General features: G+C 40.1%; 221 protein-coding genes, 4 tRNA genes and 3 pseudogenes (2 of these 228 cut by a window edge). 117 read left to right on the top strand and 111 right to left on the bottom strand.

Annotation, left to right across the window (positions count from 1 at the left end; genetic code table 11):
- The 7 genes from HT99x_RS13975 to dsbD all read right to left on the bottom strand — a co-directional run.
- A protein-coding gene (locus HT99x_RS13975; protein WP_075065316.1) for a helix-turn-helix domain-containing protein crosses the window boundary here: on the bottom strand, positions 1-129 show its 5' portion. Its footprint begins 108 nt before the window's first position; the window shows 129 of its 237 coding nt (coding positions 1-129); it begins with the start codon at positions 127-129; the stop codon falls past the left edge of the window.
- A 2-nt stretch (positions 130-131) separates the two neighbouring features.
- Positions 132-1,142 carry a tRNA dihydrouridine synthase DusB gene (gene dusB, locus HT99x_RS13970; RefSeq protein ID WP_075065317.1) on the bottom strand — a complete coding sequence of 337 codons (1,011 nt, stop codon included), beginning with the start codon at positions 1,140-1,142 and terminating at the stop codon, positions 132-134.
- Between the two features lie 123 nt (positions 1,143-1,265).
- A complete protein-coding gene (prmA, locus tag HT99x_RS13965; RefSeq protein ID WP_075065318.1) occupies positions 1,266-2,150 on the bottom strand; it encodes a 50S ribosomal protein L11 methyltransferase in 885 nt (294 codons plus the stop codon).
- Complete coding sequence (gene accC / locus HT99x_RS13960) at positions 2,150-3,496, bottom strand: acetyl-CoA carboxylase biotin carboxylase subunit (protein ID WP_075065319.1); 1,347 nt, start codon at positions 3,494-3,496, stop codon at positions 2,150-2,152. The genes prmA and accC overlap by 1 nt, the downstream gene beginning before the upstream one ends.
- An 8-nt stretch (positions 3,497-3,504) precedes the next feature.
- A complete protein-coding gene (accB, locus tag HT99x_RS13955; protein ID WP_075065320.1) occupies positions 3,505-3,972 on the bottom strand; it encodes an acetyl-CoA carboxylase biotin carboxyl carrier protein in 468 nt (155 codons plus the stop codon).
- A 30-nt stretch (positions 3,973-4,002) separates the two neighbouring features.
- On the bottom strand, positions 4,003-4,425 hold the full coding sequence (aroQ, locus tag HT99x_RS13950; protein WP_075065321.1) for a type II 3-dehydroquinate dehydratase: 423 nt from the start codon (positions 4,423-4,425) through the stop codon (positions 4,003-4,005).
- A gap of 245 nt (positions 4,426-4,670) precedes the next feature.
- On the bottom strand, positions 4,671-6,512 hold the full coding sequence (dsbD, locus tag HT99x_RS13945; protein ID WP_075065322.1) for a protein-disulfide reductase DsbD: 1,842 nt from the start codon (positions 6,510-6,512) through the stop codon (positions 4,671-4,673).
- 42 nt (positions 6,513-6,554) lie between these two features.
- On the opposite strand from dsbD, the gene cutA reads away from it, so the two are divergent.
- Positions 6,555-6,896: a divalent cation tolerance protein CutA gene (cutA, locus tag HT99x_RS13940; RefSeq protein ID WP_075065323.1), complete on the top strand. Its 342-nt coding sequence runs from the start codon at positions 6,555-6,557 to the stop codon at positions 6,894-6,896.
- Here the strand turns inward: cutA and HT99x_RS13935 are convergent.
- Positions 6,880-8,481, bottom strand: coding sequence for a diguanylate cyclase (locus HT99x_RS13935; RefSeq protein ID WP_075065324.1), 1,602 nt, complete (start codon positions 8,479-8,481; stop codon positions 6,880-6,882). The two genes, cutA and HT99x_RS13935, sit on opposite strands and share 17 nt — an antisense overlap.
- A gap of 245 nt (positions 8,482-8,726) precedes the next feature.
- Between HT99x_RS13935 and HT99x_RS13930 the strand changes: the two genes are divergently transcribed.
- Positions 8,727-9,017, top strand: coding sequence for a co-chaperone GroES (locus HT99x_RS13930; RefSeq protein ID WP_075065521.1), 291 nt, complete (start codon positions 8,727-8,729; stop codon positions 9,015-9,017).
- Between the two features lie 29 nt (positions 9,018-9,046).
- Positions 9,047-10,705, top strand: coding sequence for a chaperonin GroEL (groL, locus tag HT99x_RS13925; protein WP_075065325.1), 1,659 nt, complete (start codon positions 9,047-9,049; stop codon positions 10,703-10,705).
- A 52-nt stretch (positions 10,706-10,757) separates the two neighbouring features.
- Here groL and HT99x_RS13920 read toward each other — a convergent pair whose 3' ends face one another.
- On the bottom strand, positions 10,758-11,372 hold the full coding sequence (locus tag HT99x_RS13920) for a hypothetical protein (RefSeq protein ID WP_075065326.1): 615 nt from the start codon (positions 11,370-11,372) through the stop codon (positions 10,758-10,760).
- 94 nt (positions 11,373-11,466) lie between these two features.
- Positions 11,467-12,105: a 2-polyprenyl-3-methyl-6-methoxy-1,4-benzoquinone monooxygenase gene (gene coq7, locus HT99x_RS13915; protein ID WP_075065327.1), complete on the bottom strand. Its 639-nt coding sequence runs from the start codon at positions 12,103-12,105 to the stop codon at positions 11,467-11,469.
- Between the two features lie 283 nt (positions 12,106-12,388).
- Between coq7 and HT99x_RS13910 the strand changes: the two genes are divergently transcribed.
- The 3 genes from HT99x_RS13910 to HT99x_RS13900 are packed head-to-tail and all read left to right on the top strand — an operon-like array spanning position 12,389 to position 14,260.
- Entirely contained in the window at positions 12,389-12,664 is a 276-nt protein-coding gene (locus HT99x_RS13910) for a BufA1 family periplasmic bufferin-type metallophore (protein WP_075065328.1), read from the top strand.
- On the top strand, positions 12,664-13,512 hold the full coding sequence (bufB, locus tag HT99x_RS13905; RefSeq protein ID WP_075065329.1) for an MNIO family bufferin maturase: 849 nt from the start codon (positions 12,664-12,666) through the stop codon (positions 13,510-13,512). Before HT99x_RS13910 ends, bufB begins: the two co-directional genes overlap by 1 nt.
- A complete protein-coding gene (locus tag HT99x_RS13900) occupies positions 13,466-14,260 on the top strand; it encodes an HvfC/BufC family peptide modification chaperone (protein ID WP_075065330.1) in 795 nt (264 codons plus the stop codon). Before bufB ends, HT99x_RS13900 begins: the two co-directional genes overlap by 47 nt.
- Before the next feature lie 33 nt (positions 14,261-14,293).
- Here the strand turns inward: HT99x_RS13900 and HT99x_RS13895 are convergent, their stop codons facing one another.
- Positions 14,294-14,536, bottom strand: coding sequence for a cell division protein ZapB (locus HT99x_RS13895; protein ID WP_075065331.1), 243 nt, complete (start codon positions 14,534-14,536; stop codon positions 14,294-14,296).
- 97 nt (positions 14,537-14,633) lie between these two features.
- On the opposite strand from HT99x_RS13895, the gene HT99x_RS13890 reads away from it, so the two are divergent.
- Positions 14,634-14,846: a DUF2970 domain-containing protein gene (locus tag HT99x_RS13890; RefSeq protein ID WP_075065332.1), complete on the top strand. Its 213-nt coding sequence runs from the start codon at positions 14,634-14,636 to the stop codon at positions 14,844-14,846.
- 59 nt (positions 14,847-14,905) lie between these two features.
- Here the strand turns inward: HT99x_RS13890 and rpoS are convergent, their stop codons facing one another.
- Positions 14,906-15,898 carry an RNA polymerase sigma factor RpoS gene (gene rpoS, locus HT99x_RS13885; protein ID WP_075065333.1) on the bottom strand — a complete coding sequence of 331 codons (993 nt, stop codon included), beginning with the start codon at positions 15,896-15,898 and terminating at the stop codon, positions 14,906-14,908.
- Between the two features lie 225 nt (positions 15,899-16,123).
- Between rpoS and HT99x_RS13880 the strand changes: the two genes are divergently transcribed.
- The 6 genes from HT99x_RS13880 to HT99x_RS13855 all read left to right on the top strand — a co-directional run bounded on the left by HT99x_RS13880 (position 16,124) and on the right by HT99x_RS13855 (position 22,222).
- Positions 16,124-16,423: an integration host factor subunit beta gene (locus tag HT99x_RS13880; protein WP_075065334.1), complete on the top strand. Its 300-nt coding sequence runs from the start codon at positions 16,124-16,126 to the stop codon at positions 16,421-16,423.
- A 97-nt stretch (positions 16,424-16,520) separates the two neighbouring features.
- Complete coding sequence (locus tag HT99x_RS13875) at positions 16,521-17,369, top strand: outer membrane protein (protein WP_259566805.1); 849 nt, start codon at positions 16,521-16,523, stop codon at positions 17,367-17,369.
- 20 nt (positions 17,370-17,389) lie between these two features.
- Positions 17,390-19,264: an SEL1-like repeat protein gene (locus HT99x_RS13870; protein WP_075065336.1), complete on the top strand. Its 1,875-nt coding sequence runs from the start codon at positions 17,390-17,392 to the stop codon at positions 19,262-19,264.
- Positions 19,265-19,449: 185 nt separating this feature from the next.
- Positions 19,450-20,760: an MFS transporter gene (locus tag HT99x_RS13865; RefSeq protein WP_083482792.1), complete on the top strand. Its 1,311-nt coding sequence runs from the start codon at positions 19,450-19,452 to the stop codon at positions 20,758-20,760.
- A 111-nt stretch (positions 20,761-20,871) separates the two neighbouring features.
- Entirely contained in the window at positions 20,872-21,414 is a 543-nt protein-coding gene (locus HT99x_RS13860) for a gamma-glutamylcyclotransferase (RefSeq protein WP_075065338.1), read from the top strand.
- Positions 21,353-22,222 carry a DUF3025 domain-containing protein gene (locus tag HT99x_RS13855; protein WP_075065339.1) on the top strand — a complete coding sequence of 290 codons (870 nt, stop codon included), beginning with the start codon at positions 21,353-21,355 and terminating at the stop codon, positions 22,220-22,222. The genes HT99x_RS13860 and HT99x_RS13855 overlap by 62 nt, the downstream gene beginning before the upstream one ends.
- Here HT99x_RS13855 and mutH read toward each other — a convergent pair.
- Positions 22,215-22,886 carry a DNA mismatch repair endonuclease MutH gene (mutH, locus tag HT99x_RS13850; RefSeq protein ID WP_075065340.1) on the bottom strand — a complete coding sequence of 224 codons (672 nt, stop codon included), beginning with the start codon at positions 22,884-22,886 and terminating at the stop codon, positions 22,215-22,217. The genes HT99x_RS13855 and mutH overlap by 8 nt on opposite strands.
- A gap of 129 nt (positions 22,887-23,015) precedes the next feature.
- On the opposite strand from mutH, the gene HT99x_RS13845 reads away from it, so the two are divergent.
- From HT99x_RS13845 to HT99x_RS13820, 6 genes are all read left to right on the top strand, one after another.
- The gene (locus tag HT99x_RS13845) at positions 23,016-24,260 is read left to right on the top strand and encodes a patatin-like phospholipase family protein (protein WP_075065341.1); all 1,245 of its coding nucleotides are present in this window, start codon (positions 23,016-23,018) and stop codon (positions 24,258-24,260) included.
- 16 nt (positions 24,261-24,276) lie between these two features.
- Positions 24,277-24,987 carry a uracil-DNA glycosylase gene (gene ung, locus HT99x_RS13840; protein WP_075065342.1) on the top strand — a complete coding sequence of 237 codons (711 nt, stop codon included), beginning with the start codon at positions 24,277-24,279 and terminating at the stop codon, positions 24,985-24,987.
- Between the two features lie 3 nt (positions 24,988-24,990).
- Positions 24,991-25,806, top strand: coding sequence for a LuxR C-terminal-related transcriptional regulator (locus tag HT99x_RS13835; RefSeq protein ID WP_075065343.1), 816 nt, complete (start codon positions 24,991-24,993; stop codon positions 25,804-25,806).
- A gap of 152 nt (positions 25,807-25,958) precedes the next feature.
- Entirely contained in the window at positions 25,959-26,924 is a 966-nt protein-coding gene (glsA, locus tag HT99x_RS13830; protein WP_083482794.1) for a glutaminase A, read from the top strand.
- A 104-nt stretch (positions 26,925-27,028) separates the two neighbouring features.
- Positions 27,029-27,295 (top strand): hypothetical protein, encoded by a 267-nt coding sequence (locus HT99x_RS13825; RefSeq protein WP_139016560.1) that lies wholly within the window; start codon positions 27,029-27,031, stop codon positions 27,293-27,295.
- Between the two features lie 72 nt (positions 27,296-27,367).
- Positions 27,368-28,156 (top strand): hypothetical protein, encoded by a 789-nt coding sequence (locus HT99x_RS13820; protein WP_075065345.1) that lies wholly within the window; start codon positions 27,368-27,370, stop codon positions 28,154-28,156.
- Here the strand turns inward: HT99x_RS13820 and HT99x_RS13815 are convergent.
- From HT99x_RS13815 to HT99x_RS13800, 4 genes are all read right to left on the bottom strand, one after another.
- Positions 28,089-28,982 carry a PHP domain-containing protein gene (locus HT99x_RS13815; RefSeq protein ID WP_139016561.1) on the bottom strand — a complete coding sequence of 298 codons (894 nt, stop codon included), beginning with the start codon at positions 28,980-28,982 and terminating at the stop codon, positions 28,089-28,091. The two genes, HT99x_RS13820 and HT99x_RS13815, sit on opposite strands and share 68 nt — an antisense overlap.
- Positions 28,924-29,871: a DMT family transporter gene (locus HT99x_RS13810; RefSeq protein WP_075065347.1), complete on the bottom strand. Its 948-nt coding sequence runs from the start codon at positions 29,869-29,871 to the stop codon at positions 28,924-28,926. Before HT99x_RS13810 ends, HT99x_RS13815 begins: the two co-directional genes overlap by 59 nt.
- A gap of 396 nt (positions 29,872-30,267) precedes the next feature.
- Positions 30,268-30,344: transfer RNA gene (locus tag HT99x_RS13805), tRNA-Pro, on the bottom strand.
- Positions 30,345-30,561: 217 nt separating this feature from the next.
- Positions 30,562-31,530, bottom strand: a complete 969-nt coding sequence (locus HT99x_RS13800; protein ID WP_075065349.1) for a polyprenyl synthetase family protein — start codon at positions 31,528-31,530, stop codon at positions 30,562-30,564.
- A 204-nt stretch (positions 31,531-31,734) separates the two neighbouring features.
- On the opposite strand from HT99x_RS13800, the gene rplU reads away from it, so the two are divergent.
- The 3 genes and pseudogenes from rplU to cgtA form a co-directional block, all read left to right on the top strand.
- Positions 31,735-32,055: a 50S ribosomal protein L21 gene (rplU, locus tag HT99x_RS13795; RefSeq protein ID WP_235528408.1), complete on the top strand. Its 321-nt coding sequence runs from the start codon at positions 31,735-31,737 to the stop codon at positions 32,053-32,055.
- Positions 32,056-32,067: 12 nt separating this feature from the next.
- Positions 32,068-32,349 carry a 50S ribosomal protein L27 gene (gene rpmA / locus HT99x_RS13790; RefSeq protein WP_075065351.1) on the top strand — a complete coding sequence of 94 codons (282 nt, stop codon included), beginning with the start codon at positions 32,068-32,070 and terminating at the stop codon, positions 32,347-32,349.
- A 78-nt stretch (positions 32,350-32,427) separates the two neighbouring features.
- Positions 32,428-33,456: pseudogene (cgtA, locus tag HT99x_RS13785) on the top strand (Obg family GTPase CgtA); the annotation flags it as partial.
- A 67-nt stretch (positions 33,457-33,523) separates the two neighbouring features.
- Here the strand turns inward: cgtA and rpsT are convergent.
- The gene (rpsT, locus tag HT99x_RS13780) at positions 33,524-33,787 is read right to left on the bottom strand and encodes a 30S ribosomal protein S20 (protein WP_075065353.1); all 264 of its coding nucleotides are present in this window, start codon (positions 33,785-33,787) and stop codon (positions 33,524-33,526) included.
- A gap of 92 nt (positions 33,788-33,879) precedes the next feature.
- Between rpsT and murJ the strand changes: the two genes are divergently transcribed.
- The 5 genes from murJ to ispH are packed head-to-tail and all read left to right on the top strand — an operon-like array spanning position 33,880 to position 40,720.
- Positions 33,880-35,433: a murein biosynthesis integral membrane protein MurJ gene (gene murJ, locus HT99x_RS13775; RefSeq protein ID WP_075065354.1), complete on the top strand. Its 1,554-nt coding sequence runs from the start codon at positions 33,880-33,882 to the stop codon at positions 35,431-35,433.
- Positions 35,423-36,361: a bifunctional riboflavin kinase/FAD synthetase gene (locus HT99x_RS13770; RefSeq protein WP_075065355.1), complete on the top strand. Its 939-nt coding sequence runs from the start codon at positions 35,423-35,425 to the stop codon at positions 36,359-36,361. Before murJ ends, HT99x_RS13770 begins: the two co-directional genes overlap by 11 nt.
- Positions 36,362-36,370: 9 nt before the next feature.
- Positions 36,371-39,205, top strand: coding sequence for an isoleucine--tRNA ligase (ileS, locus tag HT99x_RS13765; RefSeq protein WP_445971438.1), 2,835 nt, complete (start codon positions 36,371-36,373; stop codon positions 39,203-39,205).
- Positions 39,198-39,707 (top strand): signal peptidase II, encoded by a 510-nt coding sequence (gene lspA / locus HT99x_RS13760; protein WP_075065356.1) that lies wholly within the window; start codon positions 39,198-39,200, stop codon positions 39,705-39,707. The genes ileS and lspA overlap by 8 nt, the downstream gene beginning before the upstream one ends.
- Positions 39,708-39,736: 29 nt before the next feature.
- Positions 39,737-40,720 (top strand): 4-hydroxy-3-methylbut-2-enyl diphosphate reductase, encoded by a 984-nt coding sequence (ispH, locus tag HT99x_RS13755; RefSeq protein ID WP_075065524.1) that lies wholly within the window; start codon positions 39,737-39,739, stop codon positions 40,718-40,720.
- A gap of 145 nt (positions 40,721-40,865) precedes the next feature.
- Here the strand turns inward: ispH and HT99x_RS13750 are convergent, their stop codons facing one another.
- The 11 genes from HT99x_RS13750 to HT99x_RS13700 all read right to left on the bottom strand — a co-directional run bounded on the left by HT99x_RS13750 (position 40,866) and on the right by HT99x_RS13700 (position 51,771).
- Positions 40,866-41,267, bottom strand: a complete 402-nt coding sequence (locus tag HT99x_RS13750) for a type IV pilin protein (protein ID WP_075065357.1) — start codon at positions 41,265-41,267, stop codon at positions 40,866-40,868.
- 17 nt (positions 41,268-41,284) lie between these two features.
- On the bottom strand, positions 41,285-41,647 hold the full coding sequence (locus HT99x_RS13745; RefSeq protein WP_075065358.1) for a hypothetical protein: 363 nt from the start codon (positions 41,645-41,647) through the stop codon (positions 41,285-41,287).
- A gap of 20 nt (positions 41,648-41,667) precedes the next feature.
- Entirely contained in the window at positions 41,668-45,423 is a 3,756-nt protein-coding gene (locus tag HT99x_RS13740) for a pilus assembly protein (RefSeq protein WP_075065359.1), read from the bottom strand.
- Between the two features lie 9 nt (positions 45,424-45,432).
- Positions 45,433-45,960: a PilX N-terminal domain-containing pilus assembly protein gene (locus HT99x_RS13735; protein ID WP_075065360.1), complete on the bottom strand. Its 528-nt coding sequence runs from the start codon at positions 45,958-45,960 to the stop codon at positions 45,433-45,435.
- 12 nt (positions 45,961-45,972) lie between these two features.
- Complete coding sequence (locus HT99x_RS13730) at positions 45,973-46,773, bottom strand: PilW family protein (protein ID WP_259566788.1); 801 nt, start codon at positions 46,771-46,773, stop codon at positions 45,973-45,975.
- Positions 46,770-47,378 (bottom strand): type IV pilus modification protein PilV, encoded by a 609-nt coding sequence (gene pilV / locus HT99x_RS13725; RefSeq protein WP_075065362.1) that lies wholly within the window; start codon positions 47,376-47,378, stop codon positions 46,770-46,772. Before pilV ends, HT99x_RS13730 begins: the two co-directional genes overlap by 4 nt.
- Positions 47,379-47,492: 114 nt before the next feature.
- Complete coding sequence (locus tag HT99x_RS13720; protein ID WP_075065363.1) at positions 47,493-48,032, bottom strand: GspH/FimT family pseudopilin; 540 nt, start codon at positions 48,030-48,032, stop codon at positions 47,493-47,495.
- Between the two features lie 61 nt (positions 48,033-48,093).
- Positions 48,094-48,567, bottom strand: coding sequence for a GspH/FimT family pseudopilin (locus tag HT99x_RS13715; RefSeq protein ID WP_075065364.1), 474 nt, complete (start codon positions 48,565-48,567; stop codon positions 48,094-48,096).
- Complete coding sequence (locus tag HT99x_RS13710; RefSeq protein ID WP_075065365.1) at positions 48,557-49,882, bottom strand: sigma 54-interacting transcriptional regulator; 1,326 nt, start codon at positions 49,880-49,882, stop codon at positions 48,557-48,559. The genes HT99x_RS13715 and HT99x_RS13710 overlap by 11 nt, the downstream gene beginning before the upstream one ends.
- Entirely contained in the window at positions 49,882-51,492 is a 1,611-nt protein-coding gene (locus HT99x_RS13705) for an ATP-binding protein (RefSeq protein WP_075065366.1), read from the bottom strand. The genes HT99x_RS13710 and HT99x_RS13705 overlap by 1 nt, the downstream gene beginning before the upstream one ends.
- 27 nt (positions 51,493-51,519) lie before the next feature.
- Complete coding sequence (locus HT99x_RS13700) at positions 51,520-51,771, bottom strand: PP0621 family protein (protein ID WP_075065367.1); 252 nt, start codon at positions 51,769-51,771, stop codon at positions 51,520-51,522.
- A 239-nt stretch (positions 51,772-52,010) separates the two neighbouring features.
- Here HT99x_RS13700 and HT99x_RS13695 point away from each other — a divergent pair, with 239 nt between their 5' ends.
- From HT99x_RS13695 to HT99x_RS13625, 15 genes are all read left to right on the top strand, one after another.
- A complete protein-coding gene (locus HT99x_RS13695) occupies positions 52,011-52,292 on the top strand; it encodes an FmdB family zinc ribbon protein (RefSeq protein WP_075065368.1) in 282 nt (93 codons plus the stop codon).
- Positions 52,292-52,726 (top strand): dihydroneopterin triphosphate diphosphatase, encoded by a 435-nt coding sequence (gene nudB, locus HT99x_RS13690; RefSeq protein WP_075065369.1) that lies wholly within the window; start codon positions 52,292-52,294, stop codon positions 52,724-52,726. The genes HT99x_RS13695 and nudB overlap by 1 nt, the downstream gene beginning before the upstream one ends.
- A 1-nt stretch (position 52,727) precedes the next feature.
- Positions 52,728-53,471, top strand: a complete 744-nt coding sequence (locus tag HT99x_RS13685; protein ID WP_075065370.1) for a YebC/PmpR family DNA-binding transcriptional regulator — start codon at positions 52,728-52,730, stop codon at positions 53,469-53,471.
- An 11-nt stretch (positions 53,472-53,482) separates the two neighbouring features.
- Entirely contained in the window at positions 53,483-54,043 is a 561-nt protein-coding gene (ruvC, locus tag HT99x_RS13680; RefSeq protein ID WP_083482795.1) for a crossover junction endodeoxyribonuclease RuvC, read from the top strand.
- On the top strand, positions 54,021-54,626 hold the full coding sequence (gene ruvA / locus HT99x_RS13675; protein WP_075065371.1) for a Holliday junction branch migration protein RuvA: 606 nt from the start codon (positions 54,021-54,023) through the stop codon (positions 54,624-54,626). The genes ruvC and ruvA overlap by 23 nt, the downstream gene beginning before the upstream one ends.
- The gene (gene ruvB / locus HT99x_RS13670) at positions 54,623-55,645 is read left to right on the top strand and encodes a Holliday junction branch migration DNA helicase RuvB (protein WP_075065372.1); all 1,023 of its coding nucleotides are present in this window, start codon (positions 54,623-54,625) and stop codon (positions 55,643-55,645) included. Before ruvA ends, ruvB begins: the two co-directional genes overlap by 4 nt.
- A gap of 220 nt (positions 55,646-55,865) precedes the next feature.
- A complete protein-coding gene (tolQ, locus tag HT99x_RS13665) occupies positions 55,866-56,585 on the top strand; it encodes a protein TolQ (RefSeq protein WP_075065373.1) in 720 nt (239 codons plus the stop codon).
- An 11-nt stretch (positions 56,586-56,596) separates the two neighbouring features.
- A complete protein-coding gene (tolR, locus tag HT99x_RS13660) occupies positions 56,597-57,028 on the top strand; it encodes a protein TolR (RefSeq protein ID WP_075065374.1) in 432 nt (143 codons plus the stop codon).
- A 5-nt stretch (positions 57,029-57,033) separates the two neighbouring features.
- Positions 57,034-57,903 (top strand): cell envelope integrity protein TolA, encoded by an 870-nt coding sequence (gene tolA, locus HT99x_RS13655; protein ID WP_075065375.1) that lies wholly within the window; start codon positions 57,034-57,036, stop codon positions 57,901-57,903.
- Between the two features lie 98 nt (positions 57,904-58,001).
- Entirely contained in the window at positions 58,002-59,384 is a 1,383-nt protein-coding gene (gene tolB, locus HT99x_RS13650) for a Tol-Pal system beta propeller repeat protein TolB (protein WP_375338925.1), read from the top strand.
- A 48-nt stretch (positions 59,385-59,432) separates the two neighbouring features.
- On the top strand, positions 59,433-59,939 hold the full coding sequence (pal, locus tag HT99x_RS13645; RefSeq protein WP_075065376.1) for a peptidoglycan-associated lipoprotein Pal: 507 nt from the start codon (positions 59,433-59,435) through the stop codon (positions 59,937-59,939).
- Positions 59,929-60,762: a tol-pal system protein YbgF gene (ybgF, locus tag HT99x_RS13640; protein WP_075065377.1), complete on the top strand. Its 834-nt coding sequence runs from the start codon at positions 59,929-59,931 to the stop codon at positions 60,760-60,762. The genes pal and ybgF overlap by 11 nt, the downstream gene beginning before the upstream one ends.
- A 250-nt stretch (positions 60,763-61,012) precedes the next feature.
- Positions 61,013-61,831, top strand: coding sequence for a hypothetical protein (locus HT99x_RS13635; protein WP_075065378.1), 819 nt, complete (start codon positions 61,013-61,015; stop codon positions 61,829-61,831).
- Positions 61,832-61,936: 105 nt separating this feature from the next.
- Positions 61,937-62,012: transfer RNA gene (locus HT99x_RS13630), tRNA-Lys, on the top strand.
- Positions 62,013-62,337: 325 nt separating this feature from the next.
- A complete protein-coding gene (locus tag HT99x_RS13625; RefSeq protein WP_075065379.1) occupies positions 62,338-63,342 on the top strand; it encodes an Lpg1974 family pore-forming outer membrane protein in 1,005 nt (334 codons plus the stop codon).
- 95 nt (positions 63,343-63,437) lie between these two features.
- Here the strand turns inward: HT99x_RS13625 and tgt are convergent, their stop codons facing one another.
- The 3 genes from tgt to HT99x_RS13610 are packed head-to-tail and all read right to left on the bottom strand — an operon-like array spanning position 63,438 to position 66,748.
- Positions 63,438-64,589 (bottom strand): tRNA guanosine(34) transglycosylase Tgt, encoded by a 1,152-nt coding sequence (tgt, locus tag HT99x_RS13620; protein WP_075065380.1) that lies wholly within the window; start codon positions 64,587-64,589, stop codon positions 63,438-63,440.
- Positions 64,579-65,268: a queuosine precursor transporter gene (locus HT99x_RS13615; RefSeq protein ID WP_083482796.1), complete on the bottom strand. Its 690-nt coding sequence runs from the start codon at positions 65,266-65,268 to the stop codon at positions 64,579-64,581. The genes tgt and HT99x_RS13615 overlap by 11 nt, the downstream gene beginning before the upstream one ends.
- A gap of 58 nt (positions 65,269-65,326) precedes the next feature.
- Positions 65,327-66,748, bottom strand: coding sequence for an amino acid permease (locus HT99x_RS13610; RefSeq protein ID WP_075065382.1), 1,422 nt, complete (start codon positions 66,746-66,748; stop codon positions 65,327-65,329).
- Positions 66,749-67,002: 254 nt separating this feature from the next.
- Between HT99x_RS13610 and HT99x_RS13605 the strand changes: the two genes are divergently transcribed.
- Entirely contained in the window at positions 67,003-67,527 is a 525-nt protein-coding gene (locus HT99x_RS13605) for a hypothetical protein (RefSeq protein ID WP_075065383.1), read from the top strand.
- Positions 67,528-67,902: 375 nt separating this feature from the next.
- Here the strand turns inward: HT99x_RS13605 and HT99x_RS13600 are convergent, their stop codons facing one another.
- Positions 67,903-69,189, bottom strand: a complete 1,287-nt coding sequence (locus HT99x_RS13600; protein WP_075065384.1) for a M48 family metalloprotease — start codon at positions 69,187-69,189, stop codon at positions 67,903-67,905.
- 249 nt (positions 69,190-69,438) lie between these two features.
- Here HT99x_RS13600 and HT99x_RS13595 point away from each other — a divergent pair, with 249 nt between their 5' ends.
- Positions 69,439-70,491, top strand: coding sequence for an AI-2E family transporter (locus tag HT99x_RS13595; protein WP_075065386.1), 1,053 nt, complete (start codon positions 69,439-69,441; stop codon positions 70,489-70,491).
- A gap of 38 nt (positions 70,492-70,529) precedes the next feature.
- Here the strand turns inward: HT99x_RS13595 and HT99x_RS13590 are convergent, their stop codons facing one another.
- A complete protein-coding gene (locus HT99x_RS13590; protein ID WP_083482797.1) occupies positions 70,530-71,063 on the bottom strand; it encodes an ACT domain-containing protein in 534 nt (177 codons plus the stop codon).
- A gap of 144 nt (positions 71,064-71,207) precedes the next feature.
- On the opposite strand from HT99x_RS13590, the gene dapA reads away from it, so the two are divergent.
- From dapA to purC, 3 genes are read left to right on the top strand one after another with little or no spacing between them, the layout of a single operon-like run.
- The gene (gene dapA, locus HT99x_RS13585; RefSeq protein WP_075065387.1) at positions 71,208-72,083 is read left to right on the top strand and encodes a 4-hydroxy-tetrahydrodipicolinate synthase; all 876 of its coding nucleotides are present in this window, start codon (positions 71,208-71,210) and stop codon (positions 72,081-72,083) included.
- Position 72,084: 1 nt separating this feature from the next.
- On the top strand, positions 72,085-72,375 hold the full coding sequence (locus HT99x_RS13580; RefSeq protein ID WP_075065388.1) for a hypothetical protein: 291 nt from the start codon (positions 72,085-72,087) through the stop codon (positions 72,373-72,375).
- A 9-nt stretch (positions 72,376-72,384) separates the two neighbouring features.
- The gene (gene purC, locus HT99x_RS13575) at positions 72,385-73,107 is read left to right on the top strand and encodes a phosphoribosylaminoimidazolesuccinocarboxamide synthase (RefSeq protein ID WP_075065389.1); all 723 of its coding nucleotides are present in this window, start codon (positions 72,385-72,387) and stop codon (positions 73,105-73,107) included.
- Between the two features lie 116 nt (positions 73,108-73,223).
- Here the strand turns inward: purC and HT99x_RS13570 are convergent, their stop codons facing one another.
- The 5 genes and pseudogenes from HT99x_RS13570 to HT99x_RS13550 all read right to left on the bottom strand — a co-directional run bounded on the left by HT99x_RS13570 (position 73,224) and on the right by HT99x_RS13550 (position 78,896).
- The gene (locus tag HT99x_RS13570) at positions 73,224-74,384 is read right to left on the bottom strand and encodes a cystathionine gamma-synthase (protein ID WP_075065390.1); all 1,161 of its coding nucleotides are present in this window, start codon (positions 74,382-74,384) and stop codon (positions 73,224-73,226) included.
- Positions 74,377-75,342: pseudogene (locus HT99x_RS13565) on the bottom strand (PLP-dependent cysteine synthase family protein); the annotation flags it as partial. The gene HT99x_RS13570 and the pseudogene HT99x_RS13565, both read right to left, overlap by 8 nt.
- Positions 75,343-75,407: 65 nt before the next feature.
- Positions 75,408-77,066, bottom strand: coding sequence for an NAD+ synthase (locus HT99x_RS13560; protein ID WP_083482798.1), 1,659 nt, complete (start codon positions 77,064-77,066; stop codon positions 75,408-75,410).
- 2 nt (positions 77,067-77,068) lie between these two features.
- On the bottom strand, positions 77,069-78,232 hold the full coding sequence (gene pncB, locus HT99x_RS13555) for a nicotinate phosphoribosyltransferase (protein WP_075065393.1): 1,164 nt from the start codon (positions 78,230-78,232) through the stop codon (positions 77,069-77,071).
- Entirely contained in the window at positions 78,225-78,896 is a 672-nt protein-coding gene (locus HT99x_RS13550; protein ID WP_075065394.1) for an isochorismatase family protein, read from the bottom strand. Before HT99x_RS13550 ends, pncB begins: the two co-directional genes overlap by 8 nt.
- Positions 78,897-78,980: 84 nt before the next feature.
- On the opposite strand from HT99x_RS13550, the gene HT99x_RS13545 reads away from it, so the two are divergent.
- The 3 genes from HT99x_RS13545 to HT99x_RS13535 all read left to right on the top strand — a co-directional run bounded on the left by HT99x_RS13545 (position 78,981) and on the right by HT99x_RS13535 (position 81,997).
- Positions 78,981-79,577: an adenylyltransferase/cytidyltransferase family protein gene (locus tag HT99x_RS13545; RefSeq protein WP_075065395.1), complete on the top strand. Its 597-nt coding sequence runs from the start codon at positions 78,981-78,983 to the stop codon at positions 79,575-79,577.
- Positions 79,574-80,242: an NrtR DNA-binding winged helix domain-containing protein gene (locus tag HT99x_RS13540; protein ID WP_075065396.1), complete on the top strand. Its 669-nt coding sequence runs from the start codon at positions 79,574-79,576 to the stop codon at positions 80,240-80,242. The genes HT99x_RS13545 and HT99x_RS13540 overlap by 4 nt, the downstream gene beginning before the upstream one ends.
- A gap of 66 nt (positions 80,243-80,308) precedes the next feature.
- Positions 80,309-81,997, top strand: coding sequence for a hypothetical protein (locus HT99x_RS13535; RefSeq protein ID WP_075065397.1), 1,689 nt, complete (start codon positions 80,309-80,311; stop codon positions 81,995-81,997).
- Positions 81,998-82,046: 49 nt separating this feature from the next.
- Here HT99x_RS13535 and HT99x_RS13530 read toward each other — a convergent pair whose 3' ends face one another.
- The 3 genes from HT99x_RS13530 to HT99x_RS13520 all read right to left on the bottom strand — a co-directional run bounded on the left by HT99x_RS13530 (position 82,047) and on the right by HT99x_RS13520 (position 84,791).
- Complete coding sequence (locus HT99x_RS13530; RefSeq protein WP_075065398.1) at positions 82,047-83,090, bottom strand: GtrA family protein; 1,044 nt, start codon at positions 83,088-83,090, stop codon at positions 82,047-82,049.
- Entirely contained in the window at positions 83,087-84,433 is a 1,347-nt protein-coding gene (locus HT99x_RS13525) for a hypothetical protein (RefSeq protein ID WP_075065399.1), read from the bottom strand. The genes HT99x_RS13530 and HT99x_RS13525 overlap by 4 nt, the downstream gene beginning before the upstream one ends.
- A gap of 267 nt (positions 84,434-84,700) precedes the next feature.
- Positions 84,701-84,791 (bottom strand) — tRNA-Ser (locus HT99x_RS13520).
- 753 nt (positions 84,792-85,544) lie between these two features.
- Between HT99x_RS13520 and HT99x_RS13515 the strand changes: the two genes are divergently transcribed.
- The 5 genes from HT99x_RS13515 (at position 85,545) to HT99x_RS13495 (ending at position 90,175) form a co-directional block, all read left to right on the top strand.
- Complete coding sequence (locus tag HT99x_RS13515) at positions 85,545-86,459, top strand: cation diffusion facilitator family transporter (RefSeq protein WP_200957091.1); 915 nt, start codon at positions 85,545-85,547, stop codon at positions 86,457-86,459.
- A 70-nt stretch (positions 86,460-86,529) separates the two neighbouring features.
- Positions 86,530-87,345, top strand: coding sequence for a helix-turn-helix domain-containing protein (locus tag HT99x_RS13510; protein ID WP_075065400.1), 816 nt, complete (start codon positions 86,530-86,532; stop codon positions 87,343-87,345).
- A gap of 86 nt (positions 87,346-87,431) precedes the next feature.
- Positions 87,432-87,662, top strand: coding sequence for a hypothetical protein (locus HT99x_RS13505; protein WP_075065401.1), 231 nt, complete (start codon positions 87,432-87,434; stop codon positions 87,660-87,662).
- A 243-nt stretch (positions 87,663-87,905) separates the two neighbouring features.
- Positions 87,906-88,937 carry a UDP-N-acetylglucosamine 4,6-dehydratase (inverting) gene (pseB, locus tag HT99x_RS13500; RefSeq protein WP_075065402.1) on the top strand — a complete coding sequence of 344 codons (1,032 nt, stop codon included), beginning with the start codon at positions 87,906-87,908 and terminating at the stop codon, positions 88,935-88,937.
- Positions 88,934-90,175, top strand: coding sequence for an O-antigen ligase family protein (locus HT99x_RS13495; RefSeq protein ID WP_075065403.1), 1,242 nt, complete (start codon positions 88,934-88,936; stop codon positions 90,173-90,175). Before pseB ends, HT99x_RS13495 begins: the two co-directional genes overlap by 4 nt.
- Positions 90,176-91,245: 1,070 nt before the next feature.
- Here HT99x_RS13495 and HT99x_RS16055 read toward each other — a convergent pair.
- The 8 genes and pseudogenes from HT99x_RS16055 to HT99x_RS13455 all read right to left on the bottom strand — a co-directional run.
- Positions 91,246-91,845: pseudogene (locus tag HT99x_RS16055) on the bottom strand (glycosyltransferase); the annotation flags it as partial.
- 4 nt (positions 91,846-91,849) lie between these two features.
- Positions 91,850-92,809: a glycosyltransferase gene (locus tag HT99x_RS13485; RefSeq protein WP_075065405.1), complete on the bottom strand. Its 960-nt coding sequence runs from the start codon at positions 92,807-92,809 to the stop codon at positions 91,850-91,852.
- A gap of 2 nt (positions 92,810-92,811) precedes the next feature.
- The gene (locus HT99x_RS13480) at positions 92,812-94,089 is read right to left on the bottom strand and encodes a glycosyltransferase (RefSeq protein ID WP_075065406.1); all 1,278 of its coding nucleotides are present in this window, start codon (positions 94,087-94,089) and stop codon (positions 92,812-92,814) included.
- The gene (locus HT99x_RS13475) at positions 94,086-95,768 is read right to left on the bottom strand and encodes a methyltransferase domain-containing protein (RefSeq protein ID WP_075065407.1); all 1,683 of its coding nucleotides are present in this window, start codon (positions 95,766-95,768) and stop codon (positions 94,086-94,088) included. The genes HT99x_RS13480 and HT99x_RS13475 overlap by 4 nt, the downstream gene beginning before the upstream one ends.
- Positions 95,737-97,140: an ATP-binding cassette domain-containing protein gene (locus HT99x_RS13470; RefSeq protein WP_075065408.1), complete on the bottom strand. Its 1,404-nt coding sequence runs from the start codon at positions 97,138-97,140 to the stop codon at positions 95,737-95,739. Before HT99x_RS13470 ends, HT99x_RS13475 begins: the two co-directional genes overlap by 32 nt.
- Positions 97,130-97,960: an ABC transporter permease gene (locus tag HT99x_RS13465; RefSeq protein ID WP_075065409.1), complete on the bottom strand. Its 831-nt coding sequence runs from the start codon at positions 97,958-97,960 to the stop codon at positions 97,130-97,132. The genes HT99x_RS13470 and HT99x_RS13465 overlap by 11 nt, the downstream gene beginning before the upstream one ends.
- Positions 97,957-99,078 (bottom strand): non-hydrolyzing UDP-N-acetylglucosamine 2-epimerase, encoded by a 1,122-nt coding sequence (wecB, locus tag HT99x_RS13460; protein WP_075065410.1) that lies wholly within the window; start codon positions 99,076-99,078, stop codon positions 97,957-97,959. Before wecB ends, HT99x_RS13465 begins: the two co-directional genes overlap by 4 nt.
- A gap of 41 nt (positions 99,079-99,119) precedes the next feature.
- Positions 99,120-99,983 (bottom strand): sugar nucleotide-binding protein, encoded by an 864-nt coding sequence (locus HT99x_RS13455; RefSeq protein WP_075065411.1) that lies wholly within the window; start codon positions 99,981-99,983, stop codon positions 99,120-99,122.
- A 212-nt stretch (positions 99,984-100,195) separates the two neighbouring features.
- On the opposite strand from HT99x_RS13455, the gene HT99x_RS13450 reads away from it, so the two are divergent.
- Both HT99x_RS13450 and HT99x_RS13445 read left to right on the top strand, forming a co-directional pair.
- Entirely contained in the window at positions 100,196-100,813 is a 618-nt protein-coding gene (locus HT99x_RS13450; protein WP_075065412.1) for an HAD-IA family hydrolase, read from the top strand.
- Positions 100,800-101,699 (top strand): CPBP family glutamic-type intramembrane protease, encoded by a 900-nt coding sequence (locus HT99x_RS13445; RefSeq protein ID WP_075065413.1) that lies wholly within the window; start codon positions 100,800-100,802, stop codon positions 101,697-101,699. Before HT99x_RS13450 ends, HT99x_RS13445 begins: the two co-directional genes overlap by 14 nt.
- Before the next feature lie 147 nt (positions 101,700-101,846).
- Here the strand turns inward: HT99x_RS13445 and HT99x_RS13440 are convergent, their stop codons facing one another.
- From HT99x_RS13440 to HT99x_RS13430, 3 genes are read right to left on the bottom strand one after another with little or no spacing between them, the layout of a single operon-like run.
- The gene (locus HT99x_RS13440) at positions 101,847-103,337 is read right to left on the bottom strand and encodes an aldehyde dehydrogenase family protein (RefSeq protein ID WP_075065414.1); all 1,491 of its coding nucleotides are present in this window, start codon (positions 103,335-103,337) and stop codon (positions 101,847-101,849) included.
- A gap of 20 nt (positions 103,338-103,357) precedes the next feature.
- Positions 103,358-104,638, bottom strand: coding sequence for a CNNM domain-containing protein (locus HT99x_RS13435; protein ID WP_075065415.1), 1,281 nt, complete (start codon positions 104,636-104,638; stop codon positions 103,358-103,360).
- Between the two features lie 15 nt (positions 104,639-104,653).
- Positions 104,654-105,439 (bottom strand): cytochrome c biogenesis protein CcsA, encoded by a 786-nt coding sequence (locus HT99x_RS13430; protein ID WP_158003353.1) that lies wholly within the window; start codon positions 105,437-105,439, stop codon positions 104,654-104,656.
- A gap of 97 nt (positions 105,440-105,536) precedes the next feature.
- Here HT99x_RS13430 and ffh point away from each other — a divergent pair, with 97 nt between their 5' ends.
- The 11 genes from ffh (at position 105,537) to HT99x_RS13375 (ending at position 114,663) form a co-directional block, all read left to right on the top strand.
- On the top strand, positions 105,537-106,916 hold the full coding sequence (gene ffh / locus HT99x_RS13425; protein WP_075065417.1) for a signal recognition particle protein: 1,380 nt from the start codon (positions 105,537-105,539) through the stop codon (positions 106,914-106,916).
- 106 nt (positions 106,917-107,022) lie between these two features.
- The gene (gene rpsP, locus HT99x_RS13420) at positions 107,023-107,280 is read left to right on the top strand and encodes a 30S ribosomal protein S16 (protein WP_075065418.1); all 258 of its coding nucleotides are present in this window, start codon (positions 107,023-107,025) and stop codon (positions 107,278-107,280) included.
- Complete coding sequence (gene rimM / locus HT99x_RS13415; protein ID WP_158003354.1) at positions 107,277-107,807, top strand: ribosome maturation factor RimM; 531 nt, start codon at positions 107,277-107,279, stop codon at positions 107,805-107,807. The genes rpsP and rimM overlap by 4 nt, the downstream gene beginning before the upstream one ends.
- A 5-nt stretch (positions 107,808-107,812) precedes the next feature.
- Positions 107,813-108,565: a tRNA (guanosine(37)-N1)-methyltransferase TrmD gene (gene trmD / locus HT99x_RS13410; RefSeq protein ID WP_075065420.1), complete on the top strand. Its 753-nt coding sequence runs from the start codon at positions 107,813-107,815 to the stop codon at positions 108,563-108,565.
- A gap of 14 nt (positions 108,566-108,579) precedes the next feature.
- Positions 108,580-108,963, top strand: a complete 384-nt coding sequence (gene rplS / locus HT99x_RS13405) for a 50S ribosomal protein L19 (RefSeq protein ID WP_075065421.1) — start codon at positions 108,580-108,582, stop codon at positions 108,961-108,963.
- Positions 108,964-109,034: 71 nt separating this feature from the next.
- Positions 109,035-109,520, top strand: coding sequence for a methylated-DNA--[protein]-cysteine S-methyltransferase (locus HT99x_RS13400; protein WP_075065422.1), 486 nt, complete (start codon positions 109,035-109,037; stop codon positions 109,518-109,520).
- A 249-nt stretch (positions 109,521-109,769) separates the two neighbouring features.
- A complete protein-coding gene (gene dsbC, locus HT99x_RS13395; RefSeq protein ID WP_083482801.1) occupies positions 109,770-110,513 on the top strand; it encodes a bifunctional protein-disulfide isomerase/oxidoreductase DsbC in 744 nt (247 codons plus the stop codon).
- A 344-nt stretch (positions 110,514-110,857) separates the two neighbouring features.
- The gene (locus tag HT99x_RS13390) at positions 110,858-111,556 is read left to right on the top strand and encodes a hypothetical protein (protein ID WP_075065423.1); all 699 of its coding nucleotides are present in this window, start codon (positions 110,858-110,860) and stop codon (positions 111,554-111,556) included.
- 251 nt (positions 111,557-111,807) lie between these two features.
- Positions 111,808-112,542, top strand: a complete 735-nt coding sequence (locus HT99x_RS13385; RefSeq protein WP_075065424.1) for a hypothetical protein — start codon at positions 111,808-111,810, stop codon at positions 112,540-112,542.
- Positions 112,543-113,245: 703 nt separating this feature from the next.
- Entirely contained in the window at positions 113,246-113,896 is a 651-nt protein-coding gene (locus HT99x_RS13380) for a hypothetical protein (RefSeq protein ID WP_075065425.1), read from the top strand.
- Between the two features lie 239 nt (positions 113,897-114,135).
- Positions 114,136-114,663 carry a hypothetical protein gene (locus HT99x_RS13375; RefSeq protein ID WP_075065426.1) on the top strand — a complete coding sequence of 176 codons (528 nt, stop codon included), beginning with the start codon at positions 114,136-114,138 and terminating at the stop codon, positions 114,661-114,663.
- 55 nt (positions 114,664-114,718) lie between these two features.
- Here HT99x_RS13375 and HT99x_RS13370 read toward each other — a convergent pair whose 3' ends face one another.
- The gene (locus HT99x_RS13370; RefSeq protein WP_075065427.1) at positions 114,719-116,320 is read right to left on the bottom strand and encodes a 4Fe-4S dicluster domain-containing protein; all 1,602 of its coding nucleotides are present in this window, start codon (positions 116,318-116,320) and stop codon (positions 114,719-114,721) included.
- Positions 116,321-116,391: 71 nt separating this feature from the next.
- Here HT99x_RS13370 and HT99x_RS13365 point away from each other — a divergent pair, with 71 nt between their 5' ends.
- The 3 genes from HT99x_RS13365 (at position 116,392) to HT99x_RS13355 (ending at position 120,114) form a co-directional block, all read left to right on the top strand.
- On the top strand, positions 116,392-117,147 hold the full coding sequence (locus HT99x_RS13365; protein WP_075065428.1) for an electron transfer flavoprotein subunit beta/FixA family protein: 756 nt from the start codon (positions 116,392-116,394) through the stop codon (positions 117,145-117,147).
- Position 117,148: 1 nt separating this feature from the next.
- Positions 117,149-118,081 (top strand): FAD-binding protein, encoded by a 933-nt coding sequence (locus HT99x_RS13360; protein WP_075065429.1) that lies wholly within the window; start codon positions 117,149-117,151, stop codon positions 118,079-118,081.
- A gap of 161 nt (positions 118,082-118,242) precedes the next feature.
- Entirely contained in the window at positions 118,243-120,114 is a 1,872-nt protein-coding gene (locus HT99x_RS13355; protein ID WP_075065430.1) for a protein kinase domain-containing protein, read from the top strand.
- 49 nt (positions 120,115-120,163) lie between these two features.
- Here HT99x_RS13355 and HT99x_RS13350 read toward each other — a convergent pair whose 3' ends face one another.
- From HT99x_RS13350 to hppD, 9 genes are all read right to left on the bottom strand, one after another.
- Positions 120,164-121,168: an inorganic phosphate transporter gene (locus HT99x_RS13350; protein WP_075065431.1), complete on the bottom strand. Its 1,005-nt coding sequence runs from the start codon at positions 121,166-121,168 to the stop codon at positions 120,164-120,166.
- Between the two features lie 19 nt (positions 121,169-121,187).
- Positions 121,188-121,826 carry a DUF47 family protein gene (locus HT99x_RS13345; protein ID WP_075065432.1) on the bottom strand — a complete coding sequence of 213 codons (639 nt, stop codon included), beginning with the start codon at positions 121,824-121,826 and terminating at the stop codon, positions 121,188-121,190.
- Positions 121,827-121,985: 159 nt separating this feature from the next.
- Positions 121,986-122,438, bottom strand: coding sequence for an NUDIX domain-containing protein (locus HT99x_RS13340; RefSeq protein ID WP_259566734.1), 453 nt, complete (start codon positions 122,436-122,438; stop codon positions 121,986-121,988).
- Positions 122,439-122,452: 14 nt separating this feature from the next.
- A complete protein-coding gene (locus HT99x_RS13335) occupies positions 122,453-123,826 on the bottom strand; it encodes an NAD(P)(+) transhydrogenase (Re/Si-specific) subunit beta (protein WP_075065434.1) in 1,374 nt (457 codons plus the stop codon).
- Positions 123,819-124,112, bottom strand: coding sequence for a proton-translocating transhydrogenase family protein (locus HT99x_RS13330; protein WP_075065435.1), 294 nt, complete (start codon positions 124,110-124,112; stop codon positions 123,819-123,821). The genes HT99x_RS13335 and HT99x_RS13330 overlap by 8 nt, the downstream gene beginning before the upstream one ends.
- A 26-nt stretch (positions 124,113-124,138) precedes the next feature.
- Positions 124,139-125,239 carry a Re/Si-specific NAD(P)(+) transhydrogenase subunit alpha gene (locus tag HT99x_RS13325; RefSeq protein WP_200957092.1) on the bottom strand — a complete coding sequence of 367 codons (1,101 nt, stop codon included), beginning with the start codon at positions 125,237-125,239 and terminating at the stop codon, positions 124,139-124,141.
- Positions 125,240-125,339: 100 nt separating this feature from the next.
- A complete protein-coding gene (maiA, locus tag HT99x_RS13320) occupies positions 125,340-125,987 on the bottom strand; it encodes a maleylacetoacetate isomerase (RefSeq protein WP_075065530.1) in 648 nt (215 codons plus the stop codon).
- Between the two features lie 93 nt (positions 125,988-126,080).
- A complete protein-coding gene (locus tag HT99x_RS13315) occupies positions 126,081-127,073 on the bottom strand; it encodes a fumarylacetoacetate hydrolase family protein (protein ID WP_075065437.1) in 993 nt (330 codons plus the stop codon).
- Between the two features lie 12 nt (positions 127,074-127,085).
- Positions 127,086-128,171, bottom strand: a complete 1,086-nt coding sequence (gene hppD, locus HT99x_RS13310; protein WP_075065438.1) for a 4-hydroxyphenylpyruvate dioxygenase — start codon at positions 128,169-128,171, stop codon at positions 127,086-127,088.
- A gap of 166 nt (positions 128,172-128,337) precedes the next feature.
- Here hppD and HT99x_RS13305 point away from each other — a divergent pair, with 166 nt between their 5' ends.
- The 4 genes from HT99x_RS13305 (at position 128,338) to HT99x_RS13290 (ending at position 131,567) form a co-directional block, all read left to right on the top strand.
- Positions 128,338-129,591: an aromatic amino acid transport family protein gene (locus tag HT99x_RS13305; RefSeq protein ID WP_075065439.1), complete on the top strand. Its 1,254-nt coding sequence runs from the start codon at positions 128,338-128,340 to the stop codon at positions 129,589-129,591.
- Between the two features lie 14 nt (positions 129,592-129,605).
- On the top strand, positions 129,606-130,715 hold the full coding sequence (gene hisC, locus HT99x_RS13300) for a histidinol-phosphate transaminase (RefSeq protein ID WP_075065440.1): 1,110 nt from the start codon (positions 129,606-129,608) through the stop codon (positions 130,713-130,715).
- Between the two features lie 75 nt (positions 130,716-130,790).
- Positions 130,791-131,138, top strand: coding sequence for a 4a-hydroxytetrahydrobiopterin dehydratase (locus HT99x_RS13295; protein ID WP_075065441.1), 348 nt, complete (start codon positions 130,791-130,793; stop codon positions 131,136-131,138).
- A gap of 9 nt (positions 131,139-131,147) precedes the next feature.
- Positions 131,148-131,567, top strand: coding sequence for a GNAT family N-acetyltransferase (locus HT99x_RS13290; protein ID WP_075065442.1), 420 nt, complete (start codon positions 131,148-131,150; stop codon positions 131,565-131,567).
- 10 nt (positions 131,568-131,577) lie between these two features.
- Here the strand turns inward: HT99x_RS13290 and urtA are convergent, their stop codons facing one another.
- The 4 genes from urtA to phhA form a co-directional block, all read right to left on the bottom strand.
- Entirely contained in the window at positions 131,578-132,825 is a 1,248-nt protein-coding gene (gene urtA / locus HT99x_RS13285; RefSeq protein WP_075065443.1) for an urea ABC transporter substrate-binding protein, read from the bottom strand.
- A gap of 15 nt (positions 132,826-132,840) precedes the next feature.
- A complete protein-coding gene (locus HT99x_RS13280) occupies positions 132,841-134,583 on the bottom strand; it encodes an EAL domain-containing protein (protein WP_139016562.1) in 1,743 nt (580 codons plus the stop codon).
- Between the two features lie 195 nt (positions 134,584-134,778).
- Positions 134,779-136,128, bottom strand: a complete 1,350-nt coding sequence (gene ybiA / locus HT99x_RS13275) for a riboflavin biosynthesis intermediates N-glycosidase (RefSeq protein ID WP_075065445.1) — start codon at positions 136,126-136,128, stop codon at positions 134,779-134,781.
- A 116-nt stretch (positions 136,129-136,244) separates the two neighbouring features.
- The gene (gene phhA / locus HT99x_RS13270; RefSeq protein WP_075065446.1) at positions 136,245-137,093 is read right to left on the bottom strand and encodes a phenylalanine 4-monooxygenase; all 849 of its coding nucleotides are present in this window, start codon (positions 137,091-137,093) and stop codon (positions 136,245-136,247) included.
- Positions 137,094-137,218: 125 nt separating this feature from the next.
- On the opposite strand from phhA, the gene HT99x_RS13265 reads away from it, so the two are divergent.
- Both HT99x_RS13265 and HT99x_RS13260 read left to right on the top strand, forming a co-directional pair.
- Positions 137,219-137,770 (top strand): hypothetical protein, encoded by a 552-nt coding sequence (locus tag HT99x_RS13265; protein ID WP_075065447.1) that lies wholly within the window; start codon positions 137,219-137,221, stop codon positions 137,768-137,770.
- 241 nt (positions 137,771-138,011) lie between these two features.
- Positions 138,012-139,013, top strand: a complete 1,002-nt coding sequence (locus HT99x_RS13260; protein WP_075065448.1) for a zinc-binding alcohol dehydrogenase family protein — start codon at positions 138,012-138,014, stop codon at positions 139,011-139,013.
- 8 nt (positions 139,014-139,021) lie between these two features.
- Here the strand turns inward: HT99x_RS13260 and HT99x_RS13255 are convergent, their stop codons facing one another.
- The 9 genes from HT99x_RS13255 to HT99x_RS13215 form a co-directional block, all read right to left on the bottom strand.
- Positions 139,022-139,345, bottom strand: a complete 324-nt coding sequence (locus HT99x_RS13255; RefSeq protein WP_075065449.1) for an ABM domain-containing protein — start codon at positions 139,343-139,345, stop codon at positions 139,022-139,024.
- 109 nt (positions 139,346-139,454) lie between these two features.
- Positions 139,455-140,126: a 3-oxoacid CoA-transferase subunit B gene (locus tag HT99x_RS13250; RefSeq protein WP_075065450.1), complete on the bottom strand. Its 672-nt coding sequence runs from the start codon at positions 140,124-140,126 to the stop codon at positions 139,455-139,457.
- Positions 140,127-140,135: 9 nt separating this feature from the next.
- Positions 140,136-140,834: a 3-oxoacid CoA-transferase subunit A gene (locus HT99x_RS13245; RefSeq protein ID WP_075065451.1), complete on the bottom strand. Its 699-nt coding sequence runs from the start codon at positions 140,832-140,834 to the stop codon at positions 140,136-140,138.
- Between the two features lie 10 nt (positions 140,835-140,844).
- Positions 140,845-141,744, bottom strand: a complete 900-nt coding sequence (locus HT99x_RS13240) for a hydroxymethylglutaryl-CoA lyase (RefSeq protein ID WP_075065452.1) — start codon at positions 141,742-141,744, stop codon at positions 140,845-140,847.
- 7 nt (positions 141,745-141,751) lie between these two features.
- Entirely contained in the window at positions 141,752-143,764 is a 2,013-nt protein-coding gene (locus HT99x_RS13235) for an acetyl/propionyl/methylcrotonyl-CoA carboxylase subunit alpha (RefSeq protein ID WP_075065453.1), read from the bottom strand.
- Entirely contained in the window at positions 143,746-144,543 is a 798-nt protein-coding gene (locus HT99x_RS13230) for an enoyl-CoA hydratase-related protein (RefSeq protein WP_075065454.1), read from the bottom strand. The genes HT99x_RS13235 and HT99x_RS13230 overlap by 19 nt, the downstream gene beginning before the upstream one ends.
- Entirely contained in the window at positions 144,540-146,147 is a 1,608-nt protein-coding gene (locus HT99x_RS13225) for a carboxyl transferase domain-containing protein (protein ID WP_075065455.1), read from the bottom strand. Before HT99x_RS13225 ends, HT99x_RS13230 begins: the two co-directional genes overlap by 4 nt.
- Positions 146,148-146,150: 3 nt before the next feature.
- Positions 146,151-147,344, bottom strand: coding sequence for an acetyl-CoA C-acyltransferase (locus tag HT99x_RS13220; RefSeq protein ID WP_075065456.1), 1,194 nt, complete (start codon positions 147,342-147,344; stop codon positions 146,151-146,153).
- 7 nt (positions 147,345-147,351) lie between these two features.
- Entirely contained in the window at positions 147,352-148,512 is a 1,161-nt protein-coding gene (locus HT99x_RS13215) for an isovaleryl-CoA dehydrogenase (RefSeq protein ID WP_445971437.1), read from the bottom strand.
- Between the two features lie 92 nt (positions 148,513-148,604).
- Between HT99x_RS13215 and HT99x_RS13210 the strand changes: the two genes are divergently transcribed.
- Positions 148,605-149,354 (top strand): SDR family NAD(P)-dependent oxidoreductase, encoded by a 750-nt coding sequence (locus HT99x_RS13210; protein ID WP_075065457.1) that lies wholly within the window; start codon positions 148,605-148,607, stop codon positions 149,352-149,354.
- A gap of 72 nt (positions 149,355-149,426) precedes the next feature.
- Here HT99x_RS13210 and HT99x_RS13205 read toward each other — a convergent pair whose 3' ends face one another.
- Positions 149,427-150,563 (bottom strand): acyl-CoA dehydrogenase family protein, encoded by a 1,137-nt coding sequence (locus HT99x_RS13205; RefSeq protein WP_075065458.1) that lies wholly within the window; start codon positions 150,561-150,563, stop codon positions 149,427-149,429.
- 157 nt (positions 150,564-150,720) lie between these two features.
- On the opposite strand from HT99x_RS13205, the gene pdhA reads away from it, so the two are divergent.
- The 5 genes from pdhA to HT99x_RS13180 all read left to right on the top strand — a co-directional run bounded on the left by pdhA (position 150,721) and on the right by HT99x_RS13180 (position 155,082).
- Positions 150,721-151,803 carry a pyruvate dehydrogenase (acetyl-transferring) E1 component subunit alpha gene (gene pdhA, locus HT99x_RS13200; protein ID WP_075065459.1) on the top strand — a complete coding sequence of 361 codons (1,083 nt, stop codon included), beginning with the start codon at positions 150,721-150,723 and terminating at the stop codon, positions 151,801-151,803.
- Positions 151,800-152,780 carry a transketolase C-terminal domain-containing protein gene (locus HT99x_RS13195; RefSeq protein ID WP_075065460.1) on the top strand — a complete coding sequence of 327 codons (981 nt, stop codon included), beginning with the start codon at positions 151,800-151,802 and terminating at the stop codon, positions 152,778-152,780. The genes pdhA and HT99x_RS13195 overlap by 4 nt, the downstream gene beginning before the upstream one ends.
- Positions 152,777-153,868, top strand: a complete 1,092-nt coding sequence (locus HT99x_RS13190; protein WP_075065461.1) for a 2-oxo acid dehydrogenase subunit E2 — start codon at positions 152,777-152,779, stop codon at positions 153,866-153,868. The genes HT99x_RS13195 and HT99x_RS13190 overlap by 4 nt, the downstream gene beginning before the upstream one ends.
- Positions 153,869-153,986: 118 nt before the next feature.
- Positions 153,987-154,451, top strand: a complete 465-nt coding sequence (locus tag HT99x_RS13185) for a hypothetical protein (RefSeq protein ID WP_075065462.1) — start codon at positions 153,987-153,989, stop codon at positions 154,449-154,451.
- A 364-nt stretch (positions 154,452-154,815) separates the two neighbouring features.
- Positions 154,816-155,082, top strand: coding sequence for a hypothetical protein (locus HT99x_RS13180; protein ID WP_075065463.1), 267 nt, complete (start codon positions 154,816-154,818; stop codon positions 155,080-155,082).
- Between the two features lie 63 nt (positions 155,083-155,145).
- Here the strand turns inward: HT99x_RS13180 and HT99x_RS13175 are convergent, their stop codons facing one another.
- The 3 genes from HT99x_RS13175 to HT99x_RS13165 are packed head-to-tail and all read right to left on the bottom strand — an operon-like array spanning position 155,146 to position 157,749.
- Entirely contained in the window at positions 155,146-156,255 is a 1,110-nt protein-coding gene (locus HT99x_RS13175) for an ABC transporter substrate-binding protein (protein ID WP_075065464.1), read from the bottom strand.
- Positions 156,256-156,289: 34 nt separating this feature from the next.
- Positions 156,290-156,952: an HAD family acid phosphatase gene (locus HT99x_RS13170; RefSeq protein WP_075065465.1), complete on the bottom strand. Its 663-nt coding sequence runs from the start codon at positions 156,950-156,952 to the stop codon at positions 156,290-156,292.
- A 47-nt stretch (positions 156,953-156,999) separates the two neighbouring features.
- Positions 157,000-157,749 (bottom strand): YciC family protein, encoded by a 750-nt coding sequence (locus HT99x_RS13165; RefSeq protein WP_075065466.1) that lies wholly within the window; start codon positions 157,747-157,749, stop codon positions 157,000-157,002.
- Between the two features lie 179 nt (positions 157,750-157,928).
- Between HT99x_RS13165 and HT99x_RS13160 the strand changes: the two genes are divergently transcribed.
- A complete protein-coding gene (locus HT99x_RS13160; RefSeq protein ID WP_102134626.1) occupies positions 157,929-158,843 on the top strand; it encodes an ABC transporter ATP-binding protein in 915 nt (304 codons plus the stop codon).
- Between the two features lie 9 nt (positions 158,844-158,852).
- A complete protein-coding gene (locus tag HT99x_RS13155; RefSeq protein WP_075065468.1) occupies positions 158,853-159,623 on the top strand; it encodes an ABC transporter permease in 771 nt (256 codons plus the stop codon).
- A 389-nt stretch (positions 159,624-160,012) separates the two neighbouring features.
- Here the strand turns inward: HT99x_RS13155 and HT99x_RS13150 are convergent, their stop codons facing one another.
- The 5 genes from HT99x_RS13150 to HT99x_RS13130 all read right to left on the bottom strand — a co-directional run bounded on the left by HT99x_RS13150 (position 160,013) and on the right by HT99x_RS13130 (position 165,200).
- Positions 160,013-160,408, bottom strand: a complete 396-nt coding sequence (locus tag HT99x_RS13150) for a hypothetical protein (protein WP_075065469.1) — start codon at positions 160,406-160,408, stop codon at positions 160,013-160,015.
- A 465-nt stretch (positions 160,409-160,873) separates the two neighbouring features.
- Entirely contained in the window at positions 160,874-162,607 is a 1,734-nt protein-coding gene (locus tag HT99x_RS13145; protein ID WP_158003356.1) for a DUF6119 family protein, read from the bottom strand.
- Positions 162,573-164,276: a KGGVGR-motif variant AAA ATPase gene (locus HT99x_RS13140; RefSeq protein WP_075065471.1), complete on the bottom strand. Its 1,704-nt coding sequence runs from the start codon at positions 164,274-164,276 to the stop codon at positions 162,573-162,575. The genes HT99x_RS13145 and HT99x_RS13140 overlap by 35 nt, the downstream gene beginning before the upstream one ends.
- A gap of 4 nt (positions 164,277-164,280) precedes the next feature.
- Positions 164,281-164,826 carry a helix-turn-helix domain-containing protein gene (locus HT99x_RS13135; protein WP_075065472.1) on the bottom strand — a complete coding sequence of 182 codons (546 nt, stop codon included), beginning with the start codon at positions 164,824-164,826 and terminating at the stop codon, positions 164,281-164,283.
- Entirely contained in the window at positions 164,823-165,200 is a 378-nt protein-coding gene (locus tag HT99x_RS13130) for a hypothetical protein (RefSeq protein ID WP_075065473.1), read from the bottom strand. The genes HT99x_RS13135 and HT99x_RS13130 overlap by 4 nt, the downstream gene beginning before the upstream one ends.
- Positions 165,201-165,902: 702 nt before the next feature.
- Between HT99x_RS13130 and HT99x_RS13125 the strand changes: the two genes are divergently transcribed.
- The 5 genes from HT99x_RS13125 to HT99x_RS13105 all read left to right on the top strand — a co-directional run bounded on the left by HT99x_RS13125 (position 165,903) and on the right by HT99x_RS13105 (position 168,055).
- Positions 165,903-166,730 carry a hypothetical protein gene (locus HT99x_RS13125; protein WP_075065474.1) on the top strand — a complete coding sequence of 276 codons (828 nt, stop codon included), beginning with the start codon at positions 165,903-165,905 and terminating at the stop codon, positions 166,728-166,730.
- A gap of 343 nt (positions 166,731-167,073) precedes the next feature.
- Entirely contained in the window at positions 167,074-167,523 is a 450-nt protein-coding gene (locus HT99x_RS13120; protein WP_075065475.1) for a hypothetical protein, read from the top strand.
- 1 nt (position 167,524) lies between these two features.
- Positions 167,525-167,668 (top strand): hypothetical protein, encoded by a 144-nt coding sequence (locus HT99x_RS13115; RefSeq protein ID WP_158003357.1) that lies wholly within the window; start codon positions 167,525-167,527, stop codon positions 167,666-167,668.
- An 11-nt stretch (positions 167,669-167,679) separates the two neighbouring features.
- The gene (locus HT99x_RS13110; protein ID WP_075065476.1) at positions 167,680-167,865 is read left to right on the top strand and encodes a hypothetical protein; all 186 of its coding nucleotides are present in this window, start codon (positions 167,680-167,682) and stop codon (positions 167,863-167,865) included.
- A gap of 7 nt (positions 167,866-167,872) precedes the next feature.
- Positions 167,873-168,055 (top strand): hypothetical protein, encoded by a 183-nt coding sequence (locus HT99x_RS13105; protein WP_075065477.1) that lies wholly within the window; start codon positions 167,873-167,875, stop codon positions 168,053-168,055.
- 575 nt (positions 168,056-168,630) lie between these two features.
- Here the strand turns inward: HT99x_RS13105 and HT99x_RS13100 are convergent.
- From HT99x_RS13100 to HT99x_RS13090, 3 genes are all read right to left on the bottom strand, one after another.
- Complete coding sequence (locus HT99x_RS13100) at positions 168,631-168,753, bottom strand: hypothetical protein (RefSeq protein ID WP_259566707.1); 123 nt, start codon at positions 168,751-168,753, stop codon at positions 168,631-168,633.
- Between the two features lie 190 nt (positions 168,754-168,943).
- Positions 168,944-170,428 (bottom strand): hypothetical protein, encoded by a 1,485-nt coding sequence (locus HT99x_RS13095; RefSeq protein WP_075065478.1) that lies wholly within the window; start codon positions 170,426-170,428, stop codon positions 168,944-168,946.
- Positions 170,429-170,548: 120 nt separating this feature from the next.
- On the bottom strand, positions 170,549-173,227 hold the full coding sequence (locus HT99x_RS13090; protein WP_139016563.1) for an alpha/beta hydrolase: 2,679 nt from the start codon (positions 173,225-173,227) through the stop codon (positions 170,549-170,551).
- A 444-nt stretch (positions 173,228-173,671) separates the two neighbouring features.
- Here HT99x_RS13090 and HT99x_RS13085 point away from each other — a divergent pair, with 444 nt between their 5' ends.
- Positions 173,672-175,369 carry an ankyrin repeat domain-containing protein gene (locus HT99x_RS13085; protein WP_075065480.1) on the top strand — a complete coding sequence of 566 codons (1,698 nt, stop codon included), beginning with the start codon at positions 173,672-173,674 and terminating at the stop codon, positions 175,367-175,369.
- Here the strand turns inward: HT99x_RS13085 and HT99x_RS13080 are convergent.
- Entirely contained in the window at positions 175,330-176,124 is a 795-nt protein-coding gene (locus HT99x_RS13080) for a YiiX/YebB-like N1pC/P60 family cysteine hydrolase (protein ID WP_075065481.1), read from the bottom strand. The two genes, HT99x_RS13085 and HT99x_RS13080, sit on opposite strands and share 40 nt — an antisense overlap.
- Before the next feature lie 135 nt (positions 176,125-176,259).
- Between HT99x_RS13080 and HT99x_RS13075 the strand changes: the two genes are divergently transcribed.
- Together HT99x_RS13075 and HT99x_RS13070 are read left to right on the top strand one after the other, a co-directional pair.
- Positions 176,260-176,349 (top strand) — tRNA-Ser (locus HT99x_RS13075).
- Positions 176,350-176,817: 468 nt separating this feature from the next.
- Complete coding sequence (locus tag HT99x_RS13070) at positions 176,818-177,768, top strand: aminoglycoside phosphotransferase family protein (protein ID WP_075065482.1); 951 nt, start codon at positions 176,818-176,820, stop codon at positions 177,766-177,768.
- A 197-nt stretch (positions 177,769-177,965) separates the two neighbouring features.
- On the opposite strand, the gene HT99x_RS13065 is transcribed toward HT99x_RS13070, so the two are convergent.
- From HT99x_RS13065 to HT99x_RS13030, 8 genes are all read right to left on the bottom strand, one after another.
- Positions 177,966-178,772, bottom strand: coding sequence for a hypothetical protein (locus HT99x_RS13065; RefSeq protein WP_075065483.1), 807 nt, complete (start codon positions 178,770-178,772; stop codon positions 177,966-177,968).
- A 148-nt stretch (positions 178,773-178,920) separates the two neighbouring features.
- Positions 178,921-179,160 (bottom strand): hypothetical protein, encoded by a 240-nt coding sequence (locus tag HT99x_RS13060; protein ID WP_075065484.1) that lies wholly within the window; start codon positions 179,158-179,160, stop codon positions 178,921-178,923.
- 95 nt (positions 179,161-179,255) lie between these two features.
- A complete protein-coding gene (locus HT99x_RS13055; protein ID WP_075065485.1) occupies positions 179,256-180,368 on the bottom strand; it encodes an ABC transporter permease in 1,113 nt (370 codons plus the stop codon).
- A 2-nt stretch (positions 180,369-180,370) separates the two neighbouring features.
- Positions 180,371-181,495: an ABC transporter permease gene (locus HT99x_RS13050; RefSeq protein ID WP_075065486.1), complete on the bottom strand. Its 1,125-nt coding sequence runs from the start codon at positions 181,493-181,495 to the stop codon at positions 180,371-180,373.
- Complete coding sequence (locus tag HT99x_RS13045; protein ID WP_075065487.1) at positions 181,488-183,203, bottom strand: ATP-binding cassette domain-containing protein; 1,716 nt, start codon at positions 183,201-183,203, stop codon at positions 181,488-181,490. The genes HT99x_RS13050 and HT99x_RS13045 overlap by 8 nt, the downstream gene beginning before the upstream one ends.
- Positions 183,181-184,218, bottom strand: coding sequence for a secretion protein HlyD (gene hlyD, locus HT99x_RS13040; protein WP_075065488.1), 1,038 nt, complete (start codon positions 184,216-184,218; stop codon positions 183,181-183,183). The genes HT99x_RS13045 and hlyD overlap by 23 nt, the downstream gene beginning before the upstream one ends.
- A 74-nt stretch (positions 184,219-184,292) precedes the next feature.
- Positions 184,293-186,035 (bottom strand): ATP-binding cassette domain-containing protein, encoded by a 1,743-nt coding sequence (locus tag HT99x_RS13035; RefSeq protein WP_200957093.1) that lies wholly within the window; start codon positions 186,033-186,035, stop codon positions 184,293-184,295.
- Positions 186,036-186,198: 163 nt separating this feature from the next.
- Positions 186,199-187,377, bottom strand: coding sequence for a cation:dicarboxylate symporter family transporter (locus HT99x_RS13030; protein ID WP_075065490.1), 1,179 nt, complete (start codon positions 187,375-187,377; stop codon positions 186,199-186,201).
- 434 nt (positions 187,378-187,811) lie between these two features.
- Here HT99x_RS13030 and HT99x_RS13025 point away from each other — a divergent pair, with 434 nt between their 5' ends.
- On the top strand, positions 187,812-189,044 hold the full coding sequence (locus HT99x_RS13025; protein WP_075065491.1) for a cation:dicarboxylate symporter family transporter: 1,233 nt from the start codon (positions 187,812-187,814) through the stop codon (positions 189,042-189,044).
- A gap of 54 nt (positions 189,045-189,098) precedes the next feature.
- Here the strand turns inward: HT99x_RS13025 and HT99x_RS13020 are convergent, their stop codons facing one another.
- From HT99x_RS13020 to HT99x_RS15990, 5 genes are read right to left on the bottom strand one after another with little or no spacing between them, the layout of a single operon-like run.
- Positions 189,099-191,060: a DUF4118 domain-containing protein gene (locus HT99x_RS13020; RefSeq protein WP_075065492.1), complete on the bottom strand. Its 1,962-nt coding sequence runs from the start codon at positions 191,058-191,060 to the stop codon at positions 189,099-189,101.
- Positions 191,041-191,622, bottom strand: a complete 582-nt coding sequence (gene kdpC, locus HT99x_RS13015; RefSeq protein ID WP_075065493.1) for a potassium-transporting ATPase subunit KdpC — start codon at positions 191,620-191,622, stop codon at positions 191,041-191,043. Before kdpC ends, HT99x_RS13020 begins: the two co-directional genes overlap by 20 nt.
- 7 nt (positions 191,623-191,629) lie before the next feature.
- Positions 191,630-193,654 (bottom strand): potassium-transporting ATPase subunit KdpB, encoded by a 2,025-nt coding sequence (gene kdpB / locus HT99x_RS13010; RefSeq protein ID WP_075065494.1) that lies wholly within the window; start codon positions 193,652-193,654, stop codon positions 191,630-191,632.
- The gene (gene kdpA / locus HT99x_RS13005) at positions 193,654-195,387 is read right to left on the bottom strand and encodes a potassium-transporting ATPase subunit KdpA (protein ID WP_075065495.1); all 1,734 of its coding nucleotides are present in this window, start codon (positions 195,385-195,387) and stop codon (positions 193,654-193,656) included. The genes kdpB and kdpA overlap by 1 nt, the downstream gene beginning before the upstream one ends.
- Positions 195,384-195,476, bottom strand: a complete 93-nt coding sequence (locus HT99x_RS15990; protein ID WP_102134630.1) for a potassium-transporting ATPase subunit F — start codon at positions 195,474-195,476, stop codon at positions 195,384-195,386. The genes kdpA and HT99x_RS15990 overlap by 4 nt, the downstream gene beginning before the upstream one ends.
- Before the next feature lie 326 nt (positions 195,477-195,802).
- Between HT99x_RS15990 and HT99x_RS13000 the strand changes: the two genes are divergently transcribed.
- Positions 195,803-196,927, top strand: a complete 1,125-nt coding sequence (locus HT99x_RS13000; protein ID WP_083482804.1) for a GNAT family N-acetyltransferase — start codon at positions 195,803-195,805, stop codon at positions 196,925-196,927.
- A gap of 49 nt (positions 196,928-196,976) precedes the next feature.
- On the opposite strand, the gene HT99x_RS12995 is transcribed toward HT99x_RS13000, so the two are convergent.
- Entirely contained in the window at positions 196,977-197,594 is a 618-nt protein-coding gene (locus tag HT99x_RS12995) for a TPM domain-containing protein (protein ID WP_075065496.1), read from the bottom strand.
- Positions 197,595-197,755: 161 nt separating this feature from the next.
- Between HT99x_RS12995 and HT99x_RS12990 the strand changes: the two genes are divergently transcribed.
- Positions 197,756-198,712: an aspartyl protease family protein gene (locus HT99x_RS12990; RefSeq protein ID WP_075065497.1), complete on the top strand. Its 957-nt coding sequence runs from the start codon at positions 197,756-197,758 to the stop codon at positions 198,710-198,712.
- Here the strand turns inward: HT99x_RS12990 and HT99x_RS12985 are convergent.
- The 5 genes from HT99x_RS12985 to HT99x_RS12965 all read right to left on the bottom strand — a co-directional run bounded on the left by HT99x_RS12985 (position 198,699) and on the right by HT99x_RS12965 (position 204,002).
- Complete coding sequence (locus tag HT99x_RS12985) at positions 198,699-199,199, bottom strand: GDYXXLXY domain-containing protein (protein ID WP_075065498.1); 501 nt, start codon at positions 199,197-199,199, stop codon at positions 198,699-198,701. The two genes, HT99x_RS12990 and HT99x_RS12985, sit on opposite strands and share 14 nt — an antisense overlap.
- Positions 199,196-200,296, bottom strand: a complete 1,101-nt coding sequence (locus HT99x_RS12980) for a DUF4401 domain-containing protein (protein WP_083482805.1) — start codon at positions 200,294-200,296, stop codon at positions 199,196-199,198. The genes HT99x_RS12985 and HT99x_RS12980 overlap by 4 nt, the downstream gene beginning before the upstream one ends.
- Positions 200,293-201,288: a DUF2157 domain-containing protein gene (locus HT99x_RS12975; RefSeq protein ID WP_158003358.1), complete on the bottom strand. Its 996-nt coding sequence runs from the start codon at positions 201,286-201,288 to the stop codon at positions 200,293-200,295. Before HT99x_RS12975 ends, HT99x_RS12980 begins: the two co-directional genes overlap by 4 nt.
- Positions 201,289-201,404: 116 nt before the next feature.
- The gene (locus HT99x_RS12970; RefSeq protein WP_075065501.1) at positions 201,405-203,396 is read right to left on the bottom strand and encodes a M48 family metalloprotease; all 1,992 of its coding nucleotides are present in this window, start codon (positions 203,394-203,396) and stop codon (positions 201,405-201,407) included.
- A gap of 9 nt (positions 203,397-203,405) precedes the next feature.
- A complete protein-coding gene (locus tag HT99x_RS12965; RefSeq protein WP_075065502.1) occupies positions 203,406-204,002 on the bottom strand; it encodes a LemA family protein in 597 nt (198 codons plus the stop codon).
- Positions 204,003-204,164: 162 nt separating this feature from the next.
- On the opposite strand from HT99x_RS12965, the gene HT99x_RS12960 reads away from it, so the two are divergent.
- Positions 204,165-204,599, top strand: coding sequence for a ferritin-like domain-containing protein (locus tag HT99x_RS12960; protein WP_075065503.1), 435 nt, complete (start codon positions 204,165-204,167; stop codon positions 204,597-204,599).
- 358 nt (positions 204,600-204,957) lie between these two features.
- On the opposite strand, the gene HT99x_RS12955 is transcribed toward HT99x_RS12960, so the two are convergent.
- Positions 204,958-205,683, bottom strand: a complete 726-nt coding sequence (locus tag HT99x_RS12955; RefSeq protein ID WP_158003359.1) for a sugar phosphate nucleotidyltransferase — start codon at positions 205,681-205,683, stop codon at positions 204,958-204,960.
- A 307-nt stretch (positions 205,684-205,990) separates the two neighbouring features.
- On the opposite strand from HT99x_RS12955, the gene gmd reads away from it, so the two are divergent.
- From gmd to HT99x_RS12880, 15 genes are all read left to right on the top strand, one after another.
- Positions 205,991-207,076 carry a GDP-mannose 4,6-dehydratase gene (gene gmd, locus HT99x_RS12950; protein ID WP_075065533.1) on the top strand — a complete coding sequence of 362 codons (1,086 nt, stop codon included), beginning with the start codon at positions 205,991-205,993 and terminating at the stop codon, positions 207,074-207,076.
- Between the two features lie 3 nt (positions 207,077-207,079).
- Complete coding sequence (locus tag HT99x_RS12945) at positions 207,080-208,069, top strand: NAD-dependent epimerase/dehydratase family protein (RefSeq protein WP_075065505.1); 990 nt, start codon at positions 207,080-207,082, stop codon at positions 208,067-208,069.
- Positions 208,066-209,859, top strand: coding sequence for an ATP-binding cassette domain-containing protein (locus tag HT99x_RS12940; protein WP_075065506.1), 1,794 nt, complete (start codon positions 208,066-208,068; stop codon positions 209,857-209,859). Before HT99x_RS12945 ends, HT99x_RS12940 begins: the two co-directional genes overlap by 4 nt.
- Before the next feature lie 2 nt (positions 209,860-209,861).
- Positions 209,862-210,866: an NAD-dependent 4,6-dehydratase LegB gene (locus tag HT99x_RS12935; RefSeq protein WP_075065507.1), complete on the top strand. Its 1,005-nt coding sequence runs from the start codon at positions 209,862-209,864 to the stop codon at positions 210,864-210,866.
- Position 210,867: 1 nt separating this feature from the next.
- Complete coding sequence (locus tag HT99x_RS12930) at positions 210,868-212,040, top strand: LegC family aminotransferase (protein WP_075065508.1); 1,173 nt, start codon at positions 210,868-210,870, stop codon at positions 212,038-212,040.
- Positions 212,033-213,199: a UDP-N-acetylglucosamine 2-epimerase gene (gene neuC, locus HT99x_RS12925; RefSeq protein WP_259566675.1), complete on the top strand. Its 1,167-nt coding sequence runs from the start codon at positions 212,033-212,035 to the stop codon at positions 213,197-213,199. Before HT99x_RS12930 ends, neuC begins: the two co-directional genes overlap by 8 nt.
- Before the next feature lie 2 nt (positions 213,200-213,201).
- Entirely contained in the window at positions 213,202-214,281 is a 1,080-nt protein-coding gene (gene neuB / locus HT99x_RS12920) for an N-acetylneuraminate synthase (RefSeq protein ID WP_075065510.1), read from the top strand.
- Positions 214,274-214,942, top strand: a complete 669-nt coding sequence (locus tag HT99x_RS12915; protein ID WP_200957094.1) for a NeuD/PglB/VioB family sugar acetyltransferase — start codon at positions 214,274-214,276, stop codon at positions 214,940-214,942. Before neuB ends, HT99x_RS12915 begins: the two co-directional genes overlap by 8 nt.
- The gene (locus tag HT99x_RS12910; RefSeq protein WP_075067155.1) at positions 214,929-215,993 is read left to right on the top strand and encodes a sugar phosphate nucleotidyltransferase; all 1,065 of its coding nucleotides are present in this window, start codon (positions 214,929-214,931) and stop codon (positions 215,991-215,993) included. Before HT99x_RS12915 ends, HT99x_RS12910 begins: the two co-directional genes overlap by 14 nt.
- Positions 215,993-216,706, top strand: coding sequence for a cytidylyltransferase domain-containing protein (locus tag HT99x_RS12905; RefSeq protein WP_075067156.1), 714 nt, complete (start codon positions 215,993-215,995; stop codon positions 216,704-216,706). Before HT99x_RS12910 ends, HT99x_RS12905 begins: the two co-directional genes overlap by 1 nt.
- A 7-nt stretch (positions 216,707-216,713) precedes the next feature.
- Positions 216,714-217,988 (top strand): N-acetyl sugar amidotransferase, encoded by a 1,275-nt coding sequence (locus HT99x_RS12900; RefSeq protein WP_445971449.1) that lies wholly within the window; start codon positions 216,714-216,716, stop codon positions 217,986-217,988.
- Positions 217,985-218,746, top strand: coding sequence for a HisA/HisF-related TIM barrel protein (hisF, locus tag HT99x_RS12895; protein WP_075067157.1), 762 nt, complete (start codon positions 217,985-217,987; stop codon positions 218,744-218,746). Before HT99x_RS12900 ends, hisF begins: the two co-directional genes overlap by 4 nt.
- Before the next feature lies 1 nt (position 218,747).
- Positions 218,748-219,368 carry an imidazole glycerol phosphate synthase subunit HisH gene (gene hisH / locus HT99x_RS12890; protein ID WP_075067158.1) on the top strand — a complete coding sequence of 207 codons (621 nt, stop codon included), beginning with the start codon at positions 218,748-218,750 and terminating at the stop codon, positions 219,366-219,368.
- 12 nt (positions 219,369-219,380) lie between these two features.
- Positions 219,381-220,349, top strand: coding sequence for a hypothetical protein (locus HT99x_RS12885; protein WP_139016632.1), 969 nt, complete (start codon positions 219,381-219,383; stop codon positions 220,347-220,349).
- Between the two features lie 166 nt (positions 220,350-220,515).
- On the top strand, positions 220,516-221,472 hold the full coding sequence (locus HT99x_RS12880) for a hypothetical protein (protein ID WP_075067160.1): 957 nt from the start codon (positions 220,516-220,518) through the stop codon (positions 221,470-221,472).
- Positions 221,473-221,500: 28 nt separating this feature from the next.
- On the opposite strand, the gene HT99x_RS12875 is transcribed toward HT99x_RS12880, so the two are convergent.
- Both HT99x_RS12875 and HT99x_RS12870 read right to left on the bottom strand, forming a co-directional pair.
- A complete protein-coding gene (locus HT99x_RS12875) occupies positions 221,501-222,541 on the bottom strand; it encodes a hypothetical protein (protein WP_075067161.1) in 1,041 nt (346 codons plus the stop codon).
- Between the two features lie 48 nt (positions 222,542-222,589).
- Positions 222,590-224,146: an MBOAT family O-acyltransferase gene (locus HT99x_RS12870; protein WP_075067162.1), complete on the bottom strand. Its 1,557-nt coding sequence runs from the start codon at positions 224,144-224,146 to the stop codon at positions 222,590-222,592.
- A 311-nt stretch (positions 224,147-224,457) separates the two neighbouring features.
- On the opposite strand from HT99x_RS12870, the gene HT99x_RS12865 reads away from it, so the two are divergent.
- The 5 genes in view from HT99x_RS12865 to HT99x_RS12845 are tightly spaced (at most 29 nt apart) and all read left to right on the top strand, a layout consistent with a single transcriptional unit that may run on beyond the window.
- Complete coding sequence (locus tag HT99x_RS12865; RefSeq protein WP_075067163.1) at positions 224,458-226,209, top strand: hypothetical protein; 1,752 nt, start codon at positions 224,458-224,460, stop codon at positions 226,207-226,209.
- Between the two features lie 10 nt (positions 226,210-226,219).
- The gene (locus HT99x_RS12860; protein ID WP_075067164.1) at positions 226,220-229,045 is read left to right on the top strand and encodes a PEP/pyruvate-binding domain-containing protein; all 2,826 of its coding nucleotides are present in this window, start codon (positions 226,220-226,222) and stop codon (positions 229,043-229,045) included.
- Positions 229,045-229,725, top strand: coding sequence for a gamma-glutamyl-gamma-aminobutyrate hydrolase family protein (locus tag HT99x_RS12855; RefSeq protein WP_075067165.1), 681 nt, complete (start codon positions 229,045-229,047; stop codon positions 229,723-229,725). The genes HT99x_RS12860 and HT99x_RS12855 overlap by 1 nt, the downstream gene beginning before the upstream one ends.
- Positions 229,691-230,470, top strand: a complete 780-nt coding sequence (locus HT99x_RS12850) for an NTP transferase domain-containing protein (RefSeq protein ID WP_075067166.1) — start codon at positions 229,691-229,693, stop codon at positions 230,468-230,470. The genes HT99x_RS12855 and HT99x_RS12850 overlap by 35 nt, the downstream gene beginning before the upstream one ends.
- Positions 230,471-230,499: 29 nt before the next feature.
- Positions 230,500-230,686, top strand: partial view of an SGNH/GDSL hydrolase family protein gene (locus HT99x_RS12845; protein WP_139016633.1) — the start only. The gene runs 1,103 nt beyond the window's last position; only the first 187 of its 1,290 coding nucleotides appear in the window; it begins with the start codon at positions 230,500-230,502; its stop codon lies off the right edge, out of view.

Raw genomic sequence — 230,686 nt, 5'->3', positions numbered from 1 at the left:
AAACAAACCAAGTTCTACTTCTTTGATGACTAAGTCATAGAGTTGTTTTGCAGGTTGACCATCGAGGGTGCAAAAATATTCTTCCATGATTCGCGCAACAATTTCGCGCAAAGGGTTATTGTTTTGCATATTCAAGATCCCATCAAGCTTTGAAAGAATGTTTCAGCAGCCGTTAATTGTTCTTCTGCTGTTTCTAATTGATTGAAAGTATGGCGGAAAGTTGAACCATTGCGCTGGCCTTTGCTGTACCATGAAACGTGTTTACGTGCCACTAATACGCCACGCTTTTCTCCGTAGAATGCATATAAATTTTTCATATGATTTGTCATCAGCTCATGAACAACGGTAATGGTGGGTGCTTCTAGCATTTCATTGTGATTTAAATAGTGAATTATTTCGTTGAAAATCCAAGGACGACCTTGAGCCGCACGGCCTATCATTAAGCCATCAACACCGGTTTTTTCTAATACCCATTTGGCCTTTTCAGGCGTATTGATATCCCCATTGGCAAAAACAGGAATATTGATAGATTGTTTAATCGCTGCAATCGTTTCGTATTCTGCTTCTCCTTGAAACATGCAAGAGCGCGTGCGACCGTGAACGGCCAATGCTTGAATGCCACAATCTTGTGCCATTTTAGCGACGGTGACGCCGTTGCGGCTATGACTATCCCAACCGGTGCGAATTTTTAAAGTCACCGGAATATTGACGGCTTTGACAACCGCATCGAGAATTTTTGCAACAAGCGGTTCATCTTTGAGAAGTGCAGAACCGGATAGGGTATTACAGACTTTTTTGGCAGGGCAGCCCATATTAATATCAATAATTTCTGCACCATGTGCTTCATTATAGCGTGCAGCTTCAGCCATCATATTGGGATCGGCGCCAACGATTTGTACCGAGCAAGGGCGTGTTTCACCTTCATGGTTTGCTCGGCGCTTGGTTTTTTCGCTGCCATGTAATAATGAATTGGCTCCCACCATTTCTGAGACAGCAAGTCCTGCACCTAAATTCTTACATAACTGACGAAAAGGCCTATCTGTCACCCCTGCCATCGGCGCTAAGATAATAGGGTGTGCAATCTGGTGAGGACCAATATTGACAGGAGAAAGTTTCTTAACTTCCTTTGAAGATGATGACATGGGTGCGCTACTCTTTTGCTTGGGAGCGTCGAATTATACCCATTACTTTTCAAGATGCGAAGCTTCATTGAAGATTAAGCGAATAAATGAAGATAGACTGATTATTCTTAGGATAAAAGCTCGTTATGCGATTCTTTTACCAACCAATAAAGCCCATTCTTCGATGCTTTTAACAGGCTCAAAATCGAACCATTCACGATAAACAGCGAGAACGGCCTCAGATTGGTTTGTTAACAAACCTGAAAGCACAATATGTCCTCCCATGTTCGTTAATAGGCGCAACCGCGGGGCAAGCTCAATTAAAGGCTCAGCTAAAATATTCGCTAAAACGGTTTGTGCTGTTTGTCCTTGAAAAGCTTCTGGAGTAAATACCGCGATTTGGGCGTCAGATAAGCCATTTCGGATAGCATTATCCCGTGTGCTGATAAGCGCTTGTGGATCATAATCAATGGCATCAACCTGATGAGCACCAAGCAGTAATGCACCAATCCCTAATATCCCTGAACCGCAACCATAATCGATAACACGCTGATTGAGTGGGCGATGGTTGCTTAACCATTCAAGGCATAAAGCGGTTGTCGGATGAGTGCCTGTTCCAAACGCAAGACCCGGATCCAGTTTGAGTACAATCGCTTCTTTTTCCAGTAAAGCACAATCAGGATGTTCATGCGGTGCAACCCAAAAACCTTGGCCAAACGGCATGGGTTTAAAGTGTTCAAGCCACACCCTTGTCCATTCTTGATCAGGTAATGTTGTGACTTGTAATGAAAGATCTGGCAAAAAAGCAAATATGGTTTTGCGCAGATGATTTAGATCCGCTTCCTTATCAAACAACCCAACAATTTTAACTTTGTTCCACAAAGGGGTTGTGCCGGGTTTGGGTTCTAATAAGGGCTCATTAGCCCCATCAAAATAAGAAACCGCTAGCGCACCTAGATTTTCTAATAATTCACTACAAGATGAAGTGGCCTTTTCTTCAACCTCAAAAGAAATTTCTACAAAGGACACTAGGTTAAATCCTTCATTTTGTTTTCAAGGTAGTGAATGGTTGTGCCACCATCCATGAAATGGGTATCACGCATCAGTTCTTGATGTAGTGGAATATTGGTTTTAATGCCATCAACCACAATCTCGCTTAGCGCATTGCGCATGCGACGGATAGCCTCATGTCGGTCATTACCATAAGTGATGAGTTTAGCAATCAAAGAATCATAGTTAGGGGGTACCGAATAAGAGCTATAAATATGAGAATCGATACGCACACCAGGACCGCCAGGCGCATGATACCAGGTGATCTTTCCCGGACAGGGAATAAAGGTTTTAGGATCTTCCGCATTAATTCGGCATTCAATGGCATGGCCTTGCAGGCGAACATCAGATTGTTTGAGAGAAAGTTTCTCGCCCGAAGCAATTTTCAATTGCTCTTTCACAATATCAACGCCTGTAATCATTTCTGTGATAGGATGTTCGACTTGAACGCGAGTATTCATTTCAATGAAATAAAATTCACCATCTTGGAATAAGAATTCGAAGGTACCGGCACCGCGGTAACCGATTCTTAAACAGGCATCAACGCATCGCTTACCAATTTGTTCACGTTGTTCTGGTGTAATAAAAGGCGCAGGTGCTTCTTCTAACACTTTTTGATGGCGACGTTGCATCGAACAATCCCTTTCACCTAAGTGAATGGCATTGCCTTGGCCATCGGCCAACACTTGAATTTCAATGTGTCTGGGTCTTTCCAAGTATTTTTCCATGTAAACGCTACTATTACCAAAAGCATTCGCGGCTTCGGTTTGCGTTAATGAAATGGCACTGAGTAAAGCGGCTTCACTTTGTACTACTCGCATACCTCGACCACCGCCACCACCGGCGGCTTTAATAATCACGGGGTAGCCAATTTCGCGAGCAATTTGTAAATTACGTTTATCATCGTCATCCAGTGGTCCATCTGAGCCAGGCACACAAGGAACGCCCGCTTCTTTCATGGCTTTAATCGCAGAGACTTTATTGCCCATTAATCGAATGGTGTCAGGCTTTGGACCAATAAAAATAAAACCACTTTGTTCAACGCGTTCTGCAAAATCTGCATTTTCAGCTAAAAATCCATAACCTGGATGAATGGCAACAGAATCTGTTATTTCTGCAGCACTGATAATGGCAGGAATATTGAGGTAACTTTCAGGAGAAGGCGCAGGGCCTATACAAATTGCTTCATCAGATAAACGTACCGGAAGCAGATCTCTATCAACCGTTGAGTAGAGTGTAACTGTTTTAATCCCTAATTCATGGCAAGCGCGCAAAATGCGCAAAGCAATTTCTCCACGATTAGCAATAACAACCTTATCTAACATGGGATCTCTTATTTAATCACAAATAGGGGTTGACCAAATTCTACGGGTTGACCATTTTCAATTAAAATGGCAACGATAGTACCCGAGATATCAGCTTCAATTTGGTTAAGCATTTTCATTGCTTCAACAATACATAATGTATCGCCTGCTTTCACGGTCGAGCCAATTTCTACAAAGGGAGGTTGGGTTGGAGAAGGCGCTCGATACATAGTGCCGACCATTGGAGAGGTCATGACATGGCCTTCAGGTAAAGCAGGTTTATTATCTTGTGCTGGCGGCGCTGTTGGCGCAGGTGCAGCCGCTTGCACAGCAGGAGCCATAGGCGCTGCTGGAGATTGGGCAACAACATATTGCGGTGCTGCGCTTTCCATCTTTCGGCTGATGCGAACGGATTCTTCTCCTTCGCGGATTTCAATTTCATTGACGCCAGATTCTTCTAGGAGTTCAATGAGTTTTTTAATTTTACGAATATCCATAAGGTCACTCTTCTATAGTGGCAACAAAATCTAGGACTGTGAAGCAAGCGCAGCATCAATAGCGGCTAGATAACCAAAATGTCCAAGACCGCTGACAACACCTGTTGCGATATCGCTGAGATAGCTTATATGTCGAAAACTTTCTCTAGCATATATATTGGACAGATGTACTTCATAAAAGGGAATTTTGACAGCGATAAGGGCATCTCGAATAGCGATACTAGTGTGTGTTAACGCACCGGGATTAATAATCAGATAGTCGGCTTTGCATGTTTGGATCTTGTCGATAATTTCATGTTCTGCATTCGATTGAAAACATTCAGTAGGATTTTTCTTGGCATGTTTGATAATAAGCTTATTAATTTCATCTAGCGATAACTTACCATAGTGCTCAGGCTCTCTATTGCCGAGCATGTTTAAGTTTGGTCCATGAATAACTAATAACTTAGCCATATACATTGCCTAAATAATAATTCGAGATATTGTGGCTTAATATCGATCTATTGTCTATGGGAATATGCACGATCGCGAAAGATAGGAGCAGATGTCGACAAGATAATGAAAGATCTATGCAAGATAAGGGTGTTTACGAAGTGGAGCCAAAAAGCGTAAAGAGAATTCTTTTTTGAGAGTGGTAGTTTGCGCAAGATCGAAGAAAATGGCAACAGTTAGCCACCATTTTCTTCATTTTAATGACATTATTCGTCTGATTCCTGTTTGACCTGATCGAGGTGGGCTAGAAACTGCTTAGGAGTGACTTCGCCAATAATTCGATAATTTGTTAGTTCTTTGCCATTTTTGTCGAAGAATAATATGGCGGGTGGGCCTATTAATGCAAACTTTTGTAGCAAAATTTGATTCGTTTCGCTATAAGGCGAGACATCGGCCCTAATAAGAGCTAGCTGACTCATTGATTTTTGCACTGTCGCATCAGTGAACACTTTATTTTCAAGATGCTTACAAGCCGTACACCATTCCGCGGAAAAAACCAGCATAAGAGGCTGTTGTTGTTTTTTGGCGGCTTCCAAAATGGGCGTCAGTGCTTGTTCTGAGTCAATGGTTGCGAACAGTGATGGTTTTTCATTATTTTTATCTCCCCAAAAACCAGTGGTAAGTGGTTTGATGGGATCGGTTTCTCCATGCCAAGCTCCCCAAAAGAGGATAAATGCATAAATCACGAGTCCAAAACCAACCCGCCCAGAAAAACCGGCTTGTTTACGAAAACTTCCCATACACCAAGCAGCGAAAATAAGAACGCCACCCCAAAGGGCTAAAGTGATTGAGCTTGGGAGAATACGACTGAGTAACCAAATAGCGATACCAAACATCATAATGGCAAAGATTTGATTAACAGCGTGCATCCAGGGACCTCTTTTAGGAAGTAATTTTCCTTCAAGGGTTCCTACAACTAATAATAAGGTGCCCATGCCTAGGCCCATTGCAAATAAGGCACCACCACCCAATGCGATATTACCACTTTGTGAGATGTAACTGAGCGCACCAATTAAAGGAGCACTCACACAAGGTGAAGCAATAAGCGTTGCTAAAATTCCCATGATGCCTGCACCAAGATAAGAACCACCCACTTGGCGATGATGAAGTTTGGTTAGCATATCTTGAATGCGTTGTGGAAAGCGCACGCGAGCCACGCCCATTTGAACGAGCCCTAAATAGATAAATAAGCTGGCGAATAAGAAAACGGCAAGCGGCTTTTGAAATAGTGCTTGTAAATTCTTACCTAAGGTTGCTGCAACAATACCTGCTATCGCATAGGTGAAGGACATACTGAGCACATAAACCAGTGATAATCGAAAAGCTTTACGTGTGTTCAAATGACTTTCGCCAACAATGACCCCAAACAAAATGGGAATCATGGGTAAAACACAAGGAGTGAAAGTCAATAAAATCCCGAGAAAGTAAAAGCTGGCAATGACTGAGAATGTGCCCTTATTCTCAAGCGATGTTAAACTTTTTGACGTCGGTGTTTTTTCAATCGCTGGCGCATCGGAAAGGGTAGGTGCATCAGCAAGCTGGGTTAATCCTTGTATTTGTTTGTTAGCAATGGTGACGTCATACCACTTGGTCACTGGAGGATAGCAAAATCCTGATTCAGCACATCCTTGATACTGGACTTGTAATTTAAGATTCGTTGCTGCTGTCTGTAGGGTATAGCCTTCAAGTGAAACCGGGATAGTTAGGTGATTCTTATAAATAGACTCGGGCCCAAAATAGGGATCTTCTACTTGCTCGGCAGGGGGTAAGATTGCTTTGGTCATTAAGGATAATTTGGTGAGATCTTTTTGAATTAAAGAAATATGTAAACGCTCTTGGTAAAGATAACATCCAGAAGCAATTTGCCATTGAAATTTAATAACACTTTCCTCAAAAGAGGTACTTAGCATAAAAGCTTGCTCACTAGACAATACCTTTGAAAAAGGTAAAGGGGAGTTTGATTGATTAATCTGAGCTTGAATGCTTGGTCCACAAACCAATAGCATGAGCACGATAATGATAAAGTTGTACTTTCTCTTATCCAGCATTATTCTTCACCTATCGATTTCACGTTAACCTATGAGGCAATCATGGAAACTGCCTATTATCTCGTTTTATGTACATGCCCTAATCAGGCAACTGCCCTTCAAATAGCAGAAGAATTATTAGGTGCAGGACTTGTAGCATGTATTAATATCATACCTAATCTTACCTCAATTTATTCCTGGGAAGGAAAATTAATCCAGAGTGAAGAGTCATTATTGTATTTAAAAACGAGAAAAGATAAGCTTGCTGACTTAGAACAGGCTATTTTGACGATTCATCCTTACAAAGTTCCTGAGTTTATTGCGACAGCTATCACTTATTGCAATGAGAATTTCACTTATTGGATGGATGGTGTATTAGGTGGCGCACTTAGGGAAGAAGAGTAGATTTGCCGTCTAAAACGATGCAGTTACGTCCTTTGGCTTTGGCTTCATAAAGGGCTTTATCAGCGGCTTGTACAAATTCATCAACAGAATGGATCTGATTGTTAAATTTAGCAAGCCCTGCGCTAAATGTAGCGGAGAATTCAATTAGAGGATCGCTGCTTCGATGTAATAATTTAGAAAATCCGCGACGAATTTCATCTAGTTTTGCGTAAAAAGTTTCAGGTTCGGTTTGAGGTAGAATAATCGCGAATTCTTCCCCACCATAGCGCCCAATACTGTCAGAACGACGCAATCGTTGTTTGAGTAAACGAGCCAGTCCTTTAATGACTCGATCTCCGACAGGATGTCCATGGCTATCATTTATTAATTTAAAATGATCAATGTCTATCATGGCAAAGCTTAAGGGCGTTTTGTTGCGTTTTGCTCTGGCAATTTCTAATTCTAGCTGTTCTAAAATTCGAGTGTGATTCAGTGTTTCAGTTAAGCTATCCATGATCATTTCTGCACGTAAGGTGCGAGAACGTGCAGCGCGTGCTGCTATAGCATCAATCATATATTGAGGTACGATGGGCTTGGTTAAAAAGTCATCACCACCCCCTCGGATAGCCGTAAGCTGCATGCCAACGTCCTCTTCAGCGGACAGATAAACAATCGGGATGCCGACGAACATATCTTGCTGACGAATCACCTTGGCTAAATCAACACCAGAACACTGCGGCATGTAAAGATCAAGTAAAATAAGATCGGGCTGAAACTCAATGAGAACATCATTAATTTTGAGCGGATCAAGCAATATTTCAGTGATCATCCCCGCCTTTTCTAAATGTTTGCGAATTACTTTGGCTTGTGTTCGTGAATCTTCCACAATCAGAATTCGATAAGGGCTTCTTTCACTCGTTGGTGTTGTTATTTGATCAATTTTTTCAATTAAATTAGTAAATTCTAAAGGACTCACTAAATAGCCACGCCCACCCGCTTGTACAGCAAATAAGCGGCTCGCGACATCATGATGGTGCGAGATAAAAATGATAGGAACTTTTTCAGATAATTCTTTAAGCGTTTGTAGATCTTCTTTTTTACAATATTCAGTATCTAAAATGATGGCACTGTAAATGGTAGATGAGGCATCTACTTTTTGAATGATTTCATGTAGTGAATGGCAAGCAAGAGAAGGATAACCAAAATAAATGACCTGATGAATAATTTCTTCGGTTAATTGTTTATCTTGTAAGCCTATAAGAAGAAACGGTTTGCTTTGCGCGATATCATGCGTTGTTAACATAGGATCCATGACATGAATGGCAATGACTTCTTCTAGTTTTTGGATATAAATATGACAATCATTGATGATCTCGCCAGGGATGTTTTCTAATCCGATATTTTCGATATAGGGGCTTAGTAAATGATGGATTTTGTTCATCAAAGCTAAAATAGGGGGTTCTGGCAGCGATTTGCAGGCTTGTTCTAAATCGTTAAGGGCGCTTTGCCAAGTATTAGCCAAGGGATCTTCAAGGCAGTTTCTTAGCTTTATAACTGCCTTTAGTAACTCTTTCGTGTCTTGGGCTTGTAAAATGGAATTATTCATCGCCCCTCTCAGCAAGTGCCTCATCCAAAAAGGCTGAAATTTTGAAATATTTTTTCAAAATTGGGTTGAATCTATACACGCCTACCCCCACCTATAAGTATAGGCGCTTTTGGCTATTGACTCTGGCGCTGGCTGGCTTATGATTAGCACTCGTTAAGAGGGAGTGCTAATCCCTGTTAGATTAGACAGTTAAATTAGAAATTGATTATTAACCTGAGGAGATTGCAGGAATGCGTGGTAGCAATATCAAAGTAACGCCGCTCGGAGATCGCGTATTAGTTAAGCAAGAAGATGAGCCACAAAAAACCGAAGGCGGAATTTTTCTTCCTGAAACCGCAAAAGAAGCTCCCCAATGGGGCACGGTTGTTCGTATCGGACCCGGTAAATTGTTAGAAAACGGGGAAGTACGCCGTTTAACTGTCAAAGAAGGCGACAAAGTTATTTTCGGAAAGTATTCCGGTACAAAAGTTAAAATGGGTCAAGATGAACTTCTTTTCATGCGTGAAGAAGACATTATGGCGATTGTTGAAGACTAATTTTATTTAATTCTGGTAGGGAATTTATTATGGCAGCAAAACAATTTTTATATGATGTTGATGCACGCAAAGCAAGCCTTGATGGCGTTGAAAAGTTAGCTCGTGCAGTACGTGTCACGTTAGGTCCTAAAGGCCGTAACGTGGTAATTCAAAAATCTTTTGGTGCACCTTTAATCACCAAAGATGGCGCAACCGTTGCTAAAAACGTTGAGCTTTCCAATCCGCTTGAAAATATTGCTGCGGAATTGGTTAAAGATGTTGCTTCTAAAACCGCGGATGACGCAGGTGATGGTACAACTACTGCCACCGTTCTGACACATGCTATTTTTGCTGAAGGCATTAAAGCATTGGCAGCAGGCATCAATCCTATGGACTTAAAACGTGGTATTGATAAAGCCGTTAAAGTTGCTGTTGAAGAACTCAAAAAATTATCGGTTCCTTGTGCTGATACCAAAGCGATTGCACAAGTGGGTACGATTTCTGCTAATTCCGATGAAACCATCGGTAATATTATTGCAGAAGCAATGAGCAAAGTAGGTAAAGAAGGCGTTATTACTGTTGAAGATGGTAATGGCTTAGAAGATCAATTAGATGTTGTTGAAGGGATGCAATTTGACCGCGGTTATTTGTCCCCTTACTTTATCAACAATCAACAAAACATGACCTGTGAATTAGAAAATCCATTTATCTTATTAGTAGATAAAAAGATTTCAACAATTCGTGATATGTTGCCTGTGCTTGAAAGTGTTGCTAAATCTGGCCGCCAATTATTAATCGTAGCTGAAGACGTTGAAGGCGAAGCATTAGCAACATTAGTTGTTAATACAATTCGTGGCGTTGTGAAAGTTTGTGCTGTTAAAGCACCAGGCTTTGGCGATCGTCGTAAAGCAATGTTACAAGATATTGCAATCTTAACCAGCGCGAATGTCATTTCTGAAGAAATTGGCTTAACGTTAGAAAAATGCACAATCAATGATTTAGGTACTGCTAAACGTGTTGTGATCAGCAAAGAAAACACCACGATTATTGATGGCTCAGGTTCAAGCACTGACATCAAAGCACGTGTTGATTCTATTCGTAAACAAATCGACGAAACCAGCTCTGATTATGATCGTGAAAAACTTCAAGAACGTGTTGCTAAGCTTTCCGGCGGTGTTGCTGTGATCAAAGTAGGCGCTGCAACTGAAGTTGAAATGAAAGAGAAAAAAGCGCGTGTTGAAGATGCGTTACATGCAACTCGTGCGGCTGTAGAAGAAGGCGTTGTTCCTGGTGGTGGCGTTGCATTAGTTCGCATCATTACTGCGGTTAAGAATGTAAAAGCAGATAATCGTGATCAAGACTTAGGTGTAAGCATTATTACGCGTGCACTTGAAGCTCCTTTACGTCAGATCGTTTCTAACGCAGGTGGCGAACCTTCTGTTGTATTGAACAAAGTTCTGGAACAAAAAGGTAACTATGGTTACAACGCTGCAACCAGCGAATATGGCGATATGATTCAAATGGGTATTTTGGATCCAACCAAAGTAACCCGTAGCGCATTGCAAAATGCGGCATCGGTTGCCGGTTTAATGATCACCACAGACTGCATGATTGCTGATATCCCTAAAGAAGAGCGTTCTGATGCTGCTTCTGACATGGGTGGTATGGGCGGAATGGGCGGAATGGGTGGTATGGGCGGAATGATGTAATCCACCATCAAAATCTAAGCCTTATAAAAAACCCCGCAATTGCGGGGTTTTTTTATTGGTTGCCAGGTTGTGGCGTGCTAATACCTTTGATTGGAATATCATATTGCTGGCGATAGTCAGTGATTTGCCAGTCTTGAATATCTTCTGGATAGCAAGGAATTTTATTAGGATCTCCATCTGGATATTGGAAGTAAACGCTAGAATTACCACATTCTTTGCCTTTAATATCTTTACTATAGGGGCAAGGACAAGTACAAATGGCAGGATTTTCTGTATAGCTTTTAGATTCTGAGCGCGAACCACTTTGTGATTGGGTGTTGTGTGATTCTTGGCTTGAGCCGCTTTGATTGCCACCAATAATTGACCAATAGGAATTATTAGGGACACCAAAAGTAAACATCCCTGCGGAGCCGCCGATTTGTGTTTCTTCTTTGCTGATATTTTGTGTCGCTGATTGTGCGCTTTGACTGCTGGATTCAGAGCGGGTCACAGGGCTTTCCTGACGCATGACGTAGTCACTTGGACAAGCGCCATTTTCATAATCTTTTAATGCGCCTTTGATAATCTCTTGTCGAACTTCATCGTTTGTCATAGCACGAATGGCATAGCAATCTAAGCCAAAAAGGCATAGCAGAATGAAGGACATCGTTCGATAGACTGATAACATAATATTACCCTGAAGCCCATGAAGGGGTATGTTACATTCATATCGAAAAAATATTGAAAAACTAAACGGAATGAATCTCTAGGACTGATTTTTCCTACAGCTTGGCAGCAATGGTCGTCATCATTTTTGCCATCATCCGCATCATTGTTTTGATAGGTAAGGGTAATTCGATGCCACCATGATGCATTGCTGTCGCTGCATGTGCTGCTTCATCTGCTTGCATTTTTTCGACAATCGCTCGACTTTTTGTATCATGCGGTGGGAGTTTTTCAAGATGGGATGCTAAATGAGCAAAGACTTGGTTCTCTGTTTCTGCAAGAAAGCCTAAGCTAAAACGATTACTGAAAAGCCCTGCACAGGTGCCAATAAAAAGTGATCCGGTAAACCAGAGGGGATTCAGGTAACTGGTGTGACTGCCAAGCTCATTAAGCCGCGTTTCGCACCAATGTAAGTGATCAACTTCTTCACTCGCTGCGGTTGCAAAAAGGGTTTTAAGGTTAGCATTATTGGTTGCAAACTCTTGTCCTAAGTAAAGCGCTTGCGCACACACTTCGCCTGTATGATTGACTCGCATTAAACTGGCACTCAATTTGAGTTCATCGAGCGATAAGGAAGGCTCTGCTAATATTGCAGCAGGATTAGGGCGAGAGCCTTTCGCTGGTGTTTGGTGAATAGTGCGTATACACTGGAGTACACCATTTAAGAAGGTATCAGACAAGGAATACTGGCGCATGATGTTTGTTTAATTAAGATATAATAATCTTGATTATACCCATTACACTTCAAGATGCGAGCCTAACTTGAAGTGTAACCTTGCGCGATGGGGGTTATCAGGGGGAGAATCGCGATTTTCCTCCTGATTGCAAACGCAGAATCATTCTGCGCGCAGCATTCAAATAAGAAATACCGCTCGCTAGAAATTTTGAAATCTCGCATCTTCAAGTACGAGCGGTATATATCGATTATGAGTCACAAAGCAAAGCATCCGAAGGGAAGCATGAAAAGGAGAAGGCTTTATGGATTTTAAAGTAATGATGCAATCAGCGCTTGGTGCAGCATTAGCATTAGGGGTTTCAACTAACAGTGTTGCCGGACCTTCTCAAGTGACCGCCAAAACAATCAATAAAGACGGTTTGGAAAAGTGTTATGGTATTGTTAAATCGGGTTTTAATGATTGTGGAGCTGATATTCATGCCTGCGCAACACAATCAGCAAAAGATGGCGATCCCAATGATTGGTTATATATGCCAAAAGGAATGTGTGAAAAAATTATAGGTGGAAAAACTAAGTAGTGCGATTTAATGCAGAACCGATTGTTGGCGCAGGAATTGGCTTACGTGCAAATCATTATCAAACTATTTTAGAAAACTTGCCTAATGTTGCATGGTTTGAAGCAATCACTGAAAACTATATTGGTAATAAGGCAGTACCGCTTACTTATCTGATCGCTATTCGTGAACATTATCCACTTACTTTGCATGGTGTGAGTATGTCGATTGGTTCAACGGATCCTTTAAATCAATCTTACTTAGAAGAATTAAAAAATCTTATTGAAATAATTGAGCCTGCTTGGATATCCGATCATCTGTGTTGGACGTCTGTTGGAGGACGTTATGTGCCAGAATTATTACCATTGCCGCATCACCCAACCGTTATTCAACATGTGGTTGACAGGATCCTTTACGTACAAGATTTTTTAAAGCAACGCATTCTCCTTGAAAATGTATCTCGCTATCTTGAATTTAAAGATTCACAGGTAACAGAATGGGAATTTCTTGCTGAAATAGCCAAACGGGCAGATTGTGATATTTTATTAGATGTAAACAACTTATATGTCAATGCTTACAACCATCAATTTTGCCCACAAAAATACATGGCTGCGTTGCCGAAAGAGCGAGTAAAGCAGTTTCATCTTGCAGGACATCAAGATAAGAATACCCATCTTTTAGATACGCATGATCAAGTCGTTTCTCCTGCGGTATGGGATTGTTTTGCCCAAGCGATGGCAATATTTGGCGAAATACCGGCACTTATTGAATGGGATACTCACATTCCTTCTTTTACAACACTATTATCAGAATCACAAAAGGTAGGTGCTTATTATCGACTTAAAGCAGTTACAGCAACATTTTCTGCATGAATTAGATTGTCCTGGAAAGGAGGCTGATTGGATCAAGCAGACTCGTTTATCACCTGATGAGCAATTAGCGATTTATCGTGGCAGTGTTCTAGGGGGGCTTTATCAGATCCTGCAAGCGATTTTTCCTGTTTGTATTCGTTTAGTCGGAGAGCCGTATTTTAAGCAATTAACAAGGGTTTTTATCGCGCAAACACCACATCAACATCCTGATATAACACACTATGGTCAATCCTTTGCGGTTTTTATTCAAGAATCCCTATCACAACATCAGCTTTGTTATTTAGCCGATGTGGTTGCATTAGAGTGGGCGTGTCATCTTGCGCTCAATGGTGCAGGAATGCCTGAATTGGATAAAGAGCTGCTTGCAAAAGTACCACCAACACAACATCCCGATTTGACCTTTGCTTTAGCAGAATATAGCACGTTGCTCTACTCACCTTATCCGATTTTGCGAATTTGGCAGAACAATCAAGATGATAAACGGGGTGATGAGCTTATTTCATTGGATGAAGGGAAGACGTATTTGCTTGTGCATCGACGTGCACAAAGGCTTTGTTTGAGCCCTCTAACAGAAGAAGCATTTAAAATGCTAACTTATTTTGCAGCAGGCGAGTCATTTATCACGGTCTGTCAAAAATGCTGCGACGAATATCCCAATGTTGATATTCCACCCATATTTGCAGAATGTATTCAGCGAGAATATTTAGTTAGCTTTGCTGTGGATAATAAGGGGTGTGCTTTGAAGTAATTGCAAGCGCACAGTTGCTGTGCGCATTGCATGTTAAACGCTCATAAACTCTTCTTCATGTGTTCGCATTTTGTGTATTGATGCAGAAGCGGGTTTTTCTTCAATTTGATCAAAACGCTTAATTAATGAAACTAAATCTCTGCGCCATTTATCGTGTTCTGCTTTAAGAGCGGTATTTTCAGTTTCAAGTTCTTCAATTTGCATACGAAGAAGTTCGATAACTTCAACAGCATTAGCCACTTTTAGCTCTAACTTTTGTAAAAGATCGGTTGTCATCTGGGATCCCTCATCCATTTAAATTAAGATGGAGTGATTCTAATGACCTTCCATGGTTGACGCAAGCAAAATGAAAAGCCTACGCAAAGGAATAAAGATGTCTGATGAGCAAAAAAAAGTAACCTTGATGCAAGTGATTAGCAGTGTGTTAGCGGCAATGTTTGGCGTACAAAGTGCAAAAAACCGTGAGCGAGACTTTTCTAAAGGTGAGCCATGGCATTATGCCGTAGTGGGGCTTATCTTTACGATCATTTTTATCCTGATTGTTTATGGTGTTGTGCAGTTAGTGATTTCAAAGGCAGCGCACTAGGAAGACTTATCACGCCGAAGCTGAACCTGCCATCGGCAGACTCAGCGTAGGCGGATGAGTTAGTTAAAAAGAATTTCTGAACCAACACCTTGGACTTCTAATACTTGACGCAATTGTTTCAGCGCTTCGACTTGTATTTGACGCACGCGTTCACGGGTTAATCCTACTTTTTGTCCGACTTCTTCTAACGTTGCTTCTTCATGGCCATAAAGTCCAAAGCGTTGTGCTAAAATAGAACGTTGTTTCTCATTCAAGCTTTGTAAGCAAGCATTGAGACGATTGTAAAGATTATTATCTTCTAGTTCTTGAGCAGGTTCTTCTGAGCTAACATCGGCCAGTGCTTCTAGCAAAGGTTTTTCTGATTCATCGCCCATTGGCGTATCTAATGAGAGAGTCTTCTCATTTAATCGCAATAACTTATTTACATCATCTGGTGAGATATTTAATGCCTTTGCAATATCTTCGTAAGAAGGTTCATTTTCCAGTGTTTGAGAGATTTCTCGCGCTTTGCGTAAATAAGTATTTAATTCTTTGATAACATGGATGGGCAGACGGATAGTACGTGTTTGATTCATCAGAGCGCGTTCGATATTTTGTCTTATCCACCAGGTTGCATAAGTTGAAAAGCGAAACCCTCTTTCTGGGTCGAATTTTTCAACTGCTCGAATCAGGCCTAAATTTCCTTCTTCAATTAGGTCCAATAAGGATAAGCCGCGGTTCAAATAGCGACGAGCAATTTTGACAACTAAACGTAAATTGCATTTGATCATATGATTTCTAGCGTTCAGATCATTTAACTGTGCCAACCTGGCATAGTGAATTTCTTCTTGGGCACTCAGAAGTGGCGAGGCGCCGATTTCTCGTAAATAGATTTGTGTGGGATCAACATCAGAGGAAGTCGTTGTTTCGGTCTCTTCATCCACCACGAGCTCTTCATCTGCACTGACTTCGATATCAATCACTTCTTCGGTCGCTTCTTGGTCTGTTGGATTACTTTTTTCGTTATTTTCTTCATAAGCAAAATCGATAGGACCGTTCCATGTATATTTCATTTTCTTTTTTCCTTTGCGTTCGTTGTAATATTCCCTATGCATTTTGAATGCCGATTTTCTTTTTATGATAAAAATCAATTTGTTACTCTAAAATGCCGCCTCATGGTTTTACAAAACTGTAAAAGAGATTGGCAGTGGCAAGTAGTTGAACTGCATGGGGTTAAGGGTGTTACAATGAAACGCGCTTCTTCCATCTAATTTGGCTTTGAATAAAAGGTTAGAAAAATGACAAGAGCGGAATTAATTGACATTTTAGCAACAAAGCAACCGCATGTTCCTGTGCGCTTAATTGAGCAAGGTGTCAAAGAAATATTCGAGCAAATGGCGACTGCTTTAGAAAGTGGCACAAGAATTGAGATTCGCGGATTTGGCAGTTTCGCTTTGCGCTACCGGCCGCCTCGTACGGCGCGCAACCCTAAGACCGGTGATTATGTTGTGACGGAAGGGAAATACGCTCCTCATTTTAAGCCGGGTAAAGAGTTACGTGAGCGTGTTAATGAAAGCGCAACTACTCACCATGACTAAATGATGTCTTCAAGAATTTGACAGTTGATTGCATAAGCCGATAAGTTATCTGATGAGGCTCAACAACATAAATTTTTGCATTGGGATTAGGAAGAGTATGTTCAATAACAAACTTAGGGGTTCCTTAACAGCGGTACTTGCGTTAGCCTTAATGGCGGGGTTTAGTACTTCTTGTTTAGCAACCTTTGATGTCATGGATGAAGACATTGAAGGGGGCTATTACGGTAATGGCTATACTCGCCCATTCCGCAATGCGATTGAAGGAACGGAGACATTAAGTGCAGAAGATTTAGCCTTTATGCAAAGTGTCCAATATACGCGCATTACCGAACGGTGGTATTTACGTGCCTTGGTTGGGCATCCTCGGGTTAAATTGAATAAGATAGTTAATAACTCTACTTATCCTCTTGATGCTTATCAAGTTGCATTACCTAATTTTACGGATAATCTTTATCAGCTAGGCCTTGCTGGCGGGAAGATTTGGGAAAATTGGGGAGCTGAAATTGAATTGCTCATTTCTAAAAAACTGAAGTATTACGCCAACCCTCTTTTTACAACCATACCCAATGCTGCGAATGCAGAAATAAATACTTATGCATTATTATTCAACGTGCAATATATTATTCCGCATTGGATTTCATTGTACCCACGTCGTTTGCAAATCCATTTAGATGCGGGTCTTGGGGTCGGTTTAAATACAACCAATACAACGGTATATGATTTAAATGGGGCACCGATAGAAAGTGCTTCAGGACGTCAAACACCGGTTGCTGGTATGTTGGGCATTGGAGCACGTTACCAGATCACACCATGTATTCTGTTTGATCTCACTTATCGCTTTATCTCATGGGGCAAAACGAAATACGGCCCTATACTTGGATACCAGCTCAAATCAGATGAATTAACATCGACCGGCTTATTTGTTGGTTTGACCTATCAAATTTAGCGAGGCTAAGGAACAGCATCATGCTAAAAGGCAGAATACCTACCGTAGCCACATGCCTCATGACATTAACTGTCGCAGGATGTCAGCTATTTCCGCAACAAGGGAATCAGCAGGCCCAATCATCATCACAACAAACACTTGCAAGTACGCAACCTGCGCCTAAAAGAATGTGGTTTTGGCAACAAACCAGCGAAGATCGTGGTAGTTTATGGCGAAGAAGATGGTGGTGGGGTAAAGAATATTATCTGCCTCCGGGTGCTGAGGGTTTATTTGTTAAAGGCGAAGAATATTACAAAGAAGGCTCGCCAGAAGCGCTAGCAAAAGCGGCAAAAATTTTTGAGAGAGCTGCAAAAGCAAACAATAAATTTGCACAAGGCCGTCTAGGCGAAATGTACTACTACGGTAAAGGTGTTCCTCAAAATGATGAGATTGCAGCTGCCTGGTTTGCACTTTCTGCGAAACAAGGATTAGCTTCTTCACAGTTAATGATGGGGGATTTACATCGTTATGGACGAGGCGTTCAGAAAAGCCTTGAATGCGCTGAAGGTTGGTATTTAAGAGCAGCTGATCAAGGCAATATTGATGGCATGATTCGTTTAGGCCAGCTTTATCAAAATCGTTCTACCGATCGTAGCGATCAATTACGCGCAATGGATGCTTATCGTCGTGCGATGAATGCGGGATCTGCAGAAGGTAAGTATTATATCGCAAACATGTATGCGAATTCTGATGCAATAGGGCGAAATTATCGTAAAGCCATTCAATTGTATCAAGAAGCAGCGCAAGCGGGTTATAGCGACGCAACTGCAGAATTAGGTGAGCTTTATCTATCGGGCCGAGGCGTCAGACAAGACAAAACGCTAGCAATGAAATTATTCCAAAGTGCCGCGGATAAAGGTTCTGCATTAGGAGCTTTTAACTTAGGCGTCATGTATGAAATTGGTGATTGTGTAGGTAAAGACTACAGTAAAGCTTTTTATTGGTATCGGGTCGCTGCTGATTTAGATTACCCCTTTGCAGCTTATCGTTTAGGTGAATTCTATTCAACCGGCACCGGTGTTGAAATTGATTATGTGATTGCCAACTATTGGTACCAAATTGCAGCAGATAATTTGGTCACTCATGCGCATGTACGTTTAGCCGATCACTACTTGATGGGGCGAGGTTATTACCGTACACCACAAATGGCTTTCATACATTACTGTGAAGCAGCCAAGCACAGTGATCCTTACGCAAAATATATGGTAAGCGTAATGTATCTACGTGGCATTGGAACACCATATTCTTTAGAGCAATCGGTTTACTGGCATGATCAAGCAAGTAAGACCAGCGGTAATGCAATTGCAAAATATGAAGTGGGTCGCTTGTATCATCTTGGATTAGGGCTCGATAAAGACATTCCTGAAGCTATCAAATGGTTTGAAGAATCGGCAAATCAAGGTTATGCCATTGCGCAAAATGAGCTAGGTGAAATTTATTATCGTGGTAAAGAAGTCGATCAAAATTATCAGTTAGCAATGCGCTACTTTAGGAAGGCAGCAGCTCAACGTTTGCCGTTAGCGCAATATAATATTGGCATGATGTATTTTAACGGCGATGGCGTGCGCACCAATAAACCTGCGGCACTTGGCTGGTTTAAGAAAGCGGCGAAAGAAAGAGCAGAATACGCACAATATTTATTGGGCGAGCTCTATGCTGAAGGTGTTGGCACAAAACGTGATCTACCACAATCTTATGCATGGTTCTGTATTTCTGCGGATCATCGTATGGAGCAAACAGAAGATTCGTTAGCACAGCTTTTATGGCATACCTCGTCAAAAGATAAGAAGCGAGCGTTATCTTTAACTTCACAGTTCCAACGTTATGCGAATAATGATTTGATTGAGTATGACTAGAGGATTCGCAGTTGAATCTGACGCTTAGGGTCAAATTCAACTGCTGTGAGTACATTTAAAATATTTACGAAAAGGGAATGTTAGTTCGTAAGTTAATCCAAGGAAAGGAAGAGCAGTATATGCTTGAGCCAAGCTTAGGTGAGGCGAGAGTACCTTGCGGTATAGATTAACGAGGCTACATTCAGATGAGTACAATACCTATGGGGTATATCAGCGAAGTTGATTTTTCCCAACGTTCTGCCATTCGTGCAGTATCTGTGTGGGGGTTAGCAGCAATATTTTATTTTTACGAATTAATGTTGCTTGTTTCTCCCAGCGTCATGACAGATGATCTAACCTTAACTTTTAAAACATCTGCAGAGCAGCTCGGGAATTTATCGGCCTTTTATTACTATGCTTACGCTTTAATGCAGATCCCGGTTGGGTTGCTAATGGATCGCTTTGGTCCCCGAATTTTACTCACACTGGCAGCTGCGTTTTGCACATTGGGATGTCTTATTTTTGCTTTTGCCCCTGTTTTATGGATTGCCGCTTTAGGGCGTTTTGTCATGGGTGTTGGTGGTTCATTTGCTGTTGTGGGTTGTTTAAAACTCGCTTCATTGTGGTTTCCAGTGAATCGCTTTGCCTTATTAACGGGAATCATGGTTGCCGTTGGCATGATGGGTGGGGTGTTTGGCCAAGAGCATTTGGTTAAATTGGTGCTGATGGTTGGTTGGCGTGACACCATACTTTATGGCGCGCTTTTAGGCGGTTTATTAAGTATTGTTATTTGGATCGTTGTTTCTGATCAACCCTTTAAAATGCTCCAAACGAATGATGTGGTGGAGAATAGTAAGTCTTCGATTCTTAAAGGCTTACTACAAGTCATGAAAATTCCCCAAGTTTGGATAGCATCGCTTTATGCAGGGTTGATGTTTGTACCCACAACCGGATTTGGTCAATTATGGGGAGTTCCGTATTTTGTTGAACGCTTTCATATCGAAAAAGATGTTGCCGGCGGAATGGTTTCTATGATTTTTTATGGTTGGGCATTGGGCGGGCCATTGTATGGCTTAATCTCTGATTGGATAGCTCGTCGAAAATCACCAATGGCATTTGCTGCGCTTGCTACTTTAATCGTGATGACGGCCATACTCTATGCACCGGTTTCCATGTTACAAATGAAAATACTAATGTTCTTACTCGGCGCTTTTTCCAGTGGTTTTATTCTTGCTTTTTCGGTGGTGCGAGAAATTAATACCCCTATTTTGACAGGGACAGCAATTGGTTTTATTAATACGCTTAACAATGCGAGTGGTGCACTCGCACAACCTGTCGTTGGTAAATTATTAGATAAGCAATGGAATGGTCAAGTATCGGCTGATGGTAGTCCGGTTTATACGTTAGCGATGTATAATGAAGCATTACTCTTTTTACCCATTTGCTTAGTGATTGCTTTTGTTATCTTGCCTTTTATTCGAGAAACATTCTGTCGCCCAACGAGCACCCAACTCTGAGTTTAGCTAAATAACACAATGGTAATGAAAAGAGCCTTATTTTGCATAGCGAGTACTTAGGTATACACTTATGAAAAGCATTATCCATGATGGTTCCAAGGAAGGTTCCAAATGAAATATTTTGCTTATGGTGAAATGATGTTTTCGGCCAAGTTGCACCATATTGTACCTGAGGCGACATGCCTTGGGATTGCCAAGGTCATGGGCTACAAATTATTTTTCCATAATCGTGGTCACGATGATGCATCTGGTAAATGTAATATTGTGCCGGTTAAAGATCCAAACTGTGAAGTCTATGGTGTTATTTATGAGATCGATAATCGCCATCGCTATTTACTCGATAAAGATCAAAGCTTAGGTTGTGGTAACCAAGAAATTACGTTAAAAGTCTGGCCAGTACAATCGCCTGATAATCACGAATTGACAAGCTATGAAAATGGCATTTTTGCTTTTACTTATATTGCACATAAAGACAATATTTTTGAAGATTTAGTACCTTATAATTGGTATAAAGAAATGATTCTAAGTGGTGCAAAAGAGCATCATTTACCGTCTGAATATATTCACCATCTTGAACAGTATGCCGAAACTTATGATCCCAACGTACAACGCGCCAATCGACAAAAAAGATATTTGGAATCCATTATTTTATAAAGATTTCTTGGGATATGAAAGTATAGCCACTTGGTGGAATCAATATGAACACCAATTTCAAGAGAGATGGCCAGTCGTTGATGATTATAATGCTTGGTTTCAGCAAGCTGCGCAATTAAATACCTTGCCGACGGATGCGCATTTCTCTTTTATTCTACAGACCGAACAATCTTGCTATGAACAAGATATCTTTAAGTACCGAACGATTCCTAGCCGAATGCAAAATTGGCATGACTTTTTCAATAACATCACTTGGATCTTATACCCTAAAACAAAATGGGCAATCATTCAAAGAACCCATCAAGAAAGTACTAATAAAAAACCGGGTGTTGTAAGAACGATGCGGCAAAATTTATTAGCACATTTTGATGAATGTGGCATGATTCTGTGTAGTCATAATCCAGCATTATTTGAAGACGTAAAAGCACATGCTTGGAAGAAATTCTTTTTTGAAACAACTGGTTTAATCAAACAGGCATGGCCGCTTATCTTTGGACATGGCTTATTTGAGAAAGCACAAAAGCCCTATATTGGCATGACGGGTAAGACTATCTTTCTAAAAGTTGAAAAAGAATTCTTTGATTGGTCAATGAATGAGCGATTGCAATTTATTGATACGCATATTGCGCAATGGATATTGAGTGATGATTTTCCGAATGAACCCAAAGCTTTATACCCCTTTCCAATGCTGGGATGGCCAAAATGGCATTTACAAAATGATCAAATGGGCTTTTATGAGAATGAACATTATTTTAGACCATTATCAACGAATAGCGCATCGGTTGAAAAAACAGGGTTGCTTAAATAATGATATAATTTTCGTGAATAATCGTTTTGGTCAATTCAACGCGTAAATAAAATCCTTTGGGCACAATAGAAATCGTTTCCCCGGTATGGTTAACCACTTTGATTAGCGTTTTTGAATTGGCGGCTTTGGGGCGAATTTGTAAATATTGTCCCTTATGGGCATCAAGTTGGTCAAAATGTCCCAGTGTTATAAGCTCTATGATTTCTTCCCAATCTTGTTGCAACGTTGCTGCTAAGTGTTCAGAGGGTGACCATAACAGTGGTGTGCCAATCCGCCTTTGCGGTATGCTGCGATCGGGTAACATCAATACGGGGATCCATAATATACGGGCAAGCTTGTGCCATGCTCTGGATTGGTAGAAATCACGTTCATGATTGGGCAGTGTCACACTGCAAAGAAAAGTGGATTCACAAGGATGCCCATTTTCTGTAATAGGCAGCGTCTTTAGTTCAATACCTAAATCAATAAAATCGGGCTGATCGAGGCTGCCAGCTTGTGCACCTAACGCTTTTTCGAGTAATTGACCAATCCACCCCTTGGCATACACTAGTGAATCTGGCAGAGTTTGGTTCCATTCTCTTGAAAGGTCGCCCAGGGTTTTTCCTGCTAAAGCAAAGGCCCGCTCGAGTAATTCTTTTTCAGAACTAGGAGGCGAAATAAGCATTAATGGCCCTTTGTTTTCACATTTTTATCAATCAATCATTATACTTAAAGCAAGGCGCGTCGCTAGTTTATGTTGAAAGCGCCGTAATGCAACTTGCAGTAAATATGTCAAGGAAATAAGGGGGTTTTCATGACAGAAGTTAAAAAGGCTCCAATTGCTTTATTCACAGCACGTATCAAATCAACTCCTGCTAATCCTCATTCTCGTTCAACCGCTTTTCTTATCGCAAGAGCTCGCGCGAATAAAGAAAAGCAACGTATTTCGCCGACACCGCGCGAGAGAGAGTTTTTAAGTAATGAATGGGAATATCAAGATGAACATCAAGAAGGGGCATTACCTAAACCGGTTGGTGAATTACGGTATCTATTAAACGATGTCACTGAAATTTTCATCGCAGGAGGCGGTGGAGGTGGAAGAGCATACCCAAGTGCTATCGCGGAAGCGACAGAATTTGGTTTAGATTTAAATAAATTAAAAGTAGTTTGTGCATCATCGGTCGGTACGATTGTTGGATTAGCGATTGCGCTTGGCATTCCAGCAAAACGCATGAAACAAATATTAAATGATATGCCAACGGATACGTTTCAAGATTGGAGTTGGTATTCATTTATCAATTTCTTCACGCGTTGGGGATGGTGTCAAGGTGAGTCAATGCCTCATTATTTCAGGCAATTAATCAAACGGGAAACAGGATTAGACGATCCTACTTTTTTACAATTATATCAGGCAGGTTATCGCAAGGAATTTCGGATTATTACTGCCAATGTTTCAAAACAAAGAGCGGCTATTTTTTCACATGTAACAACGCCACATGAAAAAGTCGCAAAAATAGTTGGGCTTGCTTGTAGCATTCCATTAGTTTTTCCTCCGCAATGGATCCCCAACAAACATGGCAAGTTAGAGGCACATAGTGATGGTGGGTTGGCGAATAATTTTCCATTTGGTGTGGGCAGCTTGGCTTCTATAACCAGCAAAGAACAATTGGGTTTTATTATTATCAATAACCATGGGATCTCACCTTCGTCTTATCAGAATCCATTGCTGACGTTTTGGCATTATTTGCGAGGTTTAATTACATTACTTTTTACCCAAGATCCGCTTTGCATGGCGGCAACCGTAAAAGATCGCACCGTGCCCATTACAGTCAATCATAATCCTTTGAATTTTAATGCAACATCACAAGAACAAGCCGCATTAGATGAAGCAGGCCGTATTGGGGTAAGGCGTTTTGCAAGGTACAGGCTTAAAAAATCAAAAACGTTTCAACCTGCACCAAAAATGTTATCATCCCTGGCGTTGCGGTATCGGTCTATCCAGGCACGCGTCGAAAAAACGATTGAGCCTAAGTGTAGCCGTCGATTTCGTCCTCGATGATAGGTATATATTTAGTATGACTAACTCACCTTGTATGGAAAGCTCTTGGTTAGCAGTTTTAGAAAGCGAATTTGAAGCGCCTTATATGCAGTCCTTGAAGCAGTTTTTGCGTAAAGAAAAAGATGCTAAAAAAACAATCTTTCCAAATAGTAAAGAGGTTTTTAGTGCGTTTAACTATACGCCGTTATCACAAGTCAAAGTGGTGATCATCGGCCAAGATCCTTATCATGGCGTGGGGCAAGCGCATGGCTTGTGTTTTTCCGTGAAACCAGAAATTGCTATCCCGCCTTCGCTGGTCAACATTTACCAAGAACTGCAGGCTGATTTAGGAATCGCTATCCCTAAACATGGCTGTTTGATCCCTTGGGCAAAGCAAGGGATACTGTTACTTAATGCAGTATTAACCGTTGAACAGAGTAAAGCGGCTTCCCATCAGGGGAAAGGCTGGGAAACCTTCACTGATAGAGTTATCGCCATTTTGAATGAACAACCACGTCCTATTGCTTTCGTGCTCTGGGGAAGCTATGCGCAGCGTAAAGGCAGCGTGATTGATGAAAGTAAGCATTTGGTGATTCGCTCAGTCCATCCCTCGCCTCTTTCAGCTTATCGAGGTTTTTTTGGCAGTCGGCCATTTTCGAAAATTAATAAGTTCTTAATTGAAACAGGACAAATGCCGATAGATTGGTCATTACCACAGCGCGAAAAAATAGCAGAATTTTGTGAGTAGCATATGCAAGTGTATCCCGTTGGCCATATTTGTGATAAAGCTGTTAATGAAATTATCAGAATTCAACAGCCATTAAACAAAATCCATGGATTACATCTTTTATTCCAGGGCTGTTATTATAAGGATAATACTGGCTATATGTTCTATACCAATAAACCGTATTGGGTTATTAGAACGTCATTAAATGTACCGATGCAAGGCACTTTCAAGAAAAGTGGTATTTATTCTTGGTCTGATGTCCATTCAAATAGCTTTATCAAAATTGCAGAAGATTTTCATATTTTTTCACCCATTAATCTGATTATTCCGTTGCCTGATAAAAATGGGCAAGAAGTCTATACCTTTGCTTTTTCTGACAAGGATAATCCAGGTGTGACATTTTATTTAAACAATATGGAATTATTGAATAAATTTGTTGAGCATTTTAGAGTCGCAGCTGCAGCTTTAATCAAAGAGGCTTATAGAACACGTATTGAAGTTCCTACTAAGTTTCTAAGCACGCCAGAAAAAGAACCGTCGTATCATAAAATGATAGATATGTTGGTCGCCAATTTTTCAATGCCAATAGAATTTACAGAAGAGAATAACATTCTGCATCTTCTAACCAAAAAAGAAATACTTTGTCTTTGCTATTATTTAATGGGTAAGACAGCTGCTGAAATAGCTAAAATATTTGAGGTTTCTCCTAAAACTGCCTCTGCCCATCTTTACAATGCTCGCGTTAAACTAAAATGTAAAAACCGTAGTGAGCTTTTTCAAAAGGCCATCGATGCTGGGTTAACAAACTCAGAGCTAGTTCAATATTTATCTACAAAATAGTATTCCCAGAAGAGTGGCTCTAGCTAGATTACTCCCTTTTAAGCCAGTGCAGTCATTCCTATTAACTGGGTATATACCATCTTCGGAGTAGAGAGCTTTGATTAAATAGGCTAAATTTAAATAATTAACATCCAGAACAGGTGTTCCAACGCGTGGAACGTGCACGGTATCTTGAATATATTCAAAAGACACTCGATGAAGCGGTGCTAGCGGCAAAGCAAAACAGAGAGGGTGCGCCTGCCGATTATATTCCCGAATTAGCCAACGTTGATCCCGAGCAATTATCTGCGGCCATTCAATTAGTCGATGGTACCCAATTATTTAGTGGTGATCATCAACAGCATCTTTTTACCTTACAAAGTGTTGCAAAACTGATTTCTTTAATTGGCTTGATGGAAGAATATGGTGAAGAGAAAATGTTTTCTTGGATCCATGTTGAACCTTCAGGTCAATCCTTTTCCTCGATTGCACAAGTCGATAGATATGGTCCCATTCCTGTTAATCCGATGGTTAATGCCGGTGCTATCGCGTTGTGTAGCCGAATTCCTGGTAATACGCAGCAGCGCGCACAATGGCTAGATGGTTGGGCGGCTCGGTTATTTGGACAAATCTTAGGCGTTAATGGCAAAGTATTTGCTTCTGAGCGAGCAACGGGAGATAGGAATCGTTCAATTGCTTATTTGCTTAATAGTAAACATGAGCTAGGCCTTTCGGTAGAAGAGTCTTTAGAAACCTATTTTTATTTATGCTCTTATGAAGCCGATATTAAATCATCGGTTTATCTACCGATGTTGCTAGCCAATGGTGGCTTAGCGCCAGATGGTACCAGAGTGATTTCCGAACGCACCAGCAATTCTGTCGTTGCCATCATGGCAACGTGTGGAATGTATGATGAATCAGGCATGAATTTAGTAAAAACAGGTATGCCTGCTAAAAGCGGTGTTTCAGGTTTGGTTGTGGCCTTAGCAACGGGGCGAGGAGGAATAGCGATTTGTAGTCCTCGTTTAAATGATAAAGGGGGAAGTGTGCGTGCACAGCAGATCTTGACGCATGTTTCTCAAGAACTAGATTGGCATTTTGCCGCGCCTTGGGGGTATATGCGCGCGCCTGAAGAATAGGCCTTACCCTTTGTCGACTTCTTCTGGCAAGTCATCGTAATTCGCAAGCTTTATGATTCTCAACTAAGAGATGCTCCCTCCATCGCAAACAGGCTGTGGGGAAAATGATGAGTAAACTAACCAATCCATTAATCCAACAATTTACACAAATGCTGAGCAATGGCGGCGATCTTTCTGAACAGGAAATTGCGCAAAATAGCTTAGAAATGATGCAAATGCTTGCCAAAAATCCGGTGCTACGTGGATCATGGTTAGCTTTAAAAGAGACTTTGCAAACCATTTATAACAGCTTAGATGATAACAATGAGATCAATGCAGCGCTTTTGCAGACCACCATTACGCAAAGGTTGTATAAAAACTCGCTCAACTAAACCTGTTATTTTATTCAATATAAAGTTAGTTGCCATGATGATATAATTGCCAAAAAAGGTAAGTAGTATCACATGGCAAAACCATTTCCATCTCTTTTTGACACATTGGGTCGAGCATCTATTTTATGGGGTAAATCGTTTCTAGATTTATTGCCGGTTTTATTACTATGGATGTTAAGCCAAATGTTACTAGAATATTTTTTGCCGCAACAAGCACAAGTTTCAGCCATGCTTTTTGTAACGTTGTTCTTAGATATGGCAATCACCACTTTATTTTTTAGTATGATTGTCTATGGACTTTTTCAGCGATTGAGGTCGCATCCTATTGATTTTACGGTGATGTTCAAATCAGGCTATCAGCGATTCATCCCAATTTATCTTGCTTATATTGTTATTTCTTTGCCATTACTATTAGTGTTATTTGCCTTTGCGGGTTTACTTTATTTTAGTAAGCTCATACCCATGGCTTGGACAATGAATATTTTATCAATGCAGCATATCATTATTTTATTAGCGACATTGTTATCATTAGTTTTGATTGTTAATTTTTTTATAGCAGGCGTATTGATTGTCATTGAACGCCAAAAAGTATTATCAGCTCTCAAAAATAGCTATCAATTGGTTAAAAAACATTGGGTTGATACTTTATTAATCATTTTACTATTTGGGATTATTGCAGCATTTCTCATGTTGGCATTAGATGAAATGCAAATTCCTTATGCAAAAGCAATATTGATTTTATTGCTAAGCTCTTTCTATCCCGCACTAATGATTATTCACTACGATAATTTGCTTAAAGACACGCCAAAGCAGGGAAATGAGATTTTGTCCTTGCCACAAATTGGTCAAAAGTCTCACTAGGGGTAAAAGAAGCTCCTAAGCTTGCATAGGATTTTTGCCCGCCATGAAAGTCAGAGCCACCGGTTATCATCCAATTTTTACGAAGCGCTAAGGATAAAATAGGAGATTCCTGTTTTGCGGATAAGGGTCCATAATACACTTCAACCCCATCAAAAGGCATTTGCGTGAGTGCGCTTAAGATTTTGTTTGGCAAAGAATGGGGATGGGCTAGCACCGCAAATCCGCCAGCATTTTGAATAGTCGTAATAGCCTGTTCTACGGTAATGGTCATGCCACCGACGTAGCAACGCTGCTTTTCTCCCAGATAGCGTTGAAAAGCTTTTTGCATGGTTTTGACATAGCCTTTTTCCACCATCAGCTTTGCAATATGAGGGCGACCAATGGTGCCGGTTGGAAAGGCTGTTTTGATTTCACTCATGCTGATTGGTAGGTTTAATCTAGCAAGTTTTAATAAGATTTTTTCATTACGGCTTTCACGATCGGTCTGTAATCGTTCACACAAGCGACGTAGCCCTGCATCCTGTAAATCAAAGGCATAGCCCAACACATGAATGCTGGTATTTTGATAGTGAGCGGAGATTTCAATTCCGGGAACAAGCGTAATGCCAAGCTCGGCTGCGTAAGGGATGGCAATGGGGTAAGCATCAACCGTGTCATGATCGGTGATGCTTAATCCAGTTAATTGCTTTTCTTTAGCAAGTGTAAGCAATGCCACTGGCGTCAAGGTGCCATCAGAGAACACCGTATGACAGTGGCAATCAGCCTTATTAGGGGCTTGCATCAATGGATTTTGGGTTGTCGATGCTGTCTGCGAGGTTATTGGCAAGTTCCTCTTGATAGAATAGGGCAAGACCTATTGAGAACAATATCATTGACGCAAAGAAGTGCCAAGTGATCACTTCGTTCAAGAAATACCAACCAAAAAGTGAGGCAAACAAAGGAGTAATTAAACCAGCTAATGCCATAAAGGTTGCAGAGAATCGTTTGAGCAAGAAGCCATAGAGGTTGTAACAGATGACATTAGAGATAAGCGTCATCCATAAAGCACATTCCGCAAAAGCGAAGAATTTACCATCCACAACGGGGATTGGCGCCCAAGATTCGCCACTTAAGTAGGAATGGGTTAACGCAAGTGTGCCACCAATCAGCATGCTGACGCCATTTGCCATAATGGGTGTAAAGCGGTAATCATTGATAATTTTTTTCAAGAGGATCCAGCCATACACGCTAGCGAAAACAGCGATAATCAGCGCAACTTCTGCCCAGGAAATGAACAAGAGATCTTTAGCAAGTTCACTTGACGAGGTATGGGTAAATAAAATGGGAGTGAGGCCGACAAAACCAACACATAAACCAAACCATTTTTTCCAAGATAATCTTTCATGCAGCATCCAATAGGCAAATAAAGCTGCAATAAAGGGTGATAAACTATAGATAAGACATGCTTTAGCGGAGCTCATATACTGAATGCCCCAGATCTCAGCGATATTAGTGATATAAATACTCACTAAGCCAAGCATGACTAAAGGTAGCACATGCTCTACCTTGATTTTAAAAGCGCTACGATTAAAGAAAAATTGATGTCCTAGTAGCAAGAAACCTGCTAACGTCATACGTGAACCAATCAGAAAAAATGGTTCAGAAAATTCTAATGCCGTTTTGCTTAGGGTAAAAAGGCTCGCAAAGAGAGCGAATAGCAGAATCACTAAGGGCACAGTGAAATCTCCCCCGGTTGAAGTACCAAATTGTCGCTAATCACCAGCTTGGAGCATAGCCATCAGCACCTTTTTTCTAGAATAACCTGAGTTATAAAGCCACTTTGGTTAGCTTGCTAGAAATCAACGGTGAATAGTACAGCCTAAGCGCAGAAAATGATAGTCCTATTTCGAGAAAAGTTAGAAGCTACACACGAGCAGGCGAGAATGCACTCACCAAGCGAAGCCTTACACGGTTGTCGGCAACTAAGACGGGTCCTAGGCCGAGCAATCAATAGTAAGAAATTGGGAATTGCAAAAGCCCGCCTTCACCAAGAGGCTTTGGCGCGCATAAGCTTTTCGTTTGCTTTACAGTAATGGCCCGCCAGGCGAAGCCTTACGAAGTAAGGCGAAGACTGGTCGGGGTGACAGGATTTGAACCTACGACCCCTGCGTCCCGAACGCAGTGCTCTACCAGGCTGAGCTACACCCCGAAAAATGCTCTTCTCATTTTGGCTTTATGCGGTGTTGGCTGTGCCCATCTCCCAACAGTCGTGTACTTTTGTGTACACTCCTGTTTGTCGAGAGCTTGCCGTCTTGCCTAAAGCCAAACTGCTTTGAGCATTTATATTTTAACTTGTATAAAAAATAAACAACACGCCTATTATTCGAGAGCTTGTCGCCTTGCCCCAATTACCTTCAGCGTAGGCCTCAATTGCCTCGCTCTATCGCAAACGTTGCTAATTTTGCCATGGCTTCACGATAAGGTGAAGGTGGAATGCAGACTAAAGCATCTTGGGCTTTTCGAATCGCTTCTTTGGCAACAATTTGCGTGTATTCAATGGCGCCAGTGGCAATAATCGCTTCTTGAATCAATTCTAAATCGGCTAAATTACCTTGCATAATCGCTTTGCGGATTTGCATGGCTTGTTGATGGGGGGCTGATTTCATCGCGTAAATCAGTGGTAAGGTTGCCTTGCCTTCTGCAAGATCGTTACCAATATTTTTGCCCCAAGACTGATTCGTTGCTTGATAATCTAAAACATCATCGGCTAATTGAAAAGCCATGCCTAATTGCAGGCCATATTCTGCTAGTGCATTCACAATATCGTTAGATTGATTGGCCATCACGCCGCCCAATTGTGCCGCAGCTTCAAATAGCTTGGCGGTTTTAAAGTGGATCACCCTTTTATATTGTTCTTCCGTCACATCAGGTTGATGACGATGGGCAAGCTGTAAAACTTCACCTTCCGCAATCACATTGGTTGCATCCGCTAAGATGCGCATGGAGGTCATATTATTGAGAGAAACCATCATTTGAAAAGCGCGGGAGTATAAAAAATCGCCTACCAAAACCGCGGTAGGATTATCCCACACATGATTGGCCGTTGGGCGCCCGCGGCGCAGTTTTGAACCATCTACTACATCATCATGCAATAAGGTTGCAGTATGGATAAATTCAATAATAGCTGCCATTGAAATGGCACTGGTGCCTTTAGCCTGGCAAGCTTTGGCGCTAAGCAATACAACTAAAGGTCTAACGCGCTTGCCTCCACTATTAATAAGGTAATGACCAATTTGGTTAATTACCTCAACGTGAGATTCTAAACATTGCAAAATGGTTTCGTTGACTGACAGTAAATCAGCTGACACTAATTTTGTGATTGCTTGGAGTGGCATAGGCTATGCGCTATAAATCAACTATGTAAATTTAGGGCGACTATACGATGGAAAATCCGCTGGCACAACTAAATGCATAGGTCTTTTCGCTTTTAACCGTTGGGTTGCTTGCTTCTTTGTATCTTTCTAACGTAAAATTGCTGCCCTTGCCTACTGATAAATGGGCATACCAATATATTCAAAGAATTTATGCGGGAGCAGAGTGTGAGTACACAGAGTGGCTACGCGATTATTGCTGCAGGGGGCAAACAGCATCGCGTCAAAGTGGGTCAACGTTGCAAATTAGAACTTATGCAGGGCGAACCTGGTGAGTCAGTTGAATTGAGCAATGTTCTCCTTAAATCCAATGGTGAAAAAATTGAGCTGGGCGCGCCCTATATCGCAAACAGTAAAGTGATTGCAAAAATTGTGCAGCATGGTCGTGGCGACAAAATCCGCATTTTTAAAATGCGCCGTCGTAAGACTTATCGTCGCACACAAGGGCATCGCCAACATTTCACAGAAGTCGAAATTACTCAAATTTAATAAAGGTGACGTATGGCACATAAGAAAGCGGGTGGTAGTACACGAAATGGCCGTGACTCCAACCCGCAATATCTAGGAATCAAAGCCTATGGTGGTGAATGGGTTCATGCTGGCAGCATTATTGTGCGCCAACGTGGAACGAAGTTTCATCCCGGTGTGTTTGTCGGCATCGGCAAAGACGATACGTTGTATGCGAAAGTTTCTGGTTTCGTGCAATTTGCTATCAAAGGCAAAATGCAGCATAAAGTGGTCAATATTGTGCCACAACGAGACGAAGAAACTGCCGCTCAGTAAGCGTGTAGTAAATTAATAACAAGAACCCCTATAGTCACTGACTATTTTAGGGGTTTTTGTTTTTTTGAGGATTTCATTGTGAAGTTTATCGACGAAGCATTCATCAAGGTTCGGGCAGGTAATGGTGGAGATGGCTCTGGTAGCTTTCGCCGAGAAAGATGTGCTGCGTTTGGTGGACCCGATGGTGGCGATGGTGGCAAAGGCGGCAGTGTCTATTTGGAAGCCGATCTTGGCCTGAATACCCTAGTGGATTTTCGCTATAAAACACAGTTTCAAGCCGAACATGGTGAAAATGGCGCAAAGCGCCAGTGCCGTGGTGCAGATGGTGACGATTGCATCATTAAAGTACCCGTTGGTACCGTTGTCAAAGAAGCAGATACCCAAGAAATATTAGGCGATTTAGTCACGCATGGAAAACGCATGTTGGTGGCTAAAGGGGGAAGTCGTGGTCTTGGTAATGTTAATTTTAAAAGCCCAACCAATCGAGCCCCTCGTTATACTACACCTGGCAAACCCGGTGAAAACCGAGAGTTGCAATTAGAATTAAAATTATTGGCTCAGGTAGGCTTGCTAGGATTGCCCAATGCTGGCAAATCGACTTTTATCCGAGCAGTTTCTTTAGCTCGCCCTAAAGTAGCGGATTACCCTTTTACAACGTTATATCCACAATTAGGGATTGTTTCCTTATCAGCAGAACGGCGTTTTGTCATTGCGGACATCCCAGGTTTGGTTCCGGGCGCCTCACAAGGAAAAGGGCTAGGGATTCAATTTTTAAAACACCTTTCTCGCACAACCTTGCTATTACACTTAGTTGATATCTTACCAATGGATGGTTCTTGTCCTGCGGACAATATTTTGGCAATTGAAAAAGAATTAGCGGCTTTCAGTGAAGAGCTTGCAAATAAGCCACGTTGGTTAGTCTTTAATAAAATCGATTGTTTTACAGAAGAAGAAGCGAACAAGCATATACAACAGATTTGCGAAAAGCTTTCAATCGATGCACCTATCTATGCAGTATCTGCATTGAATAAATCAGGTGTCCCCGCCCTATGTGAAAAAGCCATGCAATTTCTTCAAGAAAATAAAATGGTGATGATGGCAGAAGAGTTGGCTGAGGTATTTTAAGCAGGAAGGTTGCCTGGCGCTGCAATAGCATCGCCAGGAGAGCAAAAGCTTAAGCTAGAGCAGCTAGACGCTTATTTAAGCGGCTTTTAAGACGAGCAGCTTTATTTTTATGTACCAACCCCTTGTTAACCATGCGATCAATCGCTGAGGCCGCTTGTTTGTATTCTGTTTGGGCTTCTGGTTTCTTCTTCTCTTCAATAACCGCAATGACGCGTTTGATGTGAGTATTCATTCTGGAAACTTGCCATTTATTACCAACCCGATGTTTTTCAGCTTGGCGGGCGCGTTTTGCAGCTTGTTTTGTATTAGCCAAAGGAAATGCTCCTACTTTTCGTTACAGACGAAGTAAAATTTGCAATAATCCCTATTTTAGTCCGGGATGTCAACAATCGAGCGTAAGGCACTATGGCAAATCAACTACTCAAATCGACAACATTAGTGAGTATAATGACTTTTTTGTCGCGTATCGTTGGGTTTATTCGTGATATGGTGATTGCACATATGTTTGGCGCAGGTGCAGGCATTGATGCTTTTTTATTGGCATTTAAGATTCCCAATTTTATGAGGCGACTGTTTGCCGAAGGTGCCTTTTCACAAGCATTTGTTCCTGTTTTAAGTGAATATCGTACTCGTCAGGATCATGACGGTGTAAAGCAGCTTGTGAATAAAGTATTTGCAGCCCTGGGTATCGTATTGCTCGTGGTTTCTTTTTTGGGGGTGGTAGGAGCCCCTTGGCTTATCCGATTATTTGCGCCAGGTTTTAGTGTGGAAGATAGTCGTTTTGGATTAGCCTGTTATCTATTGCAATTAACCTTCCCTTATATTTTATTAATTTCTTTAACCGCTTTTGCGGCGGGTATTCAAAACACTTATCGGCAATTTGCGATGCCAGCATTTACCCCCGTCCTGCTGAATGTCAGTTTGATCTTAGCGGCATGGATCTTAAGCCCTTATTTTCAAGAACCGGTAGAAGCGCTTGCTTGGGGCGTATTATTAGCAGGCATATCGCAGCTTTGCTTTCAGATCCCATTCTTAGCAAAATTAGCATTGTTACCCTCACCACAATGGGATTGGCAAGATCCTGGCGTCAGGCGGATTCTGCGTTTAATGGTGCCAGCATTAATTGGCGCTTCTGTGATGCAAATTAACTTATTAGTCGACACTATTTTTGCCTCCTTCTTGCCTGTTGGGAGTTTAACCTGGCTGTATTACTCCGATAGGTTGCTAGAGTTTCCAATTGGTATTTTTGGTGTAGCATTAGCAACGGTTGTGCTACCGCATTTGTCAGAAGAATATGCACGTAACAGCCATCGCGGATTTTCTGCAAGTATGGATTGGGCTTTGCGTTGGATTTTACTAATAGGTGTTCCGGCGACAATTGGGCTCACGATGATGGCAGGACCCATGTTGGCAACTCTCTTTCAATATGGTCGTTTTAGTGGGCATGATGCCATGATGGCTGCTCGTAGTTTAATGGCACTTTCTTTAGGGCTTGTCTGTTTCTTAGCGGTTAAGGTACTGGTGTCGGCTTTTTATGCTCGTCAAAATACCAAATTCCCCGTTAAGGTTGCTATTGTTGCAATGGCAGCCAATGTTGTTTTTAATGCATTATTGATAGGCCCTCTAGCCCATGCAGGCCTTGCGTTGGCATCCACATTGTCTTCCATCATCAACGTACTCATTTTACTCTTTGCATTATTACAGAAAAAAATCTACATCCCCTTAAATGGTTGGTTAAGTTTTGCCGGACGTTTAATTTTTGCCAACACGATGATGGGGGCAATGTTATGGTGGCTCGTGCCTGAAATGGCGCAGTGGTTAGATTGGTCAGCATCGACGCGCGCAATCAATTTGTTAATGTTGATGGGGGCCGCAGCGCTGATTTATTTTGCAAGTTTATTCCTGATGGGACTTCGCATTGGTCATTTGCGATTACAAAGTGTGGGATATGAAAGTTAATCTAATTCGAAAAACAAAACCAACAACAAAACAGCCAAGCGTAGCAACGATTGGTAACTTTGATGGATTACATAAAGGGCATCAACAGTTGATTCAAAATGTTGTTAAATATGCCAAGCAAAGCAATTCTTTAGCAACCGTCATTACTTTTGAACCCATGCCACAAATGTGTTTTCGGCCAAATAGCAATTTATTGCGATTAATGAGCTTTCGGCAGAAGTTTTTGCTGTTAAAAGAATGGGGCGTCGATCAGGTTGTTTGTTTGCGCTTTAATAAAGCATTTTCTGCGATGACACCCAAAGAATTTGTGGAAACCTGTTTAATTGCTGGATTAAATGTGAAACATTTAATGGTAGGTGAGGATTTTCGTTTCGGGTTTCAACAACAAGGCGATGTTGCCTTGTTACAGCAAATGGGCAATGAAAGAGGCTTTTCTGTCGATGCGATTAAAATTAGTCAAAATAATATGGCTAAAATTAGTAGCACGCGGGTAAGAGAGTTGTTATTAAAAGGTGATTTAATAGCAGTTGAAGAGCAGCTGGGTCGAAATTACCAGGTAAGTCAACGAGTGGTGAGTGGTTCACGTTTGGCCAGAACACTGGGTTATCCCACGGCTAATCTGAAAATGAAACCCCATGATTTAGCGTTTAAAGGCGTTTTTGTCACTAAGGTCTTGATAGAAGATAAATGGTATCAGGCAGTGACTAACGTTGGAACCCGCCCGACCTTAGACGGAAAGAATTATTTTCTAGAGGCGCATATTTTAGATTTCTCAGGAGATCTTTATGGCAAACGGATTACCGTCGAATTTTTGCAAAAGATTCGTGATGAAATCCGTTTTGCAGATATTCATGCTTTAACAAAACAAATTGCAGAGGATGTAAATTCTGCGAGAACTTTTTTTAGCGATTTAACCTTTTCTAAGTAGAGTTAAGAAATGATGAAAACCGATTATAAAAACACTTTAAATTTACCAACGACGGCTTTTCCGATGAAGGCAAATTTGCCACAAAAAGAACCAGAACGTTTAGCAAAATGGCAAAGCATGGATTGGTATCGGTTAGCACGAGAAAAAAGTAAAGGACGAAAAAAATATATTTTACATCTTGGCCCTCCGTATGCGAATGGTGATATTCATATTGGACATGCGGTTACCACTATCTTGAAAGATATGGTTGTCAAATCCAAAATGCTAAGCGGTTATGATGCACCATTAGTTCCAGGATGGGATTGCCATGGCTTGCCAATCGAAGTCAATGTAGAAAAAAAGATTGGTCTTGCCAATGTTGATGTCCCGCCTAAAGTTTTTCGTGAAAAATGTCGTGAATATGCGGAATCACAAATTGCTTTGCAAAAAGCTTCATTTATTCGCTTAGGTATTTTAGCAGATTGGGATAACCCGTATAAGACAATGGATTTTGCTTATGAAGCAGATATTGTTCGTTCTATCGGAGATATTTTAAAACAAGGTCACCTTCAGCGTGGAGCGAAACCGGTCCATTGGTGTACGCAATGCGGTTCTGCATTAGCAGAAGCAGAAGTGGAATACCAAAATAAAACCTCACCTGCAATCGATGTTTGTTTTCGAATTCATGATTTAGAGGCATTGTCTTCTGCGCTCAATCTATCATCATTGCCTATTAAAAATGCAGCCTTGGTGATTTGGACCACAACGCCTTGGACTTTACCTGCAAACCAAGCGGTTACGTTACACCCTGATCTTGATTATGTATTAGTAAAGGGCAAGTTTGCGAATGATGTTGAAGCGATATGCGTCTTAGAAGCTTTGCTTGAAAACTGTATGGCTCGATATGAATGCCAAGATTATGAAGTCTTAGCAGCCTTTAAAGGTCGACAATTAGAAAAACACGCTCTTGAACATCCATTTTATGATCGTTTAGTCCCTGTTATTGTGGGGGAGCATGTTACCGTTGATGCAGGTACAGGCGCGGTTCACACGGCACCCGCTCATGGTTTGGAAGATTATCAAATCAGCATGCAATATGGCTTAAAGATCGAAACGGAAGTTGATAGTAGAGGATGTTTTTTTGCTGAAACACCGATTGTTGGTGGTATGCACGTCTTTAAAGCAAATGACAAAGTCATTGAAGTATTAAGAGAAAAAAATAATTTACTTCATGCAACCACATTGAATCATAGTTATCCACATTGTTGGCGTCATAAAACACCTTTGATATTTCGTGCAACAGCGCAATGGTTTATAAGCATGCAAGCCAAGGGATTGCGTCAAAATGCAATACGTGAAATCGAGAAAGTAAAATGGGTGCCGGAGTGGGGTGCATCTCGTATTCAATTAATGGTGCAAGATAGACCTGATTGGTGTATTTCAAGACAAAGAACATGGGGAACCCCCTTACCATTTGTATTACATAAACAAACGGGTACACTACATCCGCAAATGCAAGAAATTATTGAAATTGTTGCCAAGGGTATCGAGCAACAAGGTATTGAAGCTTGGCATGAATTAGATATTAACACCTTACCCTTTAGCGATATCGCGCAATATGAAAAATCACAAGATACGTTAGATGTTTGGTTTGATTCTGGCGTGAGCCATACGGCCGTTCTAAAGAAACGTCCTGAATTACAATTCCCTGCTGATTTGTATCTAGAAGGTTCTGATCAACATCGTGGATGGTTCCAGTCTTCATTACTTAGCAGTGTTGCAATGATGAATGAAGCCTCTTACCGCACAGTGCTCACACACGGTTTTACCGTAGATGCGCAAGGGCGAAAGATGTCTAAATCTCTCGGTAATGTCGTGGCCCCTGATAAAGTATTAAAAACGTTAGGAGCCGATATCTTAAGACTATGGGTCAGTGCCACTGATTATAAAGGCGAAATCCATGTATCAGATGAAATATTGAATCGCACCGCCGATGCTTATCGTCGGATCCGCAATACGATGCGTTTCTTACTCGCCAATTTAGATGGTTTTTCACCGAAAGAACATCTGGTGCAGGCGCAGCAGTTAGTTGCTTTGGATGCGTGGATTATTGATATGGCTGCGCAGCTACAACAAGAAATCATCAGTGCTTATGATAGCTTCCAATTCCATTTGATTTATCAAAAGGTGCATAACTTTTGTGTCGTTGAGTTGGGTAGTTTCTATTTAGATGTTATCAAAGATAGACAATACACGACCAAGCGCCATGGATTACCCAGACGTTCTGCACAAACCGCGATGTATTATTTGGCACATTGTTTAACACGTTGGTTAGCGCCCATTTTAAGTTTTACGGCCGAAGAAATATGGGAAGTGCTTCCTGATGCGGATGAAGCATCGGTTTTCTTGACACAGTGGCGCGAAGATATGCCAAGACTTGCGAAGCCGCATGCCATGGATAATGATTTTTGGCACAGCATTATGTTTGTGCGCGATCAAGTCAATAAAGCGTTAGAAGCGCAGCGAGCAGCCGGCAAAATAGGGGCGCCTCTTGATGCCGAAGTCTTTCTTTATGCTCAAGGTGAGCTTTTGACAAAACTGCAATCATTAAAGGATGAGTTACGTTTTATTCTGATTACCTCCGATGCGGTGGTTAAACCGCTGCAGGAAAAATCAGAATTAGCGACTCAAACCGAAAGCGAAGATTTGTGGGTTTGGGTGAAATTGAGTGAGCATGAAAAATGTGTGCGTTGTTGGCATCATCGTGAAGATGTTAACCAATCAACTGAATTCCCGGAAATTTGTGGTCGTTGTGTTGAAAATATCACGCAAGAAAGCACAGGAGAAATAAGACACTATGCTTAAAACGGATGCAATCAATATCACAGCAAAAAATTCAGTTTACCCATGGTTTGGTCTAAGCGGACTTCTTTTATTGTTAGATCAATTAAGCAAATGGTGGGTTGTCAATCATATTGCATTTGGGGAATTCGTTTCTCTAATTCCTTCATTTTCACTGACATTGACTTACAATACCGGTATTGCTTTTAGCTTGTTTAGCCAACAAGCCGCATTGGGGAAATGGTTGTTAATTTCTTTTACTTTGTTTATTAGCACCATCATTGCTATTTGGTTAGCACAAACGCCACGTGAGCAAAAATGGAATAGACTGGCCTTAGCCATGATTTTAGGAGGTGCTTTAGGAAATATTTGTGACCGTATTTTCTATGGGCATGTTATTGATTTTATCGACTTCTATTTCAAAAATTGGCATTGGTATACATTTAATTTAGCAGATTGTTTTATTACGATTGGCGCAGTGATGACGATATTCTCGTTAATTTTTTCTAAAGAAACACAGAGCTAGGATTGATTATGTTGTTAAATTCAGAACCAATTACTATCTATTTAGCGAATCCAAGAGGCTTTTGCGCAGGCGTTGAGCGTGCTATCGATATTGTAGAAGCGGCATTGGAGAAATTTGGTGCTCCCATCTATGTAAGGCATGAGGTGGTGCATAATCGTTTTGTGGTAGATAGTTTGAAATCAAGAGGCGCTATTTTTGTTGATGAGCTTGATAATATCCCAGAAGGTAGCACGGTTATTTTTAGTGCACATGGCGTATCACAACAAGTTCGTGAAGAAGCACAAAAACGCGGTTTTACCATGGTTCTTGATGCGACTTGTCCCCTAGTCACTAAAGTTCACATGGAAGTAGTCCGTCAAAGTAAAAAAGGACATGAATGTATTTTGATTGGCCATGCAGGACATGCCGAAGTAGAAGGCACCTTAGGACAATACAAAAACCCAGAAGGTGCCATTTATTTAGTTGAAGATTTAAAAGATGTTGATGCCTTAATCGTTAAAAATCCTGAACATCTTTCTTATATGACTCAAACAACCCTTTCGGTTGAGGATACGCAGCAAATCATTAATGCCTTGAAAGTAAAATTTCCGATGATTCAAGGCCCAAGAAGAGATGATATCTGTTATGCAACACAAAATCGTCAAGATGCCGTGAAGGTATTGGCAGAAAAAGCGGATGTTGTTTTAGTGGTTGGCTCAGTTAACAGTTCTAATTCCAATCGTTTGCGAGAATTATCTGAACAATTAGGGACGCCAGCTTATTTATTAGATAAACCAGAAATGATTGAATGGGATTGGTTTGAAGGTGTTAATTCCATTGGTATTACCGCAGGCGCTTCAGCACCTGATGTGCTAGTAAAAGCGGTGATTGATTCTTTGGAACAACATTTAGAAGTGGCAGCAATAGAAGAAGTCAAAGGGATTGAAGAAAATGTTTCTTTTGCGATGCCACGTGAACTGCGCGAAGTGAAAATTACCAATCATTTTAAAATAGAAGATTTGGTTGAAACCTAACCGCGTACTACCTCAATTATCAGGAGCGTCCATTTTTTAGACAAGTTTGAACGAAAAAGATGTCGAGAAAGCGCAGCATACATCAGGTATGTGAGCATTTTGAGATACCTTTTTCGTTCAAAATTGGCCAAAAAGGGGCGTTCCTTTAACGTTGCCAGCAGTCTGAGTTCGGCCCTTTCACATTGGTATTTGTTAACGTAAGCGCACCACAACTATCGGCTGCTTGCGCACCGGTTGGTGTCGCTGTTAAGGTGTAAGAAGTGCCGGTTAAGGCACTAATGCTTAAAGTGTAATAGCCTTCTTGCGAAGAAGCATTGGTTAAACCAATTCCTGTTACGGTTGCTCCGGTATAACTATTATTTTCGGTGTAGTAATGCTCCATGTAAATTGCCATGTTTAATAAGGCAGCTTTGCCATCTGCACGACGTGTGCGATTGATATAATCGGTATAAGCTGGGTAAGCAATGGCCGCAAGTATGCCAACGATAACGACAGCAACCATCAGCTCCATTAAAGAAAATCCTTTTGAATAACGAAAATTGCGCATCTTACTTCCTTTTGCAGTTAATAGTTCATGGTGACATCAGATAAAATTCTGATACGCTTAATAACTGGTAATTGTTCAGGTTTACCATCAGAGCCTGGTGTGCTGCTCATAATTTTTAAATGACTATTACTATCAGTCCAAAATTCTATTTGTTGACCTGCCTTTATTGCATTTTCTCCTGCAGCAATGTGGTGTTTGGTTTGAATTTGCAACCTGTCAGCGAGGCCATATTCCTTTTGCCCAATCATGACTTTCTTCTCTTCTATACTAAATGACATGATAGTGCCAGTGCCCGTCGGTGTTTCGGGAGTGGCGTTGCTGGTAAGAGGAAGCAAGCCCAAACAAAGACTCATACCTAGTAAGAAAATGATTGTTTTCATTCATCGCTCCTTATGAGGCTCTAGTAAATTTGGCGCCAATTTTGTCGCCCTGAATTGTTTCCCGGATTTTCAATTACCGTGCTCAATCCTTGCGAGCCACTAGTGACTTTGACTTCTTTTGTTTTATCGCTACTGACTAGAACGGTTGGTGTTCCCGTAATACCAGATGCAGATTTCACACCCGCTGCTTTTACTGTGAGTGTTTGGCCCGAAATCGTCACTGTCAAATAATCTTGTTGGCTGAATGTGCCATCATTATTCGTATCAAAAGGTGAAAACAAAGGCGCTCCCCCAGTTGCGGCATCGATTTCCATCAGCCAGCTACTGCCACCATAATCACAAGGGTTGCTTGAGGGAGCCATCGTGGTAAAAATAACATTGCCATTGCGCAAAATGGGTTGGCTGATTTGTCGTTCTCCGTTGTTTGAGCTATTAACATATAAATTGAGATACCAACCCAGGTTGGTACTCCAATTGAGTGCATTACTTGAAACAACACGATAAGTATTGGAATTGGAAGTGACTTCAGCCAGAATCTGTTGTTGAACTAAGCCACTTTTTGCAACGGTTGCACCTTGTAATTTATCCCAAATACCATAGAAACTTTGAGTACTTTGATTAGAGGTCGTATTATCAGCAAGCTCGAGGTATTTCCCTGTGCCAAAATAGACCATGACACCATAATTGAGTCCATTAGGATGTGCACCGACAACAGGCGGGGCTGTAATCGGTTGATCTCCGGCTGTGGTATTACTCGCGGTAAAAAGTAAGGTTGCATTGTTTTTCCAATTAGTCGGGGTGGTGTTTCTTAAATCAAATTTCCACATATTCCCTTTCAGATCACCGGCATAAACATAATCAACAATATAATCACCATCAACATCGACCGCATAAGGTGTGCTAAGTCCATTCGGGGTAGTTAGATTGGTGGGGCCGACAGGAATTTTGATATAACTCTGATCCGCAACCCAGGCACCATTTGCTCCTTGTTCAATAAATAAGATGAACAAGGCTGCTCTACCGGTAGTGCTGGCATTACCATCGGCGACAGTACTGTTGTACCCGTTATTGACAATAATGGCCCACTTACTTTGATTCAAACCAGTTCTTACTTTGGCAATAACGGGTTGGCCTTGCACATAACCAAAATCGGGGTCGTTCACATCACTAAATTCAAATAAGTAAATACTAGCGGCATTTGCTTCGGTAAAATTATTGGGATTGGTCACATCTAATGCATAAAGTGATTGGCCACCATTGCCTAATCCAGAGGCAATAATGGTATGCCATGCACTATTATAAAAAACATCGGCATCAATGGGAGAGCCATCATTAAAATACACATGTTGATAAGGAGTAATGCTAAGATAGGGTAAGTTTCGAAAAATTTGCGAATTTCCACTGATATAGGACATTTTTTCTGCCCCATCCGTTGCCGAGAAAGCATGAAGCATGCCATCGTTAGCACCGACATACACTAACGGTAATCGTGTTCGGTAGGATGAAACAAAGCTACTATAGGGAGCCGTTTCCATGCTATCCGGATAAGTGCGACTAGGAGGCCCCACGTAAATAGGTGCGGAATCAACAATGTCCCCTAAAATGCTAGTACGATCTCTGAAAGAATAACTACCACCGTATTGTGTTTCTTGCGTACGTTCGCCTCTTAAGTAATTGAGTAATTGTTGGCCGTAAGCCTGATTTGCACTGATTTGCGAAGTCGTTGTTGTATTGGCAGGGTATGGCGCTTGACTTAAAAAATTCGCCAAATTAGTGGGTAAAGCATTACTGACTTTATAACTTGTATAATTACTTGGCCAGCGAAAAGCAATACCATTATTTGCGCCAGTCCAGTTTCGAGTGATGATGACTCGATTATTCGCTGCAATACCGGTCGTAGTACTCGAAGTCTGGTTACAAGTACCACCTGTAAGAGCACATGAAGCACTCCAGCTTGGCGTCGTCGCTAATTGATTATTAACACCAATATTATAGGCGAGTAGATCGCCAGTCCAATTATTGGTATTAAAGAGAGCTTGGAATACTTGGGAACTTGAATTAAGTAAGGTTGAATTTTGTGCCGCCGGCGCAGCAGAGGAGCTACGCGCAGTAATGGTTGCAAAGACGTTGCTTAGTGCTGTTGAAATGGAAGCAGCACTTTGGGCACTCAGATAGGAACCTTTACTATTAAAGGCTGCATGCCATAAGTCATCAACTTTTTCAGCATCACTATTAAAAGGATTCCCCCAATTACCATTAACTGCCAAAGGTGGATTTGGCCAACCATCACCATCGGTATCAACCAAGAGTCCATTAATATTAAAACCAATCGTAAAAGTAACCATATGTTGGTATGTTGCTGGATCGGTAGCGGTTGGCAGGACTTGATTGGCTAATGAGCTTAAATCCGTGATGTAATAATAGCGTGCCACATCAGCAAGCGTTTGTGATATACCATCCCTGTCACTATCGCCGACATAGCTAGGGCCTGTTGTGTCATTCCAAAAACCGTCAGTCACTAATATTGTAAAGTTTTGTTGACAAGGGTAAATAATCGGGCTCGTTGTATTCGAAAGCGTACCATTATAATATTGGCCAGCTCTTGCTAATCCTGTACGCAATGGCGTTCCTAAAGCTTGCCAAGTAAAGCCATAGAGTGAATTGACCAGATTCTGATTTTGCGTAGCATAGTCAGTGTTGCTTGGCATTTGAATAAAAAGACTATTATTAATCACATTCAGTCCATATCGATAACTGCCAAAGCGATTAATCACACTACCAATGGCATTTTTAGCAACAAATGATCGACGACGATTATATTGATACCAATTGGCAAAATTAGTTTGCGCATCAGCGAGCGTTCGACAACCTGGCTGTCCTGTGCTGGTGTAAGCTAAACTGCCGTTAAAGACTTGAGTAACAAGATCTTTATTTCCTAACACGTTATAACATGCGGTAGAACTTGATAAGGTTGCTTTGAGTGTTTGGGTTGCATTAAGACCAAGCGCATTGGGGTTATAGGTGATAGAATAAACTTGTGCGTTACTGGAGTTTAGCTGAACGCGTACGTGACTATCCCATAAATCAATAATGCCATTAGGTGTAGCGGTGGCATTCACACTCAGTGCACGAAGAGGGCGCTGATCAGCAGGATCAAAACCACGATCATCAATCCATACTTCATAAACGCTTCCTGATAAATTTCGTGTGGCAGTATAACCTGATTGACTTTGATCAGGATTACTACGAGCAGCAGTGAAACTGGCATTAGCACACGCGGTGCCCACATTTAAACAAGGTCCAATCCAAGGTGTAAAAGTTGAACTTGGATCATAATAAATCGAGTTTAAGTCAACGGAATAAACCCGCCATTCTTTAGTGCCAGCGCTGGAACAGGCTTCGATTGCATTATAGGTATCGGAACTGCAACTATCTGAATAAAGATTATCATTATTAGCATACATATAGGTAAAAGAACGATAGTTCCCATTAGCATAACTTCTGATCAAGCCATCATCTGAACCATAGGAGCCACAAATAGGATTAAGCGAATATATTCCCGTCGCATTGGGATCATAGGCGCAAAAATTCCAATAAGAACCAACTGACATTTCCCAATCCATAGAGCCAGAATCATCGAGTTCGAAAAAAATATTAGGTGGCACAAAAGAGGCAGCAAACAATGGAGTTTGGGTTAGGTTTAGCGTAGCGGCATTCGACAATGCCGAAAAGCCACTCAGTGCAATGAGGATGATAAAATTCAATACTTTTTTCATGGCAGTCACCTAATTGAACTGCGTTGAATAAATTGACTGCAAATTGATTTGCGCATTGGCGGTTGCGCCGGTTCCTCGTGCATTAACACGATACAGATAATATCCTTGTCCTCTTCCTGCTGCATCGGGTGATAATTCATAGGGAACAAATCCATAATATTCGATGATGTATCTAGGTTGTGCGACCACACCGTAAATGGTGCCAGAAAAAGATTTTGCATTAGTTTGCCACCAACTACTGGATTGTGAATAAGGTGCAGCTAGGGTATTGGCTTGCCAGACATTGCAAGGACTACTGGAACAAGTTGAAACAGGCACAGGTGGCGTTGTTTGCGCGGTGAGCCAAGATTCACCTTCTGCGAGTGATGCTTCAGATGCTTCAAAAGCGGTGGTGCTGTCACGTAAATTTTGTGTTAATTTTTCACTGAGTGCGGTTGAATTCATCGCAGACACACCTATCATGGTCAAGATGAGCAAGAAAATCAGACCAACGATAAGAACCATCCCTTTTTGTTGGAGTTTAAGGTTGATGTTCATGTTCTCATCCTCCTAAAAAGGTTTACTCAATTGATTTCTTAATAAAACAGTAAAAATCACGGGTTGCCTTAAATACTTATCATTTGCTGCGGTATAAGCAGTGCCTAAAAGATTATAAGTAATGGCATTTGCATTCGGCCTAATAGGATCATCTGAACGAAGTAGCAATGCAATACGAACGCTAACGACGCGACTCATATCTAAACCAGAAAAATTGGCAGGTACATAACGATCGGCGGAATTATCATTATTGAGATCCTCGCCAAATAAAACGTGAAAATTCTCAACTCCGTTAATTAATATTTGAGTATTATTAGAAGGAGAAGCACTAGGATTGTTAGTTTGGCATTGTAATTCACTATTGGCAGTTAGTGAAAAAGTGCTTGAAGCAACGACATTAGAATCGATGGCAAAATTTAAGCAATCACGGATAGTGCCATCAGGCGTGCCTGCGCCATTTCCGCTTCCTTGGTAACGTATTGTTAAAGCATCACTGCCATTAAGGCCGGTATTATTCGTGCCGGTTACATAGGGAGCGGTACTAGGGAAAATCGTGCTCATTGCAGGGAAGGCAGTATTGGCAGGCGGAGCACTTCGATAACCCGCTAATCGTACGGTACGAGATAAATATTGTGTTGTGAAACGTCCATTTTCTTGCAGCTGTGAAAAGCCGCTGCCTAAGTTGTAACTATTTTTATTATTGAGAAATATTTGCAATACGCCAGCCAATAACAACAAACTTAGGGTAATCGCTATCAATGCTTCGATAAGCGAAAAACCTTGATTACATTTTTGCATCATATTCATTTTCATAATGAAAAACTCATCACATATCGATGTGTTGTGCCAGGGCTATTCGCATCGACTCTTTCAACCCACCATATTTTTATTGCAAAAATAGGTTTGCCAGCGATAGCAACAACATTATCACATCCTGGATTGGAAGGCGTACCATCATTGGGAGTGCTGTCGATACATACAACGCCCGTGCCCGACGGCAGAGCTGCTGGCGTTGCTGGACTCCAGCCGGTTGCGCTACTGCCACCTAAATTAGCATACCATTCATAAAAATCATGAGCGGCCATTTGCGCTGCCGTGCATTGTACATTTGCATTATTGCCAGAAGAATCCTTGCCTAAGCAATTAGGATTTCCTGTTGCACTTTTTGATGGATTATTATAAGGGCTTGTGACTCCCAAAGAAGTTGCTGCAACATTCGTGCGCATTCTGTCTGCCATGTCATTGGCTTGAATTGTTGCAACGGTTCTTAGGAGAGAATCATGATTTAAACGAAGCCCCATCACTTGTAAGCTAGCTAAACCAAGCAATCCTATAGAAAAAACCACAATCGCGATTAACACTTCAAGTAACGTGAAGCCAGCTATTTTATATAGACTCTCACATCTGAGTGGTTGCATTGTTTCATTCCATAGAAAAGAATTAGCTTAATCATAGTTTATAAAAGAAAGATGCCCTAAGAGGGAAGTTAAGATAAGAGAAATGAATAGGCCGATAAGAGGAATGCTTTACCATTAAGGACAATTGCTCTTGGTCACCGTGACACGTCCGGTCATAGAAATATTTAAGCTACGAGCATAAGGTCCCTGACAACCTGTTGCGCTGATATTAAAGGTTAAATTACTGGTATTTGTGCCAGCAAATCCAGCACTATTATAGTTAGCTAATGATGTACTTGGTGATGTCGTAATATTTGGAGTTGCGCCAGAAAAGCTTTGCGTGCGTAATAATACTTGCGCACTGTTGCTAGCAGAGTAATTAGTATTTGCGTTAGGATTCACAAAAATAAGCCAACCTTGATTCCAGTCGTTGCCACAGCCACTAAATGTTTGATCAGCTGCAGGACAAAGTGAAACATTCGCTCCGCGTTTAATCGCTTCAGAACGGGCATAATTAAGTGAAATCATCAGATCGTTGCTTGTCGCGACGGTTAAATTATTTTGGATAATAGAGTAAAAAGAAGGAATGGCAATTGCCATGACAATAGCCAGAACGAGAATGGTTATTAGCAACTCAATGAGCGTAAAACCACGTTTTGTAAATTTCTTATGCATACTCCATTAGATAGCGTATATTGGCTGTACTTGCCAGTCGTTTGAGCAAGCACGTTTATTTTTAAGCACCGCAAATCAGACGAATGCGTCCACTATCATAAAGGACAATCTTCGATGATTTTTCGCCATGAATATGAAATGTAGTGCGGTTTAAACATCGCCCGTCCCCTGTAAATTGAACTATTACAGGTTGGTATGTTTGAATATCACTACGGGAATGAGTGTTTTCATATCGCAGTATTGTAATGTCTTGTGCAGAAGCAGAAGGATGATAAAAAACCATATAACCTTTTGACCAATCCGCTGTGCAATCATGCTGATTGAGTGTGGGACAAACCTGTATTAATTGATTATGCTTAATGGCAACCTGCCTAGCATAGGTTAAGGTTTGAAAAAAACGGTACGCATCATCTTGTGAAACCATGCGTGATAACAACGGACTAAAGTTCGTTTGGCATAACATGAAGAGGATGCTGATGATTAATAAAGTAACGAGCAGCTCCAACAAAGTAAAACCACGATTATTATTTGGCATCGCTATCTAAGCCTATCTTTTTTAATCGGTAGCGCAAGGTTCGAAAGCTAATGCCAAGCAGTTTTGCAGCAGCCGTTTTATTGCCGTGCGCTTTCTCTAAAGCATCTAAAATAACTTGTCTTTCCATAGAAATGAGATAATCATCCAGCCCTAATTCCGTTTGTTGTTCTATGGTTTGCGCTTGATGAGGTAAATGTAAATCATGCAATGTAATGTGTTTGCCATCACTGAGCGTTAAGGCTCGTTCAAGGATATTTTCTAACTCTCTAACGTTACCTGGATAATTGTAATCACACAGTATCTCAATCGCTTCATTGTCTAAAGTAGGTGGCGTTTGAGTACTATTTGCAGCAATTTTGGTAAGGATATGCGTGGTGAGCAGAGGAATATCTTCTTTGCGTTCTTGAAGACTAGGCACTCTCAGTTCAATCACATTCAAGCGATAGAAAAGATCTTGGCGAAAAAGATTCTGCTGAACAAGATGATGTAAATTTTTGTGAGTTGCACACAGGATACGCACATCAACAGCCATTTCTTGATTGCTTCCAAGTGGTCGAATGGCTTTTTCTTGAATGGCGCGTAATAATTTCACTTGCATCGCGATAGGTAAATCAGCAACTTCATCGAGGAATAAAGTACCTTTATGGGCAGCTTTGAAAAAACCCATTTTATCAAAATGAGCGCCTGTAAAACTGCCTTTAAGAAATCCAAAAAATTCACTTTCCATTAATTCTTGTGGAATGGCACCACAATTCACAGGAATGAAAGGTCCTTCCTGACGAGAACCACTTTGATGGATAATTCTAGCGACTAATTCTTTACCACAACCCGACGGTCCGCTGATATAGACAGGCGCTTGAGAGCGGGCTAGTTTTGCAATTTGTTGCCTTAATGTCTGCAAAATAGCGGATTGACCAATAAGCTGCTCTTGCAGATCATTATGAGTATTGGCGTTTAATTTTAGGGCTCCGGAAACGATATCGCGTAATTGATTTAAATCAACTGGTTTAGAAATGCAATCAAAAGCTCCTAACTTAAGCGCTTTAACGGCTGTTTCCATATTGCCGTGTGCTGTAATCACCGCAATAGGCATTTGCGGATAATGCGTTTGTACGAAGGAAACCAGATCTAAACCATTACCGTCACCTAATCGCATATCGGTAAGACAGATATCAAAAGTTCGAGTGGCTAGTAGTTTTTTTGCCTCTTTAATGCTTTGAACGGAAAGGGCATTAATTGACATTCTTCTAAGTGTGATTTCAAGCAGTTGGCAGATATCCGGTTCATCATCAATGATGAGTGCGAGGGGTTCCATTACGTGTTTGCCTCTCCTTTGGGAAATGTCAGTCTAAATTGTGAACCATCTTGATGATGAGTCGATACATAATCAAGTCTGGTGCCATTCATTTGGCTCAGCTCTTTAGCGATATATAATCCAAGTCCAGAGCCATTATTTTCAGTTGAGAAAAAGGGTTCGAAAATATGCTTAGCCACTTCAGTTGATATTCCCTCGCCATCGTCAATGACATCTAAAATAATCATAGGTGGGGATTCTGATAAAAAAACCCGTAAAATGAGAGAAGCCTGACCATGTTTTTTAAAGCTATAACGCAAACCATTTTCACATAAATTAATTAATATTTGGGTTAATTGACTGGGGTCGACATTAACTTGCAAATCATTTTTATCAGCAGTGAGCGTGATTTTGGGAGCACCTATATTTTGAATTGAAAGATCTTTGATAAATTGTTGAAGCCAGGGCACTAAAGCTATTTTTTCTGTTCTAGCAGGCTTACGACCTGACAACGATAATACATTCTGGATCACGGTATTCATTCTATTACAATGTTGCTTAATCATATTGACCAATTGTTGATCTTCTGGGATGAGCATTTGTGATTCTGCAAGTAATTGTGCGGCATGGCTTACAGTGCCCAATGGGTTACGTAGCTCGTGTGCAATATTCGCTGTCAAATGTCCTAAAGAAGCTAATTTTAAATCTTGTGCTCGTCTGGTTTCAGATTCAATGTCATTGAGAAATACCAGTGTTCCCGAAGGCAATCCCTTCCCTAATGGATAGAAATTAAGACGTAATTCGGGACCGCCGGGTCTTAGTTGTAAAATGATGGAGTTTTTCTGCTCTTTCAACCACTTTGCAAAGCATTGCTGAAAAGTGACTGGTAAATCATAGAGTGTATCATGCTTTGGAAAATCTTGCAGTTCAAGTAATGTTCTTGCAGCAACATTAATCAGGCGAATATGGTAACGTTGATCGAATACTAAAACCCCATCATGCATTGCAGAAATAATATGTGCATTCAATTGTTGTGAAGTGGCGAGTTGTTGTGCTTGGCTTTCAACTAATTGTTGGTTGCGTCTGGCTCGTAAAGAGAGAATGTTGGTCACAATGGAGGTTACTAAAATAGCACAGCCAAGTAATCCGACTTGAGTGTAGGTATTGATAGTGACCTTTTCAGTTAAGAGATTATAGCTGTGTTCGTAGAATAACAAGATAGCAGCGGATGCGGCGCTTAAAAGAGAATATTTTCCGGGAAATAAAAGACTGTGTCCCGCAGCAATAACAATCAGTAAGATCCCAACCCCAGAGATGACGCCTCCGGTTGCGTGCATAAGAACAATTAAGGCAACTACGTCAATAAAAATGGGAACATTGGCTTGCCAGTCATAACTGCGTTTAAACAGCAAAGAGCAAACGAGGAAAACTAGGCTCGCACAGAAGTAAAATAGGCTGGCTTGTTGATATAAAGAGCGATCAACGATGCCAAAGAATTGAGCATCTAAATTAAACTTGATGAGACTCACAAAGCCAATGGCTAATATAATGCGGTAGAGATTGAATAATTGTAATGACTGCCACAGATAGGCTTGCAGATCCGATCTCTGAAAAGGGATTGCTGGTGTCAAGTGGAGCTCCTTCTCCTATAGGTTTGATTATTGTGAAAGAGAAGCATGCTCCTCGCAACAGTAAAAATGTTCTTCTCGAATGATAGCGCGATTTTTGGGGAAAAATGTATGGCAGTACGCGCATTCAATTAATTTTTCACTGACGATGTTTGTTGAGGTTCCTGTGGTAGGAGGCTGTAAATGACTTAGCCATTTGAGCAAGCGCCGCTTCAAGAACCATAGAACCCCCCAAGCGATTAACGCTAAAATACCTAATATCATCAATAAACGAACGAGCATAGTCAGATCCTTTAAATATATTGCTAGTTAACTTAGTTATTAATTAACAGAGCAAGACTTGCTATCCCCTTTTGGAGAAGGAGATGGCACAATGTCGGCCAAAATTATTTTTAGTTTAGGTGTTAAATTTACCCACTCTTATGTTGTCTCAATAGAATTCAATAAAGGGTGCCAGTATAAAGTGAAATGACGCGGAACTGAATATTATTCAGACAATTACATGACTTAGAGGTTTTTCTATGCCAATTTATCAATATCGATGCCTAGATTGCGGCCAAGAGCAAGAATTGTTACTTAAAATTGATGAAATACCGAGTACGCCATGTGTTCAGTGCCAATCTATGGCTCTGGAAAAATGCGTGACAGCACCCAGTTTTCGTTTGAAGGGGGGGGGTTATTACGCAACCGATGAAATCCCTAAGTCTAAACAACGTAATGTCGCAAGCTCTGCCAATGAGGGTGAAAGTAAAGTCGCAGCACCTTCTTGTCAAAAGGCTGCTTGTAATCATTCTTCACACTAATGACGAAGCGACCAGAATCTGTATTAGTGATTGTTTTTACGCCCCAAGCGGATGTTTTATTATTACAAAGGGCTGATTATCCTAGCTTTTGGCAGTCAGTGACCGGTAGTTTAGAAGCAGATGAAATGCCGTTAGAGGCAGCGTGGCGTGAATTGAAAGAAGAAACGGCCTTAGGTATTGAAAATGGCATTATGAAAGATTGTCATTTGGCTAATTGGTTTGAGATTTACCCTCAATGGCGACATCGTTATGCGCCATCGGTGACTCAAAATAAAGAACATGTATTTACTTTTGAGATACCCAAAATAATACCGATTACCTTAAGCCATGAGCACATAGGATATCGCTGGTTAGACAATAACCAAGCATATCAGCTTGCATCATCGCCAAGTAATCAAGAAGCAATCAAGACATTGATAAAGGGGAATGAATAACATGGCAGGTCATAGTAAATGGGCTAATATTAAGCATCGTAAAGGTGCTCAAGATGCAAAGCGTGGAAAAATCTTTACAAAGCTCATCCGCGAAATTACGGTTTCTGCTAAAATAAGTTCGGATGTTAATTCAAATCCCAGATTGCGAATAGCCATTGCTAAAGCGCTTAGCAATAACATGACACGTGATACGATTGATCGTGCGATTAAGCGTGGTGCGGGCGGTGAAGATAACCAAGATTTAGTAGAAATACGCTATGAAGGATATGGCCCCAATGGGGTTGCTATCATGGTTGATTGTTTAACCGATAATCGTAATCGAACGGTTTCAGAGGTTCGCCATGCTTTTACCAAAATGGGTGGTAATTTAGGCACCGATGGTTCAGTTGCATACCTTTTCACCAAAATGGGGCAGCTGGTATTTGCAAAAGGGGTTGATGAAGACAAATTAATGGAAATCGCGATAGAAGCAGGCGCTGACGATGTTGTTGCTCAAGCTGATGGTAGCTATATCGTCAATACTTCCCCAGACCTATTTGCAGAAGTACAAGATGCCATGAAAGCGGCAGGTTTTACGGCTGATGAAGGTGAAATTACCATGGTGCCCTCAATGTCTGTGAAATTAAATTTAGAAGATGCTCAGCAGTTTATGAAGATGGTTGACATGTTGGAAGATCTGGATGATGTGCAAGAAGTTTATTCCAATGCAGATATTCCTGAAGAAATAGGCGCACAACTGGCATAAGGAAGGCATCTTTGCCTGTAACCAGAAGAATACTTGGTATTGATCCTGGCTCGCGTATCACGGGAGTTGGGATCATTGAAAAAAATGAGAAAGAAGCACCTCAATGTCTTTTCGGTGGGTGTATTCGCTTAACTGCCCCTGAAGAATCTATGCGTTTAGGCAGTTTGTTTGCCGAGATTCAAACATTGGTTCAAACCTATCAGCCAACGGAAATAGCAATTGAACAAGTCTTTGTGAATAAAAACGTGCGCTCAGCGTTGAAATTAGGTCAAGCAAGAGGCGTTGCCATTGCGGCAGTGATGCAAGCCAATTTAATGGTTTATGAGTATGCACCTCGGCAAATCAAGCAAGCCATTACAGGGAGTGGTGCTGCAGATAAAAGCCAAATCCAACATATGGTGCAAGTTTTATTATCACTAGAACAAAAACCACAAGTCGATGCATCTGATGCGCTAGCAGTTGCACTTTGTCATTTGCATACCGATTTAACAGCGCAAAAAGTCAGTCGAAAAAGCACTCATCGTCGTAATCGCTTAGCATGGGAATCATATGATAGGACAACTTCGCGGTAAGATAATTGAAAAAAATCCCCCTTTTTTACTCATTGATGTCAATGGGGTGGGTTATATTGTGCAGACACCGTTATCCACTTTTTTTGTATTACCGGAGATAGGGCAAGAGACTGTATTGCGAACGCATATGGTGGTGCGAGAAGATGCGCAATTACTTTATGGCTTTGCCACGCATGATGAATGCTATCTTTTTCAAGAATTGATTAAAACCAATGGTGTAGGACCTAAAATTGCCTTAGCCATTTTGTCTGGATTATCACCTTCTGAATTGATAGAAATTTTGGCGTGTGAAGAAGTGGGGCGTTTACAAAGGCTGCCTGGTATTGGTGCAAAAACAGCACAGCGCATTATTGTTGAGATGAAAGATAGATTAGGTAAAATGGTATTATCTACGCCACCTAAGAATTTATCGCCAGCGTTATTATCGAAAGCGCAAGATCCTGAACAAGAAGCAATCGCTGCGCTCATTGCATTGGGTTATAAACCCCAAGAGGCAAATAAAGCGGTTGCGAGAGTCGAAGACAAATCGTTAAATTGTGAATCGATTTTAAGAGAAGCCTTACAAGGACTTGCTAAAGTATGAGTAGCCAAATAACCGATCGGATTGTGTCGCAAGGTGTGCGTGGGCAAGAGCCTAGTCATGAAATAGCGATAAGGCCTCAAACTTTAGCGGACTACACAGGCCAAGATGCGGTTTGCGAACAACTTCATATTTTTATTGAAGCAGCCAGAAGACGTCAGGAAGCATTGGATCATGTATTGATATTTGGGCCACCTGGTTTAGGAAAAACAACCTTATCAAATATTATTGCCAATGAATTGAATGTTAATATTAAACAAACCTCAGGGCCTGTTATTGAGCGTCCTGGAGATTTAGCTGCTATTTTAACGAACTTACAGCCTAAAGATGTCTTGTTTATTGATGAAATTCATCGCTTAAGCCCAGTGATTGAAGAAGTGCTTTATCCTGCGATGGAAGATTATCAAATTGATATCATGATAGGAGAAGGGCCTGCTGCTCGCTCTATCAAATTGGATCTGCCACCCTTTACGCTAATTGGCGCGACAACCAGAGCGGGTATGTTAACGTCACCACTGCGTGACCGCTTTGGGATTGTGCAACGACTTGAATTTTATAATGCGGCTGATTTGAAAAAAATTGTATTGCGCTCAGCGCAGGTCTTGGGCATTACGATGACAGATGAAGGGGCTTATGAAATTGCGCGCCGTTCGCGTGGTACACCCAGAATTGCAAACCGATTATTGCGGCGTGTTCGGGATGTGGCTGAAGTCGAAGGTCAAGGTAAGATCACGGAATTATTAGCCAAGCAAGCCTTAGCATTATTAGAAGTGGATGAACAAGGTTTTGACGTATTGGATAGAAAATTGCTGCAAGTTGCAGTCGATAAATTTCATGGTGGCCCCGTGGGGATTGATAGTTTGGCAGCCGCGATAGGTGAAGCCAAAGATACAATTGAAGATGTGATTGAACCTTATTTGATTCAGCAAGGTTTTATGATTCGAACGCCACGTGGTCGGGTGCTCACGGCTAAAACCTATACGCATCTAGGATTGCCTGTGCCACAGAATGAGTTAACTTGATTTCCCATGTTGAGAAATATTTGAGTTTGGTAGCTTGAATTGATATTTTGGAGTATCTATTCAGTATCCAAAATGAACCTTGGGGAATGTTCATTTTTGATGAATAGTGACACTTTGGAAAGGTTAAGTTACTTTCATCTTTAGACTAAGCAAACTATGATATCTTCAGGTGATACATCGGTTTTAAAGGCCAAAGGGCCGTATTGAGGGAGTTAAAAGCGTGAATACTGACTTATCATTACTAAGTTTATTTACTGATGCCAGCGCATTGGTAAAAATAGTGATGTTGATTCTATTAGGGCTTTCAATCGTTTCCTGGACACTCATATTCCAGCGAGGCTATGCGCTTTTCCAAGCTCAGAAATTGTTTGATGCATTTCAAAAACGATTCAAAACAACCACCGATCTGAATCGCCTCTACGATTATTTGGCACGTCGCATCAACAATGACGGCGTTGAAGAGGTCGTGAGAGCGGGTTTTCGTGAATTTGTTCGGCTGTATAAACAAGAGATTGGTCAAGAAGCAGTGATGGTTGCGACAGAGCGCGCAATGCGAGTCGCTTTAGCGCGAGAAGAAGAATCTTTAGAACAGCATTTACCTTTTCTTGCAACGGTGGGCTCCATCAGTGTTTATATCGGCTTGTTTGGTACTGTCTGGGGTATTATGACGGCATTTCGTGCCTTAGGTAGCATGCAACAAGCAACCTTGGCGATGGTAGCGCCGGGCATCTCCGAAGCATTGGTGGCAACCGCATTGGGATTATTTGCGGCGATTCCTGCAGTATTTGCTTATAACCGCTTCTCTGCACATACACAAAAAATGATTCGTGGTTATGATACCTTAGCAGAAGAATTTTCAGGAGCATTGAATCGCAGATTGCACTCGCAATCTTGGCAAGAGACCTCAGAAACGCAACCTAAAGAAGCATTAGTAGATTAAAAGGGTGGAATATGCTGAGAAAGCAGTATTCTAAGAAAAAATTAGTTGCAGAAATTAATGTTGTGCCCTACATCGACGTGATGTTGGTTTTATTGGTCATTTTTATTGTGACGGCGCCATTATTGCAACAAGGCGTTTCAGTTGATTTGCCTCAGGCAAGTGCAAAAGCATTGCCAAGCAATGAAAAAGAACCGATTGTCGTCAGTGTTGATAAGGAAGGACGCTATTATCTTAATATTTCTGAAAGTCCTTCTGCGGTGATTGATCATCAATCGTTAACCGCACATGTGATGTCTGATTTGGAAAAAAATCCAAAACGTCGCATTTTGGTTAAAGCGGATAAACAAGTTGATTATGGCAAAGTGATTGGCGCGATGGTGCTTTTGCAAAAAGCCGGTGCACCCAGCGTGGGTTTAGTGACGCAAGATGATCAAAAAGGGTAATCATTGTGCGTAAAAGTGGTTCGCAAAAGATATCGTTTGGGTTAGCCGTTGGTTTGCATATTGTGCTAATCCTTTTGCTGGTTATTAGTTTTGAACACACCATCTATCTTCCTGCCATGAATCAACCCGATGAAAATAAAGAAGTCATCGATGCGGTTGTTGTGAATAAGAAAAGTTTGCAAGATGAAATCGACAGGCTGGCTGAACTCGAAGCTAAAAGAAAACAGCAGGAGCAGGCTAAAAAGCAAGAGCTCATTCGCAAAGAAGAAGAAGCCAAAGAAAAGCGTGAAAAAGAAGAGAAGCTATTAGTTGAGCTTAAAAAGAAAAATGAGCAGCTTAAAAAAGAAGCTGAGCTACAACGCGTTGCGAAAGAAAAGCAAGAGCAAGAATTAAAAGAAAAAGTGAAAGCAGAACAAGAAAAATTAAAGAAAATTCAAAAACAAAAAGAAGAAGCAGAATTAGCGGCGAAGAACAAAGCGATAGTTGAGCAAAAAGCACAAGAATTAGCCAAACAGCAAGAAGCGGCTCGTAAGAAAGAGCAAGCTTTGGCCGATGAGCAAGCCAAAAGAGCGGCAAGCAACAATAAAGCAGAAATCGATAAATGTATGTTGGCTTTGCGTAATCGATTACATCAGCATTGGCGTCAACCCTTGGGATTAAATTTCAATAATCTCTCTTGCAAAATTGAAGTACGTTTGATGCCAACAGGTGATGTGATTGATGCGACGATTGTGCAATCAAGTGGCAGTGTTGAATTTGATAGATCAGCTGAAATTGCGGTTAAGAAAGCTTCTCCGTTGCCGATGCCAACCGACCCTGCATTGGCGAGTGAATTTAGACAGTTTACCTTTACATTTCGTCCGGAGGGCGCGTGAATACTCGAACCATTTTGAACCTATGCTGTGTTGCCTACGCTCACTCACAGAAGTCATGTATTAAGTATACACTCCTTCTGATTCGTTCACTTGGCGCCTTGCCTAGGCTCAAACTGATTCGAGTATTTTTCGCCATTTTGCTCTGCATATCGTTTGGGGGTGCCAATGCGCGCCTGAATATTGAAATCAACCAAGGGATGGTTGCGGGTGTGCCTATTGCAGTAACCAATAGCGCAGAAGAAACCGCCTTACGCCGTTCAGGCTATGGCGCCGCTTTTGAAGAATTAGCTGGTGTGGTTCGTAATGATTTAAGAATGAGTGGCCGTTTTGAACCGCTTTTCCCAGAGCAATTACCGCGTGTTAACAATGTGCAACAAGAATTAGATGCGGGATTATGGCAGCAAGCTCGTGTTGAAAACGTGGTGTTAGGAACGGTTAAACCAGAGGCAGGCGATCGATTTGCGGTTAGTTTTAAATTGTTAGATGTCTACAAAGCACAATCAGGTGCGTCAGGGCAGCTTAACAATGGCGAATTAACACGAGTAGAAAACACGGTATTACTCAGCAAAACCTACCATGGCATCAGTCGTAAAGATTTTCGTGCATTAGCGCATCGCATTAGTGACGATATTTATGAAAAATTAACTGGGATCCGCGGTGCTTTTTCAACGCGAATTGCTTATGTGATGGTGGTGCGCGCTTTTGATGGTTCACATTATAGTCTTGAAGTGGCTGATGCGGATGGTTATGGCCCTGTTGCATTAGTCAAATCGAAAGAACCGATTATGTCGCCTTCATGGTCACCCGATGGCAGACAAATTGCTTTTGTTTCGTTTGAAAAAAATCGTGCTGAAATTTATCTCATTGAAGTGGCAACAGGTAAACGTCGCTTATTATCAAAATTCCCAGGCATTAATGGCGCACCGGCTTGGTCACCCAATGGCCGACAACTGGCGGTGGTGTTATCCAAAGAAGGTAGTCCGAAGATTTTCTTATGGGATATGGATACACAAAATATTACACAAATTACCGATGGTTATTCGATTGATACCGAGCCTGCTTGGTCAAAAGATGGTCGTTCGCTATATTTCACATCAAATCGTGGTGGCAAACCGCAAATTTATTGCATGGATATGTCCACGCGAAAAATTAATCGCGTGACCTTCGTTGGCAATTATAATGCGCGTCCGATGTTGACTTCGGATGGTAAATATTTAGTGATGATGCATCGTGAAGAAGGGCAGCGTCAGTTCCATATTGCGAGTCAGGATTTAGCCACGGGAGAGGTTAGTGTCCTAACCCATGCGTTTTTAGATGAATCACCCACCTTGTCTCCTAACGGCGCTATGGTACTCTATGGCACGCAAGAAGGCGATCGTCAAATTTTAAGCTTAGTCACGCTAGATGGTAGAGGTCAATTACGTCTGCCAGCACGTGAAGGTAGCGTACAAGAGCCAGCTTGGTCACCGTTTCTATCTTGAGATAGAATAGCGGTTTGCAAATTTATAAAAATTAGTTAAGGAGCCAACATGGAAATTCGGGGATTGCGTCACTTAGTACTAGGTGTTGCACTTTGCGTCGGTATTGTGGGTTGTTCCCATAATGCAAAAAACGGCGCGAATGGTGGTTCAGAATATGGCGCAAGCACCAACGGTGCCGGCGACGGTTCTGATTTTACCGGTAGCGCAGAGCAACGCGATTTACTCGCTAAACGCAAATTCTACTTTGCTTATGATCGTTCAGAAGTAAGCGAAGGGGATTACGAAGCTGTTTACGCGCATGCAGAATTCTTAAAGAACAATCCTAATCACCACGTGCGCGTTGAAGGGCATGCGGATGAACATGGTAGCCGCGAGTACAACATTGCATTAGGCGAAAGACGCGCGCGTACCATTGCCAATGCATTGATGTCACAAGGCGTAGCGCCACATCAAATCGCAACCGTTAGCTATGGTAAAGAAAAGCCAGAAGCAATGGGTCATAGCGAAGATGCTTACCGCTTAAACCGACGTGCTGTTATTGTTTATGAAAACTAATTTCAGTTTGAGAGTAAACTGGATTTCTTGCCTTGCCGCAATCATGCTGACCCTATTGTCATCAATAGGGGTAGCATGGCCTGGTGCAGAAGTGGAATCACGTTCTAATTCAAATTGGGACAATGATGCCACTTCGCAAGGAAATCGCATGGTAGAACAGCGCGCTGCGTTGGATACCTTGAAAAAAATTGAATACTTGCAACAAGAAATGCAGGAGCTACGAGGTAAGGTTGAAGAACAAAGTTACCAGCTCCAACAGATGCAAGAACATCAGAAGAAACTCTATCTGGATTTAGATCAACGACTACGCGAAGGCGGCCCTGCTAAAGTGAGCGGGGTCTCCTCAGCTTCTTTGAGTCAAAATGACACGAACACCGATAGCATGCAGAGCAACTTAGCTGCTCAGGCTTCCCCAGTTGCAGAAGAAAATGTCCAAGCTGAGGAAAAGGCCTATCAAAGCGCTTATCGTTTAATTCAAAACAAAGACTACGAAGGTGCATTGGCCGGATTTAAATCTCTGGTCAGTCATTACCCTAATGGCAAATATGTACCGAATGCTAATTATTGGCTGGGTGAAATCTATTTAGTGAAAGGTGAGTTAGATTTAGCCTATGAAGCCTTTGATCGCGTTTACCGCAATCATCCCCAACATCCTAAAGCCGCAGATTCACTTTTAAAGCTTGGCTATGTTGAATATGCCAAAGGTCAATGGAAGCGTTCGAACGAATTGCTCAATCAAGTCAAAAACCAATATCCGGGTACCACCTCGGCACAATTGGCAGATTCTCGATTAGATAAGATGCGCCAAGAAGGCCATCTATAATCTTTCCCTTGTTATTTGTAATACCCCTTGGCGCTTTCCTGGCGTAGCTTGCAGAGCGAAGACGGACCTAGCCTAGAGCAAAAAGGTTTCGATTTGTGCGGGCTTGCCCAGCGTAGTTCGCTAACAGCGAACGAAGACGGGGGTATTTGCATCCTTCTTTTCTTTTTAGTTGACAAGTTAACTTTATTTGGGTATTTTGTCGGACTGTTAGGTTATTTTGTCGACTATCTATTTGTTATTAGGACTATTTATGCCAAAGAAGCCCCACACAAAACGCAAACAATCCGCTGATGTTTCTGAGGAATCAGTTGAGAAGTCAACATCAGAAGAGTCCCAAGAACCAACCCCTGAAGCAGCACCTGCGAATGCTGAAAATCGTAAAAAGCTCCTGACGCAGTTAGGGCACCATAGCAAGTTTGTCAGAATGATGGGGTGGGCATTAGGGTTTGTGGGGCTTTATTTCATGGGCGCCACCTTCTATGCGCTCAGTCATTCTGTCTTATTAAAGCCTGTTGGGGCTCTTATTTTCGGCACGAGTACATCCCCAGGGATCCCGGTAGCCGCAGCACAGGCTATTTTGCCGGCTTTTATGGCGCCTTATGCGGTCTATTTTGTTGTCGGTATACCGCTTGCGCTGTGGGCCTACCAATTTGCTTTTCAATACTTAAATCAACATCTGTTTGAGCCCAAGGTGGTGCAGAAACAATCCAATGAGGCAGACAATGATGAGGCTCCTGACAATCAAGCGGAAAACAAGCCTAAGGGTAAAAAGCCTACTAATGAAGTAGAGAATAAGCCCAAGGCGACAAAGGCTGCCGTACAAGTGCAGGATCAGGCTAAGAAGAAGGCTGGCGCATCGAATAAGTCTGATGCAAAAAAATCGGCTTCTGCACCTGCTGCTGATAAAGGCCATGGTAAAGTCATTTCACACGCGTTTAATCAGCATAAGCGTAAAGCGCAAGAAACAAAGCAAAATGCGGCACAAGCCAAGAAAGCGGAAGCAGCCAAAAACGCGACAACAGAGAAAAATGCAGCTCCTGCAAAACGAAAAACTGCAAATCGTAGATAATTATCAACATCAACGAAGGTCATGAGTTATCTTGCTCATGACCTAAATATCCGTAGTAACTTGTTATTTTATAATTTTACGGTATGATACTGCCCTTAAGTCGATGGGCCGTTAGCTCAGTCGGTAGAGCAGTAGACTTTTAATCTATTGGTCGATGGTTCGAATCCATCACGGCCCACCACGATTTAAAACCGCTTTCCAATTTTGTTTATAGCAAGTTAATAAACTTGTTGTATTCTTTTTTCCTTATCTTTTCCCTTCTTGTGTACATCCGCTATTCCTATGCTAGGCTATTTTTAATTGATTAAATTTTCTAACGAAATTTTAGCCATGAAAAAAATCAAAATCCAAAAGAGCAATTTCCAATTAGTTGAAAAACTAATAATTTGTGAGCTAATTTTTTGACATAGGTTAAAAGCATTGGGTGTGAGTGTAAGCAGGAAGCTTCGCCCTGAGATAGAGAACGGTTTCGTTTTTCTTTTAGGACTTTAATAAGGACTTTCTATATGAATAAAGCACTCAAAGTGACATTCGGCGCAGTCATTGCAGCGGGTATGATTAGTGCTGCAGAAGCTAACTTAGACCCAACACTTAGCCGTACCGCATTATTAGTTACAGGTACTTATACCAAAACAACCGGTAATGGTTTGAGCTATGGTGATGTTTTATTAGCACCTTCATCAGTAGGTGGTGATGGTTTTACACGTCATGTCTTCGTTGATCCTGATTGGGAATTCGATTTCGGGTTAGGGTTAACCCATCGTTTTTGTGGTACCAAAACCCGCTTATTCGTTTACTGGGATCACTTTCGTGCGGATGATGATGCAAGCACATCTGGCGTCAGAAACCTTGGTTTAGTACCGGGAGCGATTACCTCAGGTTCCATAGAAGTTGAACAAAAATCGGATGAATTACGCATAGGCTTAAGCCGTGCTTTAAACTTTGGTCATCATTTCAGCTTAGATTTAGGTGGTTTTTTTGAATGGGATAAAGTTGAAAGAAACACCAATGAATTTCAATCACAAGCAGGTAATCCCAATCGTTTCCGCAGTACTGAAAATGAAATGCAAGGCTTTGGTCCTGGTGTAGCGGTGATGGCGCGTGCATTCCCATCACATGATTATCGTCATTTGAGCGTATTTATGGGCGCAATGACCAGTTTGTTATATGTGAATAATGAATTTTCTCAAGCGCAATTTAATGGCGATGCGTTGTTCTATCAATATCAACCCGATGATAGTAAATCGGTTGTGGGTAAATTAGATATTTCCTTTGGTGTTGATTATTGCAGTCGTATCCAAACAGATTGGGATGGCTTGTTAGTAGGTGTGACCTTGGGTATGCGTTATATGAATATCTTTAATGCATTCAAGAATGGCAATACGTATTACAACAATCCAATTCAAGGTGGTGTAGCACAGGCAGGATTTGCAGCCAATACCGGACATGCTGAAGACTGGGGCCGCATTGGACCATTCTTACAATTCCGTATCGGTGGTGCAGAGTCTTAAGTTCGTTTTCACCCAAACTAAATTTAATGGGAGCTTCGGCTCCCATTTTTTTCTCGCCTACGCTAAAGAGCTTCGGCGTAGTTTAAATCTCGCTTTTAAAGCAATCCACACAAAATTTCGGTGCGAATTTTTGACATCCAACGGGTCATAAAACGAATGTTATGCCAGGTCGCAAGGCTTGCGGCAGAAGGTTCTTTTGCTTTAAATAAGTGATGCAAATAAGCACGCGTATAGTGCTTGCAGGTTGGGCAAGGACAATCATGCTCAAGTGGGATCCGTTCGCGCGCATGTTCGGTGCGCGTAATTTTAAGCGGTCCTTTGGCGGTTAAAATCATACCATGGCGAGCAACTTTGCTGGGGTATGAGCTATCAAAAGTATCTATCCCAAAGGGAATGCAGTGGTTAATCGAGGTTACATCGCCAATGCCTAATAAGTGAATTGGTTTTTCAGTGGGTAAATGCGATGTGGTACCGCCCACCGTATCGTGCAGTTCTTGATGATCGCGCCCTAAGGAGCCCCCAATCGCAAAACCATCAAAAGCTTCTTTGGTTAATAGCTGACAGCTTTGTTGTCGTAATGCTAAATCAGTACCGCCATGAATAACGGCAAACATCGCTTGATTTTGCCGTGCTTTAAGATGCTCTGCGAGTGAGCGCAATTCCCAGCGATGGGTTCTGGCAAAGGAGGCTTTTAATGTCGCTTCATCAACATGAAACGGCAATAGCTCATCCAAGGGAATGATAATATCTGCGCCTAGGTCTTTTTGGGCCTGAACCGAGGTTTCAGGTGATAAAAAGATTTTGGTGCCATCGCGGTAAGAGCGAAAGACCACTCCTTCTTCGGTCACTTTCATTTTTGAAGGAGGATGCTTTTTGCCGCCTTGTCCTTTCAATTCTTTGGCGACATTACCATAAGCAAGACTGAAAACTTGAAAGCCACCAGAATCAGTAATAATCGGTTGTTGACGTTGAATAAAAGTATGCAACCCACCACTTTCTTTAATCAACTGCGTGCCAGGTTGCACCATTAAATGGTAGGTATTGCAAAACATCAACTGTATATCAAGTTCTTCATGATCATGATTATGCAGTGTTTTCAAAGAACCATTAGTACCTACAGCAACAAAATTAGGCGTTTCAATCACACCATGAGGTGTAATAATACGCCCGACGCGTGCGCGTGAACGTTTTGATTGATAGAGGATCTCAAAGCGAAAATCCGCTTTATTGGCGACATCAGACAGCATGTTTTTTAAAAATCCGTTGAGAAATATAAGACCAGGGCATGATATTGGCAATGGTAATCAGCTTAATCAAGCAGCTGATCAGGATAATTTCGATGAGGGCCCCAACAATGCCATACAAACCTAATAAACTAAATAAAACCGTATCTAACAATTGACTAAGGCACATGGTAGCGCCGCTTATCCATATCATTGAAATGTTGGGTAGCCGTTGTCTAAACGTGCGATAAGCGCGGCTATCAAATTGATCAACAATCAAAAAAGTGACTAATGAAGCTAGCATAGTACGCGGCGATGCGGTTAATAAAAGTTGATAAGCGGTTTGGGACTGATCATGTAGGCTAGGTTCATAAAGTAGATGGATTTGCGAGATGATTACAAAGAATAATAAACAACTTAAGCTTGCCCAAATGGCATGTTGAGTTGCTTGACGACCGTATTTTTCTTGGAGCAAGTTCAGCGCTAGCAAATTGCCAACTGAGAAAATATCGCTGGCAGTAGCGTTAAAGCCAAAGAGCTCAATTTGCTTGAGTACGAATAAATTGGCTAACAGACTGAGCAAGGCTATCCAGGCAGTTAGAGCGCTCTGTCCTAAGCGCCAAAAGTACCAGGCGAATCCTGAAACTACAGCGCAACTTCCTAGAAATAGCAGCAAATTTTTCATCGCCCATACTCCATTCATGCCCACTCCAGTGCGGGCATGATACCTTAAACAGATAGGCAAAGAAAGGCGCTTTTTATTAAGGGGAGGTACTCATATTCAATTGCTGGCGGGGCTTATGGATGAAAACCAAGGGGAGCAAAATAAGAGAGATCCCACCAATAATCACGGCTTCATAAAGTACAATATCACCTACATCCACTTTGCTACTGGGGGGGAAAAATCCAAGAATGACGACGGCAAGACTGATGACGATGCCAGATCCTGCAACAAGCCACATCCCCCAGTTTTTACCCGGAATTTTGAAAGTGCGGGGAGTGTCGGCTTTGTTATAGCGTAAGCGGATTGCTGCAGCAAATAATAGGGTGTACATCAAAAGTGATAATTGAGATGCCATCACAGATAACGCAAAATAAGCACCTTCTACCGTGGGCAGCAGAACATAAACTAATGTCAGAACACTACAAATAATCCCTTGAGTTATCAGCATGGGGTAAGGTACACCAAATCGGTTAGTCTTTGCTAAAAAGGGTGGTAAAAGGCCATCATCGGCGGCGGCAAATAACCCTTTTGTGGGACCAATAATCCAGGTCGCCACAGCACAGATCCCACCGATTAAAATAGCGCCAGCAACCAGAGGGCCTAACCAAGGAGTATTGAATTCATCAGAAAAAAGACTAAATGCTTGAATAATTCCCGTTAAATTGTTCAGCTTATCTGCAGGAACCACAATTGCAACCGCTAAAGAAGCTAAGACTAAGCTAATCAAAATAATAATGGCTGAAATTAATAAAGCTTTGGGGTAATCTTTTTTAGGATTTTTCACTTCTAGTGCATGCACTGACGACATTTCTAAACCAAGCAAACTGTAGACAAGTTGCGAAAAGAAAACGAGCTCTGCAACACTTTTGACATTGGGAAATAAGCCAGAAAATGAAAAGTTGATTTCAGGCGTATTACCGCGATTGAGCCAAGCAATCGCTAAACCAATAATAATTGCCATAGGGGCAAGGGTTCCTAGCAAAGATCCAAAAGTACTGACAGCGCTAGAGATGCGCATCCCAAAAAAATTCAGAAAGGTGCATCCCCAGAAAGTCGTTAATACCACGGTTGTCATAAAACTGGCATCTTGCACCAGTAAAGGATCAATTAAATAAGCAATGGTACTGGCAATGAGGGTCAGAATCGTTGGGTACCAAACCACGTTGTAAATCCATTGTAAGTACACAACGCACAAGCCCCATTTAGGGCCAAAAGCATTTTTAACCCAAGCATAGATCCCACCTTTTTCTGGCCAGGTGGTAGCAAGCTCAGCGGTAATTAATGCAGTCGGAATAAAGAACATTAAGGCTGCAATGGCATATAAAGTGACTAATGCAAAACCATAACTTGCTGCCATCGGTAATGTGCGAATGCTATCAACCGCAATGACATTAATCATCACTAACGAGAAGACGCTAAGAACTCGCGGGGGAGCATAAGATCCTGTGCTACCGGTCATAACATTACCTTTTAATATAAGTTTTCTAACAAAAAGCGACTTGTCCGGCGTAGCTCGAAGAGCGAAGACGGAAGCCGGATGTAATAATGTGTTAATACGCTATAACGACACCTTAGTGGCTTTTACGATAATTTGCAAGCTTAATAGATAAAATGCCTGAATTTTTTTGCAGGCTTTAAGGGCAGGGCAATCCTTTTTTCAATAGAGTTTTTTGTTGTAAACTAAACATAGGTTGAACAAGGATATGAACAGATATGATGCGTATCTACTCGAAAATTAACAAATATAGTTTATGGCTATTATTGTTGCTGCCCTTTTCCTTGCACGCAGGAGGAGAGCATGCATCCATTGGTGATGCAGCAGAAAACTTAATGACACCGGTTTCTTTCATGACAAAGCTTGCATTACTTGCTTGCTTTATTATCGGTGTTGCATTGTTACTGGGGGCGCTTGCGCAATACAAAATACATCGTCAAAGTCCTAAACTAGTCCCGCTAACAACACCAATCACGTTATTCATATTAGGTTTGATATCAATTGGGATCCCATTTGCAACCAATATGTTTGGTGAATCTTTTAGCTCCGAACAACAAAATCCAACGGCAACGCAATCCAGTGGTTTGCCATTGCCTGATCTGAATTCAAATAAAGGGCCCAAGTTACCGAATACGCCGAAAAAACAGGCAGAACCACCACCGCCTCCGGCAGCAGAGCCTACCCAAGAACCCCCTCCTAGCAGTGGCGGTCGTTGGACTGATGATCCGCAATACAACCGATAAGATACTCTTCTCATTTTGCTTTGAGGCGTTGTTGCCTACGCCTCTTCGCAATCCTCATTTACTTTATGTAAACTCCGGTTGCTTGAGGCAAGGCGCCTAGCCTCAAAGCAAAATGATTTGAGTATCTCAAACATATCCACAGCTTGTCCGCTAAAAATAGTTTTATTTCTGACCTGTAATAAAACCTGACAGTTACCTAAAAAAAGATATTTTTCTAAAAAAGTACGATGCGAAGCTATTGAATCCTCACCAAAAAAATAAAGTGGGCAAGATTTGTGCATGCGCTGTGAAGGAAAGCAAAATCAACGCTGAATGGTTTTTCCCTCGCATTTTCCACAATGTTATCCACAGTTTTTGTGTATAACCTAACGGCGATTAGGACTTGGTTGGCTGAAGTTTTTCAACGATTTTGAGTTCTGCTTCAATTTGTTTGGCATCTTGAACAGAAAGAGGAGTAATCTTTTTGGCTAAGCGTAACTGAGTTAATGCGCCCAGATAATCTCCAGTTAATTTAAGATACTGAGCTTGGGCTAAATGCGATTTTAAGGGTTGCTTCGCCCGAGCTTGTGCTTGCGATAGCAAATGCCAAAATTCATGACGATTGGACTTAATAGCAACTTGTTTTTGTAAAAACGAAATAGCATCGGTGGTTTTGCCGCAGCGCAGTAACCAATCTGCATAAGTGAGCGTCAAGGTGTAATTTTTGGGGTGATTTTTTAAGGTGGTCGCTAGATGCTCTAACGCCATGTCGCGCTCACCCAATCCCATCTCCATTTGTGCATAAGCCAAATGAAATAGAGGTTGATCAGGAATTGCGGCTAATAATTCATCTAAATACGGTTTAGCTGCGCTAGGCTTTCCTTCTTCAATCAGTGCTAACGCATAGCCATAAATAATGCCAAGGCGGTTACGGTAATTACCTCGGGCTAATACTTTGGCAAAATGATTACTAGCTTCTCGAGGAGAAGGAAATTGATAAAGTGTCACGCGTGCATGGATTAAGTGATACTGTAAACTATCAGTAATTTGCTTATAAGGGAATTGCTTGGCTCGTGATTGCGCAGCAACCATACGTGCTTCTGTTAATGGGTGAGTCATTAGATATTCAGGAACGTGATTACCATGGTAACGCGTGTCTTGATACATTCGATGGAAAAAGGTTGGCATACCCATCGGATCAAAGCCTGCCTTTGCAAGGGTTTGGATCCCGACATAATCTGCTTCCTTTTCATGGTCGCGTGTAAAATTGATCAGCGCCTGTTGGCTTCCTGCCAATGTAGCTGCAAGTGCACCTTGAGCAGCTTGAGGACTTTGCGTTGCAATGATAATGGAGGCAATCATGCCTGCAATAGTCGATAGTCTTAAGCGACCTGCATGGGCGTACATACGGGCAATATGTTTTTGTTGTACGTGGCCAATTTCGTGTGCGAGCACGCCAGCTAATTCACTTTCTGCTTCGGTTGCGAGAATCAAGCCCGTATTGACGGCGACAAACCCACCGGGTAAGGCAAACGCATTGATGGTCTTATCTTTAACGATAAAAAATTGATAATTGGGTTGTGATTGGCTTTGGGTCGCTAATAAACGATATCCAAGTGCATGGATGTATTCCGTTGTAATCACATCATTCGATATCGCCAGCGCGCTTTTGAGCTCCTTCATGACAGAGGCCCCAAGCTCGTATTCTTGTTGGGGGCTCAATACAGCATTAGCCGCATTGCCTAAATCCGGAAGGTCATCCGCTATCGAACGTATCGAGAGCAGGCAAAGGACGATAAGAAAAACGGCCCTAACCAAACAGATTTCCTCTATAATATTTGGCGTGTTACAAAGTATTTTAACCTACAAAATGCTAAAGTGCTTGGACAATTATCTATTAAATTATCAAGCTAACTTAATAATGGAGGCAAAGTGATAAGCAGTGTGAGAAGTTTCGGGCGGCGTTACTTTTCTGATCCGCAAGCAATATTGCTGCTTTCGTTATTATTAGTGGGGTCTTTTTTATTGTTATGTATGGGACAAATATTAGCCCCCGTTTTTGCTAGCATTATCATTGCCTATTTATTGCATTGGATAACCGATATCTTAATTGCCAAAGGCATGCCGCGTTTAATCGCCGTTTTATTAGTTTACTCAGCTTTTTTAGGATTTTTCTTAACAGGTATCCTGATTCTTTGGCCATTGGTATGGCAACAATTATTGCGCTTGATACAAGAGCTACCCTCTATGATCACGCGGGTGCAACAATTTATTTATCTATTACCTGCAGAATTTCCGCAATATGTTACCAAAGAAACCGTTGATGATTGGTTATTAACTTTTTCACTACAAGTAAAGCAAAATGTTAAAACATTCGTTGCACTATCGTTAACTTCGATTCCAAGCGTTATTTCATTAATTGTTTACGTGGTTTTAGTCCCTTTATTGGTCTTTTTCTTTCTCAAGGATTATCAAACCATATTGCAATGGGCAGGTAATTTCTTACCACAAAATCGCCAACTGTTATCGCAAGTGTGGAATGAAGTAGACAGACAAATGGGAAATTATATTCGTGGCAAGGCTGCAGAAGTGATCATCGTTGGACTTTCAACCTATCTTGCCTTTTATATTTTTGACATGCGTTATGCGGTCTTGTTATCAGTTTTAGTGGGATTGTCAGTGTTAATTCCTTATGTTGGTGCTGCAGTGGTGACGATCCCTGTGGTATTTGTTGCTTTTTTCCAATGGGGGTTGGGAAAAGATTTTGCCTATTTATTGTTAGTTTATGGGGTGATTCAAGCGATTGATGGTAGTGTTTTGGTGCCCTTATTATTTTCAGGCGCGGTGAGCTTGCATCCGGTTGCTATCATTTTAGCGATTCTGATTTTTGGCGGCTGGTGGGGATTTTGGGGATTATTTTTTGCTATTCCCTTAGCTATTTTGGTTAAAGCGGTATTAACTGCTTGGCCTAGAGCGCCGATTTGAAAGCTGTCTCAAAAAATACTTTTGAGACAGGCTGTAGCCTATTTTGAAGGTTCTAACATGGCATCTAAATTGCGATCTTCGCAATATTCCATAAAACGTTCTCTGATGGTTGCGATATGAAGTTTAGCTGGAATATTGATCGCCAATATAATGTTCGACATAGTCGTATTATTTTTGGCTAAATAAGTTTCAGTTTCCATTTTATCAACCAAAATCCCTTGGCGACTGAAAAAAGTCGCGAGTTCATTTAAGATCCCTGGACGATCTTTGGCAAATACCTGTACTTGATAAGGAAGCGCATTGGCTGCATTTTTAGGCAGCGTTCTTTTGCAATGAATTGCAAAACGATGGAGTTCTGCAAGGCTAGGTAGCGCAGCTTCGAGCTTGGCAATGGCATTCCAAGTACCGCTTAGGTGGAACAAAATGGCGCATTCTTCACCCATGGTGGATAATTTGCTTTCGAGGATATTGCCACCACACTGTTTACTGAGTTTAGTAAAGGTTTCAAGAATCCCGAGTCGATCACTGCCTAGGGCGGTAATAACAAGATAATGTTGATTATTCATGGACATAGATGGTTACCTGGCTTTAAACGGCGAGAGCGCAGTTTATCATTATTTTGCCGACGATGAAGTGGTATTTCACCGAATAGTTCCTTGTCATTCCAATGGGCGACATGTTAGTTTGCACATACTATTTATCAGGGAGAAAAGGCGATGTTTGCAGGCAGTTGCGTTGCGTTAGTTACCCCCATGAAGTCTAATGGGGAAGTCGATGACAAGGCACTTAATGATTTAGTTGAATGGCATATAGGTGAAGGTACTGCTGCAATTGTTATCTCAGGTACCACGGGTGAATCGCCAACACTCACAACCGATGAACAAGCACATATTCTTAAATGTGCCCTACAAACAGCTAAAAAACGAATCCCCATCATTGCAGGAACCGGAACCAATGCGACTGCAAGTACGATTAAAAAAACGCAAATGGCTAAAGAGCTGGGGGCGGATGGCTGTTTAATTGTCACCCCCTACTATAATCGTCCTACTCAAGCAGGGTTAATTCAGCATTTTAATGCGGTCGCAAATCAAGTTGATATGCCTATCTTGTTATATAATGTACCGTCACGTACTGGCTGTGATTTACAACCTGAAACGGTTGCAAACTTAAGTCAAAGTAAAAATATTATCGGTATAAAAGAAGCCACCGGTAATTTAGAACGTTTAAAAGCTTTGCAAGCACAATGTCCTAAAGACTTTCTTTTTTATAGTGGAGATGATCCAACCGCTTGTGAATTTATGATGTTAGGTGGCCATGGTGTGATTTCAGTGACATCGAATGCTGCACCTCGAGCAATGCAAGCAATGTGTGAATTAGCGCTGAATCAAGAGCGAGAGAAGGCAACTTCATTAGATCAAACCTTACAATCGCTTCATAAGCTTTGCATTATTGAAGCGAATCCTATTCCCATAAAATGGGCAATGCATTATTTAGGAAAAATTGAAAATGGTATTCGTTTGCCATTAACGGTATTGGCATCACAATACCATGAGAAAATGATTCAAGCCTTAAAAATGGCCGCAGTAAATTAATATGACTTTATGTGGTGAGAGTGTGAAAAAATTAAATAAAACAATCATGTCGGTGTTGATGTTTAGCCTACTATCAACAGGGTGCCAACAAGTAAATCAACAACGTATGAAGTATGTGCGCGATCGTGAAAAAGATTATCTCGCTAGTACTGTAATGGCACCGTTACGTGTACCTGAAGATTTATCTTATTTGAAAGGACAAGAACATTACTCCTTTCCCGATGTGATACCAGGTCGAGTTGACGCAGTATCAATTGTGCCCCCCGGTTTTGGTGAATTGAGTCAGTCTTAGGAGGTTCTTTTGGATACTCAACAATTATTATACAAAGGTAAAGCTAAATCGCTTTATGCTACCGAAAACGCAGATGAATTATTATGTGTTTATAGAAATGACACGTCTGCATTTGATGGTGAAAAAATTGTCCAGTTAGATCGCAAAGGCATGGTCAATAACCAATTCAATGCATTCATCATGCAAAAACTACAGCAAGCTGGGATCCCCAACCATTTTATTAAAATGGTGCGTGAAGATGCTTCTCTTGTGAAACGTTTAAAGATGATACCGGTTGAGTGTGTTGTGCGTAATGTTGCGGCAGGTAGCTTATGCCGTCGTTTGGGCGTTGAACCGGGTCTTGAATTAAAACCTGCAACGTTTGAATTCTTTTTGAAGAATGATGCGTTACATGATCCCATGGTTAATGATTCTTTGATTATTACCTTTGGTTGGGCGACGCAAGAACAGATCGATCAAATGAAAACCTATACTTTTGCTGTCAATGAAGTACTGAAAAAGTTATTCAGCGATGCAGGTTTAATTTTGGTTGATTATAAATTGGAATTTGGTGTTTATCAGGACACGCTAATTCTTGGCGATGAATTCTCTCCAGATGGTTGCCGTATTTGGGATGCGCAAACGAAGAAGGTCTTAGATAAAGATCGTTTCCGTAAAGATATGGGCGATGTCGTTGAAGGTTATGAAGAAGTGGCTCAGCGATTGGGTATTTCCTTAACTCAAACTGCCTAATATAAAATCCCCCAGCTCGCTTCCGTCTTCGCTACGCTATGCCCGCTATGCCGGACAAGCGCGATCGGCCCCCTTTTATTCAAAGGGGGCCGAAAGCGAAGCTTGCGGGGGGATTATTACAAAGCTTGATTTAAATCTTCTAATAGATCATCCACCGCTTCAATTCCCACCGATATCCGTATCAAACTATCTTCAATACCAATTTTTTTACGATGCTCTGCAGGAATTGCTGCATGGGTCATGACAGCAGGGTGCTCAATTAAAGACTCAACACCGCCTAAAGATTCTGCCAAGGTGAAAATCTTGAGTTTCTTTAAGAATGGAATAACCGCTTTGGGTCCATCCGTTAACGTAATACTGATCATGCCGCCAAAATCTCGCATTTGCTTGGTTGCAAGATAATGCTCAGGATGTGTGCTTAAGCCAGGATAAATAACGCGGCTTACTTTCGGATGACTGCTTAACGCCTTAGCAATGGTTTTAGCATTGTGACAGTGTGCATTCATGCGAACGTGTAAGGTCTTGATGGAACGTAACAATAAATAGCAATCCATCGGGCTTGGAATGCTACCGGTTGCGTTTTGTAAGAAATAGAGTTTTTGTGCCAATGTTTCGTTATTGACAATCAATGCACCGCCAATCACATCAGAATGCCCACCGATATATTTAGTTGTTGAATGACAAACAATATCAGCCCCTAAATCAAGCGGTGTTTGTAAATAAGGAGTTGCAAACGTATTATCAACCGCAAGCCAAGCATTCGGGCATTTCTGTTGCTTCAATTGCGCAACAGCAGTGATGTCGATAATTTTCAGTAATGGATTTGAGGGTGTTTCTAACCAAATTAATTGAGTATTTTCATTAATTGCTTGTTCGATGTTATTAATGTCGGTCATATCACATTGGGTGTAATGTAAACCCATTGGTGTAAAGATCTGACTTAATAATCGTAAGGTTCCGCCATAAACATCATCACTAATAATCACATGACTGCCAGAAGGAAGTGCTTGTAATAAAGTATTAAGTGCTGCACACCCGGAAGCAAAACACAAGCCAAAACGACCATTTTCAAGCGTTGCTAAATTCGCTTCAAGTACATCACGAGTAGGATTGGCAGTACGCGAGTATTCATATTTGCTAATGGGATGGCCTGGACTTAATTGGGCATAGGTTGAGGCCATATAAATGGGAGGCATGACGGCTCCCGTTGCTTTATCATGGGAAAAGCCAGCATGGATTGCTTTAGTTGCAAACCCTGGCTCTTTTTTAGAAACCATTTTTTTTCATCCAATCATCATTAAGAAATTTGCTAATATAGCGACTGCCCGAATCAGTTAATAATGCCACAACCGTTTTAGAGGGTGGTAATTCATTGGCAATTTCAACAGCGGTATGCACGATGGCACCCGATGAGCCTCCACAAAATAAACCTTCTTCACGCACTAAGCGTCTGGCCATCGTGAAAGCTTGCGCATCATTGGTTTGGCGCATTTCATCAATGACAGAAAAATCGAGTGCTTCACATAAGATATCTTCACCAATGCCCTCTACTTTATAAACATGAGGCTCGACTAATTGACGAGTGTAAAAATAATCATAATGAACACTACCGATAGGATCGACGCCAATGATTTTAGCGGGATAATGATGTTCTTTAAAATATCGACCGACACCTGAAATAGTGCCACCCGTGCCCGTGCCTGCAACAAAGGCGTCAATTTTCCCCTCGGTTTGCTGCCAGAGCTCTGTTGCGGTTGAATAATAATGAGCAGTAATATTATCGGGATTATGATATTGGTTAACATAGAAAGCATTGGGTGTTTCACGGGCAATACGTTTAGCTACTTCGACATAGTGTTCTGGTGAGTCACCTGGGACATCAGTAGGTGTAATCACGACTTCAGCGCCAAATGCTTTAAGCATATTAATTTTTTCTTGGCTCATTTTATCAGGTAAGGTAAATATCGCGTTATACCCTTTGACTGCGGCAATCATGGCTAAAGCAAGACCTGTATTACCCGAAGTGTTTTCAACGATAGTGCCGCCAGGGCGTAATAAGCCCTTCTTTTCCGCTTGCTCGATGATGTAAAGCGCCATGCGATCTTTAATTGAACCGGTTGGATTCATAAATTCGCATTTTACTAAGACAGTAGCTGCCTTTTTATTCACTACTTTTTGCAGCTTTACTAATGGCGTACGCCCAATGCATTCTAGAATGGAATTGGCATAAGGCATATTCTATTTCTCCGTCATTTCCCTCTCTTTAGGTATAGACGGCTTTAGGCGATCATGCTTTTATATCATGGAAAGGTACCGGTAATGGGTAATTGACGACCAAAACCAAAAGCACGGCGTTGTAACCTGATAATAGGCGCTGCTTGACGGCGTTTAAATTCAGCCTTATCAACCATATTGCGTACTCGTTTGATGATGGCAGGATCTAATTTTGCTGTGATGGTTTGGTAACGAGAATATTCTTCTTTTGGTAAGAGATCGCCTTCAATATAGAGTTTCAAAATAGGATCCAGAATCGCATATTCAGGCATGTTGTCACTGTCTTTTTGTTCGGGGGCGAGTTCGGCACTGGGTGCTTTGCGAATAATATTCACAGGAATAGGCGTATCAGGATGAAGTTGGTTAAAATATTCACAAAGATCATAAACCTCGGTTTTGTATAAATCGCCGATGAGATTTAAACCACCTGTCATATCACCATATAAAGTCGTATAGCCTACACTAAGCTCGCTTTTGTTACCGGTTGATAAAACTAAAGCACCGGTTTGATTGGAATATTCCATGAGGAATCGTCCACGAAGTCTTGCTTGAATATTTTGCTCTGTGAGCGACTTTGGTTTTTCACCATAGATTTTAGTAAATTGATTTAAGGCAAGTGAAAATTCATCTTCAATAGAAGCAACGAATAGTTGAACATTGAAAGTATGACACAAGGCCATTGCGTCATCTAAGCTCGCTTTAGAAGAATAGCGTGAAGGCATCGCAAGACCAATGACATTACGAGCACCCAGTGCCTTGACGGCCAATGCTAATGTGATTGCACTATCGAGTCCACCCGAAACGCCTAATACCACTTGATGAAAACCACATTTTTGTGCGTAATCTTGCAATCCTAAAATAATTTGTTGATAACACAATGCGATTTCAGGCACTAAAGAGGTTTGCTGGAAGTGGTTTAATGAGTGAATTGTGCCTTCATTAAAAGAAAAAGTGCCAACACATTCAGAAAATGAGGGTAAGGCGCCTAAAGATTTGCCTTCATTATCAAGAATAAAACTTGCCCCATCAAAAACAATATCATCATTAGCACCGACTTGATTAGTAAAAATAAGTGGAGCTTGGCATCGTTTAGCAATAGATGAAAATTGTGTTAAGCGTTCTTTTTGTTTTCCGACATTGCTTGGTGAACCATTGATACAAATGATGAGATCTAAGGGGTGTTGCATTAAATCCTGTACAGGATCACAATCATATAAATAATCATTGAGCGATGCCCAGCCATCTTCACAGATAAGCAGTCCTATTTTGAGTTGATTGAACTCAACAATGCCAGGGGTTTTACCTGGCGCAAAGTGTCTTGCTTCATCAAAAATATTATAAACGGGCAACAGTCTTTTATGATAAATAGTGCGTTGTTGATGATTGGCGAATAATGCCAAACTATTATAAAAGGGTTTTCCTTTGTTTGGATTTTTACTAATAAATCCGATAATAACAGCCGGCCCATTCTGCGTTAAAGCACTAACCTTCTCAAGAAAATGGTTTTGTGTTTCTAAAAATTGAGGATAATCAATGAGATCACCGGGATAATAGCCTGATAAACACAGCTCTGAAAAGACAACAAGATCATAATCGTGATGTGTCTGAATGGCATTGGCAATTTTAGCAAAGTTGCCTGCAAAATCACCGAGTTTATAATTAAGCTGAGCAACAGCAATGCGCATGATTAATCCTTTAGTTTAAATTGTTCTTTTACCGTTTGTAAAAACCTAGGATCTTCACAAATGGTTTTGCCTTTACTATCAGATATTTTAATGACAGGTTGTTGATTGGCATAAGTCATTTTAATGACGATATCTAAAGTGGGGTGTCCCATATCATTGGTTAAATTCGTACCAATGCCAAAAACGGGATAACACTTGTCTTGAAAGTATTGAGCAATTTCTATTGCTAAGGGAATATTTAGGTTGTCGCTAAAAACAAAAGATTTTTCTTTTGCATTAATTCCTAGCGCTGCATAATGTTGTAAGGCTTTATTGCCCCAAACAAATGGATCGCCTGAGTCTTGTCGTAGACCTTGATAATGCTTAGCAAGGCTTGCGTCAAACTCTTGTAAGAAGATGTCCATCGTGAGGACATCGGTAAGCGCAATACCCAGATCGTGAGGATATTCTTTTAACCAGGCTTCTAGTGCAAATTTTTGACTTCCTAACAGTGTAGGGGCTAGCACTTGACAGGCTTGCAAATATTCATGAGCCATGGTGCCAATTGGTCTCAAACCAAAAGTTTTAGCAAAATAAATATTACTGGTACCGATAAAAGCTTCGGGTAACTCTTGTTGTAAGGTATCAATCACATGCGTATGCCAAGCATTTGAAAAACGACGGCGTGTTCCAAAATCGGAAAATCGCAATTGGGGATAGTGTGTTTTAACATACTGCAGTTTTTCAGTTAATCGTTGTTTCGCAATAACAAAGTTTTCTTCTGGATAATTTGCACGATAATAAATTTCACTAATGATAGCGAGCAGGGGCACTTCAAATAAAATGGTGAATGCCCAAGGTCCTTTGATTGAGAGCTTCAGTTCATCGGCGAAAGAAAAGTGAACATGGCTCGCTTGCAAGCGAAAGGTGCGTAAAAATTCAATAAAATCAGGCTTAAAAAAGCTCAAAGAACTTAAATAAGCTAATTCATCATCGGTAAAAGATAATTCACAAAAAAGTGTTATCTGCTCTTGGATTTCATCAAGGTAGGGTTTGAGATCCAAAGGTTTACGACTTTTAAATTGGTATTCAACTTCGACACTGGGAAACTGATGCATGACACATTGCATCATGGTGAGTTTATAAAGATCCGTGTCAAGTAGCGAGCGAATAATCGGCTCAGCCATGTATAACCTCTGACAATTGATCGAACTGTCGCAGTTCGCGGGAGGATTCGATAATAATAGCACCTTGTGCTTTCATTTCTTTGATAGCGTCCTGCGTGGTTTGGGGTGAGATGCCGCGACAGGCACCTAGATTCACAATAGTTTCAAAACCGGCTGCTAATAATTGTAGCACTGTATATTTAACGCAATAATCGGTTGCCAAGCCGCCAACCAACACGGTTTTTACTTCTTTACAACGAAGAAACTCAATTAAACCCGTACTGACTTTTTCTGCAAAGTCATGGTAACACCCCCCATAGGGATGCATATCGGGTTCAACGCCTTTATAAACAAAGAAATCATATTGGCTAACATGAGGCAAACCTTTGACCAGTTCAAAACCTTTTGTGCCAGGAACGCAATGTACTGGCCAACGTAAATCCATATTTCTGCCAACAATAGGGCTTAAAACAGGGGCATCTTGTGTGCTCACCCAATCGGCATTGGCAGGATGGGCGTCTTTGGTGCCAACTCTGTATTGTGCAAAAGTCGCTTGTTGGTTTAATTCTGCAACGACTTGTTCACCGTCGGGTACAGGAAGTTCTGTAGGGCAAAGAGGAGTAAAGCCATTCTGCGTATCTACATCGATACTGGCAATTGTCTTTTTCAGACCGATTGAGCGCATAACTTCCTCTCTTGACTTAGTGGCACACCCACACTAACATGATGTAATAAGTGTGCTAGTTTGTCAATCTGGAACGAGTTAAAAATGCAGCGAATCGGGATCATGGGAGCCAGTTTTAATCCACCGACACTGGGGCATCAAAGCGTCATCGAACAAGCATGTCATGATTTTGATGAAATTTTATTAGTACCCAGTGTATTGCATGCATTTAAAAAAAGTTTAAGTCCACTTGAAAATCGTTTAGACATGCTAAAACTATTAATTGAAAATGAGCTATCAGTCGATGAGCAACATCGTGTGATGATTTTCAATATCGAACCTCATATTCAAAGTAAACATCCCAAACAACCCTTTGTTTACACCTACGATGTGTTAGAGACGATTGAAACTCTTTATAGTAAGCATCAATCAGCGCAGATCCAATTTATTGTGGGCCCTGATCTTGCTGTACCTGAGGTCTGGCAACGATTTTATCGTTACCAAGATATCGAAGCGCGTTGGCCGTTGTATGTTGTGAAAGAAAAGGTAGCGATTCACAGTACGATGGTGCGAGAAGTCATTCAACAATTTTATAAGAAAAGAAGTGAGTTAAAAAAGCATTTAGTTGAACTAGTTGGAACGTCTATTGCTGATTATATCCTTCAGTATCATTTATATACTGATAAGGATGTCATATCATGAGCAAACCCTTGCAAGTTGCGGTGAATGTTGTTGCTTTTTCCTTAAAGGCAAATCAATTATGCGTTTTATTGGTTAATGAAGGAACCCATGATGCAAGTTGGCAAATACCTGGAAGCATTATTGATATAGAACAAGATCATTCTTTGGAAGATACCGCGAAAAGAGCGCTGGGTTCGCCTCATGGTTCGAAAATATTATATTTAGAACAAGTGCAAACCAAAGGTTCAAAAGATCGCATTCCTAATGAATGGTCGTTAGCGGTTGTTTACTATGCGCTGATGGATCACCATGTGATTGCGCAGCAACCGAATCTATGTTGGATGCCAGTTGAGGCGGTGTTAACCAGTAAGATGGCGTTTGATCATCAAACCTTGATCGAAGAAAGCTTGCAACGTTTGCAAAATAAATCACTTTATACCTCCTTACCCATTTTTTTGCTGCCGCAAGAATTTACCTTAACCGAAGTGCAAAAAGCCTATGAAGCCGTATTAGGTTTTTGTGTAGAAAAAAAATCGTTACGACGTCGCTTGCTCGATGCAGATTTTTTGGAAGAGACGGGTAATATTCGCCGCGCTAGCCATCGACCTGCGCAGTTATATCGACTTTCCTTACCTAAGCCGTACTTCTTTGCCAGAATCATTGAAGGCGCTAGAGAGCATAAATAAGCGGTTGCAAATATCGGAATAAAATCGATAAAATGCGCTACTTATTCTTAATTGAACGAAGAATATATGCTTAAAGCTCCTACATCTCTTTCTAAGTCAGTTAAATCTGACGAAGATGTTTTCTTTACCTTTTGGGATATGGATGATACCTCTATCCGCTTGCTGGATAATGTCATCAAAAATGCTCACTTGTTATTACCCATTCTACTTTTTCAAACGCTTGCTCGTAATCAACATTGTGGCATTGTAACGTATAGAACGCCTAGCGATACGGAAACAACGTATCCTGTCAGACAATATGTTAAGGATCTTGAGAAATTTGGTATTCATATTCCGCAAGAGCATCTTATTTTTGCTGGAGGAACGAATGGAAATAGCAACACAAAGGATTTTCATAGCCTAGAAGAGGCGATGGCGATAATCAGAGCGCAATTAGAGACACTTCATGTTACCGAAGAAGGGCAAAAAATTTCACTTCAGATGGAACAAGCTTTTGATGGATTAATTCACACAAAGTATCACGGCAAAAATTATCATCTAACAACTTTTTTAAATGAGCATTTTCGTCCTGGTTCGCAAACCTATTCCTTTGCTAGCGGTGAATGTTCCCAAAAGCAATTGCAGGTAGGCATCGTAGACGATCTTGATAAGATAGCAGATGCGATGATCTGTTTAGGAACCCAAAATTTCTTTGGTATCAAAGCTTCTCGAGGGGGTAATCCGCCTAAAGAAGAGAAACTGGGCGATGATTATCATCAAGATGATTATTTAATCTTGTTAGCCAAAAGGATTGGATTGGCTCAATTTGCCTCAGACGTGTTAGAGGAGCGTTTTGCATGCAATGAAGAAAATGCAATGTTGCAGGTTGCTGCGCTATTATATGCTTGGCATGTTGGACCCAAGCAATCATTGGTTCCGTTCCAGTTTCTTGCAAAACACTTAACGGGGCCAGAGTGTGAGCAGGTGGCTAATATGTTAGCGTATATCAAAGTACACGCCAATTGTCATCCTCATGCGCATTATGTCCCGGTTGATGAGCTGCATAATCTCTTTCAATGCATGGCAGATCTGGCTTTTTTAAGAACAGCCAGTGAGCAATTACTAGTAATAAAACACAAGCGCTTAACTGCTAAACCACAAGCGAGTGTGACAGAGCCTCCAATCAAGGCTGAACCATCAAGAGGTTCGAGATTAGGGAAATTGTTCAAGACGAATAGTCACAGCACGATAAGCAAAGACACAAAATCTTCAGTAATGCCTTCAACTAGTTCAAGTGTGAAGCGTGTTTCTCAATCTGAATTATTAGATGAAGAAGAGACACGAATTATCAAACACTTGCTAGCATTAAGAGATTCGTATAACAGAGAAATCGCGGCTCAAGCATTCCATATTTTGCAAGAAAACGGTATAGAGAGCTATGACTCAATTGCTTTAGATGCGAGTTTATCTGAGGCTAGCACGAGTTTAAGTACCAGTTTAAATACCGATTCGAGTCCGAGCCCTCATCCGAGTCCTATTCTTCTTTCGAGCCCCATTACCAGCTCAAGCACACCTTCTCATGTGCCTGTTACCCCATGGACCTTTCCACAAAGAGCGCTTTATGCGGGGCAAAACGAGTCGCCACGTCTTTCTTTGACAGCAAGTTCTACGGTTACTGAGCAAACCGCTAAAGATGGCAAAGCTAAAGATGGCAAAGATAAAGATAAAGATAAAGATAAAGATAAAGACAAAAAAGCAGGCAGTAGGAAAAAATAGATCTCATATCTGTCTCAAATGTTATTTTTGAGACAGATATTAATGGCTTTTATATTTTGGCAGCGAGGGTTTCTTCTTTACCAAAGACCAGTAGTTTTTGAATCGCAAAATTAGCGAAGAAAAGACCGATGAGTGCAATCATTTTGCTGGCATAGACATTAGCGCCGAGATAGACCAAGCTCGAAATCAGTCCATAAGAAAAGGCTAAATTCACCAAGCATAAAAGCGCGTATTTTAAGGCTTCCGGCAGAATATTATCTTTGGATTTGAACACTAATTCTTTATTGAGCAGAAAATTACAAGTTCCCGAAAAAATTCTTGCTAATGATTCGCTCACTAAAATATGTCCACATAACATATAAGCGAAAGAAAATGCTAAAAAGTCGAGCAGGCCACTAATAACTGAAAAAATGAGAAAGCGAATAAAGACAAAATAAATCTTCAATGAATCAATCAGCGGATTAAAATGTGAACTCTTATTGTCGTCTTTATAAACAGTTTCAATCGGCAATTCGCGCATAGGCAATCTCTGAACAGAAGCACTAATCAACATATCGAGTTCAAAATCATAGCCGGTAGAAGGTGTCTTAAGCAACGTTTTTAGAAAATGGCGCGGAATGCCACGTAAGCCTGTTTGCGTGTCTTGTAAGGATTGTCCAATTAACAAGCGAAATACCCAACGAGTTAACTGATTACCAAAACGACTGCGCAGTGGAACCCCATTTTTAAAAGAGCGTACTCCAAGCCATAATGTATTGCTGTGCTTATTCAGCTGCGCGCTGACATTGACAATGTCAACGCATAGATGTTGACCATCAGCATCGGCGGTGACAACACCAGGTGAATCAGGATAATGCGTTAGAAAGTAGTTAAAAGCCGTTTTTAAGGCCTGGCCCTTTCCCAAGTTAATAGCATGTTCGATAACCGTAATGTTTTTTTGTGCTCTTAATGCGTCAAAAATAGCTTCATAGGTAAGACCTGAACCATCATTGACAATTAAAATAGGCGTATCCGCCTGTGCTTGTAATTCTGCCACAAGGCTTAACAACGATGTATCGGGTTTATAGGCAGGAATAACAATAACTGGCTTCATACAACTTCCTCTCGTGGCATGACTTTATCAACCATCGGCAAAGGATATTCTGTTGGCAGTAAATAATGATAAAGATATTGATTAAACTCATGATTATATAACTGATCAGGAAAAACAAGCGTATCGCTAAAGATGGTACCCATGGGAATATGTCGCCCAGTTCGCGTCACGATTTCATCGAAATAGCTAAAAAAGGCGTATTCCTTTTCTTGAAAAGTAAAAGTAATATTTTTGTCGGGTAGCATATCGGTAAATTTGAGTTGATAGAATAATTTACAATCATCATGCGCATTTTTTTCAACATGAAATAAAGATTTTTCGGCAATCGTTGCATTTCGTAACGCCGTAAAAGCATCGTCACAGTCTTTAGCATTAGTGAAGAAGACATGCCCGTCATGAGTCATATGCTGTTCAACTCGCACAATCGGTAAACCAAGCGCTTTTAAAAAAGCAGCGGGATCTTTTTGTCGATAAAGTACCCAAGGTTTTTCATGATTGGTGTTCATTTGTGATAAGCCATTATGAACAACAATCGCATCATGAGGGAAGGTTTTTAGTAAATGAGCAAAAAGTCTGTCAATTTGTTGCAAGCCATGTAGTATTTCAGGAGTCACCTTTTCAGGGCCATCGTGCCAATGATGATGTTGAATATGGGCCAATGAATTGAGAAACAGAATACTAACGCGAGGATTATATTTTTTCTTATATTCGCTAAATAATAATGTTGAAATATAATCAAAAAAGCTGATAAACACGTAATGATGTTTGCCGTGCTTGATAAGAGATTTAATCAGGGCAAACACTTCTTTGAAAATTGCGCTACCCTGCCTCGAGGTTGCGATAAAAGCGAATAATTTCCATGCTTTTTTGAGTAACGTCATTTTGCTTAAATGTTGATAATTTTTAGCGACATAACGGGGTAGCTCTAATAAATTGTTTAGTGCGGTTGGTTTTGCTGCTTCGGTAAAAGTCCAAGGATCGGGTAGAAAAAAAGGAACCTGTTTAGCGCTTTGGCAAGCACCATTCATCACGCCCCAAACGCCCATAGAAATCCCATAGTCACTCAGCACTTCCCAGCATTGTTTAAAAGTTAAATCAGGTACATCGCCTAAATGCTTAATACGATGCTCACTTGAGGGGGTTGCGCTGTGAATGCTAACCCATTGCACCCAAGGCTCTAAATAGCCGCTATTGTAACGATCAGGGCTTTTGTAGTGGACTTTGGGAAAGCGCCAAATTTTAGCTAACGCAGGAAGAGAGTATTGATTGACAGCCGACTGAATTATGTCTGTATTAAATTCATTCAGTTCAACAATCAGTACATTCTTTGATTTGGCATCCATTACCAGCATCCTTGGATAGGTTAGTTTTTCAACAAAAATTTTATTGTTGGGCCATAACAATATACGGGGAAATAAAGGATTTGTCTTTTAGAAAGATTTACCACGCCGAAGCTTTTAAGCGAAGGCGGGTGCGTAGGTGGGTTACAGGATTGTGAATAATGAATTGCCCGCCTTCGTCTGCCCACGGCATAGACTTCGGCGTGGCATCTGCTCCGCTAAATCTTCGGTCGCGATGTCCCATCACGCCGAAGCTTAAGCGTAGGCGGATGGCGGAGAGGGAGGGATTCGAACCCTCGGTACCTTATTAGGGTACAACGGTTTTCGAGACCGCCCCATTCGACCGCTCTGGCACCTCTCCGAGGCGCACATCATACGAAAACTCGCGACAGTTTGCACGCAGGACATCCATATATAAGAGGTCGGGATTGATTCGCGCCATCCGTGGCGCTCACCCTTTGGGCGCTTGCGCGTCCAAATCGGCAATCCTGCCGATTTGTCGACCCGCGGATACCTTATTAGGGTACAACGGTTTTCGAGGCCGCCCCATTCGACCGCTCTGGCACCTCTGCGAGGCGCATCAAACGAAAACTCGCGACAGTTTGCACGCAGGACATCCATATATAAGAGGTCGGGATTGACTTCCGCCTTCGCTTCCAAGGCTACGGCGGACAAGCGCGCCATCCGTGGCGCTCACCCTTTGGGCGCTTGCGCGTCCAAATCGGCAATCCTGCCGATTTGTCGACCCGCGGATACCTTATTAGGGTACAACGGTTTTCGAGGCCGCCCCATTCGACCGCTCTGGCACCTCTGCGAGGCGCATCAAACGAAAACTCGCGACAGTTTGCACGCAGGACATCCATATATAAGAGGTCGGGATTGATTTCCGCCTTCGCCTGCAGGCTATGGCGGGCAAGCATGTACAGGACATCCAAACACGCGCTACTTGCCGCGGCTTGCCTGCGGCATCCAGATTAAAGATCCCGCAGACAAGCTGTGGCAAACTGTAGGCGAGCTGTATTTAAATAATCTATATAGTTAACTTTTACATTGATCGTCTGAAAGGACAGTGCTACCTTGAAATAACAACAACTTGGTTAGTGCGACTTTAGATTTGACTAAACATTCTTCTGAAAAGATGGACCCCTTAGTAACCAAAATTGCTTTTGCTAATATTGGTATGAGCATTGTTGTCTTGGGGTTTAAGTATATTGCTTTTCACGTGACAGGAAGTGTGGCGTTTTACTCTGATGCCATCGAAAGCATTGTGAATGTGATTACAGCCATAGCTGCTTTTATTGCCATCAAAATTAGTAGCAAGCCAGCAGATGATGATCATGCCTACGGCCATTCCAAGGCAGAATATTTAGCGGCCTTATTAGAAGGCATCCTTATCTGGGTTGCTTCTTTTACGATTTTACGAGAAGCCTATAAAGCGTTCCTCAATCCACATCCCTTAGATGCACCGATGATGGGTATTGGTATCAGCATTTTAGCCACCTTTTTGAATGGTGCTTGGAGTTGGTTGCTGATTTCCAAAGGCAGAAAAAATCGCTCGCCTGCATTAGAAGCCGATGGTAAACATTTATTAACCGATGTTTATACTTCGGGTGGGGTTATTCTCGGTGTTTTACTGGTAGCGCTCACAGGTTGGCAAAGATTAGATCCTACCTTAGCATCATTAGTTGCATTGCATATTATCTGGTCAGGTTGGGAACTAGTCAGGGATAGCATTAATGGTCTAATGGACAGCTCATTACCGGAAGCTGAATTGAAAAGAATACAAGAGACTATTGCGGCTAATTTAGAGGGAGCGATTGAAATACATCATCTACGTACGCGTGAGGCCGCGCATATGACTTTTATTGATTTCCATTTGGTCGTTAAAGGAGATATGAGTGTCGATAATGCTCATGAAATTTCCCGAAGAATTAAAAATGCTCTAAAAGGTCTACATGCCAATAGTGTAATTTCGATTCATATTGAACCGGAATCTAAACGCAAAAAAGAGGGTAGTTTTACTTCTTGAGCTTTTTGGCACAGCAACGACCTGTTTGCTTGATTAAAATGATACCCATCAATGAAATGGGATAATGCACATGAAAGACACCGATCAAAATCATTTTCTGCAAGCAATGCGCTTTTTTTACGCGAATCTTGATCAAACCATCACATTAGAAGATATTGCAGCAGCAGCAGGAATATCCCTTGCTTCGTTGAAGCGACTTTTTCAAGAAGCAACCAATCAATCCGCAGGCGCCTTTTTGCGACGACTTCGTATGGAATGGGCTTTTCGTAGTTTACAAAACAAGGAAAATTCAGTATTAGAAATCGCACTCAGTGCAGGTTTTGAAAATCATTCTGCTTTTGCTCGCTCATTCAAAAAGTCTTTTGGCTTTTCACCCACTTTTGCTCGAGAGAAGCACAATATTGTATCGGAGTTTGAATCTGTTTCGTTGGAAGATCCTGAAATAATCGAGATCAATGAATTGATCATACAGTCGGTCACTTGCCAAGGTTCCTATTTTGAAGCTGCACCTTTAGCGTGGCAAACGTTGCAATCTCATCTTGGTATGGCGGAGTTAGGAGATGATTTTACCGGGTGTTTTATTGGGATTGGTCATGATAATCCCCACGGGGGAGCAGTTGCTGCTAATCAAGTGAAATTTTCAGCGGGCGTTTCGTTTTTGAAACAAGATCTGCATATTCAAAAACAAACAGTTGCAAAGGGCTTTTATGCCAAATTTCATTATTTTGGAAAATCGAATAATTTGGGGCTTGCTTATCATTATATTTATGGCGCTTGGCCTTTGCATCAAAAAATAAAAAGTCTTCCTGCTTTTATGGTATTTGATGCGTTTCCACAAGCTTTTAAAGAGGAACGAATTGCTATCTATGTTCCCTTAGAGAACTAAGATAAACAGCCTTGTATTAATATACATTCATCTTTTTGCACCTATTTGCCGAATGTTAGTGGGTAGAGAATAAAGGGAGTATACCCATGAAGAAAGCAGCAAGGCTGATTGCACTGACAGGTATGGTTTTTCTGGTTGGTTGTGAAAGCTTAAGTCCTCCACAAATTGATCCTGCCATCATTGAATCCAATGAGATGGATAAAGCACTATTAGTAAATCGTTATCATAATGTGCATTATCTTAATCGGGGTTTTTATCCTAATAGCACTTATCAACGAAGTGGTAGTTTTTATTACCAACGTGGTTATCGTTATTGAGAACTATTGATAACTATTCTAAAGTGAGACAGATTGCTATGGCAACAAATCATAGAAAACTTACTAACCCTGTAAGTGATATCAATTCTATGATTTGTTTCATTTTTTTCACATGCCTACCATAAAATAGTTTGCTTAATCTTATTGACGATCGTACATAATGAATCCTACTATGGATAGTTCTCAGAAAACGGAGAATTAAGATTTTCAGTGCAAACAACAATAATAAGTCAAGGAAGACATATGTTTAATAATCAATCTATCTTAATTACCGGTGGAACAGGTTCATTTGGTAAAGCTTTTATTAAACATATTCTTAAAAATTATAAGCCCAAAAATGTGATTGTTTATTCAAGAGATGAACTTAAACAATTTGAGATGCAACAAGAATTTGAACAGGCAAAAGCGGTTCAATTTTTGATAGGTGATGTTAGAGACGAAAATCGTCTTAGTGCCGCTTGTCATGGTGTTGATTTGGTGGTGCATGCGGCTGCTTTGAAACAAATTCCGACGGCTGAATACAATCCAATGGAATGTATTAAAACAAACATCATTGGTGCACAGAATATTATTAATGTCGCACTCCATCATAAAATCAAAAAGGTGATTGCCTTATCAACCGATAAAGCGGCTAATCCAGCTAATTTATATGGTGCAACCAAACTTGCCGCAGATAGATTATTTGTGGCTGCAAATAATATTGATGTAACAGGACATACCCGCTTTTCCGTGGTGCGTTATGGCAATGTCATGGGTTCAAGAGGTTCTGTAGTCCCTTTATTTAAAAAATTGCTAAGTCAGGGTGCAAAAGAACTCCCCGTGACGGATGCAAGAATGACTCGTTTTTGGATCACCTTAGATCATGGTATCCAATTTGTATCCAAAGCTTTCCAACGCATGCATGGTGGGGAAATTTTTATTCCTAAATTACCCTCATCAACCATTATGGACATTATTTTGGCCTTAGCGCCAGAAGTGAAAGCCAAAATGATTGGGATCCGTGCAGGTGAGAAACTACATGAACTGATGTGCACCAAAGATGATGCAAGAATGACTTTAGAATTTCAGGATCATTACATTGTAAAACCCAGTATTGTTTGCCATTTTCAAGCTGATTATGGAATCAATGCATTAGGGGAACAAGGCCATCCCGTTTGTGAAGGATTCGAATATAGTTCAGAAACCAATCCATGGTTTCTAAGCGTAGACGAAATTCAAACATTATTAAATGAAGAACAAACGGTTAGTCACGCTATATTGGAAACCGTGAATTGATATCAGGTTGTTGCCAAAAAATTTGGGCGAGAGATTATCTTCGTCCAGTCGCCGAATTTCTATTGGTGCTTTTTGCCTTTACCTTACCTCTAGCAACCTCAGCTACATTGATATTAAGCTATAGTATTGTCTTTATATGGTTGGTCGATAAAAATCCGATTGATCGCTGGTTATATACTTTTAACTATCCTTTAATTAAGCCATTACTTTTAATCGCTGCAGTGAATGTTGCGGGTACCAGTTATACTATTGCAAGCTGGGAAGAAGGGAGGTCTGCGTTATATCAAGTTTATCGTTTGAGTTTTATTCCTATTTTTGCATATTACTTACAAGATGCTTCATTTAAATTTAAAAAAACAATTTTATATGCCTTTGTCTTGGCAATGGTTGTTACAGCTATATGTGCCTTCTTGAAGGTCTATGGTGGTGTGCCAATAGGTCAAAGAACCTATGGTAATGATGTTTTTAAAAATCATATCGTGGTCAGTTATTTTATGGCGACTGCCTTGTTTTTATTATGGAGCTGGCTCATTACTCTTAAGCATTATCGTATGGGCTTCATGCTTTTGATTGGGATCTGTTTATTTCATTTTCTCTTTTTGAATACTGGTAGAATTGGTTATGTTGTTGCCAGTATTTATTTTATGGTGTTTGCTTGGCATCGGTATCAGTGGAAAGGGATTTGGGTTAGCAGCTTTATTGTTTGTCTAACAACATTATTAGCCTATCAGTTTTCTAACGTATTTGCTCATCGATTCAATGAATGCTTGTTAGAGTTTGGTTTATATTTACAAGGCACTTCAATTTCTTCCATTGGTGCACGTCTTGATTATGCCACCAATGCAATACAGCTTTTTTTACAACACCCCTTGTTCGGTTTAGGAACGGGTAGTTTCCCCGAAGCCTATGCTTTGCAAGTGGGGCAATTCGGTAAATTAACGGGCGATCCGCATAATCAATATCTCAAAATGGCGGTTGAATTAGGTTTAATGGGGCTCCTTTGTTTGTTTTATCTATTTTACAAACAATGGAAAATGATTCAACAATTAACGGGTTTTGAACTGATTTTAGCAAAAGGCTTATTCTTAGCCTTTTATATCGGCTGCTTCTTTAATTCATGGTTGCATAATTTTACCGAATGCCATTTTTATTTTTTAATGGCAGCGTATTTTACGCCAAGCATGCTGAAAAATGAGCAACCCGTTGTTCATCCTACGTTGGCATCGCAATCTGCTTAATTCAGTAATTCATCTAATTTCCATAGAGCTAAAGATTTATCATTGAAAGCACCATTTTCTTCTGTGCAATTTTCATTGATGATTCGAACAGGTTCAGGAAAATTAAAAGGTGCTAATTGCAAATTTAATGGTCGCCAGAACCCTTCACCTAAATCATCGTTATGTTGTCTGTCAACAAAGGTAGTCGTTAGCAAATACTTGGCGCCAGATGCTTTGAATTGGTGAAGAATCGCAAAGATATCTTGATAAGCTAAATGTACAAAGCAATCTCTTGAAAAGATAAGTTCTGCCTGAGGGATAGAATCTTTAACCAGATTAACACACTTAAATTGGACATTGTCACGAGAATAAAGTGTTTGGTTTTTTTTAATAAGGGCATCAACAATGTCAACACCAATATATTGCGGAATATTTAAAACAATATTTCTCATCCAATACCAATCGCCACAGGGTGCGTCAAGCATAGAAGAAATATTAAATTCAACTAATAGTTTAGGGATGGCTTCACGAATAGTAGCGGTTTGAACAAGATCAGAGCCTTCTCCTGAGCGTGAAATATTGCCGCCAAACAAATTATTTTCATAAACCGTTGAAAATTTATCAGCAAGATTCATTTCTTTTAAATGATCGATAGATGCATTTTGAGCTGGGGTAGCGTAAGAGCGATCTACATTTTTAGTAAAAGATGAGAAGCGAGTTAAAAATTGTTTGATATTACGTCTTGAATAAGGTGAAAACAGTTTTCTCATTGGTTTTACCATATAGTGTAATAAAAACCCTTTCATTAAAATACATTGTGCAAGCATGATTTCTTTCAAAGGAGCTTGAAAACTATTTATGAGTGATAAATAAGCAGATGTTCTGCCCGCAGGGAAAAAGCCACGGTACCACATACTCGAAGCTAATTGGGCGTACCCTAAACCACTTGAACACATCGAGGCCTGTTGTATTTCTGTCAGGCTCAACTGTTTTACAAAATTTGAGAGAAGCTGATTACATTCATCTAATACGATATCTTTCTTTTTTAATGAATCTTGCTCAATATGACTTCTGGCTTTGACCAGGTGTTCACTACAGTGAACAAATGGGAATACTTTAGCAATTCTAAACCACATATCATAATCTTGAGTTGTGCGAAGTTGTTCATTAAATAAGCCACATTCCTGGAAGGCTATTTTGGGGATGAGTAGGGTGCAACCATGTAGACAATTTTCAAAAGTTATCCAATGACGAAATTGAAAAGGCGAAACACCTTTCATTTTGCACAAAATATCTTTATCGGGATCGGTAGTAAAAACCGAATAATCTCCATAGAGTACAGCTCTTGGATTATTGAGGGCTGCTAAAGTCTTTATTTGTGTTTCAATTTTCGTATTCAGATACAAATCATCATGGCTTAACCAGGAAAAATAATCGCCTGTCATTTTAGCAATGCCTAAGTTTAAAGCAGAAGCTACACCACCATTAGATTTGCTAATGTATCGTATTTTATTGCCATAACCTTCTGCAATCGCTTCGGTTTGTCCATTGTCATTAGAGCCGTCGTTAATCACAAGGATTTCGATATTTTTATACGTTTGAGCAAGTGCGCTATCAATCGCTTCTGTTAAATAATTAACACCATTATAAACTGGAATAATGATAGATACTTTGGGTGAAAAATGTTCCATGTTTTTATGATACCTTTGAATGGCGTAAACCAAATCGGATTATTCTTTTTTTAAGATATTGCCAACAATAGGAGGCAATCTTTCTTTTTGAAATTTTATATAAAGGCCAGTAAAAGTATGCGCGCTTTAGCAATTTGTAACCTAATGGTTCCCAGCCGGGCACACTCAGTAAAGCACTTGCGTAGTAATGATAAAGTCCACCTAATCTTCTATAAAGTTCAAATGTAGACAAATATTTCTTATCTTCTTTAAGAATTTTTCTGGTGTAATAATGAACCGAATGAACAATTTGCTGAGGATTTTGCGATAATAAATGATTGTCAGAATGGGTTCTTAACTGGCAAGTCAAATTATCAATAGCATCAATGCGCGTTATTTTTGAAATGCGTCGCCAAAAGTCAGTATCTTCAAAGCGAACCATTTTTTCATCAAAGCCATTAACTTTCAATAATATTTCTTTTCTTAGCATTACTGTCGGTAATGTAATGGTGACAGGAACAAAAAAAGCAATTTTTTTGTAGATATGTCCCGATGTCGTTGCTTGATAGATATGCGATAATAAATGATTATGTTCATCAATGCACTGAGCAGATGTATATATCATTCCTGTTTTCAAATGCTTATCTAAATAAGCAACTTGTAATTGAAGTTTATGAGGCAAATAAAGATCATCTGAATCAAGGAAAGCGATATACTCCCCTTTGACCAAGTTAAGAGCGATATTGCGCGCATAAGATCTACCATGATTACCTTGATAAATATAATGTAATCTAGGATCGTTGAATTCAGCAACCATTGATGCTGTATCATCGGTTGAGCCATCATCGACAATGATTAATTCAAAATCTTGATAGGTTTGTTTAAAAACACTGGCGATAGCTTGCTGTAAAAAGGTTTTGCGATTATAAGTTGCAATGATAATGCTAACTCTTGGCTTTGGAATGTTAAGATTTGATTGAGTCAAGATTATGTGCCTATTTCTTCAAATATTTTATGATAGATTGCAACTTCTTTTTCGCGGATGATGTTTTTATCGAGCCTTTCTGAAACCGTCGTCCAATTTAGTAAAGCTGCGGTGTCAACAAGCGCATCATCCAATAAAGCTTTGTTTAAACAGTTGGTTATATGTGAAACATTATCCGGAGGAATACTAAATCCTGTTTTACCATCTTCAATCCATTCATCGCAACAAGCGGTATTGGTTTGTATTGGAAACGTTCCCATTGCCATCGCCTCTAACATTGATGTACTAATAGCATCTGAAATGCTGACACCTAAATAAATTCGTGCTTTAGAAAAGAGTACCAGCATTTCATCATGGCTTAATTGCAACGGTGTGTAAGTGGTTATATTCAATTGATATAAAGACTTGATTTCTTCGATACGTGCAAAAATTTCAACCGACGCTGAATAGACAATAATATGATAATTTTTTACGTGCTCTATACAACCAATTAATGCCTCAAGTGCGGTTAATGCTCTTCCAGCAAAATGTTGATATCCCTTTATCATAATGATATTTCTTGAAGAAGGCTTTATCTCATTACGTAAAGTTGAAATTTTTTCGAGATCAAAACCGCCGGTATTGGTTAATAAAAACGGGTCTTTAGTGACTAGTCCCAGGCCTTGAGCAAGTTTTATATCACGATGGCATTCGCAAGAATAATAATCGATTGCTTGTAACAAGCGGGTGATTTGTTTTTCGTGATCAGGAAAATTCTTAAAATAATAAATATCGCTTCCCCAATTGGTTGCTAACCATTTAGGGAAATATTTGCGATGAATTTCTTCTTTTGCTTTGAGGACGGTATATCCAGCATGTTGGAACTCCATGGAATGAATAAGATCCGGTTTTAATTTTTTTATGAGACGTGCTAAAACCCGAGGACCATAAGCTGCTTGTGTTGTTATATTAGATTCACCGAGTGGCTTGGTTCTTATTCCTAACAATTTATGTTCATATTTGGGCGTCACAGGAATAGGGTAGATAGAACGAATAGGTAACGTGTTTTTATCCTTATTTTTAGACTTAGAAAAGTAAGAGGAAACTAACCTTCGAAAAATTCCTTTAGATTGAAATGGAATCCATGGGCGATGAATCGTTATCCCTCTCATAATAGGATGAGGAGCTGCAGGATAGACAGGGAAAAAATGCAGATCCCATCCTTGATCAGCAATAAGCTCAATCCACCTGGCAGTATGAGGGCTATCAATAATTCCTACAAATAAGATCCGAGGTTTCATGATGCTGTTTCTTGTTTAGCTAGGCTGAGAAAGTTCAATTTTTTTAAAAATTTAACAAAACGTATACTTTTTGAATTTAGAATGGCTTGATATGCAGTTTGCCAGCTTTTAATTGTTCTTTCATGTTGCTGATTTAAAATATTTAAAGAATCGACTTGATTATTTAAATATTTAATTTGGTTATTTAAATAATTGGTTTGATTATTTAATTCACTTTCTAGTGTTTGGTTTATTTGCTCCAATGATTGTATTTTATCATATAACCCATTACATTCTTGGTCCTTTGTCACATATTGTTGTTGATAGCCGATATTTTCTTTATGTAATCGATGCGAATCAAAAGCAGAAAAAATAGGTATACGAAGTTTTCCTAATTTTTCAGGTGTTGGACAATGTTTGGGGTTGCAATCTCTAATCGCAAAAAAGGCTCCAAAAGGCTTTTTAAGTGATAAGCCATTAGCATCCGCAGCATGAAAATCATTACAAATGTACATTGCCCAATCTGTGCCAAAATCTGCCGGAGTCCATCCGGAAATGTGCTCTTGAAGTTTGCCACCATTTAATCCCCAAGCATCTTCTTCATGAACATGTTGTGGCATAAATCCTAAAGGGGTAAATATCACAATTTGTTCTCTTGCAACACGTTCACACGCTTGAATGATTTTTAAACCTTCTTCTTTATTAATATGTTCTATGACGTCAAGTAAGAAAATACTATCTACCGATTGATCGGCAAGTTGTGTCAGAGCCTGTAAGGCGTTTTGCTGGAGAGAAATAACACTTTTATCGCCACTATTTCGATAAGTTAAAATATCAATATATTCTTGATGTGGCTCAACTAAGATGTGCAGCTTTGGTTTGAAATAATTCATAGGCCGAATACCGCAGCCAATATCTAAAACAACATCACTTTCTTTGATGGCCTTTTCTACAGCATTAAGTAATTCTATTGGTTTTTCAAAATAATGTTTTTTCTTAATGACCTTATCAAGATTGAGTGTTTCTAACTCATTGTTATTGATGGGAGCTATCGGAAAATTAAACAAGCTACTTACTTTAGGCAATTTAGGATCGCTAATGACTATCATGATCATGTTGGGTTTTTGAGGCTTTTGATCTTGAAGATAAATGCGGCCTTCTAAGTCTTCATAGAATATTTCAATATTATCAAGATGAGCAAAATCATCTTCTTTGATGCCGGTTAACACATGATGTTCATTGCCGGGTGTTTCATCATAAGGAACATCTATCATAATACGATGATTAAATTTAATTTTTTCAATCAATTTCAAACCATGTGGCACATGTTCTAAAACACCTCTTGATACCACATAATCATATAAAGCCATATTAGGCATGAATGTAGATAAATCATCTATAATATATTCAACATTATTTCGATAATAATATTGATTGGCAAAAATTTCACATTCGGGGCTAATATCAACGCCAGTGATTTTGCTTCGAGGTAAACTAGACAATATAGCTGTACCATATCCGCAGCCAAAGCCTAGATCAATAATGGATATGTCATCTCGATTTTTTTGAGAGTCAGATTGCATGACATTGTAAAAAAAGACATAAGAGCTTCTATGTCTCACTAATTCACTATCATCGTGCGAAATATATGGAATTAATCGTTCGCCATTATTGTAAATCAATTGCTGTAGTTTGTTCATTCTCAATTCCGTTTTGATTTAATAGAATCATTTTATAATCGATGGCAATTGTGCCAAAAACATTCCTTTGCGATTTTAGAATTTTTAAAAGCATAAAGCAGTCATACCATTTCAATTGTACATGATGAGATAAATTGCCAAACGCAATGGCTGCAGTTAAAAAATAATCGCCCTCGGCAAGAATGGGAGTTTTGATAGAAAATTCAACAGTACAGCAGGTGTCTTTAAAACAATCTATTTGTAAACCAATATCAAAACCATTGCAGCCATAAATATAGCTTCCTTTTTTGTCTGCCAGTGAAATACCGACGGTGATATTTTTTTCTCTAATTCCTTCAAGTAATTGTTGTTGTAACACAGCGATTTCCCATGAAAATTGGCAACGGATTTTAATCTCTTGTCCTTGAGGAATGACATTACCTTCATGTAGGCCGCTAATTTTTAAATAGTTTATCTGGGCTCCACCAATGCCAAATGTGTAGCAATTCATTTTTTCGGGCTCAAGATATATTGTATGTTGAGTTAATTTCGGATTTTGGATCACTGTTTTGATAAAATGTGTGGAATTAGCATCAGATTGCTCTGTTTCAGATGTTATTGAATACTTGTCTGGAAATAACAATGATAAATACTGAGACGTAGCCGCTTTTGCATCACTTTGCAGAATTAATTGTCCATAATTAAGAACAAGCCCGACATCACAGAATGAGCGAACCATTTCGGTAGAATGAGAAACAAATAAAATGGTAGTCCCTTTTTCTTTTAATTCATCTAAACGCTTAAAACATTTCAACTGAAACTTCGCATCGCCAACTGCTAGGGCTTCATCAATAATTAAAATATCAGGCTCAACTGCCATTTGCACGGCAAAAGCTAAGCGCAGCATCATGCCGCTGGAATAGGTTTTTACGGCTCGCTCAAGGTGCTCGCCTATATCAGCAAAGGCCGCGATCTGATCGAATTTTTGTTCAATGGCTTGATTCGACAATCCCAGTAAACTGCCGTTTAAATGAACATTTTCACGACCTGTGAAGTCAGGGTTAAATCCTGAGCCTAATTCAATTAAGGACCCAATATTACCCTGAACGCGAATATGGCCATAGGTGGGGGTTAAGATCCCATTAATTAATTGTAATAGCGTACTTTTGCCACTACCATTTTGTCCTAAAATGCCAACGCTTTGACCTTTTTTGACTTCAAATGAAATATGTTGAAGTGCCCAGAAGGGTTCATAATAATTTCGTAAAGGCTTCTTAAGAGCGTTTTGGATTTTAGGGTAAATAAATTGTTTCAGTCTATCCTGAGGTTGTTTATAGATTTCAAAACACTTACCAATGTCATCTACTTGGATAACGGTTTCATCAGAGCACATCGGCAAACCCTTTGCGCGTTTTTTGAAAAGTGTAAAAGCCGAGCCATGCTATAACAATACTGACAAGATAATACATTCCTAAAGCATATAAATTCGGCATTTCGCTAAATAATAAAACCTTTCTTGATTCATCGATAATGAGGGTAAGCGGATTAAGCTGAGCGATGATTCTGATATTTTCAGGTAACATCGACAAAGAATAAAAGACGGGTGAAACAAATAATAAAATAGAAGTCATAATGCCGGTTGTTTGACTAATATCGCGCAGATAGACACCAGTTGCGGCTAAAAACCAAGAGACTCCCATCACAAGCAGTAAGAAAGGGAAAATAATAAAAGGTACAAAGAGAATGGTCAAAGTGATATTACCTTGTAGAACGACTTGTGCGAGTAATAAAATAACAAAACTGATCATGGCATTAAATAAGGCACTTCCTAAGGCAATCCAAGGCAGCACTTCTAAAGGGAAGATAATCTTTTTAACAAAGTTCAAGTTGGTGACAATAAGTTGCGGGGCACGATTAATGCACTCTGCAAATAATCCATGAATAATTAAGCCAACGAACAGGATAACGGCATATTCTGCATGGTTATTTTGCTGCTCAATTCCCCAGCGTGCCTTAAAGACAACGGAGAAAAAGAACGTGTAGACAGCCAGCATAATTAATGGCGTGACAAATGACCAAGCTAAGCCCAAGATTGAACCACGATAGCGTGCTAACAGTTCACGCTTTGTCATTTGAAATATGATTTGTTGGTTACGAATTAGACAAGCAAACATTTCTTTGAATGATATTTTAAAATCAGCATGTGGATTCATTTAGACCACACCACCCGATTCACAAAGGGAATATAACTTAAAACAATCGTTAATATTTTTTTGGAAACAATACCATAATCATAATCGGGGACTCGCTTTCGATATTCCTTTTCTGTATGCGTAGCACAGATAACATTAATCGCTTCTAAAACATTGGGCGCTTTCAAGCCGCTCATGATTAAGGTGCCCACATCCATGCCTTCTGGGCGTTCATGGGCATTGCGAATGGTAATCGCAGGCAGAGAAAGCAGCGATGCTTCTTCGGTGATAGTGCCACTATCCGATAAAATACATTTCGCATTTAATTGTAACTTGACATAATCGGTAAAACCAAATGGTTTGAGAAATTGAATGCGACTATCAAGATGATTCGTCTCGCATTTTTCAAGACGCATCCTGGTTCGAGGATGAGTCGATACCACAATCGGCATATGATATGTGGTTGCGATACAATTAAGCGTTTCTAGTAGATCATAAATATTTTGTGGGCTGTCGACATTCTCTTCTCGATGCGCACTGACTAAAAAGTATTTCTTTGGCGTTAATTGTAAATCACTCAGAATGGTTGAATCATTTATTTTAGGCATATAATAATCAAGCACTTCTTGCATATGTGAACCGGATTTAATAATCCTATCGGCAGGGAATCCTTCGGCAAGTAAATGCCGTCTGGCATGCTCAGATAACACGATGTTAATGTCACTCAGATGGTCAACAATTTTTCGATTGGATTCTTCCGGGACGCGTTGATCAAAACAGCGATTACCTGCCTCCATATGAAAAATGGGGATTTGCCTCTTTTTAGCGGCGATGATGCAAAGGCAAGAATTGGTATCTCCATAAATTAATACCGCATCAGGTTGTTCTTTTTCTAAAAGCTTATCGGTTTCTTGTAAGACTTTGGCAATGGTATTAATGGTATGACTACAATTTGCCTCAAGGAAATAATCAGGTTTTCTGATTTCTAAATCGTCAAAAAAAATTTGATTTAATTCATAATCTGAATTTTGACCGGTATGCACTAAAATATGTTGTGTGTGTTTATCCATCTCATGAATAACACGGCTCATTTTGATGAGCTCTGGGCGTGTACCAATAATGGTCATTACTTTTGGCATTCTCTAATCCTTGAGTTAATGCGCTCTAATAGAAATTTTAACTAGGTGAACTCATATGAGAAATGATTCATACGTTTAATCAATTCTGGCCATGAGGGTGCAACATAACCGGTTATGCCGTTGAATAAATCCGCATTTAATGAACGATCGATGGCAACTTTAGAATCACGAATAATATCGATGGTTTTATGGTAAGTTGCCGCTATTAACTGGAGTAAATCATGTTTATTAATCGGGTTGCCGGCAATATGATAAAGCCCGGTTAAATCGGGATGTTCTTGAATGACTTTACGGATCACTTCTGCTAATTCAATGGTGGGCAATCCTGAAAAAATGGCCTTTTCATAGCCAAGCACTTTATCTTTTTGTGCTAAAAACCAATTAACGAGGCTTTTGTTGGTTGTCAATTCATGGCCAATGATGGAGGTGCGCAAAGTAATGGCATGTGAATCGTAAACTTCGCCTAGCAACTTTGAGCGCCCATAAACATCGGTGGCATCAGGCGTATCATTTTCTAGATAAAGACCTTTTTTGCCTGAAAAAACACAATCGGTACTAATATGAATAAAGCGACAACGCATGAGCTTGCATAATTGCGATAATTGATGCGGCAGATAAGCATTGATAGCAATCGCCTTGAGAGGCTCATTCGCTTGCGGTAATTGCTTAATGAGTCCAATACAATTAATCACGACATCAGGCTTTGTTTGGATAAATGCGTTGATCAAGGATTCATTATTTTCAGCATTGATATCGGTAATAAGTTTTGTTTGTAATTCAGAAAAATACTTTGTAGCAGAAGTGCTACGTGCGGTGGCATAAACATCAAAATCAGTATTTTTTGATAGTGTTCTAAATAAAGTGCTACCCAGCATCCCTGTCGCACCAAAAATTAAAATCTTCATCCTAATGACTTCTTATGGTAACGAGATTAAGCAATGAAATTACACTAGAAGTGTTTGAATTGCAAAGAAATGTTCGGTATTTAAAAACGCGAAATGGTCATTGAGTGCTGTGGTTCTTAACTATTAAGGATGCTTTATAACTGCATGATAAAACCATTGCGATAAATAACGTTTGAGAATTAAACTAACCATTATTCTTCTTAATCTATTCTATGAATATGGCGATTCAAAATATTGTTTTTGATGTGGGGAATGTACTGGTACGCTGGGATCCTTACACTATTACTCAAACGGTTTTTCCAGAGCATGATGATGTTTTAACGTTGATGCAATCTATTTTTAGACATCAAACGTGGCTTGATCTGAATCTGGGAAGCATTACTGAGCAACAAGCGATACTGCATTATCATCAACGTTTACAAATTGAGACTACTCGCTTGGAGCTGCTCCTACAAGTTGTGAAAGAATCCTTATTACCGATCCCAGGTGCTGCAGAATTATTGCAACGCTTGCATGATAAAGCTTTCAATTTATATGCATTAACAGACAACACGCACGATATTATGGCGTATTTAAAAGCCAAATATCGTTTTTGGCCCTTATTTAAAGGGATTGTTGTATCGGCTGAAATTGGCCATTTAAAACCATCAAAAGAAATATACCATTATCTGTTGGAACATTATCAACTGAATGCGCATGAGACACTCTTTATCGATGATCTAGCATTAAATGTAGCGGGTGCGAAAGCGGTAGGGATAGAAGCCATTCAGTTTGTCAACACAGAACAATGTATTGAAGCATTAAGGGACTTACAAATTGACACTCAATGATTTTTCTTGCTTTTTACTGATGTTTGATCGTGTGTCGCTTGCGGCCTATGTCATGTTTGTGATCATGCTTTTATCTTTCTATTGGGTAAAACATCATTTTCTGCGGGGCGCTATTTTTCTAGTCTTCCTCATTTTGGCATGGTATGCAGGTCGTTTAGAATGGATAGCTTTACCGATAGTCATCGTTATGGGCGCTACTTTTTATTATGGTTTTAATGGCCAGCGCAAAATCAGACGAGGGCTATGTTTTACGCTCGCTGTGTTATTTTCGCTAGCGATGTTAACGTTGCGACTACCTGGGATTGAGAATTGGCGAGTCATCGATAAAATGATATTAACGCCGGATGCCATTCCTTACACCATGTATTTGAATTTTGATAAATCATTCATTGGCCTCTTTTTTATTTGGTTTAGTGTTTACTCACTGGCGAATGGCGGGCGTTGGGCTAAGGTGTTAAAAAAAGGATGCGTAACAGGATTGTGTGCGGTGTTGGTTTTAATGCCACTGTCTTTTGCTTTGGGTTATGTTAAATTCGATTTAAAGATCACTTCCTTCTTTTTTCTGTGGGCAGTTCATAATCTCTTTTTTACTTGCTTTGCAGAAGAGGCGTTTTTTCGTGGCATGATTCAACGCTTTCTTCAGTTTCGCTTGCAAAATGTGACTTATGGTAAATGGATTTCAATTGCCTTAGCGGCCATCTTATTTGGTGCTGCTCATTATCCAGGAGGCCTGCGATATGTGTTGTTAGCAACGGTAGCCGGGGTATTTTACGGTTATGCCTTTATGAAGACCGAGAAAATTGAAGCAAGTATCGCGGCTCACTTTATAGTGAACACGGTTCATTTTGTTTTCTTTACCTATCCGGCTTTGAAATCAGCGATGTAGTCTTCGCACATAAACTTTGAGCGTTGTTGCCTTCGGAATCTCGCAATCCTCATGTACTTTTATGTACACTCCAGTTGCTCGCTCCTTGGCGCCTAGCTCAAAATTCATGTGCTGTGACTAAGTAGATGGGAAAGGGGCACCCATTCCCTATTTCAATCGCATAATAAAAGGATTGGGTACCTCAGTAGCCGTTGAGATCCAAACGCATTTGGGTTGTAAGTATTGGTAAATGGCTTCTTGGCCACTTTCTCGTCCGATGCCGGATTGTTTATAGCCACCAAAAGGTGACATAAAACTTAACGTACGATAGGTATTCACCCAAACGGTCCCCGCTTGCAGACGCTTGCTCAGATTGAGTGCCCGTTGCATATTTTGTGTCCAAAGACCGGCGGCAAGACCATAAATCACATTATTCGCGAGATAAACGGCTTCTTCTTCATCTTCAAAAGAAATCACACTCAGCACCGGGCCAAAAACTTCTTCCTGTGCAATACGCATGTTATTGTTAACGCTGGTGAAAATCGTCGGCTCGATAAACCAACCATCACCACATTCTGGTCGTGTTGCTTTGCTTCCACCTAAAACACACTTTGCCCCTTCGGCTTTAGCAATGTCTAAATAGCTTAATATTTTTTCATATTGGGGTTTGGTGGTAACAGGCCCTACTTGGGTTTCATAAGAGAGGGGGTTACCCATTTTAGCGGTTTTGGCAATCGCCACCACTTTTTCAACAAATTCATCATGAATGGATTTTTCGACTAATAGACGAGACCCTGCGATACAGGTTTGACCCGTAGCGGCGAAAATGCCAGAAATGACGCCTTTGGCTGCATTTTCTAAATGGGCTTCTTTGAAAACAATATTCGGAGATTTGCCACCCAGTTCTAAGCTCACCTTTTTAAGATGAGTCGCCGCTTGTTGATAGATATGTTTACCGGTTTGTGTGCCGCCTGTAAAAGCAATTTTAGCGACTAAGGGATGAGCTGTTAGGGTATCGCCTACCTCTTGACCGGTCCCTGATACCACATTAAAAACCCCAGGGGGGAAACCTGCTTGTTCAACTAATTTCGCAAATTCAAACGCCGATGCTGAGGTAAATTCAGAAGGCTTCAGAACGAAAGTATTACCTGCTGCGAGTGCGGGTGCTAATTTCCAAATCATCAAAAGTAGTGGTGAATTCCAAGGCGTAATAGCACCGATAACACCGAGTGGTTCATAGAGTGTAAAATTGAACATGTCTGCTTTATCGATGGGAAGGACTTGCCCTTCAATTTTATCAGCAAGGCCTGCATAGTAATAAAGCCATTGAGGAAGATAGTGAAGCTGTGCTGACATTTCCGCAATCAGTTTGCCATTATCGGTTACTTCAATTTGGGCAAGGTGTTCTGCATGTTGTGAGACAATATCGCCTAATTTTCGTAGCAAGGCACCGCGGGCGGTTGCATTCATTTTCGGCCATTCACCTTGAGTAAAGGCAAGATGTGCCGCTTCAATCGCCTGATTCATATCATTAGCATTGCCACGTGGGATTAAACACCATGGCTTTGCCGTATAAGGATTGATTGATTCAATAAAATCATTGTTGCTAGGTGGGCACCATTTGCCGTTAATATAGTGCTGGTAATGTGGTAAACCCATTTCTTATACTCCCTGTCAGTTTAGGCATTTTCGCGGTGAATGGGCGGAAACACTTTAATAGTTTTGATTCGATTATCTTGAACATGTACCACTTCAACAGGAATGTTACCAATCAAGCAGCAGGTGCCTTCTTCAGGGATGGTTTGTAAATGTTCAATCACAATCCCATTCATGGTTTTGGCATCAGAGCTAGGGAATTTCCAGTCAACAATGCGATTAAACTCGCGAATGGTAATACTGCCCTCGACCAAGTAAGAGCCATCTTCTTGGGCCAAAATGGCTAAATAAGCCTCAGACATATCGGTCGTAAATTCACCCACGATTTCTTCCAAAATATCTTCTAAGGTAATCAGTCCAATAATATCGCCATATTCATCAACTACTAGCGCAAAACGTTCTTTGGCATGCTGGAAATTAATGAGCTGCTTAGTGAGTGAGGTTCCTGTTGGAATGAAAAAGGCTTCATCTAAAGAGTCACGTAATTTTTCTTCGCAGAAATGTTCATTGGTATCAATAATAAGGTGTAAGGCTTTTTTCGCGTGCAGTATCCCAATTAAATTATTTAGATCGCCTTCATAGACTGGCAAGAAAGTATGTTGTGTATTGGCTAATTGGCCAACGATTGCTTCCCAATCATTTTCAAGATCAATGCCAGTGACATCATTGCGCGGTACCATAATGTCATCAACGGATACTTTTTCGAGATCTAAAATGCTGAGTAACATCTTGCGATGTTTCGAAGGAATTCGTCCGGTTGCTTCATGGACAACGGTACGTAATTCTTCGCGGGTAATGCCTTGCTCGATTCCCACTTGTGAGAGTGAAACCCCACATAACCGCAAAAAGCCATTAGAAACCGCATTAACAGCCCAGACTATCGGATAGAGCAATTTTAAAATGAATTGTAAAAATAGGGAGCTTGGGAAAGCGGCTTTTTCGGGGTAGAGCGTTGCCCAGGTTTTAGGAGAGACTTCCGCGAATATGAGCAGAACAAACGTTAAGATAATGTCGGCAACAATAACACCCATTTTCTCGCCAAAAAAATCAACCCCAATTAAAGTGCCGATTGAAGAGGCTGAAATCGTAATGAAAGTGTTACCCATGAGAATAACACCAAATAATCTGTCAGGGCGTTCTAATAATTCAGAAACTCTTTTCGCCCCTTTAGAGACTTTAACTAAATGTTTCAAGCGATAACGATTGACAGACAAGATCCCTGCTTCTGCTAATGAGAAAAAGGCGAGTAAGCAGATGAGAATACAGAGGATGACTAACAAAGCCGTGTTGCTTGTTTGAATCAACGTTGAGATCTCCTATCAGAATAATAACGCTTTTGTGCCAAAATAAGATAACAAAGCGAAGGTAGTACCACTTAAAGTCCAGCGAATGGCTGTCGGTCCGCGCCAGCCAAAACGATAGCGTCCTAATAATAAAGAAACGAGTAATACCCAAGCACACAGTGCAAGAATAATTTTAGGCAACAAATGTGAGGTTAATAAAGGCCCTTGATAGAAAAAGCCACTGAGTAAAGAGCCTGAAAAGAATAAGACGCCACACCAAATGATATAAAAGAGTAAGGTTTCCATGGCTTGCAAAGGAGGCAAGATATGTAAAATGGCGGAAGGTTTATGATGTTTCAGCAGATGATTTTGTAAACCCATAAAAATGGCTTGAAGACTGGCGAGCAATAAGAGGCTAATGGCAAACATAGAAATAAAGATATGCGCCAGGACACCGGGATGGGCTTTGGTATCCATGATATCGCTACCGGCAAAATGCATGACCAAGGCGAGTGATATGGCACTCAATGGAAACGTAAGAGAGCTTAAATTGGCAACCTGTGCTCGAAAGGAGGCTATTAGCGTGATGATGTTCATCAACCAAAGGGTAAAAGAGAGCATACACAACCAATAAAGGTTTTGGCCTTCTGGCATTTCGATATAGCGATACAAAAGCCAACCATGGCCGCTAAGCGCGAGAAAGGAACCTACACGGTATTGCCAACGGGGAAAAGTGAGGCGCCCAAACAAATGAAATCCTTGCGCGAGGGCAATACTGATGTAAAGTAAGAAAGTTAGTATTCCAATATTTTCTAAATTCATAGACAATAGCCATATAAATATTGCCGAAATCATCGCATAGCTGGCCCATCGAATGCTATGCTTGCGACCGACGCATATTGGCATCAGAAGGTGATCCATGTTTGAAAGCTTAACAGAGCGACTAAGTAAGACGTTTCGCAATGTCGTTGGGCGAGGCAAGCTCAGCGAAGAGAATATGAAAGAGACATTGCGTGAAGTAAGAAATGCGCTTTTAGAGGCCGATGTTGCCTTAGAAGTGGTCAATGGTTTTCTTGAAAGTATTAAAGAAGCTGCGCTTGGGATGGAAGTGACGAAAAGTCTCAGTCCTGCTCAAATGTTAGTTAAGATAGTAAATGACAAGCTTGTTACCTTAATGGGAGAAAGCTGCGCAGAGCTTAATTTGCAAACCCAACCGCCTGCCGTTGTTTTAATGGCTGGGTTACAAGGTTCGGGTAAAACCACTAGTACTGCAAAGTTGGCAAAATGGCTTATTGAAAGACAGAAAAAATCGGTATTGTTGGCGAGTGCTGACGTTTATAGGCCTGCAGCAATCGAACAGCTGCGTGTGTTAGCTAAAGAAGTTGGAGCTCACTTTTTTGAAAATGGTGATATCCAAGCGCCGGTTGAGATTGCCAAAGCGGCCTTACAAAGTGGTAAAACCCAGTTTGCGGATGTTGTGATTATCGATACGGCAGGTCGTTTGCATATCGATGATGGCATGATGGACGAAATTAAAGCGATTCATCAAAGCATTTCACCGATTGAGACGCTTTTTGTGGTCGATGGCATGATGGGGCAAGATGCGGCTAAAACAGCAAAAGCTTTTAATGATGCTTTACCTTTAACCGGGGTTGTTGTTACCAAATTAGATGGTGATGCCCGTGGTGGTGCGATTCTCTCAATTCGAGAAATCACAGGGGGTAAGCCCATTAAATTTGTCGGGATGGGTGAGAAAACCGATGCTTTAGAGCCTTTTTATCCCGATAGGATTGCCTCACGTATTCTAGGTATGGGCGATATTTTATCGTTGGTAGAAGATTTAGAGCGTAACCTCGATAAAAAAGAAGCAGATCGGCTTGCTAAAAAACTGAGCAAAGGTAAAGAATTTGATTTAGAAGATTTCCGTTTGCAGCTCATTCAGATGAAAAGCATGGGTGGGATGGCCGGTTTAATGGATAAGTTGCCGGGGATGGCAGCTATTCCTCAAGAAGTGAAATCGAAGGCAAATGATAAAGTGGTTGAGCAAATGTTGGCCATTATCTGTTCGATGACGCTCAAAGAGCGCCGTCGTCCTATGTTATTGAACCAGGGATCTCGTAAACGCAGGATAACGCAAGGTTCAGGAACGGCGATTCAAGATCTTAACCGATTAATGAAGCAATTTACCCAAATGCAAAAAATGATGAAGAAATTTAGCAAAAAGGGTGGGTTAATGAAGATGATGCGAGGCATGAAAGGCATGCAAAATCTCATTCCTGGGGGTGGTTTGCCACATTAGATCGTTCCATGGCGCGTAAACTTAGCGTACAATGGGGCCCCTTTATGGTAGCAACCTGTATTTAATAAGTAAAATATCTAACACATCAAAGAGGAATAACACGACAATGGTGGTGATCCGTTTAGCTCGAAAGGGTGCTAAGAAACGTCCTTTCTTTAACATCGTAGTTGCTGATCAGCGTTATAAGCCTGAAGGCCGTTACATTGAACGCCTTGGTTTTTATAACCCAGTTGCAAGAGGCAAAGAAGAGTTAATCCGTTTAGAACGCGAACGCGTACAACATTGGATTGCTCAAGGTGCGCAAATGTCAGCTCGCGTTGCTAACATTGTTAAGCAATGGGACGAGAAGAACGCAGCAGCGTGAGAGCAGATTCGCTGGTTGTGATTGGGCGGTTAGGGGCGCCATTTGGCGTACAGGGTTGGCAACATGTGCAATCCTTCACCGAACCGCATGATAATGTTTTGAATTATGAAACATTGTATGTGCAGCAAAAAGATCAATGGGTAGCCTTTCGTTTAGAGGAAGGTCGCCGTCATGGTCAAGGTGTTGTTGTTAGGTTGCATGATGTCACCGATTGTGATGTCGCTGCAAAGTTAACGCAATGCCATATCGCTGTGCCAAGAGATGAGCTGCCAGCATTGCCTGCAGATGAATTTTATTGGACCGATTTAGAAAATTTATTGGTCGTTAATGCACAAGGGGAGACGCTGGGACATATCCAGTATCTTTATGAGAATGCCGGCACTGATGTCATGGTGATCAAAAACCAAGACAAAGAGCAGCAAGTCCCCTTTTTGTTGCATGATACGGTGATTGCCGTCGATTTAGAAAAGAAACAAGTTATTGTCGATTGGGAAATGCCTGCTGGCACAGAGCGGGACGATGATTAATACCCATGTGGTGTAGTGTCATTACGATTTTCCCAGAAATGTTTGCCGCAATAAAAGATTATGGCATTACAGGTAGAGCGATCGATAAAGGGATATTAGCGCTTAAGACATTTGATTTACGTGATTTTGCTAACGATAAACATGCCACGGTAGACGATAGACCCTACGGTGGTGGCCCGGGGATGGTGATGATGGCAGAGCCTTTAAGGCTTTCGCTAGAAGCGGCAAAAGAAGCTGCACCCTCTAAGGCAAAAGTGATTTATGTGACGCCTGCCGGGAAGCGTTTTGACCATAAAGCAGCGAGGCGGTTAGCAGATGAAAAACAGCCTCTTATTTTAGTGGCTGGGCGTTATGAAGGTATCGATCAGCGTGTGATTGAGCGTGATATTGATGAGCAATTTTCCATCGGTGATTACGTATTATCGGGTGGTGAATTAGCCGTTATGACAATCATCGATGCGCTAACGCGATGGTTGCCAGGCGCACTGGGGCATGAAGCTTCTGCACCCAATGATGCCTTTAGTGAAGAAAATGCCGGATTATTAGACTGTCCGCACTATACGCGCCCTGCGGATTTGGATGGAGAAGTTGTACCGCCTGTTTTGTTATCAGGCGACCATCAAGCAATTGCTTTGTGGCGTAAGAAGCAGGCGCTTGGGCAAACTTGGCTGAAAAGGCCTGATTTACTACAGCATTTAGCATTAGATAAAACAAGCCAGCAGTTATTGGCTGAGTTTAAACAAGAACAAGAGAATTGATTAGAGGAGTCATGATGAGCAAGATTATTCAACAAATCGAACAGGAACAATTACGTAAAGATATTCCTGAGTTTTCACAAGGGGATACCGTTTGCGTATGGGTGAAAGTAATTGAAGGAACCCGCGAACGTTTACAGGCTTTTGAAGGCGTTGTAATTGCGATTAGAAATCGTGGCTTACACTCTGCTTTTACCGTACGTAAAGTTTCTCATGGTGAAGGCGTAGAACGTGTTTTCCAAACACACAGCCCGATCATTGACAACATTGAAGTAAAACGTCGTGGTAAAGTACGTCAATCCAAATTGTACTACTTACGTGATTTGGCTGGCCGTGCAGCGCGTATTCGTGAAGATTTAAGCAAATCTAAAAAAGAAGATTTAGAAAAAGGCGGCGAATAATCGCTTCTTCTTGATTCTTTCTTGTTCTTCCCCTTCTATTTGCGTAGAAGGGGAAACTATCCAGGACTTCTATGTCTATCCCTCAGTCTTATTTCTTAGAAACCCTCATTGTCTGTCTTGAGCTTCGCTTTGAAGGTGATGTGTTAAGCCATCTCTCTTTTTTTTATGAACGCAAAAAGCAATCAACGTTTGCGCTCAACGCTAAACAAGCGCTTTATGTGAAACAAATAGAGCGTTATTTTAAGCATGCTCAGTCTTTTAATGTCCCTTTAGTCATTAATACCGGCACGCCTTTTCAGCGACGCGTTTGGCAAGCACTTTGTGCTATTCCCGTTGGGCAGACCCGTACTTATGGCGAGTTGGCAAAGCAATTAAAAACGTCCGCCAGATCCATAGGCATGGCTTGTCGTTCTAATCCTATCGCTTTGATCGTGCCCTGCCATCGGGTGGTTGGTGCAAAAGATGCGGGAGGGTTTTGTGGGCACCAACAAGGCAAGCCGATAGCAGTTAAAGAGTGGTTATTGGCTCATGAAGCCACTCAGGTAAAAGCTAGGTAGTTTAAGATAAAAATCCCCCGCTCGCTTTTCAAGCGAGCTGCCCCCTTTTATTCAAAGGGGGCAATCAAAATTCCTCGTTCACAATGTGCGTATGCTTTATATGCCCCCTTTGAATAAAAGGGGGCAGCTCGCAGATGCGTAGCATGGCGAGCGGGGGATTTTTATCCTAATAGCGATTCCAATTGTGAGTCGCTACACTCGCAATCCTCATGTATGATGAGGTGGGTACCAATTTATTAGGGATGAAAAATGCGTAACTATCTATCCGGCTTAATGTTCTCATTCTCAGTTTTGTTATTGCCTTTACAAGTGATTGCTCAGCAAGACACAAAACAAATTGAAGAGAATCTCAAAAAGAATTTCCCCCAGTTAACCATTGAAGAAATTACGCCTGCGCCTATGGCGGGTGTCTATCAGGTTTTAGCGAATGGTAATATCATTTATATTACCCAAGATGGACGTTATCTTATTGCCGGTGATTTGTATGATCTACAAAATGGGCAGAATAATTTAACCGAAAATACGCGTAAGAAATCACGTTTAAAGCATCTTAAAAGTATTGAAGAAGAAAACATGATTGTTTTCCCTGCTAAAAAGCCAGAATATACGGTTACCGTTTTTACCGATGTAGATTGTGGTTATTGCCGAAAATTACATTCTGAAATCAGCAAAATCAATGATTTGGGAATTACCGTCAAATATGTTGCTTTCCCTCGAACGGGTGAGCATTCACCAACCGCTGAAAAAATGAGCAAAGTATGGTGTGCGAAAAATAAACAACAAGCGTTCAATGAGGCTAATCAAGACAAAGCCATAGAAGGGAGTATTTGCCCCGATCAAAGTGTTGCGCGTGGTTATGCATTAGGTAGCGCATTAGGTATTAATGGAACACCTACCATGGTATTTGAAGACGGTACTTTGTTCCCGGGTTATCTGCCGCCAGAAAAATTATTAGAAGCGGTTAAACAGCTTCACCAGCAAGCGAAGAAATAAGCTTTCGCATCTTGCTTGTGGCAAGTACTCTGATGAATATAAACGCTTTATAGCGGGAAAAGCCAATCATAAGATTGGCTTTTTTTGCATACTATTAATAAGTAAAAAAAATTCAAAACAATCTTAAGTGCGCAGAAATTTCTACGCATTCGCTCTCATTCGAACGTCATTGATACTAAAAATAACCACTTATCGGCTTATTGACCGTTTAGTCGTTCGAATTCTGCCTGTTATCCCGAAATGAATGAATCCTGATTGAAAGAAGTTAATCAAATCACTAGCATGCGTCTTGAGATTCAATCTCACCCCCTTAAATTTAGTTCTTTCTAGAGAGGAAAAAATACATGTTAGATTTTATTAAGAATAAAGCTATTGCAGCAAAAGATGCCGCTGTTAGTACAACTAAATCTGTTGCTGGTTACGTTGCTGAAAAAGCAATTGCTGCAAAAGATTACGCTGTTGAACAAGCTTCCGAAACTGCTGCATGGTATAGCGATATGCGCGTAACCCCACGTGAAAAATTAGTTGCAACCATTGGTGGTATTGCTGGCGTTGGCGCTGCTTGGGCTGCATTCACTTTAGGTTTTGGTTCTGCTCCTATCACAGCTTTAACATTAGGCCTTACTCCGCTTGCTACGACTGCAATCACAGGTCTTGCAGTTGGCACAGGCGTTCTTGCTAAGAAAGCAGTTAAAGGTGGCTTGAATTTAGTTATTGATAAATTAGAAGATTACGCTGCAACTGAAGGTAAAGAAAATTCCTTTATTGCTCGTCGTTTAGCAACAGGATACGAACAACCTGCTGATGTAAAACCTTCTAAAGATTTTGGTCATTACAAAGCTAAATTCGGTGATTTAGAAGCAGACGAATCAAAAGGTTTACTTGCTGATTTGAAAAATGCAGCGGTTCAAACGTTCATGCGAGCTAGCTTGACCCGTGGTCGTCACCAAGGCGTAGAATATAGCAATCTTCCTACTTATACCCAAAAAGATTTGGACAAAGTTCAAGAAGCAACAACTCGTTCAGGTAAAAAATTCCGTTAATCGTTTAAATCTCGGAATGAAAAAGCCAATCGAAAGATTGGCTTTTTTTTTGGGGGTGTAGATACCAAATGGTTTGATGTCGCACAAGCAAATGCACCCATTTGTCTAATTGACCGTTTAGTTGTTCGAATATTCCTGTCATCCTAAAATAGGGCTACTTGATTGAACATAGCCATTTAAATCACTAGCATGCCTCCTGAGATTAAATCTCACCCTTTTAAATTTAATTCTTTCTAGAGAGGAAAAAAAATATGTTAGATTTTTTTAAAAATAAAGCCATCGCTGCGAAAAACTATGTTGTTGATACAACGACAGAAACGGCTGAATGGTATGGCGATATGCGCGTAACCCCACGCGAAAAAATCGTTGCAACGCTTGGTGGTATTGCTGGTGTTGGCGCCGCTTGGGCTGCTTTCACTTTAGGTTTCGGTTCTGCTCCAATTACTGCATTAACATTAGGTATTACCCCACTTGCTACAACGGCAATTACCGGTCTTGCAGTTGGAACTGGTTTGCTTGCCAAGAAATTGGCTGGTGGCGCTATCAATTTAGTTGTTGATAAATTAGAAGATTACGCTGCGACTGAAGGTAAAGAAAATTCCTTTATTGCTCGTCGTTTAGCAACAGGATACGAACAACCTGCTGATGTAAAACCTTCTAAAGATTTTGGTCATTACAAAGCTAAATTCGGTGATTTAGAAGCAGACGAATCAAAAGGTTTACTTGCTGATTTGAAAAATGCAGCGGTTCAAACGTTCATGCGAGCTAGCTTGACCCGTGGTCGTCACCAAGGCGTAGAATATAGAGATCTTCCTACTTATACTCAAATGGATTTGGACAAAGTTCAAGAAGCGACAACCCGTTCAGGAAGAAACTACCGTAATGTATCTGATTTCAATGCATCCGTCGTACGTCAAGATGTACGCCACGATGCGCGTCAAGAAGCGGCTTCCAGCCGTACTCGTTCAGGGAGAAAATACCAATAAGGAAGAACTAAGAGGTGTAAAAAAGCCAATCGCAAGATTGGCTTTTTTTTTGGGTTGCGGCAGCAACCTAAGTTGCTAACCCCGGATGGAAAGCATTATGCGATAGCAAAATTGCTTGGAATCCGGGGTATAGCGTATCTCCTCAGATTTCAACCGGCGAACCGGTGAAACAATGATTGTTTTTATCCGGGTTCCACTCACTTGCCTTACTGCTCGTTCGTTCTATCCGTGGCTATTAAATGTCGCAGCTACCGCTGCTTAACATTTCAACTTCTGACATTTATGCAACAACGCGGACAAGTCGATAGAAGCAGGTGGTCATAAATATGAAATAAATTTAATCACGAATGATGAAGCTCATTGGTAAAAACATTATTATTTCACAAATATAAAATTAATTCGAATCACGATGTTTTTCAAAGCATAAACGGCTTATATTTTAATAAATATTCGATACTAATAAAATAATTTCTAACACAATAATGTCAAAATATTAATTATCATTCGAAGAACATAAAAAATATTTAATTAAAATATAAGAACAAATAGTTCAATTCATTCATTATTGTTTTTTTATTAACCATTAAACCTTCTTAATCCTGCCTGTCATCCTAATGACGATTGAAACAAATCATTCACGTCACTAACATCGCCGCTTGAGATGATATCTCATTAATGTTTAACCCCAATTGAGGAAAATACGATGTTTGAATATTTAAAAAATAAAGTTTCAGATGCATACAATTATGTAAAAGACACAGCAAGCGACACTATCGAATGGTATCGTGATATGCAAGTGACACCGCGTGAAAAAATGATTGCGGCCGCAAGCAGTATTGCTGCTGTTGGCGCTGCATGGGCAGCTTTCACATTAGGTTTTGGTTCAGCACCTATCACTGCATTAACACTAGGTTTAACACCGCTTGCAACAACTGCAGTCACAGCACTTGCTGCTGGTGCAGGGTATGCAACAAAGAAATTAACCAATGGTGCGTTAAATTTAGTTTCTAATGCGATTGAAAGCGTTGCTTCTAAAAATGATGATGGTTTCGTTGCAAAACGATTGGGTCAAGGAACGCTGTTTGATCGTGCTTTAGCAGGTGAATACCGCCCAACATTCGGTCCTGATAGACAAAATGATATGGATCTTAAACCAGGTAAAGCAATTGCTCTAAATGAAAAGTTAGCTCTGCGTAGAGATTTTAAAGATACCCAAGTTGAGAGTGAAACACGTCCTACCTTGTTTAGTCGTGGTAGAAAAGGTGTTCAGTACACCGTTCCTGCTATCGATGCTGATGCAATCGATGCTATGCCACAACATACGACCCGTTCCGGAAAATCTTTCCGTAACTAATGCTCTCTCTCTGAAAGACCAAAAAGGCCAATCATCTGATTGGCTTTTTTGCTTATTTTTCACCGTTTTAGCGTGCCAGGGTTTTCCCTAGTTTTTTTCATTTTTTTGCCATTAATTTCTAACAATTCGCCCATCGTCCTAATCTCCGTCAATTGCGTTGAAACCAGTTAAGTGTGCTACTAACATGTTGCTTGAGAATTGTTCTCATCGTTAAATTGACTGAAATAGAGAGGAAAAGAATGAAGCTCCCATTTACCAATATTCGATTTGAAGTGACACGCCAGGAAAAAATCGGTGTGACTGCTGCTGCACTTAGCGTCTGGCCCTTGTTTTCTTTAGCATTTGGCTCAGCTCCTTTAACCATAATCACTGCAATTGGTACCCCTGCGGCAACGACGTTGTTGACAGGTACGGTGATGGGCATTGGCTATGGTGTTAAAAAAGTAGCTGAGAAAATTACGGATAAACTCGAAGATTATGCTGCAACAGAAGGTAACGAAAATAGCCTTATCGCAAAATATTTAGCGCCAGCCTATCAAGCAGAATTAGACGCGGATGAAGAGTTAGATTCTGATTTAGAAGATGATAGCGATTTAGATTTGGATGAAAATTTAGCGCAAACCGAATTTGATTCTTATGCACCTCGCACCTTAACCCATTGGCAAGAACGCACAGTGCGTTATAACGTACCTGCGATAACACGTGAAGAGCTAGATGAGATCCCTGTGAATACCACGCGCTCAGGCATGTGTTTTGGTAGCAATTAATCTCAGAGGGGACCGAAAGAGCCAATCATCTGATTGGCTCCTTTCTGGTAATTTATTACATATTGCTGTAATTAGGTCCGCCCCCCCCTTCTGGCGCTTCCCAAGTAATATTTTGCGTAGGATCTTTAATATCGCACGTTTTACAGTGAATGCAATTTTGCGCATTTATTTGGAGTTTTTTATTGCCATTGGCATCGTCAATAAATTCGTAAACACCTGCTGGACAGTAGCGCGCTTCAGGGCCTGCATATTGCTGCCAATTAATTTTAACAGGAACTGTCGGATCGCTTAGTTTTAAATGAACGGGTTGATTTTCTTCGTGAAAGACATTGCTTCTAGCAAGAGAGGTCATTTTATCAAAGCTAATTTTTCCATCAGGTTTAGGATAAATAATCGGTTGATAAGCTTTCGCCGGTTTGAGATAGGTATAATCCGCACGATGTGAAAGTGTCCAAGGTGCTTTACCTCGAAGTAGATAGGTATCGACTGCGGCATAGGTTAAGCCTGCGAATAATCCCATACGAAAAGCGGGGCGGATATTTCGCACAGGATATAAATCGTTTTTGATCCAACTTTGTTTTAATTGCTGCTCATAATCGGTATTAGAAAAAAGCGCTTGTGCGGCTAGCATGCCTGATTTCATTGCTGTGTGTGACCCTTTTATTTTAGGAACATTCATAAAGCCTGCGGCGTCGCCGATTAATAATCCACCCGGAAAAGTTAATTGAGGAATCGATTGCCATCCGCCTTCATTTAAGGCCCTGGCACCATAACTTTGACATTGTGCATTTTCTAATAACGGTGCAATATGTGGATGATGTTTAAAGCGTTGAAATTCTTCATAAGGATTTAAGTAAGGATTTTGATAATCTAAACCAATCACTAAACCAATACTCAGTAGATTATTTCCCCAATGATAAAGAAAACTGCCACCGTAAGTACTTTGATCTAAAGGCCAACCAACGGTATGAGTGACAGTACCTGTGCGGTGTTTTTCTGATTTAATTTCCCAGATCTCTTTAATGCCAATGGCATAGGTTTGGGGTTGGCTGTTTTTGGCTAAATCAAAACGCTTAATCAGTTGTTGGGTTAAAGAGCCACGGCAACCTTCAGCAAAGACCGTCTTTTTCGCTAATAAATGCATACCTGCTTGAAAATGCGAAGTGGGATTACCTTGTTTATCGCGTCCCACATCGTTAGTAGACACCCCAATCACTTCGCCTTGTTGATTATAAAGCAAGGTGCTTGCCGCAAAACCAGGATAGATCTCAACCCCTAAGCTTTCAGCTTGTTTTGCTAACCAACGGCAAAGTAATCCCAGACTAATAATATAATGACCGTGATTATGCATTTGCGGTGGCGTTGGTAATCTAAAGGCTTTGCTTGCGCTAAGCCATAAAAATTCATCTTGCGTGACTTGCGTATGTAAGGGCGCACCTTGTTGTTGCCAATCAGGGAGCAATTCATTCAAAGCACGAGGTTCAAATACGGCCCCCGAAAGAATATGAGCGCCGACTTCTGCGCCTTTTTCCAAAAGGCAGATCTTTGGTTGTTGGTTAGAGTCCTTGCAAAGCTGAGCATAACGGATCGCACAGGCAAGGCCTGCTGGCCCTGCGCCAACAATGACGACATCATATTCCATTGATTCCTGTGTCATGTTATCTCTTGCCATATAAGTTCGGTATACTTCACAGTAAACAGGGATGACGATGAAATCAAGGAGCCAAAATGAAAGTTCTCGTACCGATTAAACGGGTTGTCGATCCGTACGTCAAAATTCGCGTTAAAAGTGATGGCACAGGGGTTGATACTGAGCAATTAAAAATGGTGATTAATCCATTTGATGAAATTGCAATTGAAGAAGCAATACGTTGGAAAGAAGCAAAACTCATAACCGAAATTATCGTTGTTTCTTTAGGCACTAGTGCAGTGCAAGAATCATTAAGAAATGGCTTGGCACTGGGAGCTGATTCGGCATTACATTATGAAACGCATCAGAAACTAGAACCATTAAGTATCGCCAAATGTTTAGCGGCGATAGCAAAAGAGCAGCAAGCCGATATTATTATTATGGGCAAACAAGCAATCGATGATGATTGTAATCAAACAGGGCAAATGTTGGCTGCTCTTTTAAATTGGCCACAAGCGACATTTGCTTCTAAAGTTGAATTTGCCAATGATAAAAAATCTTTGAACGTAACAAGAGAAATTGATTCTGGTTTAGAAACGCTCAACGTGCAATTGCCCTGTGTCATTACCACTGATTTACGTTTAAATGAACCTCGTTATGCAACCTTACCTAACATCATGCAAGCAAAACGTAAACCGTTAACGACCCATGAATTGGCAAGTTTAGATATCGATATCACACCACGCCTTAAGGTTTTAAAAGTGAGCCCACCGCCTGCAAGAAAGCCAGGAAAAATCGTCAGAGATGTGCAAGAACTTATGCATTGTTTACGTGATGTTGAAAAGGTGATTTAACATGAACAAAGTTTTAGTCATTGCCGAACAAACGGATGGAAAATTGGCGGCAAGTAATGGAGCAACGATTGCGGCGGCATTAAAATTAGCGCAACACTGTGATGTATTATTAGCTTGTGATAATGCACAGCTTGCGGCAGCATTAAGTGAATTATCGGGGGTTAAAACCATCAAAACCATCGTGCAACAACGGTTTTTACATGTGCTTGCCGAAGATTTAGCACCCATCATCGTTAAACAAGCGGCGAGTTACTCCCATATATTGGCACCTGCCACCACTTTTGGCAAAAATCTGCTACCTAGAGTAGCCGCTTTATTAGATGTTGCGATGATTTCTGATGTAACATTGATTGAAAATGCAGATACTTTTGTGCGTCCTATCTATGCAGGTAATGCGTTTGAAACCGTGCAATCGATGGATCTCATCAAATTATTAACGATCAGAACGACAGCCTTCGATGCGATAGCAAAAGGTGAGAATAAAGCTACAATAGAATCGCTAACAGAAGAATTTACGCCTTATCCTGCTATCCATTTTGTCTTGGCAGATACGCCTGAGATGACGCGACCAGATTTAACGACTGCAAAGATCGTGGTGTCGGGTGGGCGAGGTTTAAAAAGTAAAGAAAACTTCCACATTGTAGAATCGTTAGCAGACAAGTTGGGTGCGGCGGTGGGCGCTTCTCGTGCAGCTGTTGATGCTGGCTTTGTGCCAAATGAACTACAAGTTGGACAAACCGGAAAAATGGTTGCACCAACGTTATATATTGCGATTGGTATTTCAGGTGCGATTCAACACTTGGCAGGCATGAAAGATAGTAAAGTCATTGTTGCTATTAACAAAGATAGCGATGCACCGATTTTTCAAGTCGCTGATTATGGCATTGTGGGGGACTTATTTACGATAGTGCCGGAAATTGAAAAAGCTTTATAAATGTAACGCCAGGCACTTTAAGTCATACTTTACAGCTTGAAGTGCCTCATAAAGCGTGCTTATGCAAGTTTCCACAAAAATTCAACGCAATATTTCCCACATGAACTTTTTCAGCAGGGCTGACTCCAATCAATAATGCTTGTTAACGTGGAGAAAGGTATATGCCCGCAAGTGAGCCAAATTTAAAGGGTTTTACCGCAGAAAACTGGGGTAAACGCTGGGAAATCATTGAGAGGATTGTTGAGCTTGCACGGGCGGATAGAGTAGCCCAGTCACTGCCATTAGAATTCAAATTAAATGCGAATGAAGTTGCTCGATATCTAAGAAAACTTCAAGAGACAGGTGTCGACATCACTGAAGCTAGCGCACATTCCATTGTCGTATTTCCCGATAGGATTATTGCTATGGATAAAAATCCAAACAAAGAAGGAAGTTATGAGCAGCGTTACCTAGGGAATGGGAAATTTGGCAGAGTTAAACTGGGAAAAGATAAAGAAGGCAATGCTTATGCATTAAAAGTTGAGCGCAAAAAAAGTGATCAAAAATCTGCTCAAGAACAAGCCATTATGGAAGCAATTGGTGTACGTATCGGAGGTGTGTCCTATCAAACGAATACGACAAAACCTTGGTTAGATGAAAAGCCAATCCATGAAAAAGAATTAACCGTGATGAAATTAATTCGCGGCACTAAGCTATCTGCATTTTTGCTGCGTGGGGCAGCTCCTAGCTTTTACAGCCTCGATGTTCGGCAGAGAATGTTAATTGCGATGGGTATTATCCGCGCAATCGATAATTTGAATAATTATGGATTTGCTCATCGCGATACCAAAGCAGATAATTTCATGCTAGATATAACGCAGCTCCCCCCGGTAAAAAAGTTGTCGGCAGATAATGTAGCAGCTTATCTTCGTGGCGAATTGCCAGGTTATGATTTTAATAATCTCATTCGGGAAATCGATTGGGGCCTCGCAATCCCGATTTCGGTTGAACCACAAGTTTTTATGCGATCTGAGTCAAAACAAGTATACAGTATTGGGTATACAGCGCCTGAATATTATACAAGTGAAACATATTCTCGATTATCAGAGACTTATACGGTTGCTAAATTATTGAAAAATATTCTCGCATTTGATGCTGATATACTATCAAAAATTTTACCGGATGAATTAGTATTGGCCGTAAAACATTACGAAGAATGTAGTAAGCAGTATAATGCTCATCTACGTTTAATACAAAATAGCATAAAAGAAACGAATGGGATGATTGAACCAACGGTTGCCAAAGATTTATTAGAAAAGGAAATCAGTCTTGCTAGTTTTCGTGATGAAAGTAAGAGTACGTTAGCAGAACTGTTAAACATTTACCCTCCCAATACAAGGCCATCGTTATTAGAACTATCTAACGATTTCGAAATGAGGCTTATAAATATATCGAGAGACTTGCAATCGAGATCGCAATTTCGGATTGTCAAACAGAGCGCGAGTGCATCAGGGGAGGAGTCATCTGGTTATGAAGAAGAACTGGAATCCATCGATGAGTTTGAAGAGTCTGGTTATCCAGATGAAATGGAAGGCGATATCCGGCATGAGCTATCTGGCTTCACTAGCTCCACTAGCTCCACTAGCTCCACTAGCTCTGAAGAATCCATCACGGCGTCATCCTCTTCGACCCACTCTGATGAGGATGCCCAAGGCTTGGATTCATCGATGAGAACAAGGCGAACCTTTACAACCTCATTTTCACGTTCGCAAACGCCTGAAATGATACTCCCCCACTTTGCCTTAATAGAAAGTACCGAAGAACGCAATGAATTTTTGATGGCAAATTGTATCCTGGTAGAGGAAGAAGAGGTTGCCAAGGTACTCCAGACTCAAAGCTTCGAAGATTTACGTGAACTCTTAAACTTTGTTGCAGAAAAAGAATCCGACAAACTCATGTCCATTGATCCTAAGATTAAAAGCTTTATTTTGGAGAAAATTGAAGCAGAAATGGTCAGACAAAGCCCGTCTTCTCCTTCACCCGCCAGACGCTAAAAGATGGATTTCAATGTGACGCACGGATTGAATCCGTGCTTGCTGTGATTTAAGCGAATCTGGCAATAGCCCAATGCATGAAAGTATATAAGCCCCCAGATAAGAAGAAAGAGACCGGGAGGGTTAAAACCCAAGCGCTCATAATATTAGCGATAACGGGTAATTTGAGAGCTGAAAGCCGTTGCGCTGAACCCACACCCATAATCGAGGTCGTAATGGTGTGTGTGGTGCTAACGGGAATACCAAAATGGGCCGTTAAAAATAAGATACTACCGCCAGTGGCTTCTGCTGCAAATCCTTGGATAGGGGTGATTTTAACCATTTTAGAGCCAACGGTACGCATGATTTTCCAACCACCTGCCATGGTGCCAAGTCCCATTGTTAAAGCGCAAGTGATGACAATCCAATTAGAAACCTCAAATTCGGTTTGATAGTAGGTAGCAACGGCAAGTGCAATAATACCCATGGTTTTTTGTGCATCGTTGGTACCATGAGTTAGACAAAGATAACCCGAAGAAAGGATCTGTAGTTTACGAAACCAGGCATTCAAAGTGGGTAACGCAATACGATGCAATAACCAAAAAAGACCTACCATCACAAAGTAACCGATAATAAAGGCCATGATGGGTGAGGTGAACATGGGGATAATGACTTTGCCGGTGATTTTATCCCAATGTAGGCTTTGTCCGCCTGCCGCAAAAGCGGTGGCACCCATGAGTGATCCCATCAGTGCATGAGAGGAACTAGAAGGTAGTCCTTTGTACCACGTCAATAAATTCCAAATAATGGCGCTGATAAGTGCAGCTAACAATACTTCAGAGGTAACTGCTTGGGCATCGACTAAGCCTTGACCAACGGTAGTCGCGACTTTGGTACCCAGTAATGCACCAATAATATTGAGTATTGCACCATAAGTAACAGCAACACGTGGAGATAGCACTTTGGTTGAGACAACGGTTGCAATCGCATTCGCCGCATCATGAAACCCATTGATGTAATCAAAAATGAGCGCAATAACAACAATGCTAACAAATAGCAAAAAAGCAAGTTCCATGGTTGTTCCTCAGCGATTCTTAAGAATGTTTCAATACGACTTCGAGGATAACGTTAGCAACATCGCGATGCCTGTCAACAATGCCTTCCATCAAGCCATAGATTTCTTTTCGGATCAGGATTTTTTTAAAGTCGTTTTCATATTGATAGAGATCAATAGTTAATTGATTTAACAATTGATCTGTATTGGCTTCGATATTATGAATCAGTGCACATTTATCATGAACAGGTTTGCTATCTTTCAAAGTTTTCAAACCTTTCATTAAGGTGTGCACCACATCAGATGCTTCCACCATGTTACTGGTCAGCTTAAAAAAGTCGTTTTGAAAGGGGCGTAATTGAAATGCAACGATGCGCTCTTGCGCTTTCTCACAGGTCTTAAGGATTTTATACAATCCGCGTGAAAGTCGATGGATATCTTCATGATCAAAAGGAGTCACTAACGTGCGACATAAGCGCTCGGTGATCTCATAGGTGACTTCTTTGGTTTTATGCTTAGCAGTTTCAATCTCGCGAGCAATTTTAAACGCATTGTCGCGATCTTCTTCATTGGTGAGATCTTTTAATAGGTGAATGGCAGTGTTGGCATATTCACTTGTTTGGTACAGTAGTTCAAAAAACTTGTTATCTTGGGGTAGCAAGTTAATGCCAAAGACCATAAAGTTAACTCTCCAACATGTATTTGTGTCAATAATTCGATTTGCACGAAGTATCGCTGTAACTTGCCACCATGACAAGCGAATTATGCGTATTTTTATGACAGCGGATATATAAAAGGGTCGCTTTAGGCTCTTGAGGCAAGTAAATGAGTTATTTATTTACCATATATCAGCAGGTGAAAGCCCTTCAAAGACCTCTTTAATACGTTGGCGTGTACTGTCAGTAACGGTGGGGGGTAAATCCTGCCAAGCAAACCAGGCGATTTGTTTAATTTCTTGGCATGGTTGTTTTTCTTGAATTTTAAACTGTCTCACAACATAAAGCAGGGGATAATCATCGGCGCCGTAAACTTTGTGTGCGTAGGCGCCAAACAATTGTGGTTCTCCCAGCACCTCTAACCCGGTTTCTTCTTGTACTTCTCGGCACATAGCGACTTTAGGGGATTCTCCGCTAGCAAGGCCGCCACCGGGCAAATGCCATCCTTGCACATAGGTATGTTCGACTAAGAGAACGCGATTGCCAGCATCAATGATTAAGGCTTTGACGCCCACCGTTGCAACCCCCAGTAGGCGTTGCAACTGTCGACGAATATAAATAACCAAACGAACCATTCGCATGCTTAGAATTACAGACCTTTAACCGACTGCACTAATTTATTCACCACCTCTTGGCCGTCGCCATACAGCATACGAGTGTTGTCGAGGGTGAAGAGGCTATTTTCGACGCCAGAGAAGCCTTTACCTTGACCGCGTTTAATGACCAAAATATTTTGCGCATGGTTAACGTCTAAAATAGGCATCCCGTAAATAGGGCTTTCAGGATGTGTTTTTGCAGAAGGATTTACCACGTCATTGGCACCAATGACTAAAACGGTATCGGTATTAGAGAATTCAGCGTTGATTTCTTCTAAATCGAACAATTTGTCATAAGGAACGCCGGCTTCTGCAAGTAAAACGTTCATATGGCCTGGCATACGACCCGCAACTGGATGAATCGCAAATTTTACCGTGACGCCTTTTTGTTCGAGCTGTTGTGCTAATTCCCAAATTTTATGTTGGGCTTGCGCAACGGCCATTCCATAACCTGGAACGATAATCACCTTCTTAGAATAAGCCATCATGACGGCCGCATCACTTTGTTCAATCGGCTTTAAGCTACCACCATTGTCTTCTTCAACTTGTTGTGTTGTTGCGCTAAGCGGAGAGAATAAGATGGAAGAAACCGATTTATTCATGGCTTTCGCCATTAATTGCGTGAGCAAAGTACCGGATGCACCTACAACGGTGCCCGCGATAATTAAAGCATAATTATGTAAAGCAAAACCGTTAAAGCCTACCGCTAAGCCTGTCATCGCATTGAATAATGAAATAACAATCGGCATATTTGCACCACCAATTGGAATGGTGAAGGTGATGCCCAATAATAATAGTAAAGCAAAGAAGGGGATCATTAAGAAGGTGGCTTTTGGCATGAATAACAATAAAGCACCGAGTACCAAACTTGAAACCAGTAATATCATGTTAATGGCTTGGTGTTTGGGTAAGATAACAACCCGTTTCATGAGATCTTGCAATTTAGCAAAAGCAATAATACTGCCGCTAAAAGAGATGGTTCCGATAATCGCACCTAAAATAGATAAAGTGCTCATTGCAAAGGTTAATTCATGATGGTTCAGTAATTCAATCACCGCAATGGCACCGGCTGCGCCACCACCCATACCGTTATAAAGCGCAATCATCTGTGGCATGCTAATCATTTGTACTTTATTACCAGAGTACCAGCCAATAAAGGTACCCAATGCAATAGCAATAATCATGATAGCGTAATTGCTAAAACCATGAATTTGCGGAGAAAAGAAAGTAATGATAATCGCACCCAACATCCCGACACCGGCAATGGTAATACCATGTTTTGCGGTTTTAGGTGAGGACATCTGACGAAGGCCAACAATAAGAATGAAAGCGGTGATAAGATAAATAAATTGTAATAAATTATTCATGGGATTTTTGCTCTGGTTTAAACATTTCTAACATACGCTCAGTCACGACAAAACCACCGACAACGTTAATGGTGGCAATGAGCACGGCAATAAAACCAACAAGTTGTTCAAAACCGGTATGTGCTTGCCCCATGGCAATCATTGCCCCGACTAAGATAATGCCATGAATAAAGTTTGTCCCAGACATTAAAGGGGTATGTAAAATCACAGGCACACGGTTGATCACTTCATAGCCGGTAAACGCTGCCAGCATGAAGATGTAAAGAAAAGTGATAAATCCGTCCATTGTTTCCTCTATGGATCAAAAAATGACTAGCTCGCTTTTTGTAACATTTTGCCATCATGCGTTAAGACACTTTGCGCTAAGATGGGATCTTCCCAATCAATATTGATTTTGCCTTCTTTGATGAATAACGATAAAAAGCTCACCACATTTTTGGCATACATAATACTAGCGTCTTTCGCTAACATGCTGGGTAAATTAACGGGGCCATTGATGATGACACCTTGATGAGTCACTGTTTGATGTGCTTGTGTGAGTTCACAATTACCACCTGCAATCGCAGCGATATCAATGATGACAGAACCGGGTTTCATCGATTCAACCATGGCTGTTGTGATAATTTTAGGAGCACTTTTGCCAGGGATTAAAGCGGTAGTAATGACCGCATCTGCGTCTTTTACTGCATTAGCAAGTGCTTGTGTTTGCTTTTGCTTTTCTTCTTCGGTTAATTCTCTGGCGTAACCACCAGTGCCTTCTGCATGAATATCGATATTAATCATTTTAGCGCCTAAGGACTCGACCTGTTCTCTTGCTGCAGGACGAATATCATAAGCCCTTACGATAGCGCCTAAACGATGTGCAGTTGCAATGGCTTGCAAACCGGCAACGCCGGCACCAATGACAAGTACGGTAGCAGGGCGAATGGTGCCTGCTGCGGTTGTTAGCATTGGGAAAAAGCGTGGTAAGAAATTAGCTGCTAATAAAGCGGCTTTATAACCGGTAATGGTTGCTTGCGAAGAAAGCGCATCCATCACTTGAGCACGAGAAATGCGAGGTAAATTTTCGAGTGCAAAACTGGTGATATGTTGCTCTGACATGGCTTGTACTCTATCAGGGTAACGTCCTGGTGAGAGCATTCCTATCACGATGGCATCTTTTTTGAAAAGTTTAATTTCATCTTGCGTGGGTGATTCTACTTTTAGAATCACATCGGCATTTTGATAAAGACTTTGTGCAGAATCATGGAGCTCGACGCCAACATAATCTTCATCCCGAAAGTGAGCATTCAGGCCCGCGCCTTTTTCTAATAAGATCTGGCATCCTAATTGTGTTAAGTTGGAAACTAAAGTAGGTACCAAAGCAACACGATTTTCGCCGCTTGAGATTTCTTTTGGTATGGCTATACGCATAAATATAAGGCTTCTTTATCAATAACTAAAATAATGGGGATCATTATAAGTCATTCAGAATCGAGTATATACTCTTCCCAATTTGAATTTACACTTATAGTTATTTATCTAACGCCCGTGGATGGTTTTCAGGCAATGCTTTTTGAAATGCATCAAGCTTTAAACACTGCTCATTCACTTGATTAAGCCGCGGATAAGCTGACATATCAAACTCAAAACGTAAGGCATTGTAAATTTGTGGTACTAAGCACAGATCAGCAAGGGTTGGTGAATCACCAAAACAAAACCGCTGCGGTTGGTTTTGCGATAACAGTGCTTCTAAGCCATTAAAACCTTCACGTAACCAATGGTGGTACCAACTGATTTTTTGTTCTTCGGTGATGTTTAAGGAATGAACGAGATATCGTAGAACACGCAAATTGTTTAAAGGGTGGATCTCACAGGCAATATGTTGTGCGAAAGCGCGAACATGAGCTCGTAAGATAGCATCCTGAGGCAATAACGCAGGTTCAGGATATTGTTCATCTAAAAATTCTATGATGGCAAGGGATTGCGTTAAAAGCCCGTCATCACTCTCAAGACTAGGCACTAATTTCTGCGGATTGATATTTGCATACAGAGATTGTAACTGTTGCCCACCTTCTTTAACCAGATGAACATGGTGTAAATCATAAGCAATTCCTTTTAAATTAAGCGCTATTCGTACGCGAAAGCTGGCACTGGAACGAAAATAATCATAGAGCTTTATCACGATTGCATTTCCCATTTAAGGCGGACACAGTGGTCCGCCTCTACAAAACACGAAAAAAAAGTAGGGGACGGCCATCGTGCCGTCCTAATACTATGCAGGAGGATGATAACGCATAACCTCCTGATCAATTGCACCAAAAATACTTTGATTATTGGCATCTAACATTTCAATACGAATCGTATCGCCAAATTTCATAAATTCGGTACTGGGTTTGCCATCGGCTAGTGTTTCTAACATGCGTTTTTCAACGATACAAGAAGATCCGAAACTGCGATCACTGTTAGAAACGGTACCTGAACCGATAATGGTTCCTGCACCCAGCGGCCTTGTTTTAGCTGCGTGTGCAATCAAGGTTGGAAAGTCAAAAGTCATATCAATACCGGCATTAGGATTACCAAACCATTTTTGGTTTAAATGGCTGATAATCGGTAAATGAATTTTTTTGCCATCCCATGCTTCTCCTAGGCTTGCAGGCGTGACGGCAACAGGACTAAAAGCACTGGAAGGTTTGCAGTTAAAGAAACCAAAACCTTTTCCTAATTCATTCATTGCAAGATTACGTAGAGACACGTCATTCACGAGCATGACAAGCGCGATATATTGCCCTGCCTTCTCAGGCGTAACCCCCATTGGCACATCGGTTGTGATGACGGCAACTTCTGCTTCAAAATCGATGCCCCAGGCTTCATCAGCTAGTAAGATAGGATCACGTGGTCCAATGAAGCTATCGGAACCACCTTGATACATTAAGGGATCTGTCCAGAATGATGTGGGCATTTCAACACCACGCGATTTTCGAACGAGTTCAACATGATTAACATAAGCGCTGGCATCTGCCCATTGGTAAGCACGTGGCAAAGGTGAGGTGGTTTTGGTTGCATCAAATGCAAAAGCATTCGATAGCTCATTACTTTCAAGTGCTAAAAAACGAGCGGTTAACGCTTTTTCACAATCGTGCCATTGATCTAAGGCTTGCTGTAAAGTAGGAGCAATATCGGTTGCTTTGACTGCACGAGAGAGAGCGCTTGAAACGATGATAAGCTCTCCATCACGATGAGCTGATTTTAAAGTGGCCAATTTCATTATCAATACCTCTTATAATACACCACGGCGCATTTGGTCTCGTTCGATAGCTTCAAATAGTGCAGTGAAATTGCCTTCACCAAAGCCATCATTACCTTTGCGTTGAATAATTTCGAAGAAAATAGGACCAATCACATTCTCAGTGAAGATCTGTAATAGCAGTTGCTCTGCGCCATCATTCACTTCACCATCGATGAGAATTTTATTCTTTTGCATACGAGCAATGTCTTCATGATGCCCTTGAACACGTTCTTTAATCATTTCATAGTAAGTATCAGGGACATCTAGAAAATTCACCTTGCGATGTTTTAAGCCTTCAATGGTGCTATATATATCTTTAGTGGTCATCGCAATATGTTGAATGCCCTCACCTTTATATTCTCGCAAATATTCTTCAATTTGTGATTTGTTGTCTTTGGATTGATTGAGTGGAATTTTTATTTTGCCACAGGGACTTGAGAGCGCACGACTGGTGAGGCCGGTTTTTTTCCCTTCAATATCAAAGTAACGAATTTCATAAAAATTAAAGATATCTTGATAAAAATTTGCCCATTTATCCATTTCACCTTGGTAGACGTTATGTGTGAGATGATCAATCACCATTAATCCCTCACCTTGGGGGTGCTGATTTTGTTGGGGCAGAGGAATAAAATCATGATCATAAATGGTATCGCTTGCATAGCGATCGACAAAATATAATAAGCTGCCCCCAATACCATAAATTGCAGGGATAGCGAGTTCATCTTTGCCATTTTTACTATCAAGAAACGGTTTTGCGCCAAGCGCAACCGCTCTCTCAAACGCTTTTTTGGCATCTTTAACCCGAAAAGCCATGGCGCAAGCACAAGGGCCATGTTCTTTGGCAAACGCCATTGCATAGCTTTGTGATTCTTGATTCAAAATAAAATTGACTTGTCCTTGGCGATATAAGAGCACATTTTTTGAACGATGTTTTGCGATGGGGGTAAAATGTAGCCGCTCGAAAAGTGCCGCTAATTTTTCAGGTTCTTGGCTTGCAAACTCAACAAACTCAAAACCATCTAATCCCATGGGGTTATCACGTGCTGTGACTTGTGATGTGGTCAGTGTGGTTTTCATCGTTTTTCTTCCTTATTAAGTGAAAGCAGCTAACTTACATCTATCATCCTGTCCGACCTAACATAGAACAAAGCATGCTAAAAGTAAAAAATGATAAAGTGATTCCCAACCTGGTTTGATTTTGTTACTTTACAAAACCATCCTCGAATGAACAGGAGAAAGCCGATTGACTGGTTCATCTTTTAACAAAGTATTTGGTGGCGCAATGCTGGTGGCAGGAACCTGTATTGGTGCTGGTATGTTAGGGTTACCCATCTCAACGGCAGCAAGTGGTTTTTATCCCTCGACAATCGCATTTTTAGTGTGCTGGGTTATGATGACTTTGAGCGCATTATTAATGTTAGAAGTTTCATTGTGGTATCCCGAAGAAACCAACCTCATTACCATGGCAAAGTCGACTTTAGGGAAAGCCGGCGAAAGTATTGCCTGGATTTGTTATGTTCTCTTTTTATATGCATTGATGGCTGCTTACACGTCTGGTGCAGCGGGTTTGATTGGTGAAGGGCTGACTAAAATAGGTTTAAATGCCAAATGGGGCATTTGGATCATTGTTTCATTATTTGGTTTAGTCGTGTATTTAGGCGCTAAATGGGTAGATGGTGTTAATCGTATATTCATGCTGTTTTTAGTGTTTGCCTATTTTGCTTTGGTCTACCACGTTGTGCCCCAAGTTTCTCCCAGCTTGTTAAAAGAAGGACATCCTAAATTTTTATTTTCAACAGCGCCGCTGCTTGTCACTTCTTTTGGTTTTCATTTATTAATTCCTAGTTTAAAAAATTACATGCATGGAGATATTAAAGGCTTACGTCGAGCAATTATTGGCGGAAGCTTATTACCCTTAGTGGTTTATTTGTTATGGGAATTATTAATATTGGGCGTGGTACCTGTTTCAGGTGACAAAGGTTTGGTTGCCATGATGCAGGCTGAGAAAAATTCAGGTCGGCAAGCGGTGGTTGAACTCACGCAATTACTGAGTCAAATTTTAAATAACCACCGTATTAATTTATTGGTGGGTAGTTTTGCGATATCGGCTATCTTAACTTCTTTTATTGGTGTGGCATTGGGGTTGTTTGATTTCTTTGCGGATGGTTTTCATATTAAGAAAACCTGGCGAGGCCGATTAGTGCTAGCTATTTTAACTTTCATGCCACCAGTGCTCATTGCTATATATTGTCCACAATTTTTATTAGCGCTGCATTATGCAGGGATGTTTGCGGCTGTGCTGCTTATTATTTATCCGGTATTGATGGTTTGGTCAGGAAGATATCGGCTGAAGATTGCATCAAGTTATCAAGTGATGGGTGGTAAACCGTTACTCATACTGGTCTTATTGTTTGGATTAGGGGTGATTGTGCTGGAAGGACTTGATCACCTTAAATGGCTGCCAGAGCCATTTGTTCAGGAAAGATTATTTGATTAAAAGGGAATGAAGCAATGACATTTGATCCAACACATTTAGTAAGATCGGATATTTTAAATCTCAAGCCTTACCAACCTGGCAAACCCATTGCTGAAGTGGAACAAGAATATGGTCTTTCTGCCGTTATCAAATTAGCCAGCAATGAAAATCCTTTAGGTTTTAGTCCATCATTAACGCAAGCGATGATGTCATCGATGACAGAATTAATGCGCTATCCAGATGGCGGTTGCTTAGCATTGAAAGCGGCTTTAGCGAAACATTTAAATGTTTCACCTAATCAATTGCTGATGGGAAATGGTTCAGAAGATGTACTGAGAATATTGCTACAAGCGTTTGTATTTGGTCACAAGCATTTAATGATTTCACAATATGCTTTTATGGCTTACAAAATTTTAGCCCATGGTTTAGGGATCTCCGTTAAGGAAATACCTGAAAATCATTTTCAGACCGATCTGGGAGCGATGCTGGCGGCGCTAACGCCTGAGACCGGCATGATTATTTTAGCGAATCCTAATAATCCTACCGGAACCTATATTAACCAACAAACCTTATGTGATTTTTTAGATAAGATCCCTCACGATGTTATTGTCGTTTGTGATGAAGCCTATTATGAATATGTTTTAGAGAAAGATTACCCACAAACACTTGCCTTGTTACAGCAATATCCTAACTTAATTGTTACCCGCACGTTCTCTAAAGCCTATGGTTTAGCAGGCTTGAGAGTAGGATATGGTATTGCACATGAGAGCATCATTGATTTAGCGAATCGTATTCGCCAGCCATTTAATGTGAATCATCTTGGACAAATTGCGGCGTTAACCGCATTAAAAGATCAAGCTTTTGTCAAAAAATGCATTCTGCTTAATGAGCAAGGTAAAAAACAATTTTATGAAGGACTAACCGCATTAGGATTAAACTATATTCCGACGGTGGGTAATTTTATCTTGATTGATGTTAAACAACCGGGCAAAGATGTTTATCAGGCGCTTTTAAGACAAGGCGTTATTGTTCGCCCACTCGATCCTTATGGATTAATGAATTACATTCGAATTACGATTGGCACAGAGCAAGAAAATGCTCAGTGCTTGAAAGCATTACATCAAACTATACTCGAACCAGTATGAATGTAGGCAACACAGCAGAGGCTACCCCTTAAGGGTATACATTCAAAATAGAAAGAGAATGAAGGAAGTTACCGTATGAATGAACTGATTGAAAAACATTGTAAGGCCTGTGAAGGTGGCACTTCTCCTTTAGATCGCAAAGAGGCAGAATATTATTTGAAAAAAGTAGAAGGTTGGGTGCTAAATGAACAAGCAACTGAAATCAAGCGTACCTTCGCTTTTAAAAATTATTATCATACCATGGCTTTTGTGAATGCATTGGCCTACATCGCGCATCATGAAAATCATCATCCTGATATAGAAGTTTCTTATAATCGTTGCATCGTTAAATATACGACACATGCGATTAAAGGATTATCCGAAAATGATTTTATTTGTGCAGCGAAAACCGATGCACTGCTACCCAAAGTTGCAACGGCATAGGAAGTTTCTATGACGCACAATCCTGTTGTTTTTATTGAAAATCCAACCGAAGATTTTTATGGCATTATTCATCAAGGTATCAATGAATATGCCGCCACTCGTGGCTTAGCAGGTACGGGCGGCTATTTTTATGTTGTGTACGATAATAACAAAGTGATTGCTGCGATTTCTGGCTTTGATAACTTTGGCCCAGCAGAAATTGGTGGCTTATGGGTAGATGAGCGATATCGTAGTCAAGGCTATGGCAAATTGCTAGTAGAGAAAGCACAAGAGTGGGCGAAACAAAAAGGGTGCAAAGCGGTGACGGTTTTTACTCTTAAAGATTGGCCTGCTTGTGCTTGGTATCAAAAACTGGGATTTAACATTGAATTTGAACGTCATGATCATCGCAATGACACGGTAGGTTGTTATTTGATAAAAAAGCTTTAAAAATGATGGCCTATTGTTTGACCCAGTGATTTCCCCATTCTTTATAAAGCTGGTCTAAAAGCATTTCCCATTCTTCTTTAGTGCGATAATCAGGATAGGGAAGAGGTTTGATGGCTTTGTCTGATCGCCAGACAACATCAAATTGGCCATCTTGACGTATTTTTCCTATTCTGGCTACTTTCCAAGTATGATTGTTTTCAGCATCAATATAAACGGTTCCTTCTGGGGCAAAATAATATTGATTTCTCATCGCTTCTCGAACGGTATTAACATTAGTAGTACTTGCTGTTTTCACCGCTTGTGCCCACAGAAAAACACCAATATAACCAGATTCAATGGGATCATCTGTCACACGATCTTGACCATATTTGTTTTTATAATTTTCGACAAAATTTTGATTAACCTTGTTAGGTATATTTTGAAAATAATTCCATGCTGCATAATCGCCCGCCATTTGCGAGTAAGACAATGTGCATAATTCATTTTCACCCAAACTAAATGAAATAGAAGGAATAACGCTAGGAGAAATGCCTTGCATTCTTAATCTTTTAAAAAAGTGGATGTTACTATCACCATTAATTGTATTAACAATCATATCAGGCTTTGTTTGCTGAATATTATCTACAATGTGATTCACCGTGTCATTGCCAAGAGGGATATACGCTTCTCCTAAAATTTTTCCACCCAATGCTTTAATCTGATCTTTGATAATTTCATTTGCTGCTCGAGAAAATACATAATCAGATCCAACAAGAAAGAATCGCTTCCCGATATGATCAAAAGACCACTTAATGGCAGGAATGATTTGCTGGTTAGGTGTTGCACCGGTATAAATAATGTTAGGTGAATCTTCTAGCCCTTCATATTGAATTGGATAGATAAGCAAATGGTTATATTTTTCAAAAACAGGCTTAATCGCTTTTCTATTAGCGGAAGACCAGCAGCCAAATACAACACAAACTTTGTCTTTTGTAATTAGTTTTTCAGCCATTTCAATAAAATGATTAGGATCTGAGCGGCCATCAGCAATAATTGGTTTTATTTTTCTACCTAAAATACCACCTGATTCATTTATTTCATCAATTGCCATCAAGGTTGCATCGGCGACAGAAGCGGCACTAAATGCCATTGTGCCTGTTAAAGAATGTAAAATGCCGACTCGAATGGGAGGTTTTTTTATTCTGAACCATAAAATAGTAGCCAATATGCAAACACACACGCTCAGGAAAATGATAATGGCAATTGAATAAGTACTCACTTGTATTCGTATCCTTTAATCATACTTTGAAATTTCTTGAGCCCAATCAACTTTAAATAATTTGACAAATTCTTCTGATGAAAGCGGTTTGCTAAAAATATAACCTTGAATCATGTCACAATCATGCCTTTGCATAAATTTTAGCTGTGCTTTCGTTTCTACACCTTCAGCAATAATTTTAAGCTTCATACTATGACCTAAATCGATTATGCCTTTGGTAACCGTGTAATCAGTGGATTCGTCTTCGATGATAACGACAAAGGAACGATCAATTTTTATTTTATCAATGGGAAATTGCGCTAAGTAGCTTAATGAAGAATACCCTGTGCCAAAATCATCTAAGGCGAGTTCTAGTCCTAATGATTTAAATCCATGCATGACTTCAACCGCTTTATCTTTATCTTGCACTAAAGCGCTCTCTGTTAATTCAAGCGATAGCCACTCATTGGTGGTTTGCGTTTCGTTCATTATATTGCGTACAATTTCAACAATATTGGTATTGAGCACTTGTTTGGCAGAGACATTGACTGCAATTTTAATCGGAGAAAATCCTTGTGAACGCCATTCTTTTATTTGTTGACAAGCTTGTCTTATTGTCCATTCACCAATGATGTCAACCAGCTTTGATTCTTCTGCAGTTGTCATGAAAACATAAGGAGAAATATATCCCATTTTAGGGTGTTTCCACCGGATCAATGCTTCACCACCAATCAGTTTTTTTGAGCCGAGATGAACTTGAGGTTGATAATGCAATTCAAGTTGGTTTCTTTCTATTGCTTTATGTAGATCAGAAAGAATAGTTTTTTTGAGCTCTAATTGTTCTTCCATGCCACGTTCAAAAAATTCAAATGGTTTGCGAGAACTGTTTGTTCGATTGACAGCAAGTTGCGCATTTCTTGTTAATACATCAGGAGAATTTCCATCATTGGGACAAAAGGCGATACCTATGCTCACATTAATAAAAATATCGTGTGCTGCAACCTCATAAGGCATCGTGCAATTTTCAATGAGGGATTGTACATAAGAAGCCATGGTGGCAGCGTCACTCATTTCTGGCTCTAAAATGCCGAATTCATTTTCGCCAAGTCTGGCGATAGAACTCATTTTATTTGAAAAGGTGGTAAGCCGCTTGGCAAACTCTTTTAAAATACTCTCAGCTGTTTCTTGGCCATAGGTATTTTCAATTTGAGTATAATCGTCCATGCGTACAACTAGGATACCCATTTTTAACTGAGATGCTTTTGCGGTGATGGTCTGTTCTAATAATGTTTGCTTAAAGCTTATTCGATTAGGTAGTTTGGTTTCATTATCGTATAAAGAATGTTCAGATAATGTTTTTTCAAGATCTTTTAATGGTGTAATATCCATCCCAAAAAAAGTTGCTTCATCATTTTTTCTTGGCACGACACTCATGAAATAAGTTTTATCACCGCAAGGCATTTCAAATGTATGCGTTTCGTGAGATAAAGATACCTGACGAACCACTTCTCGCCATTCGCTTGGTATTTTATCATTTAAGCCAATTCCCCATTCAGATAAAATACCTTCGCTGCCAAAGTTGGCAAAAATACTTTGGCCAAATTTATTAATCCCTAAAATGGGATTAGGGTTAGAAAGTGCATAATCAATCAGATCTTCTTCCGTTTCTTTAAACTTATTAAGTTGTTTTTGTTTTTTTAATCGTATAATTTTATATAAGCTAATACCTAGCGCAATGGCTAATAGTCCGGTCATTACCTGCCAGATAATTATATTCACTCGTTAAATATCCAGTTAACATGATAGATCATACAAAAGAAATATAGAGCGTTTATATAGCCTTTAAGTGCATTTTCATCTTTTAGCTAAGTGTTGCTTGAGAGAGCACTGAGTAAGCGAGGCGGGTAAGAATGCAAGGATAGAGCACCGATTTACCCCTCGCGAAGGAGAGGTAAATCCATGATGTAATCTAAATTAACGATATCGATTAACAGGCTTATAGTCGATATCCTGGGTTGCGGTAGCTTGTTTGAGATTAGAAGCTTTCGCTTGATGTAAAACGGTTTTATGAAGCGCCAAATCCGGTTTTATATTCGCAGTCGATATTGGCAACTTCGAAGAAGATGACGAGTAGGTGGTATTAGGATTGGCATTAAATAAAAAGGCACCGCCAAGTGTACCTACAATGCCAATACCTAAAGCAATGGGTAAAGCCATTTTGACGAAGAGTGCCAAACCGCACAATGCGATCCCCAATAACAAGGCATAGCCAGATAGGTTAAAAGATGCGATAGGCTTACTCGCTGATTTAATGGATGATGGCTTTGGTGTTGATACCTTTGTTTTTATTGGCAGTTGAGCCGGTTTGGGTTGTTTGGGTGCATCAATAGGAGATTGTCCCATTTTTTGACGAATAATGGGTAAGGCCCAATCTGCCCAACGACTTTCTGTGACTTTGCGATTGTTTTCATAAATGGCATTATTTTTAACATACACATCGATAGGGGCACCGTGACGATCAGTTCCTTGAATATAAAAACTACCAAATTGTCCGCTGATCCCGTAGCGAATTTTTACGCCACGATTTGAAGTAGCACTGATACTTTGACCTCTTTTCAGTTGTTGTTTGATATCCGCTGCTAAACGAAAAATCGTGTCAGTGACGGGCGGATTAGCAGGGGTTGCTTTCGTTGCTTTAATCAATTTAGCATTAGGCCAGTGTTGAACTAACTGATTTTGTTGGCCTAATGCACGTCGTGCACGTTGTACATCGGCATATAAGTTATCAGGGTTAACCGTTAAATCATTGCGCCCTGTCTGGGTGAAAATTTCATTACGTATTTTCATCCACAGTTTACCGAGCTTATTGGTGCCATTACCATCATTGCCCCAACCCCAGACGGCTTCATTACGCTGTGCGGTGTCTTCAACCAAACAACTATTTCCGGTGTTTAAAAGTTCATTACGAATGGATGGATGCTGGACAAGTTTGGCGCGCAAAGCCATTTCCATTACCGCTTCCTTTCTAGCATCCCATTGTTGCCATTGCTGCTTTGTCCAACGCTGAGTCCATTCTCTGGCAATCGCTAAAGCATCCATCGGACCATTACCACGCGTTCTAACACTATTTAAGAATGCTTGGCGATTATCGCCTTGGTTTGTTAGAAATTTTTGTGCTTGAAAGTAATGTTCGGTTGTTGGGTAAGTGATGCCATCAATAGTCACAGGATGTCGCGAAAAATTGGTTAAGCAAAATAAAGGTTGAGCGGCATCATAAAAAGGCGTGATAGCAATACGGGTGCCAGGAATATGATAAGAAGCCATAAGAAATTACCTTAATAAATATAGTGAAAGTTGACACTCTAACACTTATATTTGTTAGTTTGAATGCTACCAATACATATTGGAAAGTCGGCAAACAAATTATGGCTTCCTAAAAATTATAAAAAGCGAGATTCCTGATCTTTGGGTTTAGGTGGAAATAATGGCGCGTGCATTCCTAAAGTTCGAGCTTGGGTAATCAAATCGAGCAGATTGAGCTTTGATAACCCAAAAAGTTCAGAAAAATCGTTAATCACAAAATACAGTGGTTGAAAAATATCGATACGATAAGGGGTGCGAAAAGCTTCAATCACTTCAAGGGGATGACGCAAAGGTTTATCACTGTCTAAACAATATTGCGACTCACCAAAAGACGATAGAATACCGCCACCATAAATTTTAAGACCTTGAGAAGATTGAATCAGACCAAATTCAACTGTAAACCAGTAAAGCCTCGCTAACATGACTCTATCAGCATGATTAGCTTGTAAGCCGAGCTTGCCATATTCATGCATAAAATCAGCATAAACCGGCAAGGTGATTAAAGGGCAATGACCAAAAATCTCATGGAAAATATCAGGCTCTTGTAAATAATCTAATTCTTCACGCGTTCGAATAAACGTTGCGGCAGGAAATTTCTTATTGGCCATTAATTCAAAAAAGGCTTGGAAATCAATAAGGGCTGGTACGGGTGCGACTTCCCAGCCTGAAAGTGCTCGTAAACGTTCATTGATTTCAGGGATTTGTGGGATTTTATCCGCTGTTAAACCTAATGCTTTAATGCCATCGAGATATTCTGAGCACGCACGATGTTCTAATAATTTCATTTGGCGTACAAATAAATCATGCCAAACGCTGGTTTCTTCAGCGCTATAAGCGACAAAGCCTTTTTCATCGGGCTTTCTGGAAATGTATTTACTTTTTTTCATAAGGCGTTTTGTCTTAAATGTTCGTAGGTCGCTAACCATGCCATGGTTTGCTCGTCGCTTCAAGTATAGGCAAAAAAGAGTATATGCACTATACTCCACGCAATTTTATTGCCATCTCAATTAACCTAATCTTTGTTAGTCAATTTATCAGGAGATATCAAAATATGACAAATATCATAGAATATATTAAGACGCATAAAGCAGAGTTGGCATATCGAGGATGGAATGGCATTGTTGCTGGTGTGGTGATTCATGATCTGCTGACGAATCCAGCCGCTTCTTTCTCAGTATCTGCCATAGATGCTGGCTTGCATGCTTATGAATTTATATTCCCTAATCAATTAAGTGAGATCATGCTACCTTTAAATTTGCTTAGAGGGGCACAAGCGGGCTTTGCCTGTGCTTATGGCTCGACATTTGTTGCTGACATAAAAACCGCTCTTTTTAGTAGCAAACCTTCTCTTTGGCCAATGTCATTTTCTATTTCCATTCAACCAACCAGTATTCCAAGACTTGTAAATGGTTTTGATGTATTAAATCATGGTGTCAATGCATTTCGCCGTTTATCCCAATTGATGCAAAGAAAACCAGACCAAAGTGCGACTGAGAAAAAAGGTAAAGCATTAACGCCTCAGTATAAACAGCAGCAATCTAAAGTTCATTTTGCAACGCCATTGGTTCAGCCTATTCAACAAAAAAAGCACAAACCGCATTAAATTAAGTCATTCACCACTTGCATAGCAATTGCTGGAATTTTTCGTTCTGGATCCAGACTTGCTTGAATGGCTTTGAGGGGCAACACACTCGGTTTTTAAGTAATGTATTTGCTTTTTTTCATTGAAAATTATCCGATTTGTACGTTATATCTGATATAAATTGAATTCTATTCTATAGAGAACCGAATGAATAGTTTGATAGATGTCAAAGTGAGATAACATTCAAGGATTGGAGAAGAGCGTGAAAGCATTAGGGTATTATCAAGCACACGATTTAAAAAATTTTAACATCCAAGAACTTGAGCTGCCCATTCCGGAGCCCAACGAAAATGAAGTGCTTGTTAAGATCAAAGCCATTTCGGTTAATCCGGTTGATTATAAAATTCGTTTAAGTCGAAATGCACAAAATAATCAACCCGTTATTTTGGGATGGGATGCGGCGGGGACTATTGAAAAAATAGGTAGCCAAGTGCAAGGGTTTCAAGTCGGTGATGATATTTTTTATGCAGGCGATTTATTAAAAAATGGAGCTAATGCTGAATTCCAAGTGATTGATTATCGTCTTGTTGCTAAAAAACCAAACAATTTCAGTTTTGCACAAGCCGCAGCTTTACCGTTAACGTCTCTCACTGCTTGGGAAGCCTTGATTGAAAGTAATTTAATGCCTTTCACCGAACAAACCAAAATCTTAATTATTGGTGGAGGGGGTGGGGTTGGCTCCATTGCGATTCAGATCCTCAAAGCAACAACCAAGGTCAAGATTATTGCAACCGCATCCAGAGAAGAAACGCGTCAATGGTGCCAAAAATTAGGCGCAGATCTTGTTATCAATCATCAGCATAATCTCAAGGAGGAATTGAATAAACAAGATATAAAAGAAGTTGATGTTATTTTTGGCACAACGCACTCAAAGCTGTATCTTGAACAAATACCGCAAATTCTTCGCCCCTTTGGACACTTTTGCTTAATCGATGATCCCGATGTTTTAGATATCGTTCCTTTTAAACAAAAATCGATTTCTGTGCATTGGGAATTTATGTTTACCAAATCGATGTTTGATTATCAAAAAGAGACACAAGGTAAAATTTTACAAAAGATTGCCGCTTTAGCAGAGTCCGGCAAACTCATCTCAACGCAAAATCAGCAAATGCAAGGTCTAACGGCACATAACTTATATCAAGCACATGCTTTGCTGGAAGGTAAAACCAGTATTGGAAAAATCATTATTAACTTAGATATCTAGTAAGGTTGTCACAACAAATCATTCACTACATCCATGGCAATTTCAGCAATTTTACGTTTTGGATCAAGACAGCTTTGAATGGTTTTAATCGCCTGTTTGACATTTTCAGGCAATTCACTGGCAGGTGCATCTTCTCCTGGCCAGGATGCATCACGGGTGGCTTTATCAGGCCAACGAGAATAAGCCACCCACAAATCATTTTTTGTTTTATGTAGGCATGAGCCTAATGCACCGCGATGTTCTTTAAAATAGCTGGCAACAATTTGCCAGGCGCGTTGGTAGTTTTCTTCTTGATTGGGCCTCAAATAGCCTTGATAGATCACTGCAAACATCTATTTTTTTCTCTCTTTAACTCGTAGGGGCCTGCCCGCCATAGCTCTTGAAGCGACGCCGGTGCTTGTCCGCCATAGCTTCTAGCGATGCAACGGCGGGTTACTTACTTCAAGCGGCGGCGGGTGAAAAGCGAATCTCAGGCACATCGTCAGGAACAATCAGTTTACCCGCGGTTTTGCTTTTGATCTCATCGATGCTGACCCCGGGTGCGCGTTCTAATAAATGAAATGCGCCGTCTTTTACCTCAAGCACCGCAAGATCGGTCACAATTTTCTTAACACAATTCACACCGGTTAACGGTAGGGTACATTTGGGTAGAATTTTAGATTCGCCTTCTTTATTGGCATGGGCCATCGCGACAATAATATTTTGTGCGCTTGCTACTAAATCCATCGCACCGCCCATCCCTTTAACGAGTTTGCCAGGGATCATCCAAGAAGCAATGCTACCGGTTTGATCAACTTCAAATGCACCCAACACCGTTAAATCAATATGACCGCCGCGGATCATGGCGAAACTATCGCTGGATGAAAAGAAACTCGCACCGATACTGGCGGTAACGGTTTCTTTGCCGGCATTGATTAAATCAGGATCCAGGGTTTGCTCAGTCGGATACTCACCCATACCCAGCAAGCCATTTTCTGATTGTAGGCAGACTTGAATACCTTTAGGGATGTAATTAGCAACAAGGGTAGGAATACCAATGCCTAAGTTGACATAAAAACCATCTTTTAATTCTTGTGCAATACGCATTGCAATTTGCTCACGTGATAATGCCATGATCAATCCTTATTTCTTGAGCATTTTTCGTTCAATTCGTTTTTCAAATGACCCTTGAATAACACGGTTAACATAGATACCGGGGGTATGAATGTGGTCAGGATCAAGTTGGCCTGCCTCGACAATTTCTTCTACTTCGGCGACGGTGATTTTGCCAGCAGTGGCCATCATGGGATTAAAGTTTCGAGTGGTTTTGCGATAGATAAGATTACCCATGGTATCGGCTTTATAAGCTTTCACTAACGAAAAGTCAGCGGTGAGTGATTCTTCTAAAATGTATTTTTTGCCATGAAATTCATCGACGCGCTTACCTTCAGCGATCACGGTGCCATAGCCTGTTGGCGTATAAAAAGCTGGGATCCCTGCGCCGCCAGCACGAATTTTTTCCGCGAGAGTGCCTTGTGGTGTTAGCTTCACTTCCATTTCGCCACTTAAGAGTAATTGTTCAAAAAGCGCATTTTCACCAACATAAGAGGCTATCATAGTTTTAATTTGGCGCTTTTCCAGTAAATAACCCAGACCAAAACCATCGATACCCGCATTATTTGAAATACAGGTTAATCCTTTAACCCCCATTTCATAAACTTTATAAATTAATCCTTCGGGTATCCCACAAAGGCCAAATCCACCTACCATGAGTGTCATATTGTCTTGAAGGCCAGCCAGTGCCTCATCGTAAGAGTGAACAACTTTATTAAAACCTGACACGCTTAACTCCTTACTTTCTATTAGCAATAATCGCTGTCGCTACTTTTGAACGATTCACTTGTTGTAATTGTTGACAAATAAATTCACCGGCATCGATTAGTTTGTCGAGATCAACACCTGTCTCAAATCCCATGCCATGCAGCAGATAAATCACTTCTTCGGTTGCGACATTGCCGGTTGCGCCAACGGCATAAGGGCAGCCTCCCAATCCTGCAACAGAGCTATCAATCGTACGAATACCAAACTCTAAACAGGGGACAATATTAGCTAATGCTTGCCCATAGGTATCATGAAAATGAACGGCAAGTTCTTGAATGGGTATATCTATGGCAACCGCTTTGACCATCTCTAAAGCCGCCTTGGGTGTGCCAACGCCAATCGTATCGCCTAATGAAATTTGATAACAACCTGCCGCAGAGAGTGCCTGTGCAACATAAGCTACTTGTTTAACAGGAACTTTTCCCTCATAAGGGCATCCTAACGTGCAAGAGACATAACCACGAACATTTAATCCCGCTTTAATGGCACGTTCGATTAATGGTCCATAGTCAGCTAAACTTTCACTAATAGTGCGATTTATATTTTTTTTCGAAAATGTTTCTGAGGCAGCGGCAAAAACAGCAATTTCTTTTACCCCACAAGCAATCGCATTATCAAGACCTTTTTCATTAGGTACCAACACCGGGAACTGTGCAAAAGGATCTTGAGGCAATAATTTCGCAACTTCCATGTGATCCGTCATTTGCGGGATCCATTTAGGTGAAACAAAACTGGTAGCTTCAATAATACGTAACCCTGAGGCTAATAATCGTTGAATAAATTCAATTTTTGTTGCAGTAGGCAAAATAGCTTTTTCATTTTGTAAGCCATCGCGAGGGCCGACTTCAACAATATTTACTTTTGTTTGCATAAGTATTTCACTCAAAATCGATTAGTTCACAACCTTCCTCGACTTGATCGCCAATGCTATAGCGAATCGCCTTAATCGCGCCAGCTTTAGCGGCAGCCAAGGTATGTTCCATTTTCATAGCTTCTAAAGCCATGAGTTTCTCACCATGAGTCACTTTATCGCCTGATTTAACCCAAATTTTAGTGACAACACCAGGCATAGGCGCACGAATCGTGTTAGGTGTTGCATGAGAGAGTGTATCATGGTCATGATTATTATTGGCAATTTTAAATAAGCAAGTATTGCCTTTTGCAATGAAAGCTAACAAATCCTCTGTATAAAAATAGGGGATAGCATACTGTTCATTGGGCAATTGAATATGTAATAAGTTTCCTTGAAATTTGCCTGTAATAATGCAAGATTGACCATGATGGACAATGCGAATGGTCAGTGCATTCCTTTTTGCGGGCAAATGGGTAATCGTCAGGTTGAAGATCTCTTGATGAAACATCAGTGCTATCGTTTCTTTGAAATCTTCATTTAAACGCCAAGCATGAGAGACATTCCATGGAGAGAAAAGATCTTCAGACGAGATAGGATATTGTCGCATCAAAATAACCAAGATGCTTGCAATTGCTAATTGTTCAATCGTAATACTTTGTGGTTTAGGTAAGAATGAAGCTAATGAGCGCTCTAATGTCTGCGTATCAATGTGCCCTTGGATAAAGTTATCATTTCGCAACACACTTCTTAAAAAGGCAATATTGGTTGTGATGCCAATAAGATTATATTGCGATAAAGCGTCATAGAGTGCATTAACAGCCTCAGCGCGCGAATTCGCATGAACAATTAATTTAGCCAATAAAGGATCAAAGTGGATCCCCACCGTATCACCAACTTGTAGGCCACTATCGAGTCGATAGCCCGTTGTATTGTTTGGAATAAAAATCGCTTTGATGTGACCGGTTGCAGGCAAAAAGCCAAGCGTGGGATCTTCTGCGTAAATGCGTGCTTCAAGAGCGTGCCCATAAACTTTAATTTCAGATTGTGCTAACGGAATAGGGTGCCCCTGCGCGATACGAATTTGCCACTCAACCAGATCGAGCCCTGTGATCATTTCTGTGACAGGATGCTCAACTTGTAAGCGGGTATTCATTTCCATAAAGTAGAATTCGCCATTAGGTGCATAAAGAAATTCGACTGTTCCCGCACCTAAATAGTTAATTGCATGAGCTGCATTAAGCGCTGCTTGATAAAGCGCTTGTTTAACCGCGTCTGTTAAACCTAATGCAGGGCTTTCTTCAATAATTTTTTGGTGGCGTCGTTGCAATGAACAATCACGTTCAAAAAGATGTACCGCATTTCCTTGCTGATCGCGAAATATTTGCACTTCAATATGTCTTGCATGGGGCACGTATTTCTCAATAAAAAGCGTTTCATCACCAAAACTATGTAAACTTTCACGTTTGGCGCTTTGAATAGCTTCCGCTAATTCATCTGGCTGTTTGACAATACGCATGCCTTTACCGCCGCCACCTTTTGCAGCTTTTAACATAATAGGATAACCAATCTTTGTGGCGGCTTGTTGTAATGCGCTAATGCTTTGCTCATCACCTTCATAACCGGGTATGACCGGCACATTGGCTTTTCGCATGATTTTTTTGGCTTGATCTTTTACTGCCATTTGCGCTATTGAAAAATCTGTGGGGCCAATAAAAATAATATTTTCTGTCGCACAGCGTTTTGCAAAGGCCGCATTTTCAGAAAGAAAACCATAACCTGGATGAATAGCATCAGCGTCAGATTGTCTAGCCGCTTGAATGATATGGTCAATATTTAAATAGCTCTTTTCAAGAGCGCCACCACCGATGCACAATGCTTCATCCGCTAGTGAACAGTGCAAAGCATGCTGGTCTTCTAGTGCATACACGGCAATAGTGTGAATACCCAATTTTTTGGCTGTACGAATAATTCGACAGGCAATTTCACCTCGATTCGCAATCAGTAAACGATTGATTGATTTCAGCGTGTTTTTACCCATGATGGCTCTCTTTTTTCTAAAAATGCATTTAAGCCTTCTTGACCCTCTGGTGAAATGCGTAGCATCGCGATTGTTTTCGCCGTCATATGAACTAAATCTTCATCGATAGATGGCGTTTGTAAATGATTCATTAATTGATTCACTGCCTGTAAAGCATGAGGCCCATTTTGTAAAAGGCGAGTGATCATTTCATGTGCTTTTGTCTCAAGTTCCTCTATAGCAACGACTTCATGGCACAGCCCCATTTGTAGCGCGGTTGCTGCATTAAAGGTGTTAGCACTGAGAAAGTAAGCACGTGCATGACGTTGGCCAATAGCCTGTATTACATAGGGACTAATCACGGCAGGGATAAGGCCAAGTTTTACTTCAGAAAAACAAAACTCTGCTATCGATGCAGTAATCGCGATATGACAACAAGCAATTAAACCTGCACCGCCACCATAGGCATTACCTTGTACGATAGCAAGGGTTGGTTTGGGAAAATGATGAAGATGATACATTAATTTTCCCAGTGCTAAGGCATCTTGAAAATTAGCGGTTGCATCATATTGCATCATTTTTCGCATCCAGGCTAAATCAGCGCCAGCAGAAAAATGTTTTCCGGTACTTTTTAAAACCAGTATTCTAACGCTATGATCTATCGCAAGCTGATGCAGGCTCTCAGTCATTTGTGCGATCATGGTTTCATTAAAGGCATTATGCACTTGCGGCCGATTTAAAGTAAGCGTGGCAACCCCGTGCTGATTTTTTTCAACGAGGATGGTATCTTGCACGGTCATATTCTAAAAATTCCATATTCAGTTTCATCAATCGGTGCATTCAGACAAGCTGATAAAGCCAATCCAAGTACATCGCGTGTTTGTAAGGGATCAATGACACCATCATCCCAAAGCCTTGCACTGGAGTAATAGGGATGGCCTTGCTTGTCGTATTGTGCCGTTATTTTATCAACAAAAGCTTGTTCTTGTTCTTGAGTCCAAGTTTCACCTTCTTTTTCCATTTTAGCTTTTTTGACTTGGACTAAAACGCTTGCCGCTTGCTCGCCTCCCATGACAGAAATTCGAGCATTCGGCCACATCCACAAAAATCGGGGGTCATAAGCTCGACCACACATGCCATAATTACCTGCACCGAAGCTGCCGCCCATAATCACTGTGAGTTTAGGTACATTGGCACAGGAGACTGCCATCACCATTTTCGCGCCATCCTTTGCGATACCACCGGCTTCATAACGCTTACCCACCATAAATCCGGTAATATTTTGCAGAAAGATTAAGGGGATCTTTCTCTTGGCACATAATTCAATAAAGTGAGTGCCTTTTTGTGCAGATTCGCTAAATAAAATACCATTGTTGGCAACAATGCCAACGGGGTAGCCGTAAAGATGCGCAAATCCACAGATTAACGTGGTGCCATATAAAGCTTTAAATTCATGAAATTCGGAGCCATCGACGAGTCGCGCAATAATTTGTTTCATTTGCATGGGGATGCGAAGCGACGTTGGAATGAGACCATATATTTCTGATTGAGCGTAAAGAGGGGCTTTTGATTCTTTCACCGGTAACGAGATAATTTTTTTACGAGCAAGGTTTTTGACACAATCTCTTGCAATCATTAAAGCATGTTCATCATTTTGCGCATAATGATCAGAAACACCGGAGACTTTGCAATGAACATCTGCACCACCCAATTCTTGTGCAGTGACAGTTTCTCCGGTTGCAGCTTTAACTAAGGGAGGGCCTGCCAAAAAAATGGTTGCTTGATCTTTGACCATAATGCTTTCATCGGCCATGGCAGGAACATAAGCGCCACCTGCCGTACAAGAGCCCATCACAACCGCAATTTGTGGGATCCCAAGACTTGACATTCTTGCTTGATTAAAAAAAATACGACCAAAGTCATCTTTGTCAGGAAACACTTCATCTTGGTGGGGTAAATTAGCACCACCTGAATCTACCAAATAAATGCAAGGTAAATGATTTTCTTGTGCAATGGTTTGAGCACGTAAATGTTTTTTAACGGTAATAGGATAGTATGTTCCGCCTTTTACTGTCGCATCATTGGCGATAATCATGCATTCTTGACCATGAATACGTCCGATGCCGCATAAAATGCCGCCTGCTGGGATTTCTTCATCATATAATTCAAAACCCGCAAATAGCGAAAGTTCTAAAAATGCAGAACCTGGATCTAACAATTTATTAATGCGTTCTCTGGGTAACAATTTTCCGCGACTTGTGTGTAGCGCTTGCAATTTTTCTCCACCGCCCTGCGCTATCTTCTGTGTTAAAGATTTTAAGTGCTCTACTTGAATTGAAATACTAGCAACATTATTTGTAAAATCTTCGGTTTTGGTATCCAGCGTGTTTTTGATAATAGGCATAATTTACTCGTTCACTTCAATCGCAATTGCAGTTGCTTCTCCGCCACCAATACAAAGCGCAGCAACCCCTTTTTTTAGTCCTTGTTGCTTGAGCGCATAGATAAGGGTGGTCACAATTCTTGCACCAGAGGCGCCAATAGGATGTCCCAATGCGCAAGCACCACCATGAATATTTACTTTTTTGCGTGAGAGACCTAATGTTTGAATAGCTGCCAGAGTAACGACGGCAAATGCCTCATTAATTTCAAAGAGATCGACATCATTGATATGCCAATTCGCCTTAGCAAGTACTTTTTCTATCGCTTGAATGGGTGCGGTTGTAAACCAACCGGGTTCATTGGCATGTTGTGCATGCGCGATGATGGTTGCTAGTGGTTTAATGCCACGATGATTTGCATCTGATTGCGTCATCAGTAAATGGGCACAAGCCCCATCAGAAATGGCGCTTGAATTGGCTGCCGTGACGGTGCCATTTTCTTTGAAAGCGGGCTTTAAATGAGGAATTTTTTCCGGCATCGCTTTACCCGGGAGTTCATCATCCATGATTTCAATGATGCTTGATTTATTCGTAATGCTAATGGGCACGATTTCATCGTTAAAAGCATGATTTTTAATGGCTTGCTGCGCTAACGTTAATGATTCCAATGCAAATTCATCTTGTTGCTCTCTTGAAAAATGATATTTTTCTGCACAAATTTCGGCAAAAACACCCATCAATTTGCCTTTGTCATAAGCATCTTCTAGTCCATCTAAAAACATATGGTCATATACGCTACCATGTCCCATGCGATAGCCCTGTCTTGCTTTAGGGAGCAAATAAGGCGCATTGGACATACTTTCCATACCGCCGGCAATATTCATTTTTTGACTACCGCTTAAGATAGCATCATGCGCTATCATGAGTGCTTTCATTCCCGAACCGCACATTTTGTTAATGGTTGTTGCTGGCACATGCATTGGCAACTTTGCACCGATTAATGCTTGTCTTGCGGGTGCTTGACCAAGGCCAGCCGGTAAAACACATCCCATGAAGACTTCATCAATTTCATGTAAATCAACATCAACTTGCGTAAAGAGACTAGCAATAGCGGCAGCCCCTAATTGCGGTGCACTTTGTGAGGAAAAACAGCCTAAATATTGACCAATCGGTGTTCGTTTAGTTGCAACAATAACGACTTTATCAGAAGACTTTAACATGAGTGCGCTAATTTCCTTCATTAAAAATTTCACGACCAATAATGATACGACGAATTTCAGAAGTGCCTGCGCCAATTTCATACAGTTTGGCATCGCGTAGTAGCCGTCCTGTAGGATACTCATTGACATAACCATTACCGCCTAAGCATTGTATGGCTTCTAGCGCTATTTGGGTGGCATGTTCGGAAGTAAAAAGAATAACCGCAGCAGCATCTTTATTGTCTAAGATTTGGCTGTTATCGACATGCTGCGCAAGCTGATACAAAAATGCACGACTTGCTGATAATGCCGTATACATATCAGCGACTTTGCCTTGAATAAATTGATATTGTCCAATGGCTTTGCCAAATTGCTTGCGTTCATGAACATAGGGAACAACCACATCTAAGCAAGCTTGCATAATACCAACAGGGCCAGCTGCAAGAATCAGTCTTTCATAATTTAATCCACTCATGAGAACGCTAGCGCCGTCATTCAAGGTTCCCAAGATATTTTCAGCTGGCACATCGCAATCTTCAAACACAAGCTCGCAGGTATTGGAACCACGCATGCCGAGTTTGTCGAGTTTTTGCGCTGTCTTATAGCCAGGAAAATCTTTTTCGATAATAAAAGCGGTGATCCCTTTAGGGCCTTTGTCTTTATCGGTTCGTGCATAAACAATTAATATATTGGCATCAGGCCCATTGGTGATCCACATTTTAGAGCCATTTAATCGATAAAAATCACCGTGACGGGTTGCATTTAGCGATAAGCTCATCACATCTGAACCACTGCCTGATTCGCTCATGGCTAAAGCGCCGACATGCTCGCCACTTAATAATTTCGGCAAATATTTTAATTTTTGTTCTGGGGTGCCATTGCGATGAATTTGGTTGACACAAAGATTTGAATGGGCTCCATAACTTAATCCAATGGAGGCAGAAGCTCGACTAATTTCTTCCATTGCAATAACATGAGCTAAGTATCCAAGTTGAGAACCGCCAAATTCTTCTTTGACGGTGATCCCTAATAATCCTAACGCGCCCATCTTTTGCCACAGAGCAGCAGGAAAGGTATTTGTTTCATCGATTTGTTGTGCAAGAGGAGCAATTTCGCGTTGGGCAAATTCATAAACAGTATCGCGAATTAACGAAGCAGTTTCACTTAGGCCTGAGATCATGGGCATCATTTTAAGGCATCCTGTTCTTAAATTAAGCGCGTGACTTATTTATTGTATATTGGTTACGATAGTTTGTCTTAGGAACGGGTAATAAAAATCAAATGATAATCCAAGATAAAATGGCACTCATTGTTGGTGGCGGTCAAGGGCTCGGTGAAGCAACGGCTAGGTATTTAGCTGAACTAGGTGCAAAAATAATTGTCCTAGATAAAGCCAAGGAAGAGGCAGAACGAGTTGCCCAAGCAGTCAATGGGACTGCGATCACTTGTGATATTACGCAAGCACAAAGTTTGGAAGACGCATTTAATAAACTCTCTTCACTTTCTATGGTGGTGAATTGTGCTGGCATTGCTCCTGCTTTACGAATGGTTGGAAAAGAAGGGCCAACACCACTTAAAGCTTTTGAAGATGTTATTTCAGTGAATCTGATTGGTACTTATAATGTGATGCGCTTAAGCGCTGCTCTTATGATGAAACAAGCGGTATCAGAGCAAGAAGAACGAGGCGTGATTATTAATACCGCATCGATTGCTGCCTATGATGGTCAAATTGGGCAAACTGCTTATAGTGCCTCTAAAGGAGGCGTGGTTTCGTTAACCTTACCTGCTGCACGTGAGATGGCTCGGTTTGCAATTCGAGTGATGACGATTGCTCCCGGTATCATAGGAACCAATATGATCAGAAATATGCCAGAGAATGTGCAAAACAGTTTATTAAGCCAAACTATTTACCCTAAACGCTTTGGTTTTCCGCAAGAATATGCCTCATTAGTGGCACATATTATTAGTAATCCCTTACTGAATGGTGAAGTCATACGTTTAGATGGCGCGGTAAGAATGAACACCGTTTAAAAAATGCCCTTTTGCATTCGTCATTGCGAGGCACGAAGTGCCAAAGCAATCCTCTTTGATAAGAAAAAATGCCTAATCTTTTATCAATTCTTTACTAATAATATATCGCTGAATTTCGCTAGTCCCTTCATAAATCATCGCAACACGGACATCACGATAAAGTCGTTCTAACGGAAAATCTTGCAAGTAACCATAACCACCATAGATTTGTATGGCCTCGCGGCAGACTTTTTCGGCTACTTCACTGGCAAATAATTTAGCCATCGATGCTTCTTTTAAACAAGGGCGATTAGCATCCCTTAAGAGTGCAGCATGGTAAAGTAATTGTTTGGCTGCTTCTAATTGAGTTGCCATATCGGCTAATTTAAAACCTATTGCTTGATGCTGATACAGGAAATGATCGAAGGTTTTTCTTTCTTTCGCATATTGCATGCTCAGGCGCAATGCTTCTTCTGCCATTCCGATAGCTTGTGCTGCAATACCCAGACGCCCGCCTTCTAAATTACCTAAGGCAATTTTATAACCTTCGCCCAAATTACCTAGCATATAAGCGGCAGGAATGCGGCAATCTTCCAGAACAATTTGCGCAATTTCGCTGGCATGCTGCCCCATTTTATTTTCAAGCTTTGCGACTTGATACCCTGGTGTATTCGTTGGCACAATAAAAGCGCTTAGTCCGCCTTGTTTTGCAGCTTTATCCGTTCTTGCAAAAATAATGGCAATATCAGCATGTTGGCCACTGGTTACAAATTGCTTGACCCCGTTTAAAACAAAAGTATCTCCATGATGGCTCGCATGCGTTTGACAATTTGCAGCATCTGAACCTGCTTGGGGTTCACTTAAACAAAAGGCACCTAATTTCTCGCCGCGGGCTAAAGGCATTAAAAATTGTTCTTGCTGAGCTTTGGTACCAAATTTTAAAATGGGTGCGCAAGCGAGACTATTATGAACGCTCATAATGGTAGAAACCGAACCAGAAGCTTTGGCAATCTCGATGATACTGAGAACAAAAGCCAAATGGTCACTTTGTGATCCTGCAAATTGTTCAGGAACCAGCATACCCATAAATCCTGCTTGAGCTAACGCATCGATAGCAGGGCGGGGGAAGATTTTATGCTTTTCCCATTCTTCGACATGGGGTCTAATCACTTTATCGGCGAGAGAGCGTGCGGTCTCTTGAACCAAAAGATATTCTTCTGTAAGTAACATAGTTAACACCCTATGAAAGGATCTAGCAAACGATACTCAAACCAATTTGAAGATAGCCAACATGGCCCTAAATTCAAAGAGGGAAGAGTACAACGTATCAGAATTTTCCTGAGACTGTTAGAATTACTCGACTATTAATATTGAAGGAGCACTATTAGTGAGTCATCAAACAACTACGGTCGCCCATTTTGATATCCCCCATTTTGGTTATTTGGATTCTGAGGCGAACGTACTGCAACCATTGCCAGCATTTGCAGAAGACAAGCAGATGGTTTTAAAACTCTACCGCATGATGATCCTGATGCGAGTCTTTGACAAAAAAGCAATCACATTGCAACGCACCGGTAAATTAGGTACTTATCCTTCTACCTTAGGCCAGGAGGCCATTAGTGTTGGCATGGGAGCCGCCATGCAGCCCTTAGATGTTCTTTGCCCTTATTATCGAGAATACGGAGCGCAATTTTGGCGTGGTGTCAAAATGGAAGAAGTCTTACTTTACTGGGGTGGCGATGAGCGTGGTAGTGACTTTGCCAACAATAAGCAGGATTTACCTATTTGTGTGCCCATCGCAAGCCAAACCTTGCATGCAGTTGGTATTGCAACCGCATTAAAACTGCAAAAGAAACCACAAGTCGTGGTGACAGCCATTGGTGATGGCGGAACTTCACGCGGCGATTTCTATGAGGCAATGAATGTAGCGGGTGTTTGGAATCTACCGGTTGTTTTTGTGATCAACAATAACCAGTGGGCGATTTCGGTTCCTCGTGAAAAACAATGTAAAGCGCAAACCCTGGCACAAAAAGCGATTGCCGCAGGACTTGAAGGGTGGCAAATAGATGGTAATGATGTCTTTGCTGTCAAAGAAGCGCTAGATACAGCTTTAGAAAAAGCGCGAAAAGGACAGGGAGCAACAGTGATTGAAGCGATTAGTTATCGTATGGGCGATCACACCACGGCAGATGATGCTAGTCGATATCGCAGCCAAGAAGAGTTGCAAATGCATGAAAAACAAGATCCGATTAAAAGATTAAAACAATATATGCTAACGAAAGATTTTTGGGATGAGCAACAAGAAGCGCAATTAATGCAAGAGATTACTGCAGAAGTTGAGAAAGCGGTTGAGCATTTTAACCAGATCCCAATGCCTTCACCTGAATCGATGTTTGATTATCTTTATGAAACCCTTCCTGAAGCTTATCAATCACAACGAGCTGCTGTAATGAAGGGAGAAAATCAATGACGGCAATTACCTTAGTTGAAGCAGTTACCCAAGCCTTAGCCTATGAATTAGCACACGATGATAAAGTGGTGATCTTTGGTCAAGATATTGGGACTAATGGCGGTGTTTTTCGTGCAACACAAGGCTTGCAAGCTAAATTTGGTGAAGAAAGAGTTCGTGATACCCCGCTTGCCGAAAATATGATTGCAGGACTTGCGGTTGGTATGGCAATCGGCGGAATGAAGCCCGTTGCCGAAATTCAATTTATGGATTTTATTTGTGCCAGTATTGATCAAATATTATCGCATGGTAGCCGCATTCGAAATCGTACCCGGGGGCGTTTAACTTGCCCGATGGTGATTCGCACACCATCGGGAGGTGGTATTCGCGCTCCTGAGCATCATTCAGATAGTATGGAAGCGCTTTTTTCACAAATTCCTGGTTTACGTGTTGTTATTCCTTCATCACCGGCACGTGCTTATGGCTTATTATTAGCGGCTATTCGCGATCCAGATCCCGTTATTTTTATGGAACCTAAACGTATCTATCGCATGGTAAAAGAAGAAGTGCCTGATGATGGTGAAGCACTTCCTTTAGATGTATGTTTTGTGTTGCGCGAAGGCAAAGATATCACGTTGGTTTCTTGGGGAGCGATGGTGCATGAAACATTGCAAGTTGCACAGAAATTATCGCAGCAAGGAATTGAGGCAGAAGTGATTGATGTCGCAACAGTGAAACCACTTGATATGGATACAATTTTGCAGTCGGTGGAAAAAACAGGCCGTTGTGTTGTTATTCAAGAAGCCAATCCGACTTGTTCATTGAGTTCAGAAATCATTGCACAGCTCGCAGAAAAAGGTTTAACCAGTTTAATGGCGCCACCACAAAGAGTGACAGGCTACGATACCGTTATGCCATTATATCGATTAGAAAAATTATTTATCCCAAGTGAACAACGCATTATGAATGCGGTAAAAAATGTATTGGAGTATGTATGAAGACGTTTGTATTGCCTGATTTGGGAGAAGGGTTACCCGATGGCGAAATTAGTGAATGGCATGTAAAAGAAGGTGATAGCATTCAAGCAGATTCACCCTTAGTTTCCATTGAAACTGCCAAAGCGATTGTCGAAGTGCCTTCACCTTATACGGGAAAAATCGTAAAACTTCATGGCAAAAAGGGTGATGTGATTCCAACAGGTTCTCCTTTAGTCGATTTTTCAATACAAGGTCGGGAAGAGACGGGAACGGTGGCCGGTGAAATTAAAGTCGGACATGAAGTATTGACCGAACAAGCCATGGCAATATCAAACCGTGTGCAAGGCGTCAAAGTGCTGCCTGCGGTGCGAGCCTTGGCTAAAAAGCTCAATGTTGATTTAGCAACTATTACTCCTTCTGGCGCTGACAATACGATTACTGCAGATGATGTAAAAGGGGCAAGCCAAATATTATCGAATGCGCCAACCCTAGAGCCTTTGCGCGGTGTTCGTCGTTTTATGGCCAATGTGATGTCTGCATCACATGCTGAAGTGGTACCCGTGACGGTAATTGATGATGTAGATATTACCGCCTGGGTTAAAGAAAAAGATTTTACCACGAAAGTTATCATGGCAATGGTAAAAGCTTGTACTGAAGAGCCTGCGTTAAATGCATGGTATGACAGCAAAGCAATGGGACGTCGGATTTTTAAAGAAGTTCATATTGGCTTAGCAATCGATACAGAAGATGGTTTGTTTGTCCCGGTCATTAAAGATGCGCAGACTAAAAACAAAGAACAAATTCGCAGTGAGATTGAGGTGCTGAAACAGGAAGTGCGTTCGCGCATTATTGCGCCACAAAAATTACAAGGTAGTACGATTGTATTATCCAATTTTGGTAATTTTGCTGGACGTTATGCCAATCCTATCGTTGTGCCGCCTACGGTTGCTATTTTGGGAGTGGGTTCATTGCGTGAAGCGGTATTACCTTATCAAGGAGCACCATCAATCCGTTCAGTATTGCCTTTATCCTTGTCATTTGATCATCGGGCAGTCACGGGTGGAGAGGCGACGCGTTTCTTATCATTATTAATGCGCCATTTGCAGTAAGGATGCTTGATCAAATGTTCTCCTTGTGACAAAACAAGCGCTATACACTATACCTAAAGTAATCCTATTTGGGACGACTTTGTTTACTGTTAGCTAACATTTATCCAAGGAGAAAGGTATGCGTAAAGGTTTATTAGGAGTGATTGTAGGCGTTGGCATGATGATTGCCCAAAGTGCGGGTGCTGCTGATATGGTTCGTTATGACAAATCAGCTAGTAATGTTCAGCCAGAACAAACGGTTGCTCAAATTCAAATGAATCCAGATTGTAACGGGCCACATTGCCGTCCATGTGCTACCCCATGCCCAAGACCATGTGCAAACCCATGCGCAAGACAATGCCCACCAAGACATCATCATCGTCATCACCACCATAAAAAACACCATCACAACCATAAACATGGTGCAAAGAAGCATCATGCTAATAAAGCACAACAAAGTGGTCATAACGAAAGCATAGAAGAGAAGAAAATGTCTTCTGACAGAAATCACCCTAGCGCTAGAAAAACAAGCGCTAAAGCAAAAAATAGCAACAATGCTTATGTTGAAGAATATATTGACGATGTAGGCCGTGAACACCGCTAAACGACCTTGGCGTGTGTCGCCTGATGGTGACACACGCTTTTTTTTACCCCTTCATAACCTATGGCTATTCGATTGTTTCGAGATAGGTCAGTCTGCTCCTTTTAAAATGCGCGTAGCTCAACTTTTTATTTGGTTTTCAAAATTAGATAATAAATTATCACTCTATAAAAATGCACCATTGCCGTTATAGAGCTGTCATTCGAATGAAATTAAGAGAGGGGCAAGCAACAAACCTGAATATTCAGATGGTAAAAAGAGATCCTCTCAATAGACAAGTGGTAGAGATTGTTTAGTTCTGATAATCACTGCCGACTACAATAGGAAGATAATGCAACGGAATTGGAAATGACCCTGGAGGTTAATTATGAGTCAACGTAAATGGTTAAGCGCAGCACTATTTTTTGCTTTAACTAGCGCAACAAGTGCATTTGCAATTGAAGGTTCAGGTGGTGTAGATCGTGATAGAGTCGGGGGCAATAATTGGGATCGCCAAACCCGTTCATATGAAGATAGAGATTACGGCTATTACTATCAAGATGCCAATTTAAGAGCACGTCATCAACAACTCAGAGAAGACCTCGATGAGCGTCAATATAAAGATTTTGATGTTCAAGATCGAATGAATAACTGATTATCAATATAAGATTAACAGATAACAAGACGCATGGAGGGTCCATGCGCCTTGTATCGTATTTTATTTCGGTGAGTAGCTTCTATTATTGTTCCATTCATACATGATGTAGTTGCTTTGGTTAAGATCGCCTTTTGCATCCCATGATTTTTCACCCAAGACTGTATTCACTTTATTTTGGTGTAACCAGGCCGCTAGCTGTTTACCATCAAGGCTTTTCGTTTTGGTGAGTGCATTAGCAATTGCTTCAATCGCGGCATAACTATAAAGGGTATAACCTTCGGGATCGATTTGATCAGCCTGAAATGCTTTAACGGTTTGCTTTGCACTAGAGAGCGTGCGTGGATCAACACCAAAGGTCATATAAATGCCTTTTGTGATTTTGTGTCCGCCTGCTGATGTCACAAAATCGGTGGTGACGATGCCATCGCCTGCAACTATCGGCGTTTTTTTATCAGCTTCACGAAACTGTTGTACAAAGGGCCCTGCATCACTGTGCAAGCCACTAAAGTAAATAGCATCAGGATGAAGCTCGGTAATTTTAGTAATCAGAGAACGAAAGTCTTTATTACCGCGGGGCGTTTCAGCATACAAAGCGGTTTTAATATTACGTTTTAGGAGGGCATCTCTGACGGTCTCGGCGAGTCCTGCACCATAGGTACTATTATCGTGAATGATCACAATTTTTTTGGCTTTAAGATCGCTGGCAATAAATTTTGCGGCAACATCGCCTTGTTGATCATCACGTCCACACAGGCGAAAAACGGTTTTAAAACCTTGCTCTGTCACTTCAGGATTGGTTGAACCCGGTGTGATCATCAAGACCCCTGCTTTGGCATAGATTTTAGAGGCAGCCAAAGTAGAGGAAGAACAAAAATGGCCAACGACAGCACTGACTTTATCACCGACCAATCGCTCGGCAACAGCTGCTGCTTGTTTGGGGGTGCATTTGTCATCTGCTTTAATCAATTCGATGCGGTTGCCATTAATGCCGCCTTTGCTATTAATATCAGCAACAGCTTTTTGTGCGCCTAACCAGAATTGATCACCAAAAGAGGCATAGGGTCCTGTAAAAGGACCCGCAACACCAATTCGGATAGTTTGATCGGCAGCGAAGACAACGCTTGCACTGAATAGAGCCAGTGTAATTAAGGTATTAACTAACTTACGCATGCAACACTCCCTGTCTGCATTCACACATTAATTATTATGCATTTTCATAAAATGGGTTTGGGATTTTTACTTTAATTTCCGCATAACCACCTTTGAGATCAGTCTCTTGATCTCCAATATTTAAAACAATATCAAATCCTTGTTGCGCAATGTGGCGTCTAGCATTGGTTTTAAAAGTTTGTACGGAGAATTCTTTGTCAATCGGTTTTAAAATCAATTCTTCCCATTGTTCAAAACCGGCTGATTTAAGATTTTTGACCGTAATTGCCATCAATTCCGGTGTATTAGGGCGTTCACTAATGAAGAAAACAGCGATGCCTTGTTCAATAGCATGTTGATAAAGGCTGAGTGTTGAAAGAATGGGTTCTGCCCCGCCTAACATATATGCCCCAGTTAATGCTTGAGTATTACGGGTAAAAGAAAGACGTTCGAGATCGCGATAATTTGAAAGTGCGGTTTCGTCAATATCAAGCACAATAGCGAGTCGATTTTCTCGATTTTTCTTAGGTTCCTGTAGTTGTCTATCTAAGTATTCTTTTGCTTCGCTGATTTTTTGTTCAATGTCGTTATGGTATTTGCCAGATTGATAATATTCTTGCAATTGTTTCTGTGAAGGAGGGGTATGGCTCACAGGTTGTGCATAAGTAGGAGTAATACCTAACAATGAAACGAGTAATAGCGTTGTTCTTAACAGCATGATGATCTCTTCTATTTACAAAAGAAAAGCCAAGGTTAACGCAAGTCTTACCAACGGGGAAGAGGTGCTGCTTGACGACAACGCAGATCATTCAAGAGTGATAAAGCCGTACAAAAAATTAAGGGAATGAAGAGGGCTTGAATAACGATATTGGCAAAGCAAAGCGACCGATATAATTCAAGCAAGCCACTTTGATAATGTTTGAACAGCGTGAATAAAAGCAACAGTACGCCAAGCGAAACGGCAATATCAATGAGTAGCGGTAAACTGATAATCAGCAGTGCATGCCACCAATTTCCCCAGACTAAACGATGACTGGTTAATAGGGTGGGTAGCACATTTTGATTATCCGTAATAAAAAGAATAAAAGAGAACATCAGTGAAACCGCCAGAATAATACCGGGGATGATTAAGAATAAAGTGCCACTGATAATCATTAAGGTATAAACAATCCCTAACAGCAAAAGCGGGATAAGTTTGAATAGCGCGTGCAAAATCGAATTCAAAAAGGTCAAAGGTAACTGCTCAGTAATGCAATGCAGCCTAAAGATCAAAGCGCTTAGCAAGATAAATCCGATTAACCAGGAAACAATAGTCGCCAGCACAAAGGGTGTCTGATGTAAAAAATTTTCGACCGCTGAAGGGGCCGTCACATCAATAAAAAGTTGAGGAACTAAAATAAAACCTGCGGCTAGTAAAGAATAAGGGAGCGCAACCCAGAAAGTATGTAAGTAGAAATGAAAGCCTTGCTTTACAACAGAAAGTTTGTCTTGAGGCTCACTTTTTAAAGTAAACATACTTACAGAGATGTCCTTTATCCAATTTAATTTAGAGTATATACCTATTGTACTTGAAGATGCGAAGCATGGCGGGTATGCCGTCTAGATAATTCGTTAGAATGGCAATATCGCATCTTCAGGACGAGTGGTATATTATTAAATAACAGTCACTTTTCCAACCATGTAAAGAAATAAACATCATGAAAGCGCTGAATATCCGTAACCTGCAAAAAATCTATGACAATGGCACGCAGGCGCTCAAAGGTATTGATCTAGAAGTTGCAGAAGGCGATTTCTTTGGATTATTAGGGCCCAATGGTGCAGGAAAATCAACAACCATTGGCATCATTTCTTCCTTAGTGGTTAAAACAGCCGGACAAATAGAAATATTTGGGCATGACTTAGATAAAGATACGACCGTCGCGAAGCGGCTGCTGGGATTAGTGCCGCAAGAATTTAATTTCAATGTATTTGAAAAATGCATCGATATTTTAACCAACCAAGCTGGTTATTACGGCATTGAGTACGCAAAAGCGAAAGAAAGGGCGGAATATTATCTGAAGCGCTTGGGCCTGTGGGATAAAGCGTATGATCCTGCTAGAACTTTATCAGGCGGTTTGAAACGACGTTTGATGATTGCCAGAGGCTTAATTCATGATCCTAAAATTCTCATTTTAGATGAGCCAACCGCAGGGGTTGATATTGAACTTCGTAGAACGCTATGGGCTTTTTTAAAAGAACTGAATGAAAAAGGCATCACCATTATTTTAACAACCCATTACTTGGAAGAAGCAGAAAGTTTATGTAAACAGATTGCGATTATTAATCATGGTGAATTGATCGAAAATACCAGCATCAAACGCCTTATCGCCACTTTGCATCGTGAAACGTTAGTACTTGATTTAAAAGAACCTATCGCCACCTTACCGCAGTTAAGTGGCTTTGAGTTTGTGCAAAATGATAATGTGACTTTAGAAGTCAGTTTTTCAAAAGAAAGTTCAATTAATCATCTCTTTACAGCGCTTTCACAGCTTGGCATTGAAGTGACGAGCTTACGCAACAAAACCAATCGTTTAGAAGAATTATTCCTCAATTTAGTGACACAAAAATAAAGAGGTATCGTGACACATTTAAATTGGATTGCACTATCGACATTAACACGCCGTGAGGTAATGCGTTTTTTTCGCATTTGGACACAGACATTACTCCCTTCCCCGGTGTCAATGGTACTGTATTTTGTGATATTTGGTGGTTTAATTGGGCCTCGAATTGGTGTGATTGATGGTTATCGTTACATCGAATATATTGCCCCCGGTCTTATCATGATGGCTGTGATTAATAATGCTTATGCGAATGTGGTCGCTTCCTTTTTTGGTACTAAGTTTCAACGCAATATTGAAGAAATGTATGTATCGCCAATGTCTAGCTGGGTGATTATGCTAGGTTTTATGATTGGGGGCGTTGCGCGAGGATGTTTAGTGGGGCTCATTGTCACTTGTGTTGCTTTGTTTTTTACCAAGCTGCATGTCCACAATATGGCAGTTATCTTTTTTAGTGTGTTATTAACTGCTATGCTGTTCTCTTTAGCCGGGCTGATTAATGCTATCTTCTCGAAAAAATTTGATGATATTAGTATCATCCCAACCTTTGTGCTCACACCCTTAACCTATCTTGGTGGTGTATTCTATTCAATGCACATGTTATCACCGTTTTGGCAAAAGCTATCGCATTTGAATCCCATCCTCTACATGGTAAATGCATTTCGCTATGGCATGTTGGGAGTGTCGGATGTGCCGGTTGAAATTTCGCTGATTTTTATTGGTGCATGCTGTGTGATTTTATATTTTTGGACTTGGTATCTGCTTGAGGAAGGCACGGCGATGAAGTCCTAATATTCTTAAAATCCCCCGCAAGCTTTGCGAGCGGGGGATTTTTATCTTAATAATTTGTGTCACCGCTCCCGCGGTTCTTGTGAGAGGGGAATTTTTGTACCCCCCATTGCGGCGCTTTGCGCCTTCATAGGGGGCTAGCTAATGTCCTCGCTGCCGCGAGGATTTTCTAAACACATTGTCACTGTTATAAAGGTAGCATCATTCAATGATGGATATCGTTGATTAAGATAAAAATCCCCACTTGATTTTCAAATAAGCGGCCCCCTTTTAAACAAAGTGGGCGAATGATTCGCTACGCTCATCGTTGTCGGAAATTGATCGCCCTCTTTGAATAAAAGGGGGCAGCGAGCTTTTAAGCGAGCGGGGGATTTTTATCTTAATAATTTGTGTCACCGCTGCCGCGGTTTTTGAGAGAGAAATTTTCTGTACCCCCCATTGCGGCGCTTTGCGCCTTCATAGGGGGCTAGCAAATTTCCTCGCTGCCGCGAGGAGTTTATAAATACATTGTTATTGCTGGTGGTTACATCATTCGATGATGGATATCGCTGATTAAGATAAAAATCCCCCCGCTTGATTTTCAAACAATCGGCCCCCTTTTTAACAAAGTGGGCGAATGATTCGCTACGCTCATCGTTATCGGAAATTGATGGCCCCCTTTGAATAAAAGGGGGCAGCGAGCTTTTAAGCGAGCGGGGGATTTTTATCTTAATTTGTGTCACCGCCACCGCGGTTTCTTTTGGGAGGAGAATTCTTGTACCCCCCATTGCGGCGCTTTGCGCCTTCATAGGGGCTAGCGAATTTCTTCGCTACCGCGAGGATTTTCTAAACATATCGTCACTGTTACAAAGGTAGCATCATTCGATGATGGATATCGCTGATTAAGATAAAAATCCCCCCGCTTGTTTTACAAACAATCGGCCCCCTTTTAAACAAAGTGGGCGAATGATTCGCTACGCTCATCGTTATCGTGAATTGACATTCATTAACAGCGGTAGCTGCAAAGTCATGAGAGATGATACCAGTTTAAAGTGTTACCTATGCGCCCGGTTTGTAACATAGATCGCCCCCTTTGAATAAAAGGGGGCAGCTCGCACTTGGGCGAGCGGGGGATTTTTATCTTAATAATTTGTGTCACCGCTTCTGCAGTTCTTTGCGAGGAGGATTCTCTTTTCCCCCATTGCGGTTAATGCCTCCATGGGGGACTAATGAGTGAAGAGATAAGAAATTTGAATTTTAAAATTTTCCGAGTATTAATTTTCTATTGAGCCTAGTTTAACTCGTTTAAAAGTTATGCATGATTTAAACTTTCTATCTTGGGTCAAATATTTATGTGAGTTCATTAATTCATATTGAGTCATAAAAGGCAAATCGGATATGTCAAATTTTTCGCTATCATGTAAAACACAAAAAACTATCGTATATTCAGATTCATTAATATCATTGTTATGTTCTGGAATAATAGATTTGAAAATATCTTTCGCTGAATGCGAATTATTGTCAATCCAGGCACGCATTTCTTGGCGACAGGTTGCGTTCGTTGAGAAAGCATAAGAATAAAATCTTCCTTGTATAAACAAATGGCTTATTGATGCTGCTCCATGAGAATAGCGTTTGACATGAATAATATGTTTGTTTTTGTTCAACAGATCGCATATTTCATATTTCTTTTCTCCTGCGATAGATATTTTAGATTTATCAAACAGAAATACATCTTTAACATTTTCAGCAACATGCGCATTATAAATTTCTTCACGATTTTGTCTTTTAGTTGCATCAAAAATATTTACATCTATTGGAAGATATTCTATTTCCTTGACAATATCTTTATTTTCTAAATATTCAGACACGATTGTTTTTAAATCTTGAGATACTTCTCGCCATTGAGAATTTGCTAGAATATATGTTTTATCATCTAGTTCAATTTCTGCAATTAGACATTGGTAACCATTCCAAAGCTTGTATTTTCTTTGGTGTTCATGATTGTAACCATAAATGTCCCATCTCTTTATTGAAGAAATACTAAAGCTTTCTTTTGATATTTTATGATGCGAAACTAAATCATCTATTCTTAAATCATCATAGAAATTATTTTCTTTTTCAGTATCTCTATTATAACAATAAGAAAGATCTTCATTTCCAACGAATTCCGGTGGAGCCAGATGAATTTTGTCAAAAGATTTATCTGCAATCTTTGAGCAAAGTAATGAATCTAATGTATTAATTATTTGAGGGTCAGATTCATGGCGGAACAAATCATAAGATTTAAAATCAGTTTTCTTATAATCAGCGGATTTGTAACGTTCTTCGAATCTGTTGCAAATATCAATTAATTTATTCCAAGTAAGAGATTCTGGCAATTTAAGGGCAATGCTGTCTTTCCCTTTAAAGGAATCTATCACATCAGAAAATTCATCATTAACATTACCTGAGATCATTCTCAAAAATTCTGTTTCATTTATTCCAAATGTACTTAATCCTGATGCTATACTTAACTGTCGTTCAGTTTGATGTGTGACGGATTCATAAATTGATGTTTGCACTTTTCGTAATTTGTCATGGTCGCAAATATTCATTGCGACTTTTATTCCAAAATCATGCACTATGTGGTTCTTATCTAAAAACATGTCACCGTGTTGGCCAAAAGTCATTGCAAAATAGATATGCTTATCAGCATCAATTCGGATCTTTATCCCTACGATAGCGCGAGGGTAGCTATTCATTGCTGAATATAGATACTGATCGCTATCGAATCCTGAATTAAGGAAGGATATCCATGGAATATCTTTGTTTGTTTTCAGATCACTTTTATGATTTTCAAATTTTACGTATATTTTACTATTGTTAACTTTCGTAACTAAGTCATAACCATTTGGGAATTGTTTAAGGAATTTATTAAAATCAATCCCATCTTTAATCTTGTATATAGTGATTTTCTTTAATTCAAGCATATTACTTGTCAACAGAGTTAAGATTGTTGTTTTCAAATTTATTTAATTCTTTGAGAAAATTATCTTTCCCTTCCACTTCTCTAAATAAAGTTGGAACAAAATATTCATTTCCATCATCATGTATTAATAGTAATTTATTACTAATTTTAATATATTCTAAAGCTTTAGCATTATTGCCTAATTTATAAAATGCATAAGCACAAACAAAGGCAGTTTCGGGGCTTTTAAGGTTAAATCTTCTTTCTTCTATTTTCTCTACATATGCGTTATATAATTCATTAGCTAATGCTTTTTTCTCAAGTTGTTCGGCAGAATATCCTCTTGAAAAAATAAAGAAAGTATTTTTTTCTTCTTTTAAATTTTTTATCACAAATTCATAATGTTTATTTTTAATTAAATTTTTTACAATTTCATTTTTGTGATGAGAGGTTAATATATCAAACCATGCTGAGTTTTTAATTAAATCACTTACATTCTTCAGCGCGATCTTGTAAATAATAGCTGATGATTCATGTAGTATCATATTTCGTAAGACTGGAAGAACTCCCATATCTATTTCAAATTTATACTCATCAAGGAAATTTTTAATATAAGATATTAGTTTTAGTGTGCTTTTGTCATCTAATTTAATCTTGATATCTTTATCTTTAAATAAATCAATAGCTTGAATAATTTTATCAAGCAAGTCAATTATAGGGATTCTATTAGAATAATTTTTTCTAAGTGTTTCTAGCTCTTCTTTGAGAGATTCCGAAGTTTTCTGATCTTCACTGAATCTCATTTTAATGGCAACTTCAGAGATGGCTCTTTTGAAGTTGAAAGAATTTTTACTCTCAATTGTATGAGCTAAATTCTCATATGAAAGTAAAAGAGGATCTTCTTGCAAAATTACCTTGCTTTTTTCTAACTTGAATAAGCTTGGAAGATATTCAGTTAAAGATAGACTAGGATAATGATAGATGAGTAAATCAGGATTTTGTTCGAAAAATTTGGAGAATTTTTCAATTCTGTCTTGAAAAAGCTGATTTTCACCCCAAGGTAAGCCAACTGGTATATTTGATGCAACTAAAATAGTATCGATATATGATTTTTTGAATGATGAAACTACTTCAGATGTTCCCAGGATATTTTGACGGTTTAATGAAGAAAGGACCACAACTAAATCAGATAAATATTTAGTGCATACCCCACCTATATCAGTTATTCCTGTTCTTGAATCTATAAAAACGTAATCAGGATTTTCAAATTCAGATATAATTTGCTTCTTGAAGTTCTCAAGAAGAGCCTCGCCATGCGATTCTTCAAAAATTTTAGTCCAATCTAAAGAATTTAATTTTTTAGAATAATCTTTTTTTGATGTATCCCCGGCCCCCAAAATCCAAATTTTTCCTTGGATATTTAGATTTAGTTTATCATTTGAAATAGAGTATTTTCTTAATTCTGGAATTGTCTTTTTATTAATAGAATCATGTAAATATTCTAAAATTCCTCTTTTACATTTTACATCTTCTTTACTTATATTATATTTCTCAGCGATCTCCATTACATAAGAAAATAATCCAGGGGCTTCCAAGTCAAAATCTAAAACAACAACACGCTCTCCTTTCATAGCCATAATTAAAGCAGTATTGATTAATGCACTAGTTCTTCCTACTCCGCCTTTATAAGAATAGAAAGATATAAATTGTGTTTTAAAAGTTTTCAATTTCTTATACCTGCTTATGCTCTAATATTCTACAAAATTGACTTGGTGTTGAGTATCTAATCCTTTCATCTTCATTCAAATATTCGTATTTTGTTAAGTCAACGATATGTATTTTTCTCTCTTCAGTATGTTTAGTTAATATACCAGCGGCCACATTATTGGTTAAATATTTGACAGTCTGATTTAATAGTCTTAAGTAATTAAATTTTTCGAAGCTAGGAATGGTCTTTTTGCTAATTAATTTTGACAAGTATACTTCGGAAATTCCTATATGCATTGATAATTCTTTTTGACTTAATCCCGATTTATTCTTAATTTCAGATATTAAATGAGAGGTTTCTTCTTTGATGGCAAATTTTAAAATATCATCTAGGGCAGTGATTTCATTGCCGGATATGATTTTTTCACCACATTCTGGGCATCCCCAGACATATAGATCTTTGAGAACTATTACATTTGGAAAATCTTTCCATGGCATTGATGTATTTTTTAAATTTGTTTGTTCTAAATTAACATTACATAAAACACATTTGGTAAGTGCAGCATTCATAAGCCTTCTCCTTTGTATGCTTCCAAAGTTTCAGACTGTGTAGTCAATACATCTTCTGTAGGATGGAAAGAAATTACATAGATAAATTGGCCGATAGAATCATCTATAATTGAAAACTTGATATAAAACGGAATATTATTAATTCTCTTGCCATAAATATCAAATGTCATGCCACCATAATGGGTGGATCTTGCAAAATTATGATGTTCTAATTTAGAAACTTCTCTAATTATGAAATTTCTAGCTTGGTTTGCAGTTAACTTGAAAATTCTAATCACTACCTCAATCGCCCTTTTTTGTCCGAATCTATGGTCTTTAATCTTAACATCTTGAGCAAGCCCAATTATCCCCTCCAGTGTATATCTTGAAACCACTACTACACCCTTTTTTGTTATCTTCAGTTTAATTGTTGATCATGAATTTACCGATGTCAACATTTTTGATTGTATAGAGGATAATATTTGGTTAATGAGATGCATTTCTTTAGGCATCATCTTAGAAAGGGCAAGATTACGTGAATATACAAATATCTAACGTTGTGAAACCTTCAATACACCTAATACAGCGCCGGTAAGAGAAACTTTAATCACATTCAGGAAAAGTCAAAGAAAACAGTTGATGGATATAATCATTTGTTACGCAGCTATTGTGGCTATATTATGGCGGTGGTTGTTTTCCCCATTGTAGCTTCGCAGAGGGGTAGCGAATAACCTCGCTGCCATGCGATGACTGAGATAGTTGATTAGAAAAAAATCCCCCGCTTGTTTTACAAATAAGCAGCCCCTTTTAAGTGGGCGAATGATTCGCTACGCTCATCGTTTTGGGGTGCGACAGTCTTTAGCAGTGGCAGCTGCGATATTTGCTAGCCAAGGGTAAAACGAATGAGCGTTAGCGAGTGAGTGAAACCTTGGGACAAGAATGCCCCCACACCCGGCACCTCGGTAGCGGTGCAACAACTAATATAGTTTCAAATTAGATTTTATTAAAGGCATAATCTCTGTAATATAACTATTCTTGAAATATGGTTGTTTGATGAGTTTGCATATTGATTTCAGTGCATAGATAGGGACATAAATTTGGTTCAGATAATATATTTTGATATTGAAAAAATAGTCAGTGACTGTATTCAAAGAATTGATAGAATATCCTTCTTTGCAAGGTACTTAGATGCTTCCAAATGTAAAATTGATGAATTTGAAAGTGATATCTATCACGAAAGTATTAGCGGCTATCCTATTGTTTTTACATCTTCAGTATCAGAATCTGAATTAGATTTAATTAGAAAAGATTTAATTCCGTGGTCTTTCAGAAAATGCTATAACGACATTATCAGTTCTTTCGTAATTTTTCTTGATGAAATATTACACATGGAAAGGATATTGGTGGTATTGGAATCTAAGTTTGATTCTATAAACAAAACTAAAAATCATAAAAGCATTGATGGTTTTATAAAAGAAGAATTTGAGAAAATTAGAAAGGAAACTTCACTATATAAAAAATTGGAAGAACTGTCTCAATATATTAACCAAGATGACCGAGTAATATTTAGCAAGTTGTATCAAACTAGAAATGCAATAGAGCATTGGGATGCACATGCAAACCCTGTTTCATTTAAAAGCCCAGGAGACGAGTATGAAATATCGTTACCACATTTCGAAATATATATTGGAAATTTAAGTATTGATGATTGGCAAAAATTAGAGCCTTATATGAAAAAAAATCCCAGTATTAAAAATAAACCAAATATCACAGTTGATTTCCATAAAATAAAAATTAAAGATGGAGATAAAATAATAATAACAAAGAATGATCTTATGATTTTTATTCAATGGATAATTAATGTCATCAAAGATATACGCTTAGAAATATTAAAGAAAAGAAAACAGTTTAAATTTGATATTTAAATGAACTAATAAAAAAACGTTGAATTTAGAAAGCTTCTATAATCTGCGAAAATATGATTAAAAAATAGCTATTTACAATTAGATTCGAAATTTGCTAATGTACACGAATCGTGACTGCAAAGTGCGCTAACACTTTACAGCCACTAACCACAAGCAAAACTTTAACGGAGTTTAAGCCCATGGCTACGCACATTTTATTACATTCTTTCTCAGTTAAAAAGCTCGCATCGTTGCGATATGTTAACCTATTGTTTTTTATGCAAAAAAATCTGACATAAACCGTTTTCAACCTCCGGTTTTAAATGAGATTTTGATTGCTTACTAATAGTAGGGATGTATTGCTATGCAAGCCTATTCGTTCTCGCGCATTATTTCTGATGCACGTCAATTTACGCGCACGACAACTATATCATTGGCTGAAATATTATTTATCTTCAGTCATACACAATTAAACGAAGTGGAAAAATTACTTTGGATATTTTTGTCAACGCATGCCAATGAAAATTTCTGCTGCACATTTTCATATATGCAATTATCTTTTTGCCTTAATTTGCCAGCGGAAATGGTGCATGCGGCTCTCAAACACTTAATAGCCATGGGCTTTTTAGACACCGAAGGTCTACCTGATTCATTGACCCCGCTCAAGTTAATGAAAGGATGTCGATTTTCGGTGCAATTACCATTAGAAGGCTTACTAGCCTTGAAAAAAACACCGAAAATATCGGTGGAATTATCTAAACGAAAGCCTATCAATATAAATTTATTACATAATCGTTTTAACAAAAGGAGTTGATATGACTGAACAGCAATGTTTGTGTGTTAGCGGTGGATATCAAGAATGGCCTCATGATTATACCGAAAAAGGGTTTCAGGATTTAGCCAATCATTTTTATTGCACAATTGTTAATCAAACTTATATCGAAATTATCAGTTTATAAAGGAAGTAGCCATGTTAGTAATAAATGATGAAAATTTATATGACGTTAATGGTGGTAAATTTCACATTGGCGGTATGATTTCAAGCTTAGTGGTTGGATTTGTGGTAGGAGGCCCGGTTGGTTTAGGTTTTGCCGCTTCGGGAATTATTATGGCTGAGGGCATCAATAATTTGCATGATCTCTATTCTTCAAACTAGAGGGATTATGACATTGTTACAACTTTTGCTCTTTACTTGGGTTGCAGCGTGGGTTTTTGCAGAATCGCTCTCACCAGGTATTAGCTATATCGGTAAGCTGCAAGCATCTATCATTGCAACGTTTGCTGCGGGGTATGCGAATGATGCGCATCGAGCGAGGTGGCGAAAACTGAAAAGCTGGATGCGATAGTTTTTGATAAAATCCCCCCGCTTGTTTTACAAACAATCGGCCCCCTTTTAAACAAAGTGGGCAAATGATTCGCTACGCTCATCGTTGTCGGAAATTGATCGCCCCCTTTGTATAAAAGGGGGCAGCGAGCTTTTAAGCGAGCGGGGGATTTTTATCTTAATAATTTGTGTCACCGCTGCCGCGGTTTTTGAGAGAGAAATTTTCTGTACCCCCCATTGCGGCGCTTTGCGCCTTCATAGGGGGCTAGCGAATGTCCTCGCTACCGCGAGGATTTTCTAAACATATTGTCACTGTTATAAAGATTGCATCATTCAATGATGGATATCGTTGATTAAGATAAAAATCCCCCCACTTGATTTTCAAACAAGCGGCCCCCTTTTATACAAAGTGGGCAAATGATTCGCTACGCTCATCGTTGTCGGAAATTGATCGCCCCCTTTGTATAAAAGGGGGCAGCGAGCTTTTAAGCGAGCGGGGGATTTTTATCTTAATAATTTGTGTCACCGCTCCCGCGGTTCTTGTGAGAGGAGAATTCATGTACCCCCCATTGCGGCGCTTTGCGCCTTCATAGGGGGCTAGCGAATTTCTTCGCTACCGCGAGGATTTTCTAAACATATTGTCACTGTTATAAAGGTAGCATCATTCAATGATGGATATCGTTGATTAAGATAAAAATCCCCCACTTGTTTTTCAAACAAGCGGCCCCCTTTTATACAAAGTGGGCAAATGATTCGCTGTGCTCATCGTTTTTGGGAAGCGACGATCTTTAGCAGCGGTAGCTGCGACATTTGCTAGCCCAGGGTGAAACGAACTCGCGTTAGCGAGTGAGTGGAACCCTGGGAATAGCGTTCCTCCACTCACCAGCACTGCGGTAGCAGTGCAACTTCTTTATATACGAGCCTTTTTAGCAAATATTTGTTTCGCTTCTTCGTTTAAAACCTTTTGCACCAAATTACAAATACCTTTGAATTTATAAACATCGGTAACTAGGTGTTTCATGAGGCGTTCTTCTTCATACGTTAAAAAAACCTTGCCGGCAAGTTTACTCAAGATATGATCGTTTACCAGAGGGAAGTCTTTGCTTCTAATGTAGTCTAAATCATCTTCAGTTAATGTATTGAACAACTCAGGAATATCTAAAATCATGATGGTGGCACCGGGTAGATTGCACAATATGATTAACTCAAGCCTACCTAGGCGTTGGCGTAAATTTTCATCATTCAAAATTTCTCTGGCAATAGCAAGATTAGCGCATCCCAATCTTGCTAAGTGTTCGCCTTTTAATTTTTCTCTAAATTGTGCATTATTTAAAATAAGCTTTGCAATACCAAAGTGCTGATGACCAAGATTGGCTAAATCATCTCCAGTTAGTGTGCTATGGAATGTTTCTAAAATTTTACGCGCAACGTGAGGATCTTGGCTAGCAATAATACATACCCATGATAATTCCAAGTTGAGCAGCAAATCATCATTTTGTAAAACGCTAAGTGCAATAGAGCCATGTTTTTCACAAATCATACTGATATAGCATGAATTCAATTGTGCACTAAAATCAGATTCTTTTAACATCGCTAAAGCCAGTTGTGGATGATTGCTACAGATGGATACTAAATCGTGAAAACTCATTTTAAGACGTAGCTCTTTGTCTGCTAAGATGAGCTTCGCGACTTCAAGATGGGAATATCCTAAAATGGCAAGATTGTTCCCTTGTAACCTGGTTCGAAAATCGGTGTCAGTTAGCATTTTTTTAGCAACATCAAGCTGTTTTTTACCAAGTTGGGTCAATGCTGTTATGCTCATTTTTGAGCGCAAACTTGGATCATTCAAAATGCGCATGGCTAACGCAGGACAATCACTACCAATTTTAGCGATCTCATTATCATTTAGTCTTCTACAAGAAAGACTCTTTAAAAGAGAAACACCTAATACTTCATTCTTGCTTGATAATATGCAAGTGTCTTGATTTGATAGCCATTTCGGTTCATTCAAAAGACGAAGTGCAACTTCGGGATGATAACTTAAGATCTCCAGCATAGCTTGCCAATTCAGTTGTTGAAATAAGGTTTTATCATTAAAAATATTCCTTACATCATCGCTAGACCGACATGTTCTGACAACATCACTGAGTGATATGCTATTTAGTTTATTATTTGTAGTTTGTGCAGCATGGAATTTTTTTGAAACATTGCCAACAGCATGCTGTCCACGTAATTTATAAGCAGGTAAAAAACTTTGAATATGTGAAATAAGGTCGGCATTACTGAATACGGCGTCTATTGCGTGCTGCCCCTCCTGAACCTTTAGTATTTCCTGACGCGTTCCTTTTGCTCCTTGCGTAGATCTCGTAAGAGGGCGCTTTTTATTACTGGGCATAAAAATAATCTAAAGATATAGCATTTTGGATGACGCATTGTAAGCTAAATACTGAAAGAATAATGTGGTAAAAAACCCTATTACAGATAAATAATGCAAAAAAGATGACTAATAGGCGAATTACCAGCGCTTACGTTTACATTGTCTATCATACGATAATCGAGAAGCGAGCGAATGCTTTCTACTAGAGGGTTCAACATGGCTACTACACGCAACACTTTCCAAAGAGCTTGTTTTTCTACTCAATTCAACCGTTTTTTTCCAGAGTGAAAGAATATAACCACGATCTTTTTGCAAAGCATTCAATAATTGCGTTCGTGCGAAATAAGAGGCTACTTCAATGGTTCCTGTAGAGGTAGAGCTCGATGCAACTGCGGAAGATGTCGGGAGTAATTGAGGATTGTGAAGGTAAAGTTGTTCCAATAAAAATCGTGCGCTCACCGATTGAAAGTTCGTATCGATCTGTTGCAGTGCTTCTCTAAAAGCATTAATAATGAGTGGTGACCGAATAAATTCATTGAGTTCAATGTCATAAATGCGGACGTTTTCGATATCATAAGCTTCAAACAAGTATGATAAAAAACAGGCTGCTTTTTCTTGAAAGGCTTTAATAATCACTTCATCTCTTAAATAATCGTCATTAAAACGTTTTACTTGCGCCGCTAATTCAGAATGAGATGAGCATAATTGATCAGCATAGCGATAAGCAAAGTAGAGTGGTTGGTAAAGACTATTCCAAGTATCTTCATCTTGAATCTCAGCTATCAGATCAATTCTTCGTTGAGAATGTCTTGTTTTAAGCACATGAGCGATAAATCTTTCTTCAGGTGTGGCTTGGCGATAATATTCATCAGCTTTGATATTGTTGTGAAATTGGCGCCATGAACTCACTTCGGGGATCTTGGAAGTAGGGCTTTTGATAAATTGCAAAACGGCATCACTATAAGCTTCAAATTCAAACCGATCGACAGCGAAATGACCTTTGGTCGATTCCTTGTGTGCAAAATTGTTGAACATAGTATTACCATGTTCAACAATTTGCAGTCTTACTAAATGCTCCTTCCCATTTTCGTGAGCTTTGCGAACAAAATCAAAGGCGACTTTCGCATTCACATTATTGTCATCAAGGCAGTGACTGACGAGAATGGGATCTTCAATAAATGAAATATGGTTGAAAGGATTTAAAAAATCAGCACGATAATCACGAGGCTCATCTTCTTCATAGAGATAGGGCAAATCGCTATTATATAACATTTGTGCTGATAGAGCGCCATTAAACGAGAGGTAGCCTTGAAATCGACGGAATTGTTCAGGGTATTGAACAGCTAATTGTGCATATCGTACACTCATCAGCCCGCCAAAACTTGCACCTCGTAAAAAAAAAGGTAAATTTTTTAAAGGAGCTAATTTTGGATGTAAGCTCTCAGGATTATCTTGCAAAATTTCATACAAGCAATCAATGCTTCGATGGATTTTTCTAAATAAACTTTCTGACATTTGGGCTTGAAAAACCTTTAATTCAATTAAATCACAGAGATTGGTATAAACAATAGCAACCCCTTCTTCATATAATCTGTTATCAAGGTTTGGCTCAGGTTCGACGCTTTTATCGTTCAATTCTTTAAGTTTTTGCTTTAGATACTCAAAGTCACTTTTTCTAAAGCCACCATAAATATCGATAACAACTGCTGTTATTTTCCCTTCGGGTAATTTGATAGTATATCCAATTGGGGTAGATTGATGTTTTAAGTGCAATGTAAGAGGGTGTCCTTTTGTTTGTGATAATTGTTCATCAGCTGTTGGATAGCGATCATTGTTGTATATCGTAGAAACAAGTGTTCCTCTCCATTGAGCTCTATACAAAATGGCATATTGACGTGGTAAAAATATCATTTTGGAAAAATCCACAATATTATCGTTCAGATCTGTCGATGCAAGTTGTGTATTCAATAGTTGTAATAGTTCATTTTTGTAATGAGCTTTAATGAGTCGATAAATGTCGTTATGATAACGAGCTTGGCCTATGATAGAGATTAAAGACCTATCAGTCATCGTTATTATGTTTGGTAAAATCAGTTGAACTAGATTTATAAGGTCCAGCTTGATAGCAGTTGAAAGCATAGAAATTTTATATTCGTCGGAAATGAATGATATTAGTAAGACTTTAATGCAGTCATATTCACTTTGATAATAAAATCGACGATTTGTTAAGACTGAAAATATTTCTTGTTTGATTAAAGTTTGAGGTAGCTTTTTTAATATTTCATTGAGAAAATGAATGTCTTGCATTTGTATTGTGGTTAATAATACCTCTTTGATAGCGGAGCTGGCACAATTTTTTTTTGTAATGTCTGTTTCGATTGCTTCGAGAAGAGCTGCAAGAATATCAAGGTTTTTATTGTTTGTCGCTATCGAAATTAAAGATTGAAAATGAGTGTCAATTAAGGCATCAACTGAATAGGGCAAATATTCACATAGAGCCGCATGATCGTTATTTTCCACAAATAAGGTGATAAGAGCTCTAATTAATTCGTCATTAAATGATGAAAAATAAGCATCAATAAGATGATCAAAAATTAGTTCATTGCTATTGGCCGCTTTTTGTAATAATTGTTCAGAGGAATAATCATCCCGCAATGCATCTGGATGAGGGATAATTTCTTCCCAAGCAGGTAATGGTTCACTAGCTAATATTCTTTTAACTCTATTTTCATCGAGTTGCTCAATTGCATGATAGAGCTCAACGCCAATAGACACAGTTGTTTTCTCTTGGAGGTTCGATGACGATGATGTCAACATTTTACACCTAAGAATATGTTTTCATTAATTAAAATTTTACTCGTTCTTAGATTAAATTGAATATAAGAAATATTCTTAATAGATAGAAAGTGCTTTGTTAAAGAAATGATTTAAAATAGTTTTTTACAAGAGTATTCATTTTATATTCGATAAACATAAGCTTCCTGCAGACAAAACGTATCTTCCTAATCTTAGCATTACCCATTGCTTATCTTATTTTGCGTAACTAATGCGGCTATTTATCAACCCGCTTGTGTCGTGAACCCGCTAAAAATCCCTCTTTTACCGACAAAAGGGCCAACTGCTGGTCGAGTGACATATTGTGATATGTTCGAACAAGGTATAATCCTGACATTCATGAGTTGTCTTTTGGGCTAATTTCACGCCAAAGCAGTGCAGCTACGTTCTGAATAATGCTGTTAATGAGATTGAAAGAGAGGTTTTATGAAGCGCAGTCGTGATGGTGAAGAACCAAGTTCTACTCGAATTGTTAAAAAAAGAGCAACCGAATCAACAAGCATTTTGGATACAGCCATAAATTGGTTACTAAGCTGGATTCCGCCATCACGTGAAGAACAATTATTTTCTTGTATTAAAAATGGTTGGTATGGCTCGGTTAATTTTTTAATCGCTGAAGGGGTTAAATTATCTCCTGTCGAAGCGGAATTGGCTGCCGATGAATTACGGCGTGCTATTAGAGATCAGGAAACCGATATTGCTCGGTCTCTTATTGCTGCTGGCACGAATACAGAAGTTTTATATGATGGTATGACATCCTTGCACTATGCGATTAAAATGGGGCAAACTGAAATTGTTCAAGCGCTTCTCAATGCTGGCGCTAATAAAGAGGCTTTATATAAGGGCATGACACCTTTGCATTTTGCATTGAGGACTGAACAAGCTGAAATTTATAAGTGTTTTTCAAGAATAGATTTATTAAAGATTGTGAATAATATTCACGTTGTAAAAGAATTAACGCCTAAAACGATAGAAATACTCTATTTTTATTTTAATCGGAAACGAGAGCGAGTAAAGTCACCAACCCTTTTGCTGGATATCTATTATTTTTCCCGTAAAACAGCTCATATTCTTGGACTGGAGGGAGAAATTTGTTTTGATGAAAGCGATATGGAATTTGATATAGAAACTAGAGGTAGTTATGCTGGAGAGAGTTTAGGTCACCTCACAGAATATGTTAAGCTATATAGTAAAATTTATCCTACTTCTTTATTTGAAAGGATTGTTGAAGCATTTGTGTTTTCAAATAATTTGATTGATCCTTGCCATAATTATTATGACGATAATGCTGAATTTAATTTCCATAAGCAATATCTCGCTGATCAATTGATTTACTTTTCATCCGGATGGGAAGGGCATACCGTTGGCTTAGCGTTATATGGCAATTATCTTATTTACGCTAACCGTGGCACAGGCGGTGCTGATAATACGGGCTGCAGAATTTTTAAAATAAATGATACAAAATTGATTCAACCCGATCTGATAAAAGTATTGATTGATGGCTATGTTTCTTCAGAGCAAGAATTTCATGCTATTTTAGCAAGGATAATTGATCTGAATTTTCCTGTCGTATCATGTATGTCTAAGAGCCAAAAGCATCCTACCTGTTCTTTTGTTAGTCCTAAAGCCGCAATAGAAGCGATGATTGTATTACTGCAAGTTGGACCTTCAGCATCAATTGAAAAAGTAAAGGAGCAATTTACTAAGGAATTAGAAAGAGAGAAATACAAGTTATTCACTTCTTTCGTCCGTAAGACTATGATGAACGAACTGATTAAAAACATGTTTTACGCAAAGAATAAATACTTGATCGCTTTTTATGTGGCGTTAGTGAAGAAAATTATCTACCAGCATGGAGGCGGTCAGTTTGGTCGCACTAAAGATTTTGAAGAACGGGTGCGAGCATGCGATTTATATGTACAACTGCCAAACCACATAAAAAATCGTATTGATGAAGATAAAAATTTTTTACAATGGATGGTTAAATTAAACAGTTGCAACAAGGAAAATTCCTCTAGACCGATAGTTCATCAAATGAGGCTGAGAACCAGAAGTCATGATGTCAAAATCACAAAAGAATATGCTCAACAATCGCTCATCTCATCTCGCTTCCAGGGAAGTTGATGAGGCGTGTAATCTTTGCTTAATTTAAAAATAGGGTACTTAATGACATTAAAATAAGGGGAATAATCAAAATCACTGGGTGTGAAGAGCCTGGGATTGCGTTGGATGAGTTCTAAATTATTTTCTTCATCTAATTTTACTAAAGGTAAAATCGGAAAATCAACCGAATGAAAAGCATCGGCAATCATCGAAGAGCAGATATCTTCAGTGGGTTGCAATGCATTATGTTGAAACAGTGAGGAGCGCCAACGCCTCGGAAATAACTCCCAAGGAAATAAAAAACGTGCCAGATCGAAAACATGACGTATGTCATATTTGCGGCCCAAACGTCCAACAGCAAAAGCAATGACTCGTTGGATATCGCTATTATCAAGCCCTTGTGGACGTAGAATGCGGATATGATCGTGTTCATATTTAGACAATGGCGATGCAATCGTGCCTTCACCGACTTCGGTTTCGATTAACAATTGGGTGTCGTCGGAGTAATGATGAAAGGATCGAATGGTTTCTTGTAAATGTTTTCCCGGAATGTCACCTAAGCGCCCGGCATATAAAGCGGCATGTGACCATGGGCTGCGGGTAATTTGTTGAATAATATGGCTTACTCGATTTCGGCCCTCGATCAATAAAACATCGCCTGGTTTCACTTCGTTGCTGATCTGGGAATAATCACATAAATAGGCACGCCTTGGAGGCTCATTTTTGAGGAGCCAGTGCCCGACCTTATTGATAAGCCAATCTGATAGTGATGCCATTCTATTTCCTAAGGTTATATTTAAATATTATATCATTGGCTCTATAGAGGGGAGAGCTAGTTAGTTAGAATCTAACTAACTTTGTCTAGATACTCGTTTCTTGTTTCAAGAGTTGTTATAATGCATACCCTTCGCGGAGAGGTGTCTGAGCGGTCGAAAGAGCACGCCTGGAAAGTGTGTGTACGGTTAAACGTACCGAGGGTTCGAATCCCTCTCTCTCCGCCATCCGCCTACGCTTAAGCTTCGGCGTGATGGGACATCACGAAACGAAGGTGTAGCGAGGCGTATGCCGCGCCGAAGCCTTCAAGGCGAAGGCGGGCTAATCAATTGATAATTCCTCAAAATAAATTCTCATTAAAAGAACATATCCGCCTCCGCATAAAGGCTACGGCGTGGTTATTCCCATTTTTACCTCTCCCTCCGGGAGAGGTCGCTGAAGCAAAGCGAGGCGGGTGAGGGAATAAGAATTGACGGATTTATCCCTCACCCGACATGCTACTCAATTTTGGAGTCTTCTTTTGGCTATAGGCAGTCGCATATCGACCTCTCCAAAAGGGAGAGTTAAAATGAATCTCACTATATTATTCAGAAAAACAACTGTCTTCCAGTTCCGCGTAGGGGGAATGTCGTAATCCTATCGTTGATGGTACATTTTCACCATAAAATGTTTTGGCCATCCAGAGAGCGCCTCTTATGCAAGAAGAAATAATTGATTGGGCGAAGCAAACCTTAAATACCCAAGGGTATCAAATACTGGCTGAGCCCAGCATGGTGCGCAGTATGCCCTGGTCAGAGGTGATGTGCTTTGTGACTTCCCAAGGGAATGTTTATTTGAAATCCATGGCGCCTGCTTTTTCCAATGAACCTAGGCTTTTGCATTATTTAAATCAATGCCACTTTAAGCACGTTCCGATTTTGCTTGCCCAGCATGAAGCCTCAAATTGCTTTTTAATGAAAGATGCCGGGGCCAATTTAAGAGAAAAACTCAAACAACGATATGATGTATTATTGGTTGCCAAAGCGTTACAAAACTATGCCCAGTTGCAAGTAAATTGTATTCATCATGTAAACAAGCTCTTTGCTTGTGGTGTTTCAGATTATCGTTTATCAAAACTGCCGGAATATTTTCAAACCTTTTTTACAGATCATCTTGATATCATCATCGGTGATGGCCTATCGCTTGCTGAAGTTGATGTACTGAAAAACCAGCAAGCTGTCTTTTCTTCGCTATGTCATGAACTTGAGAAGCTCGGTATGCCAGAAACGCTAGAACAGGGTGATTTTCACGATAATAATCTGTTAATTAAAGATAATGAAATTACCATTCATGATTTTGGTGATGCTTGTATTAGCCATCCATTCTTTTCGATTGTTTCTTATTTACATAGTGCTGGTCGTCATCATGTTTTAACCTTGGCAGAACAAGAAACATTAAAAGCCCACTATTTACAGCCATGGGCTTCCTATGCGGAATCTTCCGTCCTAATGAGAGCGTATGATCTTGCGTATTGCTTACGGCCTTTTGTTTGGGCTTTGAATTTTGTGGGGATTTTTGCTTGTGAGGGGATGCAAAATTTTCCAGAATATAAAGGGTATTTGACTGAAGCGTTAAGAACGTTGTTAAAAAATTTGGCTCAATCTTAAATACAAATTAAGTGGTTTTTTTGTGTCGCTGCTGCCGCAGCTCTATGATTGGAGTCATATCTTCCCCCCCATTGCGGTTTCGCCTTCATGGGGGGCTAGAGAATTTCCTCGCTGTCGCGAGTTTTCTGAGCGGTGGTAGCCGCGACAGTTGCTAGCTCCCCATACAAGCATGAAACGGCGTTGGCCGTGAATGCTTATTATTTCAAAGCAGGCGTAGGATACTCGGTCTTAATGGCATGATGGACATCTTCTTTGGTTACATGCTGGTGAATATTTTTTTGTTCCATGAGAGATTTAAAGTTATCCATCAGTGGCAATAAAGCTGGTGCATGTTGATGATAATCACATTCTTGCGGAGGCACGCCTGTAAAACAGTCTATCTGCATCGCTTTCGCCGTTGTTTTGGTAATTTTGATATCCGCATCGCTTTTCTGTCTAATCGCGAGTAAATGTTCGTGGATTTCTTGTAATCGATTAAGAGGAGCATGTTTATCGACAGACTTGAGTCCTAAACCATAACCAGTTGCCCAAATATTAGGTAGTGCTTGAGCAAAATGTAAATGCAAAGAGAGCCAGCTTTTAGCAGGTTTTTTGGATTCAGGATGGAATGCTCTTGCTTCTTGCAATAATGCTTGGCATTGCGTTAATTTATCTTGCAAGCTCGCTGCCACTTGTGAATGATAGTCAACCGGAATAAACGTTGCGCTATCTTTGCTACTGCGAGCTCTTTTTTGCAAAAATTCTTCTGTGCGTTCTAAATAAGCAACTAATTTTGCTGCATCAAGTTTAGATGTTTCCATCATTTCATCAAGATGTTCACAGTTTTTGTTAGTATTTTGCAAAGCCACTTTATATAAAAAAGCGGTGATATATTTGGTGACTGCACGAGCAGGCCCCATTAAAAGTGTGACTTCATCTTCAAAAAACTGGGATAGCTCACCTAGATAAACTCTCGATTCTTTAAACAGTTTTTCAAACTCTTCTGAGGTTGGGCCATTTTGCATAGTAGAATTCCTTTCAATGTTGGTGAAGTAAAGTGGCATTAAAGCTAATTATAAATATAAGAGGTGTCAACTCATTAAGCTGATAATAAAGAAGAGTAGGGGATGAAAAGTAAAGTGACATTCATATGAATGCCACTTTAATTAAAAATTAGATATGTGTGATTTGGAAATTACCAATGGTAATTTTATCAATTGGCATATTGTTGAAGCTATCAGCTTCATTATCAAGAATAGCACCTAAAACTTTGGCATTTAATTGACCCGTGAGTAACATGCCTAGCAGGTGAACAAATTGATCGGTGTTCTCAGTAGGAACATTCGCAGAAACCGAAACATTAACATCGCCACCTGAAACTTTTTGGCAATTTTCTAGGTTCAATAACTTCATTTGGTTCTCCATATCAGTTTGGTGTAAAAGACCAAAATCACTATATTTTTTTTATTTCTAAGTAGCAACTTAAGTCGCTTACGATAATGAAGCTATCATTCCAATCTTCTTTTAAACATCCAACCTGCAACCGATAAGGTAATCACCGCAATGAAAGCCATTGGCCAGGCATTTATCATAATTTCTGTTGCATTCATGTCTTTTAGAAAGACACCTTTGATAATAATAAAGAAATGGGTAATGGGAATAAACCAACTGACGGGTTGAAGCCAAGTTGGCATATTTTCAATAGGTGTTGCAAAACCAGACAGCAACATGGTGGGCACCATAAAGACAAAGCTGCCAAGTACCGCTTGCTGTTGCGTTTGTGATATCGATGAGATAAATAAACCCACTCCAATAATGGAAGTGATAAAGACAATCATACTGAAGTAAAAAAGGAGGAGCGATCCATGAAAAGGGATTTTATATAAAATCATCGCAATAATCATAATAATGGTGCTTTCGCTAACACCAATAATCATGGCAGGGAGCATTTTGCCAATGATGATTTCCCATGTTTGTAAGGGAGAGACTAATAGTTGATCGAAGTTGCCCATTTCACGTTCTCTGGCTACCGATAAGGCAGTGACCAATAAACCCAGCATCATACTTAATATGCCTACCAGGCAAGGGACGGTATACAATAAATAATCTAAGTTGGGATTAAACCAGCTTCTAAAGATTCCTTGTACCAAAAGAGGGGTGAAGGTGTTTAATTGGGTTTGAATATCAACATTAAAATTTTCAATGATACGCAATAAATAGCCTTGCACAATTTGCGCTGCATTTGAACGCCGTCCATCTAGAATAATACCGATAGAAGGGTTATTGCCTTTTGCCAGCTCTGCCGAAAAATCATTTTTTATTTCAATGCCGACTAAGGCATTTTGATCGTCAATTATTTTTTGAAAATGATGAAGATTATCCACACTATAAACATGAGTAAAATAAGGAGAACCTTTCACGCGTTCAATTAATTCACGGCTATACCAGCCAGCGTCTTGGTTATAGTAAACGACAGAGATATTTTTGACTTCTAACGTAATCGCTTGGGCTAAAATAAAGAGTTGAATTAAGGGTGGGATAATTAAAGTAAAACGCCCACGCTTGTCACGAAGCATGGCGAGTAATTCCTTAATAATAAGCGCTTTAATTCGTACCCACATAACTAATCCAGTTGTCTTTTAGTCTTTTTCGCGACGATAAAGAGCAATAAAGCTCCTAGCACCAACATGGCGAGTAAATTAGGTAACATCTGTGACCATACCACGCCAGTTAAGAAATTGGTTTTAATGATTGAAACAAAATAGCGAGCGGGCAATAAATGGGTAATCATTCGAATTGGCCATGGCATAGAGTCTATTTCATATAAAAATCCAGATAGCATGTAAGCAGGTAAGAATGCGGCATTAATTGCCGCTTGGGATGCAACAAACTGATTCTTGGCTAGCGTCGAAATGAGTAATCCTTGGCCAAGTGCTGCCAGCAGAAATAATGCGGTACTGAGCGCCATAATCCAAAGTGAGCCATGAAAAGGGACCGAAAAACCAATAACGGTAATGAAGACGCAAATCGCCATAGAGCACATCCCTAACATAAAATAGGGTAGTAGCTTACCAATGATTAACTCGTCAATGCGAATAGGGGTTGCGAGAATGGCTTCCATGGTGCCACGCTCCCATTCCCTTGCAACGACCAATGCGGTTAGCAAAGTACCAATCAATGCCATTGTCACGGCTAATGAGCCAGGTAATAAAACATCACGACTTCGAAGTTCGGGGTTAAACCAGACTCTAGATTGTGTGGTAATCGTACTATGGGGGGTAATACCTGATATTTTGTCTTGATCGACAAGCCAGCTTTGAATAACACCTTGGGCATAATTTTCGACAAAGCTTGCTGTGTTCGTTTCGCTACCATCGGCAATAATTTGTATGGTTGCTGTTTCGTGAGCTAGCAATTTTTTTGAAAAATCTTGTGGGATAACAATAAATCCTCGGATGAGAGCCGCAGCTAAATCATTTTCAATTTTTTCACGATTTTCACTGATTTCAGCTTGGAAGTATCGTGTGTTTTTAAAGGCGGCAGCAATGCTTCGAGCCGGTGGTGACATATCTTCAAGCACAATACCAATTCTAATAATGTTAGCATCCAGTGATACACCATAGGCAAATAAAAAAATCATCATTAAGGGTAAAAAAATCGCGATTAAATAACTGCTCGGATCGCGAATGATTTGAAAAAACTCTTTTTTCATAAAAGAGGATAATCGCTTGCCCGAAAAACTACTCATTGACTAGGACATCCTGTGTGGTTTTATCAAAGCGTTGTACGATCTCTATGAACGCATCTTCTAAAGTAGGATCAGGGTTATTGGCTGTGGCGATTTGTTTTTTTAAATTATCTGGGGTATCGGCAGCAATATTTTGACCTCGATAAATTAAGGCGATTCTGTCACAATATTCTGCCTCATCCATAAAATGGGTCGTGACCATAATAGTAATGCCTTTTTCAACCATCGCGTTAATATGGACCCAAAATTCACGCCGAGTTAAAGGATCGACACCTGAGGTAGGTTCATCGAGAAAGAGCACATCAGGTTCATGCATCACGGCGCTTGCCAATGCCAAACGTTGTTTAAATCCTAAAGGCAGCTCTTCGGCATTCATCTGCAAATAAGCTTTTAAATCAAATATCTCAATCATTTCTTGCGTTCGATGTTTTCGCTCGGCGCCTTTTAAGCCATAGATGCCAGCAAAAAATTCTAAATTTTGTTTAACGCTTAAAGTGCCATAAAGCGAAAATTTTTGAGCCATATAGCCTATGCGTGAACGAGCTTTACTGCTGGAGGTTTTAAGATCATGTCCTGAAACCAGTGCAACCCCAGAGGTGGGTTGTAATAAGCCACAGAGCATTTTAAATGTCGTTGATTTGCCTGCACCATTTGGGCCTAATAAGCCAAAAATTTCGCCTTTGTGGATACTGAAGGAGATATTATTAGCTGCTGTAAAATTGCCAAAACATTTGGTTAAATTTTTAGCAACGATCGGAGTTGTCTTTTTTTCGTGCTTGGCTGCTATTTTTTCAGCAAGACGTGACTTTCTGGTATATTTTCCTTGCAAAATATCAATAAAGGCATCTTCAAAGCGAGGTGGTGTTGGATTGAGAGGTTCGTCAATTGTCAATTGAGCATGTTCTTTTAACAACAGTCTAATTTTATTTCCTTGGACAATACCATCAACGACTTCAGGTTTTTGAATTAAGGCAAGAAATTGCTTGCGCTTGTCGGTTTCCACCCCACTCACGAGATATGTGCGTCCTGAAACACTCGCAGTTAATGTTTGCGGGGGGCCACTAAAATAGAGATGTCCATCATTAAGTAAAAGGACCTCATTACATTGCTCAGCTTCATCAAGATAAGAGGTTGCCCAGATAACAGCCATACCATCTTGTAATAATTCTTGGACCATTTTCCATAACTCACGCCGAGAAATGGGATCAACACCCACACTCGGCTCATCTAAAAGCAAGACTCTGGGATGACTAAGCAATGCACAAGCAAGACCCAGTTTCTGTTTCATACCACCTGATAGTTTACCCGCAAGTCGTTTGGTAAATCGAGTAAGATCAGTAAAATGCAGCATTTTGTCGAAGATCGGACCACGCTCTTTTACACTAATACTACGAAGGCTTGCATGAAGATTTAAATTTTCCATCACCGTGAGATCTTCATATAGGCCAAATTTTTGTGGCATGTAGCCGAGAATATCTTGAATAGCGGTACTTTCTTGCACGGTATCATAACCACAAACGGTAATCGTGCCCGAAGTTGGATGCATTAAACCCGCAATTAATCGAAGGAGGGTCGTTTTGCCTGCGGCATCGGGGCCGACAAGCCCGGTTACATGACCTGAACGAACCGTTGCTGAAATATGATCAAGTGCAGGTTTAGAATCTGCAAAAATTTTAGTGACATCGTTAATGCGGATTTCTGATGACATCGGGATTTTTCTCAAGCACTTGATTATTCATCGTGTTTTGTTTTAACACGATGCTCACCGGCATTCCTTGGCGCAGAACACCATTTTTATCATCAACCACAATTCGAATTCGATAAACCAAATCGGTTCTTAATGCTCTGGTTTCAACGTTCTTGGGTGTAAATTCAGCTTGGGGTGAGATAAATCCCACTTGCCCTTTTATCGGTGTGTCAGGATAAGCATCGATATAAATAAGCGCTTCCATCCCTGGTTTCACTTTGCCTAATTCTGTTTCTGTAATGTAGGCTCTGACTTGAATAGGGTTCACCAATGAGAGTGTATAAACGGGGGTGCCAATCTCTACAATTGAGCCGGGTTCACGTATTCGCGTTAAAATAATGCCATTGGATGGCGCAAATAATTCTGTATCAGTTACGTTAAGTTCAGCATTCGCTAAACGGGCTTTCGCAGCATCAAATTGAGCGATGCCTTGTGCAATATCTTCTGCACGAAAACCTTCTGTTGCTAAAGCCAGTGCTTCTTTGGCGGTTTTAAGTTGCGCCTCTGTTTCCTTCTTTTGCGTTAATGCATCGTCATAGGTTTGTTTCGATGCCAAATTTTTGCGAACCAGATCGGCTTGACGTTCAAGACTACGATTTGCATTGATGAAAGAAGCTTCCTTTTCTCTAACTGCAGCCATGGCTTGTTGAATTTCTTGAGGACGATTTCCTTTTTGCAGTTTTTGTAAATTGGCATCCGCTTGTGCAAGCTGTGCTTTTTGATTGGCCGCTTCAATGTCAAAAGGTTCTTTATCTAGGAGAGCTAATTTATCGCCTTGGTGGACATAATCGCCTTCTTCGTGCAGCATTTTTAATAGCCGCCCTTTAACACGAAACCCTAGTTCAACTTGGCGAATGTCAACATTACCAAAAAGGTGAATTTCATCTTTGGGAAAATGATCGTGTTGGGTGTAATAAACATAACCCGCTGCTATGGCAAGAGCACCAATCGCTAACAAAATCCTAGCTTTTTTCACAGTCCCAATGTCCTTTAAGGGATTTCCATATTAATAATAGAAGCTGGGCAACTTATTTGCCTTCTGCTGAATGGTTATTCAGATTCTTCATCTTCATCGGCAGGGAGGAAGCCACCAATTTGTGCTTCCCATAGGGATTTATAAAGTCCTGGTTGGTTCATAAGCTCATCATGCGTACCATCTTGAACTATCTTGCCTCGTTCAAAAACAATGATTCTATCCATATGTAAGAGCGTCGACAATCGATGAGCAATCACTAAGCACGTTTTATTTTCCATGAGATACCATAGGCTTTCCTGGATGAGCGTTTCTGTCATAGAGTCTAATTGACTAGTTGCTTCATCCAGAATCAGAATTGGCGAATTTTTAAGAATGGCTCTAGCGATAGCAATACGTTGGCGTTGGCCACCTGATAATTTAACCCCTCTTTCCCCGACCATCACTTGATATTTTTCTGGGATCAAACGTATAAAATCATGTGCATGCGCTTTTTGGGCGGCAGTCATGACTTCTTTTTCTGTTGCATTTAGTTTCCCATAACGGATATTTTCTAATAAGGTTCGATTAAATAAGGTAGGTTCTTGAGGAATCATGGCAATTGCTTTACGTAAGCTTTTTTGCGTAAGATCTCGAATATCTTGCCCATCGATCATGATGGAGCCGCCAGTCACATCAAACAAGCGAAGTATCAGATTGACAAAAGTGGTTTTACCGCTACCTGAGAAACCAACAAGTCCTACTTTTTGTCCGGCATTAATGGTAATCGATTTGTTTTTAAATAATGGCTCCATGCCATTATATTGAAAGCGAACATTATCAAAAACAATTTTTCCTTTACTTAATGCAATATTTTTGGCATTGGGTTTGTCTGGGATTTCAATGGGTGCAGTGACGATTCGTAAACCTTGTGTCACGTTCCCAAGATGCTCTGCAAATTCTTTAACATCTTGCGAAATTATCCACAGGCAATCCACCATGGCAATATTAATAGAAAGAATTAAAGCAAAATCGCCTGCCGTGGTCGTTTGCATTTTGACTCCCATAATAAGCCACCACAGACAAAGGGCTTGAAAAACAACAAAAGAAACACCTTGTAGCGCGTGGACATTCATAAAAAACCGGTCACGCTTTTGTTCGGCGCTAACATAATTGTCCATCATATTTTCTAAATATCCATGTTCTGAATTTTTGGTGCTAAAGAGCCGAATGCTCATCATGTTAGAAAAGATATCAACAATGTGTCCCATTAAGGTTGTTCTGGCGGTAGCTGCCTTATCTGACAGGTGGCGGGTATGAGGTGCAGTCCCTAATGACAATGCAAGAAATAAGATAACCCAGATTAATAATGCAAAAGCAAATTTTATGTCGACCGTCCAAACGGTATAAACAGCAATAAAAAGTGCGAGTGTTTGACTAAAAAATTTATCAATAAAGAGTCTGACAATATTAGAAACCCCATTCATCACATCACTGATTTTATTACTAAGTCCGCCAGCAAATTGGTTTTGATAAGTTTGATGAGAATGGTCCATCATTCTGTCCATTAAGATCATACATATCATTTTTTTAATACCTGGAAATAGCTTAAGTGCCACCCAGTCATAATAACGAAAGACAATAACGACGGTTATTGATACAAATAAATAAAATCCAGCGGGTACCCATAAATTTTCTACGACTTTTTCATGGGGAGAGTCAGCAATAGTATTCAATATCACTTTGATGAGGTAAGGCCGTAGGCTAATATCAATTGCCCAAACAATTGCTACAAAAATTTGTCCGCTGATCAGCCATTTAAATGGCCGTACCACTTTCATAATGAAGCTACCAACGGAGATATTGGTTATATCTTGCATATGCAATAAATTGGGGTGATAGACTGCCACATATAAGCAAGTGTAGTGATTTTCGAGTTTTGTTTGTGGGCTTATTCATGGGATGCCGCGGATAACAAGCCGCGGCAAATAACATGGAAGTAGTTCAACAACGTTGTTGTAGCTTCTTGGCGAAAAAAGTCTTTTCCGAACGAAGAGCATATTTATCCAGGAATATCGCAAACCCACCATTACCAAGGACATTAGCAGCAGTGATAAATGGATCAAATAACAGATACAATGCAGTAATCAATGAAAGCATGGGCGAGTTAAATCCAAGATAACTCTCCAATATAGGTAACATCACAAAGATACCACCACCCGGGACTGCGGCAACCGAGAATTTGGCTAATACAAAATATCCTGAAAAAATAAGATATTGTATTAACAAAGGTTCGGGTGCACCGTAACTTTTTAAGATGGCATAAGCTAAGATGGGGATGGCAAAGCAATCACCAATTAAATGAACATTAACGGTGGTTGGTATAATCGAGCGCGCAAAATCAGCATTGTGTGCATTTTTTTGAGTGCCCAAAATAGTTAAAGGCATCGCTGAAGCGCTCGACATGGTGCTAAAGCCGGCAATGGTTGCTGGCAACATGTTCTTTAATGCTTGCAGACACTGCTTTATTTTAAGATTGTTAGCCAGCAAATAAATGAAGGTAATATAGCTAAATTGCGCAATAACAATGATTGCTAAAATAATAGCATATTGCTGAAAAATTGATTTCACCAATCCCTCATAACTTAATTTGACAACAAATCCTGCAACAAAGAAGGGGATAATATAAGTGAAGTAATGAAGCAATTTATTAACCCATTCAGAAAGAAACAGTGCAAGGGGTTTCGCCACTTTAGGCATCAGTAAAGAAAATGCGACACCGCCAATTAAACCACCAAACATCGCCTTGTCATTGGCAATCCAGCTTGGAAATTGCAGTTGCCATAAAGGAGTGAGTTCATTAATAGTGCTGGGTAATACAAGCTTCAGATCAAAAAGATAAAGCGAAGTACCAACATAATGACTAATAAAGGTGGATAAGAAATTAGAGCAACACACCGCAGCAAGAATCAGTAAAATTAATTTGGTCGCTTGATGTGCTAAGTCAACCGCTGTTTTAAAGAGAAGGCTAAAAATGACTGCTGGCAAGATAAAGAGCAGCAAATTTTTGATAGATAAGCTAACCCCATATAGGGCTGCCTGCACTTCGTTGGATAAATAGGGTTGCAATAAGACGACCCCTAAAATAACAGCCAACAAATAAAGTGGCATTTTATGAAACATGACGACACCTCAATCAGTGAGTGATAAAAAATAAAATAAATTGTATTAATAGGGGATTATTGGCGCAGACGCGCCGTTGTCGTGGTGAAGTGATGGGCTAAGCAAAAAGCTTGTTTCATAAAATAAAGCGAGATCTATATAAGCAAATGTGAAAATCTATTTGAAAGTTATAGAAGATTAACTCAGTTTTGTCAATTCACTTAAAGCCGTGAAAACTACCATTAATCAAGTAGCTTAACTATAATATAGATTACCTTGACCACTGAATTAGTTTGTGTTTTACTTTCATAACTAACCATAAGGCACTTAAGTGTATGTTCAAGTTTCTCTATCAGATGCTGCCCTCCTGTTGTCGACCTTCGGTTGACGAATAACTATTATTAATGCTTATCTATATTTAAACCTATTTTCCACATTGAAATGAGAAACTTAAAATGTTAAATCGACGTGGCTATTGGCACATCTTATTAGCGATCTTTTTGGCTATTCTTGCTGGGCTTTGGCAACAACCGTGGATCCTCAAGTGCGCTGATCTGGTTTCCGAAATATTCGTTCGCTTATTGAAATTAATCAGTTTACCGATGATTAGTTTGTCATTATTAGCGACAATCTCATCAGTGGGAGAGAATTCCCTCTCTACCATGGGTAAACGTATCGTTACCTATACCGTTTTAACCACAACGATTGCAGCAACCATTGCGCTCTTGATGTATACCTTTATGCAACCTGTTTTTCATCTTAGCAATGAAGTGGTAGCCCAAACGGTCAATCAAGTCGATTATCTTAAAGAGCTTATTAAGGTCATTCCAAGCAATTTATTGGAGCCTTTCTTAGAAGGTAACGTCGTCAGCATTTTATTGCTTTCTTTATTATTAGGCTTTGGGATCACCAAACTTCCTAAAGAACAACGCTTACCGATACATCAATTATTACAAAGCTTGTTCTTAATTATGATGCAGATCACGCGTTGGATTGTTAGCTTTATGCCCGTTGCGGTTTGGGGTTTTATGACTTCTTTCGTGTTAGAGCTAACCAAAGGATTATCCATTGCACAGTTAGGCTGGTATCTGGGCGCGATATTATCAGCTAATCTAATTCAAGCCTTTATCATCTTGCCGTTGTTTTTGTGGTGGCATGGTATTTCTGCTCGTCAAGCATTTATGAAAATGTTGCCGGCGTTATCCTTTGCCTTTTTCTCAAAATCTTCCAGCGCCGCTATGCCAACAGCAATTGACTGTGCAGAGAGAAATTTAGGGGTAGATTCAAAAGTCGCCAGATTTAGTTTTCCACTTTGCACCAGTATTAATATGAACGCTTGCGCTGCCTTTATATTAATTACGGTACTGTTTGTTGCACAAAGCCATGGCATGCAGATTTCAATGAGTGAAAAAATCACCTGGATCTTTATTGCAACGATTGCTGCTATTGGTAATGCAGGTGTGCCCATGGGATGCTTCTTTATTGCGAGTGCATTGCTTAGCACAATGAATTTACCCTTAACCTTGATGGGGATCATTTTACCTTTCTATGCATTGCTCGATATGTTGGAAAGCGCCATCAATATATGGTCAGACTCTTGTGTGACATTAGCGGTTAATCAGAAGAGTAAAGAAGTACTTGTTTCAGAGCCATCGTCTAATACTATTGTTGAAGAGTTGGCAGAATAAACCATTATACGAGAATAGAGGTAACACCTGGCGAAGCTTTAAAGCAGACAGGTGTTACCACGTTTTAATTTTCGGTCGCGATAGCTCGGCTTGATTCATTCTTTCTAATGCAGAGGCGGTTTGGATTGCCAGTGCTTCTAGCATCATGACTTCATCACTTGAAAAAGTCTTTTTAGGATTTTGTGGCATAATGCCGATTACCCCAATAGCCGTATTGCCACTGACCAAAGGAAGGTAGAATCCTCTAGCACTTGGCATGGTATTGGTGCACATTCCTGCTTGTTCGTTATGACCAAAAGCCCATTGTGCGGCACTTTGTTCTTTGAGATCAGGTTTAATACTGGGATGAGAAGTCAGTTGCAAATGTCCAAAATGATCAGGAAGCCAAACTGTGACGGCGCTTTCAAAAGCTTCGCCAATATGATGAGAAACGACTTTCGCAATTTTTGCTTTACCTGTTGCTTGGACTAATTTATGACTGAGCGCATAAAGATCGGCTGTAAATTTTTCACGTTTGCGTGCGAGTAAATTTTGCGCTCGTAACTGAGAAGTTAAAGTACTAATGACAAGCGCGGTCAATAATAAGACTGCTAAGGTAACGATATCTCTTGGGTGGTAAGTATCCAGGGTATAATAAGGTTGAGTGTAGAAGAATTTATATAAAATGACACTGAGTATGGTTGCAATCATAGCGATAGAACGATCGCAAGTTGCCGCAACGAAAACAACACCCGACAGATAGATCATCACTACATTTTCAGGATTGAGCCATTCTTTAACAGGCATCCCAAATAGAGTACAACCAATAATAATCAATAAAGCACTAATGTATTGATGCCATGGTGCATAAGCGATAGTCATTCCTGTCGATTTTTTGCGTTCAGTATCTTCATTGATAACATAAATATCAATATCTTCGCTTTTATCAATAATGTCATAAACAATGTTGCCAAAAAGTTTTGTTTTTAATTTAGACATTTTCGCTTTGCTGAGCATAATTCTCGTAAAATTATTTTCTCTTGCATAGTTTAGCACTGCTTGGGCTACATTAGGTTCCTGAATCGTTAATGACGTAGCTCCCAACTGTTCAGCTAAGCGTATGGTTTTTTCAACATAAGCCTTTTCTTCATCTTGTAATTTATAGTAATCAGTACTTTCAACATAAAGCACAGTCCATGGACATTTTAATCGAGAAGCTTGTTGCTTTGCCATTCTAATCATTTTGGTTGAGATAGATTTGGGATTAATCCACACTAGAATTTTATCGGCAATTAGCTGGCGTTTACTATTTTGATATTTTTGATATATATCACGTAATGCATCGACACGCTCGGCAGTGCGTCTCAGTGCTATTTCACGCAATGCAATTAAATTCTCAATTTTAAAGAAATTATGTGCTGCACGTTGCTTGGCAAATTCACCCAAATACACTTTGCCTTCTTCGAGTCGTTTCAAGATGACTTCAGATGGAATATCAACTAAGATAATTTCATCAGCACTATCAAAAATAGAATCAGGGACAGTTTCTTTAACGTGAATTCCCGTTAAATTAGCGACGATATCATTTAAGCTTTCAAGATGTTGCACATTCAGTGTGGTATAAACATCAATGCCATGATTTAACACTTCTAAGACATCTTGCCAACGTTTGGGGTGTCTTGAGCTAACAGCATTGGTATGTGCGAGTTCATCAATTAAAAGAACATCGGGATTTTTAGCAATGGCGGCATCAATATCAAATTCTTTTAATGTGATCCCTTGATATTGAATTTCTTTTAAGGGTAAATGAGGAATACCCTCTTGCAATTTAGTCGTTTCGCTGCGACCGTGAGTTTCAATGATACCTGCAATAACCGTTTTATGTTCTTTTATTTTTTCCTGAGCGTTTAATAGCATCGCATAAGTCTTACCCGCACCAGCGCAAGCGCCAAAAAATATTTTAAGCACCCCTCGTCTCTTTTTGTCGTCTTTATGTTGACGCAATAGCAATTCAGGATCAGGTCTTTGAGTTTCCATGATGCTTTCGATTTACCTTATCAAGCGCGGTATTTAATTTTAAAACATTGACATGAGGAGGAGACAGCAATCCTAATGTGCTCGCGTTCTCTAAGACGATCTCTTGAATGATTTTTTCATCTAAGTTTCGTGCTTTTGCAATACGCGGTATTTGATATAAAGCACTGGCTACACTAATGTCAGGATCAAGCCCACTGGCAGAGGCAGTAACCAGATCAATCGGGATCATACTCGAGCTATTGGCAGAGCTTGCAATGAGCTTATTAACACGTTCTTTAATCAAATCATGTTGCTTTGGATTGGTTGGGTTAAAATTAGAAGGTTTTTCTAAAACACTAGGGCGTCCCCAAAAATGCTGTTCTTGTGTAAATGATTGACCAATTAGCCATGAACCTTGTATTTGATTATCAAGGATAATAAGACTGCCATTCGCCTTATCATGAAAAGTCATCTGTAAAATAAGTGTAATGAACCCGGGATAAGCTAATCCAAGCAAGACGGAGAAAAAGAATAAGAAAACGATGCTTGACCAAATTGTTTGTCGAAAAGTTGTCTTTTCCATTGCTGTCTCACAAAATCATTAATCGGCTAATAATAAGATCAATAATTTTGATCCCAATAAAGGGGGCAATAACGCCACCGAGACCAAATTTAAAGAGATTATTTCTAAGCAATTTATTTGCATTCATCGCATGATAACTGACCCCTTTCAGGGCAAGCGGAATCAATAAAATAATAATTAAAGCATTAAAGATGACAGCAGAAAGAATGGCACTATGGGGTGTTGTTAACTTCATAATATTTAATATGCCAAGCCCTGGAACCAGCGTGCTAAATGCTGCGGGCAGTATTGCAAAATATTTTGCAACATCGTTGGCAATACTAAAAGTTGTTAGAGCGCCTCGGGTCATCAACAATTGTTTGCCAATTTTAACAATTTCAATCAGTTTAGTAGGATCAGAATCTAAATCGATCATGTTTGCTGCTTCTTTCGCAGCTTGTGTGCCGCTATTCATGGCAACCGCAACATCAGTTTGGGCCAGAGCTGGCGCATCGTTAGTGCCATCACCCATCATGGCAACCAATTGTCCACTTTCTTGATAGCTACGAATCAATCTTAATTTTTCTTCAGGATCGGCTTCTGCAATAAAATCATCAACGCCGGCTTCCGTTGCAATGGTTGCTGCGGTGAGTGGGTTATCACCGGTCATCATAATACTTTTAATACCCATTGATCGTAATTCAGCCAGGCGTTCTTTTATACCTGTTTTTATAATATCTTTTAATTGAATGACACCCATGATTTTATCGTTGTCACAAACCAGTAGGGGAGTGCTGCCTAATTTGGCAATTTCTTCTATTTTACTGACGATAGTATCATCGATAACCACATTCTGTTTTGCAACATGTTTACTAATTGCATCTGTTGCGCCTTTTAGAATTTGGCGATTTTCAAGTTGAATGCCACTCATCCGTGTTTGGGCAGTGAACGGTATAAACGTTGCAGCTAAAGCCACAATATCCGTAGGTCCAATTTGATATTTTTCACGAGCAAGCGCTACTATACTTTTTCCTTCTGGGGTGTTATCTGAAATGGATGATAATTCAGCCGCTTCTGCTAATGCGGTGATACTAACCCCTTTAGCAGGATAAAAGGCAGCAGCTTGTCGATTACCTAAGGTAATTGTCCCTGTTTTATCGAGTAATAAAACGGTGACATCGCCGGCTGCTTCAACGGCACGACCAGATTGCGCAATAACATTACTCTGAATGAGTCTATCCATCCCTGCAATACCAATGGCGGATAAAAGGCCACCAATGGTTGTTGGAATGAGGCATATAAGCAGTGCTATTAAGACCGTTAAACTAATGAATTCACCCTGGTGTAAATTCATCGCACTAAAAATGGAGAAAGGGAGCAAGGTCATTGCGACAATTAAAAAGACTAAGGTCATGCCCGCAAGTAAGATGCTCAGTGCAATTTCGTTTGGTGTTTTCTTTCTTTTAGCACCTTCTACCATCGCAATCATTCTGTCCAAGAAAGTTTCGCCGGGATTTGAAGTGACGCGTACAATTAACCAATCAGATAAAACAATAGTGCCTGCTGTGACAGCATCTCTATCTCCACCTGCTTCACGAATAACAGGAGCACTTTCACCCGTGATAGCACTTTCATCAATAGAGGCAACGCCTTTTAACACTTGGCCATCTCCTGGAACGATATCGCCTGCTTCAATCAGGACGATATCTCCAGCATGTAATTCGGTTGATGAGCGAAGCAGATACTCCTTGCTATTTTGATTAACGAGTAATTTTGCAAGAATATCCCTGCGTGATTTCCTTAAGTTTTCTGCTTGTGCTTTACCGCGTTTTTCTGCAACAGATTCCGAAAAATTGGCAAACAATACCGTAAACCATAACCATAAAGCGATGTGAATTGAGAAATGAACAGGACCTTTAGGTGGGTGAGTATATTCATAAATTGCAATGAGTGTGGTTAATACACTGGCAATATAGGTCACAAACATGACAGGATTTTTTAACTGATATCGTGGAGACAATCTCAAGAATGCTTGCTGTAATAGTTTTAGCATTATTGCATACTCATCATATGAAAGAATTCAGAAATAGGCGCTAATGTGAGTGTTGGAATGTAGGTTAACAGTCCAATAAATAAAATGATTCCTGCGAGGAATAGGATAAATAAGGGTGAATGTGTTGATAAGGTACCTACCGTCGTTGGTGTTATATTTTTGGCGGCGAGCGAACCACTGATGGCTAGAACGAGCACAATAACGCCGAAGCGATTGAGCAACATGCAAATGCCAAGTAGGATGTTGTAAAATGGCGTGTTAGCTTCAAGTCCAGCAAATGCGCTGCCATTATTGGCAGAAGCTGATACAAATGCATAAATGATCTCACTGAAACCTTGAGCGCCTACATTGTGCATACTTTGTATGCCTTGTGAAGACATGATGGTGATTGTGCTACCAAAAAGTATAGTTATCACGGGAATGATGATGCACATTGACGACATTTTGATTTCAAAGGCTTGTATTTTTTTACCAAGATACTCCGGTGTGCGTCCAACCATGAGTCCTGCAATAAAAACAGTGAGGATGACAAAGAGGATAATCGAGTATAATCCTGTGCCGACTCCCCCATAAATAATTTCTCCCAGCATCATGAATAACAACGGTACTAGCCCACCCAATGGCGTATAAGAGTCATGCATGGAGTTCACCGAGCCATTGGATGTTGCTGTGGTTGCGCTGGCCCACAAGACAGAATTAACAATACCGAATCGGGTTTCTTTGCCTTCCATATTGCCGCCAGATTGTGTTTGACTTGCGCGCTGATCAATCGGTAGTACGCTCAAGAGCATATTTTCTTGTTGCTCCTGCTGCAGTGCAAAAAAGTAGAGTGGTATAAAAATGAGGGTCATGGTTAATAACAAGGCAAGTCCATGCCGCCTATTGTCCACCATCATGCCAAAGGCATAGCAAAAGGTAGCAGGTATTAACAAAATACTTAAACATTCAAGAAAATTAGTGAGAGCATTCGGATTTTCAAAGGGGTGAGCAGAATTAGCGTTGAAAAAGCCACCACCATTGCTTCCTAATTGTTTTATGGCAACTTGTGAGGCAACAGGACCACCTGGAATGGATTGCGTCACTGCTTCAAGATTAATGGCGGTGACATTGGAATTAAAATTTTGAATAACGCCTTGGGAACCTAAAATGAGTGCCAAAACAAGTGATAAGGGTAATAAGATATACAGTATGCCGCGTAACCAATCTACCCAAAAATTACCAATGAGATTGTAATTTTTACGAATGATGCCACGAATTAACGCAACGGCGACAGCCATCCCCATACTGGCGGATAAGAAGTTTTGCACGGTTAAGCCAAACATTTGGCTAAAATGGCTGAGTGTGGTTTCTCCAGCATAAGATTGCCAATTTGTGTTCGTGATAAAGCTTGATGCAATGTTAAATGCTAAATCATTGCTCAGATCGTCAAATTGCCCAGGGTTTAAAGGGAAGTAACTTTGGTATTTTAAAATGAGAAATAAGAGAACAAATCCTGCGAAGCTAGCACTTAGCAAGGCGATGGCATATTGTTGCCATGTCATCTCCGAATTGGGGTTTATTTTCGCAATACGGTAAAGTGTTTCTTCAATGGGATTAAACAAGCGACCGAGCATAATAGGCTGATTGCTGTAAACCCGTACAATATAACCACCCAAAGGCTTGAGTAACAGTGCGACGCAACCTAGCAGTAAGAAAAGCTGTATAAAACCATTGATGCTAGAGAGCGTTATCACGAGAAGAGCTCCGGCTTAAGCAAAGCTATCAATAAGTAAATAATTAATAAAAAGCCTGTTACACCTGAGATTAAATAAATTGCACCCATTAACTCACCAGATTTGTATGTTAGCTCACTATTTTTGCGCAGACTACTCCCTCTATTTAATATATAAGAATTTTGAAATCTCGCCTCTTTAAGGACGAGTGGTATATAGCCAATGCACTTCAAAATGCGAAGCATGAATTGAAGTGCGACCCTACGCGATGGGGGTTATCAGGGGGAGAATCGCGATTTTCCCCCTGATTGCAAGCGCACAGTTACTCTGCGCGTCTCATTCAAACAAGATTATACCGCTCGCTAGAAATTTGGAATCTCGCATTTTCAAGTACGAGCGGTATATACTAATGTAATTGAACTCAGACGGTTAGCGTATGATTATATTTTTAAATGGCACCTCTTCAGCAGGCAAGTCAACACTCGCTAGAAAAATCATGCGGCAATCGGCACGCCCATTTTTGTATTATTCCATTGATCATCTCGTCAATTATTGGATTGATGAAAAATTTGTTGCATTTGAAAATGAACCACGAGATTGGTTTTTTCATGAATTCTCACTAGATGACAACGGCAATCCATTAACACATATTGTTGATGGTCCTAATGCAATACAGCTTCATTGGGATATGATAGATGCATTAGCGGTATTAATTCAAAAAGGGTACGATCTCATAATTGATGAAGTGTTATGGGATGAGAAAATATTTGCGCGCTATGCTGATGCACTTTGTTTTGCTAATCGTGTTTATATTGTCAAAGTCGCTTGTGAATTACTGGAATGTGAACGACGAGAAAGTGACCGTGAAGACAGATTTAAAGGAATGGCAAGGGCGCTTTACAATCAAGTTTATTATCAAGAATTAAGTTATGATTTAGAAGTTGATACAACCGCTACTCAGCCAGAACAATTAGCATCTGTCGTTGTTCAATTTGTTGAAAATCATAAGACACCTCAAGCTTTTTACCAATATTTATATAAACATATAACGTTTACTCCGCTTACCGTTGAGCATTTTGATGATTTATTTCGTTGGCTTAATGCAGAACATGTTAGACAATGGTGGCCTCATGATAGTCACTGGACTCAAGCAGCCATACAACAAAAATATGAAACCTATGTTCAAGGTTACAAAACAATCGATAACACCACTAAACCGATTCATGCTTTTGTGATTGAATGTGCGAAAAAACCCATTGGTTATATTCAATTTTATGATGTTAATGATTTTCCACGTGATGGTTATGAGCTTGTTAAAACCAAAGATAGTGTTGCTGCGCTAGATATGTATATTGGTGAGGTGCAATATCTTAATAAAAATATAGCGGCTGTTGCGATTGCCGAATTTATGCAAATGCATATTAAGCCAAATTTTGCTGCTTGTTTTGTTGATCCCGACAGTGCTAATTTTGCGGCTATTCGCACTTATGAGAAGTGCGGATTTCGTGTGATGAAGACCTTAGAGAAACCTTCCATTACTTGTATGTTAAAACAGTTTTAAATACTAAAACCTGCCTCAAAAGGGTTATTTCTGAGACAGGTTTAAAATGCTATTGCTTTCGACCAAATTTGATAAGACCTACCACAACGACTAAGGCAACAATAATCAACAATAAGTTAATCATAGTTTTAGAGCGGCCTTCTGCGTCATTCTTCACTTGCGTTTCAGGGTTCTTTTGGAAATAATGAAAAACACCGGCTACACCGACACGAGCCATTTCATCATAATTCTTTTCTTGCAATTGTTTTGTTGCTGTTTGCACAATGTTGGCTAGCGATTTTTCATCTAAAATAGCAGACAATTTTTGATTAGGATAAATTTGAATATAGCCACTATCAGTAACATACAAAATAAGTGCACGGTATTCTGCTTTGGTTTCATGCGCATCTATTTTTTGCGCGAGTTCGCCAACCACTTTACTAGGGTCTTGATTATTTAAGCTAGGTAAAATGACTTCTTCGATTCGTAAATTACGTTTCTCATCGAGTTCTGTCAGCAATTTTTCTAATTTCTCTTTCATTGGTGCGCTGACAACATTGGCTTCATCGTGAACATAGTTCGCCTGTTGTGCCCATATGATGGAAGGGGATATAAAAAGTCCCACTATGACAACAAGACAACTCAGCATTTTAGTCAAAATTGTTTGATGTTGTGTTAATTTCAGCATAAATGGATACCTAATAAGAGATAAGTTATTAATAGAATAGATAACGATGAGTCTATCGTCTAACGATCTGTCTTAAAGCTGATATTATAAACAGTCTGCTATACTCAAATCATCGAGCGCTTAGGCAATTGAGAGTCGATATATTGAGATGGAAAGAGTGAATGAAAGGATTTAAATCATTATTACTATTGGCAGGATTAGGGCTTATTGCGATTAGTAGCTTTGCTCAAGATGTTAAAACCGCTAGAGTTGTTCCGCCCTTTAATCGCCAAGTACCTTGGGAAATTGATTTTAATAATAAGGCTAGCATCGAGGTAACACTCAAAGAAACATTTGGTTTTGTTTATGCTGAAGTGAAATTAAATGGACAGGGTCCATTTCGATTCTTAATAGATACAGGAGCGGATGCCAGTATCATTTCTTATGAATTAGTTAAAAAATTAAAATTATCTCCACTTGAAAGTCGTGATAGAAAATTTGAAACCTCCCATAAACAAGCCACTATCCATACGGCATTATATCTTATTGAAGAATTAGCACTGGGTGAGGCAACCTTAAAGCATGTTCCTTTTATTGCAAGTGATACAGCCAGTGATGATTTTCAGTTGTTGCAGGGGCTTGAGATCGAAGGTGTGATTGGTACCAATTTATTTCATGATGTTATATTGAAGCTGGATCTTCCTGAAAACAAATTAGTGATTAGTCACCATGATGCCTTATCCGATAAGGAAGTAGGTGAATTAGAAGTCAATAATCAATATTATCTGCCTGTAGTAAAAACGAAGGTGAAGCGTAAAGAGGGGATCTCAGAATATGATTTTTTAGTAGATAGTGGCTATAGCGGATATGTTAAAATGCCAGTCTGCTTTAAATATAAAGACCGCAAGCAAGAGGATAGCATTATGACTTATGATGTGTTTAGTCAAGCAAGTGCAGGATTTTTGTCGGAATTAGATGGCGTATTTATGATTGGCGGTAAAGAAATTGAGAACCCAAAAGTGAGATATGCTATTGGTGATTGTGAAGTAAAACAACGTTGGGGACTGATTGGAACACGATTTTTAAAAGATCAAGCGATTAGCATTGATCAAAAAAATCGTCGCGTTATTTTCCACTAATGATGTTCTTATCTTTATTAGCAAGTCCGGTTAAGAGATAATTTTTATTGCCTTGATAGTGAAACACAGCGAACTTTGCCTCTTGTAAATCAGGTTGACGTTTTTCCTGAAAGAAAAAAGTATGAGGCTTGATAAGGTAAGGTGAAAAGCGACTGGGGTGATACCGATATTGCAATAGCTTTTCATGAGGTCCAAGTTTTTCACCACTGTAAAATCGAGCAAATTGACCAATTTTATTTTCATCTGGCACGATGACAATATAACCTTGGTTACTTTGGGGTCGAGAATCATTTTTTTTGAGATCTTCTTCTAGCACATATCTAAAAGTCATATAGTCACCCTGCATTAAAGAACGTGGATCAGCAGGTTCTATGGCGAAATAGATAGAATCGCCTGATTTCAAGATCTGTTGTTTTTGATAGATCATGACATTAAATATGACGAAGATCAAAATAGTGACAATAAACAATGTTGCATCTCTAATCATGGTTCTTTATCCCAATGTTCGTGCAATAAAACCATGCGAGTTAATAATAAGATAGCGCCGCTACCTGCCAAAATGGCGGCTTTATGAGCAAGACTCAGTGATAAGTTATAATAAAAGTCGATAAGAAAGAACCCTAAAAAGAGTATGCCAAAGATAATAAGATTACGTCGATGTTTTTCATATCCAAGTAACATTAAACCCATTGCATAAAGAATGCCATTGGTTGTTATCATTCCTAGAATTAACAAGCTCAGGCAGCCTGCCGCAAATGAAAGCGTGTTTCTAGGGGGGGGCAGTTTAAGGAGTGAACACTGCAGGACAATGGCTATCGCCAATGTTAAATTAAAAACGATAATAGGGATATGCCATTTTGTAGTTTGAGAAAGCACATAAGGCATAGCAGATGAACAAAGTAGCAGAGCATAGATCCCTAAAGAGGTTAATCCTGAGTAGGTTAATGCTTCTAAGGAATACTTTTTATTTTTGGCGTTGATTAACCAACCGACCAAAGCCAATAACGCAATATAGACAAGATAAAAGAATATATTATGATGAAACTCAATAAGGGAGGTCAGCATGCATGCAAAAATGAATGCCAAAGAAGAGATAAAGCGATCAAATGCAATCGGAAATAAATAATAAGTCGGTATCGCAACGAGCGCAATACTCAATGTTGCCAGCCATGAAATACCAATATGAGGTAATTGATTATGCAATTCATGGGTAAGACCAATGGCAAAAAGGATTTTACCCATTAACATCAAAATACAGGTCAGCTGTTGGCTGAAACTGTGAAGTAGATCCTCAGCATTTTTTAAAAGATGATTAATAAGAATCGATATTATAATGGAAAGTACGCCAAATGTGATTAAGGATATGGGATTATCCCAATTAATAAGGCCTGATGCATACAGTAAACCAACCGCTGACCAGAAACCAACAAAGGCACCTATTCCTAATAATATATGAATGTAAAGGGGCACAGGATCATGATTCTCTTGGCACAGAATATAAGCATCAGCTTCATTTCTTTTGGGCAAGTAGTGATGATTTTCTAACCAATCCAGCAATAATTGAACATTTAAATCTTTCATCATGACACCCGTCGTCGCAAAATATAGGCACTAACTGAAAAAATGCCTAATATGGCTAATGTCATGAGTAAATTATTAAGCGTGGTATTCGTAATAAGTTTGTTTAGTATTTTAAAAACGATTTCACAAAAAATAAGACTAAAGCTAATAAGCGTCATCGCAAATACCCATGGATCTCTAAAATGATAGCGATAGTAATATAAAAATGCTATTTGCATCATCAATCCCAATAGTGCGCTATATAAACTCGAACCAGCTATAAACTCGTTACGCATAACGTAAATACTAATGGGAATAAAGCTGATGACGATGATAGCGAAAGTCAGTAAAATTCGGTGCCATCGACCTTGTAACCAATCGATCTTACGATTATAGAGCCATTCTCTTAACAATAATGCGAAGCCATTAACAAGAAGTAATAGAACATAAAGATAATATTGGTCGGCGGCTTGTATTGTTAATCCTTGTTCCCAAAATAAAATCACCGTGATATTGGCAAGTAGTAACCAAATAGCCCAAAGTGGTGTGAATTGACTAATCAAGACCAAAGGAAAAATAATCAATGCCCAAGCGAAAAACAACAGGTAACTATCGGCCCCTGTTTGGTAGATTTGCCCAAAAACCGCTAAAAAAACTCCGACGAGAATGCATCCGCCTGTTAAAAATAATTGACCCCGTAGATTATCGATAGCATAAGCCCAAGCACCAGCCAAGCAAACCAGTAATGAAACTTGAATGGTACTAAATTTATAATAGGTTGACATTTTCTCCCAGTTAAAGGCAAAGAAATAAACAATGCCTGCAAGAACAAATATCCAACCTAAGATCAACAAAATAGTTGAAATCCAATATCCCCAACGTAAGTGGGGATTAAGCAATGATAATCCGGCTTCTCTTCCTTGTTGTGATAGCAAGCCGTGCTCGTAGAGAGACTCTACGATTCCAGGATTTGCTTTTTCTTCAAGCAAGGTGATGCTCTCGTGATTATGACTCATGATGGCGCTTATTTTCATCATTAAAAATGGGACTATCACCTTGTTTTTCGGAAAATCTCACAAATTCTTTAGGGAATATACATACAGTGATAGTGTCAGGAGAATGATAAACAGAATTAGTCTGCCATCGTTGGAAGAATAGGAGGAACAGGGCAATTCAAGCAAGCAGCAATCGTACGCAGGGCTTGAGCCTCTTCAATTAAAATGCGTTGATCCACTTCGATAGCAATAAAACAGGCATGAAGTAGTTTCTGTTTGCTCAAAGGATCGAGTGTATTTAATTTTATCAGTAGTGCTTGAAACGCATTAATATCAATCGTATCGACCACTGGCTCCGGGATTACTTTCTTGGTAAATTGGCTCATTAATTGTTGATAAATCATGCTTGATGTTTGCGCATCATTTTTACCACAAAACAGAATGAAGCTAATTAATTGAGCAACCTCGGGTAATAAAGTTGAAATGTTGACAGGTTTGACGCGTGCTGAGGTCGAAGTGGCTGATTTTTTAATCATTGCAATTATGCTAAACGTCAAAAGGTTAGAATTGACTGCAGCAAGCGCTTCTAATGTGCTAATGACCTTTGTTTTTTCATCGTTATTTTTTTGCTTAAAGCTGGGTAGGGCAATATCAATAATCGGCAATGTGACTAAATTGGATAAAGCATTCAGTTGTTGATGGTATTGCAATACATGAGCAATGGTATTGTCATCAAGATACGTTTTTAAGAGGTTCTGCAAATAATCTTTGTTTTGATCAGAAGGAAGCATAATTGCGTAAAAAATCAATTCTACTTCTTGGCTGCTATGGCACACGTTCTGAATCTCATCAGGGATATCAGCAAGGATCTGCTTGGCATAATCAATATGGATTTGTTGGGGGTTTCCAATACTATTTTCTATCGCTTTCGCATCGGTTGCGGCAACCAGCATAGGTAAAACAGCATTGGTAAAGGCAGAAGCAGAGCCAAATCCGGGTTGAGATTTACGAGTGGTTTGTGGTGGCGTTTGGGCTTTTTCAGGCGTTTGTGAATAAATATCATCCCCTCCTAATGCCTTGATCCTATCTTCAAGAGGAGGATGCGAGGCCAATAAACTACTGAACCACATGCTTAACGAGGGGCCAAAGCACATATGGTTGACATCTTCCGCATGGCTTGATTGTAATTTAGAGCCTTGGGTTTGTATTGCTTTGAGAGCATTAATTAAACCTTGGGGATTGCGGGTGTATTGTACCCCACAAGCATCAGCAAGTGATTCTCGTTGCCTTGAAATAGCAGCTTTGATTAATCGTCCAAAAAATAACCCCACATAACCAATAATAAACAAACCCACACCCAAAATGATGATAACTAATGTGCCATTGCCTTTATTATCCGATGATGAATTTGATGAACGAGAATTAGATGAATACATGAGTGAGCGTAAAATAAATCCGCCCAGCTGTCCTATGGCAAAAATACCACCTAAAAGACCTATTAATCGTAAACTGATGCGCATATCGCCGTTAAAGATATGACTAAATTCATGACCAACGACACCCTGTAATTCATCTCGATTTAAGGTATCTAGTGCTCCTTTGGTGACAACCATGACCATGTCTTCAGGATGTTTGCCGGCCACAAAGGCATTAATCGCGGGTTCATTATCCATCACAAACAATAAAGGTACTGGTACACCTGAAGCAATCGACATTTCTTCAACAATGTTAACAAATCTTTTTTCTTTAAAATCTTCAACATTACTGTCAATCGGTCGTGCCTTAACCATTTGTGCAATGCTGATGCCGCCACCACGTGTTTGAATCATTCGTATCAAGGTGCCGATGCCAATAATCAATAAAATCACGGGGCTAATCGCAGCAGCGATACCAATCCCTATAACGGTCAATACTTGAAAATCAATTTTTCCTTGCTGAACTAAGGTTGCATCAGTACCATTAAGTGTAAAATGAATGGTGTTGGAAGAATCAGGGTAAGTACTAAAAAGGATTAATCCGAGTATCAAACAATCAATAGCGAGAATAATTAATATAATCGCCAGAATAAAATAGAATACCAACTTTGAGGTATGCTTCCTTGCTTTATCTTGGAGTTCAAAAAAATTCATTGTTACCCTTTATGATTGAGTAAATGAAACTTTTACAGGTTCCTTGGCTTCTTGATTGGTAATTTCAAAATGTTTGGCAGGTTCATAATGGAACATACCTGAAACGATATTATTTGGAAATTGTTGACGGTAAGTATTATAAACCATCACCGCATCGTTAAAGGCTTGTCTTGCAAAACTGATTTTGTTTTCGGTTGAAGAAAGCTCTTCCATCAATTGTTGCATCGTTTGATTCGCTTTTAAATCAGGATAATTTTCAGCTAAAGCAAAGAATTTTCCCATTTGTGCGGTAAGGCCTGTTTCTGCTGCATTTAATTGTTCCATTGCCGTTGCATTGCCTGGGCTTGCTGCAACACTGGTTGCCGCTGTTTTGGCTTGGTTACGAGCTTCAATAATCATGGTGAGGGTTTTTTGCTCGTATTGCATATATCCTTTGGCGGTTTCAATTAAATTCGGGATGAGATCATAGCGACGTTGCAATTGTACATCGATTTGAGCAAAAGCATTAACAAAACGGTTTTTTAGTTCAATTAAGCGGTTGTAGATGCCAACGGCATACAAGCCAAATAATACTACGACGCCGAGTATGATCAAAAGCGTGGTCATTATAAAGCCCCTTAATATTCAAGTACGAGTGGTATATACACATAACGACAGCTATATTCTTTGCATTCAATCATAGCTTAAACTCATATATAAAGGTGTTGTAACAGTTAAGTATTAAATGCTGCTTTTATCAACAGAATGTTACAAAAATGAGAGGGTTTTATGGGTGGTGCAACCAGTGGGCTGAAAGTATTTTTAGCAAATACTTATACTCTTTATTTAAAAACACAAAATTATCATTGGAATGTGATAGGGCCACATTTTCACAGTTTGCATAACTTATTCGAAGAGCAATATAAAGAATTAGCCAATGCGGTGGATGAAATTGCAGAACGAATTCGTGCCCTAGGAGATGTAACGCCTGGCAGTTTAGAAGAGTTCTCAAAATTAAAAACCATTTCCGAGGCAAAAACCCGAATCGATGATATTTCAATGATCAAAGATCTGATTGAAAGTCATGAAATCATTTGTAAACACGTGAACCTAATATTGCGCCAAGCCCAGGATGAACAAGATGATGTGACCCAAGATTTATTGATTGGGCGATTAAGGGTTCATGAAAAGACACTTTGGATGTTGCGGGCTTATGTGGTGTAGGAAAGCTTTAATGTGGCAATCATTATTGTTACTAGTGGTAATAGTGATTGTAACTAGTGGTAATAATGATTGTAACTTTGATATTGTTTACTGCTCAAGCCACCATCGACTTTGTTCTATGAGTTAAGATAAAAATCCCCCGCTCGCTTTTCAAGCGAGCTGCCCCCTTTTATTCAAAGGGGGCTTACAATCAATAGCGTCCTAAATAGCCCCCTTTGAATAAAAGGGGGCGACTCGCAGCATGCAGCTTTTCGCCTACGCTCATAGAGCGTAAGCGAAAAGCATTGTTGCGAGTGGGGGATTTTTATCTTAATTCATTCAGAACTTTGACAGTAATGACGAAACTCACCCAATAAATTTACAATGAGGCCGCTTGTATTTTCTCTTGCCCTGAAATAACAGGCTGATATTCTATAACCAGCTCATGTGCTTTGCGCAAAGTTTCAGGTGTGCCAATATCAATAAAAGGTGCATGATTATCAACAACGGCAATAGATTTGCCTTGTGCAAGCCACATTGGAAAGCAATCGTATTCTAAACTACTTTCTTTATCGGTACTCATATCGGCTAGTAATTCTTTGCGCAGTAAATAGACACCTGCATTAATAGAACCCTTACCTGGTTGTTTCTCTCGGAATGCGACCAAACGTTGTTGCTCGTCTACTTCTAAGGTACCAAAGCGCCCTGCATTGATTAAAGGGGTACCAAAAATGATGCCATCGAGCTGTGGTTGTTGTTTTAGCATTTGTAATGCAGGACGAATATTCGACAATAAAATAGAATCGCCATTGACAATCAGGGTATAAGGAGAAGGAAATCGTTGTGCACAAAGCGCAGCAGCGCCACCTGTGCCTAATGGCCGAGATTCAATCACCACATCGATGCAAAGCGAAGGATCCACACTTGCCAATTGCTGTGCAAAGGCGGCAATTTTGTCGGCATATTGAGCACCCGCAGAATAGACAATATGGGTGAACCCTTGAGATTTGAGCCATATGGTTAGCCAATACAAGAAAGGTTCTTTGGCAACCGGAATTAAAGGGTTAAGAAGGTGTTTTCCACCAACGAGAATGATTGCGACCATGCAAATGACTTCTTCCATGCTTTACTGCAGAATAAAAACACAGAGAAAATACCCATATTTGCTGATTGTTGCAAGGCTTTTAACAAATTAATTGATTTGCAGTAAGCATAACAACTTTTAGCTTATTTCGTTATTTGAAAAAAACTTTAAAGTTGTTTGGTTTCTAAGTAATGTTATCTAGATAGGATTTATTTGTTAACCAACGATGATGGCAATGGGTTTTAAGTTGTTTTTACGAATGAACCGGGTAAAATCTGCGAGGTTATTGATAGATAAGGCTTAAAGGGGCAAGGTAGTGACGGAGAGTATAAAAAGAGCGCTAATCACAGGTATCACAGGCCAAGATGGCTCATACCTTGCTGAGTTCTTACTCGAAAAAGGGTACGAAGTACATGGTATAAAACGTAGAACGTCACTTTTTAATACTGATCGTATCGATCATCTCTATCAAGATCCACATGTTGCAAAACGCAGGTTGGTGTTGCACCATGGTGACCTGACGGATTCTAGTAGCCTTATCCGCATTATCCAACAGGTTCAGCCCGATGAAATTTATAACTTAGCAGCACAAAGTCATGTAGCTGTTTCATTTGAAGAGCCAGAGTACACTGCGAATGCGGATGCGATAGGTACCTTGCGTTTACTCGAGGCTATTCGAATCCTTGGTCTTGAAAAGAAGACACGCTTTTATCAAGCATCGACATCAGAGCTTTTTGGGAAAGTACAAACCATCCCACAAAACGAAGCAACCCCATTTTATCCGCGATCGCCTTATGCGGTTGCAAAGCTTTATGCGCATTGGATCACCATTAACTATCGCGAAGCCTATAATATCTTCGCTTGTAACGGTATTTTGTTTAATCATGAATCTCCCGTTCGTGGAGAAACCTTTGTAACACGTAAAATCACTCGAGCATTAGCGCGTATCAAACTAGGTTTGCAAGATTGCTTATATTTAGGAAATCTGGATTCATTGCGAGATTGGGGTCATGCAAAAGATTATGTTGAAATGCAATGGCTGATGTTACAACAAGATAATCCCGATGATTATGTGATTGCCAGTGGTGAACAACATAGTGTGCGCGAATTTGTCACTATCGCCGCGAAAGAATTAGGTATTACGATGCGGTGGGAAGGCCAAGGTGAGCAAGAAAAAGGGTTTGATGCCGCTTCCGGTGCTTGCCTTGTTGCGGTTGATCCTCGCTACTATCGTCCGACTGAAGTGGATACCTTATTAGGTGATGCGACTAAAGCAAAACACAAATTAGGCTGGACTCCTAAAATTTCTTTTGAAGCCTTAGTGAAAGAGATGGTTGTCGAAGATTTTAAATTAGCGCAAAAAGATGCACTCTGCCAAAAAGAAGGCTTTAAAGTATTTGAGTATCAAGAATAATTTATGAAACATGATGACAAAATCTATGTGGCAGGGCATTCAGGACTTGTCGGTAGCGCCTTGGTTAAGGCGCTACGTTCAAAGGGCTATCGGCATATTATCACTCGCACTCATGCAGAATTAGATTTAACCGATCCTGTCGCGGTTAAGCAATTTTTTGCACAACAAAAACCAGATTATGTATTGTTGGCCGCCGCCAAGGTGGGTGGTATTTGGGCAAATGATAATCTTCCCGCAGATTTTATTTTACAGAATTTACAGATTCAGAATAACGTCATTTTAGAGGCTAAAGATAATCACGTTAAACGATTATTATTTTTAGGATCATCGTGTATTTATCCTCGTCAATGCCCACAACCGATTCTTGAAGAATATTTGCTGACAGGTCCACTTGAGCCGACCAATCGTCCCTATGCCTTAGCGAAAATTGCAGGCATTGAAATGTGTTGGGCATTTAATCGACAGTTTGGCACACAATACTTAGCGGTGATGCCTACCAATTTATTTGGTCCCGGTGATAATTACGATCTGAAAACATCCCATGTGATTCCTGCCTTAATTCGCAAAATGCATGAAGCAAAAATCGCAGGTGATTCTGAGATGGTTGTTTGGGGAACTGGAACCCCTAAACGAGAATTTTTATATAGTGATGACTTGGCAGATGCTTGCGTTTTCCTCATGAATTTACCGGATGAACATTTTATCCCGCTAGTCAGTTCTACAGAGATTGCGCCAATTATCAATATTGGTTGTGGCGAAGATTTAACTATCGCCGAACTTGCCCATCTGATTGCCAAAGTGGTGGGCTTTGAAGGAAAGCTGCATTTTGATACTTCCAAACCCGATGGCACGCCCAGAAAACTATTGTGTGTTGATAAAATCCACGCTTTAGGCTGGCGTTCCAATACACCCTTAGTTGAGGGATTAGCGCTTGCATACCGTCTTTTCCAAGAAAAAACCCTGACATCACCCTCAAGAGCAGTCAGTGTATGATGAAAATCATACGCAAAATGCTTTCTTTCTTTGATACGAAAGATAAAAAAAAGCTATTGGGACTATTGCTTGGTTTTTTGTTGGTGGGGTTGGTCGAAATGGCCTGCGTGGCCTCGATTGCACCTTTTGTTGCGGTTGTCTCGCAACCTGAAATCATTCATAACAATGCTCACCTTCATCATTTTTACCAGTTTCTTGATTTAGGCAGTGAACATCGTTTCATGGCCTTCTTAGGGGTTACTGTTTTTGCCTTTGTGATTTTAGGGAATATTTTTTCTGCTATCATGTTGTGGCTTTTGATGCGCTTTAGCTTTTCTCAAGGTGGAAAGTTATCAACGCGTCTACTCAAGCAATACTTATTAGAGCCCTACGCTTTTTATCTAACGAATAATCGTTCGGAAATGACCAAAACCATCTTATCCGATGTTTTTAAAGTCATTTTGGGTGTATTGATTAATGGCATGCAGGCGATTACCAAATTATTGGTCATAGTTTGTATTTTTGTGTTGTTGATGTTTGTTGATCCTATTTTGGCATTATCAGTCAGTAGCGTCTTAGGCGGGGCATATGTTGGCTTTTATTTGCTACTTAGCCGAAAAATGGCAAGAGCAGGTTCAATCGCTTCTTTAATTAATGCTAAACAATATCAGATTGTGAATGAAACCTTGGGCGTTATTAAAGAGATAAAAGTTTTAAAGCGAGAAGGGGCTTTCCTGACAAAATTTCGCCAGGTTGCCGAAAAATATGCCAAGGTTGAATCTGTCAGTTACATTATTCCACAATTAACGCGTTATACGGTCGAAGCAATCGCTTTTGCGGGTATTTTACTTATTGTCATTTATTTGATGAAAGTGAAGGCTGATATTTCACAATTATTGCCACTGCTGGCTTTATATGCTTTGGCAGGGTATCGATTGCTCCCTCCTATGCAACAGGTATTTACAGGATTAAGCTTAGTCAAATTTCATGCGCAATCGCTGGAAATTTTAAGCAATGCCCTCAAGGAAAAACATCTTTCGTTAGATTGGCAAAGCCAAACCCTTTCACAGCTACATTTCAGTAACAGTATTGCGCTAAAGAATATCGCTTTTGCTTACCCTAATACGCAACAAGCCGCTATTAACGATATCAGCATACACATTGCTAAAAATACCACGGTGGGCTTTGTTGGGACGACAGGTTCTGGCAAGACCACAACCGTTGATATTATTTTAGGATTATTAATCCCCACTATCGGACAAATTGAGATTGATGGTGAGCCGCTGTCACTCGCTTTATTAAATCGCTGGCAACAAAATTTAGGTTATGTGCCTCAAAGCATTTACCTGACCGATGATTCAGTTATGAATAACATTGCGATTGGTGTACCGCCCGAACTCATTAATGAAGAAGCGGTAGTGCGTGCTGCTAAATTAGCGAATTTACATGATTTCATTACCCAAGAAATGGCGCAAGGTTATAACACGTGTGTGGGTGAGGGCGGTATTCGTTTAAGCGGAGGACAGCGCCAACGTATTGGTATTGCTCGTGCGCTATACCATGATCCGGAAGTGCTTATTTTTGATGAAGCCACCAGCGCTTTAGATGGTGAGACAGAACAAGTCATTATTAAATCAATTAAAGAATTAGCGAAGCAAAAAACGATTATTATCATTGCACATCGACTGACGACGGTAAAAGATTGCGATTGCATCTACTTTTTTGAAAAGGGCAAAATTATCGATCAAGGTACTTTTGCAGACTTGGCTAACAACAACAGCAAATTTAGAAAAATTGCGAATTTGGCATAAAGATGAACGAAAAGAAAATTTTAGTAACGGGCGCTGATGGGTTTATTGGTTCTCACTTGGTTGAGTGCCTGGTTAAAAAGGGATACGCCGTTAAAGCATTTGTGCTTTACAACTCCTTTAATAGCTGGGGATGGTTAGATACGCTTGATAAAACGCTCTTAAAAGAAGTGGAAATCTTTCAAGGTGATGTACGTGATCCCTTTGGGGTTAAAAAGGCAATGACAGGTTGCAATAAGGTTTTGCACCTAGCAGCCTTGATTGGTATTCCGTATTCCTATCATTCACCACAAAATTATGTTGAAACCAATATTCAAGGTACCTTGAATATTGTGCAAGCAGCAAAAGAGTTGAATCTTGAAAAAGTGATTCATACTTCTACCAGTGAAGTGTATGGAACAGCACAATATGTACCGATAGATGAAAAGCATCCCTTGCAGCCACAATCGCCTTATTCTGCGTCAAAGATTGCAGCCGATCAAATGGCTTTATCCTATTACTATGCTTTTCAATTGCCTGTTTCCATTATTCGACCCTTTAATACCTTTGGACCAAGACAATCTGCAAGAGCCGTGATACCCACGATTATTACGCAAATTGCGAATGGTAATAAGGCTATTGATTTAGGTTCGTTAACGCCTACCCGTGATTTTACCTATGTTGATGATACGGCAGAAGCTTTCGCTAAAGCCTTAGAAGCGGATGCCATTATCGGCAAAACCATTAATCTAGGAACCAATTTTGAAATTTCTATTAGTGATTTGGTAAAAGAAATTGCGAGTTTAATGAAAGCGGATATTCAAGTGACTTGTGATGAACAAAGATTGCGCCCGAATAAGAGTGAAGTAGAGCGTTTGCTTTCCAATAATGCCATGGCAAAAAATTTGCTTAACTGGGAACCCAAACATCAAGCATTGACAGGACTTCGCGCTGGATTACAAAAAACTATTGAATGGTTTTTACATAAAGATAATCAAGCGATGTATAAAGCAGGGATCTATAACATCTAATATGGTCAACATAGAACAATGTTTAGCAGCACTTACGCAAGTGCTAGGTGAAAATGACAAAGACGTTCCATTGCATGAGCCAAAGTTTAATGGCAATGAATGGCAATACGTGAAAGATTGTCTTGATAGTGGCTGGGTTTCAAGTGTAGGGGAATATGTCACCCTTTTTGAACAAAAAATTGCCGATTACACCGGAATGCCTTATGCCATTGCCGTGATGAATGGGACTGCTGCACTACATGTTTGTTTGTTGCTTGCCGATGTGGCGCGAGAAGATGAAGTGCTCATCCCTTCATTAACGTTTGTAGCAACCGCTAATGCAGTGACTTATTGTGGGGCCCATCCTCATTTCATTGAGTGTCATGAGAGTCATTTGGGAATTGATCTTGATAAGCTGCGTACTTATTTAACTCAGATTGCCATTGTTAAAGATAAGCAATGCATTAATAAGCTAACCGGTCGACGAATAAAAGCAATTATTCCAGTGCATATCTTTGGCCATCCGATTGAAATGTCTTTGTTACAAACACTGGCGCAAGAGTTCCACTTAAAAATCATTGAAGATGCTTCTGAGTCATTGGGTTCATTTTATCGAGGTGTTCATACAGGACATGCAAGCGATATCGCTTGTTTAAGTTTTAATGGTAACAAGGTGGTGACTACCGGTGGTGGCGGCGCCATTCTGATTAAAGATGAAGCTTTAGCTAAAAAGGCAAAACATATGACGACGACGGCGAAAAGGCCGCATCGTTATGAATTCTATCATGATGAGATTGGTTATAACTATCGATTGCCTAATATCAATGCTGCGCTGGGCTGCGCGCAATTAGAAAGATTGCCGCAGATGATAGAGAATAAACGGCACTTAGCAAAACGTTATCAGGATGTTTTTAGCGATATTCAAGGCGCGAGTATTTTACAAGAACCGCAATATGCCAAAAGCAATTATTGGTTAAATGCTTTAATTTTAGATAAGCCGGATAGATCCTTTATTGAGCATTTTATTGATTCAGCCGTGGAGCGTAAATATCATTTGCGGGGCCTTTGGACGCCAATGGATCGATTGCCCATGTATCAATCCTCTCCTAAGATGGATCTCACCATGACGCATCAATTATTTGACCGCGTGATATCGCTGCCAAGCAGTCCCCATTTGGGAGGCGTGTATGCCTAAAAAAATTGCGGTCGTCACGGGAGCGCGCTCGGAATACGGTTTGCTTAGCCATCTTATTAAACAAATTCATGCAGATCCTGCCTTAACTTTACAATTAATTGTGACCGGCATGCATCTTTCGCCTGAATTTGGTCTGACGTATCAACAAATCCTCGATGATGGATTCATGATTGATGCCAAGGTTGAGATGTTGTTATCAAGCGATAGTCCCGTTGGTATTACCAAATCGGTAGGCCTGGGTGTGATTGGTTTTGCTGATGCCTATGCAAGGCTGCAACCGGATATTATTGTGCTATTAGGCGATCGTTTTGAAATCTTAGCTGCCGCACAAGCAGCGCTGATTGCGAAGATCCCAGTCGCTCATATTCATGGTGGCGAATTAAGTTTTGGCGCCATTGATGATGCAATGAGACATAGCATCAGCAAAATGTCGCATTTACATTTTGTAGCTTGTGAAGATTACCGGCGTCGTGTGATTCAATTAGGTGAAAATCCTGAACGGGTTTTTAATACAGGTGCTATGGTGTTAGATGCAATGGTGGATTTACCCTTGCTCAGTAAAGCACAATTATCACAAGCGCTTTCTGTCACATTTAAGCAAAATAATTTTCTTATCACCTATCATCCTGAAACCTTGGGACGTCTTTCATCTAAAGATGCTTTTGCAGAATTGCTCGAGGCATTATCGCCATTAGCCGATTGCACCTTGATATTCACCGAAGCCAATGCCGATGCAGATGGTCGTATTATTAATGAGATGATCAAAGCATTTTGCAAAGCACATCAAGATGCCTATTCTTTCCAAGCCTTGGGCCAGCTACGCTACTTGAGCTTATTAAAACAAGTGGATGTGATGATAGGCAATTCTTCAAGCGGCATTATTGAAGCACCGTATTTTAAAATACCCACTGTCAATATTGGGCATCGTCAAGCGGGACGCATTATGCCCAAATCGGTCATCCATTGTCAGCCTGCAGCGCAAGAGATAAAACAGGCTATCCAGCATGCGATGTCACAACAGCATCATCAAGCAATGGAGACGATGGCATTACCTTATGGTCAAGGTAGTGTTAGTCCTAAAATCATTGACGTACTCAAACGCACTGATTTAGCAGCCCTAAATCCCAAACAGTTTTATGATATACCCACAGCAGAGTAAAAATGGATAATCAAACATACATTATCGCAGAAGCCGGTGTGAACCATAATGGTCAAGAGAAACTCGCATTTGAGCTGATTGATAAAATTAAAGAAGCTGGTGCTGATGCGGTGAAATTTCAATTATTTCAAGCAAGTCATTTAACGACACAAGCAGCACCGCAAGCAGATTATCAAATTCAAAATACGGCTAAGAAACATTCACAATATGAAATGTTGAAGTCACTTGAATTATCCTTCGCAGTTTTTGAAAAATTAAAAAGACATGCTGATGAATGTGATATAGATTTTATTGTCACTCCATTTGATTTAGAAAGCCTTGCCTTTTTAGTCGATGGTTTGGCACTGCCAACTTTAAAGATTAGCTCAGGCGATGTAACCCATGGTCCTTTACTATTGGCCGCAGCTCGCTCTCAGGCTGATATCATTTTATCAACCGGGATGAGCACGCTCTCAGAAATTGAACAAGCACTAAAAGTATTGGTTTTGGGGATGATTGAAGAACAAGCAAACCCAACGCAAGCCATGTTAGATACCTGTTATGCTTTGCCAGAAGCCTTTGCGCTACTACAGCAGCGAGTCACTTTATTACATTGTACTTCGGAATACCCAGCGCCTTTTGAAGATGTAAATTTAAAAGCGATGGATACCTTGCATGCCGCTTTTGGACTGTGTGTTGGTTTTTCTGATCATACGGTTGGGATTGAAGTACCTATTGCGGCAGTGGCTCGTGGTGCCATGGTGATTGAAAAACATGTCACACTCGATAAAAACTTACCTGGTCCTGATCACTTAGCCTCGTTAGATATTGTTGAATTAAAGCAAATGGTGCAAGCGATTCGTCATGTCGAAATGGCAATCGGTGATGGCAGGAAGTGTCCCCGTGTCAGTGAAATGAAAAATATGACGATGGTCAGAAGGGCACTCGTTGCGAATCAAGACATTGATATCGGTGACACTTTTTCGGCAAGCAATTTGGCCGTAAAACGCCATACGGGTGGCATTTCACCCATGGCATATTGGGATTGGTTAGGTAAAACTGCCCAAAAGAGATATTCAAAGGATGAAGCAATCAGTGAGTAAGGATAGACCTTTAATCATTATTGGCGCTGGTGGCCATGCCGCTGTTTTAGCCGAAATTATCAAATTACGAAATTTACCCGTGGTTGGGGTGGTTGCTTTAAATGAGCAAGAAATTAAAGGTTATCCTGAATACCCTTATTTAGGTAAAGACGAAGAAATTGATGAGTATGATCCTGCAACCATCCAATTAGTGAATGCCGTGGGTGCTGTCAGCGTTGAAAAAAATGCAATCCGAGAGCAATTATTTCATCAGTTTACACAAAAGGGCTACCATTTTGCGACATTGATACACCCAAGCGCTGTTGTTGCGAGCACCGCAACCTTCAAAGAAGGGGCGCAAATCATGGCTGGGGCGATTATTCAACCAAATGTGGTTATTGGACACAATACGATTATTAATACCGGTGCCAGTATTGATCATGATTGTGAGATTGGTGACAACGTCCATATTGCACCTCGTGCAACCTTATCAGGCAATATCAAGGTTGGCAACAAAACCCATATTGGGGTTGGAGCAACGCTCATTCAAGGAATAACGGTAGGTGATGAAGCGATGATTTGTGCGGGAGCGATTGTCATTCGCCCAATCGCTTCACAAAGAAAAGTTCTAGGTAGTTATAAGCGGTTAGCACAAGGGAATGATAAAAATGAAGAAATTTGAAAAATTGTTGCTAACGCACGAAGCGATTATTCATGATGCAATTGAAAAGCTCGATAATAATGAAGCACACATTGTCTTAGTGATAGATGATAATCGACGTTTGCTAGGAACCGTTACCGACGGCGATGTAAGACGGGGCATTTTAAAGGGTATTGCCCTTAATGAATCTATCATCAAAATTATGAACCATCAGCCGATTGTGGCACGAAAAGGCGAAGATAAAAGTAAAATATTTAGTTTAATGCGCAAAAAGTTGATACGGCAATTACCCATTGTGGATATCGACGAACGGGTATGTGGCATTGAAGTGTTAGAAGATCTCATTGAGTTCAATCGAAAAAATAATAAAGTGGTATTAATGGCCGGTGGTTTATCCACTCGGTTGCGGCCTTTAACCAACGATTGTCCTAAGCCTATGCTCAAAGTGGGTGGCAAACCCATCTTGGAGACCATACTCAATAGCTTAATGCAATATGGCTTTGATCAGTTCTATATCTCTATTAATTACCTAGGAGAACAGATCCGAGAATATTTTGGTGATGGCTCTAAATGGGGCATTGATATTAAGTACTTGGAAGAAGATAGCAAAATGGGTACGGCAGGTTCATTAAGTTTATTACCCCGAGATATCCATGAACCTATTTTAGTGATGAATAGTGATCTATTAACCAAAATTGATTTTAATCAATTACTCACTTTTCATTTTGAACAAGGTGCCAGCGCAACCATGGGCGTGCGTGAATTTGATTATACCGTGCCTTATGGAACCTGTAAGTTAGAGAATAATTTCATTGTTGATGTCATCGAGAAACCAACCTATAAATTTTTTATTAATGCCGGTGTTTATGTGTTAGAGCCGACATTGCTCGAGATGATCCCCAAAAATGAATATTTTGATATGCCAGCTTTATTTTCACTGTTAAGCAAGCAAAAGCAACAAGCCGCCGCTTTCCCAATCAGAGAATATTGGTTAGATATTGGTCAATTATCGGATTTCGAAAAGGCGCATATTGAGTATGATCGCGTGTTTGAAAATCAAGAGTCATCATAATGAGTAAAAATCGTTTATGCACCATTTGCGCACGCCAAGGCTCAAAAGGTGTACCCAACAAAAATATTAGGCAATTTCATGGAAAACCTTTAATTGCTTATGTAATTGCTGCTGCGCACGAATCACGACTCTTTGATGCTATCGCTGTAAGTAGTGATGGAGACGATATTTTAGAATGTAGTCGAATCTATGGGGCTGATTATCAAATCAAGCGCCCAGAAGCCATGGCAACCGATGTTGCAGCAAAATTACCTGCGATTCAACATTGTGCTAGTCAAGTCGAAAGTTTATCAGGTAAACAATTTGATACCTTTGTTGATATCTCCGTGACGTCCCCCTTGTTATTAGCGCAAGATATTCAAGGCGTTGTTGCATTACTTGAAAAGCAATTACCGATTAATGTTATAACGGGCACAGTGGCATCCAATTCACCTTATTTTAGTCTTGTTGAACAAACAGCTGAGGGTTTTGTTAACCTAGCCAAAAAACCAGAGAAGCCCTTTGAGCGCCGACAAGATTGTCCTCCTTGCTTTGATATGAATGGTGCTATCTATGCTTGGACTGCAGAACATTTTTTTAGCTTGAAAGACGTCATTACTGACAGAACATTAATTTACGAGATGCCCGCAGAAAGATCGGTCGATATCGATACAGAATTAGATTTTGAATTTGCAGCATTTCTCTTTAATAAAAGAATTCATCCATCAAGATGAGGAGAATATCGTGGAAGTATTAGAAGCGCAGCGCTTAGAAGTAAAATATGGTTTACCAGCCCAAGTTAAATTTTGTAAAAAATGTGTGATATCCAATCAGAGACCCAATTCAACGGTTGAATTCAAACATACGATAGAAAGCAAAAAACAAACGATTCATTTAGATGCAGAAGGTGTTTGTGATGCTTGTCGGGTTGCCGAGCAAAAAGTGAATATTGATTGGCAAAGCCGAGAAGCTGCATTAGAGGAATTATGTAACAAGCATCGTGGTGATGGCACTTACTATGATTGCTTAGTGCCAGGTTCAGGTGGTAAAGATAGTTTTTATGCGGCGCATTTGCTAAAACATAAATACAAAATGCGCCCCTTAACTGTTACCTGGGCACCTCATATTTATACTCCTTGGGGATGGCAAAATTTTCAATCTTGGATAAAAGCCGGATTTGATAATTATTTAATGACGCCTAATGCCAGAGTTCACCGGTTATTAACCCGCTTAGCCGTTGAAAATCTTTTTCACCCTTTTCAACCCTTCATTTTAGGACAAAAAAACTTAGCGCCTAAAATGGCAAAGTTATTTAATATCCCTTTGGTATTCTATGGGGAGAATGAAGCAGAATATGGTAACCCCATTGGTGATACCAATAATTCCTTGCGAGATAAAAGCTACTATACCTATACCAACTTGAAAGATATGTTTTTAGGTGGTGAGCCTGTTGAGCGATTGATTTCTGATTTTGGTGTAGAGCAGTATGAGCTTGAGCCCTATTTGCCGCTAAATCCAGCAGATCTGACCACGCCAATTGAAGTGCATTACCTTGGTTACTATCTGAAATGGCATCCACAAAGCTGTTATTACTATGCGGTAGAGCATGGTGGCTTTCAAGCATCCCCTGAAAGAACCCCAGGTACTTACAGCAAATATAATAGTATTGATGACAAAATTGACGATTTTCATTATTACACCACCTACACTAAATTTGGTATTGGTCGTGCAACCTATGATGCAGCCCAAGAAATTCGCTCAGGCGATATTACGCGTGAAGAAGGGGTTGCACTGGTTAAGAAGTTTGATGGTGAATTTCCAAGCCGCTTTGCGGAAGAAATTTTTTCGTATTTAAGTATTCCAGCAAATGAATTCCCTGAAGCTTCTAAGCAATTTAAAACGCCCATGATGACAAGAAGCTCTTTCGACGCGCTTGCCGATACCTTCCGTTCTCCTCATTTATGGGAAAAAGTGAATGGTTGTTGGCAATTAAAGCATACGGTGTTCTCAGAATGACTGTCGCCAAACGTGTGATCGCGCGCCTTGATATCAAGGCGCCTAATTTAATTAAAGGCATCCACTTGGAAGGCTTGCGGGTTATTGGGGCTCCACAAGAATATGCGCTTGATTATTACCAGCAAGGTGCAGATGAGCTGATTTATCTGGATATTGTTGCTTCATTATATGGCCGTAATGGTATTTTTGAATTAGTAAAAAATACGGTACAAAATGTTTTTATACCATTAACAGCGGGTGGTGGCATTAGAACGCTGCACGATGTTGAAAAAATGCTACATTCTGGTGCCGATAAAGTGGCTGTTAATACTGCTGCTATTAAAAATCCTCATTTTATTAGCGAAGTCGCCAAACAGTTTGGTAGTCAGTGTTTTGTGCTTTCCGTTGAAGCCAAACGCGTCAGTCCAACCGCTTGGGAAGCCTATACCGATAATGGCAGAGAACATACGGAACAAGATGTGGTTCGTTGGTGCCAGCAAGCACAAGATTTAGGTGCAGGAGAAATCTTGTTAACCTCAATTGACCAAGAGGGAACGAAAAAGGGGTTTGATATTGGCTTAATTAAAGCAGTTACCTCTGCCGTGTCGATTCCTGTGATTGCCAGCGGTGGTTGTGGGCATATAGAACATGGGATAGACGCGTTTAATGACGGTGATGCTAGTGCTATTGCGATTGCGGATATGTTGCATTATAAAAGAGCAAGCATTCAAGATTTTAAGCAGACGTTACAGTTTGCAGGTCATCAAGTGAGATTATAAGATGAGTTTACAAGTAACACTGGTTGACTATGGTTGTGGCAATATTCTAAGCATTACAAGAGCCTTAGAAGAATGTGGTGCCAAAGTAACACTGTCTCAAGATCCTAACTGTATTATGAATGCAGATAGATTAATTTTGCCTGGAGTCGGTGCATTTGGTCATTGCGTAAACATGATCAAGCAACGCAATTTATTTGAACCTCTTCAAGCGTATTTTGCAACACAAAGACCAGCTCTAGGAATTTGTGTTGGTATGCAAATGCTATTAACACAAAGCGAAGAATATGGTGAGCATGCAGGAATTGGATTTATTCCTGGTAATGTTGTCAAAATTAAAGTGAGTGATGATAAACGCAAACGCGTGCCTTCAGTTGGTTGGGCAAAAATGATGATACCTCAATCGACCAACCCATTTTATATGCTTAATAATGAATGGTTTTATTTTGTTCATTCTTATGTTGCAAGACCCCATGACACTCAGAACATCTTAGGCGAATATTCCTATTTAGATGAGCAAGTAACCGCCTTAATTGCGAAAGATAATGTGGTAGGATGCCAGTTTCATCCAGAAAAAAGTGGTCAGGCGGGGCTGGCGTTTTTTAGGAAATTTCTGCAATTGTAATTCAGGGAAAAAATGATGAAGAATACAATGCTTTATAAAGGACTACGATTAGCTAAACGCAAATCAAGGAATTACCTTGCTGATCAAGGCATTCTGAATCGGAAATTCCATCATTTTTTTGCCAAATATGATCCATTAGTCAATGTGGCAAAACGAAAAGCCATTTATGAAGCATTATTATCGACCGTGCCGCAAAATCTTATCAAGATTGTCGATGAGTTAGAACAAAAAGGTTATGCCTTTTTGAATTTTGCTGACTTAGGAATTCAAGAAACAGAGGTTTTATCTTATTGCACACAATTAATGCAGACATTTCAACAACGTGCAGCGACAACACCTGAATACTTAAATACGCTTGAACAAGGTATTTATGCCGGAAAAACGATTTCCTATCGTATCTATCAAAAAGAGCAAGCCCATGATCCCTTAGCCGCATTAGCACTTCATGACAATTTAATTAAGATAGCAACGCTGTATATTAAATATTTACCCTTGATTGAAGAAACATCGTTTGTTTATAACCCTGTACACGAAGGGCAACAATTTGGATCACAATTATGGCATTGTGATTCCCAGCAAGAGCGAATTTTAAAACTGTTCTTTTCTCCTATGGAAATTACTCGTGATAATGGGCCATTTGAGTTTTATCCACCAACACTAAGTACTACACGCTTTTATCAAAACTTGCCAGAGGGGATGACGGATGCACAAATTGAAGCAGCAGGCTTAGATCTCAATTGTGCCATTCCCTTCTTAGCGAAACCTTCGCAGTGTATCTTGGTGGATACGGTACGATGTTTGCACCGTGGTGGCATGACTAAGAAACCCCGTTTTACCAATACAATTTCATATAGTTCGCCTTTATATAGTTTCTCACGCAAGCAATATCGACAAACAGGAACGTATCGATTCTCTTTTGAAACATTCAAAGCAGAAAATGAACAGTTGCTGAAGCAGTATCAAATGCATCTGTCATCGTAATCTGACGGTTTATCTAGCATCGTAGCTCATAAAATTGAATAAAATCAATGGTATACTGCGTATTTGGTACCTATTTTCAGAAAATTTCTTATATTTGTTAGTTTGTTGACATTGTAAAATGCTCCCTCTAAATAGCATTAAATCTACTCATAAGGGGATACTTACCATGTCAAAAGCATCTGGGCCAACAACATTCAGACCAACGATTCTCGATGATTTCGCTGCACGTACGCTTTTAGCAAGAGATTTTCATCAAGCAACTAGCGGACTTGTTGGTGATATCTATCATGTAAAAGGAAAGCAATGGAACTGGGTGCAACATGAGGTAGATTTTGCAAAAAATGATGCACCCCTATGGGCATCTATGGGTTGCTCAAAAGCGCGTGAAAACTTGCTTTTTGATGCGAACTCACCTCGTCTGCAGCAATTAAGAGAAGAGGTTATTCTACAAACCTCTGCATTAGGCGATTCATCAATCGCAAACGTTTTAAAGACGGTCAATAGAATGGTTAATGCCTTAACGGCAATACCCGGAAAATTAAGCAGTGAGCGAGAACGAGAATTAGACGGAGAGCTCAATGCATTTTTAAGTAGCAGAACAGATTTAAATATCACCATCGATGAATTGATTGCTCGCAAAATATTAGTATGCCGACATAAAGCTCTTATCGTCGCCTATTTGTTAGGCGAACTGGTTAGACTAGGAATGTTACCAGCAGGAGAAGTAAGGCATTATCGTTCAGAACTACGTGCTTTGGCTTATGAAACATCGACAACTGCCACCAAATCTCGTGGTGTACATACTTGGGCGATTTATGTGAATAATGACAATATATGGATGTGTGATCCAAGATGGCAAAATGTTATTAACACGAGTAGTGCGGATGGTTTATGTGTTGCAGGTAAACAATATGGTGTCCCAACCATTATCAATATGCTAGAAGTGCTAGGTTCAAGCGAAACACCATCCAAACTTGAGGTTGATGCTTTAGTGCCTACGCCTGCTTTTTTACCGATGGCTGCTCCTCTTATTCAAGGTGTGCCAAGCGCGAGCCCTGTAATTTATGATCCTGCACAAGACGACCTATTTCAGTGGTTGCAGTCTGCTGCGAAAATAAGTTGATAGCTAGACGCTTCCATCGTAACCAACATCACGATGGAAGTGTCAATTGTTCACGCATCGCAAGTGCCATTGCTTGATTTTGTAAATGCGCTTCAATGTTGTTGGCGGTAATATAATGACCAAAATCATGTGGTATGGCAGATGTGTGATCATTGAAAATTCTTTTAATGAGTAGTTCTGCGAGCAGATCGCGGTAATGAGAACTTTCGTAGTAATAACCGTCATTTAACGTAATGGCATTATAGCCAGAAAAATCCCAAAATGGGGTGATCTTACTTATTTCTCGAAGATATTCTAAATAAGATTGATGTTCAAAAGTATCCATCATGTTATGGTTATGAGGAGCGATATAAACGATTACATTAATACGTTGTGCATCAGCCAAGGCTTTGAAACGTTTTAATGCATTAATATTTTCTATTATTTTAGTCCCTTTTGCACCACGAGACATTTTTTGATTAAAAGAAGATTGCTCTTGAATATATTTTAAGGGATCAGCATGGATTTGTTCTTCTAAATAATCAACATACCATCTGCCGGAATGCGTGAGATCATAACGAAGATAATGTTGATGCCCTTCAAAATAATTGACCTTTATTTTTTCAATAAAGCGTTTGACAGGTAAAACCGTTAAGTAGGATAGATAGAATAAACTATCGGCAGTATGCATCACATGCGGATGATGTTTAGCATTGTAGTTGCCTTCAGGCGCTTTAAATCCATAGATATCACTGATATCAATTTGTAAGAAAATATGTTTGATGGGATATTGTTTTTCAATAAAATAACGAAGATGTAACTCGTTATCATATTGAGTACATCCCGCGACCGTCATATTGTAGAAATGGCTGTCAGGAATATGTTTTTCAAGTGATGAGGGAGATGTGGTTCCCGAGCGAGAAGAGCCCATGATATAAGCATTATAGCGCTCATGGTATTGGTCAAGATGTTTAATTTTATTGAAGCGCTCATTGATTTCATAATCATAAGGTAATATGCCGCTATGGAAAACACTGAACGGATCGATAATGTAATTAATAATGCCTAACGAGATAAGTGGAAGAGTCATTAGGCTTATCACAACAAAGATCCATCGAGTATATGCCATTAGATTTTCTCAAAATTGATAATAAATAAAATCAGAAGCCTTGGCTAAGCACAAAATGCTAATCATGCCAAGGAGACCAATGAAAATAGCCCAGATGGTATTACTTTTCCAAGCTAATCGTTGCCCCGTTGTCATGGTCAGCATGAAATCTTGAGCAAGTCGCGTATGAGACAGTAAAAACTGTTGCGAATTGGGTAAAAATAACACAACTATCCAAAGGGGTATTAGAATAGCCGTTGCTTGACGAAGATCGGCTAATTCATTCGCAAAAAGGCCGTCAAAAGTAACACCATGGCTCATCAGCCAGGGTGTGAATGTCCCCAATGAAGATTTCAGGCTTTGTATTAAAGAGATGCCATTCATCCCTAACATTGCACTGAGCATTTGTTTGGCTTCTGCAAAAGTGCTGGCTCTAAAGAAGACCCAAGCAATGACAATACAGAATAAAGTCATGAGTTGTGAAAGCGCGCGCGCTTGCCATGAGGAGATGGCAAGATCGTGTCTTAAAACTTTTTGTCTGAAGGTGCGCCAACTATGATTGATCATCAAGAAGAGCCCATGCAACCCACCCCAAATAACGAAGTTCCAACTTGCACCATGCCAGATCCCACCTAATAACATGGTGATCATCAGATTCAGTTGTCGTTGATAAGTTCCTTTGCGATTGCCCCCGAGTGGAATATAGAGATAATCGCGCAAAAACGTGGATAAAGTGATGTGCCAGCGACGCCAAAAATCAATAATGTTGAGTGCTTTATAAGGTGAATTAAAGTTTAGGGGTAATTTAATATTAAATAACAGTGCTAATCCGATGGCCATGTCAGAATAGCCTGAAAAATCAAAATACAGCTGCAAGGTGTAGGCGATAGCGCCCCACCAAGATTCAAAAAAAGTAAGCTCAATGCCTTTGCCGGCAGCTTCAAAAATAGGATTCGCAAAAAGTGCACAGTTATCAGCGAAGATAACTTTTTTAAATAACCCAACGATAAAAATAGAAAGTCCCAAAGCGATATGCTGCATTTTGATTCGATTAAAATGAGGGCGTTCGATTTGGGGGATCATTTGATGATGTTGGACAATGGGGCCTGCGATGAGTTGCGGAAAAAACACAATAAACAAACAATATTGTAAAAAGTGAAATATTTTTACTTTGCCGTGATAGCAATCAACAATGAAAGCAATTTGTTGGAAGGTAAAAAAAGAAATAGCGAGGGGAAGCATGATTTTAAAAGTGGGTGCTTGTGTACCCAACAACCAAGCGACATTCTCCGCTAAAAAATGAGCATATTTGAATAGGGCAATCAGACCTAAATTAAAAACAAGGCCAGTGATTAGCAATGAACGATTTTTCTGGGCAATAAGTTTCTTGCCGATAATCGCATTGACTACAATTGACAGTAACAAAAGCAATAAAAAACCAGGAGAGAACCACCCATAAAAGATAGCAGAGGCCACAATAAGCCAAATCAAACTGACTTTAGGATTAAAGCGATTTCCTAGTCGATAAAAACCGAAAACAGCGATGGGCAGAAAAAGGAAAATAAAAGAATACGAGTTGAATAGCATGTTACGCTACCCTGCATTTTGTTAATGTCAAACATCTAACTCTGATATGAGAGGTTTTATCTTTACCTTCATTTTAAGGATCACTTTATACCACTTTCAGTGCCTGGGAAGGTAGGTCCATTTTGCAAAATCGATAAGGGACCATCCTTTATAGACTTACGGTGACTAAGGTATAATCAATAGCTTAAAAATGAAAGTAAGGTACTCTGCTGAGTATAGCCGCGATGTTTCGTCGCCTTGTTAATATTTAGATACACAGCATTGAACAAACATTTCAAATCCCCATGCATAGATGATTCAGAGCTGTGATAATGAAGCAAAAAGTTATTTCTTTAGCGAGAAAAATTAAAAGAAAAATTTTCCCTCCCAAACCTTCTTTAACTGAGATCCGGTTGCAGCAGTTAACGAGAAGCTGCCAAGATTATATTCAAGAAAACGGGATTAAGCCGCAGTTAAAAATTTTATGGCCAACCCTTTTTAATCAAGATCATACTTGGTGGGCGCATGATGGCATTTTAATTAGTGCATTACGTTTGCGTGGCGCGCAAATTATTCCAACCATGTGCGATAAACTTCAAGCTGATCAATGCATGATATATGCGGGCGTCTGGCAAAACACCCGAGAACCCGATTTTAAAAAGCGCAGAGCAGAAATCTGCCAACAATGTGTTAAGCAAGATAATCGCTTATGGCAAATTATGGGCATTGAACCCCTTCGATTATCTTCCTATTTAAATGCGCAAGAGCGTCAAGCACTATGGGAGCAAGCCAGCCAGATCACTGCGGGTGACTGGGCGTCGGCTTGTGTTAATGATTTTCCGATGGGCAATGAAGTTTGGAAAGCGGTTGTTAATAATAATCTACAAGGCGAGATAAAGCCTGACTGGCAAGCAGAAGCCAATCAATTAGCAACACATCATACATTCAATGTATTAGCTTTGATGCATAGTTACCAAAAAGTACTCGCAACGCTCCAACCCGATAGAGTGGTGGGTAATGGGGGTTATTATTATCAATGGGGTGTCGTTAATCATCTATGCCAACAGCAAGGTATTCCTTATTATCGATATTACCCAACGGGCTTACAGCCCATGTCTTGGAATTATGCGCTTAACACCACAGAAATTGTGCATGTAACGCCAGCCTGGTCTTCTTGGTTAAAGCAGCCTTGGACTGAAGATCAAGAAAGACAAGTCAAGCAAGATTTGAAAGCCAGAGGTTTATATGTTGATCTCGAGCAAGAGCCTGAGATTAAACAACGGGTTGCGAATGTTGCAACCGCTTTAAAAATAGATAGCACTAAGCCCACTTTTCTTGCTTTGACGGGCGTTATCTGGGATGCCAATACCAATATCAAAAGCGATGCCTTCAATAACATGTACGACTGGTTGTTCGACACAATTGAATGGTTCTCTCACCGTCCGCAATATCAATTGATTATCCGGGTTCATCCAGCAGAGAATATTGTTCCAACAGTGGGTCCTGAACTTCGTTCAAGATTTGAGAAAGAAGTACAAGAGCGCAATATTCAAATCCCTCAAAATGTCTTTATTATCAAGCCAGAAGAAAAAATTGAAACCTATGATGTCATGCATTTGGCCGATGTGGGTGGCTCTTATATGTCGACTACCGGGTTAGAATTTTCGTGCTATGGTAAACCACTCATTGCCATAGGACCTGTGCACTATGCAGACAAGGGTTTTACTTTTGAACCCAAATCCAAAGAAGACTATTTTTCGTTGTTAGAGAATTTCCTCAAAGAAAAGCAATCAGCAGAAAATCGTCAGCACTTACAGTTGTTGGCAATGAAATATTGGTACTTATATGCATTTCATGCCTCAACCGTTACCGGTTTATTTGGAACCGATCAAAAGGATTGGTTAGCTATTAAACGCGGTATTGATGTCTTTTCTTCTCATCCTAAAGAAATGACAGCACAAGATTTATTGCCAGGAAAAAACCCTTATATCGATTACTTTTGCGATAGTGTGATGAATAATCTACCTATTATGGGAGAGAATCGTTGGCCACCTAAAATATTAGAGAAATATTGCAAGAGTTGAGAACATAGTAATGAAAATTGCCTACACCTTTGTCATTTCTGATCTCTTCCATTATGGACATTTGCAATTATTGGAAGCGGCTGCAAAGATGTCAGATAAGCTGATTTGCGGTGTATTAACCGATGATGCTGTTGTTAAAATTGGTGGTTCGCCTATATCTAACTATCAAGAACGTAGTGGCGTCATCAATGCAATAAAATATGTGAATGAAGTCATTCCACAAGACAGCCAAGATCCTTTCGAGAACTTGCAGTTGCTACGCCAACGTTTTCCTCAAGATGAAATTATTTTTGTTTATGGTGAAAATTGGGGTGAGGCACCGGGTGGTCACTCATTGAACAAGATAAACATTACCTTAAAGCAACAAAGTTTTTATAAGAAATTGAGTAACAATCATATTGCCTGTAAGTTCGTCGAAAAATATTACCCTAGTTTAACGGCACTAGATACCTTTTCTGAACGCTTCGTTATTCCAGATTTTGATAAATTTACCAAAGAGAAACCGAAATTTACGGTAACAACAAAAGCCAATACCCTGCAGAAACTAAAACCCTTATTAAAAAAATCGCATATTGAAAAAATGTATGTTTTTACGATTGCCGATTGGAATCATTATGCAGAAGAAGTATTAATTGACATCAAAGACAAATTTAACCACAACAATATTGTCATAAGAAGTTCTTGCTTAAATGAAGATTCCATGCAAGAGTCAAAAGCAGGACATTATCAATCCATTTTAAATATTTGTTCTGATGATCAAGCAAGTGTTAAGCATGCCATTACGCAAGTCATTCATTCGTATCCTCAAGATGAGATCAATTTGTCTGATCAGGTGCTTGTGCAGCGTTATACCAATGACGTTAAACTCAGTGGCGTTTTGTTCACCAGAGATTTAGGAACCAATGCACCTTATTATGTGATTAATTATAGCCAAGGTAATGAAACCGATGTGGTTACCTCAGGTAAACAATCATCATTACTTAAAATATTTAAGCATACTCATCGCCGAGTGCTGGAAAATCAGTGGCAAAAATTATTAGAAGCGATTGATGAAATTGAACAGGTTATCCCTGACATTCCACTCGATATTGAATTTGCGATTGGTGAAAATGAGCAAGTCGTCATCTTTCAAGTAAGACCCTTATCAGCAAATGTCTTTTTGCCAAATGTTGATGAAAATCAGATTGAAACCATATTAAAACAACAAGCACAAAACTATCATCAATTATTATTAAAGAATCAAAATATATTAAAGGGCGATCCTTTAATCTTGAGTGATATGGCATTTTGGAATCCATCTGAATTGATAGGATCACATCCTAGTGTATTAGCATATGATTTGTTCAATACTTTATTTATGAATAAAGCGTGGTGCTATGGCTTGAGCGCTCTTGCGTATAATAAAATTAAACCACAGCCATTGATGTATCAATTCTGCAATAAACCTTATATTAATGTCAATTTGGCATTTTTAGCATTAATTCCTGAGAATATTCCAGAAAAATATCACGCATCATTAAACCATTATTATTTAAATAAATTATGCGAACATCGTTATCTACATGATAAAGTAGAATTTAATATTTTATTTACCTGTTATGATTTTAACTTGCACACCAGAATGAAAGAATTATTAAGTGCTGGATTCCTGCAAGAGGATATAGATAATATTGAACAGGCGCTAAAAGTTTTCACAAAAACACTTATTGCTAATAGTGAAGCAACTTTTGCTGATATTGAAAACAAAATGGCGCAGTTGGAAGATTATCACCAACGCGCAATAAAAACAGTCAAAACTACAAATGCATCTATTGAGTCTAACATTGAAGGCTTACTGAGCACTTGCGAAGAGTTGGGGACCATTACTTTCTCAACCACGGCCAGGATGGCATTTATTGCTGAGTCATTAATAAAAAGCTTAGTAGAAATCAATGTGCTTACCTTGCAAGAATATAATGAAATTAAGCAATCTTTTTGTACGGTTGCCTTTGAATTAACACAAGCCATTGCTGATGTAGCCAAAGGGAAACTGTCTAAAGCTGAATTTATGACACAATATGGTCATTTACGTGCAGGAACGTATGATATTACCCAATGCCGTTATGATCAAAGTGAGCAAATGCTATTTGATGAGAGCGCAGAAGAGTCTAAGCAAGAATTAAGTCAGAGCGTACAAACGAAACTAACACAGTTTCTCCTAAATTCCTCTTTAAATATTGAATTTGAATCTTTTTATGGATTTATAAAATCAGCAATTGAAGCTCGCGAAAAGGTAAAGCTTGCTTTTACCAAAGTGATTAGTGATGTGTTAGAAATGCTAAAGTCGATTGGGCAAGCACATCATCTTTCAACAGAAGATTTATCAATGCTTGAATTGAATGAAATTCTGCAATTAAAGGCAACAGGCATCAATCATGAAAAAATAGCGCAGCGTAAAGCGGCATTTTTGCTATATAAGAAATTGTCATTACCAGCATTAGTCACCAAAATTGATGATTTTATGTTAATTAATCGTTTAGATGCAAAACCCAATTTTGTGACAGATAAAGTCGTCACCGGCGAAGCCGTTTTTTATCATAAAGCGATTGATACCCAAACATTGCATGACAAAATTGTTTTTATTGAGAGTGCTGATCCCGGATTTCATTGGATCTTAGCTTACAAGATTAAAGGTATTGTTACCCGATATGGAGGAGCTGCTTCTCATATGGCGATTTGCTGTGCAGAGCTTGGCATTCCGGCTGCGATTGGTTGTGGCGAAAAATATACTGAACTATTAGGTTGTCGCAGCATTCGAATGGATTGTGTCAATCAAATCATAGAAAGAATCCATTAATGATAATCTATATCACACAAAAAAAGCTAAAAGATAAGCATGGCCAAAGTTTAGATGTTTTAGAAAATGCTTACATTCAGTATTATCTTGCAAATCATATGTTTGCTGAGAATGCGGTGTTTATACCCGTTACCAATCATTTGCAACAGACGATGCGCTTAACGCAGACCATGAAGCCCGATTGGATCATTTTCACTGGCGGGAATAATGTTACACCTGATACAAATTCAGAAAAGGCATTAGTCGATGATTTGTGTCCTGACAGAGATGAGGTTGAACGGTATTTAATTCAATATGCAGACATGCATCATATTCCTAAATTAGCGATATGCAGAGGGTTTCAATTTTTAAATGTAATCTACGGTGGTCAATTAAGCTATTTTTTAACAGCGCATGGTGAGCTAAGAAAACATCCTTGTGTATTTGAAGAACAGGAATATTTAATCAATTCTTATCATCAGCATGGCATTAAAGTTTCGCAATTATCCGCACAACTGAAACCCATTGTTTTGGCAGATGATAATGTCGTAGAAGCCTATGTGAATGTCTCTGATAAACTATCGCCTACTTTGGGTGTACAATGGCACCCTGAGCGTGATGCAATCAAACCGGATTTATTTAAAATGATATGGGAAAAATTTGTAAATGAAAGCACTCATTTTAGCCGCAGGCATGGGTAAGCGTCTTGCTAAATATACCCATTTATTACCCAAAGGCATGTTGCGATTTAGAGACAAGCCGCTATTAGAATGGCAAATTGAGTTATATCGCAGCCAAGGAATTAATGACATCAGTATTGTCACTGGATACATGCAAGAAAAAATTCAATTTAGCGGTATTCGATATTACCATAATAAAGATTATGCCATAACCAATATGATTGAATCCTTGATGTGCCTAGGTGATGATCTATTAGAAGATGATTTACTCATTTCCTATTCAGATATTTTGTTTACCCAGGAAATATTGAATCAAGTGATTGCAACAAATGCAGATATTGTCGTTTCTGCGGATACAAAGTGGCGACGTTATTGGCAGATGCGTTATGGCACAACAGAAACCGATTTAGAAAGTTTAACGGTTGATACATCTAATCATATTCTTGAAATTGGTGCTGCGGTTGAACACTCTCAAGGCTTGAACCATCGTTATATTGGATTTAATAAATTTTCTAAACAAGCGTTGCAAGCAGGGTACAAGCTCTATCAGGAAAAGAAGACATCATTACAATCCTGGCAGCCCTCAGGGAAAACCTTCTATCAAGGATATTTCACGGATTTTATTCATGAACTCATTCAACAAGGTCTTTCAGCCAAAATAACCGCAACTCAAGGAGGCTGGCTTGAATTTGATACGGAAGAGGATTATGAAAAAACCTGTGAATTAGATAAAAACAATGCATTAATTGACTATATCGCACTATGAAATGTTATCAGCAGAGAAAACGCATTGCCTTGGCATCATACAGCGTTGCTTTGATTAGCTTGGTTGTATTTTTAGCAAACCCTAAGTGGATTGCATGGTGTTTAATGGCTTATGTCACCTTGGAAGTAGGATTACATTGGGGAATTGCAGCCCTTCGTCGTCGTTTTCAATGGTTGATTACGGCGGCTGATCAATTACCTAAATTCCCTGATGCCT

The organism is Candidatus Berkiella aquae (assembly GCF_001431295.2).
Classification (GTDB): domain Bacteria; phylum Pseudomonadota; class Gammaproteobacteria; order Berkiellales; family Berkiellaceae; genus Berkiella; species Berkiella aquae.
Note: the sequence above shows the minus strand (reverse complement) of the source record. Positions and strands in the feature narration are given on the sequence as shown.

Excerpts from the sequence above, each read along its gene's own strand:
- dusB (WP_075065317.1), bottom strand. The coding sequence starts at position 1,142 with ATGTCATCATCTTCAAAGGAAGTTAAGAAACTTTCTCCTGTCAATATT.
- accC (WP_075065319.1), bottom strand. The coding sequence starts at position 3,496 with ATGTTAGATAAGGTTGTTATTGCTAATCGTGGAGAAATTGCTTTGCGC.
- accB (WP_075065320.1), bottom strand. The coding sequence starts at position 3,972 with ATGGATATTCGTAAAATTAAAAAACTCATTGAACTCCTAGAAGAATCT.
- aroQ (WP_075065321.1), bottom strand. The coding sequence starts at position 4,425 with ATGGCTAAGTTATTAGTTATTCATGGACCAAACTTAAACATGCTCGGC.
- dsbD (WP_075065322.1), bottom strand. The coding sequence starts at position 6,512 with ATGCTGGATAAGAGAAAGTACAACTTTATCATTATCGTGCTCATGCTA.
- cutA (WP_075065323.1), top strand. The coding sequence starts at position 6,555 with ATGGAAACTGCCTATTATCTCGTTTTATGTACATGCCCTAATCAGGCA.
- HT99x_RS13935 (WP_075065324.1), bottom strand. The coding sequence starts at position 8,481 with ATGAATAATTCCATTTTACAAGCCCAAGACACGAAAGAGTTACTAAAG.
- groL (WP_075065325.1), top strand. The coding sequence starts at position 9,047 with ATGGCAGCAAAACAATTTTTATATGATGTTGATGCACGCAAAGCAAGC.
- HT99x_RS13920 (WP_075065326.1), bottom strand. The coding sequence starts at position 11,372 with ATGTTATCAGTCTATCGAACGATGTCCTTCATTCTGCTATGCCTTTTT.
- coq7 (WP_075065327.1), bottom strand. The coding sequence starts at position 12,105 with ATGCGCCAGTATTCCTTGTCTGATACCTTCTTAAATGGTGTACTCCAG.
- HT99x_RS13910 (WP_075065328.1), top strand. The coding sequence starts at position 12,389 with ATGGATTTTAAAGTAATGATGCAATCAGCGCTTGGTGCAGCATTAGCA.
- HT99x_RS13895 (WP_075065331.1), bottom strand. The coding sequence starts at position 14,536 with ATGACAACCGATCTTTTACAAAAGTTAGAGCTAAAAGTGGCTAATGCT.
- HT99x_RS13890 (WP_075065332.1), top strand. The coding sequence starts at position 14,634 with ATGTCTGATGAGCAAAAAAAAGTAACCTTGATGCAAGTGATTAGCAGT.
- rpoS (WP_075065333.1), bottom strand. The coding sequence starts at position 15,898 with ATGAAATATACATGGAACGGTCCTATCGATTTTGCTTATGAAGAAAAT.
- HT99x_RS13880 (WP_075065334.1), top strand. The coding sequence starts at position 16,124 with ATGACAAGAGCGGAATTAATTGACATTTTAGCAACAAAGCAACCGCAT.
- HT99x_RS13875 (WP_259566805.1), top strand. The coding sequence starts at position 16,521 with ATGTTCAATAACAAACTTAGGGGTTCCTTAACAGCGGTACTTGCGTTA.
- HT99x_RS13870 (WP_075065336.1), top strand. The coding sequence starts at position 17,390 with ATGCTAAAAGGCAGAATACCTACCGTAGCCACATGCCTCATGACATTA.
- HT99x_RS13865 (WP_083482792.1), top strand. The coding sequence starts at position 19,450 with ATGAGTACAATACCTATGGGGTATATCAGCGAAGTTGATTTTTCCCAA.
- HT99x_RS13860 (WP_075065338.1), top strand. The coding sequence starts at position 20,872 with ATGAAATATTTTGCTTATGGTGAAATGATGTTTTCGGCCAAGTTGCAC.
- HT99x_RS13855 (WP_075065339.1), top strand. The coding sequence starts at position 21,353 with ATGATCCCAACGTACAACGCGCCAATCGACAAAAAAGATATTTGGAAT.
- mutH (WP_075065340.1), bottom strand. The coding sequence starts at position 22,886 with ATGCTTATTTCGCCTCCTAGTTCTGAAAAAGAATTACTCGAGCGGGCC.
- HT99x_RS13845 (WP_075065341.1), top strand. The coding sequence starts at position 23,016 with ATGACAGAAGTTAAAAAGGCTCCAATTGCTTTATTCACAGCACGTATC.
- ung (WP_075065342.1), top strand. The coding sequence starts at position 24,277 with ATGACTAACTCACCTTGTATGGAAAGCTCTTGGTTAGCAGTTTTAGAA.
- HT99x_RS13835 (WP_075065343.1), top strand. The coding sequence starts at position 24,991 with ATGCAAGTGTATCCCGTTGGCCATATTTGTGATAAAGCTGTTAATGAA.
- HT99x_RS13825 (WP_139016560.1), top strand. The coding sequence starts at position 27,029 with ATGATGAGTAAACTAACCAATCCATTAATCCAACAATTTACACAAATG.
- HT99x_RS13820 (WP_075065345.1), top strand. The coding sequence starts at position 27,368 with ATGGCAAAACCATTTCCATCTCTTTTTGACACATTGGGTCGAGCATCT.
- HT99x_RS13800 (WP_075065349.1), bottom strand. The coding sequence starts at position 31,530 with ATGCCACTCCAAGCAATCACAAAATTAGTGTCAGCTGATTTACTGTCA.
- rpmA (WP_075065351.1), top strand. The coding sequence starts at position 32,068 with ATGGCACATAAGAAAGCGGGTGGTAGTACACGAAATGGCCGTGACTCC.
- murJ (WP_075065354.1), top strand. The coding sequence starts at position 33,880 with ATGGCAAATCAACTACTCAAATCGACAACATTAGTGAGTATAATGACT.
- HT99x_RS13770 (WP_075065355.1), top strand. The coding sequence starts at position 35,423 with ATGAAAGTTAATCTAATTCGAAAAACAAAACCAACAACAAAACAGCCA.
- ileS (WP_445971438.1), top strand. The coding sequence starts at position 36,371 with ATGATGAAAACCGATTATAAAAACACTTTAAATTTACCAACGACGGCT.
- lspA (WP_075065356.1), top strand. The coding sequence starts at position 39,198 with ATGCTTAAAACGGATGCAATCAATATCACAGCAAAAAATTCAGTTTAC.
- HT99x_RS13750 (WP_075065357.1), bottom strand. The coding sequence starts at position 41,267 with ATGCGCAATTTTCGTTATTCAAAAGGATTTTCTTTAATGGAGCTGATG.
- HT99x_RS13745 (WP_075065358.1), bottom strand. The coding sequence starts at position 41,647 with ATGAAAACAATCATTTTCTTACTAGGTATGAGTCTTTGTTTGGGCTTG.
- HT99x_RS13740 (WP_075065359.1), bottom strand. The coding sequence starts at position 45,423 with ATGAAAAAAGTATTGAATTTTATCATCCTCATTGCACTGAGTGGCTTT.
- HT99x_RS13735 (WP_075065360.1), bottom strand. The coding sequence starts at position 45,960 with ATGAACATCAACCTTAAACTCCAACAAAAAGGGATGGTTCTTATCGTT.
- HT99x_RS13730 (WP_259566788.1), bottom strand. The coding sequence starts at position 46,773 with ATGAAAATGAATATGATGCAAAAATGTAATCAAGGTTTTTCGCTTATC.
- pilV (WP_075065362.1), bottom strand. The coding sequence starts at position 47,378 with ATGCAACCACTCAGATGTGAGAGTCTATATAAAATAGCTGGCTTCACG.
- HT99x_RS13720 (WP_075065363.1), bottom strand. The coding sequence starts at position 48,032 with ATGCATAAGAAATTTACAAAACGTGGTTTTACGCTCATTGAGTTGCTA.
- HT99x_RS13715 (WP_075065364.1), bottom strand. The coding sequence starts at position 48,567 with ATGCCAAATAATAATCGTGGTTTTACTTTGTTGGAGCTGCTCGTTACT.
- HT99x_RS13710 (WP_075065365.1), bottom strand. The coding sequence starts at position 49,882 with ATGGAACCCCTCGCACTCATCATTGATGATGAACCGGATATCTGCCAA.
- HT99x_RS13700 (WP_075065367.1), bottom strand. The coding sequence starts at position 51,771 with ATGCTCGTTCGTTTATTGATGATATTAGGTATTTTAGCGTTAATCGCT.
- HT99x_RS13695 (WP_075065368.1), top strand. The coding sequence starts at position 52,011 with ATGCCAATTTATCAATATCGATGCCTAGATTGCGGCCAAGAGCAAGAA.
- nudB (WP_075065369.1), top strand. The coding sequence starts at position 52,292 with ATGACGAAGCGACCAGAATCTGTATTAGTGATTGTTTTTACGCCCCAA.
- HT99x_RS13685 (WP_075065370.1), top strand. The coding sequence starts at position 52,728 with ATGGCAGGTCATAGTAAATGGGCTAATATTAAGCATCGTAAAGGTGCT.
- ruvA (WP_075065371.1), top strand. The coding sequence starts at position 54,021 with ATGATAGGACAACTTCGCGGTAAGATAATTGAAAAAAATCCCCCTTTT.
- ruvB (WP_075065372.1), top strand. The coding sequence starts at position 54,623 with ATGAGTAGCCAAATAACCGATCGGATTGTGTCGCAAGGTGTGCGTGGG.
- tolR (WP_075065374.1), top strand. The coding sequence starts at position 56,597 with ATGCTGAGAAAGCAGTATTCTAAGAAAAAATTAGTTGCAGAAATTAAT.
- pal (WP_075065376.1), top strand. The coding sequence starts at position 59,433 with ATGGAAATTCGGGGATTGCGTCACTTAGTACTAGGTGTTGCACTTTGC.
- ybgF (WP_075065377.1), top strand. The coding sequence starts at position 59,929 with ATGAAAACTAATTTCAGTTTGAGAGTAAACTGGATTTCTTGCCTTGCC.
- HT99x_RS13635 (WP_075065378.1), top strand. The coding sequence starts at position 61,013 with ATGCCAAAGAAGCCCCACACAAAACGCAAACAATCCGCTGATGTTTCT.
- HT99x_RS13625 (WP_075065379.1), top strand. The coding sequence starts at position 62,338 with ATGAATAAAGCACTCAAAGTGACATTCGGCGCAGTCATTGCAGCGGGT.
- tgt (WP_075065380.1), bottom strand. The coding sequence starts at position 64,589 with ATGCTGTCTGATGTCGCCAATAAAGCGGATTTTCGCTTTGAGATCCTC.
- HT99x_RS13615 (WP_083482796.1), bottom strand. The coding sequence starts at position 65,268 with ATGAATGGAGTATGGGCGATGAAAAATTTGCTGCTATTTCTAGGAAGT.
- HT99x_RS13610 (WP_075065382.1), bottom strand. The coding sequence starts at position 66,748 with ATGACCGGTAGCACAGGATCTTATGCTCCCCCGCGAGTTCTTAGCGTC.
- HT99x_RS13605 (WP_075065383.1), top strand. The coding sequence starts at position 67,003 with ATGATGCGTATCTACTCGAAAATTAACAAATATAGTTTATGGCTATTA.
- HT99x_RS13600 (WP_075065384.1), bottom strand. The coding sequence starts at position 69,189 with ATGAAGGAGCTCAAAAGCGCGCTGGCGATATCGAATGATGTGATTACA.
- HT99x_RS13590 (WP_083482797.1), bottom strand. The coding sequence starts at position 71,063 with ATGTCCATGAATAATCAACATTATCTTGTTATTACCGCCCTAGGCAGT.
- dapA (WP_075065387.1), top strand. The coding sequence starts at position 71,208 with ATGTTTGCAGGCAGTTGCGTTGCGTTAGTTACCCCCATGAAGTCTAAT.
- HT99x_RS13580 (WP_075065388.1), top strand. The coding sequence starts at position 72,085 with ATGACTTTATGTGGTGAGAGTGTGAAAAAATTAAATAAAACAATCATG.
- HT99x_RS13570 (WP_075065390.1), bottom strand. The coding sequence starts at position 74,384 with ATGGTTTCTAAAAAAGAGCCAGGGTTTGCAACTAAAGCAATCCATGCT.
- HT99x_RS13560 (WP_083482798.1), bottom strand. The coding sequence starts at position 77,066 with ATGCGCATTGCTGTTGCTCAGCTTAATTATAAACTCGGTGATTTTGCA.
- pncB (WP_075065393.1), bottom strand. The coding sequence starts at position 78,232 with ATGGCTGAGCCGATTATTCGCTCGCTACTTGACACGGATCTTTATAAA.
- HT99x_RS13550 (WP_075065394.1), bottom strand. The coding sequence starts at position 78,896 with ATGCGCTCAATCGGTCTGAAAAAGACAATTGCCAGTATCGATGTAGAT.
- HT99x_RS13545 (WP_075065395.1), top strand. The coding sequence starts at position 78,981 with ATGCAGCGAATCGGGATCATGGGAGCCAGTTTTAATCCACCGACACTG.
- HT99x_RS13540 (WP_075065396.1), top strand. The coding sequence starts at position 79,574 with ATGAGCAAACCCTTGCAAGTTGCGGTGAATGTTGTTGCTTTTTCCTTA.
- HT99x_RS13535 (WP_075065397.1), top strand. The coding sequence starts at position 80,309 with ATGCTTAAAGCTCCTACATCTCTTTCTAAGTCAGTTAAATCTGACGAA.
- HT99x_RS13530 (WP_075065398.1), bottom strand. The coding sequence starts at position 83,090 with ATGAAGCCAGTTATTGTTATTCCTGCCTATAAACCCGATACATCGTTG.
- HT99x_RS13525 (WP_075065399.1), bottom strand. The coding sequence starts at position 84,433 with ATGGATGCCAAATCAAAGAATGTACTGATTGTTGAACTGAATGAATTT.
- HT99x_RS13510 (WP_075065400.1), top strand. The coding sequence starts at position 86,530 with ATGAAAGACACCGATCAAAATCATTTTCTGCAAGCAATGCGCTTTTTT.
- HT99x_RS13505 (WP_075065401.1), top strand. The coding sequence starts at position 87,432 with ATGAAGAAAGCAGCAAGGCTGATTGCACTGACAGGTATGGTTTTTCTG.
- pseB (WP_075065402.1), top strand. The coding sequence starts at position 87,906 with ATGTTTAATAATCAATCTATCTTAATTACCGGTGGAACAGGTTCATTT.
- HT99x_RS13480 (WP_075065406.1), bottom strand. The coding sequence starts at position 94,089 with ATGAAACCTCGGATCTTATTTGTAGGAATTATTGATAGCCCTCATACT.
- HT99x_RS13475 (WP_075065407.1), bottom strand. The coding sequence starts at position 95,768 with ATGAACAAACTACAGCAATTGATTTACAATAATGGCGAACGATTAATT.
- HT99x_RS13470 (WP_075065408.1), bottom strand. The coding sequence starts at position 97,140 with ATGTGCTCTGATGAAACCGTTATCCAAGTAGATGACATTGGTAAGTGT.
- HT99x_RS13465 (WP_075065409.1), bottom strand. The coding sequence starts at position 97,960 with ATGAATCCACATGCTGATTTTAAAATATCATTCAAAGAAATGTTTGCT.
- wecB (WP_075065410.1), bottom strand. The coding sequence starts at position 99,078 with ATGCCAAAAGTAATGACCATTATTGGTACACGCCCAGAGCTCATCAAA.
- HT99x_RS13455 (WP_075065411.1), bottom strand. The coding sequence starts at position 99,983 with ATGAAGATTTTAATTTTTGGTGCGACAGGGATGCTGGGTAGCACTTTA.
- HT99x_RS13450 (WP_075065412.1), top strand. The coding sequence starts at position 100,196 with ATGAATATGGCGATTCAAAATATTGTTTTTGATGTGGGGAATGTACTG.
- HT99x_RS13440 (WP_075065414.1), bottom strand. The coding sequence starts at position 103,337 with ATGGGTTTACCACATTACCAGCACTATATTAACGGCAAATGGTGCCCA.
- HT99x_RS13430 (WP_158003353.1), bottom strand. The coding sequence starts at position 105,439 with ATGAATTTAGAAAATATTGGAATACTAACTTTCTTACTTTACATCAGT.
- ffh (WP_075065417.1), top strand. The coding sequence starts at position 105,537 with ATGTTTGAAAGCTTAACAGAGCGACTAAGTAAGACGTTTCGCAATGTC.
- rpsP (WP_075065418.1), top strand. The coding sequence starts at position 107,023 with ATGGTGGTGATCCGTTTAGCTCGAAAGGGTGCTAAGAAACGTCCTTTC.
- trmD (WP_075065420.1), top strand. The coding sequence starts at position 107,813 with ATGTGGTGTAGTGTCATTACGATTTTCCCAGAAATGTTTGCCGCAATA.
- rplS (WP_075065421.1), top strand. The coding sequence starts at position 108,580 with ATGAGCAAGATTATTCAACAAATCGAACAGGAACAATTACGTAAAGAT.
- HT99x_RS13400 (WP_075065422.1), top strand. The coding sequence starts at position 109,035 with ATGTCTATCCCTCAGTCTTATTTCTTAGAAACCCTCATTGTCTGTCTT.
- dsbC (WP_083482801.1), top strand. The coding sequence starts at position 109,770 with ATGCGTAACTATCTATCCGGCTTAATGTTCTCATTCTCAGTTTTGTTA.
- HT99x_RS13390 (WP_075065423.1), top strand. The coding sequence starts at position 110,858 with ATGTTAGATTTTATTAAGAATAAAGCTATTGCAGCAAAAGATGCCGCT.
- HT99x_RS13385 (WP_075065424.1), top strand. The coding sequence starts at position 111,808 with ATGTTAGATTTTTTTAAAAATAAAGCCATCGCTGCGAAAAACTATGTT.
- HT99x_RS13380 (WP_075065425.1), top strand. The coding sequence starts at position 113,246 with ATGTTTGAATATTTAAAAAATAAAGTTTCAGATGCATACAATTATGTA.
- HT99x_RS13375 (WP_075065426.1), top strand. The coding sequence starts at position 114,136 with ATGAAGCTCCCATTTACCAATATTCGATTTGAAGTGACACGCCAGGAA.
- HT99x_RS13370 (WP_075065427.1), bottom strand. The coding sequence starts at position 116,320 with ATGACACAGGAATCAATGGAATATGATGTCGTCATTGTTGGCGCAGGG.
- HT99x_RS13365 (WP_075065428.1), top strand. The coding sequence starts at position 116,392 with ATGAAAGTTCTCGTACCGATTAAACGGGTTGTCGATCCGTACGTCAAA.
- HT99x_RS13360 (WP_075065429.1), top strand. The coding sequence starts at position 117,149 with ATGAACAAAGTTTTAGTCATTGCCGAACAAACGGATGGAAAATTGGCG.
- HT99x_RS13355 (WP_075065430.1), top strand. The coding sequence starts at position 118,243 with ATGCCCGCAAGTGAGCCAAATTTAAAGGGTTTTACCGCAGAAAACTGG.
- HT99x_RS13350 (WP_075065431.1), bottom strand. The coding sequence starts at position 121,168 with ATGGAACTTGCTTTTTTGCTATTTGTTAGCATTGTTGTTATTGCGCTC.
- HT99x_RS13345 (WP_075065432.1), bottom strand. The coding sequence starts at position 121,826 with ATGGTCTTTGGCATTAACTTGCTACCCCAAGATAACAAGTTTTTTGAA.
- HT99x_RS13340 (WP_259566734.1), bottom strand. The coding sequence starts at position 122,438 with ATGGTTCGTTTGGTTATTTATATTCGTCGACAGTTGCAACGCCTACTG.
- HT99x_RS13335 (WP_075065434.1), bottom strand. The coding sequence starts at position 123,826 with ATGAATAATTTATTACAATTTATTTATCTTATCACCGCTTTCATTCTT.
- HT99x_RS13330 (WP_075065435.1), bottom strand. The coding sequence starts at position 124,112 with ATGGACGGATTTATCACTTTTCTTTACATCTTCATGCTGGCAGCGTTT.
- HT99x_RS13325 (WP_200957092.1), bottom strand. The coding sequence starts at position 125,239 with ATGCGTATAGCCATACCAAAAGAAATCTCAAGCGGCGAAAATCGTGTT.
- HT99x_RS13315 (WP_075065437.1), bottom strand. The coding sequence starts at position 127,073 with ATGAAATTGGCCACTTTAAAATCAGCTCATCGTGATGGAGAGCTTATC.
- hppD (WP_075065438.1), bottom strand. The coding sequence starts at position 128,171 with ATGAAAACCACACTGACCACATCACAAGTCACAGCACGTGATAACCCC.
- hisC (WP_075065440.1), top strand. The coding sequence starts at position 129,606 with ATGACATTTGATCCAACACATTTAGTAAGATCGGATATTTTAAATCTC.
- HT99x_RS13295 (WP_075065441.1), top strand. The coding sequence starts at position 130,791 with ATGAATGAACTGATTGAAAAACATTGTAAGGCCTGTGAAGGTGGCACT.
- HT99x_RS13290 (WP_075065442.1), top strand. The coding sequence starts at position 131,148 with ATGACGCACAATCCTGTTGTTTTTATTGAAAATCCAACCGAAGATTTT.
- ybiA (WP_075065445.1), bottom strand. The coding sequence starts at position 136,128 with ATGGCTTCTTATCATATTCCTGGCACCCGTATTGCTATCACGCCTTTT.
- phhA (WP_075065446.1), bottom strand. The coding sequence starts at position 137,093 with ATGGTTAGCGACCTACGAACATTTAAGACAAAACGCCTTATGAAAAAA.
- HT99x_RS13265 (WP_075065447.1), top strand. The coding sequence starts at position 137,219 with ATGACAAATATCATAGAATATATTAAGACGCATAAAGCAGAGTTGGCA.
- HT99x_RS13255 (WP_075065449.1), bottom strand. The coding sequence starts at position 139,345 with ATGTTTGCAGTGATCTATCAAGGCTATTTGAGGCCCAATCAAGAAGAA.
- HT99x_RS13250 (WP_075065450.1), bottom strand. The coding sequence starts at position 140,126 with ATGGCATTATCACGTGAGCAAATTGCAATGCGTATTGCACAAGAATTA.
- HT99x_RS13240 (WP_075065452.1), bottom strand. The coding sequence starts at position 141,744 with ATGCAAACAAAAGTAAATATTGTTGAAGTCGGCCCTCGCGATGGCTTA.
- HT99x_RS13235 (WP_075065453.1), bottom strand. The coding sequence starts at position 143,764 with ATGGGTAAAAACACGCTGAAATCAATCAATCGTTTACTGATTGCGAAT.
- HT99x_RS13230 (WP_075065454.1), bottom strand. The coding sequence starts at position 144,543 with ATGACCGTGCAAGATACCATCCTCGTTGAAAAAAATCAGCACGGGGTT.
- HT99x_RS13225 (WP_075065455.1), bottom strand. The coding sequence starts at position 146,147 with ATGCCTATTATCAAAAACACGCTGGATACCAAAACCGAAGATTTTACA.
- HT99x_RS13220 (WP_075065456.1), bottom strand. The coding sequence starts at position 147,344 with ATGTTAAAGTCTTCTGATAAAGTCGTTATTGTTGCAACTAAACGAACA.
- HT99x_RS13215 (WP_445971437.1), bottom strand. The coding sequence starts at position 148,512 with ATGATGCCCATGATCTCAGGCCTAAGTGAAACTGCTTCGTTAATTCGC.
- HT99x_RS13210 (WP_075065457.1), top strand. The coding sequence starts at position 148,605 with ATGATAATCCAAGATAAAATGGCACTCATTGTTGGTGGCGGTCAAGGG.
- HT99x_RS13205 (WP_075065458.1), bottom strand. The coding sequence starts at position 150,563 with ATGTTACTTACAGAAGAATATCTTTTGGTTCAAGAGACCGCACGCTCT.
- HT99x_RS13195 (WP_075065460.1), top strand. The coding sequence starts at position 151,800 with ATGACGGCAATTACCTTAGTTGAAGCAGTTACCCAAGCCTTAGCCTAT.
- HT99x_RS13190 (WP_075065461.1), top strand. The coding sequence starts at position 152,777 with ATGAAGACGTTTGTATTGCCTGATTTGGGAGAAGGGTTACCCGATGGC.
- HT99x_RS13185 (WP_075065462.1), top strand. The coding sequence starts at position 153,987 with ATGCGTAAAGGTTTATTAGGAGTGATTGTAGGCGTTGGCATGATGATT.
- HT99x_RS13180 (WP_075065463.1), top strand. The coding sequence starts at position 154,816 with ATGAGTCAACGTAAATGGTTAAGCGCAGCACTATTTTTTGCTTTAACT.
- HT99x_RS13175 (WP_075065464.1), bottom strand. The coding sequence starts at position 156,255 with ATGCGTAAGTTAGTTAATACCTTAATTACACTGGCTCTATTCAGTGCA.
- HT99x_RS13170 (WP_075065465.1), bottom strand. The coding sequence starts at position 156,952 with ATGCTGTTAAGAACAACGCTATTACTCGTTTCATTGTTAGGTATTACT.
- HT99x_RS13165 (WP_075065466.1), bottom strand. The coding sequence starts at position 157,749 with ATGTTTACTTTAAAAAGTGAGCCTCAAGACAAACTTTCTGTTGTAAAG.
- HT99x_RS13150 (WP_075065469.1), bottom strand. The coding sequence starts at position 160,408 with ATGAAGGCGCAAAGCGCCGCAATGGGGGGTACAAGAATTCTCCTCCCA.
- HT99x_RS13135 (WP_075065472.1), bottom strand. The coding sequence starts at position 164,826 with ATGAATGCTGCACTTACCAAATGTGTTTTATGTAATGTTAATTTAGAA.
- HT99x_RS13120 (WP_075065475.1), top strand. The coding sequence starts at position 167,074 with ATGCAAGCCTATTCGTTCTCGCGCATTATTTCTGATGCACGTCAATTT.
- HT99x_RS13115 (WP_158003357.1), top strand. The coding sequence starts at position 167,525 with ATGACTGAACAGCAATGTTTGTGTGTTAGCGGTGGATATCAAGAATGG.
- HT99x_RS13110 (WP_075065476.1), top strand. The coding sequence starts at position 167,680 with ATGTTAGTAATAAATGATGAAAATTTATATGACGTTAATGGTGGTAAA.
- HT99x_RS13105 (WP_075065477.1), top strand. The coding sequence starts at position 167,873 with ATGACATTGTTACAACTTTTGCTCTTTACTTGGGTTGCAGCGTGGGTT.
- HT99x_RS13095 (WP_075065478.1), bottom strand. The coding sequence starts at position 170,428 with ATGCCCAGTAATAAAAAGCGCCCTCTTACGAGATCTACGCAAGGAGCA.
- HT99x_RS13090 (WP_139016563.1), bottom strand. The coding sequence starts at position 173,227 with ATGTTGACATCATCGTCATCGAACCTCCAAGAGAAAACAACTGTGTCT.
- HT99x_RS13085 (WP_075065480.1), top strand. The coding sequence starts at position 173,672 with ATGAAGCGCAGTCGTGATGGTGAAGAACCAAGTTCTACTCGAATTGTT.
- HT99x_RS13080 (WP_075065481.1), bottom strand. The coding sequence starts at position 176,124 with ATGGCATCACTATCAGATTGGCTTATCAATAAGGTCGGGCACTGGCTC.
- HT99x_RS13070 (WP_075065482.1), top strand. The coding sequence starts at position 176,818 with ATGCAAGAAGAAATAATTGATTGGGCGAAGCAAACCTTAAATACCCAA.
- HT99x_RS13065 (WP_075065483.1), bottom strand. The coding sequence starts at position 178,772 with ATGCAAAATGGCCCAACCTCAGAAGAGTTTGAAAAACTGTTTAAAGAA.
- HT99x_RS13060 (WP_075065484.1), bottom strand. The coding sequence starts at position 179,160 with ATGAAGTTATTGAACCTAGAAAATTGCCAAAAAGTTTCAGGTGGCGAT.
- HT99x_RS13055 (WP_075065485.1), bottom strand. The coding sequence starts at position 180,368 with ATGTGGGTACGAATTAAAGCGCTTATTATTAAGGAATTACTCGCCATG.
- HT99x_RS13050 (WP_075065486.1), bottom strand. The coding sequence starts at position 181,495 with ATGAGTAGTTTTTCGGGCAAGCGATTATCCTCTTTTATGAAAAAAGAG.
- HT99x_RS13045 (WP_075065487.1), bottom strand. The coding sequence starts at position 183,203 with ATGTCATCAGAAATCCGCATTAACGATGTCACTAAAATTTTTGCAGAT.
- HT99x_RS13035 (WP_200957093.1), bottom strand. The coding sequence starts at position 186,035 with ATGAAAGTGGTACGGCCATTTAAATGGCTGATCAGCGGACAAATTTTT.
- HT99x_RS13030 (WP_075065490.1), bottom strand. The coding sequence starts at position 187,377 with ATGTTTCATAAAATGCCACTTTATTTGTTGGCTGTTATTTTAGGGGTC.
- HT99x_RS13025 (WP_075065491.1), top strand. The coding sequence starts at position 187,812 with ATGTTAAATCGACGTGGCTATTGGCACATCTTATTAGCGATCTTTTTG.
- HT99x_RS13020 (WP_075065492.1), bottom strand. The coding sequence starts at position 191,060 with ATGGAAACTCAAAGACCTGATCCTGAATTGCTATTGCGTCAACATAAA.
- kdpC (WP_075065493.1), bottom strand. The coding sequence starts at position 191,622 with ATGGAAAAGACAACTTTTCGACAAACAATTTGGTCAAGCATCGTTTTC.
- kdpB (WP_075065494.1), bottom strand. The coding sequence starts at position 193,654 with ATGCTAAAACTATTACAGCAAGCATTCTTGAGATTGTCTCCACGATAT.
- HT99x_RS15990 (WP_102134630.1), bottom strand. The coding sequence starts at position 195,476 with ATGGGTGCAATTTATTTAATCTCAGGTGTAACAGGCTTTTTATTAATT.
- HT99x_RS13000 (WP_083482804.1), top strand. The coding sequence starts at position 195,803 with ATGATTATATTTTTAAATGGCACCTCTTCAGCAGGCAAGTCAACACTC.
- HT99x_RS12995 (WP_075065496.1), bottom strand. The coding sequence starts at position 197,594 with ATGCTGAAATTAACACAACATCAAACAATTTTGACTAAAATGCTGAGT.
- HT99x_RS12990 (WP_075065497.1), top strand. The coding sequence starts at position 197,756 with ATGAAAGGATTTAAATCATTATTACTATTGGCAGGATTAGGGCTTATT.
- HT99x_RS12985 (WP_075065498.1), bottom strand. The coding sequence starts at position 199,199 with ATGATTAGAGATGCAACATTGTTTATTGTCACTATTTTGATCTTCGTC.
- HT99x_RS12980 (WP_083482805.1), bottom strand. The coding sequence starts at position 200,296 with ATGATGAAAGATTTAAATGTTCAATTATTGCTGGATTGGTTAGAAAAT.
- HT99x_RS12975 (WP_158003358.1), bottom strand. The coding sequence starts at position 201,288 with ATGAGTCATAATCACGAGAGCATCACCTTGCTTGAAGAAAAAGCAAAT.
- HT99x_RS12970 (WP_075065501.1), bottom strand. The coding sequence starts at position 203,396 with ATGAATTTTTTTGAACTCCAAGATAAAGCAAGGAAGCATACCTCAAAG.
- HT99x_RS12965 (WP_075065502.1), bottom strand. The coding sequence starts at position 204,002 with ATGACCACGCTTTTGATCATACTCGGCGTCGTAGTATTATTTGGCTTG.
- HT99x_RS12960 (WP_075065503.1), top strand. The coding sequence starts at position 204,165 with ATGGGTGGTGCAACCAGTGGGCTGAAAGTATTTTTAGCAAATACTTAT.
- HT99x_RS12955 (WP_158003359.1), bottom strand. The coding sequence starts at position 205,683 with ATGGTCGCAATCATTCTCGTTGGTGGAAAACACCTTCTTAACCCTTTA.
- HT99x_RS12945 (WP_075065505.1), top strand. The coding sequence starts at position 207,080 with ATGAAACATGATGACAAAATCTATGTGGCAGGGCATTCAGGACTTGTC.
- HT99x_RS12940 (WP_075065506.1), top strand. The coding sequence starts at position 208,066 with ATGATGAAAATCATACGCAAAATGCTTTCTTTCTTTGATACGAAAGAT.
- HT99x_RS12935 (WP_075065507.1), top strand. The coding sequence starts at position 209,862 with ATGAACGAAAAGAAAATTTTAGTAACGGGCGCTGATGGGTTTATTGGT.
- HT99x_RS12930 (WP_075065508.1), top strand. The coding sequence starts at position 210,868 with ATGGTCAACATAGAACAATGTTTAGCAGCACTTACGCAAGTGCTAGGT.
- neuC (WP_259566675.1), top strand. The coding sequence starts at position 212,033 with ATGCCTAAAAAAATTGCGGTCGTCACGGGAGCGCGCTCGGAATACGGT.
- neuB (WP_075065510.1), top strand. The coding sequence starts at position 213,202 with ATGGATAATCAAACATACATTATCGCAGAAGCCGGTGTGAACCATAAT.
- HT99x_RS12910 (WP_075067155.1), top strand. The coding sequence starts at position 214,929 with ATGAAGAAATTTGAAAAATTGTTGCTAACGCACGAAGCGATTATTCAT.
- HT99x_RS12905 (WP_075067156.1), top strand. The coding sequence starts at position 215,993 with ATGAGTAAAAATCGTTTATGCACCATTTGCGCACGCCAAGGCTCAAAA.
- hisF (WP_075067157.1), top strand. The coding sequence starts at position 217,985 with ATGACTGTCGCCAAACGTGTGATCGCGCGCCTTGATATCAAGGCGCCT.
- hisH (WP_075067158.1), top strand. The coding sequence starts at position 218,748 with ATGAGTTTACAAGTAACACTGGTTGACTATGGTTGTGGCAATATTCTA.
- HT99x_RS12885 (WP_139016632.1), top strand. The coding sequence starts at position 219,381 with ATGATGAAGAATACAATGCTTTATAAAGGACTACGATTAGCTAAACGC.
- HT99x_RS12880 (WP_075067160.1), top strand. The coding sequence starts at position 220,516 with ATGTCAAAAGCATCTGGGCCAACAACATTCAGACCAACGATTCTCGAT.
- HT99x_RS12875 (WP_075067161.1), bottom strand. The coding sequence starts at position 222,541 with ATGACTCTTCCACTTATCTCGTTAGGCATTATTAATTACATTATCGAT.
- HT99x_RS12870 (WP_075067162.1), bottom strand. The coding sequence starts at position 224,146 with ATGCTATTCAACTCGTATTCTTTTATTTTCCTTTTTCTGCCCATCGCT.
- HT99x_RS12865 (WP_075067163.1), top strand. The coding sequence starts at position 224,458 with ATGAAGCAAAAAGTTATTTCTTTAGCGAGAAAAATTAAAAGAAAAATT.
- HT99x_RS12860 (WP_075067164.1), top strand. The coding sequence starts at position 226,220 with ATGAAAATTGCCTACACCTTTGTCATTTCTGATCTCTTCCATTATGGA.
- HT99x_RS12855 (WP_075067165.1), top strand. The coding sequence starts at position 229,045 with ATGATAATCTATATCACACAAAAAAAGCTAAAAGATAAGCATGGCCAA.
- HT99x_RS12850 (WP_075067166.1), top strand. The coding sequence starts at position 229,691 with ATGAAAGCACTCATTTTAGCCGCAGGCATGGGTAAGCGTCTTGCTAAA.